General features: G+C 65.0%; 223 protein-coding genes, 3 tRNA genes and 3 pseudogenes (1 of these 229 running past the window's edge). 107 read left to right on the forward strand and 122 right to left on the reverse strand.

Features of this window, described 5'->3' with window-relative positions; all coding sequences use genetic code 11:
• Positions 1-184 precede the first annotated feature (184 nt).
• Positions 185-439 carry a hypothetical protein gene (locus RMR04_RS01570; RefSeq protein WP_311912620.1) on the forward strand — a complete coding sequence of 85 codons (255 nt, stop codon included), beginning with the start codon at positions 185-187 and terminating at the stop codon, positions 437-439.
• A gap of 130 nt (positions 440-569) precedes the next feature.
• On the opposite strand, the gene RMR04_RS01575 is transcribed toward RMR04_RS01570, so the two are convergent.
• Complete coding sequence (locus RMR04_RS01575) at positions 570-1,700, reverse strand: MlaD family protein (RefSeq protein WP_311912621.1); 1,131 nt, start codon at positions 1,698-1,700, stop codon at positions 570-572.
• Positions 1,701-1,810: 110 nt separating this feature from the next.
• Between RMR04_RS01575 and RMR04_RS01580 the strand changes: the two genes are divergently transcribed.
• Positions 1,811-2,344 carry an SOS response-associated peptidase gene (locus RMR04_RS01580; RefSeq protein ID WP_410492307.1) on the forward strand — a complete coding sequence of 178 codons (534 nt, stop codon included), beginning with the start codon at positions 1,811-1,813 and terminating at the stop codon, positions 2,342-2,344.
• A gap of 127 nt (positions 2,345-2,471) precedes the next feature.
• On the opposite strand, the gene RMR04_RS01585 is transcribed toward RMR04_RS01580, so the two are convergent.
• Positions 2,472-2,561 (reverse strand) — tRNA-Ser (locus RMR04_RS01585).
• Between the two features lie 305 nt (positions 2,562-2,866).
• Between RMR04_RS01585 and RMR04_RS01590 the strand changes: the two genes are divergently transcribed.
• The 3 genes from RMR04_RS01590 to RMR04_RS01600 all read left to right on the forward strand — a co-directional run bounded on the left by RMR04_RS01590 (position 2,867) and on the right by RMR04_RS01600 (position 4,727).
• Positions 2,867-3,556 (forward strand): 50S ribosomal protein L21, encoded by a 690-nt coding sequence (locus tag RMR04_RS01590; RefSeq protein WP_311912622.1) that lies wholly within the window; start codon positions 2,867-2,869, stop codon positions 3,554-3,556.
• 100 nt (positions 3,557-3,656) lie between these two features.
• Positions 3,657-3,923 carry a 50S ribosomal protein L27 gene (gene rpmA, locus RMR04_RS01595; RefSeq protein ID WP_092171825.1) on the forward strand — a complete coding sequence of 89 codons (267 nt, stop codon included), beginning with the start codon at positions 3,657-3,659 and terminating at the stop codon, positions 3,921-3,923.
• A gap of 153 nt (positions 3,924-4,076) precedes the next feature.
• Positions 4,077-4,727: a GNAT family N-acetyltransferase gene (locus tag RMR04_RS01600; RefSeq protein WP_311912623.1), complete on the forward strand. Its 651-nt coding sequence runs from the start codon at positions 4,077-4,079 to the stop codon at positions 4,725-4,727.
• Positions 4,728-4,826: 99 nt separating this feature from the next.
• Here the strand turns inward: RMR04_RS01600 and denD (RMR04_RS01605) are convergent, their stop codons facing one another.
• The 11 genes from denD (RMR04_RS01605) to RMR04_RS01655 form a co-directional block, all read right to left on the reverse strand.
• Entirely contained in the window at positions 4,827-5,810 is a 984-nt protein-coding gene (gene denD / locus RMR04_RS01605) for a D-erythronate dehydrogenase (RefSeq protein ID WP_311912624.1), read from the reverse strand.
• A gap of 38 nt (positions 5,811-5,848) precedes the next feature.
• Positions 5,849-6,865: a D-erythronate dehydrogenase gene (gene denD, locus RMR04_RS01610; RefSeq protein ID WP_311912625.1), complete on the reverse strand. Its 1,017-nt coding sequence runs from the start codon at positions 6,863-6,865 to the stop codon at positions 5,849-5,851.
• Positions 6,866-7,068: 203 nt separating this feature from the next.
• Complete coding sequence (locus tag RMR04_RS01615; protein WP_092171812.1) at positions 7,069-7,815, reverse strand: SDR family oxidoreductase; 747 nt, start codon at positions 7,813-7,815, stop codon at positions 7,069-7,071.
• 16 nt (positions 7,816-7,831) lie between these two features.
• Positions 7,832-8,968 carry a GNAT family N-acetyltransferase gene (locus RMR04_RS01620; RefSeq protein ID WP_311912626.1) on the reverse strand — a complete coding sequence of 379 codons (1,137 nt, stop codon included), beginning with the start codon at positions 8,966-8,968 and terminating at the stop codon, positions 7,832-7,834.
• Positions 8,965-9,291 (reverse strand): hypothetical protein, encoded by a 327-nt coding sequence (locus tag RMR04_RS01625; RefSeq protein WP_311912627.1) that lies wholly within the window; start codon positions 9,289-9,291, stop codon positions 8,965-8,967. The genes RMR04_RS01620 and RMR04_RS01625 overlap by 4 nt, the downstream gene beginning before the upstream one ends.
• On the reverse strand, positions 9,288-10,142 hold the full coding sequence (locus tag RMR04_RS01630; RefSeq protein WP_311912628.1) for an isocitrate lyase/PEP mutase family protein: 855 nt from the start codon (positions 10,140-10,142) through the stop codon (positions 9,288-9,290). The genes RMR04_RS01625 and RMR04_RS01630 overlap by 4 nt, the downstream gene beginning before the upstream one ends.
• A gap of 119 nt (positions 10,143-10,261) precedes the next feature.
• On the reverse strand, positions 10,262-10,927 hold the full coding sequence (locus RMR04_RS01635) for a hypothetical protein (RefSeq protein ID WP_311912629.1): 666 nt from the start codon (positions 10,925-10,927) through the stop codon (positions 10,262-10,264).
• Positions 10,924-11,958, reverse strand: coding sequence for a zinc-dependent alcohol dehydrogenase (locus RMR04_RS01640; RefSeq protein WP_311912630.1), 1,035 nt, complete (start codon positions 11,956-11,958; stop codon positions 10,924-10,926). Before RMR04_RS01640 ends, RMR04_RS01635 begins: the two co-directional genes overlap by 4 nt.
• 26 nt (positions 11,959-11,984) lie before the next feature.
• Entirely contained in the window at positions 11,985-12,992 is a 1,008-nt protein-coding gene (locus tag RMR04_RS01645) for a Bug family tripartite tricarboxylate transporter substrate binding protein (RefSeq protein WP_311912631.1), read from the reverse strand.
• Positions 12,993-13,094: 102 nt separating this feature from the next.
• Positions 13,095-13,997 carry a LysR family transcriptional regulator gene (locus RMR04_RS01650; RefSeq protein ID WP_311912632.1) on the reverse strand — a complete coding sequence of 301 codons (903 nt, stop codon included), beginning with the start codon at positions 13,995-13,997 and terminating at the stop codon, positions 13,095-13,097.
• A 219-nt stretch (positions 13,998-14,216) separates the two neighbouring features.
• Positions 14,217-16,040, reverse strand: a complete 1,824-nt coding sequence (locus RMR04_RS01655; protein WP_311912633.1) for an IlvD/Edd family dehydratase — start codon at positions 16,038-16,040, stop codon at positions 14,217-14,219.
• A gap of 410 nt (positions 16,041-16,450) precedes the next feature.
• Between RMR04_RS01655 and RMR04_RS01660 the strand changes: the two genes are divergently transcribed.
• The 3 genes from RMR04_RS01660 to RMR04_RS01670 all read left to right on the forward strand — a co-directional run bounded on the left by RMR04_RS01660 (position 16,451) and on the right by RMR04_RS01670 (position 18,415).
• Positions 16,451-17,635 (forward strand): pyridoxal phosphate-dependent aminotransferase, encoded by a 1,185-nt coding sequence (locus tag RMR04_RS01660; RefSeq protein WP_311912634.1) that lies wholly within the window; start codon positions 16,451-16,453, stop codon positions 17,633-17,635.
• 2 nt (positions 17,636-17,637) lie between these two features.
• The gene (locus RMR04_RS01665; RefSeq protein WP_311912635.1) at positions 17,638-17,970 is read left to right on the forward strand and encodes an NIPSNAP family protein; all 333 of its coding nucleotides are present in this window, start codon (positions 17,638-17,640) and stop codon (positions 17,968-17,970) included.
• Positions 17,971-18,085: 115 nt separating this feature from the next.
• Positions 18,086-18,415 carry an SMR family transporter gene (locus RMR04_RS01670; protein ID WP_311912636.1) on the forward strand — a complete coding sequence of 110 codons (330 nt, stop codon included), beginning with the start codon at positions 18,086-18,088 and terminating at the stop codon, positions 18,413-18,415.
• A 210-nt stretch (positions 18,416-18,625) separates the two neighbouring features.
• On the opposite strand, the gene RMR04_RS01675 is transcribed toward RMR04_RS01670, so the two are convergent.
• From RMR04_RS01675 to RMR04_RS01685, 3 genes are all read right to left on the reverse strand, one after another.
• Positions 18,626-19,951 carry an MFS transporter gene (locus tag RMR04_RS01675; protein ID WP_311912637.1) on the reverse strand — a complete coding sequence of 442 codons (1,326 nt, stop codon included), beginning with the start codon at positions 19,949-19,951 and terminating at the stop codon, positions 18,626-18,628.
• A gap of 195 nt (positions 19,952-20,146) precedes the next feature.
• Positions 20,147-21,043: a tellurite resistance TerB family protein gene (locus tag RMR04_RS01680; RefSeq protein WP_311912638.1), complete on the reverse strand. Its 897-nt coding sequence runs from the start codon at positions 21,041-21,043 to the stop codon at positions 20,147-20,149.
• Between the two features lie 199 nt (positions 21,044-21,242).
• Positions 21,243-21,722, reverse strand: a complete 480-nt coding sequence (locus tag RMR04_RS01685; RefSeq protein ID WP_410492308.1) for an Lrp/AsnC family transcriptional regulator — start codon at positions 21,720-21,722, stop codon at positions 21,243-21,245.
• A 117-nt stretch (positions 21,723-21,839) separates the two neighbouring features.
• On the opposite strand from RMR04_RS01685, the gene hppD reads away from it, so the two are divergent.
• Positions 21,840-22,976 (forward strand): 4-hydroxyphenylpyruvate dioxygenase, encoded by a 1,137-nt coding sequence (gene hppD / locus RMR04_RS01690; protein WP_311912640.1) that lies wholly within the window; start codon positions 21,840-21,842, stop codon positions 22,974-22,976.
• 45 nt (positions 22,977-23,021) lie between these two features.
• On the opposite strand, the gene RMR04_RS01695 is transcribed toward hppD, so the two are convergent.
• Positions 23,022-23,363: a winged helix-turn-helix transcriptional regulator gene (locus RMR04_RS01695; protein ID WP_311916022.1), complete on the reverse strand. Its 342-nt coding sequence runs from the start codon at positions 23,361-23,363 to the stop codon at positions 23,022-23,024.
• 227 nt (positions 23,364-23,590) lie between these two features.
• Between RMR04_RS01695 and RMR04_RS01700 the strand changes: the two genes are divergently transcribed.
• Both RMR04_RS01700 and RMR04_RS01705 read left to right on the forward strand, forming a co-directional pair.
• Positions 23,591-23,998 carry a DoxX family protein gene (locus RMR04_RS01700; protein ID WP_311912641.1) on the forward strand — a complete coding sequence of 136 codons (408 nt, stop codon included), beginning with the start codon at positions 23,591-23,593 and terminating at the stop codon, positions 23,996-23,998.
• A gap of 307 nt (positions 23,999-24,305) precedes the next feature.
• Entirely contained in the window at positions 24,306-25,634 is a 1,329-nt protein-coding gene (locus tag RMR04_RS01705) for a dicarboxylate/amino acid:cation symporter (protein WP_311912642.1), read from the forward strand.
• Positions 25,635-25,833: 199 nt separating this feature from the next.
• On the opposite strand, the gene RMR04_RS01710 is transcribed toward RMR04_RS01705, so the two are convergent.
• The 3 genes from RMR04_RS01710 to RMR04_RS01720 all read right to left on the reverse strand — a co-directional run bounded on the left by RMR04_RS01710 (position 25,834) and on the right by RMR04_RS01720 (position 28,545).
• Positions 25,834-26,661, reverse strand: coding sequence for an AprI/Inh family metalloprotease inhibitor (locus tag RMR04_RS01710; protein ID WP_311912643.1), 828 nt, complete (start codon positions 26,659-26,661; stop codon positions 25,834-25,836).
• Positions 26,646-27,617 carry a 2-hydroxyacid dehydrogenase gene (locus RMR04_RS01715; protein ID WP_311912644.1) on the reverse strand — a complete coding sequence of 324 codons (972 nt, stop codon included), beginning with the start codon at positions 27,615-27,617 and terminating at the stop codon, positions 26,646-26,648. Before RMR04_RS01715 ends, RMR04_RS01710 begins: the two co-directional genes overlap by 16 nt.
• Positions 27,618-27,783: 166 nt before the next feature.
• Entirely contained in the window at positions 27,784-28,545 is a 762-nt protein-coding gene (locus tag RMR04_RS01720; RefSeq protein WP_311912645.1) for a FadR/GntR family transcriptional regulator, read from the reverse strand.
• 259 nt (positions 28,546-28,804) lie between these two features.
• On the opposite strand from RMR04_RS01720, the gene RMR04_RS01725 reads away from it, so the two are divergent.
• The 6 genes from RMR04_RS01725 (at position 28,805) to RMR04_RS01750 (ending at position 34,764) form a co-directional block, all read left to right on the forward strand.
• On the forward strand, positions 28,805-29,860 hold the full coding sequence (locus RMR04_RS01725) for an ABC transporter ATP-binding protein (protein WP_310159570.1): 1,056 nt from the start codon (positions 28,805-28,807) through the stop codon (positions 29,858-29,860).
• Between the two features lie 174 nt (positions 29,861-30,034).
• Positions 30,035-31,336: an ABC transporter substrate-binding protein gene (locus RMR04_RS01730; protein WP_311912646.1), complete on the forward strand. Its 1,302-nt coding sequence runs from the start codon at positions 30,035-30,037 to the stop codon at positions 31,334-31,336.
• 122 nt (positions 31,337-31,458) lie between these two features.
• Entirely contained in the window at positions 31,459-32,421 is a 963-nt protein-coding gene (locus tag RMR04_RS01735; RefSeq protein ID WP_311912647.1) for a carbohydrate ABC transporter permease, read from the forward strand.
• Positions 32,414-33,313, forward strand: a complete 900-nt coding sequence (locus RMR04_RS01740) for a carbohydrate ABC transporter permease (RefSeq protein WP_311912648.1) — start codon at positions 32,414-32,416, stop codon at positions 33,311-33,313. The genes RMR04_RS01735 and RMR04_RS01740 overlap by 8 nt, the downstream gene beginning before the upstream one ends.
• Before the next feature lie 55 nt (positions 33,314-33,368).
• A complete protein-coding gene (locus tag RMR04_RS01745) occupies positions 33,369-33,881 on the forward strand; it encodes a hypothetical protein (protein WP_311912649.1) in 513 nt (170 codons plus the stop codon).
• Positions 33,882-33,906: 25 nt separating this feature from the next.
• A complete protein-coding gene (locus RMR04_RS01750; protein ID WP_311916023.1) occupies positions 33,907-34,764 on the forward strand; it encodes an NAD(P)-dependent oxidoreductase in 858 nt (285 codons plus the stop codon).
• Between the two features lie 8 nt (positions 34,765-34,772).
• Here the strand turns inward: RMR04_RS01750 and RMR04_RS01755 are convergent, their stop codons facing one another.
• Positions 34,773-35,861, reverse strand: a complete 1,089-nt coding sequence (locus RMR04_RS01755; protein ID WP_311912650.1) for a LacI family DNA-binding transcriptional regulator — start codon at positions 35,859-35,861, stop codon at positions 34,773-34,775.
• Positions 35,862-35,964: 103 nt separating this feature from the next.
• Here RMR04_RS01755 and RMR04_RS01760 point away from each other — a divergent pair, with 103 nt between their 5' ends.
• Positions 35,965-36,876: an NAD(P)-dependent oxidoreductase gene (locus RMR04_RS01760; protein ID WP_311912651.1), complete on the forward strand. Its 912-nt coding sequence runs from the start codon at positions 35,965-35,967 to the stop codon at positions 36,874-36,876.
• Between the two features lie 171 nt (positions 36,877-37,047).
• Here the strand turns inward: RMR04_RS01760 and RMR04_RS01765 are convergent, their stop codons facing one another.
• The 6 genes and pseudogenes from RMR04_RS01765 to RMR04_RS01790 form a co-directional block, all read right to left on the reverse strand.
• Complete coding sequence (locus RMR04_RS01765) at positions 37,048-37,791, reverse strand: aspartate/glutamate racemase family protein (protein WP_311912652.1); 744 nt, start codon at positions 37,789-37,791, stop codon at positions 37,048-37,050.
• Positions 37,792-37,858: 67 nt separating this feature from the next.
• On the reverse strand, positions 37,859-38,851 hold the full coding sequence (locus RMR04_RS01770; RefSeq protein ID WP_311912653.1) for a hypothetical protein: 993 nt from the start codon (positions 38,849-38,851) through the stop codon (positions 37,859-37,861).
• Between the two features lie 18 nt (positions 38,852-38,869).
• A pseudogene (locus RMR04_RS01775) lies at positions 38,870-39,177 on the reverse strand (addiction module antidote protein).
• Between the two features lie 89 nt (positions 39,178-39,266).
• A complete protein-coding gene (locus RMR04_RS01780; RefSeq protein ID WP_311912654.1) occupies positions 39,267-39,644 on the reverse strand; it encodes an HVO_A0114 family putative DNA-binding protein in 378 nt (125 codons plus the stop codon).
• Positions 39,641-40,048 carry a toxin-antitoxin system TumE family protein gene (locus RMR04_RS01785; protein WP_311912655.1) on the reverse strand — a complete coding sequence of 136 codons (408 nt, stop codon included), beginning with the start codon at positions 40,046-40,048 and terminating at the stop codon, positions 39,641-39,643. Before RMR04_RS01785 ends, RMR04_RS01780 begins: the two co-directional genes overlap by 4 nt.
• A 241-nt stretch (positions 40,049-40,289) precedes the next feature.
• Positions 40,290-40,374 (reverse strand) — tRNA-Leu (locus tag RMR04_RS01790).
• 129 nt (positions 40,375-40,503) lie between these two features.
• Between RMR04_RS01790 and RMR04_RS01795 the strand changes: the two genes are divergently transcribed.
• Both RMR04_RS01795 and RMR04_RS01800 read left to right on the forward strand, forming a co-directional pair.
• Positions 40,504-41,115: a YqaA family protein gene (locus RMR04_RS01795; protein WP_311912656.1), complete on the forward strand. Its 612-nt coding sequence runs from the start codon at positions 40,504-40,506 to the stop codon at positions 41,113-41,115.
• 10 nt (positions 41,116-41,125) lie between these two features.
• Positions 41,126-41,650, forward strand: coding sequence for a disulfide bond formation protein B (locus RMR04_RS01800; RefSeq protein ID WP_311912657.1), 525 nt, complete (start codon positions 41,126-41,128; stop codon positions 41,648-41,650).
• A 24-nt stretch (positions 41,651-41,674) separates the two neighbouring features.
• On the opposite strand, the gene RMR04_RS01805 is transcribed toward RMR04_RS01800, so the two are convergent.
• From RMR04_RS01805 to RMR04_RS01915, 23 genes are all read right to left on the reverse strand, one after another.
• Positions 41,675-42,907: an amidohydrolase gene (locus tag RMR04_RS01805; RefSeq protein WP_311912658.1), complete on the reverse strand. Its 1,233-nt coding sequence runs from the start codon at positions 42,905-42,907 to the stop codon at positions 41,675-41,677.
• 85 nt (positions 42,908-42,992) lie between these two features.
• Entirely contained in the window at positions 42,993-43,550 is a 558-nt protein-coding gene (locus tag RMR04_RS01810; RefSeq protein WP_069693314.1) for an HNH endonuclease, read from the reverse strand.
• A gap of 208 nt (positions 43,551-43,758) precedes the next feature.
• Positions 43,759-44,643 (reverse strand): 3-hydroxybutyryl-CoA dehydrogenase, encoded by an 885-nt coding sequence (locus RMR04_RS01815; protein ID WP_311912659.1) that lies wholly within the window; start codon positions 44,641-44,643, stop codon positions 43,759-43,761.
• Positions 44,644-44,779: 136 nt separating this feature from the next.
• On the reverse strand, positions 44,780-45,724 hold the full coding sequence (locus RMR04_RS01820) for an electron transfer flavoprotein subunit alpha/FixB family protein (protein WP_311912660.1): 945 nt from the start codon (positions 45,722-45,724) through the stop codon (positions 44,780-44,782).
• Positions 45,724-46,473, reverse strand: coding sequence for an electron transfer flavoprotein subunit beta/FixA family protein (locus RMR04_RS01825; protein WP_092172448.1), 750 nt, complete (start codon positions 46,471-46,473; stop codon positions 45,724-45,726). The genes RMR04_RS01820 and RMR04_RS01825 overlap by 1 nt, the downstream gene beginning before the upstream one ends.
• Positions 46,474-46,652: 179 nt before the next feature.
• The gene (locus RMR04_RS01830) at positions 46,653-47,348 is read right to left on the reverse strand and encodes a rhomboid family intramembrane serine protease (RefSeq protein ID WP_311912661.1); all 696 of its coding nucleotides are present in this window, start codon (positions 47,346-47,348) and stop codon (positions 46,653-46,655) included.
• A 71-nt stretch (positions 47,349-47,419) separates the two neighbouring features.
• On the reverse strand, positions 47,420-48,001 hold the full coding sequence (locus tag RMR04_RS01835) for a cob(I)yrinic acid a,c-diamide adenosyltransferase (RefSeq protein WP_311912662.1): 582 nt from the start codon (positions 47,999-48,001) through the stop codon (positions 47,420-47,422).
• Between the two features lie 85 nt (positions 48,002-48,086).
• Complete coding sequence (locus tag RMR04_RS01840; RefSeq protein WP_311912663.1) at positions 48,087-48,677, reverse strand: acyloxyacyl hydrolase; 591 nt, start codon at positions 48,675-48,677, stop codon at positions 48,087-48,089.
• Positions 48,678-48,859: 182 nt separating this feature from the next.
• On the reverse strand, positions 48,860-49,048 hold the full coding sequence (locus tag RMR04_RS01845; RefSeq protein ID WP_069688739.1) for a twin transmembrane helix small protein: 189 nt from the start codon (positions 49,046-49,048) through the stop codon (positions 48,860-48,862).
• 130 nt (positions 49,049-49,178) lie between these two features.
• Positions 49,179-50,051 carry an ABC transporter permease gene (locus tag RMR04_RS01850; RefSeq protein WP_092171725.1) on the reverse strand — a complete coding sequence of 291 codons (873 nt, stop codon included), beginning with the start codon at positions 50,049-50,051 and terminating at the stop codon, positions 49,179-49,181.
• The gene (locus RMR04_RS01855; RefSeq protein WP_311912664.1) at positions 50,048-51,097 is read right to left on the reverse strand and encodes an ABC transporter substrate-binding protein; all 1,050 of its coding nucleotides are present in this window, start codon (positions 51,095-51,097) and stop codon (positions 50,048-50,050) included. The genes RMR04_RS01850 and RMR04_RS01855 overlap by 4 nt, the downstream gene beginning before the upstream one ends.
• 30 nt (positions 51,098-51,127) lie before the next feature.
• Positions 51,128-52,186 carry an ABC transporter ATP-binding protein gene (locus tag RMR04_RS01860; RefSeq protein WP_311912665.1) on the reverse strand — a complete coding sequence of 353 codons (1,059 nt, stop codon included), beginning with the start codon at positions 52,184-52,186 and terminating at the stop codon, positions 51,128-51,130.
• Between the two features lie 5 nt (positions 52,187-52,191).
• On the reverse strand, positions 52,192-53,010 hold the full coding sequence (locus RMR04_RS01865; protein ID WP_311912666.1) for an ABC transporter permease: 819 nt from the start codon (positions 53,008-53,010) through the stop codon (positions 52,192-52,194).
• Between the two features lie 333 nt (positions 53,011-53,343).
• Positions 53,344-54,576, reverse strand: a complete 1,233-nt coding sequence (locus RMR04_RS01870) for a metal-dependent hydrolase family protein (protein WP_311912667.1) — start codon at positions 54,574-54,576, stop codon at positions 53,344-53,346.
• 176 nt (positions 54,577-54,752) lie between these two features.
• Complete coding sequence (locus RMR04_RS01875; RefSeq protein WP_311912668.1) at positions 54,753-56,174, reverse strand: protoporphyrinogen/coproporphyrinogen oxidase; 1,422 nt, start codon at positions 56,172-56,174, stop codon at positions 54,753-54,755.
• Positions 56,175-56,584: 410 nt separating this feature from the next.
• Positions 56,585-57,868 carry a glycosyltransferase family protein gene (locus RMR04_RS01880; RefSeq protein ID WP_311912669.1) on the reverse strand — a complete coding sequence of 428 codons (1,284 nt, stop codon included), beginning with the start codon at positions 57,866-57,868 and terminating at the stop codon, positions 56,585-56,587.
• Positions 57,869-58,016: 148 nt separating this feature from the next.
• The gene (locus tag RMR04_RS01885) at positions 58,017-58,787 is read right to left on the reverse strand and encodes a polysaccharide deacetylase family protein (protein WP_311912670.1); all 771 of its coding nucleotides are present in this window, start codon (positions 58,785-58,787) and stop codon (positions 58,017-58,019) included.
• Entirely contained in the window at positions 58,784-59,899 is a 1,116-nt protein-coding gene (locus RMR04_RS01890; protein ID WP_311912671.1) for a glycosyltransferase family 4 protein, read from the reverse strand. Before RMR04_RS01890 ends, RMR04_RS01885 begins: the two co-directional genes overlap by 4 nt.
• A gap of 37 nt (positions 59,900-59,936) precedes the next feature.
• Positions 59,937-61,109 carry an ABC transporter permease gene (locus RMR04_RS01895; protein WP_311912672.1) on the reverse strand — a complete coding sequence of 391 codons (1,173 nt, stop codon included), beginning with the start codon at positions 61,107-61,109 and terminating at the stop codon, positions 59,937-59,939.
• A complete protein-coding gene (locus RMR04_RS01900) occupies positions 61,106-62,104 on the reverse strand; it encodes an ABC transporter permease (RefSeq protein ID WP_311916024.1) in 999 nt (332 codons plus the stop codon). Before RMR04_RS01900 ends, RMR04_RS01895 begins: the two co-directional genes overlap by 4 nt.
• Positions 62,105-62,109: 5 nt before the next feature.
• Positions 62,110-64,068: an ABC transporter substrate-binding protein gene (locus RMR04_RS01905; RefSeq protein ID WP_311912673.1), complete on the reverse strand. Its 1,959-nt coding sequence runs from the start codon at positions 64,066-64,068 to the stop codon at positions 62,110-62,112.
• On the reverse strand, positions 64,068-65,939 hold the full coding sequence (locus RMR04_RS01910; RefSeq protein ID WP_311912674.1) for an ABC transporter ATP-binding protein: 1,872 nt from the start codon (positions 65,937-65,939) through the stop codon (positions 64,068-64,070). Before RMR04_RS01910 ends, RMR04_RS01905 begins: the two co-directional genes overlap by 1 nt.
• A gap of 98 nt (positions 65,940-66,037) precedes the next feature.
• Positions 66,038-67,027, reverse strand: a complete 990-nt coding sequence (locus tag RMR04_RS01915; protein ID WP_311912675.1) for a polysaccharide lyase family 20 protein — start codon at positions 67,025-67,027, stop codon at positions 66,038-66,040.
• A 154-nt stretch (positions 67,028-67,181) separates the two neighbouring features.
• Here RMR04_RS01915 and RMR04_RS01920 point away from each other — a divergent pair, with 154 nt between their 5' ends.
• The 11 genes from RMR04_RS01920 to RMR04_RS01970 all read left to right on the forward strand — a co-directional run bounded on the left by RMR04_RS01920 (position 67,182) and on the right by RMR04_RS01970 (position 80,807).
• On the forward strand, positions 67,182-69,914 hold the full coding sequence (locus RMR04_RS01920; protein ID WP_311912676.1) for an ABC transporter transmembrane domain-containing protein: 2,733 nt from the start codon (positions 67,182-67,184) through the stop codon (positions 69,912-69,914).
• Positions 69,911-70,360, forward strand: coding sequence for a cyclic nucleotide-binding domain-containing protein (locus tag RMR04_RS01925; protein ID WP_311912677.1), 450 nt, complete (start codon positions 69,911-69,913; stop codon positions 70,358-70,360). The genes RMR04_RS01920 and RMR04_RS01925 overlap by 4 nt, the downstream gene beginning before the upstream one ends.
• Before the next feature lie 16 nt (positions 70,361-70,376).
• Positions 70,377-72,308 (forward strand): adenylate/guanylate cyclase domain-containing protein, encoded by a 1,932-nt coding sequence (locus RMR04_RS01930; protein ID WP_311912678.1) that lies wholly within the window; start codon positions 70,377-70,379, stop codon positions 72,306-72,308.
• Positions 72,309-72,387: 79 nt separating this feature from the next.
• Positions 72,388-73,047 carry a class I SAM-dependent methyltransferase gene (locus tag RMR04_RS01935; protein ID WP_311912679.1) on the forward strand — a complete coding sequence of 220 codons (660 nt, stop codon included), beginning with the start codon at positions 72,388-72,390 and terminating at the stop codon, positions 73,045-73,047.
• Entirely contained in the window at positions 73,044-74,291 is a 1,248-nt protein-coding gene (locus tag RMR04_RS01940; protein WP_311912680.1) for a glycosyltransferase, read from the forward strand. The genes RMR04_RS01935 and RMR04_RS01940 overlap by 4 nt, the downstream gene beginning before the upstream one ends.
• Positions 74,292-74,424: 133 nt before the next feature.
• The gene (locus RMR04_RS01945; protein ID WP_311912681.1) at positions 74,425-75,570 is read left to right on the forward strand and encodes a glycosyltransferase family protein; all 1,146 of its coding nucleotides are present in this window, start codon (positions 74,425-74,427) and stop codon (positions 75,568-75,570) included.
• A gap of 277 nt (positions 75,571-75,847) precedes the next feature.
• A complete protein-coding gene (cobS, locus tag RMR04_RS01950) occupies positions 75,848-76,831 on the forward strand; it encodes a cobaltochelatase subunit CobS (RefSeq protein ID WP_069688722.1) in 984 nt (327 codons plus the stop codon).
• A gap of 14 nt (positions 76,832-76,845) precedes the next feature.
• Positions 76,846-77,202: a GFA family protein gene (locus RMR04_RS01955; RefSeq protein ID WP_311912682.1), complete on the forward strand. Its 357-nt coding sequence runs from the start codon at positions 76,846-76,848 to the stop codon at positions 77,200-77,202.
• Positions 77,203-77,210: 8 nt separating this feature from the next.
• The gene (locus RMR04_RS01960; RefSeq protein WP_311912683.1) at positions 77,211-77,627 is read left to right on the forward strand and encodes a GNAT family N-acetyltransferase; all 417 of its coding nucleotides are present in this window, start codon (positions 77,211-77,213) and stop codon (positions 77,625-77,627) included.
• Positions 77,624-79,522, forward strand: coding sequence for a cobaltochelatase subunit CobT (cobT, locus tag RMR04_RS01965; RefSeq protein ID WP_311912684.1), 1,899 nt, complete (start codon positions 77,624-77,626; stop codon positions 79,520-79,522). The genes RMR04_RS01960 and cobT overlap by 4 nt, the downstream gene beginning before the upstream one ends.
• Before the next feature lie 280 nt (positions 79,523-79,802).
• A complete protein-coding gene (locus RMR04_RS01970; RefSeq protein WP_311912685.1) occupies positions 79,803-80,807 on the forward strand; it encodes an esterase-like activity of phytase family protein in 1,005 nt (334 codons plus the stop codon).
• 167 nt (positions 80,808-80,974) lie between these two features.
• Here the strand turns inward: RMR04_RS01970 and rpmB are convergent, their stop codons facing one another.
• Positions 80,975-81,262 carry a 50S ribosomal protein L28 gene (rpmB, locus tag RMR04_RS01975; RefSeq protein WP_311912686.1) on the reverse strand — a complete coding sequence of 96 codons (288 nt, stop codon included), beginning with the start codon at positions 81,260-81,262 and terminating at the stop codon, positions 80,975-80,977.
• Between the two features lie 276 nt (positions 81,263-81,538).
• On the opposite strand from rpmB, the gene RMR04_RS01980 reads away from it, so the two are divergent.
• From RMR04_RS01980 to RMR04_RS02005, 6 genes are all read left to right on the forward strand, one after another.
• Positions 81,539-82,363: a DUF3108 domain-containing protein gene (locus RMR04_RS01980; RefSeq protein ID WP_311912687.1), complete on the forward strand. Its 825-nt coding sequence runs from the start codon at positions 81,539-81,541 to the stop codon at positions 82,361-82,363.
• A 270-nt stretch (positions 82,364-82,633) separates the two neighbouring features.
• A complete protein-coding gene (locus tag RMR04_RS01985; protein WP_311912688.1) occupies positions 82,634-83,521 on the forward strand; it encodes an alpha/beta fold hydrolase in 888 nt (295 codons plus the stop codon).
• Between the two features lie 347 nt (positions 83,522-83,868).
• Positions 83,869-87,177 (forward strand): helicase-related protein, encoded by a 3,309-nt coding sequence (locus RMR04_RS01990; RefSeq protein WP_311916025.1) that lies wholly within the window; start codon positions 83,869-83,871, stop codon positions 87,175-87,177.
• Positions 87,178-87,223: 46 nt separating this feature from the next.
• On the forward strand, positions 87,224-87,535 hold the full coding sequence (locus RMR04_RS01995; RefSeq protein WP_092171661.1) for an RNA-binding S4 domain-containing protein: 312 nt from the start codon (positions 87,224-87,226) through the stop codon (positions 87,533-87,535).
• 176 nt (positions 87,536-87,711) lie between these two features.
• Complete coding sequence (fdxA, locus tag RMR04_RS02000) at positions 87,712-88,050, forward strand: ferredoxin FdxA (RefSeq protein ID WP_311912689.1); 339 nt, start codon at positions 87,712-87,714, stop codon at positions 88,048-88,050.
• 389 nt (positions 88,051-88,439) lie between these two features.
• Positions 88,440-89,039 carry a CarD family transcriptional regulator gene (locus RMR04_RS02005; protein ID WP_310159636.1) on the forward strand — a complete coding sequence of 200 codons (600 nt, stop codon included), beginning with the start codon at positions 88,440-88,442 and terminating at the stop codon, positions 89,037-89,039.
• 388 nt (positions 89,040-89,427) lie between these two features.
• Here RMR04_RS02005 and RMR04_RS02010 read toward each other — a convergent pair whose 3' ends face one another.
• Together RMR04_RS02010 and RMR04_RS02015 are read right to left on the reverse strand one after the other, a co-directional pair.
• On the reverse strand, positions 89,428-90,924 hold the full coding sequence (locus RMR04_RS02010) for a M48 family metalloprotease (RefSeq protein ID WP_311912690.1): 1,497 nt from the start codon (positions 90,922-90,924) through the stop codon (positions 89,428-89,430).
• 4 nt (positions 90,925-90,928) lie between these two features.
• Positions 90,929-91,711 (reverse strand): hypothetical protein, encoded by a 783-nt coding sequence (locus RMR04_RS02015; RefSeq protein ID WP_311912691.1) that lies wholly within the window; start codon positions 91,709-91,711, stop codon positions 90,929-90,931.
• A gap of 28 nt (positions 91,712-91,739) precedes the next feature.
• Between RMR04_RS02015 and RMR04_RS02020 the strand changes: the two genes are divergently transcribed.
• The 5 genes from RMR04_RS02020 (at position 91,740) to RMR04_RS02040 (ending at position 93,878) form a co-directional block, all read left to right on the forward strand.
• Positions 91,740-91,816, forward strand: a tRNA-Arg gene (locus RMR04_RS02020).
• A gap of 78 nt (positions 91,817-91,894) precedes the next feature.
• Entirely contained in the window at positions 91,895-92,200 is a 306-nt protein-coding gene (locus RMR04_RS02025) for a hypothetical protein (RefSeq protein WP_311912692.1), read from the forward strand.
• 554 nt (positions 92,201-92,754) lie between these two features.
• Entirely contained in the window at positions 92,755-92,976 is a 222-nt protein-coding gene (locus tag RMR04_RS02030; RefSeq protein WP_311912693.1) for a hypothetical protein, read from the forward strand.
• A 286-nt stretch (positions 92,977-93,262) separates the two neighbouring features.
• On the forward strand, positions 93,263-93,541 hold the full coding sequence (locus RMR04_RS02035) for a type II toxin-antitoxin system RelE/ParE family toxin (RefSeq protein ID WP_311912694.1): 279 nt from the start codon (positions 93,263-93,265) through the stop codon (positions 93,539-93,541).
• A gap of 25 nt (positions 93,542-93,566) precedes the next feature.
• Positions 93,567-93,878, forward strand: a complete 312-nt coding sequence (locus RMR04_RS02040; protein ID WP_311912695.1) for a HigA family addiction module antitoxin — start codon at positions 93,567-93,569, stop codon at positions 93,876-93,878.
• Between the two features lie 123 nt (positions 93,879-94,001).
• Here the strand turns inward: RMR04_RS02040 and RMR04_RS02045 are convergent, their stop codons facing one another.
• The 4 genes from RMR04_RS02045 to RMR04_RS02060 all read right to left on the reverse strand — a co-directional run bounded on the left by RMR04_RS02045 (position 94,002) and on the right by RMR04_RS02060 (position 97,683).
• Entirely contained in the window at positions 94,002-94,715 is a 714-nt protein-coding gene (locus RMR04_RS02045) for a hypothetical protein (protein WP_311912696.1), read from the reverse strand.
• A gap of 122 nt (positions 94,716-94,837) precedes the next feature.
• Positions 94,838-95,218, reverse strand: coding sequence for a hypothetical protein (locus RMR04_RS02050; RefSeq protein WP_311912697.1), 381 nt, complete (start codon positions 95,216-95,218; stop codon positions 94,838-94,840).
• Positions 95,219-95,523: 305 nt separating this feature from the next.
• Positions 95,524-96,798: a hypothetical protein gene (locus RMR04_RS02055; protein WP_311912698.1), complete on the reverse strand. Its 1,275-nt coding sequence runs from the start codon at positions 96,796-96,798 to the stop codon at positions 95,524-95,526.
• A gap of 216 nt (positions 96,799-97,014) precedes the next feature.
• A complete protein-coding gene (locus RMR04_RS02060) occupies positions 97,015-97,683 on the reverse strand; it encodes a hypothetical protein (RefSeq protein ID WP_311912699.1) in 669 nt (222 codons plus the stop codon).
• Between the two features lie 211 nt (positions 97,684-97,894).
• On the opposite strand from RMR04_RS02060, the gene RMR04_RS02065 reads away from it, so the two are divergent.
• Positions 97,895-98,278, forward strand: a complete 384-nt coding sequence (locus tag RMR04_RS02065; RefSeq protein ID WP_311912700.1) for a hypothetical protein — start codon at positions 97,895-97,897, stop codon at positions 98,276-98,278.
• 63 nt (positions 98,279-98,341) lie between these two features.
• On the opposite strand, the gene RMR04_RS02070 is transcribed toward RMR04_RS02065, so the two are convergent.
• From RMR04_RS02070 to RMR04_RS02125, 12 genes are all read right to left on the reverse strand, one after another.
• Positions 98,342-99,166 (reverse strand): MipA/OmpV family protein, encoded by an 825-nt coding sequence (locus tag RMR04_RS02070; RefSeq protein WP_311912701.1) that lies wholly within the window; start codon positions 99,164-99,166, stop codon positions 98,342-98,344.
• A gap of 110 nt (positions 99,167-99,276) precedes the next feature.
• Complete coding sequence (locus tag RMR04_RS02075; protein ID WP_311912702.1) at positions 99,277-100,656, reverse strand: sigma-54-dependent transcriptional regulator; 1,380 nt, start codon at positions 100,654-100,656, stop codon at positions 99,277-99,279.
• Positions 100,653-102,428, reverse strand: coding sequence for a sensor histidine kinase (locus tag RMR04_RS02080; protein ID WP_311912703.1), 1,776 nt, complete (start codon positions 102,426-102,428; stop codon positions 100,653-100,655). Before RMR04_RS02080 ends, RMR04_RS02075 begins: the two co-directional genes overlap by 4 nt.
• Positions 102,429-102,450: 22 nt before the next feature.
• Positions 102,451-102,624 (reverse strand): hypothetical protein, encoded by a 174-nt coding sequence (locus tag RMR04_RS02085; protein ID WP_311912704.1) that lies wholly within the window; start codon positions 102,622-102,624, stop codon positions 102,451-102,453.
• Positions 102,621-103,046, reverse strand: a complete 426-nt coding sequence (locus tag RMR04_RS02090; RefSeq protein WP_311912705.1) for a DUF2147 domain-containing protein — start codon at positions 103,044-103,046, stop codon at positions 102,621-102,623. The genes RMR04_RS02085 and RMR04_RS02090 overlap by 4 nt, the downstream gene beginning before the upstream one ends.
• Positions 103,039-103,449: an EamA family transporter gene (locus RMR04_RS02095; protein ID WP_311912706.1), complete on the reverse strand. Its 411-nt coding sequence runs from the start codon at positions 103,447-103,449 to the stop codon at positions 103,039-103,041. The genes RMR04_RS02090 and RMR04_RS02095 overlap by 8 nt, the downstream gene beginning before the upstream one ends.
• Positions 103,446-104,618: a GNAT family N-acetyltransferase gene (locus RMR04_RS02100; RefSeq protein WP_311912707.1), complete on the reverse strand. Its 1,173-nt coding sequence runs from the start codon at positions 104,616-104,618 to the stop codon at positions 103,446-103,448. Before RMR04_RS02100 ends, RMR04_RS02095 begins: the two co-directional genes overlap by 4 nt.
• The gene (locus RMR04_RS02105; protein WP_311912708.1) at positions 104,615-105,469 is read right to left on the reverse strand and encodes an alpha/beta hydrolase; all 855 of its coding nucleotides are present in this window, start codon (positions 105,467-105,469) and stop codon (positions 104,615-104,617) included. The genes RMR04_RS02100 and RMR04_RS02105 overlap by 4 nt, the downstream gene beginning before the upstream one ends.
• Positions 105,470-105,479: 10 nt before the next feature.
• Positions 105,480-105,839, reverse strand: a complete 360-nt coding sequence (locus RMR04_RS02110) for an EamA family transporter (protein WP_311912709.1) — start codon at positions 105,837-105,839, stop codon at positions 105,480-105,482.
• Positions 105,836-106,759 (reverse strand): arginase family protein, encoded by a 924-nt coding sequence (locus RMR04_RS02115; RefSeq protein ID WP_311912710.1) that lies wholly within the window; start codon positions 106,757-106,759, stop codon positions 105,836-105,838. The genes RMR04_RS02110 and RMR04_RS02115 overlap by 4 nt, the downstream gene beginning before the upstream one ends.
• 17 nt (positions 106,760-106,776) lie before the next feature.
• Positions 106,777-108,222, reverse strand: coding sequence for an aspartate aminotransferase family protein (locus tag RMR04_RS02120; protein ID WP_311912711.1), 1,446 nt, complete (start codon positions 108,220-108,222; stop codon positions 106,777-106,779).
• Complete coding sequence (locus tag RMR04_RS02125) at positions 108,215-108,910, reverse strand: MtnX-like HAD-IB family phosphatase (RefSeq protein ID WP_311912712.1); 696 nt, start codon at positions 108,908-108,910, stop codon at positions 108,215-108,217. The genes RMR04_RS02120 and RMR04_RS02125 overlap by 8 nt, the downstream gene beginning before the upstream one ends.
• Positions 108,911-108,966: 56 nt before the next feature.
• Here RMR04_RS02125 and RMR04_RS02130 point away from each other — a divergent pair, with 56 nt between their 5' ends.
• The 5 genes from RMR04_RS02130 (at position 108,967) to RMR04_RS02150 (ending at position 113,549) form a co-directional block, all read left to right on the forward strand.
• Positions 108,967-109,149 (forward strand): hypothetical protein, encoded by a 183-nt coding sequence (locus RMR04_RS02130; protein ID WP_311912713.1) that lies wholly within the window; start codon positions 108,967-108,969, stop codon positions 109,147-109,149.
• 174 nt (positions 109,150-109,323) lie between these two features.
• Positions 109,324-110,595 carry a class I SAM-dependent methyltransferase gene (locus tag RMR04_RS02135; protein ID WP_311912714.1) on the forward strand — a complete coding sequence of 424 codons (1,272 nt, stop codon included), beginning with the start codon at positions 109,324-109,326 and terminating at the stop codon, positions 110,593-110,595.
• 155 nt (positions 110,596-110,750) lie between these two features.
• Entirely contained in the window at positions 110,751-111,749 is a 999-nt protein-coding gene (locus tag RMR04_RS02140; RefSeq protein WP_311912715.1) for an ABC transporter substrate-binding protein, read from the forward strand.
• A 90-nt stretch (positions 111,750-111,839) separates the two neighbouring features.
• A complete protein-coding gene (locus RMR04_RS02145) occupies positions 111,840-112,664 on the forward strand; it encodes an ABC transporter ATP-binding protein (protein WP_311912716.1) in 825 nt (274 codons plus the stop codon).
• Positions 112,665-112,676: 12 nt separating this feature from the next.
• Positions 112,677-113,549, forward strand: a complete 873-nt coding sequence (locus RMR04_RS02150) for an ABC transporter permease (RefSeq protein ID WP_311912717.1) — start codon at positions 112,677-112,679, stop codon at positions 113,547-113,549.
• A gap of 63 nt (positions 113,550-113,612) precedes the next feature.
• Here RMR04_RS02150 and RMR04_RS02155 read toward each other — a convergent pair whose 3' ends face one another.
• The 5 genes from RMR04_RS02155 to RMR04_RS02175 all read right to left on the reverse strand — a co-directional run bounded on the left by RMR04_RS02155 (position 113,613) and on the right by RMR04_RS02175 (position 118,685).
• Entirely contained in the window at positions 113,613-114,983 is a 1,371-nt protein-coding gene (locus RMR04_RS02155) for a sensor histidine kinase N-terminal domain-containing protein (RefSeq protein WP_311912718.1), read from the reverse strand.
• The gene (locus RMR04_RS02160; protein WP_311912719.1) at positions 114,976-115,647 is read right to left on the reverse strand and encodes a response regulator; all 672 of its coding nucleotides are present in this window, start codon (positions 115,645-115,647) and stop codon (positions 114,976-114,978) included. The genes RMR04_RS02155 and RMR04_RS02160 overlap by 8 nt, the downstream gene beginning before the upstream one ends.
• A gap of 152 nt (positions 115,648-115,799) precedes the next feature.
• Positions 115,800-116,636, reverse strand: coding sequence for a heme ABC transporter ATP-binding protein (locus tag RMR04_RS02165; protein ID WP_311912720.1), 837 nt, complete (start codon positions 116,634-116,636; stop codon positions 115,800-115,802).
• Positions 116,623-117,732: a FecCD family ABC transporter permease gene (locus RMR04_RS02170; RefSeq protein ID WP_311912721.1), complete on the reverse strand. Its 1,110-nt coding sequence runs from the start codon at positions 117,730-117,732 to the stop codon at positions 116,623-116,625. The genes RMR04_RS02165 and RMR04_RS02170 overlap by 14 nt, the downstream gene beginning before the upstream one ends.
• Entirely contained in the window at positions 117,729-118,685 is a 957-nt protein-coding gene (locus RMR04_RS02175; protein WP_311912722.1) for a heme/hemin ABC transporter substrate-binding protein, read from the reverse strand. The genes RMR04_RS02170 and RMR04_RS02175 overlap by 4 nt, the downstream gene beginning before the upstream one ends.
• A 318-nt stretch (positions 118,686-119,003) precedes the next feature.
• On the opposite strand from RMR04_RS02175, the gene RMR04_RS02180 reads away from it, so the two are divergent.
• From RMR04_RS02180 to RMR04_RS02205, 6 genes are all read left to right on the forward strand, one after another.
• Entirely contained in the window at positions 119,004-119,537 is a 534-nt protein-coding gene (locus RMR04_RS02180; protein WP_311912723.1) for a bleomycin resistance protein, read from the forward strand.
• A 5-nt stretch (positions 119,538-119,542) separates the two neighbouring features.
• Positions 119,543-119,890, forward strand: a complete 348-nt coding sequence (locus RMR04_RS02185) for a heme-degrading protein HmuQ (RefSeq protein WP_311912724.1) — start codon at positions 119,543-119,545, stop codon at positions 119,888-119,890.
• Between the two features lie 11 nt (positions 119,891-119,901).
• A complete protein-coding gene (gene hutX / locus RMR04_RS02190) occupies positions 119,902-120,444 on the forward strand; it encodes a heme utilization cystosolic carrier protein HutX (protein WP_410492187.1) in 543 nt (180 codons plus the stop codon).
• A gap of 109 nt (positions 120,445-120,553) precedes the next feature.
• Positions 120,554-120,781: a hypothetical protein gene (locus RMR04_RS02195; protein WP_311912725.1), complete on the forward strand. Its 228-nt coding sequence runs from the start codon at positions 120,554-120,556 to the stop codon at positions 120,779-120,781.
• A 378-nt stretch (positions 120,782-121,159) separates the two neighbouring features.
• Positions 121,160-122,104 (forward strand): ABC transporter substrate-binding protein, encoded by a 945-nt coding sequence (locus RMR04_RS02200; protein WP_311912726.1) that lies wholly within the window; start codon positions 121,160-121,162, stop codon positions 122,102-122,104.
• The gene (locus RMR04_RS02205) at positions 122,101-124,845 is read left to right on the forward strand and encodes an ATP-binding protein (RefSeq protein WP_311912727.1); all 2,745 of its coding nucleotides are present in this window, start codon (positions 122,101-122,103) and stop codon (positions 124,843-124,845) included. Before RMR04_RS02200 ends, RMR04_RS02205 begins: the two co-directional genes overlap by 4 nt.
• Here RMR04_RS02205 and RMR04_RS02210 read toward each other — a convergent pair.
• Together RMR04_RS02210 and RMR04_RS02215 are read right to left on the reverse strand one after the other, a co-directional pair.
• Positions 124,809-125,546, reverse strand: a complete 738-nt coding sequence (locus RMR04_RS02210; protein ID WP_092171586.1) for a response regulator — start codon at positions 125,544-125,546, stop codon at positions 124,809-124,811. The two genes, RMR04_RS02205 and RMR04_RS02210, sit on opposite strands and share 37 nt — an antisense overlap.
• A 16-nt stretch (positions 125,547-125,562) precedes the next feature.
• Positions 125,563-126,012: a hypothetical protein gene (locus tag RMR04_RS02215; RefSeq protein WP_311912728.1), complete on the reverse strand. Its 450-nt coding sequence runs from the start codon at positions 126,010-126,012 to the stop codon at positions 125,563-125,565.
• Here RMR04_RS02215 and RMR04_RS02220 point away from each other — a divergent pair.
• From RMR04_RS02220 to RMR04_RS02230, 3 genes are all read left to right on the forward strand, one after another.
• Entirely contained in the window at positions 126,001-126,864 is an 864-nt protein-coding gene (locus RMR04_RS02220) for a UbiA family prenyltransferase (RefSeq protein ID WP_311912729.1), read from the forward strand. The genes RMR04_RS02215 and RMR04_RS02220 overlap by 12 nt on opposite strands.
• Positions 126,865-126,911: 47 nt before the next feature.
• Entirely contained in the window at positions 126,912-128,225 is a 1,314-nt protein-coding gene (locus tag RMR04_RS02225; RefSeq protein WP_311912730.1) for an FAD-binding oxidoreductase, read from the forward strand.
• A gap of 340 nt (positions 128,226-128,565) precedes the next feature.
• Positions 128,566-128,859 (forward strand): hypothetical protein, encoded by a 294-nt coding sequence (locus RMR04_RS02230; protein WP_311912731.1) that lies wholly within the window; start codon positions 128,566-128,568, stop codon positions 128,857-128,859.
• Positions 128,860-128,942: 83 nt separating this feature from the next.
• Here the strand turns inward: RMR04_RS02230 and RMR04_RS02235 are convergent, their stop codons facing one another.
• From RMR04_RS02235 to RMR04_RS02250, 4 genes and pseudogenes are all read right to left on the reverse strand, one after another.
• Positions 128,943-129,329, reverse strand: coding sequence for a VOC family protein (locus RMR04_RS02235; protein ID WP_311912732.1), 387 nt, complete (start codon positions 129,327-129,329; stop codon positions 128,943-128,945).
• A gap of 136 nt (positions 129,330-129,465) precedes the next feature.
• Positions 129,466-130,905: an aspartate aminotransferase family protein gene (locus tag RMR04_RS02240; RefSeq protein ID WP_311912733.1), complete on the reverse strand. Its 1,440-nt coding sequence runs from the start codon at positions 130,903-130,905 to the stop codon at positions 129,466-129,468.
• Positions 130,902-131,906 (reverse strand): NAD-dependent epimerase/dehydratase family protein, encoded by a 1,005-nt coding sequence (locus tag RMR04_RS02245; protein WP_311912734.1) that lies wholly within the window; start codon positions 131,904-131,906, stop codon positions 130,902-130,904. The genes RMR04_RS02240 and RMR04_RS02245 overlap by 4 nt, the downstream gene beginning before the upstream one ends.
• 146 nt (positions 131,907-132,052) lie before the next feature.
• Positions 132,053-132,418: pseudogene (locus RMR04_RS02250) on the reverse strand (transporter); the annotation flags it as partial.
• Positions 132,419-132,726: 308 nt separating this feature from the next.
• Between RMR04_RS02250 and cynS the strand changes: the two are divergent.
• The 9 genes from cynS to RMR04_RS02295 all read left to right on the forward strand — a co-directional run bounded on the left by cynS (position 132,727) and on the right by RMR04_RS02295 (position 141,106).
• On the forward strand, positions 132,727-133,215 hold the full coding sequence (cynS, locus tag RMR04_RS02255; RefSeq protein WP_103721540.1) for a cyanase: 489 nt from the start codon (positions 132,727-132,729) through the stop codon (positions 133,213-133,215).
• A gap of 273 nt (positions 133,216-133,488) precedes the next feature.
• Entirely contained in the window at positions 133,489-135,234 is a 1,746-nt protein-coding gene (locus RMR04_RS02260; protein ID WP_311912735.1) for an alkaline phosphatase, read from the forward strand.
• A gap of 28 nt (positions 135,235-135,262) precedes the next feature.
• Positions 135,263-135,724 (forward strand): hypothetical protein, encoded by a 462-nt coding sequence (locus RMR04_RS02265; protein WP_311912736.1) that lies wholly within the window; start codon positions 135,263-135,265, stop codon positions 135,722-135,724.
• Entirely contained in the window at positions 135,702-136,433 is a 732-nt protein-coding gene (locus tag RMR04_RS02270) for an ABC transporter ATP-binding protein (RefSeq protein WP_311912737.1), read from the forward strand. Before RMR04_RS02265 ends, RMR04_RS02270 begins: the two co-directional genes overlap by 23 nt.
• Positions 136,430-137,665, forward strand: a complete 1,236-nt coding sequence (locus tag RMR04_RS02275; protein ID WP_311912739.1) for an FtsX-like permease family protein — start codon at positions 136,430-136,432, stop codon at positions 137,663-137,665. Before RMR04_RS02270 ends, RMR04_RS02275 begins: the two co-directional genes overlap by 4 nt.
• An 80-nt stretch (positions 137,666-137,745) precedes the next feature.
• Positions 137,746-138,369, forward strand: coding sequence for a hypothetical protein (locus RMR04_RS02280; protein ID WP_311912741.1), 624 nt, complete (start codon positions 137,746-137,748; stop codon positions 138,367-138,369).
• 187 nt (positions 138,370-138,556) lie between these two features.
• Positions 138,557-139,054, forward strand: a complete 498-nt coding sequence (locus RMR04_RS02285) for a hypothetical protein (protein ID WP_311912742.1) — start codon at positions 138,557-138,559, stop codon at positions 139,052-139,054.
• Between the two features lie 349 nt (positions 139,055-139,403).
• Positions 139,404-140,330 (forward strand): ABC transporter ATP-binding protein, encoded by a 927-nt coding sequence (locus RMR04_RS02290; RefSeq protein WP_311912744.1) that lies wholly within the window; start codon positions 139,404-139,406, stop codon positions 140,328-140,330.
• A complete protein-coding gene (locus tag RMR04_RS02295; protein WP_311912745.1) occupies positions 140,327-141,106 on the forward strand; it encodes an ABC transporter permease in 780 nt (259 codons plus the stop codon). The genes RMR04_RS02290 and RMR04_RS02295 overlap by 4 nt, the downstream gene beginning before the upstream one ends.
• A gap of 124 nt (positions 141,107-141,230) precedes the next feature.
• Here the strand turns inward: RMR04_RS02295 and RMR04_RS02300 are convergent, their stop codons facing one another.
• Positions 141,231-142,904, reverse strand: a complete 1,674-nt coding sequence (locus RMR04_RS02300) for a methyl-accepting chemotaxis protein (protein WP_311912746.1) — start codon at positions 142,902-142,904, stop codon at positions 141,231-141,233.
• 162 nt (positions 142,905-143,066) lie between these two features.
• On the opposite strand from RMR04_RS02300, the gene RMR04_RS02305 reads away from it, so the two are divergent.
• Positions 143,067-144,686 carry a peptide chain release factor 3 gene (locus tag RMR04_RS02305; protein WP_311912747.1) on the forward strand — a complete coding sequence of 540 codons (1,620 nt, stop codon included), beginning with the start codon at positions 143,067-143,069 and terminating at the stop codon, positions 144,684-144,686.
• Between the two features lie 207 nt (positions 144,687-144,893).
• Here the strand turns inward: RMR04_RS02305 and RMR04_RS02310 are convergent, their stop codons facing one another.
• On the reverse strand, positions 144,894-146,198 hold the full coding sequence (locus RMR04_RS02310) for an aminotransferase class V-fold PLP-dependent enzyme (protein ID WP_311912748.1): 1,305 nt from the start codon (positions 146,196-146,198) through the stop codon (positions 144,894-144,896).
• A 249-nt stretch (positions 146,199-146,447) separates the two neighbouring features.
• Here RMR04_RS02310 and RMR04_RS02315 point away from each other — a divergent pair, with 249 nt between their 5' ends.
• Positions 146,448-146,909, forward strand: a complete 462-nt coding sequence (locus RMR04_RS02315; protein WP_311912749.1) for an ATP-binding protein — start codon at positions 146,448-146,450, stop codon at positions 146,907-146,909.
• A 112-nt stretch (positions 146,910-147,021) separates the two neighbouring features.
• Here the strand turns inward: RMR04_RS02315 and RMR04_RS02320 are convergent, their stop codons facing one another.
• On the reverse strand, positions 147,022-148,176 hold the full coding sequence (locus tag RMR04_RS02320; protein ID WP_311912750.1) for a trans-sulfuration enzyme family protein: 1,155 nt from the start codon (positions 148,174-148,176) through the stop codon (positions 147,022-147,024).
• A gap of 171 nt (positions 148,177-148,347) precedes the next feature.
• Between RMR04_RS02320 and RMR04_RS02325 the strand changes: the two genes are divergently transcribed.
• Positions 148,348-148,911: a TspO/MBR family protein gene (locus RMR04_RS02325; RefSeq protein ID WP_311912751.1), complete on the forward strand. Its 564-nt coding sequence runs from the start codon at positions 148,348-148,350 to the stop codon at positions 148,909-148,911.
• A 3-nt stretch (positions 148,912-148,914) separates the two neighbouring features.
• Here the strand turns inward: RMR04_RS02325 and RMR04_RS02330 are convergent, their stop codons facing one another.
• The 4 genes and pseudogenes from RMR04_RS02330 to RMR04_RS32055 all read right to left on the reverse strand — a co-directional run.
• The gene (locus RMR04_RS02330) at positions 148,915-149,289 is read right to left on the reverse strand and encodes a response regulator (protein WP_311912752.1); all 375 of its coding nucleotides are present in this window, start codon (positions 149,287-149,289) and stop codon (positions 148,915-148,917) included.
• Between the two features lie 3 nt (positions 149,290-149,292).
• Positions 149,293-149,853, reverse strand: a complete 561-nt coding sequence (gene hpt, locus RMR04_RS02335; protein ID WP_311912753.1) for a hypoxanthine phosphoribosyltransferase — start codon at positions 149,851-149,853, stop codon at positions 149,293-149,295.
• A 232-nt stretch (positions 149,854-150,085) separates the two neighbouring features.
• Positions 150,086-150,454: an FxLYD domain-containing protein gene (locus tag RMR04_RS02340; RefSeq protein ID WP_311912754.1), complete on the reverse strand. Its 369-nt coding sequence runs from the start codon at positions 150,452-150,454 to the stop codon at positions 150,086-150,088.
• A 350-nt stretch (positions 150,455-150,804) separates the two neighbouring features.
• Positions 150,805-150,861, reverse strand: a pseudogene (locus RMR04_RS32055) (hypothetical protein); the annotation flags it as partial.
• Between the two features lie 313 nt (positions 150,862-151,174).
• Here RMR04_RS32055 and RMR04_RS02345 point away from each other — a divergent pair.
• From RMR04_RS02345 to RMR04_RS02365, 5 genes are all read left to right on the forward strand, one after another.
• On the forward strand, positions 151,175-151,798 hold the full coding sequence (locus RMR04_RS02345) for a cell division ATP-binding protein FtsE (RefSeq protein ID WP_410492309.1): 624 nt from the start codon (positions 151,175-151,177) through the stop codon (positions 151,796-151,798).
• A complete protein-coding gene (locus RMR04_RS02350; protein WP_410492310.1) occupies positions 151,791-152,747 on the forward strand; it encodes a cell division protein FtsX in 957 nt (318 codons plus the stop codon). The genes RMR04_RS02345 and RMR04_RS02350 overlap by 8 nt, the downstream gene beginning before the upstream one ends.
• A 136-nt stretch (positions 152,748-152,883) precedes the next feature.
• Entirely contained in the window at positions 152,884-153,639 is a 756-nt protein-coding gene (locus tag RMR04_RS02355) for a YdcF family protein (RefSeq protein ID WP_311912758.1), read from the forward strand.
• A gap of 50 nt (positions 153,640-153,689) precedes the next feature.
• The gene (locus RMR04_RS02360) at positions 153,690-154,454 is read left to right on the forward strand and encodes a lysophospholipid acyltransferase family protein (RefSeq protein ID WP_311912759.1); all 765 of its coding nucleotides are present in this window, start codon (positions 153,690-153,692) and stop codon (positions 154,452-154,454) included.
• Between the two features lie 107 nt (positions 154,455-154,561).
• A complete protein-coding gene (locus RMR04_RS02365; protein WP_311912760.1) occupies positions 154,562-154,951 on the forward strand; it encodes a hypothetical protein in 390 nt (129 codons plus the stop codon).
• 144 nt (positions 154,952-155,095) lie between these two features.
• Here the strand turns inward: RMR04_RS02365 and RMR04_RS02370 are convergent, their stop codons facing one another.
• Positions 155,096-155,665 (reverse strand): gamma-glutamylcyclotransferase, encoded by a 570-nt coding sequence (locus tag RMR04_RS02370; RefSeq protein ID WP_311912761.1) that lies wholly within the window; start codon positions 155,663-155,665, stop codon positions 155,096-155,098.
• A 101-nt stretch (positions 155,666-155,766) separates the two neighbouring features.
• Between RMR04_RS02370 and RMR04_RS02375 the strand changes: the two genes are divergently transcribed.
• Positions 155,767-156,819: a DUF2125 domain-containing protein gene (locus tag RMR04_RS02375; protein ID WP_311912762.1), complete on the forward strand. Its 1,053-nt coding sequence runs from the start codon at positions 155,767-155,769 to the stop codon at positions 156,817-156,819.
• A gap of 58 nt (positions 156,820-156,877) precedes the next feature.
• On the opposite strand, the gene rpoH is transcribed toward RMR04_RS02375, so the two are convergent.
• From rpoH to RMR04_RS02395, 4 genes are all read right to left on the reverse strand, one after another.
• Positions 156,878-157,774, reverse strand: coding sequence for an RNA polymerase sigma factor RpoH (gene rpoH / locus RMR04_RS02380; protein WP_311912763.1), 897 nt, complete (start codon positions 157,772-157,774; stop codon positions 156,878-156,880).
• Positions 157,775-157,988: 214 nt separating this feature from the next.
• The gene (locus RMR04_RS02385) at positions 157,989-158,975 is read right to left on the reverse strand and encodes an RluA family pseudouridine synthase (protein WP_311912765.1); all 987 of its coding nucleotides are present in this window, start codon (positions 158,973-158,975) and stop codon (positions 157,989-157,991) included.
• A 154-nt stretch (positions 158,976-159,129) separates the two neighbouring features.
• Positions 159,130-160,809 (reverse strand): heme biosynthesis protein HemY, encoded by a 1,680-nt coding sequence (locus RMR04_RS02390; protein WP_311912766.1) that lies wholly within the window; start codon positions 160,807-160,809, stop codon positions 159,130-159,132.
• 15 nt (positions 160,810-160,824) lie between these two features.
• On the reverse strand, positions 160,825-162,834 hold the full coding sequence (locus tag RMR04_RS02395; protein ID WP_311912768.1) for a uroporphyrinogen-III synthase: 2,010 nt from the start codon (positions 162,832-162,834) through the stop codon (positions 160,825-160,827).
• A gap of 418 nt (positions 162,835-163,252) precedes the next feature.
• On the opposite strand from RMR04_RS02395, the gene tsaD reads away from it, so the two are divergent.
• From tsaD to acs, 5 genes are all read left to right on the forward strand, one after another.
• Positions 163,253-164,362 (forward strand): tRNA (adenosine(37)-N6)-threonylcarbamoyltransferase complex transferase subunit TsaD, encoded by a 1,110-nt coding sequence (gene tsaD / locus RMR04_RS02400; RefSeq protein WP_311912769.1) that lies wholly within the window; start codon positions 163,253-163,255, stop codon positions 164,360-164,362.
• Positions 164,359-165,357, forward strand: a complete 999-nt coding sequence (locus tag RMR04_RS02405) for an NAD(P)H-dependent glycerol-3-phosphate dehydrogenase (RefSeq protein WP_311912770.1) — start codon at positions 164,359-164,361, stop codon at positions 165,355-165,357. The genes tsaD and RMR04_RS02405 overlap by 4 nt, the downstream gene beginning before the upstream one ends.
• 11 nt (positions 165,358-165,368) lie before the next feature.
• Positions 165,369-165,698 carry a hypothetical protein gene (locus RMR04_RS02410; protein WP_311912772.1) on the forward strand — a complete coding sequence of 110 codons (330 nt, stop codon included), beginning with the start codon at positions 165,369-165,371 and terminating at the stop codon, positions 165,696-165,698.
• Entirely contained in the window at positions 165,698-166,105 is a 408-nt protein-coding gene (locus tag RMR04_RS02415; RefSeq protein WP_311912773.1) for an EVE domain-containing protein, read from the forward strand. The genes RMR04_RS02410 and RMR04_RS02415 overlap by 1 nt, the downstream gene beginning before the upstream one ends.
• Positions 166,106-166,278: 173 nt before the next feature.
• Positions 166,279-168,231 carry an acetate--CoA ligase gene (acs, locus tag RMR04_RS02420; RefSeq protein WP_311912774.1) on the forward strand — a complete coding sequence of 651 codons (1,953 nt, stop codon included), beginning with the start codon at positions 166,279-166,281 and terminating at the stop codon, positions 168,229-168,231.
• Between the two features lie 119 nt (positions 168,232-168,350).
• On the opposite strand, the gene RMR04_RS02425 is transcribed toward acs, so the two are convergent.
• On the reverse strand, positions 168,351-168,809 hold the full coding sequence (locus tag RMR04_RS02425; RefSeq protein ID WP_311916027.1) for a Fur family transcriptional regulator: 459 nt from the start codon (positions 168,807-168,809) through the stop codon (positions 168,351-168,353).
• A gap of 129 nt (positions 168,810-168,938) precedes the next feature.
• Between RMR04_RS02425 and RMR04_RS02430 the strand changes: the two genes are divergently transcribed.
• From RMR04_RS02430 to RMR04_RS02445, 4 genes are read left to right on the forward strand one after another with little or no spacing between them, the layout of a single operon-like run.
• Positions 168,939-169,859, forward strand: coding sequence for a metal ABC transporter substrate-binding protein (locus tag RMR04_RS02430; protein ID WP_410492188.1), 921 nt, complete (start codon positions 168,939-168,941; stop codon positions 169,857-169,859).
• Positions 169,860-169,882: 23 nt separating this feature from the next.
• Positions 169,883-170,809 (forward strand): manganese/iron ABC transporter ATP-binding protein, encoded by a 927-nt coding sequence (locus RMR04_RS02435; protein ID WP_311916030.1) that lies wholly within the window; start codon positions 169,883-169,885, stop codon positions 170,807-170,809.
• The gene (locus tag RMR04_RS02440; RefSeq protein WP_311912775.1) at positions 170,806-171,666 is read left to right on the forward strand and encodes a metal ABC transporter permease; all 861 of its coding nucleotides are present in this window, start codon (positions 170,806-170,808) and stop codon (positions 171,664-171,666) included. Before RMR04_RS02435 ends, RMR04_RS02440 begins: the two co-directional genes overlap by 4 nt.
• A 2-nt stretch (positions 171,667-171,668) precedes the next feature.
• Positions 171,669-172,517 (forward strand): metal ABC transporter permease, encoded by an 849-nt coding sequence (locus RMR04_RS02445; protein WP_311916031.1) that lies wholly within the window; start codon positions 171,669-171,671, stop codon positions 172,515-172,517.
• 3 nt (positions 172,518-172,520) lie between these two features.
• Here RMR04_RS02445 and RMR04_RS02450 read toward each other — a convergent pair whose 3' ends face one another.
• The 4 genes from RMR04_RS02450 to RMR04_RS02465 all read right to left on the reverse strand — a co-directional run bounded on the left by RMR04_RS02450 (position 172,521) and on the right by RMR04_RS02465 (position 175,691).
• Positions 172,521-173,327, reverse strand: coding sequence for a transglutaminase-like domain-containing protein (locus RMR04_RS02450; RefSeq protein ID WP_311912776.1), 807 nt, complete (start codon positions 173,325-173,327; stop codon positions 172,521-172,523).
• 73 nt (positions 173,328-173,400) lie between these two features.
• A complete protein-coding gene (locus tag RMR04_RS02455; protein ID WP_311912777.1) occupies positions 173,401-174,408 on the reverse strand; it encodes an LLM class flavin-dependent oxidoreductase in 1,008 nt (335 codons plus the stop codon).
• Between the two features lie 195 nt (positions 174,409-174,603).
• Positions 174,604-175,374 (reverse strand): SGNH/GDSL hydrolase family protein, encoded by a 771-nt coding sequence (locus tag RMR04_RS02460; RefSeq protein WP_311912778.1) that lies wholly within the window; start codon positions 175,372-175,374, stop codon positions 174,604-174,606.
• Positions 175,371-175,691, reverse strand: a complete 321-nt coding sequence (locus tag RMR04_RS02465; RefSeq protein ID WP_311912780.1) for a hypothetical protein — start codon at positions 175,689-175,691, stop codon at positions 175,371-175,373. Before RMR04_RS02465 ends, RMR04_RS02460 begins: the two co-directional genes overlap by 4 nt.
• 149 nt (positions 175,692-175,840) lie before the next feature.
• Between RMR04_RS02465 and RMR04_RS02470 the strand changes: the two genes are divergently transcribed.
• The 3 genes from RMR04_RS02470 (at position 175,841) to RMR04_RS02480 (ending at position 178,171) form a co-directional block, all read left to right on the forward strand.
• The gene (locus RMR04_RS02470; RefSeq protein WP_311912781.1) at positions 175,841-176,557 is read left to right on the forward strand and encodes a response regulator; all 717 of its coding nucleotides are present in this window, start codon (positions 175,841-175,843) and stop codon (positions 176,555-176,557) included.
• Positions 176,554-177,903, forward strand: coding sequence for a sensor histidine kinase (locus RMR04_RS02475; protein WP_311912782.1), 1,350 nt, complete (start codon positions 176,554-176,556; stop codon positions 177,901-177,903). Before RMR04_RS02470 ends, RMR04_RS02475 begins: the two co-directional genes overlap by 4 nt.
• 85 nt (positions 177,904-177,988) lie before the next feature.
• Positions 177,989-178,171, forward strand: coding sequence for a hypothetical protein (locus RMR04_RS02480; protein ID WP_311912783.1), 183 nt, complete (start codon positions 177,989-177,991; stop codon positions 178,169-178,171).
• 7 nt (positions 178,172-178,178) lie between these two features.
• On the opposite strand, the gene RMR04_RS02485 is transcribed toward RMR04_RS02480, so the two are convergent.
• Entirely contained in the window at positions 178,179-178,799 is a 621-nt protein-coding gene (locus RMR04_RS02485) for a HutD/Ves family protein (RefSeq protein ID WP_311912784.1), read from the reverse strand.
• 226 nt (positions 178,800-179,025) lie between these two features.
• Here RMR04_RS02485 and RMR04_RS02490 point away from each other — a divergent pair, with 226 nt between their 5' ends.
• The 7 genes from RMR04_RS02490 (at position 179,026) to RMR04_RS02520 (ending at position 185,495) form a co-directional block, all read left to right on the forward strand.
• Positions 179,026-179,850 (forward strand): ABC transporter permease, encoded by an 825-nt coding sequence (locus tag RMR04_RS02490; RefSeq protein WP_311912785.1) that lies wholly within the window; start codon positions 179,026-179,028, stop codon positions 179,848-179,850.
• Positions 179,851-179,865: 15 nt separating this feature from the next.
• Positions 179,866-180,948 carry an ABC transporter ATP-binding protein gene (locus tag RMR04_RS02495; protein WP_311912787.1) on the forward strand — a complete coding sequence of 361 codons (1,083 nt, stop codon included), beginning with the start codon at positions 179,866-179,868 and terminating at the stop codon, positions 180,946-180,948.
• Positions 180,945-181,976, forward strand: coding sequence for an extracellular solute-binding protein (locus RMR04_RS02500; RefSeq protein ID WP_311912788.1), 1,032 nt, complete (start codon positions 180,945-180,947; stop codon positions 181,974-181,976). Before RMR04_RS02495 ends, RMR04_RS02500 begins: the two co-directional genes overlap by 4 nt.
• Before the next feature lie 3 nt (positions 181,977-181,979).
• Entirely contained in the window at positions 181,980-182,807 is an 828-nt protein-coding gene (locus tag RMR04_RS02505; RefSeq protein WP_311912789.1) for an ABC transporter permease, read from the forward strand.
• 60 nt (positions 182,808-182,867) lie between these two features.
• The gene (locus tag RMR04_RS02510) at positions 182,868-184,058 is read left to right on the forward strand and encodes a M24 family metallopeptidase (RefSeq protein ID WP_311912790.1); all 1,191 of its coding nucleotides are present in this window, start codon (positions 182,868-182,870) and stop codon (positions 184,056-184,058) included.
• Positions 184,059-184,087: 29 nt separating this feature from the next.
• On the forward strand, positions 184,088-184,741 hold the full coding sequence (locus RMR04_RS02515; RefSeq protein ID WP_311912791.1) for a peptidylprolyl isomerase: 654 nt from the start codon (positions 184,088-184,090) through the stop codon (positions 184,739-184,741).
• A 148-nt stretch (positions 184,742-184,889) separates the two neighbouring features.
• The gene (locus RMR04_RS02520) at positions 184,890-185,495 is read left to right on the forward strand and encodes a TetR/AcrR family transcriptional regulator (protein ID WP_311912792.1); all 606 of its coding nucleotides are present in this window, start codon (positions 184,890-184,892) and stop codon (positions 185,493-185,495) included.
• Positions 185,496-185,891: 396 nt separating this feature from the next.
• On the opposite strand, the gene RMR04_RS02525 is transcribed toward RMR04_RS02520, so the two are convergent.
• Positions 185,892-186,821: a site-specific tyrosine recombinase XerD gene (locus RMR04_RS02525; RefSeq protein WP_311912793.1), complete on the reverse strand. Its 930-nt coding sequence runs from the start codon at positions 186,819-186,821 to the stop codon at positions 185,892-185,894.
• Positions 186,818-187,084 carry a hypothetical protein gene (locus tag RMR04_RS32060; protein WP_410492189.1) on the reverse strand — a complete coding sequence of 89 codons (267 nt, stop codon included), beginning with the start codon at positions 187,082-187,084 and terminating at the stop codon, positions 186,818-186,820. The genes RMR04_RS02525 and RMR04_RS32060 overlap by 4 nt, the downstream gene beginning before the upstream one ends.
• A gap of 153 nt (positions 187,085-187,237) precedes the next feature.
• Between RMR04_RS32060 and RMR04_RS02535 the strand changes: the two genes are divergently transcribed.
• Together RMR04_RS02535 and aroB are read left to right on the forward strand one after the other, a co-directional pair.
• Entirely contained in the window at positions 187,238-187,774 is a 537-nt protein-coding gene (locus tag RMR04_RS02535; protein WP_311916033.1) for a shikimate kinase, read from the forward strand.
• Positions 187,771-188,925, forward strand: a complete 1,155-nt coding sequence (gene aroB, locus RMR04_RS02540) for a 3-dehydroquinate synthase (protein ID WP_311912794.1) — start codon at positions 187,771-187,773, stop codon at positions 188,923-188,925. The genes RMR04_RS02535 and aroB overlap by 4 nt, the downstream gene beginning before the upstream one ends.
• Before the next feature lie 9 nt (positions 188,926-188,934).
• Here aroB and RMR04_RS02545 read toward each other — a convergent pair whose 3' ends face one another.
• The 3 genes from RMR04_RS02545 to RMR04_RS02555 all read right to left on the reverse strand — a co-directional run bounded on the left by RMR04_RS02545 (position 188,935) and on the right by RMR04_RS02555 (position 192,463).
• Positions 188,935-189,264, reverse strand: coding sequence for a DUF1330 domain-containing protein (locus tag RMR04_RS02545; protein ID WP_311912795.1), 330 nt, complete (start codon positions 189,262-189,264; stop codon positions 188,935-188,937).
• 100 nt (positions 189,265-189,364) lie between these two features.
• Positions 189,365-190,492, reverse strand: coding sequence for a calcium:cation antiporter (locus RMR04_RS02550; RefSeq protein ID WP_311916035.1), 1,128 nt, complete (start codon positions 190,490-190,492; stop codon positions 189,365-189,367).
• Between the two features lie 156 nt (positions 190,493-190,648).
• Positions 190,649-192,463 carry a glucan ABC transporter ATP-binding protein/ permease gene (locus tag RMR04_RS02555; protein WP_311912796.1) on the reverse strand — a complete coding sequence of 605 codons (1,815 nt, stop codon included), beginning with the start codon at positions 192,461-192,463 and terminating at the stop codon, positions 190,649-190,651.
• A 141-nt stretch (positions 192,464-192,604) separates the two neighbouring features.
• Between RMR04_RS02555 and RMR04_RS02560 the strand changes: the two genes are divergently transcribed.
• Genes RMR04_RS02560 through RMR04_RS02570 form a run of 3 tightly spaced genes read left to right on the forward strand, consistent with a single transcriptional unit; the run spans position 192,605 to position 195,005 of the window.
• Positions 192,605-193,375, forward strand: coding sequence for a motility protein A (locus RMR04_RS02560; protein ID WP_311912797.1), 771 nt, complete (start codon positions 192,605-192,607; stop codon positions 193,373-193,375).
• Between the two features lie 14 nt (positions 193,376-193,389).
• Positions 193,390-194,214, forward strand: a complete 825-nt coding sequence (locus tag RMR04_RS02565; RefSeq protein ID WP_311912798.1) for an OmpA/MotB family protein — start codon at positions 193,390-193,392, stop codon at positions 194,212-194,214.
• Between the two features lie 41 nt (positions 194,215-194,255).
• Positions 194,256-195,005 carry a M15 family metallopeptidase gene (locus RMR04_RS02570; protein WP_311912799.1) on the forward strand — a complete coding sequence of 250 codons (750 nt, stop codon included), beginning with the start codon at positions 194,256-194,258 and terminating at the stop codon, positions 195,003-195,005.
• 37 nt (positions 195,006-195,042) lie between these two features.
• Here the strand turns inward: RMR04_RS02570 and RMR04_RS02575 are convergent, their stop codons facing one another.
• From RMR04_RS02575 to RMR04_RS02595, 5 genes are all read right to left on the reverse strand, one after another.
• Positions 195,043-195,567 carry a CAP domain-containing protein gene (locus RMR04_RS02575; protein ID WP_410492190.1) on the reverse strand — a complete coding sequence of 175 codons (525 nt, stop codon included), beginning with the start codon at positions 195,565-195,567 and terminating at the stop codon, positions 195,043-195,045.
• A gap of 4 nt (positions 195,568-195,571) precedes the next feature.
• Positions 195,572-198,196, reverse strand: coding sequence for a DUF3772 domain-containing protein (locus tag RMR04_RS02580; RefSeq protein WP_311912801.1), 2,625 nt, complete (start codon positions 198,194-198,196; stop codon positions 195,572-195,574).
• Positions 198,197-198,375: 179 nt separating this feature from the next.
• The gene (locus tag RMR04_RS02585; RefSeq protein ID WP_311916075.1) at positions 198,376-198,624 is read right to left on the reverse strand and encodes a hypothetical protein; all 249 of its coding nucleotides are present in this window, start codon (positions 198,622-198,624) and stop codon (positions 198,376-198,378) included.
• A 251-nt stretch (positions 198,625-198,875) separates the two neighbouring features.
• Complete coding sequence (locus tag RMR04_RS02590) at positions 198,876-199,136, reverse strand: DUF6719 family protein (RefSeq protein WP_311912802.1); 261 nt, start codon at positions 199,134-199,136, stop codon at positions 198,876-198,878.
• Positions 199,137-199,234: 98 nt separating this feature from the next.
• Positions 199,235-200,314 (reverse strand): ROK family protein, encoded by a 1,080-nt coding sequence (locus tag RMR04_RS02595; RefSeq protein WP_311912803.1) that lies wholly within the window; start codon positions 200,312-200,314, stop codon positions 199,235-199,237.
• A 216-nt stretch (positions 200,315-200,530) separates the two neighbouring features.
• Here RMR04_RS02595 and RMR04_RS02600 point away from each other — a divergent pair, with 216 nt between their 5' ends.
• Entirely contained in the window at positions 200,531-201,007 is a 477-nt protein-coding gene (locus RMR04_RS02600) for a DUF2938 domain-containing protein (protein WP_311912804.1), read from the forward strand.
• Positions 201,008-201,077: 70 nt separating this feature from the next.
• Here RMR04_RS02600 and RMR04_RS02605 read toward each other — a convergent pair whose 3' ends face one another.
• From RMR04_RS02605 to gloB, 3 genes are read right to left on the reverse strand one after another with little or no spacing between them, the layout of a single operon-like run.
• Positions 201,078-201,839, reverse strand: coding sequence for a GNAT family N-acetyltransferase (locus tag RMR04_RS02605; RefSeq protein ID WP_311912805.1), 762 nt, complete (start codon positions 201,837-201,839; stop codon positions 201,078-201,080).
• On the reverse strand, positions 201,839-202,318 hold the full coding sequence (locus RMR04_RS02610; RefSeq protein ID WP_311912806.1) for a cupin domain-containing protein: 480 nt from the start codon (positions 202,316-202,318) through the stop codon (positions 201,839-201,841). The genes RMR04_RS02605 and RMR04_RS02610 overlap by 1 nt, the downstream gene beginning before the upstream one ends.
• An 11-nt stretch (positions 202,319-202,329) precedes the next feature.
• A complete protein-coding gene (gene gloB, locus RMR04_RS02615) occupies positions 202,330-203,094 on the reverse strand; it encodes a hydroxyacylglutathione hydrolase (RefSeq protein WP_311912808.1) in 765 nt (254 codons plus the stop codon).
• 236 nt (positions 203,095-203,330) lie between these two features.
• Here gloB and RMR04_RS02620 point away from each other — a divergent pair, with 236 nt between their 5' ends.
• From RMR04_RS02620 to RMR04_RS02635, 4 genes are all read left to right on the forward strand, one after another.
• Positions 203,331-204,098 (forward strand): class I SAM-dependent methyltransferase, encoded by a 768-nt coding sequence (locus RMR04_RS02620; protein WP_311912809.1) that lies wholly within the window; start codon positions 203,331-203,333, stop codon positions 204,096-204,098.
• Positions 204,099-204,201: 103 nt separating this feature from the next.
• Positions 204,202-205,155 carry an acetyl-CoA carboxylase carboxyltransferase subunit alpha gene (locus tag RMR04_RS02625; RefSeq protein WP_311912810.1) on the forward strand — a complete coding sequence of 318 codons (954 nt, stop codon included), beginning with the start codon at positions 204,202-204,204 and terminating at the stop codon, positions 205,153-205,155.
• 196 nt (positions 205,156-205,351) lie between these two features.
• Entirely contained in the window at positions 205,352-206,809 is a 1,458-nt protein-coding gene (locus RMR04_RS02630; RefSeq protein WP_311912811.1) for a L,D-transpeptidase family protein, read from the forward strand.
• Between the two features lie 234 nt (positions 206,810-207,043).
• Positions 207,044-207,967 (forward strand): TorF family putative porin, encoded by a 924-nt coding sequence (locus tag RMR04_RS02635; RefSeq protein WP_311912812.1) that lies wholly within the window; start codon positions 207,044-207,046, stop codon positions 207,965-207,967.
• Positions 207,968-208,059: 92 nt separating this feature from the next.
• Here RMR04_RS02635 and RMR04_RS02640 read toward each other — a convergent pair whose 3' ends face one another.
• Complete coding sequence (locus RMR04_RS02640; protein WP_311912813.1) at positions 208,060-208,557, reverse strand: MarR family winged helix-turn-helix transcriptional regulator; 498 nt, start codon at positions 208,555-208,557, stop codon at positions 208,060-208,062.
• A 45-nt stretch (positions 208,558-208,602) separates the two neighbouring features.
• Between RMR04_RS02640 and RMR04_RS02645 the strand changes: the two genes are divergently transcribed.
• Positions 208,603-209,496 (forward strand): alpha/beta fold hydrolase, encoded by an 894-nt coding sequence (locus tag RMR04_RS02645; protein WP_311912815.1) that lies wholly within the window; start codon positions 208,603-208,605, stop codon positions 209,494-209,496.
• Between the two features lie 72 nt (positions 209,497-209,568).
• Here the strand turns inward: RMR04_RS02645 and hemH are convergent, their stop codons facing one another.
• Positions 209,569-210,633 (reverse strand): ferrochelatase, encoded by a 1,065-nt coding sequence (gene hemH, locus RMR04_RS02650; protein WP_311912817.1) that lies wholly within the window; start codon positions 210,631-210,633, stop codon positions 209,569-209,571.
• 166 nt (positions 210,634-210,799) lie between these two features.
• Between hemH and RMR04_RS02655 the strand changes: the two genes are divergently transcribed.
• Positions 210,800-212,314, forward strand: a complete 1,515-nt coding sequence (locus RMR04_RS02655) for a bifunctional metallophosphatase/5'-nucleotidase (protein WP_311912818.1) — start codon at positions 210,800-210,802, stop codon at positions 212,312-212,314.
• A 41-nt stretch (positions 212,315-212,355) separates the two neighbouring features.
• Complete coding sequence (ung, locus tag RMR04_RS02660) at positions 212,356-213,009, forward strand: uracil-DNA glycosylase (protein WP_410492311.1); 654 nt, start codon at positions 212,356-212,358, stop codon at positions 213,007-213,009.
• Positions 213,010-213,266: 257 nt separating this feature from the next.
• On the opposite strand, the gene RMR04_RS02665 is transcribed toward ung, so the two are convergent.
• From RMR04_RS02665 to RMR04_RS02705, 9 genes are all read right to left on the reverse strand, one after another.
• Positions 213,267-214,190 carry an IS5 family transposase gene (locus tag RMR04_RS02665; RefSeq protein ID WP_311909523.1) on the reverse strand — a complete coding sequence of 308 codons (924 nt, stop codon included), beginning with the start codon at positions 214,188-214,190 and terminating at the stop codon, positions 213,267-213,269.
• 340 nt (positions 214,191-214,530) lie between these two features.
• Entirely contained in the window at positions 214,531-215,763 is a 1,233-nt protein-coding gene (locus RMR04_RS02670) for a phenylacetate--CoA ligase family protein (protein ID WP_311912820.1), read from the reverse strand.
• Between the two features lie 34 nt (positions 215,764-215,797).
• Positions 215,798-216,478 (reverse strand): zinc metallopeptidase, encoded by a 681-nt coding sequence (locus tag RMR04_RS02675; protein ID WP_311912821.1) that lies wholly within the window; start codon positions 216,476-216,478, stop codon positions 215,798-215,800.
• 26 nt (positions 216,479-216,504) lie between these two features.
• Positions 216,505-217,350, reverse strand: a complete 846-nt coding sequence (locus tag RMR04_RS02680; RefSeq protein WP_311912823.1) for an ABC transporter ATP-binding protein — start codon at positions 217,348-217,350, stop codon at positions 216,505-216,507.
• A gap of 94 nt (positions 217,351-217,444) precedes the next feature.
• Positions 217,445-218,776 carry an ABC transporter substrate-binding protein gene (locus tag RMR04_RS02685; protein WP_092174963.1) on the reverse strand — a complete coding sequence of 444 codons (1,332 nt, stop codon included), beginning with the start codon at positions 218,774-218,776 and terminating at the stop codon, positions 217,445-217,447.
• Positions 218,777-218,906: 130 nt separating this feature from the next.
• Entirely contained in the window at positions 218,907-219,986 is a 1,080-nt protein-coding gene (locus tag RMR04_RS02690) for a branched-chain amino acid ABC transporter permease (RefSeq protein ID WP_311912824.1), read from the reverse strand.
• 12 nt (positions 219,987-219,998) lie between these two features.
• A complete protein-coding gene (locus RMR04_RS02695; protein ID WP_311916037.1) occupies positions 219,999-220,913 on the reverse strand; it encodes a branched-chain amino acid ABC transporter permease in 915 nt (304 codons plus the stop codon).
• Positions 220,914-221,100: 187 nt separating this feature from the next.
• Positions 221,101-221,919, reverse strand: coding sequence for an ABC transporter ATP-binding protein (locus RMR04_RS02700; RefSeq protein ID WP_311912825.1), 819 nt, complete (start codon positions 221,917-221,919; stop codon positions 221,101-221,103).
• Positions 221,916-223,387, reverse strand: partial view of an AMP-dependent synthetase/ligase gene (locus tag RMR04_RS02705; protein WP_410492191.1) — the 3' portion only. It continues 505 nt past the right edge of the window; only the last 1,472 of its 1,977 coding nucleotides appear in the window; its start codon lies off the right edge, out of view; it ends in the stop codon at positions 221,916-221,918. Before RMR04_RS02705 ends, RMR04_RS02700 begins: the two co-directional genes overlap by 4 nt.

Here is a 223,387-nt window from a genome sequence, read left to right on the forward strand (position 1 = left end):
GTCGCAACCGGATGCTCATGTCGCTTTCCAACTGGCGGACGGGCGCGGGGCCAGGTTGTCCGGTGAGGTCTGGAACGCGACCTGAGGTCCGCATTGAAGTCGAGCGGCGGTCGTCAAACCGCAACCCGTGCCGAGGTCCCCAAATCAACGGTTCGTGAGATAGCGCACGGCTTGCGGAAGCGGAATGGCGGACTATCTCTTCTTCAAAGGGGTCACTTGGCGGAGGGATATAATGCTCCACGAGAGACTAAGGGAATTCCGGTGCAAATCGGTCGAGAAAGCGCGGGAAGCAGGCATCCCGGCCTATTTCCTCGATGAGTCCGATGGCGTTCTGCGTGTCCTGCCGGATGGCAGGAAAGAGCGCATTCTGGTCAGCGAAGGGCTGCTTGTCGTTCTGCCGGCAGGCAAGATGCGGTTTCCGCAGGTCGGCCCAAGCTGACGCCCGATTCAGCGGCAACGAAGAATATCTGAGAAGCGACGTCCGGTTTGGACGTCGCTTCTACCTGGAATGCCTTCAGGTTGGTCATCGGCAATTAGCTCGGCTGGCAACTGGCGGTAGCATGCCGTGGCTAGCGGGATCCATTGTATTGAGGAAGCTGGGGCTTGCCGCCGAAAATTAAACTCTGCGGATCCCGTTCCACTCCCTGCAAGGCGTGACCAAAGCCCGTAAGCATTCGCCGGCCGTCGCTTGTCAAGGTTTCGATGCTGCGCAGACCGGCACCAGTGAAGCGGCTGATCTCAGCGGTAATCTCTGCGGTGCGCTTATCAAGATTGTCGGCGAGCACGCGGAGAGACTTCGCAACCTCGCTGACATCGTCGAAGGCGCTGCGACCGTCCTGGCCGGCGGCTTTATTCAGGAACGACTGCGCTCCAATCAGCACGCCCTCCACCTGATCGGCCGCCCTGTTGAGCTTTTCGGCAGTCGACGTCACGTCCTTCACTGCCTTGCTGAAATTGCCACTTCCGAGCGCCCCGGTAAACCTGTCAACGTCGTCGATGACCAAGGCGACATTCTTTTGATCGAGCGAGCGGATGGTCTCGGTGAGTTCCTCGCTGAACGCACCGAGCTTCTCCGTAAACGGGGCGATAAACTCGGCAACCGATCCGATGCTCTGCATCACCTTTTCGACACCGCGTGAATTGTCGCCGAGTGCCGCTGAGAATTTCTCCGCGTTTTTGATTGTGTCGCCGATCGAGCCAGAATTTGCCTTGACCGTCTCCTCGATCCCGCCCAGGGCCTCGTCGACGCGCTTGGCGACGGTGCGCACGGTCTCCAGGATGCTTTCTGAAGGTTCGGCGATAATGGTCGGAAGAGGTTGACCCGGCAGCTTGGTCAAGATCGGTGAATTCGAATCGCCACCAAGAAGCTGAACGGCGACGACACCGGCAAGTCCCTGCGCCTCAATGCGCGCGCGGGTATCGACGCGGAGCGGCGTCGAGCGGTCAACCTTGATCACAGCGTAGATTTGGCGCGGATCGTCAGGATGAAGGTCGATTTGCGTCACCTCGCCGACGCGCAGGCCGTTGAAAAGCACGCTGGAGCCGCGGCCAAGGCCCGATACCTTGTCGTTGAAGACGAGCCGGACGGCCTCCTTTTTGTCGCTGCTGCCGTTATTAAACCAGTAAACGAACCCGAATAGCGCGGCCAGAGCCGCGAGCGTGAACAGCCCGACAAGCGTATGACTAGCTCGTGATTCCATAGCCGAGACTGTTTCCAATTATTCGGGTCAGGTGGTTTGGTTCCGCTTCCTTCCGATAGCGGTATCACAAAGCGTGCGGCCGGGTCGCTCATCCACCGGCCCGATACGCAATTACTGCCGGTGGCCGCGAGCTAATCAGCGCGAGATGGTGGCTCGTGCCGGGCTGGTGGAAGAGGTCGCTGAAGGAAGTCCCCTCGACCTTCAATGCTCGCGTGGAGACGGTCGATACCTCGGCGATGTTCCGGGACTCCTTCAAGCGCCGTCGCTGCATCGTGCCGGCATCAGGCTTTTACGAATGGACGGGACCGAAGGAAGATAGGACCCCGCACTATTTCAGCGCTGCCGATGGCGGCCTGCTCGGGATTGCGGGCCTATGGGATCGTTGGCGCAATCCTGAAGGGGCGGACATCATCAGCTGCACGATGGTCGTTCGGGACGCGGATGAGTGGACGTCCAAATATCACGACCGGATGCCGTCATTCCTTCAGCCCGATCAATTCAACGCATGGATGAGTGGCGAAGCGGGCAAGGAGATTTTGCGCTCGACGCCGCCCCAGCTTCAGGAGTGGATCGTATCAAAGCAAGTCAACAAGACCGGCCAGGGTGATGATGATCCGAGGTCGATCGAACTGTCGCTGATTTGACAGCATTTCTGAAACGGGAGCGCAGACGCAATTCCGGATGCTCGACGGGCATCGCTGCGCGGCGTTGGGCTCGGGGGGCGGGTTTGCGACCGTGCGTGAGCGATTTCAACCGCATAGCGGATGGAAGTGGCGGACAGGGAGGGATTTGAACCCCCGATACCCTTGCGGGTATGCCGCATTTCGAGTGCGGTGCATTCGACCACTCTGCCACCTGTCCGCGGTCGCACTTCGTCGAAGCGGGCTGGTTACTACACGCCACATCAGGCGGAGACAAGCCTTGGCAACGTCATAAATCGGCAAGCCTGACGTGCTTTTGCTTGACCTCGCCTAACCCAAGGACTATCGAGCCTCGTCCGGCGTGGGGAAACCCGCGCCCGATCTCTTTTGGCGTTCTGGTTTCGCGTTTCGCGTGCCGCACCCGACAGAGCAAACCAAACCACGCAACCGACTGCCAAAAAGCTGTCCCGCGTGCGCCTCCTCAAGGGGGCCATGACAGGGCAGGGCTGAACATGGAGAACAATGATGTTCGCAGTCATCAAAACCGGCGGCAAGCAGTTTCGCGTCGCCGCGAACGATGAAATCACCATCGCCAAGCTCGTTGGAGAGCCTGGCGACACCGTCGCCTTCGGCGAGGTGCTGATGCTGACCGATGGCGAGAAGTCGACCGTCGGCGCGCCCTTCCTCGGCGACATCACCGTCGCCGGCGAGATCGTCAAGCAGGCGCGCGGCGAGAAGGTCATCGCCTTCAAGAAGCGCCGTCGCCAGAACTCGAAGCGCAAGCGCGGCTTCCGCGCCGAGCTGACGATCGTGCGCATCACCGACATCCTCACCGGCGGCAAGAAGCCGGAGATGAAGAAGGGCGATGCTTCCGCCGTGGCTTTGAAGGCTGCTTCGCCCGCGACCAAGGGCAAGGCCGAGCCGAAGGCCGCCAAGAGCGCTGCCAAGACTGAGGGCCTCGACGCTTCGAACCTCTCGCTGATCTCGGGCGTCGGCCCGACCATCGAGAAGAAGCTGCGCGCCGCCGGCATCGCCTCCTGGAACGACATCGCCGCCTGGAGCGAGGCCGATGTCGCCAAATGGGACGAGGAGCTGAAGCTCCGCGGCCGCGCCACCCGCGAGGAATGGGTCGAGCAGGCCAAGGAACTCCTGGCCGGCAAGCCCCCGCGGGCCAAGGCGGACCAGGCCGAACTGGCGTCCGGCGAGGACTACTGACAGCTCCTGTCAGGCATCCCCGCAGTTTCATCTCCGAACCCGGTGGCTTTTGCCGCCGATTCGGGTTAAGCAGGCTACAGAGTTTTTGAGGTAGGGCGTTATGGCTCACAAAAAGGCAGGCGGTTCGTCCCGCAACGGTCGCGACTCCGAAAGCAAACGCCTCGGCGTGAAGCGCTTCGGCGACCAGGCGGTCGTTCCCGGCAACATCATCATCCGCCAGCGCGGAACCAAATGGCACGCGGGCGTGAATGTCGGCATGGGCAAGGATCATACCTTGTTCGCGCTCACGTCCGGCCGCGTCCGATTCATTACGAAGCTCGGCCGAGCTTTCGTGAACGTAGTCCCGGCCCAACAGGCCGCAGAGTAAACGGCGGATAGGGAATTTCCTCGATCCGCCGGTTCCACCGAACCGGATCGGATCAAGGGTCTAAACCCTAAGCGGGTTTCCCGAAGGTCAAGGAAAAGGGGAGGTGGGACAAAATCCCAGCTCCTTTTTTCGTTTGCGCCGACGGAGAGACCGATGTTCCCCGAATTGACCCGCGACGATGTCTTCCGGCTCGAGACCCGCCGTCTCTGGCTGCGCTGGACCCGCATGGCCGATGCTTCCGCCATCCTGCGTCTCGCGGGGGAGAAAGCCGTGGCCGAGATGACGGCCGCGATTCCGCATCCCTACCCGGTCGATGCGGTCGAGCCTTTCATCTTCGCGATGCGCAAGGGCAATGCGCTGGGCGAGCACCTCGTGCTGGCGATCACGCCGCGCGCCAAGCCCAACGAGCTGATCGGCATGATCGGCGCGCATAAGCAGGCGACGGGCATTCCCTTCATCGGCTACTGGCTCGGCACCCCGCATTGGGGCAAGGGCTTTGCGACGGAGGCCGTGCAGGCGCTGATCGACACGCTGTTCACGCTTGTCGACGTGCCGGCGATCGATGCCGATACGCGCGTCATCAACCCGGCCTCGCGCCGCGTGCTGGAGAAGTCCGGCTTCCGGCAGGAGGGCTCATTCCTCAAGTCGCTGCCGGCGCGCGGCGGGCTCTTCCCCTGCGAGCAGTTCCGGCTCGATCGCTCGACCTGGTCGGCGCTGAAGAGCTGGGGCTCGAGCGGCTGGGCACATGCGCCCGACTTCGCTCCCGAGGTCGAGGCGGCATCCGGCGAGCCCTGTCCGGCATGACGGTGTGAAGCCTGCTCCGGCATGAAAACAGGAAAGGCCCCGGAGTGATCCGGGGCCTTTCTCTTATGGCAGGCCTGACTCTCGCGGAGACAGACGCCCTTACCTCACGAAGTTCCCGCCTAGTTCGTCCTCGATATGGATGCGGATGATCTCCTCGAAGCTCGATTCGGCGGTGAAGCCGAGCGCGGTCGCCCGCTGCGGATCGAAATTGCGCGGCCAGCCCGCGACGATGCCGTCGATCACCGGATCGGGCACGCGCTTGATGCGCGCCACGACATTGTCGCCGGCGACCTTGCGCAGCGCCTCGATCTGCTCGGCGACGGTGCAGGAATAGCCGGGCATGGTCAGGTTGCGGCGCGGGCCGATCGCGGCTGTATCCATCGTCGCGGCGTGGGTGAGGAAGCCGACGGCCGAGCGCGGCGAGGCGTGCCAATGGCGCACCTGGTCGGAGACCGGCAACACGGCGTCGATGCCATTGAGCGGCTCGCGGAGGATGTTGGAGAAGAAGCCCGAAGCCGCCTTGTTGGGCGTGCCCGGCCTGACGCAGATCGTCGGGAAGCGGATGCCGACGCCGTCGAAGAAGCCGCGACGGCTATAGTCGGAGAGCAGCAATTCGCAGATCGCCTTCTGCGTGCCGTAGCTCGTCAGCGGCGTGGTGAAGAACTCGTCTTCGATCTTGTCGTGGAACGGCGCGCCGAACACGGCGACTGAGGAGGTGAAGACCAGGCGCGGCTTGTAGCCGTCGCCGGCCTTGCGGATCGCCTCGAAGAGATGGCGCGTGCCGTCGAGATTGATGCGGTAGCCCTTGTCGAAATCGGCCTCGGCTTCGCCGGAGACGACGGCGGCGAGATGCACGATCAATTCCGGGCGCGAGGCGATCAACCCTTCGGCCTCGCCTTCATTGGCGAGGTCGGAGACCACGGCGTCGAAGGTGAAGGGGCAGGCCGCAGGCGCAGTCGCGGCGACAACGTCCTGCGCCGTGACCTTGTCGATCGGCTTACCGCCGAGTTCGCCGCTATGGGCCAGCCGTTCGATGAATTTGCGGCCGACCATGCCGGCGCCGCCGAGAACGAGAATATGCATTGGGGTTCCTCTGGTGATTCTTCTGATGATGAATGGGTTCAGTTGGGCAGGCGGCCGCCGAGGTCATCCTCGATATGAACGCGGATGATCTCGTCGAAATCGCGTTCGGCCTGGAAACCAAGCGCCGTCGCGCGGGCGGTATCGAAACGGGTCGGCCAGCCGGCGACGATGTCGGTCACCGTCTTGTCGGGCGCGCGGCGGATCAGCTTCACCGCCCTGTCGCCCGCGACGCGGCGCAGTGCTTCGATCTGCTCGCCGACGGTGACGCAGACGCCGGGCATGGACAGGTTGATCCGCGGTCCCAGTTCCTCGCGTGCGAGCCCGGCCGCATGGATCAGGAAGCCGACCGCCGAGCGCGGGCTGGCATGGGTGAAGAGAGTGTCGTCGGCGACCGGAAGCAGAGCCTCCATGCCCTGCAATGGCTCGCGAATGATGCCGGAGAAGAAGCCGCCCGCCGAAGCGTTGGGCTTGCCCGGTCGCACGACGATGGAGGGGAAGCGGATACCGACGCCGTCGAGGAAGCCTCGACGCGCGTAATCGGCCAGCAGTAATTCGCCGATGGCCTTCTGCGTACCGTAGCTCGTCAGCGGCGCGACGTGGAATTCGTCAGGAATCGCAGCCGGATAGGGTGCGCCGAAGACGCCGCTCGATGTGGTGAAGACGAGTTTCGGCACATAGGCCCTGTCGCCTTTTCGGGCACTGCCGCCTCCATGGCGGATGGCTTCGAGGAGTGCGCGGGTGCCGTCGAGATTGACGCGGTAGCCCTTGTCGAAATCGCGCTCCGCTTCGCCCGAGATGATCGCCGCGTGATGGAAGATCAGATCCGGTCGCGGCGCGATCAATGCCGCGGCGATGGCGGGATCGGCGAAATCCTCAGTGCGCGCCTCGACGCGGCCGGCGAGTTCGGGAGGCAGGGCGGGAGACAGGGAAGGCGGGACGACATCGGTCAGCGTCAGCCGACTGATGCTGCGCCCGGCGATTCGTCCCTCGCGCGCGAGGCGTTCGGTGAGCTTGCGGCCGACCATGCCGGCCGCACCGGTAACGAGGACATGCATGGCTTCCCCTCGAGATTTCCTCTGCGGATGGCGTGCGTTGATCGCAGTTGCTCGATTTTGGGGGCGCAGGCCTGTCAGCCTGCGCCCGGATTTAGAGCAATTGAACGATCCAATCGGATCGCTCAATTGCTCCGGCCTTTTGTTTTAACGCGTTTTCTTCACGCGAACCGGTACCCACTTCGCTCGAAAAACGCTCTAGAGCTTCAGAGCGCGAAGCCGCCATCGGCGAGATGGATCTGGCCCGTGGTGTAGCTTGCCTCGTCGGAGGCGAGATAGACCGCAAGCCAGGCGATTTCCTCGGCCGTGCCGAGCCGGCCCATGGGCTGGCGATCGATGAAGGCTTGGCGGGCCGCGGCCTCGCTGGTCTTGGTCAGCGCAGCCAGATCCTTGATGCGGTGATCGAGCGAGGGCGACTGGATCGTGCCCGGGCAGATCGCGTTCGAGCGAATGCCCTTCTTGATGTAGTCGGCCGCGACAGCCTTGGTCAGGCCGATCACGGCTGCCTTGGTCGCACCATAGACATAGCGGTTCGGGATGCCGCGCACTGAGCCGGCGCCCGAGGCGATGTTGACGATCGAGCCCTTGCCGGCGGCGAGCATGCCGGGAACGAAGGCCTTGATCGTGCGGTGCATCGACTTGACGTTGAGGTCGAAGGAGAACTCCCAGGCCTTGTCGTCGCATTCCAGGATGGTGCCGTGATGCACGAAGCCGGCGGCGTTCACCAGAATGTCGATGGTGCCGATCTTCTCGGCGAAGGCCTCGACCGCCTTGGTCGAGAGCACGTCGAGCTTGCGCTTCTTCGCCTTCGGAATGCCCTCCAGCAAGGCGACATCCTTGTCGGTCGCATAAACCGTCGCGCCCTCGGCGACGAAGGCTTCGGCGATTGCGCGGCCGATGCCCTGTCCGGCCGCGGTGACGACCGCGACCTTGCCCTTCAAACGTCCTGCCATGGTATTTCGTCCCTGTTCAGCCGGCTTTTTGCAGTTGCTTGCGCATGTGAGTGAGCCGCCGGTCGGCCAACTCCTGGTGATGGGTGATCGTGTAGCCGAGCCGCTCATACCAGCCGATGCGCTGGGTCAGCTTGGCGTGGGTGTAGAGATGGACCGCGTCGAATTGCAGCGCCTGGGCGCGCTCATCGGCAAAGTCCATCAAGGCACGGCCGAGTTTGCGCCCGGCCGCTTCGGGCGCAACAGCGATGCTCCAGAGCGTGAACTTGCCGTCCTCGATCTCAAGCACGAGCGCAGCCTCAAGCCCGCTTGCGCCATCAGTCAGCCAGACTTCGTGCTCGGCGACGACCTGGGCGTAATCGGCGATGCGCGGCAGCGAAGGTACGCCGATGATGCTTTCATTGGGCGTGTAGGCTGCGTTCTTCAGCGCCAGGATTGCCGGAATGTCGTTCGTGGTGGCGCGGCGCAGCGGGACCGTGCCGGCGTGCGCCATCGGCTGGTTGAAGGCGGCAAGGGAGAGCTTCTGCGCGCCGTCGGCGTCGAAATTCTCCGGCGCGAGCCAGCGCCGGAAGCCCTGCGCGCGGACCGGCCATTCGCTGTCGAGGATCGAGAACCAGGCGGTGTCGCGGTTCTTGTCCTTGACCACCATGTGTTGGCGGAACAGCCCCTCATATTGGAAGCCGAAGCGCAAGGCGGCGCGCTTGGAAGGCTCGTTCAGATTGTTGCACTTCCATTCGAAGCGGCGATAGCCGAGCGAGAAGCCGTATTCGCCGCAGAGATAGATCGCCTCGGTGGCGACGCGCGTCTTCTGCAACACCGGCGAATAGGTGATGTAGCCGACTTCGAAGACGCCCTGCTCGGGACGGATCTCCATCAACCAGAGATGGCCCTTGGCCTTGCCGTCCGCCTTGTCGATGACCGCGAAGGGCACGATGCCGGCCTTGCTCGCCATCATCCCGAGCAATTCGCGATAGCTCTCGCGCGATTGCGGCGGATGGGCCGGCATCCAGTCCCAGATGTGGTCGTGGCCCTGGTTCACCGCCCAGATCTCGTCGAGATGGCGGGCGGGATCGATCGGCTCAAGTCGGCAATACTGGCCTTCGAGCACCTTGGCGGGTGGGAATGGCGGCGCCTTCCAGTTGAGCAGTGCCGTCATGGTTGGGTCGTCTCCCGCCAGCCGTTCAAATCCGTCGTCACCGTCCAGCTCGCGCCGAGTTCCGCGCGGATCGCCTCGGTGAGGGCTACGCCCTCTGCCTCCCAGGCCAATTGTTCGACGGCGTCGGGAAAGCGCGAGCGGGCTTCGTTGTCCTCTTCATAGATGGCGTCGAAGGCATCCATCCAGGCCTCCAGCCTGTCCGCAAGCTCCTCGGAAAGGCCGATATCCTCGGCATCGACCGGTTTGCGCTTGCCCTTGGCGTCGAGCGTCCAGAGGCCGCTCAGCCCGAGCCAGGCCGGTGCGATCAGCAGCGTGCCGCTCACGAATGCGCCTTCAGGTCGCGCGCCTTCAGATCGGCGGTGAAGAACGGGTTCAGCGGCGCGGACGGGCCATTGCCGGCAAATCCCTTGAAGCTGCCCTCGTCGCGGATCAGGCGCGTCGCCTCGATGAAGGCGGCCCAGGCTGCGCGCGCCAGAGCTCCGCCGATCGAGATGCGGCGGATGCCGAGCGCGGCGATCTCCGGCACGGTGAGGCCGAAATCGCCATAGATCAATTGGTTGACCGGCTTGCCCCCGGCAGCCGTGACGATCGTCGCGATCTGTTCCTTTGTCTTCGGGCCGGGCGCATAGAGCACGTCGGCGCCGGCTTCGGCATAGGCCGCGATGCGCCGCGCCGCTTCGTTCAGCGCATCGGGGTGGCCGGTGAGGAAGCATTCGGCCCGCGCCGTCAGCACGACGCCGGAGCCGGTCTCGTCGACAGCGCGCCGCGCCGCCTTGATGCGCTCGACCGCCAGTTCGAACGGGTAGAGCGGTTCATCCGGCCGGCCGGTCGCATCCTCGATCGAGAGGCCGGCGATACCGGTCGCGATGCAAAGCTTGGTGTTGGCCGCGACGCCGTCGGGCGTATCGGCATAGCCGTTCTCGAAATCGGCATTGACCGGCAAATCCGGCACCGCCTTCACCATCTCGGCGATATGGGCGAGCATCATGTCGCGCGGCACGTCCTGGTCGGCGCGGCCTTGCGTGAAGGCGAAGCCCGCGCTCGTCGTCGCCAAGGCCTTGAAGTCCTGGCCGCGCAGCCAGCGTGCGGAACCCAGATCCCAAGGGTTGGGCATCACGAAGCAACCGGCCTCGTGCAGCTTGCGAAAGGCGTCGACCTGAGGGGAGTAGCCCATTTTAAATCGTTTCAAATCGGCTTGTTCTTCGGGCCGCCATACTGTCCGGCAAGAGCGCTCTTGTCAGCCCTTCCTTTCATGCGCAAGCGCTCGCCCCGAATGCGCCTCAGGCATGAGCCTCAATAGGCGAGGATCAGATTATAGACGCTGCGTTCGAGCACCGGGCCGCTCAGGCGGTTCGCGATGGATTTGAGAGCTGCCGTCAGGCTGGCGCCATCGGTTCCGCTCACCATCGCGGCGGCGTGCCTGACCGACAGGGCCGGATCGGGCGCGAAGGCGGGATGAGGCGCGGTCTCCTGCGAGCCTCCGATGCGCAGCGCGGCGATGCCGCTATGCCCGATCATCGCCGCGAGAGCCGCGATATCGTCCTGTAGGCCGTCCTCTTGCATGCCGTCCTCTTGCGCCACCCAGCGCAGAAAGCCGAGATGGCTGCCGCAGCCGGCGCCGAAACGGGCGCGCTCGCGATAGACGAAGCGTCGGAAGTCGCCCATCAGCGGGCGCATGAGGCGCGAGGCCGGCGTCGGATTGCCCAGCAAGTGGCGATATTCGGGCGTGTCCAGCGCGTCGGGGCTGTCGAGATCATAGAGCGTCAGGAAGCGGCGTTCCTGTCCGCGTCCGCGCACGAAACGCCGGCCGCCAAGAAAGCCGGGCATGGTCAAACGCTCCGGCACATGCTCGAAGCTGTGCCAGGCCTCGTAATCTGCGAGCGCAGCTGGCTCGACCGAGTTGGCGATGACGAGGAAGCCGGCTCCGCGCCAGTCCATGCCGGGTTCGTTCGCGGTCACGGCCGCAGCATGATCTTGGAGGCGGAGCGGCTCTTGGCGCGCGCGAAGGCAGCCGGCGCCTCCGCCAGCGCGACCTCCTCCGTGATCATGTGCGAGACGCGCGCGCCATGGGCGGCGAGGTAGCCAAGCACGCGCGGCCATGTCGCCAAGGGCGCGCGATAGGAGCCGCGGATCTGCTGGTGGCGCCTGACCAAACTCGTCAGATCGACAGCGGCTGGGCTGGCATGGATACCGCAGATCGTCAGCACCCCGCGCAAGGCGAGCAGATCGAGCGCCTCGCCGACAAGCGTCGGCACGCCGGCGGCCTCGATGATCCGATCATAGGACAACGGCAAGCCGGCCCGTTCCAGGCCTTTGCGCAGCGAGGTGCCGACCGTGTCGAGCGTATCGACGAAGCCCATTTCGCGCAGGGTCGCCAGGCGCGCGGCGTCGTTATGTCCGGCGATGACGATGCGGCTGGCGCCGGCCGCCTCAGTGAAGAGCGCGATGCCTTGGCCGATCGTGCCGGGGCCGATGATGAGCACGCTGTCGCCTTGCGTGACTCCGGCGGTATCGACAGCCTCGGCCGAGACGGTCATCGGCTCGGTCAATGCGGCGAGCGCATCGGACAGTGCCTCGGGCACCGGCACGCAGTTCTCGGCAGGTACGCAGGCAAGAGCGGCGAAACCGCCGTCGCGCATGATGCCGATGCCACGCCGCGTGACGCAATCCTCCGCTTGCCCGCCGCGGCAGCGTTCGCATTGGCCGCAGACGACGGAGGGCCGGATGACGACCCGGTCGCCGATGCGCAGATCCGAGACTGCCTCGCCCAGACGGGCCACCCGGCCGGCGAATTCATGGCCCATCGTCACCGGCATCGCCTGCGCCATCGCGGCATAGCCGGCAGTCCAGTCGGCAATGTGGAGGTCGGTGCCGCAGATGCCGGCGGCTGCGACCGCGACGACGACCTCGCCGGCTCCGGGCGGGGCCGGTTCGGGAACGTCGCACAGAGCGATCCCCGGCTCGGGCGCGCGTTTTCGCAGTGCAAGCATGCCTTGCTCCTTGTCAAAGGTGCGGCTTATTCGGCCTTGATGCCGGCCGCCTTGATCACTCCGGCCCAGGTCTGCGCATCCTTGGCCATGAAGCTTGCGAGCGCTTCGGTGGTGTCGGGCGCAGGTTCCGCACCGATCTCGATCAGCCGGGCGGCGATCTCCGGCTTGGCAAGGGCGCCGTTCACCGCCGCGTTGAGGGTCGCGACCACGGCGGGCGGCGTGTTCTTCGGCGCGACCAGCGCGACCCAGGCGGAGAGGTCGTAGCCGGCATAGCCCTGCTCGGCGACGGTCGGGACATCGGGCAGCAGGCTCGTGCGCTTGGCCGTGGTGACGCCGAGCGCCCGCAAGGTGCCTGCCTTCACATGAGCGGAGGCGCCAGCCAGCGTCGAGAACATCACGTCGATATTGCCGCTCATCGCATCGGTCAGGGCCGGGGCCTCGCCGCGATAGGCGACATGCAGGACCGGAGCGCCGGAGACGAGCCCGAAGACCTCGCCGGCGAGATGCGCCACGGTGTTGGCGCCGCCCGAGCCGAAGGTGATCGGCGTGCCGCGCGTCTTGCCCAGCGCCTCGAGCTCCTTCATCGTCTTGACCGGCAGCTTCAGGCCCGAGGTCACCACGAAGGGCAGCTTTGCGATCATCGCCACAGGGACGAGATCGGTCTTCCAGTCGAAGGGCAGGTTGCTGCGCAGTGCCGGATTGATCACCATGGTGGTGGGGGCCGCGAGCAGCGTGTAGCCGTCGGGCTCGGCCTTGGCGACGGCCTGCGAGCCGAGCACCGTGCCGGCGCCGCCGCGGTTCTCGATGAGGAGGCGCTGCTTGAGGATGTCGCCGGCGGCTTCCGCCACGACGCGCACCACGACATCGACGCCACCGCCCGCCGCAAAGGGCACGATCAACTGCATCACGCGTGTGGGGTAGGCCTGTGCCAAAGCGGGCCGCGCTGTCGCGCTCGCCAGGATCGCCAGGGCGCCGGTCAGGGCCGCGCGGCGTGAGATCGTGTCGGCCCCATGGGCGCCGTTGCATTCGGTCATGATCATCCTCCCCCGGATCGGTTCTATTTTTTCTGGCGGCGAGAAAGCCAGCGATGGCGAGTTGCCACAAGGGCGAAATCTGGAGTGCGCCATAGCCTCAGGCTATGGTTTGGCGCTGAGTTTTTCTGCCTGTTGTCGCAAGGCCATCTCGAAATGCTGCATCAGCTGGCTGCGCGCACGCTCGATTAGCCGATGCAGATAGATGTCGTAGGGCGGGGGATGATCGAGCCGTCTGACCGCGACCCTGCTCCGGTCGGCTGCGAGTGCGCTGAACGCATCGACGATTGCGACGCCGATTCCGGCTTCCGCCAGGCCGATCGCGGTTTCGGCGAAGCGCGCGACATGGGTGCGCGTTGGGGTGATGCCGCCCGCCCGCAATACGGCGTCGACCGCGAGGCCGTGCACGGAATGCGGCTCGAACACGATGATCGGTCGGTCAATCAGGCAGGACGGTGCCAGCGGGCCGTCGCCGGCCGGCAGCCAGCCCGTTGGGGCGACCGCCATGACCGGAGCCTTGGCGACAGGCACGCTGCGGATACCGGCATGCAGGATCGGGAACAGGGTGACGGCGCATTCGCCCTGGCCTGAGAGCAGATAGTCCATCACCTGGCTGACGAAGAGGATATCGACATGCAGGCTGAGACCCGGATGCTCCTTCAGCAGATCGGCCGTGGCGAGCGGGACCAGGAGCCGCCCGACGCTGGGCGAGGCTCCCAGGCGCAGAGAGCCGCCATCGGCGCGGGTGATGCGCAATGCGCGGGCGAGCGCACCCTCCATCTGCTCGAAGGCGAGATCGACCTCGCCGAGCAGCCGGTGCGCCTCCGCCGTCGGCACGAGCCGGCCGCCATGCCGGTCGAAGAGGGCGAGCGCGCAAACGTCCTCGATACGCCGGATCGTCTTGGTCACGGTCGGCTGGGCGATGCGCAGCTCCCTGGCGGCGCCGACCACGGTGCGGCAGCGCATCAGCGCCCGGAACACCTCGATCTGGCGCAGCGTGAGCTGCATGGCGCAGGCCTCCGGCGACGTTGAAGCGTTCCTGCACGGAAACACCGGGTTATCCCGGACAAGCCGCCCTCGGGTCCGGCCTTCGACCGGCCCAAGGACAGGCTCCTCGGCGCCGATCCGGGATCCATCATAGGGCTCTGTCGTGTCCTACGATGGATCCCGGGTCTGCGCTTCGCTTGCCCGGGATGACGGTTTGGTTCCCCGTGATGCCGTCGACGTTCAGTGATTATCGCGCGGCACGCCGAACTTCTTGTGGATCTTCTGGTACTTGACCGCCGGCTTCAGCACCATGCCCTCGGAGAGTTCGCCGACGATCTTGCGCTGGATCTCCTGCCAGGGCGTCTGGCTCTTGGGGTATTTGTAGCCGCCGGCGGCCTTCAGCGCGACGCGGCGCTCCTCGAGTTCCTTGTCGGAGATCAGGATGTCGGCCGAGCGCTTGTTGAGGTCGATGCGGACCTTGTCGCCGGTCCTGAGCAGGGCGAGCCCGCCGCCCGTCGCCGCTTCCGGCGAGGCGTTCAGGATCGAGGGCGAGCCGGAGGTGCCCGATTGCCGGCCGTCGCCGACGCAGGCCAAGGCGGTTACGCCCTTCTTGATCAGGTAGTCCGGCGGCCGCATGTTCACGACCTCGGCCGCGCCGGGATAGCCGATCGGCCCGACGCCGCGGATGAACAGGATCGAGTGCTCGTCGATGGCGAGCGCCGGGTCGTCGATGCGGTGGTGGTAGTCCTCCGGCCCGTCGAAGACGATCGCCTTGCCCTCGAAGGCGTTGGGGTCCTTCGGGTTCTCGAGATAGCGCTTGCGGAATTCCGGCGTGATCACGCTGGTCTTCATGATGGCGGAATCGAACAGATTGCCGCGCAGATTGAGGAAGCCGGAATGGGCCTTCATCGGCTCGTCATAGGCCTTGATGACGCGACGATCCTCGGCGAAGAAGCCCTCGCAATTCTCGGCCAGCGTCTTGCCGTTGGCGGTGATGGCGGGCTTGATCTTGCCCTTGGCGACGAGTTCGGCGACCACGGCGGGAACGCCGCCGGCGCGGTAATAATCCTCGCCGAGATATTCGCCGGCCGGCTGCAGGTTCACCAGCAGCGGGATGTCATAGCCGATCGCGGTCCAGTCCTCGTTGTCGAGGGGAACGCCGATATGCTTGGCGATGGCGTTGACGCTGATCGGGGCGTTGGTCGAGCCGCCGATGGCGGAATTCACGACGATCGCATTCTCGAACGCCTCGCGCGTCATGATCTTGGACGGGATCAAATTCTCCCAGACCATGTCGACGATGCGCAGGCCGGTGAGATAGGCCATTTCATAGCGGTCGCGGTAAGGCGCGGGGATCGCGGCCGCGCCGGGCAGCGTCATGCCGAGCGCCTCGGCGATCGAGTTCATCGTCGTCGCCGTGCCCATGGTGTTGCAATGGCCGGCAGAGGGAGCCGAGGACGCAACCAGGTCGACGAAGCCCTTATAGTCGATCTCGCCGGCCGCCATCATCTGGCGCGCCTTCCAGACGATGGTGCCCGAACCCGTGCGCTCGCCACGGAAATTGCCGTTCAGCATCGGGCCGCCGGGCAGGGCGATCGCCGGGATATCGACGGTCGCCGCCGCCATCAGCTGGGCCGGCGTGGTCTTGTCGCAGCCGGTCGTCAGCACGACGCCGTCGAGCGGGTAGCCGTAGAGGATCTCGACGAGGCTGAGATATTGCAGGTTGCGGTCGAGGCTGGCGGTCGGGCGCTTGCAGGTTTCCTGGATCGGGTGGATCGGAAACTCGAAGGGCACGCCGCCGCGCTCGCGGATGCCGTCACGAACGCGATGGGCGAGCTCGATATGGTGGCGGTTGCAGGGCGCAATGTCGGAGCCGGTCTGGGCGATGCCGATAATCGGGCGGCCGGACTGCAATTCGTCGCGCGACAGGCCGAAATTCATCGTGCGCTCGATGTAGAGCGCCGTCATGTCGGCATTGGCGGGATTGTCGAACCAGGCCTTCGAGCGCAGCTGTTCGGGCTTGATCTTGCGAACCGGCTTCTTGCCGGCAGGTGTTTTGGCCATCCTCGTCTTTTCCTCTCGCGCGGCGCGGCGCTGATGGCCGCTTGCCGGTCTCTTTAAAACGATTTGAGACACGCAACTTTGCCGATGATCCGCGGCGCGGCAAGAGGCCTGGACGCAGATAATCATACTATTGAGCGTTGCTGCATACAGCATGCAGGAGCGCCCGCCAATGTCGAACGCTCGATCTCGTGAACGCGCAGGAAAGGCCCGGCGACCCGGGGTGACAAGTGTCAGGCGTGCAGGGGCGGACCAGCAGCTGGCGCAATCGCGCGGCTCGCATGCGCCACTTGCATTGCGTGACTTGTGCATCGCGCGACTTGCATCGCACGCGGCTTTCCGGCCAAGACAAGCCTAAGGCCCCGATGAGAGCGGGCCGCATCGACCTCGACCCGTCCTAAGGAAACGCCGTCATGACGCTCCATGTCGTCCCATCCTTCGCCCGCATCGGCGAGGAGAACGCCTTCGCCGTGCTGGCACGCGCGACCGAATTGCAGCGCCAGGGCAAGGACATCATCAATCTCGGCATCGGCCAGCCCGATTTCCCGACGCCAGACCATATCGTCGAGGCGGCGGTGAAGGCTTTGCGCGACGGCCATCACGGCTATACCCCGGCCAATGGCATCCTGCCGCTGCGCGAGGCCGTGGCGGCCGATCTGCACAAGCGCTTCCAGGTCGAGGTCTCGCCGGAGGCGGTGATGATCGTGCCGGGCGGCAAGGTCACCATGTTCATGGCGATCCTGATGTTCGGCGAGCCCGGCGCCGAGATCCTCTATCCCGATCCCGGCTTCCCGATCTATCGCTCGATGATCGAATATACCGGGGCGACGCCGATCCCGGTGCCGGTCCGCGAGGAGAACGGCTTTGCCTTCTCGGCGGAGGAGACGCTCTCGCTGATCACGCCGAAGACGCGGCTCCTGATCATCAATTCGCCGGCGAACCCGACTGGCGGCGTCACGCCGAAAGCGGAAGTCGACAAGCTCGTCGCCGGGCTGGCTGATTTCCCCGATGTCGCGGTGATGTCGGACGAGATCTACGACCAGATGCTCTATGACGGCGAGAAGCATGTCTGCCTGCTGAGCTATCCGGAAATTCGCGACCGCCTGATCCTGCTGAATGGCTGGTCGAAGACCTATGCCATGACCGGCTGGCGCATGGGCTTCTCGGTCTGGCCCAAGCCGCTCTATGAGAACGCCCGCAAGCTTGCGGTGAACTCGCATTCCTGCGTCAACGCTCCCGCGCAATGGGCCGGGCTTGCGGCCCTGACCGGCCCGCAGGATGCAGTCCACATGATGCTGGCCGAGTTCGACCGGCGCCGGAAGGCCGTGGTCAAAGGGCTGAACGCCTTGCCCAACGTCTCCTGCGCGGTGCCGAAGGGCGCGTTCTACGCCTTCCCCAATGTCTCGCAGACCGGCTGGAAGGCGAAGAAGCTGGCTTCCGCCCTGCTGGAGGAGGCCGGCGTCGCCACCATCGGCGGCCCCGATTTCGGCGTGTATGGCGAGGGCTACATCCGGCTGTCCTATGCGAACTCGCTGGAGAATATCGAGCGGGCGCTGGTGCGGATGGACGAGTTCCTCAAGAGCGCGAAGGCGATCTGAGCATGATCACCTGCCATCTGCGCTATATCGTCGACCCCTACCAACTGCCGGCCTTCGAGGCCTATGGCAAAGCCTGGATCCGTCTCGTCGAGAAATTCGGCGGCAAGCATCACGGCTATTTCATGCCGTCGGAAGGCACATCGAACGTGGCTCTCGCCATGTTCAGCTTTCCGTCCTTCGCCGCATATGAGACCTATCGCGAGGCCTCGTTCAAGGATGAGGAGTGCCTGTCCGTGGTCGCGCAGAACGATCAGCACCGCTTCATCATCAGCTATGAGCGCTCCTTCTTTCGGCCCGTCTTCGAGGACGACCAGGGCGTGCGCCGCGCGCCCTGAGCCTGGTGGGCCGACATCGAAGCATCGCCCCGAACCCGGACGTCCCGGCGCCCATCGCTGCGCCTCTTCTGAAGACCACCGAACGCTCGCGGATGCGGGCCGGGAGCTTGGCCATATGAGCTATCTTTATCTCGCGATCGCCATCGTCAGCGAGGTCATCGGCACCTCGGCCCTGAAGGCGTCGAACGAGTTCACGCGGCTCGTGCCCGCGCTGATCACCGTGCTCGCCTTCGCGAGTGCGTTCTACTTCCTGTCGCTGACCTTGCGCACGATCCCGGTCGGCATCGCCTATGCGATCTGGTCCGGCGTCGGGATCGTGCTGATCAGCCTGATCGCGCTCGTGCTGTTCGGCCAGAAACTCGATGCCCCGGCGATGATCGGCATGGCCATGATCGTCGCCGGGGTGATCGTCATCAACCTGTTCTCGGAATCCGCAGCCCACTGAGCCGCCAGTCGTCATTGTGAGGCGCGCGAGAGCAGGATGCGAAAAAGTGGGAACCGGTTTTTCGCATCCTGCTCTCACTCTTAGATGAGAGACGGATTCAGGTGTCAGATGGGATCACTTTGTGATTCCAGCTGAAATCATCCGGCTCTAGCGGCACAGCAGTTCAGCGCGTCACGCACCCGGAGTGACGGTTTACCGAGCGGATGGCGCTCACTCCGCGGCCAAAGGCAGCCGCCTGACGAGCCCCGGCACCAGCCGCACCTTCCGCGGCGCCGCCAGCCAGACCGCTGCCGCCGAGATGAAGCAGCAGGCGATCGCCAGCAGGAAAGCCAGGCGATAGCTGCCGGTCGCATCGTGAATCATCCCGGCCAGCCAGGGCCCGACAGCGCCGCCACCGAGCAGTGCTACCGTGACCGTCCCGAAGATCGCCCCGAAATGTGGCCCTTCGAAAATTTCGGCGACGATCGCGCCCATCACCGAGGCGAGCGCGTAACCCAGAAAACCCTGCGCGATTACCATCACATAGAGCAGGATGGGCGACGGCCTGTGCTCCAGCGCGATCAGCGCGGCATAGCAGATGGCGAAGCCCAGGCAGCCCACCATCCAGATCCATTCGCGGCCGATGCGATCGGACAGGGCACCGAGGCCGATCTGACCGGGGATCGCGACGGCGCTGACCAGTCCGAGCGCCCAGGCGGCCGTGAGTGGGGTGAAGCCGACCTCGATCAGGTATTTGGTTTGATGGACCTGCACGGCATACCAGGCAACCAATGCGCAGAAATAGCCGAGCATGATCCACCAGAGGCGCGCGGTCCGCAGTGCCCGCGCCAGCGTCCATTCGACTGCGACCCAGGCCGGATCGACCACGGCCGCCGCATGCCGCGCCGCGCCGGTTCCAGCCGAGCCGGTCTCGCCATCGGGGAGGGCGCCGAGATCCTGGGGTCTGCGGCGGACCAGCAGATTGAGCGGACCGAGCAGAAAAAGCACAAGCAGGCCCATGATCCAACAGGCGGCGCGCCAGCCCTCCCGGCTGATGATCGATTGCAGCCAGGGCAGCAGCAGCACCGCACCGACGCCGACGCCGGAAAAGGCGATGCTGATCGCAAAGCCCCGGCGGCGCACAAACCAGTTCGGCAGGAACAGCGACTGTGCCGAAAAGCTCATCAGATTGGCGCCGCAGCCGACGAGCACGCCGAGCGTCAGGTAGAGCTGCCAGGCCGCGCTGATCGCGGGCGCGACCAGCATGCCCGCTGCCAGCATCGCCACGCCCGTCTCGATCACGACGCGCGGGCCATGCTTGTCCATGACGCGGCCGACGAATGGACTGGTCACTGCCGAAAGCAGGAAGCCAAACGAAAAGGCGCCCGATGCGAGCCCGCGATCCCAGCCGAACTCGTCGATCAGCGGCGGCAGCAGCAGCGAGAACGCCGTGCGCGCACTGACGGCGACCGCCATGGTGACGAAGGCGACGCCGATGACCACCCAGCCATAGTAGAATGGCAGGCGTGCCGACCAATGCGGGGAGGGGGGCTGCATATCGCATAGGTTGGCCCGGTCAGCCGGATGGTCAATCCGTGCTCGACGCACCTCGGATCTGCGTCGGCGGCTAGAGCCGGATGATGTCAGGTGAGATCACTTGGTGATCCCATCTGACATCTGAATCCGTCTCTCATCAAAAAGTTAGAGCAGGATTGGTGCGAAAAACCGGTTCCCGCTTTTTCGCATCCTGCTCTAGACCTTCGCGGCGCTCGCTGCCGCGTCGATATTCGCGACCAACTCGGCGTCGAGCCCGAGCGAGCCCGCCAGCCCGGCGAGGAAGTCCTTCTCCTTGGCCGTGTCGGGATTAATGGCGATGCGCGCCGCCATATAGATCTGCGCCGCCAATTCGGGGCTGGTTGCGCCTTCGACCAAGCTGTCGACCGAGGCCGGATGCGCCATCTCATTGGCCAGCCACTCATTGGCTTCGGGATCGAAGCCGGCTTCGCGCAGGCCGCCAAGGATGCTGTTGCGCTCGTCTTCGTCGATCGCCCCGTCGGCGGCGGCCGCCGCAATCATCGCGCGGATGAAGATCAGCGTCGTTGCCTCGTTCGCCGCCGCAGGCTCGAAGCCGGTGCCGGCAGGAGCCGGCTGGACCGGCTCCTGCGTGTCGAGCAGCGGCTTGCCGGCCTGATGGTTCTGATAGGCCTTGTAGGCCAGCCCGCCGATCAGCGCGAGACCGCCCAGCCTGGCGGCGGAGCCGACGACGGCCCGCCCAGCTGAGGAGCCGAAGACCAGCGCGCCGAGCCCGCCCAGCACTGCCGTCGCCACGGCTGGGTTGGCGTTGAACATGCCCTTGGCCTGTTCGAGCAGCTGGTCCGGCGTCTTGCCGCCGGAGATCTGGCTCAGGATGTCGTTGGCCTTCTGCTGTGCGCCGGTTTGCTGTGCGGCGTCCTGCACGCCTTGCGTCGCCTGCCCGAAGACACTGCCGACGAGCCCGCCCAGGCCCCCGGCACTGCCGGCTTGCTGCGCCAGATTGCCGAGCACGGCACCGAGGCCCGGGGTCTGTCCACCACCTTGCTGTCCCCCTTGCTGGCCGGCCTGGCTGCCGGCGCTGACGAGCGCATCGAGAAGTGATTTCGCGTTGAACATGGTCGGCTCCTTCGCAAGGCTTTGGTCGACATCATCATTCAGCCTGCACGCAAGCCAGGGCTCGCACAACGGCTGGAGCCGGATGATGTCAGACGGGCTCACCAAGTGATCGCATCTGACATCTGAATCCGTCTCTCATCTAAGAGTTGAGAGCAGGATCGATGCTCTTGGCACGCCATGCGAGGGAAGAATGACGACATCAAGGCCCGGGCAGCGGCAGCAGGCCAGGCTCCTTCAGGGTCTCCAGCGCGATTTCGGAGCGCACGCGCGCCACGCTCTCATGCGGCATCAGGATCTCGTTGATGAAGCGCGACAGCTCCTTGAGATCGCCGACCGCAACCTTGAGCAGGTAATCGGCTTCCCCGGTCAGGGCATGGGCCTCGAGGATCGCCGGCGTCAGCCGGACCAGATCGCGGAAGCGCCGCGCATTGTCGCGTGAATGCGTGTTGAGCGCGACATGGATGAAGACGGTGATGCCGAGCCCGATGGCGGAGGGCTCGATCAGGGCGCGGTAGCCGCGGATCGTGCCGTCCTGCTCCAGCCTTTGCCGCCGCCGCGAGATCTGGCTCGCGGAGAGGCCGACCTTCTCGGCCAGGGCGCCGTTGGTGAGCGATGCGTCCTGCTGGAGTGCGTCGAGCAGGCGCCAGTCGAAGCTGTCGAGATTGGGCGGTGTTTGCATCATATTCCTCTCATGCGCGTATTCTGTGCGCAATCCGCGGTTACGCAAGCGCCTTTGCACGCTCCGTGCCCCGCTCACGCGCGAAGATGATGGCAGGCAATCTGGAGGAGAATGTCCATGGGTCCGTTTCCGTTCGACGCCGTCCCGCCCGCCATCTCCGAGGCCAATCCGATGGGGACGGATGGCTTCGAATTCGTCGAATACGCCCATCCCGAGCCGGAGAAGCTGGGTGAGTTGTTCGAGCGGATGGGGTTCACGCGGGTCGCTCAGCACCGCTCCAAGAAGGTGACGCTCTACCGTCAGGGCGACGTCAATTTCGTCGTCAATGCCGAGCCGAACTCATTCGCGCAGGGCTTTGCGGTCGAGCACGGCCCTTGCGCCTGCGCCATGGCCTTCCGCGTCGTCGACGCCAAGCACGCCTTCGAGCGCGCGGTCTCGCTCGGCGCCGAGCCCTATGAGAGCAGGGTCGGCCCTGGCGAATTGGCGATCCCGGCGGTGAAGGGCATCGGCGGCTCGATCCTCTATTTCGTCGAGCGCTATGGCGAGAAGGGTTCGATCTGGGATGTCGATTTCGAGTGGACGGCTGAGCGCGATCCCCATCCCGAGCAGGCCGGGCTGTATTACCTCGACCACCTGACCCACAACGTCCATCGCGGTCGCATGGACCATTGGGCCGGCTGGTACGGCAAGCTGTTCAATTTCCGCGAGATCCGCTTCTTCAACATCGAAGGCAAATTGACCGGGCTGATCTCACGCGCTTTGACCTCGCCTTGCGGCAAGATCCGCATCCCGATCAACGAGTCGCTCGACGACAAGAGCCAGATCGAGGAGTACCTGCGCCAGTACAAGGGCGAAGGCATCCAGCATGTCGCGATGGGCGCGCGCGATATCTACGCCACCGTCGAACAGCTGCGCCGCAACGCGCTGCCCTTCATGCCGGCTCCGCCCGAGACCTATTACGAGAAGGTCGATGCGCGCGTGCCCGGCCATGGCGAGCCGGTCGCGCGGTTGAAAGCCACCGGCATCCTGATCGATGGCGAGGGCGCAGTCGCGCTCGGCGAGAAGGAAGGCCGCATGAGCAAGGTCCTGCTGCAGATCTTCTCCGGCACGGTGCTCGGGCCGATCTTCTTCGAGTTCATCCAGCGCAAGGGCGATGACGGCTTCGGCGAAGGCAATTTCCGCGCTTTGTTCGAATCGATCGAGGAGGATCAGATCCGGCGCGGGGTGCTCAGCGCTCCACAGGCGGCGGAGTGAAGGGCGGCATGGCTGCGTCCTCTCCTCAGGGGGCAGCCTTTCCGTTCACGGCTTCAGGCGGCGCGGGCGCGTCAGTCCGTCATGCGGCTCGGCCTCGTCTGCTGCGTGATGCAGTATGATCGCATGCGCCTCCGACCAGCGCTGGATCTCCTCGAAAACCGGCCGCAGATCGAAGGCGGCCCGGGTGAGTTCGTATTCCACGCGCGGCGGCACCTCGGCATAGAGCGTGCGCTTGACGAGGCCGTGCCTCTCCAGATCGCGTAGCTGGGCGGTCAGCATATGCTGGGTGATGCCCGGGATCGCCCGGCGCAATTCGCCGAAGCGCAAAGTGCCCTGGGTGAGCTCCCAGAGGATCTCGCCCTTCCATTTGCCGGTCAGGATGCGCATCGCCGCCTGAAATTGCCGGACTGGCGGCGCGCCGGCGCAGGCCTTTGAATCCGTGTCGGATTCGGCGGTGCCGATCAGGTCCGAGGCTTCAATAGTCTTGTTTTTCATACTACGTTACAAAAAGCATCCTTCTTGTGTTTTCAATCCTACATCCGAATTGTGAGTGAAGGAAGCGGTCGATGAACGGCCGCTTTCCCCCGTTTTCACCCCTAATTCGGCAGGGATTCATGTCACTCACTCACATTGAGACGGTGCCGCGCTGGCGCCGGATCGGTCTATGGAGCCTGAAGGTTCTGCTCGCGGCAGTTTTCCTCGCGGCTGGCGGCGCCAAGCTCGCGGGCGTGCCGATGATGGTCGAGAATTTCGAGCATCTCGGCTTGGGGCAGTGGTTCCGCTATGTCACCGGGACGCTGGAGGTGATCGGCGCTGTCGCGATCCTGCTTCCCGCCTTCGCGGCTTTCGGCGGCGCGCTTCTCGCGACCATCATGGTCGGCGCCACCCTGGCCCATCTCTTCGCCATCCCGGGCCCGTCGCTTCCGGCGATCGTGCTGTTCGCCCTCAGCGCGATCGTCGTGTTCGCGCATCGTGATCAGGTCGAAAGTTTCGCTGACCGGGTCTTCGGCGATCACGATTGAGACATCGCGGCCAGAGCCTGCGGCGGCCTTCATCCCCATAGTTCCCTACAATCTCCAGAGATCAGCATGATACGATTCACGATCGCGGCGTTGGCGCTGCTTGCGCTCTCCGCTTGCCACACAACCGAACTCGGCCGTCAGGTCGGCTGGCCCGAGCCCCAGCGCATATCGCAATGACAGCGAGCGGCGGCGTATGCCGCCGCTCGAGCGGCCAGGCCGTATCGCTGGGGTATCTTGTCGTCCCGCAGAAATCAGCGTAGCGGCTGTCGTGATGCATCGGAACAGATGCGCGCTCGGAGGGACGGCCATGACGACGGCGACTGCTGAAACTCTGCGCGGCCATCAAGGCCCCTGGTGGACCCATCTTTACGTGCAGGTCCTGACGGCGATCACGATCGGCGTCCTGCTCGGGCATTTCTACCCGCAGACCGGCGAGGCGATGAAGCCGCTCGGCGACGCCTTCATCAAGGCGATCAAGATGATCATCGCGCCGATCATCTTCCTTACGGTCGTCCATGGCGTTGCCTCGATGGACGACATGAAGAAAGTCGGCAGGGTCGGCCTCAAGGCGCTGCTCTATTTCGAGCTGGTCACGACGCTGGCGCTGGTCGTCGGCCTCGTCGTGATCAATCTCTGGAAGCCGGGCGTCGGCATGAATGTCGACGTCAACACGATCAATACCTCGGGCATCGCCGCTTTCACGGCCAAGGCGCACGACCAGAGCACCGTCGCCTTTCTGATGGCGATTGTCCCCGAGACGGTGGTCGGGGCCTTCGCCAATGGTGAAATCCTGCAGGTTCTGTTCTTCGCCCTGCTCTTCGCCTTCGGCCTGCAGATGATCGGCGAGCGCGGCAAGCCGGTGCTGAAATTCGTCGACGACATCTCGCTGGTCTTCTTCAAGATCGTCGGCATCATCATGAAGGCAGCGCCGATCGGCGCCTTCGGCGCGATGGCTTTCACCATCGGCAAGTTCGGTGTCGGCACGCTGCTCTCGCTCGGCAGCTTCATGGCGGCCTTCTACACCACCTGCCTGCTCTTCATCTTCGTCGTGCTGGGCACGATCGCGCGGCTGACTGGTTTCTCGATCATCAAGTTCATCGCCTATATCAAGGAAGAGCTCTTGATCGTGCTTGGCACCTCTTCGTCCGAGAGCGTGCTGCCGCGCATGATCGCCAAGATGAGCCATCTCGGCTGCAAGGAGAGCGTCGTCGGGCTCGTCATCCCGACCGGCTATTCCTTCAATCTCGACGGCACCTGCATCTACCTGACCATGGCCGCGATCTTCCTGGCGCAGGCGACCAATATCGACCTGACGCTTTCGCAGGAGATCGGCATCATCGCCGTGCTGCTGCTGACCTCGAAGGGCGCGGCCGGCGTCACCGGCTCGGGCTTCATCGTGCTGGCGGCGACGCTGGCCTCGGTCGGCCATATCCCTGTGGCCTCGATCGCGCTGATCCTCGGCATCGACCGTTTCATGTCGGAGGCGCGCGCGCTGACCAATCTGATCGGCAACGGCGTCGCCACCATCGTGGTCTCGAAATGGGAGAACTCCCTCGACGAGAAGCGCATGCACGCGATCCTCGACAAGGAGACCGGGTTCGACGTCGAGGGCGAGCCGGAGCGGGTCGCGGCCTGATCCGGGAGGCGGAGCGCCTGCTCTCATCTCTTTGGTGAGAGACGGATTCAGATTTCAGATGGGATCACTTTGTGAGCCCATCTGACGTCATCCGGTTCTAGAGCAATTTCCGATCAAACTGGATCGTTCAACTACTCTAGGCCATTGTTTTAACGCGTTTTCTTCATGCGAACCGGTATCCACTTCGCTCGAAAACGCTCTAGGGAGCGAGCTTGCGCATCATCAAGGGTGCGCCGACGGCTGGATCCTTGCGCCAGAGCCCGCTCTCGAAGACGAGATCGAGGCTGTGGCCCTTGCGCGCGACCAAAGTGAGCCGGCCTGCGCCATAGCGCCAGCCAGCGGGATCGAAGATCGTCAACCCGGTATCCTGGCACGGCCCTTCCAAAGCGGCAGGCGCACGGTCCAGCGGGCCGGGCGTCAGGACGAGCTTGCAGGCCTCGCGGTTGTGCTGGCGCATCACTGAATAGCGGCCGGGCAAGGTGTCGGCGGCAGGCGCGCGCGCCGGATCGACGGCTGTCGGCCGCTGGGCCGCGACTGCGGCTGACTCAGCCGGGTTCGACGGCGCGCGGCGCGCCGCGCGCGGGTAACCCTTGGGGTCGAGCCAATATTGCTGCCCGTCCGCCGTCTTGCCCTGCAGCCCGGTCTCTGTGCCTGTCCGGCCGAAGGCGAGCACGGCCTTGCCGGAGCTGTCGTCGAGGCGCGGGGAGCCGTCGGGCATGACGGTCCAGGCGGCGACCTGGTCGAGCAGCGGGAGCGCCCGCCGGCAGGTCGCGGGAAAGCGGACCTGCCGGCCATTGCCGGCAGGCTCGATGCCGAGCGTGATGGTGCATTTGCGCGATGCTCCGACCCGTTCGAGATCCCAGGCGCCGAGCAGCGGGCGAAGGCTGTCGGGCGCCTTGTCGGCGCCGCGCGGCAGCGGTGGGGTCTGGGCGTGGGCGGCGCCTGCGAGCGCGATCAGGCCTGCCGCAAGAAACGACAGGCCTCGCATTCCGTGAGGTTTGCGCTGCAATCTCAGGCTTTCGTCCATGGCGTCTCGGGAACCGGCGTGAGGGGGCCCTTGCCATCGAACCATGACAGCAGGTTGTCGACCACAAGCTGGCCCATCTGCTCGCGGGTGTGGACCGAGGCCGAGCCGACATGGGGCAAGAGCACGGCATGCTCGATCGCGATGAGCTCGGCCGGCACGCGCGGCTCGTCCTCGAAGACGTCGAGACCGGCCGACAGGATCGTCTTGTTCTGCAGCGCCTCGATCAACGCCTTCTCGTCGATGACGGTGCCGCGGCCGACATTGACGACGATGCCGTTGGGGCCGAGCGCCTTCAGCACCTCGGCGTTGATGATGTGATGGGTCGAGGCGCCGCCGGGCGCGACCGAGACCAGCGTGTCGACATCCGCTGCCATCTCGACCAGCGAGGGATAGTAGCGATAGGGCACATCGGCCTGGCGTGAGCGGCCATGATAGGCGATCGGCACGCCGAAGGCCTCGAGCCGATGTGCGACCGCCTTGCCGATGCGGCCGAGGCCGACGATGCCGATCGAGCGCTTGCGCAGCGAGGTCGTTAGCGGATAGGCGCCCTTCAGCCACTTGCCTTCGCGCAGATAGCGGTCGACCTGCGGCAATTGCCGGATCGTCGAGAGCAGCAGGCCGATGGTCAGGTCGGCGACCTCATCGGAGAGCACGTCGGGGGTGTTCGAGACGACGAGGCCGCGCTTACCGGCCTCCGCCGCATCGACATTGTCGTAGCCGACGCCGAAATTCGCGATCATCTCCAGCTTGGGCAGAGCGTCGAACAGCGCGCCATCGATCCTGATATGGCCGCCGCCGGCGATGCCGCGCACGCGCTCGCCAACCTCACGCAGGAAAGCGGCCTTGTCCTCGGCCTTCCAGAGCTCGTGCACGGTGAAGCGCGCCTTGAGCTGGTCGGCGGCATAGGCCATCAGCGGGCCCGTCATGATGATCTCGGTTGCGTTGGGCCGTGTCATGGCGTGCGTTTCCATCGTCTGGGGAAGAATGGGAGAAAACTTGATTCGGTGAATCTGAATCGATTAGATTGCGGCGTCGAGCGCTTCCGCGCGCAACTGCCGCCCATCTCTACACGCCTCGCGATGCGGGAAAAGCGCCGATGGGCGCATATGTAGTATGATTTATTCACGCGATTTTGTGGGTTAGCGCGCTGCTGTTCGGCCCCAGAAAGGCCAGCGTCGAGTTCAGGGCGTCGATCACCAGCGCCGTCATCCGCGAGGCCGCAAGGTCGCCGTCGCGCTGGATGATCGCCTCCAAGACGCGCTCATGATCGACGAGCGATTCGACGAAGTAATTGCGGTCATCGGCCGATTTGAGCAGCAGCGTCCACTGAATCGCCGCGGTGACGACGCTCGTCAGGCATTGCAGGGCGGAGTTCTGCGTCGCGGCAAAAATGGCCTCATGAAAGGCGAGATCGGCCCGGATCGTCGCCTCGGCATAGGGCGGGTTGTCGGTCATGCCGCGATAGGACGCCTCGATGCGCGCAAGGTCGGCGGGAGAGCGGCGGATCGCGGCAAGGCGCGCGGCGCTCGGCTCGACGAAACGGCGCAACTCGAAGAGATCGCGGATGAATTTCTCGTTCGGGTCGGCCTTGAAATGCCAGGACAGGACATCGGGGTCGAGCAGGTTCCAGCTTTCGCGAGGCGCGACGCGGGTGCCGCTTTTCGGCCGGGACTCGACCAGCCCCTTGGCGGTGAGCACCTTGACGGCCTCGCGATAGGCCGTGCGCGAGACCGAAATCTCGGAGCGCAACGCGTCCTCATTGGGCAAGAGCTCGCCGGCCTTGAAGGTTCCGGAGATGATGGCGACAGCGAGTTTCTGCGCGACCTGCCCGAACAGACGGTCGGCATTCAAGGTCGTCGGCCGCGAAAAATCGCGCACCCGCATCGTCTTGGCCTTCCTTCCGCATCGCAGCAAAACGCGCTGGGAAACCCGGCGCTTTCGCTGCACTCCCGGCGCTTGACACGCCTGTCCGTATCGTATGACTTTATCGCAGATGAAATTGGACGCAACAGGCGTGGCCTGGACTGCGGCCATTGGCATCGATCGGTCACAAGAAGCCGATAGAGCAAGCGGCGCGGAACGCTCGGGTCTTGGCCCGGACGGCACCGTGTCCTCGGGGAAGCAAGTCCAAAGGAAGGCTCACATGGCCTCAGTCCAGATTGCCGACGTGCGCAAGGCCTATGGCACGACGCAAGTCATCCATGGTGTCGACATCGACATCAGCGACGGCGAATTCGTCATCCTGGTCGGCCCGTCCGGCTGCGGAAAATCCACCCTGCTGCGCATGATCGCGGGGCTGGAGAACATCTCCGGTGGTGAAATCCGCATCGGCCCGCGCGTCGTCAACGACGTGCCGCCGAAAGAGCGCGATATCGCCATGGTGTTCCAGAATTATGCGCTCTATCCGCATATGACGGTGGCCGACAACATGGCCTTCTCGATGAAGCTCCGCAAAGCCCCGAAGGCCGAGATCGACGAGCGCGTCGGCAAGGCGGCGGGGATTCTCGGGCTCGACAAATTGCTCGACCGTTATCCGCGCCAGCTCTCGGGCGGCCAGCGCCAGCGCGTCGCCATGGGCCGCGCCATCGTGCGTGATCCGCAGGTCTTCCTGTTCGACGAGCCGCTCTCCAATCTCGACGCCAAGCTGCGCGTGCAGATGCGCACCGAGATCAAGGAGCTGCATCAGCGACTGAAGACCACCACGGTCTATGTCACTCACGACCAGATCGAGGCCATGACCATGGCCGACAAGATCGTCGTGATGCATGACGGCATCGTCGAGCAGATGGGCGCCCCGCTCGATCTCTACGACAAGCCCAACAACCTCTTCGTCGCGGCCTTCATCGGCTCGCCCTCGATGAATTTGCTGAAGGGCACGATCAAGCCCGAGGGCTTTGTGACCGAAGGCGGCGTCACCTGGCCAATCGGCAAGCACCCGGCGGATTCGAACGGGAAGGCTGCGGTCTACGGTATCCGGCCCGAGCATTTCCGGCTCGATCCCAACGGCCTGAAGGCCGAGGTCGTGGTCATCGAGCCGACCGGCTCGGAGACGCAGGTGGTGGTGCGCTGCGGCGGCCAGGAAATGACCTGTGTCTTCCGCGAGCGGATCGATGCGAAGCCCGGTGAGAACATCGGCATCACGCCCGACACCAATGTGACGCATCTCTTCGATGCGGCGACAGGCAAGCGGATCGACTGAGCCCGGCTTCGCGAAGCCGGCAGCAAGCAGTCCACGCGATCAGGAGAGACCACAACGCGACATCAAGCCCGGCCCGTTCCCTAGCGAACGGGCGGGCCGACAGAAAAACCGGATGGTCCGGTTCAAGGCGGCCGAAAAAGAGCTGCCGGACCCATATCCCCAGGGAGGATGAAGATGAATTTCGATCGCAGATCGCTGATCAAGGGCGGTGCGGCGCTGGGCCTCGGCGCCGGCACGAACCTGCTCGACTATGCCAAGGCCTGGGCGCAGGCCTCGCCGTTCAAGGTGGAGCCGAACGCCAAGATCAACCTGATGCGCTGGAAGCGCTTCGTCGAGGCCGAAGACGTCGAGTTCATGAAGCTCGTCGCGGCTTTCGAGGCGGCGACCGGCGCCAAGATCACCGTCACCAACGAATCCTATGACGATCTGCAGCCCAAGGCTTCGGTCGTGGCCAATACCGGGCAGGGGCTCGACCTTGTCTGGGGTCTCTATTCGCTGCCGCATCTGTTCCCGCAGAAGTGCCTCGATCTCTCGGATGTCTCGAAATATCTCGGCGAGAAGCATGGCGGCTGGTTCCCCTCGGCGGAGGCTTACGGCAAGCTCGGCAACAAATGGATCGGCATTCCGATTGCCGCCAGCGGCGGCCTGGTCAATTACCGCATCTCCTCGATTAACAAGGCCGGGTTCAAGGAATTCCCCAAGGACACCGCCGGTTTCCTTGAGCTCTGCAAGGCGCTGAAGGCGAACAACACTCCGGCGGGCATGGCCTTCGGCCACGCCTCGGGCGATGCCAACACCTGGCTGCACTGGCTGCTCTGGAGCCATGGCGGCAACCTCGTCGACAAGAACGACAAGGTCGTCATCAACACGCCCGAGACCGCCAAGGCGCTCGAATACGGCAAGGCGCTCTACGACACCTTCATTCCCGGCACGGCCTCGTGGAACGATTCCTCGAACAACAAGGCTTTCCTCGCCGGCGAATTGCATACCACCGTCAACGGTATCTCGGTCTATGTCGCGGCCAAGAAGGAAAAGCCCGAAATGGCGGCCGATATGGACCACGCCTATATGCCGATCGGGCCGGTGGGTAAGCCGACCGAGCTGCACCTGCCCTTCACGATGCTGGCCTTCCAGTTCACCAAGGTGCCGAACGCCTGCAAGGCCTTCATCGCCTTCATGCTGGATGCGCCGCAGTTCAACCCGTGGATCGGCGCGGCGCAGGGCTACCTGTCGCACTTCCTGGCCGAATACGACAAGAACCCGGTCTGGACCGCCGATCCGAAGACCACGCCCTTCCGCGACGTCGCCAAGCGCACGCTGACGCCGGCGGGCCTAGGTACGCTGGGCGAGAAGGCGGCCTCGGCGATCGCCGATTTCATCGTGGTCGATATGTTCGCGAATTACGCCACCGGCCGCGAAGACATCAAGGGCGCCATGGCCGGTGCCGAGCGACAGGCCAAGCGCATCTATCGCTGAGCCTGGACAATTGCTTGCCACTGCCCGCTCCTGCGGGCTGTGGCAGGCGTCCCGGCACATCGTAAAATCGCAATCCGGCTCGCCTGGCCGGACCCGTTTTTCATCCTGACACCGGAACCGCGATGGCCAATTCAGCAATCGAGATGCCGGCCGTACTGACCAGGAGCAGGAGCGAGCGCTCCGCCTGGCAGAAGCTGTGTAGCAGCCGCAACTGGCTCGGATTCTGGTACATGCTGCCCGCTGCCGGCATCCTGATCCTGTTCCTGGGCTACCCGCTTTTCCTCGGCGTCTGGCTCTCCTTCACCGACACCAAGATCGGCCGCGCCGGCGAGTTCATCGGCCTGGAGAACTATGAGTGGCTCGGTGGTGACAGCGTCTTCTGGATGTCGGTGTTCAACACGCTGCTCTATACGGTGGTCGCCAGCGTTGCGAAGTTCGCGATCGGGCTTTATCTCGCCTTGCTGCTCAACAAGCACCTGCCGTTCAAGGCCCTGATCCGCGCGCTGGTACTGATCCCCTTCATCGTGCCGACGGTGCTCTCGGCCATCGCCTTCTGGTGGATCTACGATGCGCAGTTCTCGATCATCTCATGGTCGCTGCGCCAGCTCGGCTGGATCGACCACAACATCAACTTCCTCGGCGACCCCTGGAATGCGCGCTGGTCGACGATCTTCGCCAATGTCTGGCGCGGCGTGCCCTTCATCGCGATCACGCTGCTGGCCGGCTTGCAGACCGTCTCGCCCTCGCTCTATGAAGCAGCGACGCTCGACGGCGCCACGAACTGGCAGCGCTTCCGGCACATCACCTATCCGCTGCTGACACCGATCATCGCGGTGGTGATGACCTTCTCGGTCCTGTTCACCTTCACCGATTTCCAGTTGATCTGGGCGTTGACGCGCGGCGGCCCGGTCAACGCGACCCATCTGATGGCGACCTTGTCCTATCAGCGTGCGATCATCGCTGGGCAGCTCGGCGAGGGCGCGGCGATCTCCACGGCGATGATCCCCTTCCTGCTCGCTGCCATCGGCATCGCCTGGTACGGGCTCCAGACACGCAAATGGCAGCAGGGCGGCAGCAATGACTAGCATCGACGCCGGCCACCGCGCCGCCACCCAGGACCATAGCGAGGGAATGGCCTATCTCGAGACGGTGCCGAGCCGCATCGTCACGACCTATATCCCGCTGTTCCTGATCCTCGTCGTGCTGCTCTTCCCGTTCTACTGGATGGCGCTGACGGCGGTGAAGCCCGACAGTCAGCTCATCGAGATGGACAAGGTTAGCCCATTCTGGACCTGGACGCCGACCTTCAAGCACATCCACAAGCTGCTGTTCGAGAGCGATTATCCGCGCTGGCTCTGGAACACGATGTTCATCGCCACCTGCGCCACCTTCATCTCGCTGGTGGCCAGCGTGCTCGCGGCCTATGCGATCGTGCGCCTGCGCTTCAAGGGGGCCCAGACCGTCGGCGCGCTGATCTTCCTGGCCTATCTCGTGCCGCCCTCGATCCTGTTCATCCCGCTGGCGACGGTCATCTACAAGGTTGGCCTGTTCGACACGCCGCTGGCGCTGATCCTGGTCTATCCGACGATCCTGATCCCGTTCTCGACCTGGCTCCTGATGGGCTATTTCAAGACCATCCCCTTCGAGCTCGAGGAATGCGCCCTGATCGACGGCGCCAATCGCTGGCAGATCCTGACCAAGATCATCCTGCCGCTGGCGATCCCGGGGCTGATCTCGGCCTTCATCTTCTCGTTCACGCTGTGCTGGAACGAGTTTATCTACGCGCTGACCTTCCTGTCATCGACGCAGAACAAGACGGTGCCGGTGGCGATCGTCAACGAGTTCGTCGATGGCGACATTTATCGCTGGGGCTCGCTGATGGCCGGCGCGCTGGCAGGCTCCTTGCCTCTCGTCATCCTCTACGCCTTCTTCGTCGAGCACTATGTGTCGGCGATGACCGGGGCGGTGAAGGAGTGACCATTTGGCGTCGGATCGGCTAGGTTACATGAGGAGAGAATAATCGAGGACTGATATGGCAACTGATATTCCAAACTGGCTGGCGCTCCCTTTGGGTGTGCTTCTGAGCACGATAGTGTCAGTTCTTATCGTGGTGAAGCAGAAGAATATAATTGACTTCTATGGGACAAAGAATTCTACGTTTAAGGAAAGAACTAAAGCTAAAGACATTCAGATGTTTAGTGAGGCCAAGCATTATTGCGATAACAAAATTGAGTTTATAATATATCAGAATTTTATAATTAATAATAGATTTATAGACATTCTATTTATTATTGGCGCATCCACGTCGATGATCGTATTATTCAGCATAAGATCGATGATTTCCGATGCTGATGTCGATATGTATTTCGTAAAAATGAAACTTTCGAAGATTATTATGTTGGCTTATCTTTCGTCTTTCTTCGTGCAATTCATTTGGTGTTTCAATCGATTCATGCGCGCAAAACGTTTTATGTGGCGCGTGGGGCAGTTCCATTTGTTCCAGGCGGAACTCAAAAAGAAGTGGGGGACATCGGAATTTGACTAGCATCGCCTTCATCGGGCTCGGCGCCATGGGTGCGCCAATGGCCGAGAACCTCGTCAAACGGCAGTTCCGCGTCACCGGATTCGACATGCGCGAAAGCGCACGCGACGCGCTGGCCGCGGCCGGTGGGCATGCTGCCGACAGCGCCAAGGCCGCCGCGTCGGGCGCCGAGGCGCTGGTGCTGATGGTGGTGAACGCCGCTCAAGCGCGCGCGGTCCTGTTCGAGGCCGGCGCGCTTGCAGCGCTCAGCGACGGCGCGGTCGTCATGCTGATGGCGACCTGCCCGCCCGGCGAAGTCGAGGCGATCGCGGCCGAGGTCGTCAAATCCGGTCGGCATTTCGTCGATTCGCCTGTCTCGGGCGGTGTGGTCGGGGCAAGGGCCGCGACGCTCTCGATCATGGTCGGCGCGCCGCAGGAGAGCTTCGACAAGGCCAGGCCCGTGCTCGACGCGATGGGCGACAAGGTCTTCCATGTCGGTGAGAGGCCGGGGCAAGGCGCGACGGTGAAGACCGTCAACCAGCTGCTTTGCGGCGTGCATATCGCGGTTGCAGCCGAGGCGCTGTCGCTGGCGGAGAAGGCTGGAATCGACGGGCGCGTGCTGTTCGAGATCATGGGCGGCTCTGCGGCATCCTCGTGGATGCTCAGGGATCGCGGCCCGCGCATGCACGAGCCCGATCCGGCTGTCGCCAGCGCCGTCGACATCTTCGTCAAGGATCTCGGCATCGTGCTCGATGCCGGGCGCGCCGCCAAGACGGCGCTGCCGCTGGCGGCTGCCGCCCACCAGATGTTCCTGGCGACCTCGGGCCTGGGCCATGGCGCACGCGACGATTCGCAGGTGGTGCGGGCCTATCGTGCGCTCAACGCCAAGCCTGCGAATGATCCGTGAGGCCAGGCTCAGCGCCTGGGTGGAGCGGTCGTGGCGCGCAGTACGAGCTCCGGCGTCAGCAGCAGGCGCCGCGTCGGGGCGGCGGGCTCGGCGATGCGCTTGATCAGGAACTCCGCGGATTTGTGGCCCATCTCGTCCTGAAAATTCCTGATCGTCGTCAGGGCCGGATACCACTGCGCCGCCTCCTGAACGTCGTCGCAGCCGATCAGCGAGAAATCGACGCCCGCCTCCAGCCCGCGATGGCGCAAGCCCATCATGGCGCCAAACGCGGTCAGGTCGTTGAAGCAGACTGCGGCCGTCGGCGGGTCGTCGACGTCGAGGACCGCCTGGATGCCCTTGAGGCCGTTCTCGCGCGTGCCATAGGCGGAATAGACGATGGCCGGGTCGAGCGGCATGTCGTGCCGCGTCAGCGTCCCGCAATAGCCGGCATAACGGTTGCGGCCGGTCGAGATGCTTTGGCTCTCGCCGAGAAAGGCGATGCGACGGTGGCCGAGCGCGATCAGATGCTCCACGGCGAGAACCGTGCCCTGGCGATCGTCGGAGCCGACGAAATCGAGGTCGAGCCCGATGACCTCGCGCGAGAGCTGGACGAGCGGCACGCCGGCCGCGATCAGGTGGTCGAAGGCCTCGGGCGTGCTGCCGCCGGCCGCGCAGATGATCATGCCGTCGGGGCGGTATTCCTTCAGCGTGGAGAGCACACGGTCCTGGCGCTCCAGGTTCTCGGCATAGGTGCCGAGCAGGATCGAGCGGCCATGGGCGGTGGCCGTCTCCTCGATCGCGGCCAGCAATTCGGCGAAATACGGGTTGGTGATGTCGTGGAAGCCGACGCCCAGGATGTTGGTGCGGTCGGTGCGCAAGGAGGCGGCGCTGCGGTTGTAGCTATAGCCCATCTCGCGGGCGATTTGCTGGACGCGCGTGCGCGTCGCCTCGGCGACCAGCGGCGAGCCGCGCAGCGCCAGCGAGACCGTCGCGGTCGAGACCGAGAGATGGTCGGCGATGATCTGCAGGGTGACGCGCCCACGACCGTTGAGGATGGCCGGCGGGTTCGCGGTCCTGCCCGGGGGCGTCGTCTCGGGCGGGGGGCCTTTGCCGGTCATGCGCGCTTCTCCGGAAGCGGAATCAAGACCTCACAGCCTGTCCTGGGCCCGGCCATTCCGTCACTCGATCATGTCAGTCTCATAGAAACAGGAGAAATTGAAGATGAGCGCAAGCAAAGAGTCCATCGGTTTCATTGGCGTCGGCCTGATGGGCCAGGGCATGGCCCGCAATCTAGTGGATAAGGGCTTCCCGCTGACCGTGATGGGCCACCGCAACCGCAAGCCGGTGGAGGCGCTGGTCGCGGCCGGCGCAAAGGAGGCCAAGACGCCGAAGGAGCTGGCCGAGAACGCGACGATCATCTTCCTGTGCGTCACGGGCTCGGCCCAGGTCGAGGCGGTGGTGAACGGCCCCGACGGCATCGCGGCCGGGGCCAGGCCCGGGACCGTGATCGTCGATTGCTCGACCTCCGATCCGGGCGTCACGGTTCGGCTCGCGGCCGAGTTGGAAGCGAAGGGCCTGCATCTCGCGGATGCGCCGCTCGGCGGCACGCCGGCCCAAGCGGCGCTCGGGCAGCTCTCGGCGATGGTCGGCGCCGCGCCCGAGGTGTTCGCACGGATCAAGCCGGCCTGCGAGGCCTGGGCGCAAAAGGTCGTGCATCTCGGCCCGGTCGGCGACGGCCACAAGATGAAGCTGCTCAACAACTTCCTCTCGATGGGCTATGCGGCGATCTATTCGGAGGCGCTGACGCTGGCGCAGAAGATCGGCATCACGCCGCAGACCTTCGACAGCGTTTTGCGTGGCAGCCGGATGGATTGCGGCTTCTACCAGACCTTCATGCAATATGTGCTGGAGCGCGACCGCGACGCCCACAAGTTCACGCTGGTCAATGCGCTGAAGGATGTCCGCTATCTCGAGAGCGTCGCGAATGCGGCGGGCGTGCCCAACCCGGTCGGCAACGCCGTGAAGAACGCGTTCGCCTCGGCCGTTGCGGCAGGGAAGGGCGAGGATTACGTGCCGATGCTGTCGGACTGGATCGCCTCGCAGAACGGCATCTCGCTGGCTGGGAAGGGCTGAGCGTCTAGTTCGAAAGCATGCGCCTCAGGAAGCATCATCCGCGCCGTCATCCCGGACGCAGCGAAGCGGAGATCCGGGATCCATCGTAGGGAACTGCGCTCTACGATGGATCCCGGGTCAGCGCGGCTTTGCCGCTTGCCCGGGATGACGCTGTGTTTCCGGGAAAACTTGTCAGGACTTTGCCAGCAGAGCCGCTAGCCGCTCCGACAGCCCCTTGCTGCCAACCGGCGGCGGGAACGCCAGATCACCGCTCTCAGGCTTGGCCAGAGGCGCCCGCATTGCTGCGAGCACGGCGGCGATGCCGGTCTCGACCGAGCAGAGCACGGGGATGTCGACGAGGGGCTGGACGCGCGCGGCCAACCCCGCGAGCCCGGCTCCGCCGAGGATGATCGCGCCGGCGCCGTCGCGCTGCGCAGTCTTGCGGCAAGCCGCTGCGAGGAGCGCGATCGAGCCTTCCGGATCGCGGGCGATGTCGGCCCCTGTCGGGGCAACTGTCTCGACAGCGGCGAGGCGCTCACCGAGCCCCAGCATCGCGACGAATTCGTGCAGGATCGGACCCCAACGCTCGCCGCCGGTGACGATCGAGAAGCGACCGGCCTTCTGTGCGGCGGCCTTGCAGCTCGCCTCGGCCATGCCGATGACGGGTATGGGGGCCAGCTCCTTCAGCGCGAACAGGCCGGGATCGCCGAAGCAGGCGAGATAGACCGCATCGCAGCCCTCGCCATGTTCGGCATAAGCCTCGAGCGCGGCATGGGCGGCGATCGCGCCGGCGCTGCGGCTGGCGATGTACTGCGCTCCAAACCGCCCGGTGGCGGCTTTCAGGGAGACGCCTGCCGGCAGATGCGGCGTGACGACGCGCACGACCAGATCGGTCATCTCCGGCATCGTGTTGGGATTGATCAGGAGGATGCGCAAGAGAGCCTCGGAACGGTTAGATAACGTCGGGGCGACGCGGCGGCCCGAACTTCCCATCATTGTAATATTATCGATTATTTTTGAGGTATAGCTTTGTTCCAATATCCATCAATCGACTGAATTCCTCGGGCCATCCCTCAGGTAGCTCGACGACCAGATCAAGCTTAAAGACACCCTGAGGATTTGGCTGCGCTATGATCGACCGCATGAAAGCGGAAATTTCCGGAAGCCGTTCGGTTGGGTAGAGCGCACCCCTGGCAAAATGTCGTCCAATCGATTCAAATTCTTCCGGGGGGCGCACGAACATTGCTTCTTCGGCTATATCGACGAAGCGCTGTGCGCACTGCCCGTAAAGGCGACAGGCGTGAACAATATCGAGCGGGTTTCCCGACTCACCCGGCTCTCCCCATGCTGTCATGAGCTCCGATAGCAATTGCTTCAAGCAATCTGCTTCGTCCGCAAGTTCTGATATTTTGATTTGAAACCAATTATTAAATTCATTTATATCAATGCTTCGTTTCGGGCGCGTGTACAATCCCTTTTTAAGTTGAATTGCTCTTCTGATGGGTTCTTGAAGATGGAAATCAAGCAACTCAGCGGTTGCTATATACTCCCAGAAATCTGCCTTCTCTTCGATGACCTGTTTAATAAAAAGCGGAATTTCACCCAGCTGATCCGTCTCACGCCGGGCGATCTGAAAGCGCAAAAGCTCGCCCGGTTTGCCCAACTCGCGAAGAACGGCCTCTTCTTGATACGATTTCCAGCTCAAAATGAGTTCGGCAGGATAGCGAGCCCCGTCTCGATCGATCAACCCGTGGCAATCCCGACAGAGCCAGATCGCATTCGCAATCATCGAGCGCTCGACATCACTCATGACACCCCGGTACCGCGCCGATCCGGGTTGTGCTCCATAAATATGAGCGGCCTCGCCAATGCTTGTTGCTTTGGATGGCTCCGTGTTCGGCCCGACCGTAAGCTTGCTGCAGTCAGGATTGGAGCAACGGTGCGCCACACGTTTCGAAAGCGCATCGATCGTCTTTAAACTGAATTCCGGTGGCAATGGGCGCTCCTAACCAGCCTATGCAGGTGCAGGTTGATGACGTTGTGCTCTTGCCGTCAACTCGATGCCGAGCGCCTTCATGACCGCGATGGTGGTGGTTTTCAGGGTCGGGTTGCCGTTCCCGCTGAACGAACGATAGAGCTGTTCGCGCGAAAGCCCCGTTCGTTCGCGATCTGGGTCATGCCTTTGGCGCGAGCAACGATACCGAGCGCATGCGCGATGTAGTTCGCATCTTCCGACGCGAACGCTTCCGCCATGAAGGCCGCAATGGCCTCATAGGATGTCAGCCCCTCGGCGGGGTCGAAGATGGCCCGTTTCCCGGCCATGTCATTCACCCCGTTCTTTCGCCTGATGTTCGCCGCCGTAACGGAGCGCCGGGCGCGGGGCTGGTCAGGGTTGCGAAGCCAACCGCGCGTCACGCAACCTCGAACCGGTCGTTCTGCGAGAACAGGTCGATTTCCACGGATAGCTTGTTCACGCGCGACACCGGAATCCGACGACGTCCTTCGGTAAGCAATTCGATCAATCCGAAGGCTTCCAGCTTCCCAAGGGTGCGTAGCAGGTTCGGTTCGGCTCTCTTGCTCAGTCGGGCAAGATCGGCAACCGATTGCGGATGCTCGTCGCGGATCAGTCGCAGAAGCGTCCGGTTTTCCGGCGTCAGCAAGCGCAAGAGCACGTCGGCGGTCTCGAAACTTGTCCGCGCTGCATCAACTGGCGCGGGCTTTTCACCGCGTGCGACAGCCTTCATTTCGTTCCGCAGATCCTTATGATTCTGAATCTTGTACTCGGTCATGATGTCTTGCTTTCCTCTGTTGCTATGACGGTCAGTTCAATCCTCCGCTCGGTCAGCACGCGTTCCACTTCGTCAAAAAAATCGTCCACCAACTGTTCGGCGCTCACAAACTGATAGGGCCTCCCCAAATCGTCCGTGCTTCTGTGCCAGTGGTCGGCTTCGACGGGCTTCTTGGCATAGCGGCCTCCCACAGGCGCAACCGTATGGGCGTTGTCGAAGCCGATAAGTCGTGCCCCATCCGGCCCGTGGAGCGTAAATGAATATCGAAGCCCGTGTGGTCGCTCGGGCGTCGGTTCGATCCGCTTGATATCGAACTTCACGAAGTACCCATCGGGGTAGTGATGTTTGCGGCCATCGAAGGCGAGCAGAAATTCCAGCGTGTGTTCCGGCACAGCTTTATTCATATCATATCATCATATGATATGCTGCTGAAATCAAGAAATCTGACGATAAGCGGTGGAGGGGCGTGGATTCGCTATCTTGGCGTCGATCCCGCTGGCCCGAGCTCCGCCTGCCGCATGAGGCTGTCCATATTGTTAGGCAGTTCGGAGCGACTGACCCATGCTCGTGGAAAAGGCGATTGAACCGCCTAAATCTCCACACCCTTCAAGGCGTTGGGAGGCCTGAAAGCGGTTGAAAATGCTGTGGTGCCCCTGGCCGGAATCGAACCAGCACTCCTTGCGGAACTCGATTTTGAGTCGAGCGCGTCTACCAATTCCGCCACAGGGGCCCTTGCAGGCGGGCGGGACTATAGCGATCGAACGCGCGCGGTCAATGCATCTGCCACACTGCGTGAAATTGCATATCAGCCTGCGCAAACGCATGGACGAGCGAGGAGCTCCCCACTACTAAACCCGCCATGATCAAGCGCCTCTACGAATGGACCATGTCCCTCGCCGCCCGGCCGCGCGCCGAGCTCTGGCTCGCCGTGGTCGCCTTCGTCGAGAGTTCGTTCTTTCTGATCCCCGCCGATGTGCTGTTCGTGCCGATGGCGCTGGCGCGGCCAGCCCGGGCCTATCGGCTGGCCTTGATCGCGACGGTGTTCTCCGTGCTCGGCGGTATCGCCGGTTATGCTCTGGGCTATTACGCCTTTGAAGCGCTGGCGCGGCCGGTGCTCGCCTTCTACGGCAAGCTCGGCGCTTTCGAGGCCCTGCGCGCCTGCGCTGGGCCCGACACCACGCTGATTCTGCTGACGACCTCGGGGCTGGCGCATCTGCCGCCGATCAAGGTGGTGACGATCCTGGCCGGAGCAGTGCATATCGGCCTTGGCTTCTTCATCCTGTCCTGCGTGCTGGCGCGCGGCGCGCGCTTCTTCGCGCTCGCCTTCCTGCTCCGCCGTTTCGGCGAGACGATCCGCCATTTCATCGAACGTCGCTTGAAAGTGATCGCCGTCGTCGCGGCTGCAGTGCTGATTGCGCTTTATTTCGGCCTCAAGCTGGTTGCAGGTTCCGGGCAGCTTCTCTCCTGCTGAGCGCCTTGCCATGACAAGTTCGACCCTCGACCGACCCAGCGCCGGCAGCTCGGTCTCTCCAGCCCGCGTGATTCTGCTGATCGGGCTCGGATGCCTCGCGCTGATAGCGGGCGCCTGGTTCTTCGAGCTGGTCCTGGGCCTGCAGCCCTGCAAGCTCTGCCTCGAGCAGCGCCTGCCGCATTACGCCGCGATCGGCCTTGCTGCCGCCGGGCTGGTGCTGGCGCGTTCGCTTCGGCTGCAATGGCTGGTGCTGCTCGGGCTCGCCGGGTTGATGGCGTGGAGCACCTGGCTCGGCTTCCACCACGCCGGCGTCGAATGGGGCTGGTTTCCCGGTCCCACCGATTGCGCCGGCGCGGCGCCGACCGTTGCCGGCGTGCAGGACTTCATGAAGCAGCTGCAGACGGTGAAAGTCGTCTCCTGCACGGAAGCCGCATGGCGCTTCCTTGGCCTGTCGCTGGCAGGCTGGAACGCGCTGGCTTCGCTCGTGCTGCTGGTCGCGGCCCTGTTCGGGCTGGCACGGGCACGGAGCGCCTGAGGCGCTCCGTGAAGGGGGCTTCTCTCAGGCGGCTGCGGCCTGCCAACCCTGGCCGAGTTCTTCGCTGACGACATTCACCCAGTAGCGAACGCCGTCGGGGATGATCGCGTCGTTGAAATCGTAGCGCGGCGTATGCAATCCGGCGAAGGAGCCGTCCGCCGCGACGCCATTGCCGATCCGCATGAAGGCGCCGGGCTTGACCTCCATCATCTCGGCGAAGTCCTCGCCGCCGGTGCCGGGCCTGATCGCGCCATTCACATTGGCCGCTCCGACCGAACTGGTCGCCGCCGCGACCGCAACCGCGACCTGATCGGGCTGGTTGAGCAGGGCGCGCGGCCCGCGATGATAGGACGCCTCGGCGGTGCAGCCCCAGGCCTGCGCGGTGGCCTCGGCGATCTCGGCGATGCGCCGCTCGATCAAGGCGCGGATATCAGGCGAATAGCTGCGGGCCGTGCCGCCGATCGACAATTCCGAGGGCACGACATTGGACGCCTCCGTCGAGCCGGAATGGATATAGCCGACGCTGATCACGGCGGTGTCGAGCGGCGGGACGTTGCGGCCGACGATGCCCTGCAGCCCGAGCACGAAATGGGCCTGGGCGTAAGTGATGTCGGTGGAGAGATGCGGCTGCGAGCCGCCATGACCGCCGACGCCGCGGAAGGTCACGGCCCAGCTATCGGCGGCGGCCAGCATCGGGCCGTTGCAGGTGCCGAAATGCGCGACAGGCATGCCTGGCGTGTTGTGCAGGCCGTAGATCGCGTCGCAGGGAAAGCGCTCGAACAGCCCGTCCTTCAGCATCGCGACCGCCCCGCCACGGCCTTCCTCGGCCGGCTGGAAGATCAGGTGCAGCGTGCCGCCGAAATCGGGATTCGCGGCGAGATAGCCTGCCGCGCCCAGCAGCATCGTGGTGTGGCCGTCATGGCCGCAAGCATGCATCTTGCCGGGATATTGCGAAGCGTAGGGCAGGCCGGTCTCCTCGTTCAGCGCGAGGCAGTCCATGTCGGCGCGCAGGCCGACGGCGCGCTGACCGGCTCTGTGGCCCCGGATGACGCCGACGACACCGGTGCCGCCGATGCCCTCGGTGACCTCCACGCCCCATTCGCGCAGCTTGGCTGCGACCAGGGCGGAGGTGCGATGCTCCTCCAAGCCAAGCTCCGGATGGGCATGGATATCGCGCCTGATCGCGGTCAGTTCCGCATGGTGCTGATCGAGCCACTGGTCCAGAGTAGTCTTGTGGTCCAGGACAGTCTTGGTCATCGTCATCCTCGGCTTGATCAGCGGCGTCCGCACGCCTGATTGTGCCGTAGATACAAGACGTTGCCTGGCCAGCCGTCAAGCCGGCTCACGGCTCCAGTTCGGAATCCCAGTAGAGATAATCGAGCCAGCTCTCATGCAGGTAATTCGGCGGGAAGAGCTTGCCGTTGCGGTGCAAATCATTGACCGTCGGCGCGTAGGGCTTCTGCGTCGGGAACATCTCGATCGCCGCCGGCATCTTGTCACCCTTGCGCAGATTGCAGGGCGAGCAGGCCGCGACGACGTTCTCCCAGGTGGTGAGGCCGCCTCTGGAGCGCGGTACGACATGGTCGAAGGTCAGATCTTCGCGCGAGGTGCAGTACTGGCAGGAGAAGCGGTCGCGCAGGAATACGTTGAAACGCGTGAAGGCCGGCGTCCGCGACGGCTTGATATAGGTCTTCAGCGAGACGACCGAGGGCAGCTTCATGTTGAAGCTGGGGCTGCGCACCACCGTATCGTATTCGGAGACGATGTTGACGCGGTCCATGAAGACCGCCTTGATCGCGTCCTGCCAGCTCCACAGCGATAGGGGATAATAGCTCAGAGGCCGGAAATCGGCATTGAGCACGAGTGCCGGACAACCGTCCGGCGACGCCATCGGATGCATCACATGCGCCGTCAAACCCGCCGCACCTCCGCTAATCGGAACGGGACGAATCCCGTCACATGATCAATGTAAGCGCGAGACGACAGGAATGTGAAGAGGATGCGGCGTTAAGGCAGCATCAGCCGTCATGGTCGGCCTTGAGCCGACCATCTCTTGAAGGAGAATTTCGAAGAGGCGCCCGGGGCAAGCCCGAGCACGATCGCAGGGTTCAGCGCGTCGGAACCGGCTTCTCGCCGCGATAATCGTAGAAGCCGCGCTTGGTCTTGCGGCCGAGCCAGCCGGCCTCGACATATTTCACCAGCAGCGGGCAGGGGCGGTATTTCGAGTCGGCGAGCCCGTCATGCAGCACCTGCATCACCGACAAGCAGGTGTCGAGGCCGATGAAGTCGGCAAGCTGGAGCGGGCCCATCGGGTGATTCGCGCCGAGCTTCATCGCGGTGTCGATCGCATCGACCGAACCGACGCCCTCATAGAGCGTGTAGACCGCCTCGTTGATCATCGGCAGCAGGATGCGGTTGACGATGAAGGCCGGGAAATCCTCCGAGACCGAGACGGTCTTGTGCAGCTTGCCGACGAATTCCTTGGCGAGTTCGAAGGTCTGGTCGTCGGTGGCGATGCCGCGAATCAGCTCGACGAGCTGCATCAGCGGCACGGGATTCATGAAGTGGATGCCGATGAAGCGCTCGGGCCGGTCCGTAGCCGCCGCCAGCCGCGTGATCGAGATCGAAGAGGTGTTGGAGGCCAGCATCGTCTCCGGCTTGATATGCTGGCAGACGGCGGTGAAGATCTTGCGCTTGGTTTCCTCGCTCTCGGTCGCGGCCTCGATGATGAGGTCGCAATCGCCGAGCCCCGACAGTTGCGGCGCGGCGAGGATCTTGGCCATGGCGTCGCGGCGAATCTCGTCACCGATCGCACCCTTGGCGACCTGGCGCGCCATGTTGCCGTCGATGGTGGCGAGCGCCGCCTTGATCCGGTCCTCGGCGAGATCGTGCAGCCGGACCTCGAACCCGGCCACGGCCGCGACATGGGCGATGCCGTTGCCCATCTGGCCCGCGCCGATGATGCCGATCGTCTTGATCGCCCTGTCCGACATGGTCTGATCCATCTTTGGTGGCACCGCTTCCACTTCGGAGGCCGGTGCGGGCCGCCTTGACGGCAGCCCGGTTGTCATATGTTGGCCGGCGCCAGCCTGGTCGCCGGCTTCCTTGTCGATCGACTTGCCGCGCTTGCTACTTGCCGAGCTTGGCGAGCTCGGCTTCAAGCTCGGGCATGATCGTGAAGAGATCGCCAACGAGGCCGTAATCGGCGATCTGGAAGATCGGCGCCTCCTCGTCCTTGTTGATGGCGACGATGACCTTGGAGTCCTTCATGCCGGCGAGATGCTGGATCGCGCCGGAGATGCCGACCGCGACATAGAGGTCGGGAGCGACGACCTTGCCGGTCTGGCCGACCTGCCAGTCATTGGGGGCGTAGCCGGCATCGACCGCGGCGCGCGAGGCGCCCATGGCCGCGCCCAGCCTATCGGCGACGGGCTCGATCACCTTGGTGAAGTTCTCCGCCGAGGCGAGCGCGCGTCCGCCGGAGACGATGATCTTGGCCGAGGCGAGCTCGGGCCGATCGGATTTGGCGACCTCCTCGCCCTTGAACGTGGAGACGCCGGGATCGCTCACGGCGGAGATGGCCTCGACGCTGGCCGAGCCGCCTTCGCCTGTCGCCTGGAAGGAGGCGGTGCGGATCGTCATCAGCTTCTTGGCCTCGGAGGACTGCACGGTCTGGATGGCGTTGCCGGCATAGACCGGGCGCTCGAACGTGTCGGGCGAGACGATCTTCATCACATCCGAGATCTGCATCACGTCGAGCAAGGCGGCGACGCGGGGCAGCACGTTCTTGCCGCCGGTCGTCGAGGCCGCGACGACGGCGTCATAGCCCTCGGCGAGCTTGGCGACGAGCGCGGCGAGCGGCTCGGCAAGGCCGTGGCCGTAGATCGTGGCATCGACCAGGAGCACCTTCTCGACGCCGTCGAGCTTGGCTGCCGCATCGGCCGCGCCCTTGGCGCCTTCACCGGCGACGAGGATATGGACGGGGGCGCCCAGCGCCTTGGCAGCGGTCAGCGCCTTGGCGGTGGCGTCCTTGATGGTGGCGTTGTCGTGTTCTGCAATCAGCAGCGTGGCCATCACAGCACTCCCGCTTCGTTCTTGAGCTTGGATACGAGTTCGGCGACGGAGCCGACCTTGACGCCGGCGGAACGGCCGGCCGGTTCACGCGTGTTCAGCACCTTGAGACGGGGTGCGACATCGACGCCGAGCGCCTCGGCCGAGGTTTCGTCGAGCGGCTTCTTCTTGGCCTTCATGATGTTGGGCAGCGAGGCGTAGCGCGGCTCGTTCAGGCGAAGGTCGGTGGTGACGATCGCCGGCAGCTTGAGCGAAACCGTTTGCAGGCCGCCATCGACCTCGCGGGTGACGTCCACCGTCTCCGCTTCGAGCGCGACCTTCGAGGCGAAGGTGCCCTGCGGCCAGCCCAGCAGGGCCGCCAGCATCTGGCCGGTCTGGTTGCAATCATCGTCGATCGCCTGCTTGCCGAGGATGACGAGCTGCGGGCTCTCCTGCTCGACCAGCTTCTTCAGCAATTTGGCCACCGCCAGCGGCTCGACCACGCCGTCGACCTTGACCAGGATGCCGCGATCGGCGCCCATCGCCAGACCGGTGCGGATCGTCTCGGCGGCTTGCGCCGGGCCGATCGAGACCACGACGACCTCGGTCGCCTTGCCGGCTTCGCGCAGCCGCAACGCCTCTTCGACCGCGATCTCGTCGAAGGGATTCATCGACATTTTCACATTGGCAAGCTCGACGCCCGAGCCGTCCGCCTTCACGCGGATCTTCACGTTGTAGTCAACCACCCGCTTGACGGGCACAAGGATCTTCATCGTCAAATCACCGTTCGGGAGAGGTCAGTTGCGGGGCCGCGCCGCGTCAATCGGCGGGAAGGCGGCATCGCGGCTCTCAGCTGGAATGCGGAGGGACCGTAACGACGCCCGTTTGCGCTTGTCAACGTTGCCAAAGTCTTGTCCGCCATGGCAGCAGGCGAGGTATGCGGGAGCTGCCTTCACTTGGCTACCGGGCGGCCGAACAGCGTCATGCCGCGATGGATGAAGATCGGCGTCAACGCCGCACCCGCGCCGAGCCCGCCGAGATGGGCCCACCAGCCGACATGGCCTTGCGGATCGAGAATGGCCGAGACGATCTGAAACAGGATCCAGCCACTGAGCGCATAGAACGCCGTGATGTGCAGCGGGATCCAGTTGAAGGCCAGGCCCCAGATCCGGACGCGCGGATAAAGCATCAGATAGGAGGCGATCACGCCCGAGATCGCACCGGATGCGCCGATCAGCGGCTGGTCCGAGGCGGGGTTCATCAGGGCGTGAGTCAGCGAGCCGGCGAGCCCGCAGATGAAGAAGAACAGCAGGAAGCGCAGATGTCCCATTGCATCCTCGACATTGTCGCCGAAGACCCAGAGGAACAGCATGTTGCCGCCGAGATGGGCGAAGCTCGCATGCAGCAGGATGTTGCTGAACAAAGTAAACCAGATCGGCGCCTGCAGCAGATCAGCGGGCAGTTGCGCCGTGCCGAACAACACGGAGGGGATCAGCCCGAAGCCGGCTGCGACTGCGATCTGGCCGGGCTCGCTTTCATGCAGCCACATTAGCAGGAAGAGGCCGATGCAGGTCGAGACCAGGCCATAGGTGACATAGGGCGCGCGCATGAAGCGCAGCGGGACGCCATCATGCAACGGCACGAACATGGATGTGTCCTGTCAAATGCTGCCGCGGGAACCTTGCGAAGAACCGGCTGCCAATTTTTCGCATCGTGCCTCTAACGATTCTGGCCCGGCACCCAGAGCACGTCGCCCCGCGCCTTGGCATTGAGGAAACGGGAGGCGACGAAGAGGAAATCGGAGAGGCGGTTGATGTATTTCAGGGCGGGTCCGGCTACGGCTTCGCCTTCGGTCTGGGCGAGTTCGACCATCAACCGCTCGGCGCGGCGGCTCACCGTGCGCGCGAGGTGGAGATGAGTGGCGGCTGGCGTGCCGCCAGGCAGGACGAAGGAGCGCAATGGCTCCAGGGTGGCATTGAGTTGGTCGATCTCGGCCTCGACCCGATCGACCTGGATCTGTGCAATGCGCAGCGGCTCGAAGGCCAGTTTGGCGCCGGTGTCGGGCGTCGACAGGTCGGCTCCGAGATCGAACAGGTCGTTGCTGATGCGGCCGAGCATGGCGTCGAGATCGGTGTCCTCGGTTGCCGCATGCAGCCGGGCGATGCCGATGCAGGCATTGGTCTCGTCCACCGTGCCATAGGCTGCGACCCGCAAGTCGAATTTCAGCCGGCGCGGCCCGGTGGTGAGCCCCGTCGTGCCGTCGTCGCCGGTGCGGGTGTAGATGCGGTTGAGCTTGACCATCGACGCGTTATAGCGCGGCGCCGACCGAGCGAAAGGGCTCGCATGCGGCACTCGCGCCGGTCGCTTCAAAAAGCTGAGAGCATTCTCAGAAGCTATAGCCGAGCTTGGCGCCGAAATTGGCCGGGCCGCGCGGCTTGTCGCGGTCGGAGCAGCCGGCCGTGCTGAAATGCTCCAGCGTCGCGACCAAGCTCCAGCGGTCGTTGAGCCGCAGGCCGAGCGCGGCGGCCTCGCGCGAGCCGCTGTTGCAGCCGACATTCAGGCGGTTCTCGGGAACGACCGCACCGGTCTTGCCGTCATTGAGGGCGGCGCCCAGGCTGGCCTCGACGAAGACCGCCTTGGTCAGGTCGACGGTCCAGGTCGCACCGGCATAGGCATAGCGCGTGCCGTTGAAATTGACGCTCGAGCCGAGATGGAAGCGCGGTACGAAGGCTGCGGAGAAGCGGTCGTTCAAGGTCGCGACGCGCGGCGTGACCACCTCGCCGCTGAAGTTGAGCAGGCCGCTTTCGCGTCCGCCCGGATTGGCGGCGGCGGCGCCGATGCGCGCCTCCCATGAGAGCGAGGGTGTCTCGGTCGCCGGAGCGTAGCTGGAAGTGCCGGCCGGGAGAGGCTGCGACTGCGCCCAGGCGGGCGCGGCGGCCATCATTCCGGCGAGGACCAGCAATGCAACGCGAACCATGGGGGACTTTTCTTGTTGTCGGCGGAATGGCGTTAGTGAAGCGCAGAGACTCGTGTCGGGAATATGGCGGGATTGCGGCAATAGCCGTGTTGGAACGATGCAGGCTGAAGTAAAGTTATTCAAAATCAAGTACTTAGAAAAATGCAAACGAAGCGGGGATAGCTTCGATCGGGACGGCTGTATCAGCCGCTGCGCCACCACATGATGCCGAGGATGACGAGGATCGCGATGAACTGCAGGACCACCCTGAGCCGCATCAGGTTCTGCGACGTGCTGGGGCTGCCGCCGCGCAGCATGTTGGCCAGCCCGAGCAACAGGACGATCGCAACAGCGCCGACCGCGACGGGAACGAGAGAGGCGGATAGGTTCATGGCCCATGATCTAGTGTGCGGCAGGCCGCTTGGCCAGCCGCCTCAGAGCCGGAATCTGAATCCGGCTCTCATCTATGAGTTAGAGCAGGATCGATGCGAAAAACCGGTTCCCACTTTCTCGCATCCTGCTCTAGCGATAGCGCCGCTGCACGATGAGATGGGCTGCGACCGTCAGCACGATCGTGGCGGTCATCAGGATGAAGGAGATCGCGCCGCCGAAGGGCCAGTTGTTCTGCTGCGCGAACTGGCCATAGACCAGCGGGCCCATCATCTGGAATTTCGGCCCGCCGAGCAGCACCGGCGTGGCATAGGCGTTCATCGCCAGGATGAAGGTCAGGATCGTGCCGGCCAGGATGCCGGGCAGGGCGAGCGGCCAGAGCACGCGGCGAAACATCGCTGCGGGGCCGGCGCCGAGGCTGAAGGCGGCTTCCTCGACATTGCGGGGAATGCCCTCGATCACGCTCTGCAGCGTCAGCACCATGAAGGGCAGGTTGACCGCGACGATACCGATCAGCACGGCGTTTTCGGTGTACATGATTTCAAGGGGATGGTTGATCAGACCCAGCCCCATCAGCGAGGCGTTGAGTGCGCCCTTGCTGCCGAAGGCGGTCATCCAGCCGGCCGCGCGCACTGCATTGCCGACGAAGAGCGGTAGCACGACGAGCATGATCAGCAGGTTCTTGAAGCGGCTTTCCATGCGCGCCAGCACATAGGCCAGCGGGAAGCCCATGATCAGGCAGGCGACCGTGCAGATCACCGCGACGCGCACCGTGCGCAGCAGCACGTTGAGGTAATAGCTGTCGGTGAAGAACTTGATGTAGTTCTCGATCGTCAGCCCATCGACCATGAACTGGCCGGGGATGAACTGGTTCAGCGAATAGCGGAACAGGATTGCGATCGGGCCCAGAAGCCCGATCGCAACGAAGATGGTCGCCGGCACGACAAGCGCGCCGGCAAGGCCGGTGCGGGCGCCAGCGACAGCCTCTGGAGCAGCAGTGCTCACGCCTTGAAGACCTTGTCCCACCACTCCTTCATGGCGGAGTCGTTCTTGGCGAGGAAGGCGTAGTCGAGATCCTTGAGGCGCTTCTCTTCGTCCGGGGTGAAGCCGATGCGCTTTTGCAGATCGGGCGCGACATTGAGGCCGGTGACGGTGCCGTTATAGCCCATGTCGACGGCGAAGGCCTCCTGGGGCGCCTTCTCCAGCATCGCGTTCATATAGGCGTAGGCGTTGTCCTTGTTGGGCGCGTTCTTGGCGATGACGAAGCCCGAGACATAGGCCGGGATGCCCTCGACGGGCGAGACCGCCTCGCAGGGGATGCCGGCGTTCTGCCACTGCACGACGCGCGCCTTCCAGATCGCGCTGATGCCGATCTCTTCGTTCTTCATCGCGGCGGCGAAGGCCTCGTTGGTCGGGTAGACGCGTCCGCCCGCCTTCTTCACCGCCATCAGGACCTCCTTGGCCTTGTCGAGGTCGTTCATGTCCTTGCCGCCGGTCGCGGCCATCGAGGCTGCGATGAAGATCGACTGGTACTGGATGTCGATGAAGCCGATCTTGTCGCCCCATTTCGGATCGAGCCAATCCTTGAAGCCGGTCGGCGCGGGCGTGATCAGCTTGGGATTGTAGATGACGACGTTGCCCGAATAGATGTGCCCGATGCCATAGGGGTACTTCATCGTCGGCAGCAGGTTCTTGGCGTTGGGAATCTTGGAGTAGTCGAGCTGCTCCACGACGCCCGCCTCGTTCATCTCGAACATATTGGCGGCCGAGAGACCCTGCACATCGACGGTGCCGCGCGGCAGGCGCTTCTCGGCGGTCATCTTGGCGCGGCGCGGAGCGTCGCCCGCCTGGTCCTGCACGATCTCGATGCCCTTGGGCTTCAGGATCGGCTCGTCGATGTTCTTGGTCAGGAGGCGGGCATAGTCGCCGCCCCAGGTGCCGATCACGACCTTGCCGCCGGCTTGCGCAAAGGCATGGTGGCTCATGGCCGGGGCCAGCACTGCGGCGCCGGCCAGGCCTTTGATAACGGTGCGCCTATCGATCTTGGTCATGGTTGAAATCCCCTGTTTTCGCCTGTTCGATCAGGCTTCGCGCGGATAGACCAGCCCGGCGTCCTGCGCCCAGCCGATCGTGATGGTCTCGCCCGGCTTCGGCTCGGCTACGCCGGCCCGGTTCGGGATCTGCAGCAGCATGCGGTCATGCTGGGACAGGCTGACATGGATGTCGAGCAGCGCGCCGAGATAGGAGGCGTGCTCGACCTTGGCCTCGTAATGATTGGGGCAACCCTGGGCTTCGCCGCCGACGGCGATCCGCTCGGGCCGCAAGGCGAGCGTGGCGGATCCCATGCCGGTCGCGGCGGCGCAGGCGATGTCGAGCCCGCCCTTGGTGCGGAAGCGGCCATTACCGGCGATCTCGCCGTCGAGGAAGGCGCTGCGACCAATGAAACCCGCAACGAAGCGATCCGCGGGCTTCTCGTAGAGCTCGCGCTGGGTGCCGATCTGGCGGACCTGGCCCTTTTCCATGACGACCAGCCGGTCGGCCATGGTCAGCGCCTCTTCCTGGTCATGCGTGACCATGATGGTGGTGAGGCCGAGCTTGCGCTGCAGATCGCGGATTTCGACGCGGACCTCCTGCCGGAGCTTGGCATCGAGATTGGAGAGCGGCTCGTCGAGCAGGAGTACGTCGGGCTCCATGGCGAGGGCGCGCGCCAGGGCGACGCGCTGCTGCTGACCGCCCGAAAGCTGGCGCGGATAGCGCCCATCGAAGCCGGTGAGCTGGACGAGCCGCAGCGCCTCTGCGACGCGCGTGCCGCGCTCGGCCTGCGCGACCTTGCGCATCTCCAGCCCGAAGGCGACGTTCTCCGCCACCGTCATATGGGGAAAGAGAGCGTAGCTCTGGAAAACCAGGCCGCAATTGCGCTTCCAGGGCGGCAGCGACGTGACCTCGCGCTCGCCGATGGTGAGCTTGCCGGAGCTCGGCGGCACGAAGCCCGCGACCATGCGCAAGGTCGTGGTCTTGCCGCAGCCGGAGGGGCCGAGCAGGACGAGGAATTCGCCGTCGGCGATGTCGATGGTGACATCGTCGACGACGGTCAGGTCGCCATAGGATTTGCGGAGATGCTCGATCGAAAGCCGTGCCATATGTTTCAAACCACCCGGCTCAGCTTGACGTAACGATCCGTGACGACCATCGCCACGGCGATCAGGACGATCTGGATCAGCGAGGCCGCGGCCACGGTCGGATCGATCTTCCATTCCAAATATTGCAGGATCGCGATCGGCAGCGTGGTGCGCCCCGGTCCGACGAGAAACAGGCTCATTTCAAGATTGCCGAAAGACGTGACGAAGCCGAACAGCCCGGCCGCGACGATGCCGGGCCTGATGCTGGGCAAGGTGACCCGCCAGAAGGTGGTGAGCGGGCCGGCGCCGAGATTCTGCGCGGCCTCCTCGATGGTGCGGTCGAAGCCGGCGAGGCTCGCCGTGACGAGCCGGACGACCCAGGGAATGACCACGAGCGTATGGGCGGCGATCAGGCCGCCGAGCGAGCCCAGCACCGGCAGGCCGGTGGCGATCTCGGTCTCGATCTGGAAGACATAAAGCGCAGTGCCGAGCACGATGCCGGGCATCACCAGCGGCAGCAGCAGGAGCGTGTTGACGGCGGGGCCAAGCGTGATGCGGTGGCGCACCAGCGCCAGGCTCGCGGGCACGCCCAGCGCCAGCCCGATCAATGTCGCCAGCACCCCGACCTGGAGGCTGAGGATGAAGCCGTCGATGAAAGGCTTGTTACTGGCCGCGGCGGAGAACCATTTCAGCGAATAGCCCTCGGGCGGGAAGGAGGGGATCTCCTGCCGGAAGAAGGCGAGCCAGGTGACGAAGATCAGCGGCAGCAGGATGAAGCCGAGCGAGAGGCAGGCGGCTCCGTTGAGCGCGACACGGCCAAAGCTCGGGCGAGCGGCGGCGCTCAAGCCGGCGCTCCGAGGCGCGGCCGAGCCGCGACGAGGGCGTGCTGCACGCAGCCTGTCGCAAGCTGTCTCTCTTGCATGCGTGCCTGGCCTGCCACCACCACCTTATCCCGCCTCCCGATCCAACCCGGCCGCAAGCTGCGGTTCCACTTACAAACAGTCAAGATTGTCTTTCTCTATCCGTCGCATCGCTTGTCCCTATTCGTCGTGGGTGCGACACCGCGCCTCCTGGAGCCGTTTCCAATCCATCTGGATCGTTCAACAGCTCCAGCTCCTTGTTTTAACGCGTTTTCTTCACGCGAACCGGTGTCCACTTCGTTCGAAAACGCTCCAGCCTCAATGCAGCGTGTTCTTGTGGAAGGCGCCGCCCTTCATGATCATCGCCAGGTGCTTGCCCTGTTCCTGGAAGAGTCCAAGGTTCTTCAGCGGGTCGCCATCGACGAGGATCATGTCGGCGTAGGCTCCAGCACGGAGCGTGCCAAGCTTGCCCTCCATGCGCAGAAGCTGCGCGCCGATCGTCGTTGCCGAGCGAATGATCTCGATGGGGGAGAGCACCTCGCTGCGCAGCAGGAACTCTCTGGACTGCTCGACCTGGAGCTGGCCGAGCAGGTCGCTGCCATAGGCAACAGGCACGCCGGCGCGCTTGCAGATCTCGAGCGAGCGCAGGCCGCCATCGATGACGAGATCGTTCTTGGCGAGCATGTCGCTGCTCATGCCGAATTCGGCGGCGCGTTCCTTCATCGCGTAATAGGCGACGAGGTTTGCGGTCAGGAACATGCCATTCTCGGCCATCAGCTTGGCCGAGGCGTCGTCGATCAGATTGCCGTGCTCGATGGCGCGGACGCCGCATTGGGCTGCCCGCGTGATCGCCTCGGGCGTATAGGCATGGGCGCAGACATAGCGGCCGAAGGCCTTGGCTTCCTCGACCGCCGTCTTCACCTCATCGACGCTGAACTGCATGGAATCGAGCGGATCATAGGGGGAGGCGACGCCGCCCGACATCATGATCTTGATGTGGTCGGCGCCGAGCCGCATCTGCTCGCGCACCGACTTCTTCACCGAGGAGACGCCGTCCGAGACGTTCATGGTGTAGGCCATGGCGTTGCAGCAATGGCAGCGCGCGCCGAAATCGGTGCGCCGGCGCGGGTCGCTATGGCCGCCGGTCGGGCCGATCGCCGCGCCGGCGATGAACAGGCGCGGAGCCGCGACATCGCCCTTGTCGACAGCTTCCTTGATGCCCCAATCGGCGCCGCCGGTGTCGCGCACCGTGGTGAAGCCGCGGTCGATCATGCCTTTCATCAGTCGGACGGCGCGTGCCGTCATCAGCGTCAGCGGCATGCTCTCCATGGCGCGGATATAGACTTCAGAGAGGAAGACATGGACATGGCTGTCGATCAGCCCCGGCATCAGTGTGCGGCCGCCGCAATCGATCACATCGGCATTCGCGGCCTTGATCGGCTTGTCCGAGAGCTCGCGGATCGTCTCGCCATCGACCAGGAGTTCGTAGCCCCGGCGCAGTTCGCCATGATCGGGTTCGAGCAGGGCGAAATTCTTGAAGTGCAGCGCCATCGCAAAATCCTTCCATAGGAGCGCGCACGCAGAGCGCTAGCCTCCTCCGATGGCTGATATATTGAGAAGTTTATTCCGGCCTGTCTACGAACTTGCGATGAGTCGTGACGGCGGTTTTTGCAGCACGAGTCGGCTGCCCGCCATAGCTGTCGGCAGGCAGGCGCTCCCGAGCGTTCTCAACCCGCTTTTGCGATTGGGGCGGGCTCGGTTGCTGGCTTGGAGCTGATCGGTTTCACGCGCTTGCGCAGAGCCGAATGGGCTTTGCGCAATTCGTCGACCAGAGTGGGCAACTGACTGACATAGGCGGCGACCTGTTCGGTGCGCTTCAGCGTGCGCCAGTAGACATCCTCCATCAGGATATGCGCGAACTCGCCGTTGCGGCCGATGCTGTAGAGACCATCGACACCCGTGGTTTCGGCAAAACGGAGTCGTTCCGGCTCATAAGCCAGGAGATGGACCGGATAGGAAATCGGGGTTTTGACGATGCCGCCGGGGCCGAGATAGGCCTGCCTGAGATGGGGATAGATCCGGCAGATGCCGTCGAGGCAGAGTTCGGCCAGCTTGTCGTCGGGCATCGTCCAGTGCTGGTCGCCGACGCTGCAGCCGATATCGAAGGTGATCAGGGTTTTTCCTTGAGGGGCGAGCCACGGCATCGAGATCGGCGCTTCGGTCAGCCGAAAGAAGGGCTGCGTGCGATCTGGTACCCACAGCATCGTGTCGGGCAGCAAGTTGCGGCCTGTGAAGCGCAAGTTAACGAAGACCATAGGGCGATAGCGGAAGGCCGCGAGATGATCGAGCGCGGAGGTGCCTTCCAGCAATTTCGGCAGCACATGCACAGGCGCGGTGCTGATCACGGCCGAGACTGGGATGGTCTCGCCTTTGACGCGAACGCCAGTGACCCGGTTTCCCTCCACCAGAACGCGCTCGATCGGCGATTCCAGCCGGATCGAATCCGCGACCTCTCGCGCCGTCGGCTCCAGGAGCTTGGCGATCCCACCTTTGGGATAGACATGATAGACGCTCGGGCTTTCCGGCATGTCGTGCGAATAGCCGTTGCAGACCGCGCGGTTGGTCACATGGGCGGCGGCCTTCAGATAAAGCGACTTCAGGATTCCGGCCCGCATCTTGTCGCCGACGGCCGGGGAGAGGTCTTCGGCGGAGGCGCCCGACCAGGCTTCCGCCAGCGGGATGGCGATATCCTGCGCCAAAGCAGCGCCATAAGTCTGCCTGAACCAGTCGCCGGCGGAGGCGATCTCCGTTCGGTGCAATTTCGCGGCGATGGCGCTCCCGACCAGGCGCGGCGAGCGCATCAAGCCGAACGGGTAGTTATAGCTGCGGCCGTTGAGCAGGACGGCCTCGCCGTAATGCTTCACCGTTTCGCAGATATCGCTGGCACCGAGAGCCTCCGCGAGCCGGTTGCTCACGAAATGGGCGCCCATGTCATAGGAAAAGCCTTCGGCGTCCTTGAAGGATGACGCCATGCCTCCGATGGATTTTCCGGCCTCGAAGACGATGACCGGCAATCCTCGCCGGCGCAGTTCGCGGGCTGCGGTGAGACCGGCGATGCCGGCTCCCAGTATTGCTATCGGGTTCGACATGCCGTCACGCGCTATCGGTCAAGGTTTCAAGGGAAATGTTCTATCGTACGTCATTTTTCGGCAGCATCTTGCTGATCGATCTAGCGATTGGTCATTACCCAGCAAGAATCTTAATCAATTCAGCTTGGTCCGTCAGAATTGCTGACAAGTGTATGGATCTCATAATGCTGCATCGGTAAATGAAGGCAAGCTGTTCAAAAAATATAACAATGATTTGAGATCAAATCTCTCGGACATGGTAAAGAAACCATGTGAATCCCAAGCGGATTCTCGTGGCGCTGCTTCACCGGATGTCGCGGAGATGTCTGTCGGGAGGCTGTGTGGAAACACAGCTCTTATCGTGTGAAGCCCCGAAAGCAGCGCCTTGAAGGGCGGGGGCCTCATCAAAAAGTGAGAGCAGGCTGAGCCTGTCAGCTCACCACGGCGGCGTTTTGCGCCAGGATTCTGCCGCGGACCGGCATCGAGAGGTCGTCGGCGAGGGCGCGGGCGACGGCCGGCAGGCCGTCGAGCAGGCTCGGGACGAAGGCCTGGGAGGGCGGTACGCGTTTGGGCAATGCGTGCAGGGCGGCCGCCATCACCAGCGGGTCGCGCGAGCCCTCGCCGTTCTGCGCCGGATCATGCAGGACATCGATCAGCTTCAGATGGTCGGCGCGCTCGGCGCGGATCGCTTGTTCCAGCCGCGGCTTGACGCGGGGCACGATCAGCGCCGGTTTGTCGAAGGAGAGGATCTCGCAGAAGGTGTTGTAGCCACCCATCGCGACGACGCAGTGGGCGCGGTTCATCAGCAATTCGAGGCGCGGCTCGAAACCGAGGCTTTCCAGCTTCGGAATGCGGGCGATGCGCTCGGCGAACTCCTTGCGGCGCTCGCGCGACATGAAGGGACCGAACACGATCAGCGCCGGCAAGGCGATGGTCGGGTCGGCCTCATAGGCGGAGATCACCCAGTCGATCACGCCGGCCCCGTCGCCGCCGCCGCCGGGCGTCACCAGGATGAACGGCCCCTTGGTGATGCGCGGATAGCGGTTGGGTGGCATCGGGCTCGGCACGGCGCGCTTGAGATAGCCGGTATAGCGGATCTTGTCGGCGAAGAGGTGCTGGTTCGGCAGGCCGGCAAGCGGCTGGTAGATGCTCTCCAGCCCATAGATGAAGATGTCGTCATAGACCTGCTCCAGCGCCTCGATCGCTCCGGTATGGCGCCATTCCTCATAGAGCTTCGTCGGCTCGTCGAGCACGTCGCGCAGGCCGAGCACGATGCGCGCGCCGCGCCGGCGCAGGACTTCGAGCGCCGGGATCAATTCGCCGCGCAGGCCGACCGGCTCCTTGTCGACGATGACCACGTCGGGATCGAAGGAGAGCACGACCTGCTTGATGATGTCGGTGCGCAGACGGATCGTGTCGGTGAGGTCGAGATTGAGGTGATGGGGCCCATAGCGGCCATCACTCTGCTTCTCCACGCCGGGGATGCGGACATAGTCGACGCCGTCGCCGAACTGGAAGCTCGAGATCACCGAGGAGCCCGAGACGATGATCACTGATATATGAGGGTAGTTGGCCACGAGCGAATTGGCGATCGCCCGGCAGCGCCGGATATGGCCGAGGCCGAAGGTGTCGTGGCTGTAGATCAGGACGCGCGGCGCATGGGAGTCGCGCGGCGTGCGCTCGACGCCGGGGAGGTCGACGACGTTGAAAGGCATGGCTGCGTCGTCCTCCGCAGAAAGGCCAGACGACCCCGTGGAGAGGACGAACGCACCCGGGAATGCAGGACGGGATCATAGCGTGGTGTAGGCTTCGATCCAAGTCCGCTCTTCAGGGCAACGAACGCCCCAAGCGTGAGTGCTGCATTTATGCAGCGCCCTGGTTCGAAAACAACCGCTCGGGATCGGTGGTCACGATAACGGGATGCGCCGTGAGCGTTGCAAGCAGGGTTTGCAAGGCGGCCCAGGCGGTCTCGTCATGGTCGCGATGGTGCAGCAGCAGGCCGAGCGTGTCTGTGGCCTCCGGTTGCTGGCGCCGCGCCGCGAGCTGGTCGCGGATCTCCAGGGCCAGTGCTTGCAAGGAGCGGCCGATCCGCCCGCCATGCCAGTCCATCACGTCGATGTCGCTGTTGACCAGGACCGGGCCGTCGCCATCGAACCCGAAGCCACGAAAACATGACAGGCCGGCGAAGCCGAATTCCGGCAGGGCCAGCGCCAGACCGGGGTCGATGCGGTTCCAGGGCGGCACGAAGATGGGCAGCGTGGACGCTCCCAGCAGATCACCAAGCCGCTGCCGTCCGGCCGCGATGTCGGCCGCAGCCTCGGCGCGCGGGCGGCCGGCGCCGAATTCGGATTTCTTCATACCCGTGGCCGCGTGGTTCTGGTGTCTGCTGCCGTGCTGGCAAGGCAAGAGCGAGGGAGCCGCGCGCAGCGCGGTGGCCAGCGCCGGTTCGGCTAGCATCGGGATGACGGCCAGGAGCACGGGCAAGGCGAAGCGTTCGCTCAAGCCAGCGAGTCGGTCCAGCGCCGGGCTTGGTGCGACGGCGTCGTCGTCACGCAGCCAGAGCCGGAGGCGCCTGCCGGTCTCGCCCCAGCGATCGAGTTCGGCCAGGAGTTCGCCCAGGGACGCGTTGCTCACGGCGTCGCCTCCCGGCGGGCCGCGGCAATGCGCGCAAAGCCTTGCGCTAGGATGGCGCTGGCCGTCTCCAAAGTGCGCTCGCTTTTGACGAAGGTGGCGGCGGCCCGGCCCATCCTGGCGCGCAGGGCTGGGTCGGCCAGCAGCCGGGAGAGCGCCGCGGCCAGCGCCGATTCGTCATTCTCGGGTGCGAGGAACGCGGTTTCATCCGGTTTGACGGTATCGGGCACGCCGCCGCTGGCGAAGGCAATGACGGGGAGGCCGGCGGCTTGCGCCTCCAGATAGACCAGCCCATAGGCCTCACCGAGACCGGGCCAGATGAAGACGTCATGGCTTGCGAGTTCAGCTACGACCTGGTCATGGGCGAGCGCGCCCAGCCAGGTGATGCGACCTGGCGGCAAAGCGGCGAAGGCCTGCTCGACCTCGCCGCGCAGCGGCCCGTCTCCGATCACCGTCAATGTCCAGGGCTTATCGACGAGCTGCAGCAATGTGCGCGCCAAGGCGAGATAGCTCTCATGTTTCACGCCACCGCGCATCATCGCAACCGTGACGAGACGTGGTGGGCCGGCAGACAGTCTCGGCTGCGGCGCGCTGGCGTCGGGCGCGATGAAGGGCGGGAAGGCGAGGAATTGCGTGCGCGCTCCACACCAGAACTCGACGCCCATCCGGTCGCGTTCGGTGAAGCAGAGATGCAGATCGGCACTCCCGAAGCTGGCGCGCGCCAGCGCGACATGCCGCGCCCATTCCCCATCGGCGCGGCGCTCCGAACCGCTCGCCTCTGCGACGACATAGGGGATCGAGAGGCGCTCCGAGATGGCGGGCCCGAGCAGATCGGGCGCCTTGTAGTAGCTGTGATAGGTGAACCAGAGATCGGGCGGCGCTGCCCCCGCGCGCCAGCTGGCGGCAAGGGCCTCGATCTTCGCCGCCGCCTGGGTGCGGTGGCGTTGCAGCAAGCCGGGATCCGACGTCTTCATGTAGGAGCGGGCGTCGCCCACGGGCTCGACGACATGGCCGAGCCGTTCCAGGGCGGTCGCGATCTGCCGCGCCATACGCCTGTCGCCGGAGATGCGGCCGTCCTCGAAGGCGTTGAGCGGCGTATGGAAGGCGATGCGCACCGCGTGGTGCTCCGCGTGCTGCTCTGCGGGCTTGCGCTCAGCGATAGGGATCGGCCGCGTCGCGCAGGCCATCGCCGAGGAAGTTGAAGGCCAGGATGATCAAGATTACCGGGACGACCGGATAGAGCAACCAGGGATACAGCGCCACCACATTGATGTTCTGCGCCTCGTTCAGCATCACGCCCCAGCTGGTGATGGGTGGGCGCAGGCCCAGACCCAGGAAGCTCAGCGCCGTCTCGCCCAGGATCGTCCTGGGAATGGTGATCGTTGCCGAGGCGATGAGATGACTCATGAAGCCGGGCACCAGATGCAGGCCGATGATGCGGGCGGGCTTGGCGCCCATCAACTGGGCGGCTACGACATAATCCTCCTCGCGCAGCGAAAGCAGCTTCGAGCGCACGGCGCGGGCCAGGCCCGTCCAATCCATCAGGCCGAGGATGACGGTGATGCCGAAATAGACCAGCAGCGGGCTCCAGGAGGGCGGCATGATCGAGGCCAGAGCCAGCCAGAGCGGGATATGCGGCAGCGACTGCACGATCTCGATGATGCGCTGGACGATGAGATCGACCTTGCCGCCGTAATAGCCGGCGATGCCGCCGATGATCACCCCGAGCACGAAGGAAACGAAGACGCCGAGCAGGCCGATCGAGAGCGAGATGCGCCCGCCATAGAGAATGCGCGAGAGCATGTCGCGACCGAGCCGGTCCGAGCCGAGCAGGAAGAGCGTGCCGCCTTCGGGAGGGCAGACCAGATGCAGGCTGCCCGGGATCAGCCCCCAGAAATCATAGGCGTCGCCCCGGCAGAAGAAGCGCAGTTTCTCGGGGCGGGTGGTGTCGACATCATATTCGCGCTTCAGGTTCTCCATGTTGAGGCGCTGTGTGTAGGGGTAGACGAATGGGCCGATGAGGCTGCCCTGATGGAACAGGCGCACCTCCTGGCGCGGCGCGCGGATGAAGTCGGTGTTGCGCGTGGTGTAGTCGTAAGGCGCGAGGAACTCGCAGATCGCGACCATGGCGTAGATCGTCAGGATGACGACGCCGGAGATCACCGCGAGCTTGTGCTTGCGGAACTTCCACCACATCAATTGCCATTGCGAAGCGAGATAGACCCGCTCCTGCTCGGGCGTCATCTTCTCGACCGCATGGGGCTCGAAGGGGGCGGTCGAGGCGGTATGCGGCAGGGACGCGCCGTCTGCGGGAAGAGCGCTCACTTGGTCGCCGTGCCTTGCAGCCTGATCCGTGGATCGAGGATCGCGAGCGAGATGTCGGAGATCAGCACGCCGATCACGGTCAGGAAGGACAGGAACATCAGGAAGGAGCCGGCGAGATACATGTCCTGGCTCTGCAAGGCCCGGATCAACAGCGGTCCCGTGGTCTGGAGCGAGAGCACGATCGCGACGATCTCGGCGCCCGAGACGATCGAGGGCAGGATGTCGCCGATATCGGAGACGAAGAAGTTGAGCGACATGCGCAGCGGGTATTTGCGCAGCGCCTTGCCCGGCGGCAGCCCCTTGGCGCGGGCGGTGACGTAATACTGCTTCTGCAATTCATCGAGCAGGTTGGCCCTGACGGCGCGGATCATGCCGGCGGTGCCGCCTGCCCCGATGATGATCACCGGAATCCAGAGATGTTCGAGGATCGACCAGAGCTTGGCCCAGCTCATCGGCTGATTGAGGTATTGCGGGTCGACGAGCCCGCCGATCGAGGTCCCGAACCAGACATTCGCCCCGTACATGAACACCAGCGCCAGCAGGAAATGCGGGATCGCCAGGCCGATCAGCCCCAGGAATGTCAGCCCGTAATCGCCCCAGCTATATTGATGCGTCGCCGAATAGATCCCGATCGGGAAGGCGATCAGCCAGGTGACGATGATGGTGACGAAGGAGACCACCATCGTCAGCATCAGGCGGTCGCCGACGATCTCGCGGACGGGGCGCTGATACTCGAAGGAGTAGCCCATATCGCCCTGGAGAAGGCCCGCAACCCACCAGAAATAGCGTTCGACCGGCGGCTTGTCGAAGCCGTATTCCGTCTTCAGGAACTCGATGCGGCTGAGATCGGCCTTTTCGCCCTGCGCTTGCATCTCGGCGGCGAGCGTCTCGAAATAATCGCCTTCGGGCAGGTTGATGACGGTGAAGATCAGCGCGCTGGTGACGAGCAGCGTCGGGATCATCACCAGGATGCGCTTGAGAATGTATTGCAGCAGCATGCTCAGACCTGCGCCTTGCTCGGGTCGAACCAGAAGGTGTCGGGCATGTAGCGGCCGAAGAAGGCGCCGGGCTCGAAGCTGTAGAGCCCCTTGTCGGGCACGTTGCGCAAGGTGCGCGAGACCACGATCGGCTGCAGCGTGCCGTTGATGACGCCGATGGTGAAGAGCTGCTCGGCGTTGATCCTGAGCATGTCGCGCCAGATCTGCCGGCGCTGCTCATGCGTCGCGCTGCGGCGCCAGGCGTGATAGAGCCTGACGAGTTCCTTGACCTCGGGCATGTCGGGTTCCTCGCCCTCGCGGCCGTTGCTCTCCAGGAACTGGCCCCAGCGCGGCCAGTTGAACTGCGAGGCGGATGTGGGCGCCAGCGCATCGGGCTCCATTTCGGGAGCGACCAGGGCATTATCCATGCCGACCCAGGCGGACATGATCGTCTGGCCGGCCAGGATGCGGCGGCGGAAGACGTCGCGTTGCGTCGAGCGGGGATAGATCTTGACCCCGACTGCGACCAGATCCTGCTTGATCAGGTCGAGGATGTCGGTTTCCTCGGTGCTTTCGCCGGAGGTCTCGATGGTGAATTCGAGGCGGCGCCCGTCCGGCAGCAGGCGGATGCCTTCGAGATCGCGCTTCACCAGCCCGATCTCGTCGAGCAGGCGGTTGGCCAGTGCCTTGTCCTGCTCCATCCACAGCCCCGCCTGCTTGGCGTCGTAGAGCGGGCTTTCGGGCAAAGCGGTGTTGCCGCTCTCCTTGGCAAGGCCGAAGAAGATGACCTTGTTGACGTCCTTGCGGTTGATCGCCACCGAGAGCGCGCGACGATAGCGGACATCGCGGTTGAGGTCGCGCCAGACCGGGTCGATCGCGTTGAGGTTTGGCATCAATGCGAACCAGGCGCCTTCCGCCCGCTTCCACAGTTTGATGTCGATGTTCATCCGCTTCGAGGCGTCCTTGAGGAAGGTGTAGTTGTCGAAGCGGATATAGCGGGCCTGCAGATCGCTTTCGCCGGCGGCGGCCTTGGCGGGGATCAGCGAGTTGGTACCGATCGTCAGCGTGACCTGGTCGACATAGGGCAGCTGCAAACCGTTCTGGTCGATGCGGTGGAAATAGGCGTTGCGCTGGAAGGCGAACTGCTCGGCCGGCAGCGGCGTGGTGTTGCGCCAGGGATCGAGCGTCGGCAACTCGGGGTTCTCGGGTCGATACATCCGCGACATGCGCTCATGCAGCGAGCCCCAGTCCTTTATGCGTGCGGCCTTGATGCGCGAGGAGAGCGTGGCCTTGTCGGCGTAGCGCTCGTGGAACTGCTTCAGATAGCCCGAGGGCATATAGATATAGGCCGGCTGCGCCCCGGCGAGCGAAGGCAGGAAGACCGGGTTCGGCGCGTCCCAGCTATAGCGGATCTCGGTCGGCGACAGCACCTCGACCGTCGGCGTCTTGCCGGCCGCAATCAGCGCCTGGGGTGGCCCGCCGGGCGAAAGCCGCTTGTTGTTGGCGACATCCTCCCACCAGTAGCGGAAATCCTCGGTGGTGAAGGGCGAGCCGTCCGACCAGCGATGGCCTGGGCGCAGTTTCAGCGTGAAGATGCGCCCGTCCGCGACATCGAAACCCTCGAGGATATCGCTGGCGAGCTCGAGATTGTCATCATAGACGATGAGGCGGGCATAGCCGTAGATCGTCATCATGCGGATGTCGCGCTGGTCGCCCATCAGCATGCGCATCGTACCACCATGGCGGCCTGCTTCGCGCCCGTCTCCAGACACCGCGATGATGCGGGGAGAGGCTGGCACGCGCTGGGCGATGGGCGGCAGCGTGCCGTTGGCGACCTGCTTGGCGAAGAAGGGGCTGTCGACCAGCATCGGTGGCGTCTGTGGCTGACTGAGCGCCAGACGCGGCAGGCCCACTGCTGCGATGGCGGAGGAGCCGAGCGCGAGGGCCGCCCGGCGCGTGGGCTTGCGCGGAAAGCCGTTCATCAGGCCACCTCCCTGACGGATGCGCCGGCCTGCGCGAGAACGAAATGCCCGTCGCCGAGCGGCAGATGTGCCAGCGCCGGGCCGTTCTCTTCCTGCCTGAAGGCAGGTGCCCAATGCGTGGAGTCGGAGGCGCCGCCTGGCGCGACCAGCTTGAAGTTGAGCTTGCGATCGAGATCGGCGAAAGGCACCGATTTGAGCAGGGCCTTGGTGTAGGGATGCACCGGTTTGGTGAACAGCGCGTGGCGTGGCGCAATCTCGACGATACGGCCATTGGCCATCACGGCGATGCGGTCGGCCATGTAGTTCACCACGGCGAGGTTGTGCGAGATGAACAGGAAGGTCAGGCCGCGCTCGGCCTGCAGATCCTTGAGCAGGTTGAGGATCTGGGCCTGGACCGAGACATCGAGAGCCGAAACCGGCTCGTCGCAGATGATCAGATCCGGATCGAGCGCGAGCGCGCGTGCAATGCCGATGCGCTGGCGCTGGCCACCGGAAAAGGAATGCGGATAGCGGTTGAGGAAGCGTGGATCGAGCCCGACATCTTCCATCAGCGCCTTGACGCGGGCGGTCTGCTCGGCCCCTTCGCCGCGTTCGTGGACGATCAGCGGCTCGCGCAGGATGTTCATCACGGTCATGCGCGGTGACAGTGAAGAGACCGGGTCCTGGAAGATCATCTGGACCCTCGGCCTGAAGGCGCGCAGCGCCTCGCCCTGCAGCCCCAGCACATCGGTGCGGGCCTGGCCGTCATCGAAGGCGATCCTGCCCTCGTTGGGCGTCACCGCGCGCATGATGATCTTGCTGACGGTGGTCTTGCCGCAGCCGCTCTCGCCGACGAGGCCAAGGCATTCGCCGCGCCTGATGTCGAAGCTCACATCGTCGACCGCGACGACGGTCGCGAGCGTGCCCTTGCCGAAGAACTTCCGCGAGCCGGTCGTGTAGGTCTTGCGCAGGTTGCTCACGCTGAGCAACGGGGCCGCGTTCATCGGCGCGACGGGTCTCGGTGCGACGAGGGGGCGGGTCCTTGCTTCGCGCAAGGCGACGAGGCGCTCGCCTTCCTGCATGTCGAAATGCGGCGAGGCCTTGAGCAGGGCCTTGAGATAGGGGTGGCGTGGCCGGCGGAAGATGTCCTCGACCGGGCCGCTCTCCATGATCTCGCCATGGTAGATCACCACGACCTCGTCGGCCATGTTTGCGACGACGCCGAGATCATGGGTGATCAGCAGGATCGCCATGCCCATTTCGGCCTGGAGATCGCGCATCAGGTCGAGCACCTGGGCCTGGATGGTGACATCGAGGGCCGTCGTCGGTTCGTCGGCGATCAGCAGGGCCGGCTGGCAGATCAGCGCCATGGCGAGCATGGCGCGCTGGCGCAGGCCGCCCGAAAGTTCGAACGGGTAGAAGCCGAAGGCGCGGCGGGGATCCTTGAAGCCGACCCGCTTCAGCATGACCTCGATCAGCTCGCGTGCCTGCGCCTTGGGCGTCGGCCGGTGCAGCTGCAGTGCTTCCTCGATCTGGTTGCCGATGGTGTGCACCGGCGAGAGCGAGGACATCGGCTCCTGGAAGATCATGCCGATGCGCCCGCCGCGCAGCGCCCGGATCTCGCGCCCTTCCGAGGGCAGTCCGGCGATGTCGATCGAGGCCCCCGGCGTCAGCGGATCGCGGAACAGGATCTCGCCGCCCGTGATCGCACCGGCGCGTGGCAGCAGCCCCATGATCGCCTGCGAGATCACCGATTTACCGGAACCGGACTCACCGACGAGCGCGACGGTCTTGCCGGGCGGCACGCGCAGGCTGACGCCCTTCACGACATCGCGAGCAAGCCCGTGAATCGTGAAGCCGATGCGTAGATCGCTGACTCGCAGAATATCCATACGTCACTAACGCCGATTGGCTTCCGATGTTGCCTTACGTCCAAGTGCGATCACTAGACGTTGAAAGAGCCGTGTTGCCAATGGCTTTCGACACACGTTCATTCGGCGGGACACTGCCCGGAACGGATGACATCCGCGCAACGCGGCCCGCGCCGAAAGTCGTCGAAGGTCAGGCTCCAGTTCTGCGGGTTGGGCGCGCGGTAAGGCCCGAACTTGAAGTACTGGTTCTTGTCGAGGCCGGGTCCGCTATGGCCGATATGGCCCTTGACGGTGGCGACATGCACGCCATCGGCGATGATTTCGACATGCCCGTCGCCCGTTGGCCCTGGGCTCGAGCGGAACACAAAGTCGATCCAGCCCTTCTGGGCGGACGGCAGATCGGCACGGCGTATCACCTTGATGCCCGGCGCGCAGGAATCGAAATAAGCCGGGTAGTTCGCGGGCGTCATACCGCTTTCGATCGCGACGAGGGCTCGCGTCTGGCGCGCCGCCGGGCGGTTCACGGCCAGCGCCTCCCCGGGAAGGCAGCCCTTCGGCCGGGCCGGCCCGCCGATCGGAAAGGTCTCGATCATGTCGGTTTCGATGGTGACGCCGAGATGCCCCTCATAGAGCCTGAGCGCCATGAAGGGCGAATAGTCGCCATCCGCGCCGGGAATGATCTCGCGTTTCCACTGCGCCATGACGTAACGGCCGTCATCCTGTGGCAGCGGATCGTCCATGAACATGGCAAAGCCGTACCAGACCGTCTGGTTATAGCCGGCAAGGACCTCCGGAGTTTCCCAGACCTCCGCCCGCTCGCTGCAATCATTGGCGGTCGCCGGACAGGAGGGCGCGACGGACAAGGTGAGTGCGCCGCGGCCATTGCGGACATTCCTGTCCTGGAAGATGACGCGCCCGCTGCGCTGCTCGGCATTGTCCTTGTAGAACAGCCCGCCTTCGGGCGCGAACCGACCAGCCTCGAAATCGTCCTTCAGGACGAGCCGGGCTGGATCGCTTCCATTATTGGCCAGCGCCGCCCGGCTCCCGCCGCCGAGCACGAGCGCGAGGCATAGCAGCCGGCACGCCCGGTTGATCGAACCCAGCCTCATCGAACTCCTCCACGGATCGTGATCGAAACATGGCCGCTTTGCCGGGGCAAGCGCCTCCCGCGCGGCGCGCCCACATTGCACTGCGGCCGAGGCTGACCACATATGGGGGGCATAAGACGAGAAGACGGGCGCGGCCCGCCGGACAGGATCGCCGTTGGAGACCAACCTCTTCCGTTACGTCTGGCAGAAGAGCCGCGGCGATCAGATCGTCGTCCTGCTCATCATCCTCGTCTCGATCGCCTTCTACTGGGCGTCGTTCGATGTGCCCAAGCGCATCGTCAACGATGCAATCCAGGGCGGCGCTTTCAAGAACGGCAAGACCACCGCAACGCTGCTGGACTTCACGCTGCACATGCCGGGTTGGCTCGGCGGCGCCAGCTACAAGCTGTTCGAGGGCTTCCAGGTCGGCCAGCTCGGACTGCTGTTCGGGCTAAGCGGATATTTCCTGGCGCTGGTACTGATCAACGGCGCGTTCAAATACGTCATCAACCTGCGCAAGGGCATTCTCGGCGAGCGCATGCTCAGGCGCATGCGCTACGACCTGTTCAGCCAGCTCATGCGCTTCCCGCCCGAGGAGATCCGCGCGGTCAAGCCCGCTGAGGTCGCCAGCATGATCAAGGACGAGGTCGAGCCGATCGGCGGCTTCGTCGGCGAAGCCTTCATCCAGCCTGTCTTCCTGCTGAGCCAGGCGCTGACGGCGCTGGTCTTCATCATGGCGCAGAGCATGTGGCTCGGCTCGATTGCGCTGGTGATCGTGCTGCTGCAGGCGATCATCATCCCGATCCTGCGCAAGGAGCAGCTCAGGCTCGGCCGCCAGCGCCAGATCGAGTCACGCCAGCTCGCGGGACGCATCGGCGAGATCGTCGACGCCGGGCCGACGATCCAGGGCCATGGCGCGACGAATTATGTGCAATCGGACATCGCCGGTCGGCTGGGGACGCTCTTCGACATCCGCTACGCGCTCTACAAGCGCAAATTCGCGGTCAAGTTCCTGAACAACCTCCTGGCCCAGATCACACCGTTCTTCTTCTACGCGGTGGGCGGCTTCTTCGCGCTGCAGGGCAGGCTCGACATCGGCCAGCTCGTGGCTGTCATCGCCGCCTATCGCGACCTGCCGCCCCCGATCAAGGAGCTGATCGACTGGGACCAGCAGCGCAACGACGTCACGATCAAGTACGAACAGGTCATCGCCCAGTTCAACACTGACGAGGCGGTCGTGCTGGACGAGGCAGACGGGGTGAAGCCCCTGCCGGAGACGGGGCAGATCCGGCTCGAGGCCGTGCAGATGCTCGATAATCGCGGCCAGCCCTTGCTCTCGCCCTTGACGCTGCGCCTGCAGCGGCCGGGCACGGTCGCGGTCATCGGCCCCCATGGCGGGGCGCGCGAGGTCCTGGGCCGCATTCTCGGGCGTCAGGCCATGGCCTATTCCGGACGCGTCATGATCGATGCGAACAATCTCGGCCGGATGTCGGTCGAGCGCGCGAGCCACATGATCGGCTATGCCGGCAACGAGGCCGAGATCATCGCCGGCACGCTGCGCGACAACATCCTGCTGCCGCTGAAGCGACGTCGGCCAAGCCTGAAGCCGACCGGCAAGGTCAGCCAGGAGGATCACCGCGTCTTCATGGAGTCGATCCGCTCCGGCAACACGCCGTTCTCCTTCACTGCCGATTGGACCGACTATGAGGGTGCGGGGGTGAGCGACGCCGCCTCACTGGAGGAGCACGTCAAGGACGTGCTCAAGGTGCTGGGCTGCGCCGAGGACGTCTATGAGCTCGGCCTCGATGGCAAGGTGCTGGCCTCTCTGAACGAGAACGCCAAGGAGCAGATCGTCCTGGCGCGGGGCGCCGTGGCGGAAGAGCTCGACCGCAGCAAGCTCGCCGGGCTGATCGAGACCTTCGACCCGCAACGCTACAATGCCAATGCAACCGTGGTGGAGAACCTGATCTTCGGTGCGCGGCGGACGTCCCGCTTCGCCAGCGAGACGCTGCTGTTCGAGCCCTATGCCCATGCCATCCTGGCGGCGGAGGCGCTGGTCGCGCCGCTGATCGAGGTCGGCTCGCGCATCGTGGCGACGGTGGTCGAGATCTTCGAAGGCCTGCCGCAGGGCCACGCCCTGTTCGAGCGCTATTCCTTCGGCGCGGGTTTCGGCATGGAGCGATTGACCGAACTCGCCGCGACCTTGAGCAAGCAGGATATGCGCGCGCCGCTCGATTCCGAGACGGAGCGTGATCTGCTTGCGCTGGCGCTCGGCTATATCGAGCCGAAGCACCGGCTGAATCTGCTCGACGACCGGCTGCGGCGGCGCATCCTGCGGGCAAGGGCGAGCTTCACGGCCCATCTGCCGGCAGATGCCGTCCATGACGTCGACTTCTACGATCCCGGCAAGGTGATGCTGGGCGCAAGCCTGCGCGACAATCTGATGTTCGGCCGCATCGGCTACGGCATTGCCGATGCGCGCAAGAAGGTCGCGGGAATCGTGCGGGCGGCTTTGGCGCGCGCCGGCCTCGACGGCGAACTCTACCGGATCGGCCTCAACACCGATTGCGGCATTCGCGGGCGTTTCCTGCCGGGACGTCTCAAGCTGGCGGTGCCTCTGGCGCAGGCCCTGATCAAGGCGCCGCAGATCGCAGTGCTCGACGTTGCGGCGCTGCTTGCGAGCAGCCCGGAGCCCGAGGGGCTGATCGCCCGGCTGCGCGAGCATTGCGCCGGCATGACACTGTTCCTTCTTCTCGGGGATGCTAGTCTTGCAGTGGGGATCTCGCCGCGGGTCGTGTTCAACGGACCATCCGGCGTGATTGAGGACGATGACCGGGACGGCGAGGACGAAGTCGCGGCAGAGCTGCCGCTGCGTCGCGATGCCGAACGGCTGGAGGCGCGACCATGACGCTCGAAACCGACATCTCGTGCCTGCGGAGGCTGCCGCTGTTTCGCTCGCTCCCCGGGCCCCGGTTGAAGCTCGTCGCGCTGATGGGCGAGCGCCTGCATTTCGACGCGGGCGCGCGGATCATTGCCGAAGGGGAGATGCCGGAAGGCGTCTATGTTGTCCTGGAAGGCGAGGTCGAGATCTCGCATGAGCGAAGCGACGGGCGCAGCAAGCGCTTCCTGCTGGCGTCGGGCAGCATTATCGGCGACGTGCCCATCCTCTGCGGCCAGTCCTATGTCGGCGAGGTCACCGCCAAGAGCGATGTCAGCACGCTGCGGCTGCCGAAGGATCTGTTCTTCGAACTGCTGGAAACGATCCCCGATTTCAGCTTGGCGCTATCGCGCGATCTTGCCTCGCGGTTGTATCGCCTGGCCGATTTCGTGCTGCATAACGAGCACGTTCATTGATGAGGCGAGTAGCGGCATGAGTTTGCCTTCGACGGCGGGAGCCAGCAGGCAAGGCGCGGGGTTGGGGGCGGGCATGGACCAGGTCTCATCCTGGAGCCGCGACATCCGCTTCGCGTCCGGCATGGTGCTGCTGGCTTTCGCGACGACGCATTTCCTCAACCACGCTTCCGGCATCGCGGGGCTTGAGGTGATGGAGGCCGTGCAGAACTGGCGCTACGGGTTCTGGCATTCCTGGCCGGGTACGGTCGCGCTCTATGCCGCGCTGATCGTGCATCCGCTGTTTGCGCTGCTGCGGGTGGCGCAGCGCCGCACCTTCAAGATGCCGGCGCGCGAAATGCTGCAGATCGGCCTCGGCCTCATGATCCCGCTCTTCCTCGTCGATCATATCGTCGGGACGCGGGTGATGGGCACGTTCTTCAATCTCGACGAGAGCTATCACGCGGTGCTGCGGCGCTTGTGGCCGAACCTGGCGTTTTCGCAAAGCATCCTGCTGCTGCTGGTCTGGACGCATGGCATCATCGGCCTGCATTTCTCGCTGCGCTCGCGCGAGAGCTATCAGCGCTGGCGCGACCCGTTCATGCTGGCCGCGATCCTGCTGCCGATCCTGGCGCTGATCGGCTTTGCCGTTGCTGCGCGCGAGGCCGGGCACATGGAATTGCCGCCCGAGACCTATTCGGACGCGGCGGTCGCGATGTTCAACCAGAATGTGACCTGGGCCAAGACGGCGTTCTACGGCCTGGTCGGTTGTTTCGTCGGCTTCGTCGCGATCCGCGAGATCAAGGTTCGCACCACCCGCCACATCACCGTGCGCTTCGTCGGCCATGGCGTGCGCAAGCTCACGCCAGGCTTGACCGTGCTGGAGATGTTCCGGCGCTTCGGCATTCCGCATGCGGCGCTCTGCGGCGGCAGGGCCCGCTGCGCGACCTGCCGCGTGCTGGTGCTCGACGGCGGCGACAAGCTGCCGCCGCCCGGACCGAACGAGGCCAGGCTGCTGCGCCGAATTGCTGCGCCGGATCGTGTGCGCCTGGCTTGCCAGATCAGGCCGAAGGATGATCTGCAGGTCCAGATCCTGCTGGCGTCGCGGCTGGGCGCCGCCACGCGCGGGACGGAGCCCGAGGCGACTGCCGGCAAGCGCGGACTGACCGTGATGGTTGCTGATCTGCGCGCCTTCTCGGCCTTGTCGGAGCGGCAATTGCCGCAGGAGCTGATCGGCTTGCTCAACCGCTTCTTCGACGAGATGGCGCAGGCCATCGCCGCTCATGGCGGGCGGATCGACGCATTCTATGGCGACGGCTTCATGGCGGTGTTCGGGTTGGAGGGCACGCCGGCGCGCGCCGCCCAGGCCGCGATCAGCGCGGCCGGGGACATCGTGCGCGCTGTCGAGGCGCTGAATCGCGAATTCGGTGCGGCGCTGCCCTTGCCGCTGCGGATCGGCATCGGCATCCACACCGGCCAGGCGATCGTCGGTTCCGTCGAGAGCGAGAGCCTCGGCCGGCGCGAGATCACGGTTGGCGAGACGGTGATGATCGCAAGCCAGCTCGAATCGGCGACGCGGCGCGTGTTGTCCGATCTCGTCGTGTCGGAAGAGACGATACGCGTGACCGGCCGGGGCTATCGCGGCACCACGCCGTTGAAGATCTCGATCAAGGGGCGCGAGAAACCCCTGACCGCCTATGGCTTCGCCAGCGCTCCGGAACTGGCCGAGCGCCACGGTGATGACCAGGAGCCCGCGCCCGCCATCGAGACAGGTTCGACAGGGTTGCAGGAGCCGGCCGCTGCTCCCGATGTGCGGGTGGCGGAGGTCACCATCGAACGCGCGCCGTTGTCTGCGTCGGTTTCGCAACCGGACGAAGCCGCGCCCGCGCCGCAGCCTCCCGCGAAGCGCGGCCGCAGGTCCAGGGCGGGCAAGCCGGCCGCATCGGAAGACACGAAGAAGTCACCGGTCTGAGCCCGCAGTGGTGACTGGCCTTTGCGTCCGGGCTTGCCTATGGTCCCGCCGATTTTATCCCGCTTTGGCATGAGTTGGCATGACCCAGGAGCCTTCCGAGGCCTTTCACGACATCCTGCGCGGTGTCGCGGCGCTGACGCGCAATCCCGTGGCCGCCGACATCGCGCGGCTCTATGGCAAAGGCGCGCCGGCTGATCTGTCGATCGCCGTCAACCACAAGCAGATCGCCTCGAAACAATGGCTGGTCGAGACGCTGACCAAGACCTTGCCGCGTCCCGACGGTCCCGTCTGGGTGCTTGGCGCCTGGTATGGCGTGCTCGGCGCGCTGCTGCTGGAAGAGCCGCAGTTGGCGATCAGCGAGGTCGTGAGCCTCGATATCGATCCGGGCTGCGCCGCTGTCGCCGAAACCCTGAACCACCGCCATGTCGCAGCCAGGCGTTTTCGCGCGGTGATCGCCGACATGACGGGCCTCGATTTCGCGGCGCTGGAGAGGCGGCCCGGCCTCGTCATCAATACCAGCTGCGAGCATCTCGACGATGTGCCGGCCTGGCTTGCGACCTTGCCGGCAGGCCTGCCGCTGCTGCTGCAATCGAACGATTACTTTCGCGAGCCCGATCACCGCAGCTGCGTCGCCTCGCTCGAGGCATTTCGGGAGCAGGCGAACCTGTCCGAGGTCTGGTTCACTGGCGCGCTGCCGACGAAGAACTATACGCGCTTCATGCTGATCGGCGCGCGATGAGCACCGCGCCCGAGCCGCTCGTCGCGATCGCGATGAAGGGCTATCCGCGCCTGTCGGAGACCTTCATCGCCCAGGAGCTGCTCGGGCTGCAGCAGCGTGGCCTGCCCTTCGCGATCTGGTCGCTGCGTCATCCCACCGACGCCGATCGCCATCTGATGCATAAGCAGATCACCGCACCGGTGACTTATCTGCCGGAATATCTGCATGACGATCCCGGCCGCGTTCTGCGCGGTGCTTTAAGCGCATTGCGGCGGCTGGGGGCGCTCAGGCTCGCCGCGGTCTTCCTGCGCGACCTCGTTCGCGACCCGACGCGCAACCGCCTGCGCCGGCTCGGCCAGGCCTGTGTAATGGCGCATGAATTGCCGGCGGGCATTGCGCATCTGCATGTCCATTATCTGCACACGCCGGCCTCGGTGATCCGTTATGTGGCGTTGCTGCGCGGGCTGAGCTGGTCGTTCTCGGCCCATGCCAAGGATATCTGGACGACGCCGGACTGGGAGAAGCGCGAAAAGATCGCGGCTGCGGCCTGGGGCGTGACCTGCACCCGCGACGGCCATGCCGAGCTCGCGCGCCTCAGTGACCGGGCCGACAAGGTCGCGCTGGTCTATCACGGGCTCGATCTCGCCCGCTTTCCGCCTCCGCCGTCGCGCATGGGGCGCGATGGCAGCGACCCGGCCGATCCGGTGCGCTTCATCACCATTGGCCGTGCGGTCGAGAAGAAGGGCTTCGACGATCTCCTGTCGGCGCTGGCGCGGTTGCCGGCCACGCTGCATTGGCGTTTGACCCATATCGGCGGCGGCGAGAAGCTGAAGGGGCTGAAGATACTGGCCGAGGTGCTCGGGCTGTCGGAGCGCGTCACCTGGGCCGGGCCGCAGGCGCAAGCTGCGGTCGTCACCGCCTTGCGCGAGGCCGATCTCTTCGTGCTGCCTTCAAAACAGGCCGATAATGGCGACCGCGACGGTCTGCCCAATGTCGTGATGGAGGCGGCGAGCCAGGCGCTGCCGATCGTCGCGACGGATTTCGCCGGCATCCCCGAATTCGTCAGCGATGGCGTCGAGGGTCTGCTGGTTGCGCCGGGCGATGTCGCTGCGCTGGCACAGGCCATGGCTGAGCTCGCGACGGCACCGGAACGGCGTGCGGCGCTGGGCGCTGCGGCGCATGCAAGGCTGACGCAGGATTTTTCGGCTGCAGCCGGGCTCGACCGCATTCATCAGAAGCTGCTGGACGCGGCTAGAGCCGGATGATTTCAGACGGGGTCACTGAGTGATCCCGTCTGAAATCTGAATCCGTCTCTCATCAAAGAGTTAGAGCAGGATCAATGCGAAAAACCGGTTCCCACTTTTTCGCATCCTGCTCTAGGCCGGGCGGGCGCGATTGATGCCACGCATCCTGATTGCTGTGACGCATCTGTTGGGCAGCGGTCACCTCGTGCGGGCGCGGCATCTGGCGCGGGCGCTGGCCGGGGCTGGACATGAGGTGACACTGGCGAGCGGCGGCATGCCTCTGGCTGGACGACCGGACGAGCCCTTCGCTTTCGTGCAGCTTCCTCCGGTCAAGGTCGAGGGCGTCGATTTCCGCAATCTGCTCGACGAAGCCGGGCAGCCGATCGATTCGGAACGTCGCACGCAGCGGCAGGCGATGCTGAGCGGTCTCGCGATGTCCTTGCAGCCCGATGTCGTCGTCACCGAGCATTTCCCGTTTGGGCGGCGCCAACTCGCCGGCGAGTTCATGGGGCTGATCGCGGCTGCGAAGACGGCAAATCCGCAGGTCCTGGTGCTGTCCTCGATCCGCGACGTGCTGGTCGCTCCGCGCGCCGACCGGATCGCCGAGGCGGAGCAGCGCATCGCCAGCCATTTCGATGCTGTGCTGGTGCATGGCGATGCCGCCGTCCTGCCGTTGGAGATGTCCTGGCCGGTGTCGCCGGAATTGGCCGGGCGGCTGCATTACACGGGTTATCTGGCGGATGCGGCGGTGACCGCCGCCCCGATCGATAGTGCTGAAATCATCGTCTCCGGCGGCGGCTCGGCGGCGGCGCTGCCGCTGTTTGAGCTCAGCGTGGCCGCCGCCGGCTTGCTTGGCTCGGTGCCAGGCTGGCGCATCCTCATTGGGCGCGGCGTATCCGAGGCAGCGTTCGCCGGCTTGCAGGCTTCAGCGCCCGCCCATGTGATCGTCGAATGGGCGCGGCCGGATTTTCCGGCGCTGCTCGCGGGCTGCGCGTTGTCGATCAGCCAGGCTGGTTACAATACGGTGCTTGATCTCGTGGCGGCCGGCCGGCCGGCGATCGTCGTGCCGTTCGATGCCGGCAACGAGACCGAGCAGGCGATACGAGCGGAGGCGATGGAGCGGGCGGGGCTGGCGCGTTGCCTGCGCCTTGATGGCGAAACTCCACTCACGCCAATCCTGCTGACGCAGGCCGTCGAATCGATGCTGAACGACGCTCCCGAGCGGAGCGTGACGATCAACCGCAGCGGTGGCGATGCTGTTTGCGGCATCGTGGCGCGGCTTCTCGGCGGGCGGAGCTAGAGCAGGGCGCAAAAAAGGGGGGAACCGGTTTTTCGCATTGATCCGGCTCTCAACTCTTGGATGGGAGACGGATTCGGCGTTTTCTTCGCACAAGTGGACCCTGCTGGCACGTCTGTTGCGAAGCCGACATGTCTGCCGGGAATTCCCGCCCCGGCGGTTTGCGAATTGCCGCTGCCGGTCTTTCGCTTTAGTTAGACAGCGTACGCCTCCCTTTTCGGTCGGCTCTTGGGACAACCGGTCCTCTCCCGGACCTGTCCCATGCCCGGAGACAAGCCAGATGACGACGACGACCGCCCAAGGCCTTCCCGACATGAAATTGTCGGTGCGTCAGACCTTCGGGATTGATTCAGACCTCGAAGTACCAGCCTATTCCAAGGCGGAGGCGCATGTTCCCGATTTCGATCCGGATTACCGCTTCGACCGCGACACCACGATCGCGATCCTGGCAGGTTTCGCGCATAACCGCCGCGTGATGATCTCGGGCTATCACGGCACCGGAAAATCGACCCATATCGAGCAGGTCGCGGCCCGCCTGAACTGGCCCTGCGTGCGCGTCAACCTCGACAGCCACGTCTCCCGGCTCGATCTCGTCGGCAAGGACGCGATCGTGCTGAAGGAAGGCAAGCAGATCACCGAGTTCCAGGACGGCATCCTGCCCTGGGCGCTGCAGAACAACATCGCGCTGGTCTTCGACGAGTATGACGCCGGCCGCCCCGATGTGATGTTCGTGATCCAGCGCGTGCTCGAGCAGTCCGGCAAGCTGACGCTGCTCGATCAGAAGCGCGTCATCCGCCCGCATCCTTGCTTCCGCCTCTTCGCCACCGCCAATACGGTCGGCCTCGGCGATACGTCGGGCCTGTATCACGGCACGCAGCAGATCAATCAGGGCCAGATGGACCGCTGGTCGATCGTGACCACGCTGAACTACCTGCCCCATGACAACGAAGTCGCGATCGTGCTCGCCAAGTCGAAGCACTATCAGGCCTCGCCGGAGGGCAAGGACATCGTCAACAAGATGGTCCGCGTCGCCGATCTCACGCGCAACGCCTTCATGAACGGCGATCTCTCGACCGTGATGAGCCCGCGTACCGTGATCACCTGGGCCGAGAATGCCGCGATCTTCGGCGATGTCGGCTTTGCCTTCCGGGTGACGTTCCTGAACAAATGCGACGAGATGGAGCGCACGCTGGTGGCCGAGTTCTTCCAGCGCTCCTTCGGCAAGGAACTGCCGGAGAGCGCGGTGAACGTGGTCCTTAGCTAAAAGGGCGACACGATATGGCAAGCGCACGCTACGACGGCGGTTGCCATTCCGGCCGTGTCGCCTTCACGGTCGAGACCGATCTCGACCGGACGATCACCTGCAACTGCTCCTATTGTCAGAAGCGGGGCTCGGTGCTGGCTTTCTCGCCTGCGGGGGCCTTCAGCCTCGACAAGGGCGAGGACGGGCTGACCGAGTACCGCTTCAACACGGGCAAGATCCAGCATCTGTTCTGCGAGACCTGCGGTGTCGAATCCTTCGCGCGCGGCGCCTTGCCGGACGGAACACAGACGGTGGCGGTCAATGTGCGCTGCTTGAGCGGCATCGAGCCGGCCGAGCTGCAGCCGACACTCTATGACGGGCGTTCGCGCTAGGAGTGAAGATGGTCGCGATCGTCGTCGAACCGGACCAGGACGAGACGCGCATGGCGGTTCTGCGCGGCCTGTCCGCTCATAACGAGGCGAAGATCGGTCCGCGCAATACGAAACCGCTCGCGATCAGCGTGCGCGACGAGAGCGGTGCGATCGTCGGCGGCCTCGTCGGCGAGCTGAAATGGGAGTGGCTTCATGTCGACCTGCTCTGGGTCGACGGGGGCCATCGCGGCGCCGGCTTTGGCGAGGCGCTGGTGGCGCAAGCCGAACAGACCGCGCGGGATCATGGGGCGCGCGGTGTCTATCTGAGCACGATGAGCCTTCAGGCGCCGGATTTCTATCCTCGGCTGGGCTATCGCGAATGCGGCCGGATGGAGGACTATCCTGTAGCCGGTCATCGCATTCATCACTTCACGAAGGCGCTATGAGCATCTCCAATCGCAAGCCCGGCCAGACCAAGGAAGCGCCAGCGGAGCCGCTGAAGCGCGCGATTTCGGGCGCGATGAAGGCGATCGCGCGCAAGCCCGAGATGGAGATCGTCTTCGCGGCCGACAAACCCTCGCTCGTGGGCGAGCGCGCCCGCCTGCCCGAGCCGCCGCGCAAGCTCACCGCCCAGGATGTCGCGATCCTGCGCGGCCACGCCGATTCGATGGCGCTCAGGCTCGCCTGCCATGACGCGACCGTGCATCGCCGCGCCGCGCCCGAGGGCGATGCGGCGCGCGCCGTGTTCGATGCCGTCGAGCAGTCGCGCGTCGAATGCGTCGGTTCGCGCCGGATGAGCGGCATGGCCGGCAACATCACCGCCATGCTGGAGGATCGCTACCATCGCGGCGGGCGCTATGAGGAGATCACCGACCGCGCCGACGCGCCGCTGGAGGATGCGCTTGCCTTGATGGTGCGTGAGCGCCTGACCGGGCTGAAGCCGCCCAAGGCCGCCGAGAAGCTGGTCGATCTCTGGCGCGAGCAGATCGAGGCCAAGGCCGGGGCCGATCTCGACCGTCTGGCGAAATCCGTCGAGGATCAGCGTGGCTTCGCCCGTACCGTGCGCGACATGCTGGCCTCGCTCGACATGGCCGAGCAGACCAGCCAGGGCCAGGACGACGAGCAGGACGAGGACAACCAGGACCAATCCTCCGACGACCAGCAGCAGCAGGACGGCGAGGCCGAGCAAGAGAGCCAGGGCGAGCGGTCCGAGGTCGAGGTCAGCGACGACGCGACCGAGGAATTGCAGGAGGGCGCCTCCGAGGCGACCGACGCGCCGGCCGGCGACTGGGAGGACGAGGACGAGAATTCCGAGTCCGAGGAAGCCGGCGAAGCGCCGCGTCCGCGCGAGGGCAAGCAGAACGACCGCCCGGTGACGGACTACAAGGCCTATACGCAGAAATTCGACGAAGTCGTCACGGCCGAGGAGCTTTGCGACGCCGAGGAGCTGACGCGGCTGCGTGCTTATCTCGACAAGCAGCTTGCTCATCTCCAGGGCGTGGTGGCTCGCCTCGCGAACCGGCTCCAGCGCCGGCTGATGGCGCAGCAGAACCGCTCCTGGCAGTTCGACCTGGAGGAGGGCGCGCTCGACCCGGCCCGCCTGCCACGCATCATCATCGACCCCTACCAGCCGCTCTCTTTCCGGCAGGAATCGGACGTGAATTTCCGCGATACGGTGGTGACGCTGCTGATCGACAATTCCGGCTCGATGCGCGGCCGGCCGATCACGGTCGCGGCGACCTGCGCCGATATCCTGGCGCGCACGCTGGAGCGCTGCGGCGTCAAGGTCGAGCTTTTGGGCTTCACCACGCGGGCCTGGAAGGGCGGGCTTTCGCGCGAGGCCTGGCTGCAATCGGGCAAGCCGGCGGCACCCGGGCGTCTCAACGACCTGCGCCACATCATCTACAAGGCGGCGGATGCACCCTGGCGCCGGGCGCGCAAGAATCTCGGGCTGATGATGCGCGAGGGCCTGCTCAAGGAGAATATCGACGGCGAGGCACTGGATTGGGCGCATAAGCGCCTGCTGGCTCGGCCCGAGCAGCGCAAGATCCTGATGGTGATCTCGGACGGCGCGCCGGTCGACGACTCCACGCTTTCGGTCAATGCCGGCAATTATCTCGAGCGGCATCTGCGCCATGTCATCGCCGAGGTCGAGACGCGTTCGCCGGTCGAGCTGATCGCCATCGGCATCGGCCATGACGTCACGCGCTATTACCGCCGCGCCGTCACCATCGTCGATGCCGAGGAGCTCGGCGGCGTGATGACCGAGAAGCTGGCGGAGCTCTTCGAGGAAGATGCCGGGCTCTCGACCAAGTCACGCGGGTCGCGGCGGCTGCAGTGAAAACCTCGCCGGCTGCATGGGCAGGCGCGGGGAACCCTCTCCAATCCAAGTCGGATGCTTCCGACTTGGATCATTATCTCTGCCAATCTCGGACAAGCCCGAGATTGGTGGGAGAGAGCAGGGTGAGGGGGCGGCCGTTTGACGCCTTGGCCGCGACCCCACCGCTGCGGCACTGCGGCGTCGGCACTACACTGGTCCAGGGGCCTACACCTCACCCCTGCCCCTCTCCTTACAGGAGAGGGGTTCCCCGCGCCCTTTCAGGATATGGCGGCAACGGCCTATGCGTCTGACGCGCCGTCGCGCCTTGGCTGGACTCGCCGCACTCGGCCTGGCTCCGCCCGCGCTCGCCCAATCCTTCGAGCAGACCCGCAGTCCGATCACGATCTCGGCGCGCCCGATCAAGGCGTTCGAGCCGCGCAGCCTCGATAAGATGCGCTTCGGCCAATTGAATTTTCGCGGCGGGCTCGTCCTGACCGCAAATCATCCGCGTTTTGGCGGTTTTTCCGGGCTGTGGCGCTCTCCCGATGGGGCCGAGCTCGTTTCCATCACCGATAACGGCTTCTGGCTGACGGCGAAGCCGCGTTCGCAAGGTGGCCGTATCGTTGCGCTCGATGCGGCGGAGCTCGCGCCTATCCTGGGAGCTTCGGGCAAGCCGCTGCACCGCTCGCGCTCTTTCGATACGGAGAGCCTGACGATCGTGGATGGCGTTGCCTATATCGGCGTCGAGCGGACGCATGACGTCCTGCGCTTCGACTGGGCGAAAGACGGCGTCGCGGCGCGCGCCCGCATCGTGCCGGTGCCGCGCGAGGTCAAGCGCCTGCCGAGCAATCGTGGGCTGGAGGCGATCGGCGTCGCGCCAACCGGCCATCCGCTTGCGGGCGCGCTCGTCGCCATCGCCGAGCGCTCGGGCGGCGAGAATGAGCCGACGCTCGGTATCATCCTCGGCGGCCGGCAGCCGGGCCTGTTCCAGCTTGCGCGCCATGACGGCTTCGACATCACCGATCTCGCCTTCCTGCCCGGCGGGGACATGCTGGTGCTGGAGCGCTGGTATCGGCCGCTGCGCGGCGTCGGCATGCGCATCCGCCGGATCGCGGGGGCAGGCATCAAGCCAGGTGCGCTGCTCGACGGGCCTTATCTGATCGAGGCCGATCTTGGCCAGGAGATCGACAATATGGAGGGTTTGTCCGTCCATCTGGAGCAGGGTAAGACCATCCTGACCCTGATCTCGGACGATAATTTCTCGTTCCTGCAGCGAACGATCCTGCTGGAATTCGAGCTGGTTTGAGCAAGGGCCGTCATGGTCGGGCTTGCCCCGACTATCTCTGGAGGAGGAATCTCCGGGCAGAGCTTCTCGGATCTCCGCTTCGCTGCGCCCGAGAATGACGATGAGCTCAGCCCAAACGAAAAAAGCGGCCTCGCGGCCGCTTCATTCAATCGGAAAAGCAAGCCCGCTCAGGCGGTGGCGAGCTTCTTCTCGATGTCGCGCTTCAGGGTCAGGGCGCCAGCCGAAAGGTCGGAGGCCGGGGCCTTGACCAGGAAGGCGTCGAGGCCGCCGCGATGGTCGACCGTGCGCAGCGCATTGGCCGAGACGCGCAGACGAACCGAACGGCCCAGCGTATCCGACTGCAGCGTGACCTGCACGAGGTTGGGACGGAAAACCGTCTTGGTCTTGCGGTTCGAGTGGCTGACGAGGTGCCCGGTCAGGGTACCTTTCCCGGTCAGTTCGCAACGGCGGGCCATGTCATCGTTCCTTGCTGCAACCGGTTCGCTCAAACAAAAATGCCGACACGCGACGTGCCGGACATGAGCACCGGAAGTCAAATTGAAGTCGCGGTTCCATAGCCAAGGCAGGCGGCGGCGTCAAGGAGAACTCGCCGATATCGGCGCGTCGTGGCCGACAGCGACGCTAGCGAGAGGCCGGACTGGCGCGCGGCTCGCCAAATGCCGCGAAACAGGTCACGATTCAGACCGATTCGCAGTGCATTGCAAATCATACCCAAAGCTCGGAGGAAACGGATGAAACCCGCCATCGCGCCGTCCCTGGCCGGGTTGTCCTTGGTTGCCATGCTGGCGGCGACCAGCCTGCCGGCGCAGGCCGCTTCGCTCGACGCGAAATACCAGGTCTCGCTCTTGGGCCTGACGCTCGGTACGGCCAATCTCAGCGGCGGCGTCGATTCCAGCGGCTACAAGCTCGACATCGTGGCGAAGCTGACCGGATTGGTCGGCGGCTTTACCGGCGGGCGCGGCTCGGGCGCGGCAACCGGCAATATGAATGCCGGCAAGCCGATGCCGGCAACCTTCGCGATCAGCTCCGCCAGCTCCAGCGAGAGCCGGACTGTGCGCATGGCGCTCGGTGGCGGCAATGTCCAGGCGATCGAGATCGTCCCGCCGATCGACTTCAAGCCGGACCGCGTACCCCTGACGGACGGCCACAAGCGCAATATCCTGGATCCGCTCAGTGCCTTCCTGATGCCCGTCGATGGCAAGGGCGGCAGCGCGAGCGCCTGCAACCGTACGCTGCCGATCTTCGACGGTGCGGCCCGCTATGACATCAAGATGAGCTATGCCGGCTCCCGGGAGGTCAAGCTGGACGGTTATGGCGGCCCGGTCGCGGTCTGCCAGGTGCGCTATGTGCCGATCGCCGGCCACAGGGCGCTGCGGCCCAGCACCAAGTTCATGGCCGAGAACAAGGAGATCAGCGTCTGGCTCGCGCCGGTGGCGGGGACGAATGTGATGGTCCCGGTGCGCATTTCGGTGAAGACGATGATCGGCACCGCCGTGGTCGAAGCCTCGAGCTTCAGGGTCGATCCGGGCGTGACGGCGAGCACTGCCGGGAATTGAGGCTAGAGCAGGATGCGAAAAAGTGGGAACCGTTTTTTTCGCATTGATCCTGCTCTAACTCCTTGATGAGAGACGGATTCAGATTTCAGCTGGGGGCACTCTAGTGATGCCAGCTGAAATCATCCGGCTCTAGGCGCGCTGCGTTCGGGCGAGCGCGCTCCAGCCGCCTGTGGAGAACCGACGCTGCAGGGGCGTCATGCTCCGCGGCCGATTGCGGCGGCGACGGAGCCGGCATTACCCTGACGTCACTGCCTGCGCCAGAAAGACGCCATGACCAGCGACTTCACCGCTCCGCCGGGCCTGCGCCATCGCCAGCTCGCCGTTCGCGACACCACGCTGCATATCGCCGAGATCGGCGATGGACCGCCGGTTCTGCTGCTGCATGGCTGGCCGGAGTTCTGGGCGACCTGGTTGCCGCTGATCAATCGTCTGCATGGCGAATTTCGATTGATCGCGCCCGATCTGCGCGGTTTTGGCGACAGCGCCAAGGCGGCGGGGCCGCGCAGCGATGTCGGCGCCAATTGCCATGCCGACGACATGGCCGCGCTGCTGCATGCGCTGGATCTCGATTCTGTCGGCGTCGTCGGCCATGATGTCGGGGCCTATGCGGCGCAGGCGCTGGCGCGGCGGCATCCGCAAGCGGTCGAGCGCTTGCTGTTCTTCAACTGCCCGACAGCGAGCGTCGGGGGGCGTTGGGTCCATGACGGGCATGTCAACGAGGTCTGGTACCAGGCGTTCCAGCAGCTCGGCCTGGCCGAGGCGCTGGTGGGTTTGAGCCGCGAGGCCTGCTCGCTCTATCTCGGGCATTTCCTGACGCATTGGTGCCACCGCAAGGATGCCTTCGAGCCGGCCTTCGAGCTCTGGGTCGACAATTTCATGAAGCCCGGCAATCTGCGCGGCGGGTTCGACTGGTATCGCAGCCAGAACGCATTGCGGCTGGCGGCGATCGACGGCCACGCACCGCCATCCGTGCGGATTCACCAGCCGACGCGGGTGCATTGGGGCCGGCATGACCCGATCCTGAAATCGGAATGGGCGGCTTTCGTGCCGGAGCATTTCGACGAGGCCAAGGTCACGTTCTGCGAGAGCGCCGGGCATTTCGTGCATGTCGAGGCGCCCGACGAGGCGGCCGAGGTGTTCGTCGACGTCTTCGGATGACCGCGGCAGGCTGGATGCGATGGCGATCTTGACCATCGTGGCGGCGCCCCTCTCGTTTCGGCGCGGGAAAGACTTAAATAGGCGAAGGCGCGATGCAGCCCAGGGCCGCATCAGGCGCGCGAGAGGACGGACGATGCCGGTGCTTCGATTCCAGATAGGGTGGTCGCGCTTTTCCGCGCCGCGATATCTTGCCGGGAACGAAACCGGATTCAGGCCGAGTCAGCGATTCGGGCTTGCTTCGTTCAGGACTCGTTCTATCCCCTGATGCCACGCCGTTGCCTTGAGTCCGCCTGGCGCAGTCGCGTGCCGGGCGGCGAGGGCGGGCGGTCACGATCGGTCGCGTTTTGATTTCAGCTCGTCCCTTGCCTCGCTCCGTCCGTGCAAACGGCGTCACCGCGGTTCTCGGCCCCACCAACACCGGCAAGACGCATCTCGCGATCGAGCGGATGGTGGCGCATCCGACAGGCATGATCGGCTTGCCGCTCCGGCTGCTGGCGCGCGAGGTCTACAGCCGCGTGGTCGAGAAGGTCGGCGCTGACGCTGTCGCGCTCGTCACCGGCGAGGAGAAGATCAAGCCGGAGCGGCCGCGCTTCTGGGTCTGCACGGTTGAAGCGATGCCGCGCGATCTCGCGGTCGATTTCGTCGCGATCGACGAGATCCAGCTCGCCGCCGATCTTGATCGCGGCCATGTCTTCACCGACCGGCTCCTGAACCGGCGCGGCCGGGCCGAAACCATGCTGATCGGGGCCGGCACGATGAAGCCGCTGATCGAGCAGCTCATCCCCGGCGTCAACGTGGTCACGCGCCCGCGCCTGTCGCAATTGCTGTTCGCCGGCGATCGCAAGATCACCAGGCTGCCGCCGCGCTCGGCCATCGTCGCCTTCTCGGTCGAGGAAGTCTACGCCATCGCCGAGCTGATCCGCCGGCAGAAGGGCGGGGCGGCCGTGGTGCTGGGTGCGCTGTCGCCGCGGACACGCAATGCGCAGGTCGAGATCTACCAGTCGGGTGATGTCGACTATCTCGTCGCGACCGACGCGATCGGCATGGGCCTCAATCTCGATGTCGACCATATCGCCTTCGCGGCGGACAAGAAGTTCGATGGCCATCATTTCCGCAAGCTCAACCCGGCGGAATTCGGCCAGATCGCGGGGCGCGCGGGGCGGCATCTGCGCGACGGCAGCTTCGGCACCAGCGGACGTTGCCCGCCCTTCGAGGCTGATCTCGTCGATGCGATCGAGAACCATCGCTTCGAACCGGTTCGGCAGTTGCAATGGCGCAACACCGATCTCGACCAGCGTTCGATCGAGAGCTTGCTCGACAGCCTCAATATCCAGCCTTCGGAGCAGGGGCTGACGCGGGCCTTGATCGCCGAAGACATGACGACGCTGGAAATCCTGGCGAAGGACCCGGACGTCAAGGCGCTGGCTCAGGGGCGTCCCGCGGTCGAGCGGCTCTGGGAGGTCTGCGGACTGCCCGATTACCGCAAGATCGCGCCGATGCAGCATGCGGACCTTGCTACCACGCTTTATCTGCGCCTGATGCGCCATGGCCGGCTCGATATCGACTGGTATCACGCCCAGCTTTCGGCGCTCGATCGCACGGATGGCGAGATCGATACGCTGTCGGCCCGCATCGCGCAGGTGCGAACCTGGACCTTCGTCGCCAACCGTCCCGACTGGTTGCCTGATCCTGAGCATTGGCAGGGGGTGGCGCGTCTTGTAGAGGACAAGCTGTCGGACGCTTTGCACGAGAGGCTTGCCAGCCGTTTTGTGGATCGGCGCACGAGTGTGCTGATGCGTCGTTTGCGGGAGAATACCATGTTGGAGGCTGAGGTCACCACGGCGGGCGATGTGCTCGTCGAGGGCCAGCACGTCGGAATGCTGCAGGGGTTTCGCTTCACGGCGGACCCGAAGGCCGGCGGGCCGGAGGCGAAAGCCCTGAATATGGCTGCGATGAAGGCGCTCGCCAGCGAGATCGAAGCGCGCGCCGCGCGCGTCGTTCTGGCCGGCGACGATGCTTTCGTGCTGTCGCATGACGGTTTGCTGCGTTGGATCGGCGAGCCGGTGGCGCGCCTGGTCGCGGGCGAGAAGGCAATCGAGCCGCGCCTGCGCCTGTTGGTCGAGGAACATCTGACGGGGCCGGCGCGCGAGCAGGTCGAGACGCGCCTGACGCTCTGGCTGAAGAATCACGTCACTCGCCTGCTCGGCGCGCTGCTGTTGCTGGAGGATGCGACGACGCTGACCGGCATCGCGCGCGGCATCGCCTATCAGGTCGCCGAATCGCTCGGCGTGCTCGAGCGCACCAAGGTCGGCGAGGAGATGAAGGCGCTCGACCAGGAGGGCCGTGCCGCCCTGCGCCAGCTGGGCATCCGTTTCGGGGCTTTCCATCTCTATGCGCCGGCGCTGCTGAAGCCGGCACCCCGCGCGCTCGCGGCCCAGCTCTGGGCCCTGAAGCACGGTTCGCCGGAAATGAGCGGGCTCGACGACATCGCTCATCTGGCGGCCTCGGGCCGGACCTCGTTTGCGGTCGACAAGGCGGTTCCCAAGGGGCTCTATCGCGCCGCCGGCTATCGCGTCTGCGGCGAGCGCGCCGTGCGCGTCGATATCCTGGAGCGCCTGGCCGATCTGATCCGGCCGGCGATCGCCTATCGTCCGGGCCTCACCCAAGGCACGCCGCCGACTGGCGCGGCCGATCAGGACGGTTTCGTTGCCACCGGCGCGATGACCTCGCTCGTAGGCTGCGCGGGCGAGGATTTCGCCTCGATCCTGCGTTCGCTCGGCTATGTCTCGGTCAAGCGTCCGGGCCCGGCCATCACCGTGCCCTTGGCTGTGCCCCCAGTGCCGAAGCTGGAGCCGGTCAAGGTTGATGAGGCTGTCGTTGCCACTGAGGCTGCCGAGCAACCGGCGGAGGGCGTGGTCTCCGACGAGCCCGCTTCTGTCGCGGAGGATGTGGCGTCCGTATCCGAGGTGACGGAGGCCGTTGCGGCGCTCCCGGCGGAAACCGAGATGGCGCCGGCTCCCGAGCCGGAGCCCGTGGCCGTTCCTGCTGATCTGATGTCGGCCTTGCCGGCTGTCGCCGAGGAGCCTGTTGAGCAAGCGCCGGCGGAAGCTGCCGCCGAGGCCACCGAGGTGGCTGCGGCCGCAACGCTCGCGCCGGCAGCCGAGCCGGAATTGATCGAGGTCTGGCGGCCGCATCGCCACCAGGGCGGGCGCAGGCCCGAACAGGCAAGCCGTGGCGCTCCGCGCGACGGCGCCCCCGGCGAACGTCAGCCGGGTGGCCGTCGCGGCGACAGGCCCAACCGCGGCGGGCGGCCCGATGACAGGCGGCGCGAGGGTGGGCAGGATCGCCCGGCCGTGGCAGCGGCTGCCGGTGCGGAGGCTGCACCTGCGGCGCCGCGCCCGGAGCGGGGACCACGGCGCGACGATGCGCCGCGCCAGGGGCAGCCGCCACGCGGCGGGCGTCCCGAGCAGGGTCGCGGCCCGCGGCCGGAGTTCAAGCGCGATCAGCGGCCGAGCGGGCCGCGCCGCGAGGATCGCGGCGGCGAGCGTTTCCAGCAGCCGCAACGCCCGAGGCCGGCCGAGCGCGAGCCGGATCCGGATTCGCCTTTCGCCAAGCTTGCAGCGCTCAAGGCCCAGCTCGAGGGGCGCAAGACGTGAGCGGGCAAATACTCTGAGCTCTCGACGCTGAACGGAAAGGCGGCCCTTGCGGCAGGATCGGCAGCGCCTCGACAAATGGCTCTGGTTCGCGCGTTTCGCTAGGACGCGCCCCGTCGCGGTGCGCCTGGTCGAGGATGGGCATGTCAGGGTCGAGGGGCGCAGGATCGAGAACGCCGCGCATGGGCTCAAGCTTGGCGACGTGCTGACCCTGGCGCTGCCGCATGCCACGCTCGTCGTGCGGGTGCTGGAGCTGGGCACGCGGCGCGGTCCTTACGAGGAGGCGCGGCTGCTCTACGAACCGTTGAACGGCGCGGCGCGCGACGATCCGTCGCTTGCCGAGGGGAAGTCGGGCGGCTAAGCTTAATATTCATTTGTGTACATATGAATTCCGCTGGATCGGTTTAGGAATTTCCATCTCCGCGCGGCGCTCAGAGAAGAAGTTCCTGCTGTCGAATGGGCTGAAAACGGCCTTGAAACCCGCGCCCTTCGGCGCTTTATGAGGCGGCCGCGCGCGGACGGAGAAGGACGGACGACATGACCTATGTGGTCACCGAGAATTGCATCAAGTGCAAGTACATGGATTGCGTCGAGGTCTGTCCGGTCGACTGCTTCTATGAGGGCGAGAACATGCTCGTCATTCATCCCGACGAATGCATCGATTGCGGCGTCTGCGAGCCGGAATGCCCGGCCGAGGCGATCAAACCCGACACCGAGCCGGGCCTCGAAAGCTGGCTGCAGCTCAACTCGAAATATGCCTCGTCCTGGCCCAATATCACCCAGAAGAAGGACGCGCCGCCGGATGCGAAAGCCTTCGACGGCGTCGCCGGCAAGCTCGATGAGCATTTCTCGCCGAATCCTGGTGAGGGCGACTAAGCTGCCGTTAGGTGAGCGCGGAGTGAGCGCCAGCTCAATCGGCCGCGCCGGGCGCTGAGCCGAGGCGAAAACGCGTTTACCTTTGATTCGGCGTGTTTTTTATGCTATGCATATCAGCATAGTCGAATTCGTTCCGCATGCCCCTGCGAGGTTTCACGAACGGGGCGCTCCCTTCGATACGAACGATCCCAGCTCCCGGTGCGTTGCCGGAGCGAAGTCGTCCGTTGTCTTTGGGTGCGTATGAAACGGTCGGCTGAGGGACGCGTGAAGCATTTGGTCCGATCCGATGATCGGTCCATTCGCATCAGGCAGAGCGCCTCCGGTCATCCCGTCCGGAGGCGGATAACGTCAAGCCCGCGTCAAGCGGTTCGGTCAGGAGTCGTAACGGCATGTCCATGGTGAAGAAAGCTGTTGTGCGCCTAGGTTTCAAGACGGGCGAGTTCGTCGTCTACCCGTCTCATGGCGTCGGCCAGATCACGGCGATCGAGGAGCAGGAAGTCGCGGGTTTCAAGCTCGAGCTCTTCGTCGTCAGCTTCGCCAAGGACAAGATGACCCTGCGCGTTCCCACCGCCAAGGCCGCCAGCGTCGGTCTGCGCAAGCTCGCCGATGCGGAGAGCGTCACCAAGGCCCTGACCACGCTGACCGGCCGCGCGCGCATCAAGCGCACCATGTGGTCGCGCCGGGCGCAGGAATACGAGGCCAAGATCAATTCGGGCGATCTCGTCGCGATCGCCGAGGTCGTGCGCGATCTTTATCGCTCCGAGGCGCAGCCCGAGCAGTCCTACTCCGAGCGTCAGCTCTATGAGGCGGCTGTCGATCGCATGACCCGCGAGATTGCCGTCGTCGACGACATCACCGAGACCGAGGCCCTGAAGAAGATCGAGGCCCAGCTCGCCAAATCGCCGCGCCGCGCCGCCAAGGGCGAGGCGGCCGAGGCCGAAGCCGAGATCGAAGGCGACAATGACGACATCCAGGAAGAGGCCGCCTGAGGCTGCTTCCCTTGTGAGTTACGAGAAACCCGGCGGGCGACCGCCGGGTTTTTTCGTCTCAGTGACTTATGGCTGAGGTCGTCCCGTCATTCCGGGGCGATCCGAAGGATCGAGCCTGGAACCCAGAACCGATGCCGCTGCTGGAGAAGGCACGGGTTTCCGGCTGGCTTCACGAGGACACATAGTGGTTCTAGGTTCCGGGCTCAGGTCTTCGGCCTGCCCCGGAATGACGGCAGAGAATAACGCCATCGCTCATCGCTAAGACCTCGTTTGGAAACTCCGCGAGCCATCATCCTTCGAGACGCCGCTTCGCGGCTCCTCAGGATGAGGGCTGGAGGTTCCAAACGGGCTCTAAAGGCCGTCAGTATAAGAGCGTCGCGGCCGGCCGCTATTCCGCGACGATCTTGTAGCGCTGCCCGGGCGTCAGCGGGCCGCTGCGATCCAGCCCGTTCAGGACCAGGAAGAGCTCCTGCGCGCGGTCCAGGCTGGGCATGCGCTCCGCCATGCTGGCCGCGGTGTCGCCGGCCGAGGCGGTGACGATGCGGATCTGCATCGGCTTGGCGGCCTGCGCTTCCGAGGCTGTGAGGGCGCGGAAGCTGTCGATCACGGCGCGCATCGGCCGCTCCGGGTCGTTTGCGCCCTTCGCCGCCAGGATGAAGCGATAGACCCGCCCGCCGGCCTGGATCGCGGCGAGCCTGAAGGTCCAGTCGGTGCCCTTGCCGGTGGTGATGACGGCGGGCTGGCCGGCGACATCGAGATGCTCGACCGCGCCGGTCTCGACGCCGTCGATCCAGCCGGAGGTGACGTAGGCCTCCAGCGTCTGGCCCGATTTCAGCGTGACGGAATCGAAGCGCAGCGCCTGGTTGCCGTTGGCGCTGACGCCGATCACCATGTCGCGTGCCGACTCCAGGCTGAAGCCGTCCGGGGCGGTGAAGGCGATGCGCAATGCGCTGTTGAGATAGCGCTTGCCGCGCACCACGCCGTCGCGCGGGTCGTCGCCATAGGCGATGCCGTCGATCGCGGCGAGCCAGCGGGCGGCGTCGCGCTCGCCGATGCCCGGCGCGCCGATCTGGCGGGCGCCGGCGGTGACGGCGGCCACGCGCTCAGGCGTAGAGGGATGGCTGGAGAGAATGTCGAGCCGCTTGTCCTCGGCGCTCTGGCCCTGGCCGGCATTGCGGAAGGCGGTGTTGCGGCCGAGCGCTTGGAGGAAGCGGCCGGCGCCATAGGGGTCGTAGCCGGCGCGCGAGATGTTGCGCACGCTGATCTGGTCGGCGGTCAGCTCCTGCTGGCGCGAGAAGCGCGCGAGCGAGAGCTTCGACCCTGCCTGTACCGCCGCACCCGCGGCGGGATCCTTCAGCACCTGCGAGACGACCTGGCTGACCAGGGCGGATTCAAGCTCCTTCTCGGCGCGCTCGACCGCGTGCTGCGCCGTGACATGGGCGATCTCATGGGCGAGCACCGAGGCGATCTCTGCGGTGTCGTTGGCGAGCGCGAGCAAGCCGCGCGTCACATAGAGCCGGCCATTGGGCAGGGCGAAGGCGTTGACCACCGGCGAATTCAGGATGGTGATCTCATAGGCGCCGATCTGGCCCTCGCTCGCCTTGGCCAGCCGCTGGACCACCTCGTCGAGCGCGGCGCGGGCGTTGGGCGAGCGGTACTCGCCGCCGAAGGCCGTCAGCAGCCGCTGGTGCTCGCTGTCCGAGGCGCGCTGGATCGCGTTGACGCGCGGCGCCAGCTCGCCGCCGGTCGTCTGCTGCGGCAGCAGGGCGCTCTGGTCGTTGGTGCAAGCCACGAGAAAGGCCGCCACGAGCAGCGCTGCCGGCAAGGCCAGCGCGATGAGCCGCTTGAGAAGAGCGCGGTATGCGTGTCGCCAGAACGCCAGCATGCTGTCAGTCGATCAGCTCCAGGGCGGCGGCCGAAGACGCCTCGAGCAGGGTGCCATCCTGTCCAGATAGCACACCGCGTGCCCGCACGCGTTTACCGGTCAGACCGCTCGCGGTCCAGCCGGAAGCCTGGAGTTCGCGCCATTGCGTGCGCGACAGCATGATCGCACCGGCTTCGGTGCGTCGCCTTGAAAAATTCAGATAGGTGCGTTGCGCCCGCTCGCCCACGGAAGCCACCCGTCCCTCTACCGCCACGAAGCGCCCCGCTTGCGCCTTCAAGGCGGCAATATCGTGACCATCGATGACATCTCCGGTGGGATCGGGCTTCGCCGGTGCAGGGCCACGCGCGGCCGAGGGGCGCGCAGCCGGTGTTGCGCTGCAATCGGGAAAGGCCGCCTCCGGCAAGCGTTGCCCGGCGCCCTTGCGCAACAGGGCGGCGGCAAGGTTCGTCGGTTCCGAATCCGGGGCCTCGGCGGGCGCAAACAGCCGCGCCGGCAAGCGGCCCCAGCGGTCGCTCCCGGCCAGGATGACGAGCTTCAGCTCGCGCTCGCGCCACTGTCCGATTTCGCTGGCGAAGCGCGCCGCTTCCGCCGCGTTCTGGCGCGGCGCGATGCCGACGAGCCGCAAGCTGCGGCCATCCGCCAGCACCGGGTCGCCGGCCGCATCGACGCCGGCCAGCCGCACGCTCAGTGCGTCCGCCGGCAGCTCCGTGCAGGGCCCGGCCCCCCTGGCCGCGCTGAAAGGCGCTGCCACAACGACAAAAACGACGAGAAGAGGCTTCACCGGCATGGCGATTATGCTACACGGTTTCGCGTGCGTCCCGGTAGCTCAGCAGGATAGAGCAACGGTTTCCTAAACCGTAGGTCAGGGGTTCGAATCCCTTCCGGGACGCCATTTTCCGAATTTTCTACCGATCTTTGGCAAGTTGCCCTTCCAGACATTTCCCAGGTTATCGCTGAGGATAATATGATCTTGGACGACGAGGGCGCTATCTCTGAGATCAAGAGGCGCGCGGATCGGCTGCAAAAGTTGGCCGCCGAGGCGTTCGATTGGCCGTCCAAGGAGGCGGCGAATCGCATGTTGGGAGAATGCCGGGCGTTCGAACGGGGGCTGCCGCAAAAGTTCGGCAACGTCACGAGCCAGATCACCTATCTAATGGAAGCCTTCCGCATGATGACGAAGGCGAGCTTCTCGATCAGCGACGCGAGAAACGCCGCACGCACGGCGTTCGCCAGGATCGACAATGCGCTGGGTATCCACGAGCGAGCAAAATCGTGAACTGAAGGGTGCTGCCAACTGGCCAAGAGGGACAATAGATGAGGTTATGGGAGCACACTCTGGCAGAGGTAACCGGCGGAGCGCAGCCGCAAGGCGCCGATCCTGGAAGCAGTGGTCATGTGTATCCATTTCATCTCGTTACCGTCGTTCCCGTTAGCCACTGCCCTCGCTATGCGACAGCAATGATCGACATGACGGGTGCCTCGTTCGCGCACCAAGCGCTTTTGAGGCTGGAGGGATCTAAGTGGGTCTCCGTCGGCGGATATCTGGATGACACTATTGAACTAGATCCAAGCGCGCGCGGCACCGGAATGGCCGAAGAGCTTTTGGTTCGGTGCGCAGAGCATCGATCTGCACCGCTATCCAAGTCCTTTTCAGAGCGCGGATTTAAGCTGGTGGAGAGGGCTCATCGCCTGTCCGTGGAGAGTGCTCTTGCTGCCAAACTTCCAGTTCCCGACGCTGTCCTAGCCGATTATCCCGATCTGAAACGAATTTAGTTCAGGTTGCGCACGCCACTCGCCCCAGTCTTCGTTACGCGTCAGGCGGCGGCCGAGATGCTGATGATCAGCGTCGACACGTTCGATACATGGCTGCGTGCCGGATTCATCCCGCCGCCCGCCATCGAGCGAGGGCAGATCATCCGTTGGCATTGGCCTTCGCTTGAAGAGCACTTACTCGAACGGGAGCGATCTGCTCCGACGATTGATCCATCCGTGGAGGGTGCGCGGCGTGCGGTTGAGGCATGGCAAGCTCGCAAGCGTAGCGCCGGGAAATAGCAAGGCACTCCTCACGTGGACGCCCGCGGCGCTCGGGCGCAACGCAGATCCGCGCCTTTGCAACGGAAATCCGGCGCTCCGCCCGATTGAGGATTTCCGTTCCACAATCTTGGATCGCCGTTTCTGTTTTACCGAGTAGCGGGGGTGTTTGACCACTAAGGCTGAAGCGCTTGTTTGAGAGCGTTGCCGAAACGGACCGCTGCGCGGTCTTGATTCTTCCAATCAACTCAGCTTGGGATGTAAGCTAGGAGTTGACGAATGTAAGCAAATTGCTTACATTTCCCCCATGATCAAAACCTTCATCAACAAGGCGTTGGCGGATCTCTGGGAAACCGGGACAACCGCCAAGATCGACGCCAAACAGCACAAGCGCATTCTGCGCCGTCTAGATACCTTGGAAGCAGCTGCCAAGCCCGAGGATATGAATCTGTCCGGTTATGACTTCCACTCCCTCAAGGGCTTTGATCCAACGCGCTACACCGTCCACATAAATGGGCCATGGTGCATCACATTCGAATTCAAAGATGGAGACGCCTACCGAGTCGACTTCGAACAATACCACTGACCAAGTCTCTGCCAGGAGTATCATTATGAATAACGACATCGTCGCCAAGCGTGACACCAACCGCTGCCCTTCCCATCCGGGGGCTGTTCTGGACGACATCATCCAGGACGTCGGGAAGAGCAAGACCGAGATTGCGAAGGCTCTCGGCATCTCTCGCCAGCACCTCTACGACCTCCTGGAAGAGAAGAAGCCTCTCTCGCCTCCGATGGCTGCGCGGGTTGCAAAGGCTTTTGGGGGGAGCATTGGCCTCTGGCTCCGCATTCAGGCTGCCTATGATGCCTGGCATGCGGAGCGTGAGGTTGACGTATCATCTATCTCGCGTCTTCAGGTCGCTTAGACTGTTGGCCCGCTGACCGTACACGTCCCTATCCCGTCCGGTGGACCCTAATTGCACCGTAGCCGCTATCTTTTCCCCAGGAGGGGATATGAACTGGTGGCGCAACTTATTTTGGAAGACCAATTAGGGCTTGGAATCGCCTGCCGAGGCAACCTCCCGCGCATAAGGGAAGGTCACGCCTTGCGCCGTGTAAAAATGGCGCCAGCGATATTGCGATTTCGTCAGCGCTTGCTTGTCGTCGGGATCGAGGCCAAGCGTGTCGATTGCCTCGTTATGGGCGACGGCATCGACTGCGCGATAAGTCACAGGCTCCTCGGCCGTGATGCTGTAGATGCGCGACTGCCACTTGGCCATTTGCCGCGCTCCAGCCTCGGGCCGCTCCTCAAGCCGGGCAAGCAGTATGAAGTAGCGCCGCTTGAGCGAATCGTGCAGCTGAGCCTTGCCGCGCAGATCGAAGACCAAATCGAGCGTTGCAAGCAAAGCTGTGATGCCAGCGAACCATCGGTCCCCGGCATAGGCAGTGAATATATTGGCGACGCCAGCCGTGCCCGTGAGCACGATACCAAACATCAGCGCCCGGTGCTGTGCCTCGTAAAAGCGCAGCCGTGCCGAGTGGTAATAGGCATTGCGCATCGCGCTGAAGCGGAAATTCTCACGAGCCAGCGCCAGAGCGTCGTCCGGTGTCAGGGCTTCGGCTTCGGGGTCGGGGGCGGCCGGTTCCCCGCCGAGTTCTGCCCGTCGCTCGATGGTGCCGATGGTGGCGGCCTGTTTCCCGCCGTCTTCTGCGCGGGGCTCGGTGCCGGCCTGTTCCCCGCCGAGTGCAGGCTTTTGTCCCATTCGTCGTTTCCCATTCGTGTGTTCCCTTTGCTTACATCGAAGCGGCTGCTCTAGGGACAGTCCCGCGACCTGACCTCACTCCCCACGTCACGTCGAGCGGGGAATTCCTGCACCGGCTATCGTCACTGGCTCAGCAACCGCGTCGGTTTGATGGGCGGTGGCGGAGGGCGATTGCCCATGGCGTCAGCCGAACCGTCCCACCCGCCGGGGGCATAGTAGCCACGGCGATCGTAGGGTCTCACGGCTGCGCCGGCGATTACTCCGCCGATGACCCCGGCGGCAACACCGGCCGCGACTGCGCTGGCCGCCTCGTTCGAAGCGCGGCGGTTCTCGACATAGTTCGCCGAGTGGCACTGCTGATAGGCGCGGGTGCCGAGGCGAAAGCCCTGAGATTCGCAGGTCACTTCGGCGTCGGCCAACGACTCTTGCGTGGTTTGACACCCGGTCAGCGCGCCAGCGCAAAGCGCGAGCACTAGCCATTTGAATATTGTCGGAACGTACACGACCAGCTCCTTCTGTGCCGAGCAACATATCTCTGCGGCTCCGCATGCGTCTTCGCAAGCAAGAGCGGGGGCGCTTCGCCAGAACCCCGCCTAGGGTTCCTTGCGCATGATCCTGCCCCGCTCGCGGTGCCATCCCCGCGCCTGCCCCCAGAACTGGCCTCGCCTTCGGCCATCATCGCCTCACACCTCCGGGTGGACTGAGCGTCGGTGGCCGGTTGCTGACCGAGACAATGATTTCGATCGTATCTTGAGCCGATCTGGCATTGCGGCGTCCTATCTTCAGATAATCTTTCGGAAGAGAATATCTATTCCGCTTTTCCAGCCCGCTTTAAAGCTTTCCGATCGAATTCAATTTGATGCCCCGCGAGATTAATTTTTGCGTGAGACGCTTGACCGAGCAAGGCCGAAGCGAGTTGATCGACGGGGTTCAGCCCGGCGGCCGGAGTTTCTTCGCGCCCGGCGAATAGATTGCGACCAATCGCTTCAAGCATCTTGTCGGGCATCGCGTCCTCACCGGCTTTCTTCCATTCGAATGCCGTTTCTACAACCCAGCTTGCGCGATCTATATCCAGTTCTAACTCCTTCAGGCGGAACTCGACATCAGCGTGCCGCTCAAACCAGCGGTTCATCCAGTTGATGTACCAAGTCGCTATGACGACGCCGACGAACGTTAGGCCAAGCGGCTTAGCCAAGAAGAGAGCATAGGGCCAGCCGTCATTAGGGGGTGTCTGGGAAGCGAAGAGGACGACACCGGCAATCACCACGACCAACACGACTGCAACCGCCCAATGGATAGGCGTCCTGAGGCCCTTGGTTCCGGCTGTGAGGCCAAAGGCGGTCTTGTATTCGGCCAGCTGAACCTTCAGTTCTCTGCGGATATCGCGTCGAACGTGGGTGTTCTGACGGTCATCGAGTTCCTTCGCCCGCTCATCCAATTCCTGCCGCTGCACTGCGACCGATTGCCTTTCGCCGTCGAGGTCCGCGACGGTCGTTGCCCGTAGCGCGTCGGTTTCTTCAATCAACTTCTGACGGCGCTGGTCAAACTCTTCCTGAAGCTTTGCTTGCTGGGCGCCATGCCTTTCAGCCATATCCGTGAGCGTCTGTTCGAGGCGCTCGACCATAGCAACGTGCGACGCAACTGCTGCTTCAGCGGGGCCGAGATCATCAGTCCCACCCATCGGCATCGGCAGACGCTTGTTGATCAACTCGATAATCGTCGCGACCGCGATCGGGTCGTTTGCCTCCTGTGAGGCAGGGCTCACCTCGATGGTGTCCCAGCTTGGAGAGTGAATATGTTGAAGGCCATGGCCGTGCGGATTGGGGACGAAAATTCCGCGAGTGTAGGTTACGGCAACTATTGGACCGTGGCTCGACACGATCCTTAACGTATGCAACTTCTTTTTGGTGAGCTGCTCGAAAAGTGACTGATTGTCCGTCCGTGTGTAGCCACGGGGTGCGCCGCGCAGATGGATCGAACACGGATTGAAGCCGTGCTCCTGCATGAGTTCATCGAACAAGCTGATGATTGTGCGGTCATTCGCTGACGGCACACGAAACGCATTTTGGACGTTAGATACCATGGTGGCCCCCTCGCCTCAAAAGTTTCTCTGTGCACATCAAGCCAATCTTCATATGTAGGGGAAAGCTCAGTGCACCGCGCTACGCAAAGATTGCTGTGGATGCCCACCGCTTGGCGCAGTCCGGTAATGACGAGGCGTCGGCGCAACGAAGCTGGGGTCAAATCTCACTTGCGTGACAACTCAAAATGCTGCTCCTGGATGCGGGTTTATGAACCGTCAGCAAGATCCGGGGCCGGCACCGCCTGAGGTGGTCGCGCTCATCGGATACGCAGCGAGACCTACGGCAACGGAACGTAAGATCGCCCATGTCTCAGCAGAAATCGTTTCACGTATTTTTGAGAGGTTCTGTCCAGCGAAGAACGGCAGATGTTGAAACGGAATGCCCCGGTGGTGGCATTCGGCTTCAAACGCGCGAGCTGATCGCTCCAAGCTTGCGGTAAAGCCGGATAGAAGGACGGCCTTCACCCGATTGATGAACACCTCGTGGCTGAAAACGCGCCTTATGTGAGCTTCAAGGTACGCCGTTGGTATAGCGAGGCGTTGTGAAACCTTATTGCGCACCGCGTTATCGATGCCGTGTGGCAGAGCGTCTGCGAAGATGAGGGGAGATACTCCTCGCGCAGCGACAAGAGCCTTAAAGCCCTTGGTATCGATCGAAGGGGCTGTGGCGGTTCCCATCACGCCATACGCGCCATCCCAGAACGGCGATCCCGCTCGTCGGTTGCCCACGACCCTCTTGTAGAAGTCATAGGGACCCCAAGCGTCACTCACTGGGCTTGTACCGTTTGGCTCTCGCCCGACAACAAGGACCAGAGGAAGATCGCTGAGGTGAGTGATGCCATAGCTTATTAGGCATGGATGCGTGCCTTCGGCAGGATTTTGCATGCTTCCCCACTCCCGAAGGAACCTATCGCATAAGAGGCAATTGACGGTCAAAAACCGCTCATTTTACTGACTTTCGAGGGCGTTACACCGCTCCCTTCCGGGACGCCATTTTCCCCAGCTTCGGCCATGTCCAGTCTGTCCTGGCGAGTATGACCCTTGACGACTCAGGCCTTGCTGCGGCATCCCCCGCCGCTCGGATGCGGAGGCGGTTATGCGGGTGTGGATCGTTGCGGGCATGATGGCTTTGGCCGGGGCGGCAAGCGCTCAGGACGGGGCACGCGTCGTCACCCTCGCGACGATCAAGGGCCACAGGGCCGAATGGGCCGGAGCGTTCATCCGGGTCGAGAACGTCACGATCGTGCGGTTCTCGACGTCCAAGGGTGGCGTGGCGAGCGACGCCTCGGGCAGCGTTCGCTTCGATGACATCGGCATGCCGCCGCGGACGATCAGCCATCTCGAACGGTATTGCAGCGGTGCCCATACGGGCCAGGATCGTGGCGAATGCCGCGGCGCGCTGGAGTTCACGATCAACCCGCGCGACGGCGATCACGGCAGTTTCACCATCAGCGACGCCGATTTCATCCCGCAGGGTTGAACGGTCACATCGCGGCCTTGTGCGTTAGAGCCGTTTCCGATCCGGTAGGATCGTTCAATAGCTCTAGCCGCCGATCTTGAACGAATAGGTCGCGCCCAGGCCGAAGGTCACCTGGTCGCGCTGCCCCAGCACGCGCACGATCGGAGAGGTGTCGGCGGAATCGAGAAGCCGCTCATATTTGACGAAGGTGGTCGTCGTCCAGGCCTGGGACCATTCGTAGTCGAGCGCCGCGCCGACGCCGGCTGATTTGAGGCCACCTTGGGGGCGGTAGGCCGTCAGCCAGCCATTCACTGCCGCTTCTCCTGCGCTGACGCCGAAATTCTTGCGCATGAAGGCCTTGTCGCCGAGCGAAAGCCGCGGCCCGCCCGAAAGCGTAAAGGCGCCGAACTTCTCGACCCAATCGGCCGAGAGATCGGCGACGATGCCGTGATGGCCGTGGAAGCCCTGGCGGATTTCGATGCGCGTGCGCAGGCGGTCCTGGATCGGCCAGAACTCGGCGAAGGCGCCGGCCTCGACCGTCCAGGGCAGGTCCCTCAGGCCGGTGAGCTTGACGTCGGTGCCGCTGTAGCGGCCGGAGCGAAAGCTGGCGACAGGGCCGAAGCTGAAGGTCTTGGTCTCGTAAAGCGCGTAGTCGAGCCCATCCTCGGGACTGCTGAAGCCGGCGTCCTCGCCGACGCGGCGCCAGCTGATCGAGGGCATGCCGGACAAGCCGGCCTTGCTCGCCCCATCATATTTCGGGCCGAGCTGGGCGGTGCCGCCAAGCGAGATGATCCAGCCGGAGGCGGGCTCGGGATTGAGGACCGGGGCCACGGGATCGGCTGCTTGCGCGCCATTCATCGCGGCGCAGAGGCCAGCCAGCAGGGCCATCGGCAATGTTGAACGAGCCAAGCGGAAAACTCCCGTAACACTTCGCCAAGGACATGACACATCGGCGCCCTCAGGCCAACGCCTTCTCCTGCATGGGCCTCATTCCTTTGGGCCTCATTTTCCTTGGGGCCTCATTCGGCGACGCGGCGATTGACCTTGATGTCGAGCTTCTTGATGCGATGCCACAAGCTGCGCTCGGCAATCCCCAGCAGTTGCGCCGCCAGGACCTGCTTGCCGTCGGTGCGGCGCAAGGCCTCGATGATGAAGCGCCGTTCGATGTGCTCGAGCTCGGCGTCGAGATCATGGGGCGGATCGTCGGGCTCACGCTGGCGCGCCGGCGCGTCGAACAGGTCGCGCGGCAGATCGGGTGCATCGATCGTCGGCGATTTCGCGACGATGACGGCGCGCTCGACACAGTTCTGCAGCTCGCGGATGTTGCCGGGCCAGGAGTAGGCGCTCATCGCCGAGAGCGCGCCGGGCGTGAAGCCGATGACGCGCTTGCCGACGCTCTCGGCCAGCAGGCGCAGGAAATGGCCGGCCAGGATCGCGATGTCCTCACGCCGCTCGCGCAGGGCCGGCAGCTGGATCGGGAAGACGTTGAGGCGATAATAGAGATCCTCGCGAAACTGGTTTGTCGCCACCGCCTGGCGCAGATCCTTATGGGTCGCGGCGATGATGCGGACATCGACGGTCTGGCTATGATTGCCGCCGACGGGCTCGAAGCTGCGCTCCTGGATGACGCGCAGCAGCTTGGCCTGGATCGCGATCGGCATATCGCCGATTTCGTCGAGAAACAGCGTGCCGCCATCGGCGGCGGCGAAACGCCCGACCCGGTTGGCGAGCGCGCCGGTGAAGGCGCCCTTGACGTGGCCGAACAGCTCGCTTTCCAGCAAAGCCTCGGGGATCGCCGCGCAATTGACCGCGACGAAAGGGCGCTTGCGCCTGGGGCTGTTGAAGTGGATGGCACGCGCCACGACCTCCTTGCCGGTCCCGCTCTCGCCATTGAGCATCACCGTGGCGCGCGTCTCGCACACCTCGGTGACCTGCTCGATCACCCTGCGAAAGGGCGGGCTGTTGCCGATCAGGTTCTCGAAGCTGTAGCGGCCCTCGAGCTCGGTGCGCAGGCGCTCATTGTCGCGCACGACCTCGCTCAGGCGCAGCGCCCGGCCGATCGTTGCCGCGACGTCGTCGATTTCGAAGGGCTTTGCGATGTAGTCGAAAGCGCCTTCCTTGACGAGTTCGACAGCGTCGCGGACGGCGGCGAACGCCGTGATCATCACCACCGGGATGTCGGGCCAGCGCCGACGCACCTCGCGCATCAGGGTCCGGCCGTCCATGCCCGGCAGGCGCAGATCGGTGAGAACGAGATCGATCCGCTCCCGGTCGAGGATCGCGAGTGCGTCCGTGGCGCTTTCGGCCGCGATGGCGCGGTAGCCGAAATCCTCCAGCGCGGCGGTCAGCACGTCGGCGAGGCGGGTCTCGTCATCGACGACCAGGATCGTATGCGTCATGAGGGCACCCTCGCATCGGCCTTCCTCGCATCGGCCTTGGGCGGGCCGCCGGGCAGGGCATCGGGCGGGGCGACGGGCAAGGCGATGGTGAAGGAGGCTCCTTGCCCTTCCTTGCTCGTACAATGCGCCGTGCCGCCATGGGCGGCGGCGACGGACTGCACCTTGGCGAGGCCCAGGCCCGTGCCCTTGGCCTTGGTGGTGAAGAACGGGTTGAAGATCTGGCCGATGATGGCGGGGGGAATGCCTGGCCCGCTGTCGGAAATCGTCAGCGAGGCTTGCGTGTCCTCGACGGTGAGGCTTGCGGTGATCGTACCGCCCGAGGACATCGCATCCATGGCGTTGAGCATGAGGTTGAGACAGGCCTGGTGGAGCTGATCGGGATCGCCCGAGATCAGCACGCCGTGGCTCTCATCCTGGATAGCGAGGGCGATATGGCGCTTCGCCAGCTCCGGCGCGGCGAAGGATGCGACCCGGTCGATCACGGAGCGCAGCAGGAACACCGATTTGCTCGGTTCCTTAGGCTGGGCGAAATCGAGGAAATCGCGCACCAGCGTCTCGATGCGGCGGACCTCGTCGATGATGTAGCCGAGCATGCGATCCTCGGAGGGGCCGAGCTTGGCGCGGTTGCGCACCACCTCGGTCGAGGTCTTGATGATGCCGAGCGGATTTCGCACCTCATGCGCGATCACCATCGCCGCCTGTCCCAGCGCCGAGAAGCGGTCGCGCCGGCGCAGTTCGGCCTCCAGGGCCTGAACCTTGCCGAGCTGTTCGGCCATGATGTTGAACCCGGTCGCCAGTTCGGCGATCTCGCGGCCACCCTGGGCTGGCACGCGTTGCTTGTAGTCGCCGGCGGTGATCGATCTGACGCCGCGCGTCAGCGCTCGCAGCGGCTTGACCAGGATGCCCGACATCGCGACTCCGACGATGATGGAGAGCGCGGAGCCGAACAGGAAGATGCCGACGAAAAGCCGCCAGCGGCCGATCTGCTCGAAGAAGCCGGCCCGGCTGGTCAGCCCGATGAAGGCGACGGCGACGAGCTTGCCGTCGATGCCGCGAAAGCCGGTATAGATCGCGCGATAGGCGCCTTCATCGGCCTCCTTGTCGAAGATCGTCCTGGCGCCGGCTTCAAGCTTGTCACGGATCGCCTGGGGAATCGGCCGGGCTGCGGCGGCGGCAGGATGGGTCAGCAGGATCGGCTCGAAGCCATTGCCGGTGTCGGCGAAGAGCCTGACATCGAGCGATGTCACGACCTTGATGCCGCCGAGATACTGGTCGTCGAGCCAGGTGCCGACAATCACATGCGCCGTCTTGCCGAGCAGCTTCACGGTCTGGACGGCACCGGCCATGATGTAGTGCTTGCCGTCGGCTTCGATCTTGAAGATGCCCTGCACGGTCCGCCTCGGCAACGTGTCCGCGGCCACGATGTTGCGCGAGGTGTAGAGCATCTCGTGCTCGTCGGTGTAGATCGCGATCAGATCGTAGCCAACCGAGCCCAGGACGGCGAGGTCGTTTTCGATGATCGTGGGATGCCGCAACTCGTCTTCGGTCACGGTTTCGAGGCGTTGCGCGATCACGCTCGCGACACGCTGTGCTTCAAGCGTCGCCTCGCGCACCTCCAGCTTGAAGTAGCGGGAGGTTTCACCCAGCCATTGCTCGACATTGCTTTCGAACGCGTTCGAAATCAGCCGCGCGGCGACATAGGCCGAAGCCAGCATCGCCGGCACGCTGACCAGCAGAAAGCCGATCACGAGCCGCAGTCTCAATGTCGTCATGCGGGCGGGTATCATGAGACGATCATCCCGCGCGCGATCGCGCCGCATTCGAGCGTTTCCGTCCGAATGCGAAAAACGTGATCGATTCTGAAAGCTTAGAGCATTGCTCGTGCGAAAAAGCGGCACCCATTTCGCTCGAAAACGCTCTGGCTGCGCTGGCTGCGCGCTGGAAAAGCGGCAGGGTGCGCAGCGTCATGGACGCCTCGTCCAGATGTCGTCATCGCAAATGAGCCCGCCCATCACGCATCCCTTGATCGAGAGCGTCGTCTTCGACTTCAGCTCCAGCGTGGTCTTGTAGCTGCGACCGTCCTCGGGATTATAGCCGTCGCCGCTGAATGTGGCAGCAGCGGGGTCGGGCTTGAAGCCGCTGAGCACGCGCAGGCCGAGAAGCGAGCGCTCCCGGTTTGCGGGGTTTGGGTTGGCGGAGTCGATGCGCGGCTGCTTGAGCCAGACGATCGTCCCGCACAGGGCCGCGCCGCAGCGGGCGATCTCGATCTCGGATTCACCATCGGAATCGCGCCAGCGGCCGATGATGTCGGTCAGCGCGTCCGCCATGGCGATCGGCGCGAAGAGCAGGGTGGCGACGATGCTCAAGGCGAGGGAGGGGGCTCTACGCATGGTCCTCATCTGTTTCTCCCGATCCCAGTAGAAGGACTCCCGCGATGATCGTGGCGATTCCGCCTGCCTGCACGAGGTTGATGCGCTCGCCGAGCACCGCCCAGGCGAGCAGCGGCACAGTGACATAGGCAAGGCCGGTCATCGGGAAGGCCCGGCTCAGCGGCGTGGTTCGCAGGATGATCATCCAGACGACGAAGGTGCCGCCATAGCCGAGCGTCGCCAGCCAGACGCCCGGCAGGGTCAAGGCCCGGGAGATCATCGCCAGCCCGAAATCGAGATCGGCGAGCCCATCGGCCCCCCATTTGAAGGCGATCTGCGTGCCCGTGTCGAGCGCAATGAACAGGGTCCAGATCACGATCGTGCGCCAGGGCAGACCGGTCGACGGCATTTCGGTCGTGCTCATGATGACACCTGCGCGTGCTGCGAGAGGCGATGGGCTTTCAGATCAGGGTCGAGCCTGTCGAAGGCGATATAGGGGCTGATCGATCGCAGGGCCCAGTTGAGCACGCCTTGCCGGTGCCGGAAGAAGATCACCGACGGCACGAGCCGGCTACCGAAGCGCAGTTTCGAGGCATAGGCGGTCTGCCCGCTCTGCAGCCGGCCGATGCCATGAGCGAGGCAGTATCGGACATTCGTCATCCAGCTCAGGGCGTAGAGGTTGTGCTCGCGCGCCAGCGGGTAGCGCATGCCGAGAAACTTATCGATGACGCGCTCGCGCTCGATCAGCAGCAGGTTGAAGGCAGCAAGCGTCGTCCCGACCCAATAGAGGACGAACAGCGCCCGTTCGCCCAGCGCTGCCGCGATCCCGGAAAAGTAGCCCGGCGGCAGCTTTTCGAGATCGCCATAGTCGAGGCCGCTTTGCGCCCGTGTCGATTCGTAGAGCGCGACGATTTCGGCTTCGATGTCGGCGATCGAGTGGCGCATCTCGATCCTGACATCACCGGCCTTGGCGAGCTTGCGGCGGATATCCTTGCGCGTCGCGGCCGAGAGCGTGGCGAGATAATCGGCCTCGCTTTGGAAAGGCAGATCGAGCACCGCGACCGGCAAGCTGCCGAGGCGGATGAAGCCCTCACCCTTCAGGATGCTCTGGAAGGCCTCGGCATCGTCCGGCGCGAGATCCTTCCAGGCGATGATGTGGACGCCCTCATCGCGGCCATGGGCGTCGATCACCTCCCGCAAGGTAAGCCGGGCCTGCTGCCGGGCCTGTGCGTCGAGCTCGGGCGACAGACCGATATGGCAGCGCTCCGCATAGGGCGATCCGATGCACAGGACGCGCAGCGAAACGAGTTTCCGTGCGTGCCGGAACAGATAATCGCCGAGCGCGCGCAGCGGCCCCTGCAGTGGCGTGTCCAGCCGGTAGTCGATCAGGAAGAACGGCGCGACGGCGATCGTCTCGCCATCGCGCTCGATAGAGGCCGCGGAGGTGACGAGTTCCGCGCCGCTCGCCAGCGCGGCGGTTTCGCAGGCGGTGTAATAGGCATGGTTTTCCGCCTCGCCTGGGAAGCAGGCATCCCAGGCGTCCGCACTGATCTCGGCGACGCGGCTGGCGATATGCGTGCGCAGCGTCGTCATTCGGCCGCGACGGCGCAGGCGCCTGCGCTTTCCCTGGCAGCGAAGGCAGCGGTGAGACGCTGCGCGAGGCCCAGGCTCCGCTCGATGACGACGTCGTTCTGTCGGTCGATCGTGACGAGGTGGTAGCAGTCGTCGAGCACCACCGTGTCGACGATCCCGCCGAGACGGCGCTGGATATGGACTGCGTTGGACAGGCTTGCGACGTCATCCTCGCGCGCATGCACGATGAGAGCCGGCTGCTTGATCGTGCCCATGCTGCGGCGGGTTTCCTTGATCAGCCCCCACATCTGCTTGACCGCACCCGAGGGCGTGCCGAGCAGGCCGGCGACGGCGCTGTCACCGCGCCCCATCGCATGCACGATCATCGCACGAATGCGCGGATCCTTGATGCCGTAGGGCTCGCGCTCGACGAAGCGGAAGCGACGGCCCATCGGCGTGTCGATCAGCAGCTTGAGCAGGAAGCTGTACCAGGGAATCGACCAGCCATCATACCAGAGCGTCGGCGCATAGAGCGCCAGGCCGTCGATATCATCCGGGCGCTTGGCGGCGAGGTACATCGCCATCACCGCACCCATCGACAGGCCGCCGATGATGATCGTGTCGCATTGCGTCTTCATGCGGTCGAGCGCGGTCTCGACGCTGGCGATCCAGTCCTGCCAGTTCGTCGCGAGCAGATCGGCCTCGCTGCCGCAATGGCCGGCGAGCTGCGGGCAATGCACGGTATGGCCGCCGCTCCGGTGCAGGGCCCGGGCGACGAGGCGCAGTTCCACGGGCGTTCCGCCCAGGCCGTGGATGAGCAGGAAACCGGTGCGGTTGCCGGTGAAGCGGAGGCTGTGATCGGCGAGGGGCACGGTCGTTCCGTCAGGCTGTGCGGGCGACGACGACGACGCCCAGAGTGATCAGGATAGCGCCGAGCCATTGCAGACGGCTGACGGATTCCTTGAGGAAAACATGGCTGGCGAGCGTCACGCCGAGGAAATTCAGGCTGGCGATCGGGAAGGCGATAGAGAGCGGGACCTCCGCGAGGATGCGCAGCCAGACGAAGATCTCGATGATGTAAATCAGGACGCCGCCCGCGACCCAGGCCGAGCAGAGCAGCGCCATCGCCATTTCGCGGCCCTGGACGTCGGGCAGGGTGTCGGCGCCGCGCTTGAGGCAAAGCTGCCCGGCGACGTCGCAGATCACGGAGAAGGCGAACCAGAGGATCAGCGACAGCGTCATGACAGCACCCGCTCGAAACAATCCAGCAGGGTGGCGTTGACCTGCGCATTGATCGCCAGATCATCCACTGACGGCGAGAAGCGCGGCGGATGGTCGAAATAAGCCAGCGCCGCCCGCAGCGGATCGGAAAAGACCGCGGCCGAGTAGTCGCCGCAGACATCGATCCCGAGCACCTCGCACTGCGCGGCCAGCCGCTCTACCGCTAGGAGCAGCCGGGCGAGCGGCATGTCGCCCTGGTCCCAGTTGGTCACGGCGTCGCTGCGGCCCAGCACATCCTTGTCGATGGTGATCCAGATGGCCTTCGTCGGCAGCCCGTCGATCATCTCGTCGAGAAAGCCGTCCCAACGCTCATCGGCGAGATTGCGCCAATGCAGGTGGCCGCGATCCTGGCGATGGGACGGCCCGTCGCGGTAGCGGCCCCAGATGCGGGAAGGCGCGTGGCGCCAAGGATAGAGCGCGATACGTCCCTGCGATAGCGCCGGCAGATTGGCGAACTGCAATTCGGGCCGGACGAGGTCGCCGCTGCAAGGGCCGAGCGTCACCACGCGTTTGACATGGGGCAGTTCCAGCGCCCGGTTGACCCAGGCGCCGCAATTGAAGGTCGGCGGAAAGCGCACCCAGTCGGGGTGGTTGTCGAAATGGATCACGCTGAGATCGCGCCGGACATCGGCCAGCAGGCCTGCCGTCAGATGGTGGAAATCGCCGGAGCCGTAAAAGGTCACGGACGGGTCGTCACCGGGCGCTGCGCTTTCGCGCAGACGCCCGGTGAATTTGTCCATCGCGGCGCGGGTCGCGAGAATCCGCAGCGAGGAGGCAAGATCGGCGGCATCGATGCGGGTGGCGGCTCCCGCATCGATGCGCCGGCGCAGCGGCTCCTGAGCCGCCACGCTGCCGTCGAGATCGATCACGCGCAATTGCAAGGCCGCCTCCAGGAATGTCAGGCGTTTGCGACGCGGGTGAACAGCTGGTCGAGCAGCTTGATCGCCAGATCGATCTCGGCGAGGCTCATGGTGAGGGCGGGAGCCAGCGTAATGACGTTCTTGTGGTAGCCGCCGATGTCGAGAACGAGGCCGTAGCGTTTCCCATCGATCTCCAGATCCGCCTTCATGCCCTCGTCGCACATCAGGTCGACCAGACGCTTTGACGGCGTGTAGCTGTCATGCGGCTCGCAGATCTCGATGCGCAGCGCCATGCCGAGGCCATCGACGTCGCCGACGATCTTGTGGCGGCGCTTGAGGTCTTCGAGGCCCTGGAGAAAATACTTTCCCTTGGCCATGACCATGGTCTCGTAATCGTCCTCGGCCATCATCTTCATGGCCTCGAGCGCGACGGCGGTGCCCAGCGGATTGGCGTTGAAGGTCGAATGCGTCGAGCCCGGCGGGAAGATCGTCGGGTTGATCAGCTTTTCCTTGGCCCAGACGCCCGAGAGCGGGTTCAGTCCGTTGGTGACGGCCTTGCCGAAGACGATCACGTCCGGCGTCACGCCGAAATGCTCGATCGACCACAATTTTCCGGTCCGGTAGAAGCCCATCTGGATCTCATCGACGACCATCAGGATGCCGTGGTCGTCGAGCACCTTCTTCAGCCCGATGAAGAAATTCTTCGGCGGGATGACGTAGCCGCCAGTGCCCTGCAGCGGCTCGACATAGAAGGCCGCGTATTCCGCCTGACCGGTCTTGGGATCCCAGACGCCGTTGTATTCGCTCTCGAAGAGACGGGCGAACTGCTGCACGCAGTGCTCGCCATACTCCTCCTTGCTCATGCCCTTGGGGCCGCGGAAATGGTAGGGGAATGGGATGAAATGCGCGCGCTCGCCGAAATGGCCGAAGCGGCGGCGATAGCGGTAGGATGAGGTGATCGCCGAGGCGCCGAGCGTGCGGCCGTGATAGCCGCCCTCGAAGGCGAACATCAGGCTCTTGCCGTTGCAGGCATTGCGCACGAGTTTGAGCGAATCCTCGACGGCCTGGGCACCGCCGACATTGAAGTGGACGCGGCCCTTCTCGCCGAATTTGGCTTCCGCATCCTGCGCGATCAGCGCGGCGAGCTCGATCTTCTCGCGATGCAGATACTGGCTGGCGACCTGCGGCAGCGTGTCGATCTGGCGCTTCAGCGCATTGTTCAGGCGGGGATTGGCGTAGCCGAAATTGACGGCCGAATACCACATCTGCAGATCGAGGAAGCGGTTGCCCTCATCGTCGAACATGAAGGAGCCTTCGCAGCCCGAGAAGATCTTGGGGAACTGCGTGTAGTGGACTGTGTCGCCATGGGAGCAATACTGCGCCTCGAGCGCGAGCAGGCGAGCCTGCTCTTCCTTGTGCGAGAGGGGCGCCGGGGTTGCCGCTTGAGAGGCAGGCGTATCGAGCAAAGCGTAGCCGTCAGCCATGGATCGTATCCTTCGTCAATTCGCGCGCCTGGCCGCTTGCCGCGGTGGTGCACAGCAGGTCCTCCAGCAGGCCGACGGCCTGGGAGAAGTCGGTGAATGGGTGGTGGGGAAACCCCTGGTCGCGGCAATGGGTGATCAAGCCCTTCTTCGCGAAAACGAGATCGGCCTGGCCTGCGACGCAGTGGTCGGACTTGCCGTCGCCGACGAGCAGGGTCAGCGGCCGGTGCAGGCTATCAGTGACGGCGCATTTGCAGGTGCCGCTGTCACAGCCGCCGGTCGTGGAGGCATAGGGCGAGGTCAACTGCCAGCGGCCTTCGCCGGCATAGTCGAGATGGTTGGCGACGATCGGCAGGAAGCCCAGCCCGACGCGGTTCAGTACCGCCCGGATCGTCCGGTCAAGCCCGTCGGAGACGACGGTAACCGGAATGTCATGGCGCATGCAGAGCCGCACGAAGGCGGGAAAGTCCCAATCAATCGCGATATCGGCGATGAAGCTGTCGAGCATCCCCGGCGAGACCCGCAGCATATCGACCTGCCGCCTCATGCATTCCCGGGAGCCGATCTTGCCGTCGATCCAGTCCTGCTCGATCTCCTGCCAGGCCGGCGCGGCGAAGCGCTCGAGGATCTGATCCGTTGTATCCTGACACGTGATCGTGCCGTCGAAATCGACGATGGCCTGCCATTCCATTGCTGACGCCCGATCCAAATTGTTGACGGCGGCCTATGCGCAAAGGGTGTGCCAATATGCAATTGATTGATTTTATTTATTATTTCTTCTTTTTGCAGATGCGAACGGCTCTCAATCTTGAAGGCTCCATCAAAAAATGGAGCTTACTTCCCGCCGATCGAGCGTTCCGGATGGCCGGGATGAGTGGATGCGATACACGGCGCCGTTTCGCCGATCCAGGTTGTGAAATGCTACCATAGGGTGAAAACACGCGAAATATAGCGTCAATTGTAGCGATAAACGCGTATAGACGGTGCGGCGGCCTGGTCAGCAGGCTCGCCGGGGTTCGTCTGGCACGTTTCGTGCGCCAGGCCGGGTTCACGTGCCAAATTTCGCCTGTGCGAGCATTGCGCCATGGGCCCAAGGGATCGCCGATGCTCCGAATTCTCCAAGCGGTCCTGTCGCAACTTGTCGTCCACGGCACATTGCATGTCGTCCTGCCTGATGGACGCCGGTTCAGCTGCGGCGACGGCTCCGGCGCGCCGGTGCAGATCCGCTTTGCCGACAGGATGGCGTTATGGGCCTTCCTGCTCGATCCCGAGATGAAGCTCGGCGAGCTGTTCATGGATCGGCGGCTCCTGGTCGAGCAGGGCTCGATCCATGGTTTCCTCGCTTTGATCCTGTCAGGTGCGCGCGGACAGCCCGCCAGCCTGCTGGAGCGGGCGCTCGACCATGGCCGCTTCCTGCTGCGGCACCTCACCACGCGCAATACGCGGGATCGCTCGCGCGACAATGTCGCGCATCACTATGATCTCGACGACCGGCTTTACGCGCTCTTCCTCGACGCGGATTGGCAATATTCCTGCGCCTATTTCGAGAACCCGGAGCAGAGCCTCGACGACGCCCAACTGGCGAAGAAGCGGCATATCGCGGCCAAGCTCCTGGTCGAGCCGGAGCATCGCGTCCTCGACATCGGCTGCGGCTGGGGCGGCATGTGCCTGTATCTGACGGAAACCGCGGGCGCCCGCGAGGCTTTGGGCGTGACGCTGTCGCGCGAGCAGCTCGCGGTCGCCCAGGAGCGGGCGCAGCGTTCGGGAGCCGGCGAGCGGGCGCGCTTTGCGCTGCAGGATTACCGCGATGTCGTCGGCGTCTTCGAGCGCATCGTCTCGGTCGGCATGTTCGAGCATATCGGTCCGCGCTTCTACCCGGCCTTCTTCGAGACCTGTCGGCGCCTGCTGAGCGAGGATGGCGTGATGCTGCTCCACACGATCGGCTGCTCGGACGGGCCCAATCATACCAATCCCTGGCTGAACCGCTACATCTTCCCCGGCGGCTATCTGCCGGCTTTGTCCGAAATCCTGCCCGCCGCCGAGAAGGCGGGGCTTATCGTCACCGATGTTGAGGTGCTGCGGCTGCATTATGCGAAGACGCTGCAGGCCTGGCGCGAGCGCTTCATGGCGCGCCGCGAGGAGGCGCTCGCGCTCTATGACGAACGCTTCTGCCTGATGTGGGAGTTCTATCTGGCGATGAGCCAGGCCGCCTTCGAACATCAGGACGTCGTCGTCTTTCAGCTCCAGATCGTGCGCCACCAGGAGGCGGTTCCCTTGACGCGCGACTATATCGACGAGCGCAAGGCGACCCTGCGGGCAGCCGAGGCCGCAGCTGATACGGCGCGAAAGCCGTCGAACCTGGCTCCCGCAGCCTGACTTCACCGCAGGCCCGAAACCGATCTGCCCCTGAAAACTGAAAGTCTGGTGAAAGCTTGGCAGGTTAACGGTCGGTCAGTCGCGCCTCAGGCAATCCTCTCGACGACAAAGAGGAGTTGAGGCGCGCGAGGAAAACGAACCAAGGAGCCTGGCCCATGCGCGCCCGTATTCTCACGACATCTCTCGCTTTTGCAGCCCTGTTGGCCGGGGCCAGCGCCGTGCTCGCGGCCGACAAGGTCACCATCATGGTGGGCGGCTATGAGAAGCAGATCTATCTGCCCGCCAAGCTCGCCGAGAGCCTCGGCTACTTCAAGGATGAAGGGCTCGAGGTCGAATTGCTGAACGAGGCCGCCGGCGTCGATGCGGAAAACGAGATGCTCGCCGGTGCCGTCCAGGGCGTTGTCGGCTTCTACGACCATTGCGTCGACCTGCAGGCCAAGGGCAAGTTCGTGATGTCGGTCGTCCAGTTCAGCCAGGCCCCGGGCGAGGTCGAGCTGATTTCGAGCAAATATCCCGACGTGAAGTCGATGGCCGATCTCAAGGGCAAGAATCTCGGCGTCACCGGGCTCGGCTCCTCCACCAACTTCCTGAGCCAGTATCTGATGCTGAAATCCGGGGTGAAGCCCGGCGACTACACCACGCTTCCCGTCGGCGCCGGCACCACCTTCATCGCCGCCATGCAGCAGGACAAGATCCAGGCCGGCATGACGACCGAGCCGACGATCTCGCGCCTGCTGGCGACGGGGGAAGCTCGCGTGCTGGTCGATATGCGCACCGTCGAGAAGACCACGGAAGCGCTTGGCGGCACCTATCCGGCGGCCTCGCTCTACATGCAGACGGCCTGGATCGAGAAGAACAAGCCCCTCGTCCAGAAGCTGGCGAATGCCTTCGTCAAGACGCTGAAATACATCGACACGCACAGCGCCGCCGACATCGCCGACAAGATGCCGAAGGATTATTACGCCGGCAACAAAGAATCCTATGTCAAGGCGCTCGCCGACGGGAAGGCGATGTTCACCAGGGATGGCGTGATGCCCCAAGGCGGACCCGAGACGGTGCTCGCCGTGCTCGCGGGCTTCTCGAAGAACATCAAGGGCAAGCAGATCGACCTGTCCAAGACCTACACGACCGAGTTCGTGAAGAACGTCAAATAGCGCCTCTCCCACTCCTGGAGCGGCTCTGCGCCGCCCCAACTCTCCTGTCTCGAAACCGAAGAACGCCGCGAAGCCGGCGAAGGAGGATGCATGTCCGCGACGGACCCGAATGAGAGCCCGGCGATCGAGTTGATCAATGTCAGCCGGCGCTTCATCACCCCCGACGGCAAGTCGATGACGGCGATCCGCGATTTCAACATGAGCGTGGCGCGCGGCGAGTTCGTCGCGGTCGTCGGCCCCACCGGCTGCGGCAAGTCGACGACGCTCAACCTCGTCACCGGCCTGGCCAGCCCGTCGAGCGGCGAGGTCCGCCTGTTCGGCGGGCCGGTCAACGGCATCGACCCGCGCATCGGCTTCGCCTTCCAGACCGATGCGCTCTTTCCCTGGCGCAGCGTCATCGACAATGTCGTCGCCGGCCCGCTGTTTCGCGGCAAGCCGCGCGAGGAGGCCTATGCCAAGGCACGCGAATGGCTGGCCCGCGTTCACCTCACCGGCCACGAGACCAAATATCCGCACCAGCTCTCTGGCGGCATGCGCAAGCGCGTCTCGCTGGCGCAGACCTTCATCAACGAGCCGCAGGTCCTGCTGATGGACGAGCCCTTCTCCGCGCTCGACGTGCAGACGCGCGTGGTGATGCACGACGTGCTGCTCGATCTCTGGTCGGAGGCCAAGGCCTCGGTCGTCTTCGTCACGCATGATCTCGAGGAGGCGATCGCGCTCGCCGACAAGGTCTATGTGCTGACCTCGGGGCCGGCCACGGTGAAATCGGTCTATCCCGTCCACCTGCCGCGCCCGCGCATCGTCAGCGAGATCCGCTACCAGGAGGATTTCATCGCCCTGTCCAAGACGATCTGGGACGACCTCCGCGACGAGGTCACGCGTGGCGCCGCCCGCGACGAAGCCCGTGCAGCCTGAGGAGATAAGGACATGACCGACACAGCCATCGCCTCGGGCGCCATCTTCCGCGCCGGCACCTCGGATGCCGAGATCGAAGCCGCCGCCGCCAAGGCCTCCCGCCACCGCAAGCACATGGTGCTGTTCTGGCGCTGGGCCATTCTTGCCGCCATCCTCGGCGGTTGGGAGATCGCTTCCCGCACCGCGATCATCGACGAGTTCTTCTTCTCAAGCCCGAGCGCGATCCATGAGCGCCTGGTCGAATGGATCACGGAGGGCACCTCGGAGGGCCCGCTCTGGTTCCATCTCTGGGTGACGATGGAGGAATCGCTGATCGGCTTTGCGACCGGCTCGATCGCCGGCATCGTGGTCGGCATCGCGCTCGGCCGCAACCGCATGCTCGCCGACATCTTCTCGATCTACATCAAGGTGATCAATTCGATCCCGCGCGTGGTGCTGGCGCCGATCTTCATCATGATCTTCGGCCTCGGCCTCGCCTCCAAGGTCGCGCTCTCCTTCGTGATGGTGTTCTTCGTCGTTTTCGCCAACGCCTTCCAGGGCGTGCGCGAGGCCGACCGGAACCTGATGGCCAATGCGCAGATCCTGGGTGCCAAGGGTTGGCAATTGACGCGCTCGGTGGTGATCCCCTCGGCGATGAGCTGGATCTTCGCCTCGCTCCATGTCAGCTTCGGCTTCGCCATCGTTGGCGCCATCGTCGGCGAGTTCGTCGGGGCGCGCTACGGCATCGGCCTGCTGATCAACATCGCCAAGGGCTCCTTCGACGCGGCCGGCATGTATGCGGCGATCGTCATCATCATGGTCGTGGCGCTCGCCGCCGAATACCTGATGACCTGGGTCGAGAACAGCCTCGCGGCCTGGCGTCCGGCACCGCTGCAGGACCACTAATAGGACAAGACAACCAGTAAAACCGGACAACCAGTCAAATGCGTATTGCCGGCGAGCCTTTCCTCAGTTCGCCGGCAATATGATTTCGGCATGCAGGCCGGGCGGCGGCGAGCGTTGCGACAAGGTGATGCGGCCGCCATGGGCGGTGACGATCTCGCGTACGATCGCAAGCCCCAGCCCGGTTCCGTCCGAGCCCGAGGCCAGGCGATAGAAGCGCTCGAACACCCGTTCGCGTTCGACTTCGGGGATGCCCGGGCCATTATCCTCGATGCTGAGACGGATCTCGCCTGGCTCGCGCGCCAGCCGCACGCTGACGGCTCCGCCCTCGGGCGTGTAGCGCAAGGCGTTCTCGACCAGATTGGCGACCATCTCCCGCAGCAGCGTGACATGACCCTGCAGCTCCAGGCCAGCCTCGTCTCCCTCGAATGAGAGGTCTATGCGCCGGTCGAAGGCGAGCATGGCGCGGCTTTCGAGCGCGGCCCGGGTGATCCCAGCGAAATCGACCGTTTCCTTGCGCATCGCCGCACCGCCGGGCTCCGCCCGCGCCAGCACCAGAAGCTGGTTGACGACGCGTGCCATGGCGTCGAGCCCACCATCGATCGCGGCCAAGGCCTCGGTCTTGGCCGCCGTCTCGGTGTCGCGCAGTCCGACGGTGGCTTGTGTCTTCAGCACGGCGAGCGGGGTGCGCAACTGATGCGAGGCGTCGGCGACGAAGCGCCGTTGCAGCGAGATATAGGTCTGAATCCGCGCGAAAGCATGGTTCAGCGCGTCGATCAGCGGCTTCAATTCGGTCTGAAGGTTCTCGCCGGCCAGAGGCTGAAGTGAGCTGGGGTCGCGGGCGAGGAGTTCACTACGCAAGCGCAGCAGTGGCGCCAGACCCCTGTGCAGGCCAAATAGCGCCAGAAGCGCCGCGATTCCGACGAGAAGCGTCTGGTCGCGCAGCGATCTCAGCCAGAGTTCTGTGACGAGCCGGTCGCGGCCGCGCAGGCTGGTGCCGACCACGACGAGCGCATTCCCACCCGCCGACTTCGAGACGACGGGCTGGGAGATCGCCACCGCCCGAATGTCCTCGATGCGGAACCGCGCCTCGAAATGGACCGGCTGGAGATCGGTCGGCGGGCGCGGCGGTACTGCCACGTCAGGGAAGCCGGCGATCAATTCTCCCGATGGCGCCATCACACGATAGATCACATGGTCCCGGTCGGGCGAGGCGAACATCTCCAGCGCGGAAGGCGGGATCAGCGCCTCGACGCTGCCCTCATTGTCCTTCACCTGCTCGGCGATGACGCGGGCCGAGGCCAGCAAGGTGCGGTCGGTGATCAGATTGGCGGTCGCAACCGCGCTGCGATGGGTCGTCCAGACATTGAACGCGACCACGCCCGCCAGGGGGATGAGAAGCCATCCCAGCAACTCGCCGCGTAAAGTCCTAGGCATCCTGCTTCCTCAGCGCATAGCCGAGGCCGCGCAAGGTGCCGATCGCGACGCCCTGGCCCTCCAGTTTCTTGCGGACGCGGTGGACATAGATCTCGATCGCGTTCGAGCTGGCATCGTCGTCGAGGCCGAACACGGTTTCGCTCAGGGCTGCTTTCGATACGACGCGGCCGGAGGCCAGGATGAGCGTTTCCAGCACCGCATGCTCGCGCTGCGTCAGGGACAGGGCTTCGCCGGCCAGCAGGAACTGGCGCGTATTCGTCTCCAGTTCGAGCGCGCCGAAGATGACGCGCAAGGTCTTGTCGTTTTGCCGGCGACGCAATTGCGCGCGAATGCGCGCCTCCAGCTCGTCGGGGTCGAACGGCTTGACGAGATAGTCGTCAGCGCCGGCGTCGAGCCCGGCGATGCGGCTGGTGACGGCGTCGTTGGCGGTCAGGATGATGACGGGCGTCAGGCCGCGGCGGCTCCTGAAACGCTTGAGCACTTCGAGCCCGGTCATTTGCGGCAGGCCCATATCGAGGATGATCACGTCATAATGTTGCGTCGACAGTGCCGCATCGGCGTCCGCGCCGTCATGGACGCAATCGACGACATAGCGGCTCTTGCGCAGCAACCGGCCGAGCCAGTCCGATAGCTCGCGATTATCCTCGACCAGTAAAATGCGCATCTGCCATCGCTGCCCGGGCCGCAGGGCTCCTTATGTTCCAAAAGCCGGGCGAGGGCAAAGCGGGGCCCGGAACGAGCTTACCGCGCGAGCGTGACTGTGGGCGGTCGCAAATTTTCGACTGGGGAGAGATTGATGCGACTGCGTTCTCGGTATCAGGCAGCGCTCTGCGCCCGGTGCTGCTGCGGCAGCAGGAAGGGCAGGCCCGGCGCCGGCGCGCGGCTGAGCGAGAGATCGACCTTGAAGACCTGGCGCAGCAGCGCGTCGTCCAGCGTCGCTGCAGGGGCGCCGCGGGCGACGATGCGGCCCTGGTCCATGATGACGAGCTCGTCGGCATAGGTCACGGCGAGGTTGAGGTCGTGCAGTACGATCAGCACGGCGACGCCGCGGCTGGCGAGGCTGCGGGCCATGTCCAGAAGCGCGAGCTGGTGGCAGAGGTCGAGGCTCGCGATCGGCTCGTCAAGGAAGAGCGCCTGGGATGGCCCGGCGCCGCGCCCGGCCTCGAGCTGGCAGAGCGCGCGGGCGAACTGCACCCGCTGTTGTTCGCCGCCCGAGAGGGTCTGGTAGCTACGCGCGGCGAGGTCGAGCACGCCGGCTGCACTCAGGGCCTGACCGATCAGAGCCTCGCGCTGGCCACGCGGCAGGCGGCGGCCGACGCCGTCGACGCCCAGCCGCGCGACCTCGTAGACGGTGAAGGGAAAGGCGAGCCTGGTCTGCTGCGCCATCACGGCGCGCCGCGAGGCGAGCCGCCAGCCCGGCACCGCACTGAGCGCCTCGCCATCGAAGAATACTTTGCCCGCGCTCGGATGCAATTCGCCGGTCAGGAGCTTCAGCAATGTCGATTTTCCCGCGCCATTGGGGCCGACCAGAATGGTGGTGCGGCCCGGGCGGAGCTCAAGCGAGGCCTGATCGACGAGCTTGCGCCGACCGATCGCGAAGCTCACGCCCTCGCAGGCGACGAGCGCGGGGCCGTGCTCATCAGAGATCGACATGGTTTGCCCGGCGCAGGAGAAGCCAGAGGAAGAACGGTGCACCGACCGCGGCGGTGACGATGCCGATGGGCAGTTCCGCCGGCGCCACGATCAGGCGCGCGGCGATGTCGGCCCCGACCAGCAGGGTCGCGCCGCCAAGCGCCGAAAGCGGCAGCAGCAGGCGGTGGTCCGGCCCGATGGCGAGCCGGATCAGATGCGGCACGACGATGCCGACGAAACCGATGACGCCGGCTGTGGCGACGCTTGCGCCGACGGCGAGCGCAACGAGCAGGATGGCGAGCCCCTTGATGCGCTGCACCGGCAGGCCGAGATGATAGGCCTCCGCCTCGCCCAGCATCAGGGCGTTGAGCCCGCGCGCGAGCAACGGCACGGCGAAGAGCAGGGGCAGCACGATCGGCGCGACGATGACGAGCTTGGCCCAGCTTGCGCCGCCGAGACTGCCGAGCGACCAGAAGGTCAGGTCGCGCAATTGCCGGTCGTCCGAGATGAAGGCGAGCAGGCCGGTGAGTGAGCCCGCGAGCGCGCCGAGCGCGACGCCGGCGAGCAGCATGGTCGCGACCGAGGTGCGGCCCTGGCGTGTCGCGATCAGATAGAGCGCCAATGTCGAGACCAGGCCACCGCAGAAGGCGCCGACGGGCAGGGCGGCGAAGGGCAGTTTGAAGCCGGTGCCGGCAAGCAGGCGGTCGCCCAGGACGATGGTCGTCGCGGCGGCGAGCCCCGCTCCGGCGGAGACGCCGACGAGGCCGGGATCGGCGAGTGGATTGCGGAACAGGCCCTGCATCAGCGCGCCTGAGATGGCGAGCGCCGCGCCGATCAGCATGGCGAGCAGCACGCGGGGCAGGCGGATGTTGAGCACGACCAGCGCGTCGCGCCCGGTGAGCAATTCGTCCTGGCCGGAGAGCTTTGCCATCAGGATCTCGGCAACGCGGGCCGGCGCGATCTGGACCGCGCCCTGGCCGGTCGCGACGATGGCGAGCACGAGGCAGAGCAAGGTCACGCCGACGACCGCAAGCACCGCCTGTCGCCTCCGGCCGGCCGCGAAGGCTGCAAGCGACGACAAGGCGGCGAGCTCGCCGGGGCGGGCGGCAAGCGTCATGGTGCAGCCGCCGTCTTCAGCGGCGGGATCGCGACGTTGGGATAGAGCGCGGCCATGAGGTCGCGGGCGGCCGCCGGTGTGCGCGGGCCGAAGCCGAGCAGATAGAGGCCGTCCATGACGATATGGGCGCGCTGCGCCGCCGCCGGCGTCTGCGAGAAGGCGGGCAAGGCGAACAGTGCCTCGGTTGCCGTGTCGTGGTTGCCGCTATTGCGCATCATCAGGATGGCGTCGGGCGCGGCGGCGATGATCGCCTCGTCGGTCATCGGCTTGTAGCCCTCGACCGCCGCCGCTGCATTGATGCCGCCGGCGAGATCGATGATCGCGTCCGCCGAACTGTTGCGCCCGCCGACCATCGTGCGGCCATTCTGCAATGAGAGCACGAAGAGCACGCGGCGCTTGGCGGGCAAAGCCGTGCGCAGCGTCGCCAGTTCGTCGAAGCGCGCCTTGGTCTGCGCCGCGAGCCGGCGCGCGGGCTCGACCGCGCCGGCGACGGCGCCGATCGCCTCGATCTTGGTGACGACACCGTCGGCGCTCATGTCGTCGGGAATTCGCGCAAGGCGCACGCCGGCCTCATTCAGCAGCGAGATCGCATCCGGCGGGCCGGCGCTGGTGATCGCCATGACGAGCGAGGGCTTGAGCGAGAGCACGCCTTCCGCCGAGAGGGCCCGGACATAGCCGATATTGGGCTTGTCCTTCAGCGCCTCGGCCGGGAACTGGCTGGTCGAGTCGACGCCCACAAGCCTGTCCTGGAGACCCAGCGCATAGAGCACCTCGGTGATCACGCCGCCGGCGGCGACGATGCGCTCGGGCGTCTGCGCGAAGCTGCGCGTGACGAAGGAGGCGGGGCTGGTCAGATCGATGGCGGCGATCAGCGTCAAGGCGAGAGCTGCACCGAGTTCGCGCCGATTGACGCGGCGAGCCGCCGGGGCGAGCAGGGCGTTGCGGCCGACCATGAGATCTTCTCCGTCCTGTGTTGATTGCCTCGCACTAGCATTCGAGACAAGTATTCGTTCTTTTTAATTCGTCTAATTTGGATTATGTTTCGGCATTGTTGACGGAGATATTCGGTTTTACTACAGAGGGTCAAGAGTGGCGCGCCGGGCACGGTGACCGCTGAACGCTTGTCGGCGAGGCGCATCCGGCGTCAGCCAGCCAGTCGTCGTTGTTCTGGATTCGAGACTGGTGCTGTGTCTTTCATGCTGTACTCATGCGCATCGCGGCTTTCCTTCCCGGGCTTCGCGTCGACCATGGTTCGGACGGCTTGATCGGGCATGAGCGAAATCGACTCCTCCGTTCCACGGCCAGGTGAATGCGTCGCGCCGGTCCTGCCGATGCGGGACATCGACGTGACGGCTGCGTTCTACGAGGCGCTCGGCTTCACGCGGCAGCGCCGCTATGATCGCAACTATCTCGTGATCGCCTCGGGTTGGATGGAGCTGCATTTCTTCCAGCATCCCGAATGCGATCCGCTGACGTCCATTGCCGGCGCGTTCATCCGCGTCGACGATGTCGATGCCGTCACAGCAGGCTTTGCCGCGCTTGTCCCTGCCGATCCGCGCGGTACGCCGCGCTTCCTGCCCGCCGTGGTGAAACCCTGGGGCATGAAGCAGGCAATTCTTGTCGATCCGGACGGCAATCTCGTTCAGTTCGGCACGCTGGAGCTGTTTCCGATCCAATCGGATCGTTCAACAGCTCCAGCTCTTTGTGTCAGCGCGTTGTCTTCACGCGAACCGGTCTCCACTTCGCTCGAAAACGCTCCATCAGAACCACCCAAACCAGCTCACCCGCCAGCCAAGTCAGGATAAATCCGATGTTCATCGCCATGAACCGCTTCAAGGTCGTCAAGGGAGAGGAGGCCGCCTTCGAGACGATCTGGTCGTCGCGCAAGACACGCCTCGACGAGATGACGGGCTTCCTCGGCTTCCATCTGCTGAAGGGCCCGGAGAAGGAGGATCACACCCTCTATTCCTCGCATACCAGCTGGGCCTCGAAGGAGGATTTCACGGCCTGGACCAAATCCGAGCAGTTCCGTGAATCCCATCGCAATGCCGGCCTGCCGCGCGAGACGCCGATATATCTCGGTCATCCCGAGTTCGAGGGCTTCGAGACGGTGCTGAGCGAAAGCAATCCGCATCGGCCTCGCCAGGCGGCCGAGTGAGGGGAGGCGGCATGTCGATCTCGCAGGTGATCCCGCTGGCTGGCCAGGAACCGCCGGCAAACGACCCGATGGCGCGTGTCAGGCAGATGCTGGCGGCCAAGCCCGACGGCGTCATCGAGGCGATCGCCCGCGAGGTCGGCGTGCCGACGCTTGCCGTGCTGGAGGAGACGCCACTGGGGCAGCGGACGGCGATCGCGCCCGAGCGCTTCGAGGCGCTCTGGCAGGAGCTCTCGAACTGGGGGAGCGTGCTCTTCATCGTCCACACGCCCGATATCGTGCTGGAATGCGAGGGTGCGCTGCCGGTCGGCTCCTTCGGCCATGGCTATTACAACATCCATGGCGACAGCCCGATCGGCGGCCACATCAAGGCCGAGAATTGCCGCGCGATCTATCTGGTCGACCGGCTTTTCCACGGGCGCCGGTCCTGCTCGGTGCAGTTCTTCAACGGCGCGGGCGAGGCGATGTTCAAGGTCTTTGTCCGGCGCGATGCGAGCCGGGCTCTGATCGCCGAGCAGGTCACATTGTTCGAGGCGCTGAAGACCAGCTTCGGCTGACAGCCGGCGAAGCGGCTGTTTAGCGTTTGGTAGGACATCCATGCCTTCCTCATGAGCTTGGTGTCGCAGCGGCCCCGATCGACCGGGGCCGCCAATGAGGCGTCGCTGCTTGAGCAGATCGATCTTCGCCCTCGCGCTTGCGCTGTTCGCCTGGCCCATGCCGGCTAGCGCCTTTTGGCAGCGCTCGCATATCGGAGCCTGTAACGGGGCGCGTGACGCAGCCGAATGGAATCGGCTGCAATGCTGGATCTTCGCGCCGGTCTATGAGTGGCCCATCCCCGAGGCGCGGGTCGATGCGCGTTACTGGGGATACAGCGCGCCGCGCTGGCGCAAATAGGCCGCCGACTTCCCTCGATCACGTTTCTCGCATTCGGACGATGCCGTCCGAATGCGAGAAACGTGATCGATTCTAAAAGTTTAGAGCATTGCTCACGCGAAAAACCGGTCCCCACTTTTTCGCGCAATGCTCTCGGGCAATTTCCGATCCGGTTGGATCGTTCAATTGCTCCAGGCTATTATTTTAACGCGTTTTCTTCACGCGAACCGGTGTCCACTTCGCTCGAAAACGCTCTAACGTCCTGACGCTCGACCTGCGCGGCGAGGCATGGCACCGTGTTGGTATCCATTGCCGCGACCAGCGCGGCGCATGACGATCCTGGCGGTACGGATGCAGCGTCGGTCCTTTCTCGGTGCTTTAGCGTCTCTCACTGCGGGCTTGGCGCCCCCGGGGGTCGAGGCGGCCGAGCGCGTGCGGCTTGCCGCCTTCATGATCGGCTTGCCGCTCGATCATCCGATCGTGCTGGCGCGCCTGGGCATCCTGAAGCGCCTGATGGTGCAGCGTGGCTGGATCGAAGGGCAGAATATTCGCTACCTCGTCCGCTCCTCAAACTCCGATCCGCAGACCCTGGCGACGACGGCGAGGGACCTGGTCGGCGAAACGCCCGACGTCATCGTCGCCGGCTCCAGCACCGAGACGGCCGCCATCCTGGCCGCGACGCGCACGGTCCCGGTGTTGTTCTCGACGGCATCCGATCCGGTCGGGAGCGGTTTCGTACGTTCCCTGGAGCGCCCGGAAGGCAACGCGACCGGCTTCAGCAACAATGAGCCGTCAATGGCGGCGAAATGGGTCGACCTGCTGCGCGAGATCGCGCCCGGGACCGTGCGGATCGGCGCCATCTACAATCCGGTGTCCGCGGCTGCCGGAGGCGTGACCTATGTCGAGCATCTGCGCAGGAGCGCAAAAGAACTCGGGATGTCGCTGGTCAGCGCTCCGGTCTCGGCCCTGAGCGAGATCGAGCCCGCTCTCGCCGAACTCGCTGCACAACCGGGCACGGGGCTGTTTTTCCCGCCCGACAGCTTCACGTTCCGGAATGCCCGGGCGATCGCGTCGCTGGTGGCGAAATACCGGATGCCGACGATGTATCCTTACGAGACCTTCGTCGAAGCCGGCGGGCTGATGTCCTATACCGGAGGTCGCGATGAATCCGATCTGGTCATGGCGAGCTATATCGACCTGATCTTTCGTGGCGCGAACGTTGCCGAGCTCCCGGTCCAGTTCTCGCGCAGCTTCGAGCTGGTGATCAATGAGAAGGCGGCGATGGCGCTGGGCTTGACGATCCCGCTTTCGCTGCGCGTGCGCGCCTCGCGGATCGTGTCATGAGCGGGAGCGTCAGCGCGGCCAGGCGCGGGCCGCGCGGCGCGCTCGCCCGCAAATATGCGCTGTTCGTCGGCTTCGCGATCAGCCTCGCGCTCGGCATCAACGGCATCGTCGGCACGATCTTCGCCTTTTCCGATCAGCGGGCGCTGGTGGCGCGTGTCCAGCAGGAGCAGGCGCAGGCGGCGGCGCAGCGCATTGGCGGATTTGTCGGCGATATCGTGCGGCAGCTCGATTGGGTTTCGCTGAACAGCTCGGGTGCCCTTGCCCTCGAAGAGCTTCGTCTCGACGGGCTGCGCCTGCTGCGGCAGGCCCCGGCGATCCTCGATCTCAGGCGGACCGATGCCGAAGGGCGCGAATTGCTGGCCCTGTCGCGCACTGACCGCGACCGCATCGGCGCGGGGACAGATCTGTCCAGTGATCCGATCGTCCAAGCGGTCTTGGCCCAGGACAACTTCCGGAGCGGGGTCGAATTCCGGCGCGGCTCCGAGCCCTATCTGCTGCTGGGAAAACGCGTGACCGAAGTGAACGCTGGCGTGGTCCTGGCAACGGTCAATCTGACCTTCATCAAAGAGCTCGTCTCGCAGATGAAGGTCGGCGTGGAAGGCCGGGCCTATGTCGTCGACCGTTCCGGCCGGCTGATCGCGCATCCCGATCTCCGCTTCGTCCTGAGAGGCACGAATCTGCTGCCGCTCCTGCAGGCCTATCCGCGGCCGGACGTTCAAGGCGCGATGCTGCCCGGCAACAGCCTGTCGACCCGCGATATCGAGGGGCGGGCTGTCCTGTCGGTCGTCGCGCCCGTGCCGAATCTCGACTGGAGCGTCATCGTCGATCTGCCGCAAAGCGAGGCTTATGCGCCGATCTACGCTTCGATCCTGCGCTCGTTGATCATCCTCGCCGGGGCGCTGCTCGTCACCGTGGTGACCAGCATCCTGCTCAGCGGGCGCCTGGTCGCACCGGTCCGGGCGCTGACCGAAGGCGCTGCCCGGATCGGCGAGGGCCAGCTCGACGAGCGCATCGACATTCGCACCGGCGACGAGCTCCAGGAACTCGGCGACCAGTTCAACCTGATGGCTGAGCGTTTGCAGGAGAACCGGAGCATCCTGGAGGACAAGGTGTCCCAGCGCACGGCCGCCCTCGCCAAGGCGCTCGACCAGGCATCGGCCGGGCAGCGCGCCGCCGAACAGGCGCGCGAATTGGCCGAGGAGGCGACCAAAGCCAAATCACGCTTCCTGGCGGTGGTGGGTCACGACATCCGCACGCCCTTGTCGGGCGTGCTCGGCGTGCTCGAAATCCTCGACCGCAAGCGCATGAGCCAGCGCGACCGGCGGCTGGTCGAAATGGCGGCGACCTCCGGCGAGACGCTGATCGACCTCGCCAATGCGACGCTCGACCTCTCGCGACTGGAGGCAGGCACGGAGAGCCTGGAGAAGCGTGACTACGAGCCGGGGCCCCTGCTCGCTGCGGCCATTGCACTGATGCGGCCGGCAGCCGAGCGCAAGGGTCTCGCGCTCCGTCTCGACATCGAGCCCGTCGCCATGGCGAGGCTCAACGGCGATCCCGGCAAGATCAACCGGATCGTCCAGAATCTCCTGCGCAATGCGATCAGCTTCACCGATGCCGGCGAGATCGAGATCGGCGCCGCCCTGGAGCCGGCCGACGACGCGTCCGGGCCGATGCTGGTGATCGCGGTGCACGATACCGGCATCGGCATCGATCCCGCCATGCAGCGCCGCATCTTCCAGGATTTCGTGCAGGTCGATCCCGACACCGGGCGGCGTTCCGGCGGGGTCGGTCTGGGCCTGGCGATCTGCACCAAGCTTGCAAACCTGATGGGTGGCTCGATTTCGGTCCTCAGCGAAGTCGGGGTCGGCAGCACCTTCTGGGTCAGGTTGCCGGCGGCAGCCGCGACGAGCGCTGCGCATGCGCCGCATGCGGAGACGGCCGAGACGCCGCTCGTCGTGCTCGTCGTTGATGACGAGCCCGTCACGCGGGAGGTGGCGCGGATCATGATCGCCAAGGCCGGGCACCGGGTGCTGACCGCCAGCTCCGGTGAGGCTGCGCTGGCGCTGCTGGCGTCGAAGCGCGTCGATCTCGTGCTGCTCGACATGCACATGACCGGCATGGACGGCATTGAGACCGCGGCCGCGATCCGGGCCATCCCGGAGATCGCCTGCCCGGCGATCGTGGCGCTGACCGCCGATGTCTCGCCGGAGACGATGCGCCGGCTTCTCGCAGCGGGCATGACTACGATCGTGCCCAAGCCCGCGACCTCCGCGGCCTTGCGGCAGGTGCTGACACGCAACGCGCGCAGGCCGGGCCGCCTGGCGAATGCGAGCCTGTCGCCGGACCACCCCGTCGACGACGCCTTCCTCGACGAGCAGGCGCTGCTGGTCGGAGCCGAACGCATGGGGCGGCTCGTCGCGCTGTTCCAGACGGTCTCGGGAGATATTCTGGAGCAGCTTGGCCGAGCGATCGAGCAGGGCGACCGCAAGGCGCTGGAGCGAGCGGCGCATCAGTTCGCGAGTTCGGCCAGTGCGCTGGGCCTAGGCCAGGCTGTGACCATCGCATCGGCGATCGAGGCTGAGGCGCGCATCGCATCCTTGCAGGTCATGGCGCAGGCGGTGGCCGATCTGGCGCGGGCGCGCGGCGAGGCGCTGGCGGCGCTCGCATTGCGAGGCGCGACGGCTGCCAAGGGCGTGTCGGAGGATCAGGCGTTACGGTCGGCGAAGATACCGAGCTTGTAGCCGATGCCGCTGACGGTTGCGATCACCCCCGGATCGCCGGCTCCCGTCAGCTTGCGTCGCAGCCGCGCCACCAGCGCGTCGACGGTGCGGGCATCGACCTCGCCATGGCGGTTGCTGACGACCTCGATCAGGTAGTCGCGGCTGAGCGGCCGGCCATTGCTGTCGACGAGCGCGGCGAGCAGGTCGAACTCGCCCCGCGTCAGGCGGATCGGGTCGCCGTTGACCGTCGCCAGCTCGCGCCGCAGCAGGTCGATCATGAAGGGGCCGAAGGTGATCGTGGTGCTGCGCCGCGCCGTATCGCGCTCGATCTTGCGACGGCGCAGCAGCGAGCGCGTCCGCGCCAGCAGATCGCGCAGATTGACCGGCTTGGTGACGTAGTGGTCGCCTGCGAGCTCGAGCCCGACGATTCGGTCGATGTCGGTGTCGCGGCGCGTGACGAAGATGATGCCCGCGTCGGAAAAGCCCTGCAGCTCCTTGGCGAGATCGAAACCGTCGCCATCGGGCAAAACGACATCGAGGAAGATCAGTTCGGGCTTGACCCGCCGCACCACCCTGCGCGCCTCGGCCACGCTCTCGGCCTCTTCGACCCTGAAGCCCTGGTCGGCGAAATAGCCCGAGATCATGGCGCGCGTTACCGGGTCGTCCTCGACGATGACGAGGCGTTCGCGGTTTGCCGCCGCAGTTTCGCTCGTCGCATTCATGCCCGAAGCGCACCTGTCAGATCAGATCCGGCCTGAAGCGCCGGTTGCATGCGCCGAGCCCCCGGCGCGCCCATACGATCCAACTGTCCGATGGGCTTTGCAAGGCGATGCGCGCGGGCAGCGTGAATGCCGGTTCACGAAAGCGGGACATCTTGCACGAAAGGAAGACATCTTGCGGGGAGGAGACAGGTTTTTGGGGAGCGCGACTGGTGCGGATATTCGTGGGCGCCGGCAGGCAGATATTAATCATGGCAAGCAATAGCGCTGTGTTGCGCTTTGTTTCTGCACCGGGATTTAGGATTTCTCGCAGAAGAAAGCGCTCGCCCGAATAGTGGAAACTCGGCTGGGCCTCGTGGCTGCGCGCCTTTCGTTCGCCGTCGAGCAGATTCTTGGTGGAAGACGATTCTTGACGGAAGAGAAGGGTGACATGGCTCTCAAGGCGATGATCAGGGCGATGAGGCCGCATCATTGGCTGAAGAACGGACTCGTCTTCATCCCGATCCTGCTGAATCATGAGGTCTTCGATCTGGAGTCGCTCGGGCATGGGCTCGTCGCCTTCATCTCCTTCAGCCTGATGGCCTCGTCGATCTATCTTCTCAACGACATCGTCGATGTCGAAGCCGACCGCCGGCATCCGACGAAATGCAAGCGCCCGCTGGCTGCCGGCGAGATCACCGCGCGTCAGGCCTATATGGCGGTTCCCGTCTTGCTGGCCGCCGCTTTCGCCCTGTCCCTGCTGCTGCCGCAGCCCAAGCTCTTCGTGCTGGCGTTGACGGCCTATCTCGGTCTCGCCTTGGCCTATCTCTTCGTCCTCAAGCGCAAGCTTCTGGTCGATGTGCTGGGGCTGGCCGCGCTGCATACCTTGCGCATCCTCGCCGGCAATGCCGCCGCCGCGATCCCGCTCTCGTCATGGCTGCTCGCCTTCTCGATGTTCCTGTTCCTGAGCCTGGCGCTGGTAAAGCGCTATGCCGAGCTCAGGATCACGCAAGACCAGTCGGGGTTGAAAAAGGCCGGGCGCGGTTATCATGCCGAGGATATCGAGGCGCTCTCGCAGCTCGGCATGGCATCGGGCTGCACCTGCGCCCTGATCCTGGCGCTCTATGTCGACAGCGCCGCGGTGAAGCAGCTTTACCGTCACCCGGAGCTGATCTGGCTGGTCTGCCCGATCGTCCTTTACCAGATGTCGCGGGTCTGGTTCCTGGCCAGACGCGGCATGATGCCTGACGATCCGCTCGTCTTCATGATCCGCGACTGGCGTAGTCAGGTGACGGGCTTGATGGTTCTGCTGATCATGGTCTTGGCGACGATCCTGCCGTGAGCGAGATCCTGCTATGAGCGAGATCCTGCTATGAGCGAGATCCTGCTATGAGTGAGATCTTGCCGGAATGCCGCTCCTGGGGCGGGCTTGTCGCCCGAAATACCGAGATCGTTGCGGCCGAACCCTGGATCGCCGCGCCGTCGCAGCAGCGGACGCCGGCCCTGGCTTATGGCAATGGCCGCTCCTATGGCGATTCCTGCCTGAACGATGGCGGCGTGCTCATCCTGGGCCGCAGCCTCGATCGAATCCTCGCCTTCGACCGCGCGAGCGGCCTCCTGACTTGCGAGGCGGGCGTGCTGCTCGACGATGTGCTGAAGCTTACCGTTCCGGCCGGCTGGTTTCCGCCGGTGACGCCCGGCACCGCATTCGTCACGATTGCCGGTGCGCTGGCCAATGACGTCCATGGCAAGAACCACCATCGCGCCGGCACCTTCGGCAGGCATGTGCGCGCCTTCGAACTGATCCGCTCGGATGGCAGCCGCCTGACTTGCGCGCCCGACCTGAACAGCGAGCTTTTCGCGGCGACCATTGGAGGCTTCGGCCTCACCGGTCTGATCACGCAGGTGACGCTGCAATTGATGCCGGTCACCTCCGCCGAAATGCAGCAGGAGGTGCTGCATTTCGACGGGCTCGACCGCTTCTTCGCGATCTCGGCTGAATCCGATGCGAGCCATGACTATACCGTCGCCTGGATCGACTCGCTGGCGAGCGGAGCGCAATTCGGTCGCGGCGTCTTCTTCCGGGCCAATCATGCAACGGGGGGTGATGCGCCGCTCGCGCGCTCGAAGCGGCCGCTGCCGTTTCCGATCAGGCCGCCGATCCCGCTGATCAACGGGCTGACCTTGCGCGTCTTCAATGCGCTCTACCGGGCGGCGCAACCCTCGTCGCCTGAGCCGCGGCGCATTCCCTATCGGCCATTCTTTTATCCGCTCGATCGTGTCGCCAACTGGAACCGCGCCTATGGACCCAAGGGCCTGCGCCAGTTCCAATGCGCGGTGCCGACGGCCCATGCCCGCAAGGCGGTGGAGGCGATGCTGAGGCGCACGCTGGCGGCGGGTGAAGCTTCGTTCCTGACCGTGCTCAAGCTCTTCGGCGATATGCCGTCGCCCGGCATGATGTCGTTCCCGATCGCGGGGGCGACCCTGACGCTCGACTTTCCCAATCGCGGGGCGCGCACGGAGGCGCTTCTGGCGGAGCTCGACCTGATCACGATCGAAGCCGGCGGACGCGTGAACCCCTATAAGGATGCGCGCATGTCGCCGGCGACATTCGAGGCCTCCTTCCCGGATTGGCGGGAGTTTGCGCGCCATATCGATCCGGGCTGCTCGTCGAGCTTCTGGCGACGGGTGACGGCGGGTTGAGCGTCACGGCGGTGAAGTCCTAGTTTTCGTGGCTCCTCCGGCGTTTCCGGCAAATCCGCATCGTCATCCTGGGCGACCGCAGGTCGACCCGGGATCCATCGGAGGGCCAATCCTTTAAAGGGCCGGGCCTCCGATGGATCCCGACGCTCCGCGGAGTTTATCCTTGGGCCGATCGAAGATCGGACCCGAGGGCTTCGGCCAGGATGACGCGCAGATATGATGCTCGTCTCGGAGACTGAAAAAAACTTCGCCCTCCTTTGAACCTCTCAGCTCCCCGCCGCGACCAATGCTCATGGAGGGCGAATGGTTCGCCCCCGATCGAACCTCGGGAGATGCCGTCATGACCAGCTTCAAGAAGACCGCGACCGCCGCTCTGGCCGCCCTCACCCTCTCCACCGCCATTCTCGCCGGCGCGGGCAGCGCGGAAGCCTATCCGCGCCATCGTGGCTGGGGCGTCGGCGCCGGCATCGTCGGAGCGCTTGCCGTCGGCGGCCTGCTCGCGGCCTCCGCCAACCGCGCCTATGCCGAGCCCGTCTATGACGAGGATGCTCCGGTGCGCCGCTGCGAGATGGTCGAGCGCGTCAACCGCTTCGGCGAGGTCGTCGGCTACCGCAAGGTCTGCTCGCTCTACTGAGCCGCAACCATGGCCCGCATCGATCCGGTCCCTCGGTTCCCCCGAGGGGCCGGATGGCGTTTTGGGGCCTGAAGAGCGTAGATTTATGATTCCGGCGCCTCAGCCTGGCAAACCGCCTCGAGCGCCCAGCCCTCGGGAGCGATGACGAAGGCGGCGTAGTAGCTCGGCCCGTAATGCAGGCGCAGGCCGGGCGCGCCATTGTCGCGTCCGCCGGCCAAAAGCGCCGCAGCGTGGAAGGCATCGACCGCAGTGCGTGTTGGCGCGTTGAAGGCGAGATGAAAACCCGGCCCGGGCGGGGAGGCCTGCGGCCGCAGTTTCAGCGCCAAGAGATCGCCGCCGCCGGGCGGCCCGTAGCCGGCGGCATCCGGAGCGGTCCAGACGCGAACCAAGCCGAGCGGGCCAAGCGCCGCATCATAGAAGGCGATGGCGGTGGTGAGATCGCGGACGCCGAAGGAGAGATGGCCGAGCATGAAGCACCCTCTGTTTCGGTAATCCTTGGTTTCGGCAAGCCTGCCCCGGGCTTCCGCCAGCGCATGTCAGCGGCTCCTGTGCGAAAAGAAAAGGGCCGGCGAACCGGCCCTTTCAGAGATTGTGTGACAACTGGCCTCAGCCCTTCGCCACCGCGACCTTGCGCAGATAGTCGGTGACGATCTTGGTGATGCCGCGCGAGAGCAAATCGTCGAGCGCCGCGATGAATTCGTCGCATTGCTCGCGGGTGACGATCAGCGGCGGCTCCAGGCGGATGACGTTGCGGTTGTATTCGGTGAAGGCGACGAGCATGTCGTAATCCTTCAGCAAGAGCGCGCCGATGAAGCCGCAGAGCGAGCCTTTCAGCTTGTCGTCGAGCAATGCGACCATGTGCTTGAGGCCAAACGGCATGGTCTCGCTGATGTCGTTGAACTCGATGCCGATCATCAGGCCGCGCCCGCGGATCTCCTTGAGCAGGCTCGGATGCTTCACGCGCAGGCCGTTGAGCTTCTCGATGAGATAGTCGCCCTGGCGCTGGGCGTTGCCCATGAGGTCTTCCTCATAGAGCACGTTCAGCGCCTCGATCGCCGAGATGCAGGCCTCGCCCATGCCGCCGAAGGTGGCCTGAGCATGGATCAGCGCGGTCTTGGGCTTGCCATAGGCCTTCATGTAGATCTCGCGGCGGGCGATCATCGCACCCATCGCCGCCTTGGAACCGCCGAGCGCCTTGGCGAGCGCGGTCACGTCCGGCACCACGCCGTCGCGCTCGAAGGCGAAGAACTGTCCGGTGCGGCCGAGACCGCACTGGACCTCGTCGGCGACCCAGAGCACGCCATGCTTGTCGCAAAGCGCACGCAATTCACGCCAGAAGCCGAGCGGCGCCTCGACGATGCCGCCGCCGCCCTGGATCGTCTCCATCACGACGATGCCGATCGCGGGATCGCTTTCGAGTGCCTGGCGCACCGCTTCGATATCGCCGAAGGGCACCTTGACCCGGTTCTCGACCAGCTTGAATTGCGACTGGTAAAGGTTGGAATCCGTGACCGAGAGCACGCCCTTGGTCTTGCCGTGGAAGGAATTCGCCGCGTGCAGGATTTTCGAGCGCGCCGGTCCCTGCGCCTGCTCGGCGACCTTCAGCGCCGCCTCCATCACCTCCGATCCGGTCGAGCCGAAGAAGACCATGTCGAGATCGCCAGGCGCGATCGCGGCGAGGTTGGCGGCGAGCGCCGAGGCGTATTGCGACATGAAGGCCATGCAGATCTCATGGCGGTTCTCGTCCTGGAACTTCTGCCGCGCCGCGACGATGCGCGGATGGTTGTGGCCGAAGGCGACCGAGCAGAAGCCGCCGAAGAAATCGAGGATCTTGCGGCCATCGCGGGTGATGTAATGCATGCCCTGGGCGCGATCGACGATGATCTTGTCGAAGCCGAGCAGTTTCAGGAAATGCACCTGGCCGGGATTGACATGGGCGGTGAAGAGCTCGCGCACGGTCGCGGCGTCGAGCTGCTTGGCCTCCTCGACGCTGTAGAGCTTCGGGCGAGCCGGTGCATCATCGGTCTTGAAAGCGGGCATGCTCATGCTGCGAGGCTCCTCTGCGCCTGATTTCGGATGTCTTTGCTCTTGCGGTATTCGGTGTAGGCGGCGAGCAGCATGTCCTCGTCGCGGTGCTTGGGCGTCCAGCCGAGCTCGCGCTTGGCCTTGGAGGTGTCGAGGATGCAGATCTCGTCGGCGATCATGTACTGCTCCGGGTCCATGATCGGCAGGTTGATCCAGTCGAGCGTGTTCAGCGTCAGCTTGACCAGCGGCGCCGGCGTCGGCAGCAGGATCGATTTCGAGCCCGCATGCGCGATCAGGTCGCCGAGCAGCTTCTTCACCGGCGGCGGATCGTCCGAGCCGAGATTATAGGCGCTGTTGGGGAAGCCGGCCTTCCAGGCCGCTATGCAGGCGCTGGCGCAGTCGAACACCGAGATGAACTGATAGGGGTTTTTGCCCGAGCCGATCATCGGCACCGGCAGGTTCATGTCGATCAGCGTGAACAGCTTGACCAGGATGCCGAGCCGGCCCGGCCCGATGATCAGGCGTGGCCGGAAGATCGGAATCTGGAAACCCTTGTCGCGATAGCCCTGCGCCAGCGTCTCGGTGGCGAGCTTGCTCTCGCCATATTCGCCGAGCGGCTTGGCGGGATGGGTCTCGTCCTGCGGCACGGTGACGGAATGGCCGTAGATCATGTCCGTGGTGAAGTGGACGAGCTTGTTGGCGCCGTTCTTCTCCATCCAGGCCAGGATATTGGCGGTGCCATGATAGTTTACCGGCCAGAAGAAATCGTGGCGCTCCTTGCGGATCACGATGGGCGAAAGCATCTTGGCCGAGAGATTGTAGACGAGGTCGTCCTTGGTGAGCGGGATGGCGTTCACGCTCTCGGCGCTGGTCACGTCGATGTGCTGGAACGGCACCTTGGCGTAATGCGCATGGCCGCTCTTGACGATGTCGGCGACCAGCACCTCCTCGCCCATGGCCGCCAGATCCGCCGCCAGATGCGAGCCGACGAAACCGTCTCCGCCGATGATGATATGTTTCATGGGTTCAGGTCTTCCGGACTGGGTCAGCGCGGCAGGCGCGGCGGGGTGCGGACCGGCACCGGGACCGGCCGGAGCACGGGTTTCGGCTCCAGCAGCATGCCGAGACGAAGGAAGAGGCGTGCGATCAGATCCATGTCGGTCCCTCAGCTCTGTGCGATGAAGATGGTGCCCAGCATGATCAATCCGATGCCGGCAATGCGGGCAGGGCTCAGATCCTCCTGGAAGAAGAAATAGGCGTAAACCGCGACCAGGACGTAGGCGAGGCTCAGGAACGGATAAGCGTAGCTGATCTGAACCTTCGACAGCACGACGAGATGCGAGGCCATGCTGACCACGAAGGTGCACAGGCCGAAGAAAACGAAAGGGTTGAAGACGACGCGCAGGATCGTGGCGATCAGCCCGTCCTGGCCGGGGTCGAGCTGGCCGACGCCGGTCATGCCGCGCTTGAGCATGAGCTGAGCCGCAGCGTTGGTCAGCACCGTGAACAGGATCAGGGGAATATAGGAGTTCATCGGGCGATCAATTTTCCGTGCGGCCAGTGGGCCTTTGAATGACGCGGAAATTACTTCAAATACCTTACGTTGCGGTCCTTACTTCCGCGTAACGTTAAGATGATCCTGCCGGGATCTCATAAAGGCGGAATGACTTCACTTCGCGCCGCAGTTGGTATGCGAGCGAGCGCAGGCTCTTGGCCCGCGGCTTGCTACCCACGCCTCGGTTCGCCGACCCGTTCGACGTTGCTCGCCGCATGACCGAAGGATGCCTGAGGCGGGCACGGCCGACATTCCGGTGCTGACATTTCCAAGGAGGAGCCGAGACCATGAAGCGCGAAGAACTCACCGAGAAGATCCTCGACATCAAGCGCGAGAAGGGCTGGAGCTGGAAATACATCACCGGGGAAATCGGCGGCATGTCCGAGGTGCTGATCGTCGGCGCGCTCCTGGGCCAGATGAAACTGGTCAAGCCGTTGGCGGAGAAAGCTGCGACCTTGTTCGGCCTTACCGAGAACGAGAAGCGGATGCTCAACGAGGTGCCCTATCGCGGCACGGGCACGCCGATGCCGCCGACCGACCCGTTGATCTACCGTTTCTACGAGATGGTGATGGTCAACGGCCCGGCCTGGAAGGCGCTGATCGAGGAGGAGTTCGGCGACGGCATCATGTCGGCGATCGATTTCAACATCGAGTTCGAGCGTGAGCCGAACCCGAAGGGCGACCGCGTCAAGATCGCCATGTCGGGCAAGTTCCTGCCGTATAAATATTACGGCAACGAGCAGGGCATTCCCGATTACGGCTTCAAGGAAGCGTAGAGCATGTCCGCGTTTCTCCGAATCGCGGACATGCTCTACGTCCTTGTTTTATCGCATTTTCTTCATGCGAACTGGTGCCCGCTTCGCTCGAAAATGCTCTAGCCTGTCGGTTCATGGCGTCGTGCAAGAGATCGCGCGTGTGTTCGGGAGCGTGTAAATATTGTTATAGTATAACATTTCCGACGTCAGGAAAGCGCATGTAGTAATCGTACTGTCACATACGCTTCCTAACGGTCGCCGACGGATATCGAACGGGTTCGAGCGGAGACGGGCATGCGCGCGCAAAAATGGCTGATGACGATCCTGGCGACAGGGCTTGCCGGGGCCACTCCCGCGCTGTCGCAGACGATCTATCCGATCAACCGGGCTGAAATCCTCGCGGGCTCGCGCTTCGATTTCAAGGTCGAGTTCCCCAACGCGCCGACCTCGGCTGATGTGACGGTCACGATCAACGGCAAGCCCGCAGCCGACATCTTCGGCAAGCCGACCGCCTTCACCCAGAACGAGGAAGGCCAGAAGCATTCGGCGCTGTGGCTGCGTGGCGCGACGCTGCCGGCCGGCAACTACGTCGTCGAGGCGACGCAAGGGGCGAACAAGGCGACGGTGAAATGGCAGGTCTTCGCGACGGCCCAGCCGCGCCGGGCCAAGAACGTCATCCTGTTCATCGGCGACGGCATGTCGGTGGCGCATCGCACTGCGGCGCGGATCATGTCCAAGGGCTGGGAAGAGGGCCGCTTCAATGGCGAACTCGCCATCGACGACATGCCCAACATGGCGCTGATCTCGACCTCGGGCAGCGATTCCATCGTCACCGACAGCGCCAACAGCGCCCATGCCTACACCACGGGCCACAAATCCTGCGTCAACGCGCTTGGCGTCTACTGCGCCAAGAACGCGCTGACGCTGGACCACCCCAAGGTCGAGACCATCTCGGAGCTGATCAAGCGCCGCAACAAGATGACGATCGGCGTCGTCACCAATGCCGAGATCGAGGATGCGACGCCGGCCGCCATGGTCGCCCATACCCGCCGACGCTCGGATTACAACGACATCGTCAAGATGTTCTACGATGTGAAGCCGGACGTGATCATGGGCGGCGGCTCGCCGAACTTCCTGCCCAAGACGACGCCGGGCTCCAAGCGCACCGATGATCTCGACTTCATCGCCCAGTTCAAGGCGGCCGGCTACAGCATCGCCACGACCAAGACCGAGATGAATGCGGCCGCCGCTTCCGGCGCCAAGAAGCTGCTCGGCCTCTACAACACCAGCAATGTCGACGGCGCCTTCGATCTGCGCCTCGCCAAGAAGGGCAGCATCGCCAAGTTCCCCGACCAGCCCGACGTCGCCGAGCAGACCAAGGCTGCGATCGACATGCTGAAGAGCAATGAGGACGGCTTCTTCCTGATGGTCGAGTCCGGCCGCATCGACAAATACAGCCACTCGCTGGATTGGGAGCGGGCCGTGTTCGACACGATCATGCTCGACAACGCCGTCAAGATCGCCAAGGATTTCGCCGGTGAGCGCAACGACACGCTGATCATCGTCGTGCCCGATCATACCCATGCGGTCTCGCTCGTCGGCACCTATGATGACGAGCGCCCGGGTCAGCTCCTGCGCGACAAGCTCGGCACCTATGCCGACTCCAAGGCGCCGAATTACGGTCCGCTCGACGCCGATGGCTATCCGACCAACGTCAACACCTCGCGCCGCCTCGCCGTGGTCTTCGGCACCTATCCCGACACCTGCGACACGGGCCGCCCCTTCATGGATGGCGAGCGCGTTCCGGCGGTGAAGAGCGCCGACGGCAAGACCAATGTCGCCAACGAAGCCGACTGCACCGGGCCGCTGGCGACGCGCAAGGTCGGCAACCTGCCTTTCGACGCGAATTCGGGCGTGCATTCCGGCGATGACGGCATCTTGACCGCGATGGGCCCGGGAGCCGAGAAATTCCGCGGCCACAAGCCCAACACCTATGTCTTCCGTGTGATGGCGGAAGCGCTGGCGCTGGGCGGCGAGTGAGCCGGTCCTGATCCGAGGCGAATGGTCCGTGCAGCAACCGATCCTCCTCGCAAGACTGTCCCGTCGCGGGCTCCTTCAGGGGCTCGCGACGCTCGCGTTCTGCGAGGCCGCCTCCGCGGACGAGGCGACGATCAGTTTCGACGGGCTCTACAAATCCTTCGGCGTGCTCGGCTTCCAGTTCTCGGATCGCGCCACGAGCCTGCGCGGGCAGGAGGTGCGCATGCTCGGCTACATGGCGCCGCCGCTGAAGCCCGAGAGCCATTTCTTCGTGCTGACGCGCGAACCCCTGGCGATCTGCCCATTCTGCCAGTCCGATGCCGACTGGCCGGTCGATATCGTCGTGGTCTTCATGAAGGCGGTGACGCCGATGGTCAGTGCCGGGCAGAAGGTCGCGGTCTCCGGACGTCTCGAAATCGGCTCCGCGATCGATGCCGAGACCGGCTTCGTCAGCCAGATCAGACTCGTCGATGCCAGTTTTCACGTCGCTTGAACGGCAGCCGGCGGCTGCGGCGCGGGCGCTGCAGTTGACCGGGGTCAGGCTCGACCATCGAGGCGGCGATGGCCGGCCGTTCCGGGTGCTCGATCTCGCCGGCCTGGCGATTCCAGCTGGCGCACGGGTGGGTCTGCGCGGCGCCTCGGGCTCGGGCAAGACCTCGCTGCTGCATCTCGTCGCCGGGCTGATCCGGCCCGATGCCGGTTCGGTCAGCTGGGGCGACATAATGGTCTCGGATCTGCCTGTCGGCGCCCGCGACCGCTGGCGCCAGGCGACGCTGGGCTTCGTCTTCCAGGATTTTCACCTGATCCCCGAGCTCGACGTCGCGGCGAACATCACCTTGCCCCTGACCTTCTCGCAGTGGCGGATCGGGCCGGCTGAGCATGAGCGGGCGGCGATGCTCGCGGCCCGGATGGGGCTGACCGATCTTCGGCGCAAGGCGGGCGTGCTGTCGCGCGGCGAGCAGCAGCGCGTGGCGATTGCGCGCGCGGTTTTGCTGCGGCCTGCGCTGATCCTTGCCGATGAGCCCACAGCCAGCCTCGACGCTGCCCATGCCGCCGAGGTCGGAGCGCTCCTGGTCGAGGTCGCAACCGAAACCGGTGCGACCCTGATCTGCGCCTCGCATGATACGGCGCTGCTGGCGCGGATGGACCGGCGCATCGAGCTTGCGGTAGCCCCCGCCGCGCCGATCGAGAGCGCGGCATGAACCCGCTCCCGATGGTCTGGGCCGATATCCGGGCCCTGCGCTGGACGGCGCTGGCGATCATCGTGCTGGTGGCGCTTGCGGTCGCTGTCGGGGTGGCGATCGGGGCGCAGGAGCGGGCCTTGCGGCGCAGCTCGGCGGCTGCGGCCGAGGATTTCGACCTGCTGATCGGTGCGCCGGGCAGCCAGACACAGTTGCTGATGTCGGCGGTCTATCTCCAGCCGGATGCGGTGCCGCTGATGGACGGGCGATTGCTCAACACGCTGGCGCGGGATGAGCGTGTCGCCGGCGTCGCGCCGATCGCCTTCGGCGACGTCAGCAAGAGCTATGTGATCGTCGGCACCACGGCGGCCTTTGCCGGCCGCTGGGGGCGGCTCGCGCCATCGCAGGGTCGGCTCTTCGCGAGGGAGGGCGAGGCGGTGCTGGGGGCCGATGTCAGCTATGGCCTCGGCGACAGCATCGCGCCATCGCATGGCGTCCTCGGCGCAACCGCGCGTCCGGGCGTGGCGCATGAGGACGAGGCCGGGCATCGCCATGCCGGTCACGACTATGTCGCGGTCGGGCGGTTGCCGCGCCTCGGTTCGCCCTGGGACCGGGCGATCCTGGTGCCGGTCGAGAGCGTCTGGGAGATCCATGGCCTCGCCAATGGCCACGCCGTGGATGACGGCCGGATCGGGCCGCCTTTCGACGGGCCGCGGATCCCCGGCGTGCCGGCCCTGGTCGTCAAGCCGCGCAGCGTCGCCGGCGCCTATGCCTTGCGGGCGCAATATCGCCAGGGCGGTACGATGGCGTTCTTTCCCGCCGAGGTTCTGGTCACGCTCTACCGCGCGCTTGGTGATGTCCGCAGTGTCCTGGTCGCAGCCTCCTTCCTCAATGCGCTGCTGATCCTGGCGGCGGTCCTGCTGTTGCTGATCGCGGTCGCGGGCCTGCGGCGGCGGCGCTATGCGATCCTGCGGGCGCTGGGCGCGCCACGCGGCTATGTGCTGCTGGTCGTCTGGCTGGGCATGGCCGGGCTGATCGGCGCAGGCTGCGTCGCGGGCCTGCTGGCTGGCGCGGTGCTGACGACAGCGCTGTCAGGCGTCATCGCCGGGCAGACCGGGCTGCGGCTCGTCTTCGCGATCGAGAGCCAGGAGATCGCCTTCGTGGCGGCGCTGCTTCTCATCGGCAGTGCGATCACGCTGGTGCCGGCGCTGATGTCCTATCGCGCCCCGGCGGTCGCCGGCCTGCGCGACTGAGTTCGTTTACCCATACGCTGCTGTCGCGATTTGACATCGAGCAGCCTAAACTTGCACCGAACCCGAGCGTGGTGCGCAGCATGCCTCTCCCCAATCGCGTCAGCCCCGATGGCAGCCTCTTCGCCGATCCGGCGCGCGGCCTGTTCTATGGCAATCGCGGTGGGCGTTTCCACGATCCGCGGTCGCACGCCGTGCCGACGCGGCTTTATGCCAACCGGCAATGGCTCTGCTGTGTGCTCTCCTTCAAGGGCCGCAGCCGGACGGTCTGGGGGCAGGGCTATACCGAGCTGTTCTTCTGCGATGAGGTGACCGCGCTCGCCGCCGGGCACCGGCCCTGCATGGAATGCCGTCGCGCGGATGCGCTGCACTATCGTGCGGCATTGGTGAGCGGGCTCGGCTTGAGCGAGATGCCGCTCTTTCCGGCGATCGACCAAAGGCTCGATGCGGAGCGGCGCATCGGCCGCGCGAAGCGCCTGCACCAGCTGGAGGCGGGCGCATTGCCCGATGGCGCGATGCTCGCGACTGAAGCGGGATTTCTGGCTCTCAGGGGGGATGCCGGACTGCTCTGGTCGCCATCGGGCTATATCGCGCGCCGGCCTCGTCCAACTGGCGCGGTCGCCGTCTTGACGCCGCCGGCGACGCTGAGCGCGCTGATGAACGGCTATCAACCGAGCTGGCATCCCAGCGTCACAGCGTTCGCCTGAAACTGAGCGAACCCGATTGCCAGCCTCCTGCCCCAAGGGCAACGTGCCGCGGCCGAGTCTGAAGGGCTTGCCGATTTCGGCCTGCGAAGATCGGCCGGCTCTAGAGCATTGCGCGAAAAAGTGGGTACCGGTTTTTCGCATGAGCAATGCTCCAGACTTTTAGGATCTGGGCGCTGGGGAGATAGCGATGTTGTCGAACATGATCCGGGCTTTCGCCGTTGCCGCTGTGATGGTCACCATGCCGGCCCTGGCGGGCCCGCTCACCCTCACCGCGGCCGACCCCGTCGCGACCGTGACGATCCCCGAGGAATGGTCGGGCAAGACAATCGCGCGCGGGCTCGAGATCAAGACGCCCGACGAGGAGGTCTATCTCTGGTTCGAGCTGATTGCGCCCGGCGAGATGGCCAGCGTTCAAAAGGAGCATGACCGCTATTTCGAGAAGGAGGGCGTCACAGTCACCGGCGCGTCCGAGACCAAGAAGTCCGAGGTCAATGGCCGGGCCTGGTCCTTCACCGAACTCGCCGCAACCAATAAGGACGGCCCCTCGATCATCCGCTATGTCGCGATCAATCCGAATGTGGCGAGCGGCAAGATCATCCTGATGACCTATTGGGCTTCGCCGGATGGCGACAAGACCCATGACGCCGCCATGTCCAAGCTGATCGATGGCATCAGCTTCAAATAGCGCGCCCTTCCGGGGGCTTTCCTGGGATTGAGGAACCTTTCGCGCCATGGGGGCGTTGCCCCAGCATGGTCCGTTCGAAAGAGGTTTTTCAATGCGCTCGATTGCTTTGTGGCTCCTTGGTGTGCCGATTCCGCTGATCATCCTGCTCTGGTTCTTCATGCGCTGAAGCGGAGGGCCGCTTCGCTTCACATTTGCAGTGGCCGGGCCTCGCTCCGGCCATTGCCATGTCTGGTTGCTGGCCATGTCGGGCTGCTGACAGAGTCCGTCAGGCGTAGATGCTTTCCCGGTTGCGCGCGGCGCGCATGCCCGCAGCATCGCAACATGCCGTGATCTCACCTATATGCCGCCCATGCAGCCAATCATTTCCGTCGCCAACCTGTCGAAGACCTACAAATCGGGCTTCAGCGCGCTCAAGGGCGTCGACCTGTCGATCCGGCGCGGCGAGATCTTCGCGCTGCTCGGGCCCAATGGCGCCGGCAAGACCACGCTGATCAGCATCATATGCGGGCTGGTCAACCCCAGCAGCGGGCAGGTTCTGGCCGACGGGCACGACATCGTCACCGATTATCGCGCCGCGCGCGCCAAGATCGGCCTCGTGCCGCAGGAGCTGACGACGGACGCTTTCGAGACCGTCTGGAGCACGGTCAATTTCAGCCGGGGCCTGTTCGGCAAGCGCCGGGATCCGGCTCTGGTCGAGCAGGTGCTGAAGGACCTCACGCTCTGGGACAAGCGCGACACGCAGATCCGGATGCTGTCAGGCGGGATGAAGCGGCGCGTGCTGATCGCCAAGGCGCTCGCGCATGAGCCGGAGATCCTGTTCTTGGACGAACCGACGGCGGGCGTCGATGTCGAGCTGCGCCAGGATATGTGGAAGCTCGTGCGCCGGCTCCAGGAGCGCGGGGTCACCATCATCCTGACGACGCATTACATCGAAGAGGCCGAGGAGATGGCCGACCGGATCGGCGTCATCAGCAAGGGCGAGATCATCCTCGTCGAGGAAAAAGCCGAGCTGATGCGCAAGCTCGGGCGCAAGCAATTGACCCTGTCGCTGCAGGAGCCGCTGGCTTCCGTGCCGCCTGCGCTGGCGAGCTACAATTTGGCGCTCGAGGCCGAGGGCAACGAGCTCGTCTACACCTACGATACCAAGGCCGAGCGCACGGGGATCACAGCGCTGCTGCAGGATCTCAGCCAGGCGAATATCCGCTTCAAGGACCTGCGCACCAGCCAGAGTTCGCTCGAAGACATCTTCGTCAGCCTGGTGAGGGACCGTCGATGACCGCGGCAATCGTCAACTGGCACGCCATCCGCGCGATCTATCTGTTCGAGATGGCGCGGACCTGGCGCACGCCGCTGCAGAGCATCGTCTCGCCGGTGATCTCGACCTCGCTCTATTTCATCGTCTTCGGCGGAGCGATCGGCTCGCATATGCCGGTGATCGGCGGCGTGCCTTACGGCGCCTTCATCGTGCCCGGGCTGATCATGCTGTCGCTGCTGACGCAGAGCATCGCCAACGCCTCCTTCGCGATCTATTTCCCGAAATTCACCGGCACGATCTACGAACTGCTCTCGGCCCCGGTCGCCTGGTGGGAGGCCGTGATCGCCTATGTCGGAGCCGCCGCGACGAAATCGATCCTGCTCGGGCTGATCATCCTGCTGACGGCCTCCTTCTTCGTGCCCGAGATCAGGATCGAGCATCCGTTCTTCATGCTGCTCTTCCTGGCGCTGACGGCGACCACCTTCAGCCTGTTCGGCTTCATCATCGGCATCTGGGCTGACGGTTTCGAACGTTTGCAGGTGGTGCCGCTGCTGATCGTGACGCCGCTGACCTTCCTCGGCGGCTCGTTTTATTCGATCGATATGCTGCCGGGCTTCTGGCGCACGGTCGCGCTGTTCAATCCGGTCGTCTACCTGATCAGCGGTTTTCGCTGGAGCTTCTATGGCGTCGCCGATGTCGGCCTCGGCGTCAGCCTGGGGATGACGCTGGTCTTCCTCGCGGCCTGCATCGCCGTCGTCGGCTGCATCTTCCGCACCGGCTATCGCCTGAAGAACTGAAGCCCTACAGCATCAGGCCGAATATCCTGTTCGGCCTGATGCTGTAGGGCTTCGATTCTGCATCGGCTTGTTCCGAAAACCGGTTCCCACTTTTCGGGTCGATACTCTCGGAGCTGTCGGCCAATCAGGCCGCCCGCACATCCCTGAAGAAGGTCTCGACCGCGCCACGCAGATCCTGCGCCTCGCGCGCCAGCTTCTCGGCCGTGACCAGAACCTGGCTCGCCGAAGCCGTCGCCGATTCGGACGCCGCCGTGACGTGCTCCATCTGGTTGGCGACGTTCGCCGTGCTGCTGGCCGTGGCCTGGGCGCTGCTGGCGATCTCGGAGGTCGCGATCCGCTGCTGGGTAGTGGCGCCGGCGATGGCGACGGTATGCTGCGCGACCTCGCTCATGACGGCCGCGATCATCTCGATGCTGACGACGGCGTCCTGCGTCTCGCGCTCGAAGGCACCGATCTGAGCAGCGATCTCATCCGTCGCCTGCGCGGTCCGGCTCGCCAGCAACTTGACCTCTCCGGCCACGACGCTGAAGCCGCGTCCCGCTTCGCCGGCGCGGGCGGCCTCGATGGTGGCGTTGAGTGCGAGCAGATTGGTCTGGGCGGCGATGTCGCGGATCAGCCCGACCACCTTGGCGATGTTGCTCGCTGCCTGCGCCAGATTGGCGACACTGGTGCTCGCCGCTTCAGCGTCCTGCGCCGCATTGGTGACGACGCTGTTGGCCTTGCCGACACGCTCGGCGATTTCCGCGATCGAGGCGGAGAGCTCTTCGGAGGCGGCGGCGACAGCGCGGACGCTGTCGGACGCATCGAGCGAGGCGCTGCGCGCGCCGCCGGCCTGCGAGGTGGCGTCGGTCGCGATGGTGGAAAGGCTCCGCGCCGTCGCTTCCATCTCGCGGGAGCTGGCGCGCACCGTGTCGAGCACGGCTTCGATCCTGACGTCGAAATCGGCAATCAATTGCTCGCGCCTGGCTTGCCGGCCCGCCCTGGCGGCCTCGGAAGCGCGTGCATCGGCCTCGAGCGAACCTCGCGCCCGGGCGTTGTCGCGAAACACCACGACGGCGCGCGCCATGCTGCCGATCTCGTCTGGCCGCGACGTTGACGGAATGGCGTCAACCGGCTCGGAAAAGGCCAGGCGCTGCATCGTCTTGGCGAGGAGGCGCAGCGGCTTCGCTACCCGCCAGCGCACGACGATGAGGGTGAGGGCGAGGCCAAGCGAGATGACCAGCGTTCCGATCAGGATTTGCGTGCGAATGCTGTCCTTCTGGAGTTCGCTGAGCTTGCCGTCGATTGCGGCGCTGTCGGCGCCGCTGAGCGCCGCGAGGCGCTTGAGGGCAGCGTTCAGGGCCAGCCGATTGGCCCGGTTGCTTTCGTTGTTGGTGAGTTCGTTGACGGCGGTCGGGCCGGATTCGCGGCCCCGGCGCACGGCTTCCTCGCGGAAGAGGACAAAAGCTTCGACCTGGATCGCAACCTCGCGGAATGCAGCCTCGTCATCGGGTTTGACAAGCTGACGCCATTCCCCGAGCAGTCTGCGAATGTCGGCGAGCTCGGCCATGAGAGGTTTGGCGAATTGCTCGGAGTCCTGCGCGTCGCGACTCATGATCATGCCGCGCGTTTCCATGACGACCGCATTGACGAGACCATTCATGCGTTCGGCCATCAGCACCCTGCGCGAGGCTGCCTGCATGTCGTCCGTCATCGCGGCATAGCGGCTGAGCGTCTGGACGCCGATGAAGATCGTGAGCGCAGCCGCCAGCGCCAGCAAGGTCACGCTTGCGAAAATCTGGTTGGCAATCTTGCGCAAGGCGACCATCCATAGGCGCTGTCTCCCGTTCATCGGGCCGGTGCGCAAAGCCTGACCCGGGAGCCCCGCATAGTGGCGAGTAATCATTAAGCCGAGGTAATTGCCGGCCGCCTTGGGCTCGGCTGATTGACTTCCCCGGCCTCATCCTGTTCTCACACGGCCATGACCGACATCCAGACCATCGAGGCGGCCGCGACGACCGCCCCTCATGCGCGCCGGCGCACCTTCGCCATCATCTCGCATCCGGACGCGGGCAAGACCACGCTGACCGAAAAGCTGCTCTATTTCGGCGGCGCGATCCAGCTTGCCGGCGAGGTGCGCGCCAAGGCCGGCCGCCGCCAGACCTCCTCTGACTGGATGAAGATCGAGCGCCAGCGCGGCATTTCGGTCGTGACCTCGGTGATGACGTTCGAATATGGCGGGCATGTCTTCAACCTGTTGGACACGCCGGGCCACGAGGACTTCTCCGAGGACACCTACCGCACCCTGACCGCGGTCGATTCCGCGGTGATGGTGATCGACGCGGCAAAGGGCATCGAGGCGCGCACCAAGAAGCTGTTCGAGGTCTGCCGGCTGCGCGACATCCCGATCGTCACCTTCATCAATAAGGTCGACCGCGAGACCCGCGACCTGTTCGATCTGATCGCCGAGATCGAAACCACTTTGGCGCTCGATGTCGCGCCGATGACCTGGCCCGTCGGGCGCGGGCGCGAATTCGTCGGCACCTATGATCTCAAGGCCAATACCTTCCGCCGCAACCAGAAGGGCGACGAGACCACGCAGGACCTGGCGGTCTCGGGTCCCGATGATCCGCTTTTCGACACGTTGCTGCCTAACGGTGCGGCCGAGACCTGGCGCGAAGAGGTCTTCCTCGCGGCGGAGGGGCTCAAGCCGTTCGATCTGGAGTCGTTCCGCGAGGGCCATCTGACGCCGGTCTATTTCGGCGCGGCACTGCGCGACTACGGCGTGCGCGACCTGATCGATGCGCTGGGGGCCTATGCGCCGAGCCCGCGCGCGCAGATCGCCGACAAACGCACGATCGAGGCGGACGAGCCGAAGATGACCGGCTTCGTCTTCAAGATCCAGGCGAACATGGATCCCAACCACCGCGACCGTATCGCTTTCATGCGCGTCTGCTCAGGCAAGCTCTCACGCGGCATGAAGGCGAAGCTGGTGCGCACCGGCAAGCCGATGCCGCTCAACGCGCCGCAATTCTTCTTCGCCCGCGACCGCTCGATCGCGGAGGAAGCCTATGCCGGCGACATCGTCGGCCTGCCCAATCACGGCACCTTGCGCATTGGCGACACGCTGACCGAGGGCGAGGACATCGTCTTCAAGGGCGTGCCGAGCTTCGCCCCGGAAATCCTGCGCCGCGTCAAGCTGAAGGACGCGATGAAGGCCAAGAAGCTGCGCGAGGCGCTGCAGCAGATGGCCGAGGAAGGCGTCGTCCAGCTCTTCCTGCCGCATGATGGCGCGCCGGCGATCGTCGGCGTGGTCGGCGCGTTGCAGCTCGACGTGCTCAAGGAGCGCATGGATGTCGAATATTCGCTGCCGGTCGATTTCGAGCCCTGCCAATTCTCGATCGCGCGCTGGGTCTCGTCCGACGACAAGGCGGCGCTGCAGAAATTCGTCTCCCTGAAGCCGTCCTCGATGGCCGACGATCTCGACGGCGACCCGGTCTTCATGGCGTCCAGCCAGTTCACCCTGAAATACGACGCCGAGCGCGCGCCGGAGGTGAGCTTTTCCGATGTGAAGGACTATCAGAAGGTGGCGAAGAGCTAGAGATCGCTCGTGAATTCTACTGGCGAGGCCGCCTGACGCGACCGTCTGCGCTTCCGGTGCTCACGTACAGGACTATCAGAAGGTGGCGAAGGGATAGGCTTCGGCGTCATGGTCGGCCTTGAGCCGACCATCTCCTGAAGAACCGTCTCTTCCTACATGAGATTCTCGGGTCCAGGCTTTGCCTGGCCCGAGAATGACGCGTCTGGCTCACCCAGCACGGTTGCCCGAGACCACCGCCAGCGCCGCGACGAAGCGGTCGAGATCGGCTTCCATGATGTAGGGCGCCGGCGAGATCCGGATCGTGTTGCCCTTGGCGACGCCGCCGCGGCGCACCGTCATCACCTTGTGCTGGTCGCGCAGCGCCGCGACGATCGCGTTCGTCTCGGCTGGCGAGCGCTTGCCGGTCAGCGCGAAGGAGGTGATGCCGGCGACCATGGTGGCATCGTCGGGCGTCTGGATCTCGACACCCTTCAGCTCGCGCGCCTTGCTGACCCAGTAATTGCGCAGGTGGCGATAGCGCGCCTCCTTGGCCTGCGGGCCGATTTCGCGATGCAGCGCCAGCGCGGTCGGGACGGTGAGCTGGGCGGCGAAGTTCGGCGTGCCGGTGTGGACGCGGGAACGGACATCGTCGGCCTTGAAATCCTCATCGGCCATATAGGGATCGATATCGGCCAGCCGTTCGCGGGCGATGTAGAGCATGCCGACGCCGAGCGGCGCGCCGATCCATTTATGCAGATTGAAGCCGATGAAATCGATGCCGAGATCCTTGGCCTGGAAGTCGATCTGGCCCCAGCTATGGGCGGCATCGAGGATGACGTCGACGCCACGCGCCTTGGCCATGGCGGCGAGTTCCTTGACCGGCATCATCAACCCGGTGCGGTGGCTGATATGGGTCAGCAGGAGCAGCCTGGTCTTCGGATTGGCTTTCAGCGCGGCGTCATAGGCATCGAGTACGGCCTGACGGGTGGCGGGCTCGGGGATGTCGAATTTGGCGACCGTGACCCCGCGCCGATCCTTCAGCCAGTTCATGGCGTATTGCATCGAATCATAGTCGAGATCGGCGTAGAGCACGGTGTCGCCGGGCTTCAGCTTGTTGTAGCCCGAGATCAACGCTTGCAGCGCTTCGGTCGCGCCACGCGTCAGCGCGATCTCTTCCCGCGCGACGCCCAGAAAGGCGGCCAGCGGCGCGCGGACATCGTCGAGATCCTGCCCGATCCTGGTGCGGGCATAGACCGTGTTCTCGAAATTCACGAAGTCGGTCAGGCGCTTGTACTCGGCCTTCACCGGCTCGGCCATGATGCCCCAATAGCCGTTCTCGAGATTCACCATGTCGGGGGTGACACTGTAGAGGTCGCGCACTGCGCTCCAGTAGCTGGCGTCGCTGCCGAGATTGCTTGTGGGAAGCGCCGGCAGGTTGCGGGCTGAGGCCGGCAGGGCCTGCACTGCCAGTGTTGCGGCGCCGAGCCCGAGCAGGAGCGTCCGGCGGTTGGTCACGAGCGTCTGGCCTTGCATGATCATCATCTCCTCACTGGCGTTGCGGTGAGCTAGCGCTGCCCTGTTTCAAGGCTGTGACGGTCTCAGTAGAGGGGGCGGATTGAGGCGCACCGGAGCAAGGGCCTGACCGAGCGGTGGGCGTCGAGCCACCTTTCCGGGGGCTTGTCCGGCGCGGGACAGCGCGATGGCCTGGAAGGTGTTCCTAGGCTACACTCGCATATCCGGAGACCAACAAGGTCAGGCCGCATGTTCAAGCCATCGCGTCCCATGACGGCGTCGCTTGCGGCCACTCCGCATTTCGCCATGCTGGCGCAGCGGGCTGGCGTCGCTGCTCATCAGCCGAGGCTCTATCTCTTCTCCAATGTGAGCGGGCATATGGCGCGAGCCGGCGTGGACCGGATGGCGAGCGAGTTGGGGGCCAAGGTCTACCGCGTCGATCTGTCGATGATCGTCAGCAAATTCGTTGCTGAGACCGAGCGAAACCTCGATCGCGCCTTCCTCGCAGCCCAATCGGCGGGATCGATTCTGTTCCTCGACGAGGCCGACGCGCTGTTCGGCAAGCGGACATCGGTGAAGGATGCGCATGACCGCTACGCCGACCAGGAGATCGATTATCTCCTGCAGCGCCTGGAGCGCTACAACGGCGTCGCGGTCCTGGCGACACGGTCGCCGCCGCCGCAATTGAGCCTCAGCCGCATGCGCGTCATCACCGTGCGCTGGCCGCCGTGATTGCGATTGGCTAGAGCAATTTCCGATCCAGTTGGATCGTTCAATTGCTCTAGCTTTTTGTTTTAACGCGTTTTCTTCACGCGAACCGGTGTCCACTTCGCTCGAAAACGCTCTAACGATGCCCGGCCTTCAGGGCCTGGTCGAGATCGGCGTAGAGATCCTCGACATCCTCGATGCCGGTCGAGAGTCTGAGCAGGTCGGTGGGGCAGGGCGAGCCCGCACCCTCGATCGAGGCGCGATGTTCGATCAGGCTCTCGACGCCGCCGAGCGAGGTGGCGCGCTTGTAGAGCTCGACATGAGCCGCAGCCTTGATCGCCGCAGCCTCGCCGCCCGTCACCTGCACCGAGAGCATGAAGCCGAAGCCGCCTTCCATCTGGCGGGCGGCGATGTCGTGGCCGGGGTGCTGCGGCAGGCCGGGATAGAGCACCCGCGCCACCTGCGGATGGGCCGAGAGCCTTTGCGCCAGCGCCATGGCCGACGCGCTCTGGCGCTCCTGCCTGAGATGGAGCGTGCGCAGGCCGCGCATCAGCAGATAGGCCTCGAAGGGGCCCAGAATCCCGCCTTGCCCCTTGCGCACGGTCTTGATGCGATTCCAGAATTCGTCGTCCTGACGGGCGCAGAGCGCGCCCGCCACGACGTCGGAATGGCCGTTCAGCACCTTGGTTGCGGCATGCATGACGATGTCGGCGCCCAGCGTCAGCGGGCGCGTATGCACCGGCGAGGCGCAGGTCGAATCGACCGCGAGCCTGGCGCCGGCCTTGCGCGCGATCTCGGCCACGCCGGCGATGTCGGTGATGGTCCAGAGCGGGTTCGACGGCGTCTCGGCCCAGATCAGCTTTGTGACGCCAGGCTTCACGGCCGCCTTCACGGCGGTGAGATCGTCCGTCTCGACGAAATCGACGATCAGCCCCCAGCGCGTCGCTTCGGTCAGGAGCCAGGCGCGCAGAGCCCAGTACATCACCTTGGAGGCGACGACATGGTCGCCCGGCGAGAGCGCCTGGAAGACGGCGGTCGCCGCCGCCATGCCGGAGCCGAACAGCAGCGCGCCGGCCTTCGCCTCCTCAAGCATGGCGAGCACGCTTTCGGCCTCCCGGATCGTCTCGTTGTCGGGGCGGCCATAGACGAAGCCTGAGGAATAGGCGTTGTCCTCGTCGCGGATATAGGTCGTGGCGATATGAATCGGGGTGACCACGCCCTTGGTTTGCGGGTCGATCTTGCCCATGGCCTGCGCGGCGAGCGAGCGGGGATGGAGCGAGCGCTTGGACATGAGGCGATCCCGAATGGTTCCATGAGTGACTAGATCACATCGCATTCGGACGGCATCGTCCGAATGCGATGTGATCTAGTCCAAAAGTTGAGAGCATTGCTCTTGCGAAAAACCGGTATCCACTTTTTCGTGCAAGGCTCTGGGAATGGCCATGTGGAGCAGGGCAGGCAGGTGACGCAAGTGCGCGGCCTTGCCGGGGCCGCGCGCCTGCCCCATCTCGTACGCATGAGCACCCCATCCGCACTCCGCGCCCACAGCTCGGGCCCGTTCTGGCGCAATGCGCTGATCGTCATCGTCCCTGTCGTCGTCGCCTCGATTGTCGGCAGCGCAGTGACCGTGCCGCAGATCCCCGGTTGGTATGCGGGCCTCGCAAAGCCGGTCTTCAATCCGCCGAACTGGGTGTTCGGGCCGGTCTGGACCCTGCTCTTTGCGATGATGGCCTATGCCGTCTATCGCATTCTGCGCCTGCCGGCGGCGACGCCGGGCAGGGTGCAGGCGCTCGCCGTCTATCACGTCCAGCTCGCGCTGAACCTGCTATGGTCCTGCGTTTTCTTTGGGCTCAATAGCCCGGTCGGCGGGATGCTGGTGATCCTGCCGCTGCTGGCGCTGATTCTGACGGCGATCGCGCAATTCCGGCCGCTCGACCGGCTTTCGGCCGGTCTGCTCTGGCCCTATGCGGCCTGGGTTTCGTTCGCGACGCTGCTCAACGCCTCGATCTGGTGGCTAAACAAATAGGTTTTAGCCGATCGAGCGCTCGATGACCTTCATCACGGTGGCGCGCAGATCGGCGATGGTGAACGGCTTTACCATCACCTCGGAGACGATCGCCTCCAGGCTCTTCGCCCGCTCGCGCTGCTCGGCATAACCCGTCATCAGCATGATGGTCAGCTCGGGGAACTCCTGCTTCGCAGCGAGCGCGAGCGCGATCCCGTCCATCAACGGCATGCGGATGTCGGTGAGCAGCAGGTCGAAGCGGCCCTTCTCGGCGATCAGGATATCGAGCGCCTCGGCGCCGTCGGCCGCCATCAGGCAGGTATGCCCATCCATGGTGAGGCCGCGCGCCACGAGCGTGCGCAGGGGCTCCTCGTCATCGACGACCAGAATTCGCGACATTGTTCAGATCCCGGGCAAGCCAGCCTGATCGGCCGTCTCGATGACGCCGACATAAGGCAATTGCCGATAGGCGTGAGCAACGTCCATGCCATAGCCGACGACGAAATAGTCCGGGCATTCGAAGCCGATATAATCCGCCTTAATGTTGACGGCGCGCTTGCCGGGCTTTTCCAGCAACACGGCGCTCGAGACCTTGGCGGCTCCGCGTGCCGACAGCAGATCCTTGGCGAAGGCGAGCGTGCGCCCGGATTCGAGAATATCGTCGACCAGCAGCACCTCGCGGCCGCGCACGTCGCTTTGGACGTCGCGCAGGATCTCGACCTGGCCGGACGAGATCGTGGCGTTGCGATAGCTGGAGAGATGCACGAATTCGACCTGCGGAGTCATGCCGGCGCGATGCATGGCACGGATCAGGTCGGCGACGAACATGAAGCTGCCCTTCAGCACCGCCACCACGAGCAGATTCGGCGGCGCGTTCGCCGCGATCATCCGCGCCATTTCCTCATTGCGTTGCGCGATCGCGCCTTCGTCGTAAAGCACCCTGATGCGCCGGGCTTCAGCCATCGTCTCGTCGTCCTTTCGCGGCCGGCCGGGAACCGGCCAGCCTTTCGGCGCAGAATGTCGCGCGGTTCGTCTTTCAGGCAGGTTTATAGCATCCTCGCGGATCGGCCAGAGGCTCTATCCGGCTAGAGCACTGCGCGAAAAAGTGGGCACCGGTTTTTCGCAAGAGCAATGCTCTCAACTCCTGGAATCGATCACGTCGCATTCGGACAATTCCGTCCGAATGCGACGTGATCTAATGCGCGCTGGCGAGGCCTGTCGGCTTGGCCGAGGTGAAGCGCACCAGCACGGATTTTCCGGCCTCGGGCGGGGAGGCGAGCCTGGCACGGAAGCGGACGAGCTCGGCTGGCTCCAGGTTCGGTCGCGGCGGCTCTGTCGTCCATGTGTAGAGCGTCTGGCCGGCGGCATCCTTGACCGCAACCTCGATCGGCGGCATCGGCGCCCTGCCTTTGCTGATATTGGTCACGTCGCCCTCGACGACGAGGAAGCGATTCTGCCCGTCTTCGACCAGTCCGCTTTCGACGGCGCTCCAGCTGAGGCCGCGGATATTGATGGGGAGGCCGAGCTTCTCGAAGACGATGGCGAGCTGCGGCGCGCCGCGCACGGCGAGATTGCGCTGCCAGACGAGGAGGCCGAGCAGCGCTGCGCCGCCAAGGCCGAGCGCGACGAAGGCCGCAGCGTGGCGCGGGCCGAGTTGGCCGATCTTGGCGCCTTTCGTCGGGGGGCGCTTGCCTTTGCCGCGCTTGCGCGGTTGCGGTGGGGGGCCTCGACCGTGTCCGCGTGTTCGGAGGCGACGGCGCTGATCTGCGCGTCAATCTCGCTGGCGCGCTCGAGTTCCTCGTTCAGGAGGGCCTGCGTCTCCACCGCGCTGGGGGGCTCCGGAAAATCCTGCGCCGGGTCGACATGCCACAAGGTCTGGCAGGAGGCGCAGCGGACCTTGCGCCCGGCCGGGCCGAGCTTGGCCGCGTCGAGCTCATATCGGCTGGAGCAGGATGGACAGACGATCAGCATGGGCTTGCCAGACTCGGCTCCTTGCCTCGGTTGAATAGTCTTGGCGCCGAACAGTTTTGGCCGGCCTCGCCGGGAAGCCTTCACCGCGCACCATCGCGGTTCAAGCTTCGTTACCTACGGTTGCGGGCGCCGCTCTCCATTGAGCCGATTTATGGTTAACGCCTCGTGAAGAACCTGTGCGCCAAGGTGCCTGTCGCTCACGTCGCATTCCGGGGCGGCGTGCTTGAGGTGTAGGATCGCGAACGAGATTCGCAATGCGGCTCGAAGGGATGGCGGTTTGGTTCGGTTCGAGAATGTCGGCCTGCGATATGGCATGGGCCCGGAGGTGCTGAAGGACATCAACTTCAGCATCGAGCCGCGTTCGTTCCAGTATCTCACCGGTCCTTCGGGCGCCGGCAAGACCACGCTGATCCGTCTCGTCCTGATGGCGCTGAAGCCGACGCGGGGGCTGGTCAACCTGTTCGGGCAGGACGTCTCGCGCCTGGACGCGACGACGCTGACCGGTTTTCGCCGCCGCATGGGTGTGGTGTTCCAGGATTTCCGCCTGCTCGATCATCTCACGCTCTATGAGAATGTGGCGTTGCCCCTGCGCGTGCTTGGCAAGGAAGAGACGAGCTACCGCGCCGAGGTCGTCGAACTGCTCCGCTGGGTTGGGCTGGGCGAACGCATGCATGCGGTGCCGCCGGTCCTGTCGGGTGGCGAGAAGCAGCGCGCTGCGATCGCGCGCGCGCTGATCAGCCGGCCTGAATTGCTGCTGGCCGACGAGCCTACGGGCAATGTTGATCCCGGCCTGGGCCGGCGCCTGCTCCGGCTGTTCATGGAATTGCAATCGCTGGGTACGGCGGTGGTGATCGCGACGCATGATCTTGCGTTGATGGAGCTCTACGACGCGCCGCGTCTTGTCCTCGTCGACGGGCATCTGCATGTCGATGCATGACGCCGACAACGATGAAGCCGGGCATGAGGAACTGGCCTTGCCGCCGAACCTGCGGCGAGACCAGCCTCTGGTGCCGCTCGATTCGGTGGCGGGGCGGGCGCTGATGGCGGTCATTGCTATCCTCACCTTCCTGGCGGCGTTGAGCGCCGGCGCGGCCGTGCTGGCGGCGCGCGCCTCGGAGCAATGGCGCGGTGCGGTCGCCAATGAGATGACGATCCAGATCAGGCCGGATTCGCGCCGCGACATGGAGGCCGATCTTTCGCGTGCGGTGGCGATGGCGGCGGGCGTCGCCAGCATCGAGACGGTTCGCGTGGTGCCGAAGGCGGAATCGGACAAGCTGCTCGAGCCCTGGCTCGGCACGGGGCTCGATCTCGTCGAATTGCCCGTGCCCCGATTGATCGTGATCAAGCTGAGATCGAATGTCGGGCCGGATCTTTCCGCTTTCAGCGCCGCGCTGCGCCACGAGATTCCGAGCGCGATCCTCGACGATCACCGCCTCTGGGTGCGCCGGCTTTCGACCATGGCGAGCACCATCATCCTGTCGGGTGCCGCCGTCGTGCTGCTGGTGCTGACGGCGGCCGCGCTCGCTGTCGCCTTTGCCACGCGCGGCGCCATGGCCGGCAGCCGCGACAGCGTCGAGGTGTTGCATCTCGTGGGAGCCGATGATGCCTTCATCGCGCGTGAATTCCAGAGCCGCTTCGTCAGGCTGGGCCTGCGGGGCGGCGCGATCGGTGGAGCGGGCGCGATTGTCGTGATCGCCCTGCTCGGTTTCGTCGCATCGCGCCTGGGCGCGGCGCCCGAGGCAGAACAATTGCAGGCTTTATTCGGGGCTTTCGAGATCGGCTGGTCAGGCTATGTCGCGGTGATCATGGTGGCCGGGGTCGTGGCGGCGATCGCCGGGCTCGTCTCACGCTTCACGGTGCGACATTATTTGCGCGCGTTGGCTTAAAAAGCCTTAACCCTTGTGGCGGCAGGAATGTCGAGCTCGCCGCCGTTATGCCCGATTGGCGGTTTAACCTAACCAAGACATGGTGATGATCGGAAGCAGTCACGAGCATCTGCTGGCAGGACGAAACGAGCGATCCATGACGCCCGGGCAGTCCCGCACGCATGCGCCCGGCTGGAGCTGGCCAAGGCGTCTGGGTTGGCTCCTGGGCTGCATGCTGGTTGCCGCCTCCGTGGCGCTCGGGCTGGGCTATGCCGAATTCGCCTCCGGAATTGAGCCGCGGGAGCCTGTCGCCGTGCCGCGTACGGACGCGATCGTCGTCGTCACCGGCGGTTCGCAGCGCATCGGCGACGCCATCGGCCTGCTCGGCGCCGAGCGCGGTTCGCGCCTGCTGATCAGCGGCGTCAATGAGAAGACGAGTCGCGAGGAGCTCGCCAAGCTCAACCCCTCGGCGCGCGAGCTCCTCGCCTGCTGCGTCGATCTCGACTACCGCGCCCGCAACACCATCGGCAACGCCATCGAGACCCGCCGCTGGGTACGCCAGCATGAATTCCACTCGCTTTTGGTGGTGACTTCAAACTACCACATGCCGCGCGTGCTGGCCGAATTCGCCCATGCGATGCCGGGCGTGCGCCTCGTGCCGCATCCGGTCGTGACCGACCAGATCGACACCACCGGCTGGTGGCGGAGTTGGAACACAGTCCGGCTGCTCGGGCCCGAATACGGCAAATACCTTGTGGCGCGCCTGCGCAGCGCCTTCGAGGAAGATCCCGAGACGTCGCGGCTCTCGGTCATCATCGGCGGCCGCAAACCGGTTTCGCCCAAGCCCGCAGGGTTGCTCGGGCCAGACTATGAGAAGCGTACGCGCCTGCATGGCCATCAAAACAGCGCCTGATCCGCGTTCGCGCGCTTGACGGCGGCGAGCTGACGGGGTCTTTGCCCGCCATGCTGATCCTGCGCTCCCTGCTCGCCAATGTCGTGTTCTACGTCAACCTGTCGCTCTGGCTGGTGTTCGCGGCATTTCCCGCTCTGCTGCTGCCGCGACGCTATCTGATGAAGGTCGCTCACGGCTGGTCCCGGAGCGCGCTCTTCCTGATGCGGGTGACGTCGGGCACGGGCATTGAGATCAAGGGGCTCGAGAATATCCCGAGCGGTGGGCTGATCGTGGCGTCGAAACACCAGTCGTCCTGGGAGACCTTCGTCCTGATCGGGCTGTTTCCCGATCCGGTCTTCATCCTGAAGCGCGAACTGACCTGGATTCCGTTCTTCGGCTGGTGCCTGCTCAAGCTCAGGATGATCCCGGTCGATCGCGGCGGGCGGGCGCGGGCGCTGGCCCAGGTCACACGGCGCTCGCGGATCGAGATGCGCGAGAACGGGCGCCAGCTCCTGATCTTCCCGGAAGGCACGCGCCGGCCGGCCGGGGCTCCGCCCGACTATAAATACGGCGTCGCGCATCTCTATGCCGATCTCAACGTGCCTTGCGTGCCCGTCGCGCTGAATTCCGGCCTGTACTGGCCGCGCCGCAAGTTCCTGCGCCCGCCAGGCACGATCCGCCTGACATTCCTGCCGGCGATTCAGCCGGGACTGAGCAAGATGGAGTTCCAGGCGCTGCTGCAGGACAGGATCGAGACGGAAAGCGACCGGCTGCTGGCGCTGGGACGTAGCGAACTGGCCAAGCTCGGTCTCGATCCGCTGGCGAAAGGCTCCTGACAGCAGCTGTCAGCAAAGCCGACTGACGAGGCCGATCGACCGGGCCGGCAGCCCTTGACAGATAGCTTGTTCGTTCTCATTTTGTTCTGGAACAAAAGGAGGAACGGATGGCCGCTCTCGCCTATTCCCACGCCGATCTTTTCGCCGATGAGCCCGTGGTCTCGGCGCGCGAAATGCCGCTGCGCAGCACAGCGGGCCTGTCCGAGCGTCGCTTCACCGCCTGGCGCGGACGTTCGGGCCGGCGCTACGTCGCCTCGGTCTTCACGGTCTTCGACGATCATGCGCTCGGCTTCACCGATGCGGTGCTGCTGGCGGTCTCGCCGGATCGCCAGATTCTCGCCGCGCGCGACAGTGGGCCGTTCGGGGTCGAGGCGGCGCTGACGCGCTGGCGGCAGGCGGTGACGCAAGCCGGCGCGCGCGAAATCCATGTCCATCTCCTTGCGGAGGACGGCATGAGCCGCCGCGCGGCGCTGCTCGACCTGATGCCGGAAGTCTGAGCCGGTATCAGAGCATTTTGTTTTGACGCGTTTTCTCCGCGCAAACGCTTCGCGTTTGTCGCGAGGGAACCGGTATCCACTTCGCTCAAAAACGCTTAGCCGGATCAATGCGAAAAACCGGTTCCCACTTTTTCGCATCCTGCTCTAGAGCGGCGGGCGCGGCTCGCCGAGGCCGGGTGCGAGTTTTTGCGCGAGATCGGCGAGGACAGGGTCGAAGACGCCCATCTTGCGCAGATGCTCATGGGTCTGCAGCACATAGTCCGGGTTCTCGCCCGAGCCGCCGCGCCCGTTGCGCACCAGCTCTAGAATCTGGTCCGGCGGCAGCCGCCCGGCATATTGCAGGTGCTTGCGGTCGGCGACATAGACCAGCGCCTTGACGTTGCGCCCGTCATCAAGCCGCACCGGCATGTGGCGCTCGAGATAGACCGAGGTCGCCTGTTCGCGGGCGCGTAGATAGGTCACGGTCTCGGCCGCCTCATTGGCTGCGACCCGGAAGGCGAGGCCGCGGCAGATGCCGCCGCGATCGAGGCCCAGTACGAGGCCGGGACGTTCGGGCGTACCGCGATGCACATGCGAGAAGATGCAAAGCGAGCGGTGGTAGCCGTGCAGCCGCGCGACGACGCTTTCCTCAAAGGGAAAGCCAGGCCGCCAGATCAGCGAGCCATAGCCGAAGACCCAGAGATCGCTCGCACCGAGATCAGCTGTCATCGTCATCCCATAATTTAGCCGTGGCCGCCTGCTTGATGGGCGCACTGGCGTCCTTGCCCGGCGGCAGCTAACAATCCGCTCGCTTTTTCGCAATGGACTGCCGCCTTATGACCGATCTGACTCCCACGCGTCGCCGCAGCCGGTTCTGGCTCTATGGCCCCTTCGTGCTGCTCGCATTGTTGGCCGTGGCCTGGAGCGGCTTCTGGTTCGTGGTGCGCGGGCGCGTCGCCGATGCGGTCGATACGGCGCTGGCGCGTGAGGCCGGGCTCGGTCGCAGCTGGAGCTGCCTGGACCGTTCAATCAGCGGTTTTCCGTTTCGTGTCGAACTGCGTTGCGCATCGCTGGAACTGACCTCGGCGCGCTGGGGCGATGCGGTGAAGCTGCAGACGGGGCCGAGCCTGGCGCTCGGGCAGATCTATTCGCCCGGGCTCGTCATCGTGCAGATCACCGGCCCGCTGCAGGCCAGCCTGCCCGAGGGCCGCAAGCTCGATCTGGCCTGGGCTCGGCTCGAGGCCAGCCTGACGCATAACGGCGCGGCGCCCCAGCAGGTCTCCCTCGTCATGACCGAGCCGAATGCGACCCTCGCCACGCCGGGCCAGGCCAATGAAGGTTGGCGCGCGGCCAGCCTGGAGGTCCATCTGCGCCGCAATCCGACACGCCCGGCAAGCGATCAGGCCACCGATCTCGCCATCAGCGCCAAGGGCTCTGTCCTGCCTGCGCTCGATGCGCTGCTCGGCACGAGCGAGGCCGGCGATGTCGACATCCAGGCGACCCTGACGCAGGCCGAGGCCTTCAAGCTCGGTTTCAATCCCGATGCGCTGGAACGCTGGCGCGGCACTGGGGGGCAGGTCGAGCTGACGAAGCTGGTCTCAGTCAAGGGCCCGGCCCGCATCGAGGCGAGCGGCCTGCTGCTGCTCGACCAGACGCATCGCGTGTCCGGGCAGATCCAGGCTTCGCTCGCCGGCATCAAGCAGATCGCCGGCGTTCCGGTCGGGGGAGTGCTCGGTGGCCTAGGAGGGTTGCTCGGCGGCCGGGCCAGCGCACAAGTGCCGGGTGCGGCGCCTGGCCTGACGGCGTTGCCGCCGGTGGTGCTGCGCGAGGGCCGCGTCTATCTCGGGCCGATCCGGCTGCCGGTCCAGCCGCTCCTGCCCCTATACTGAGGCCACATGAAAAAGGGGCGCATCGCGCCCCTTTTCCTTTGTTCGTGATTGGCAGCGGTTACGCCGCGGGCAGCGCCGCGCGCGGCGCCTCGATGCGGGTCAGGGCCTTCTTGACCGCATCCTGCACCTTCTCGAAGGCGCGCACCTCGATCTGGCGGACGCGTTCGCGCGAGACGTTGAACTCCTCGGAGAGCTCTTCCAGCGTGATCGTGTCCTCGGCCAGCCGGCGTGCCTCGAAGATGCGCCGCTCGCGCGGGTTCAGGACATCGAGCGCCTCGCGCAGGGCCGAGTGGCGGTTGTCGCTTTCCTGCGAATCCGCATAGCGGCGCTCCTGGCTCTCGCTGTCGTCGACCAGCCAGTCCTGCCATTCGCCGTCGCCATCCTCGCGCAGCGGCGTGTTCAGCGACGCGTCGCCACCGAGGCGGCGGTTCATGTCGATGACGTCCTGCTCGTTGACGCCGAGCTTGGTGGCGATCGTCTTGACCTGCTCGGGACGCAGATCGCCCTCGCCAAGCGCCGAGATCTTGCTCTTGGCTTTGCGTAGGTTGAAGAACAGCTTCTTCTGGTTGGCGGTGGTGCCCATCTTCACCAGCGACCAGGAACGCAGGATGTATTCCTGGATCGAGGCCTTGATCCACCACATTGCATAGGTCGCGAGCCGGAAGCCCTTGTCGGGCTCAAAGCGCTTGACCGCCTGCATCAGGCCGACATTGCCCTCGGACACGACCTCGCCGATCGGCAGGCCATAGCCGCGATAACCCATGGCGATCTTGGCCACGAGCCGCAGATGGGACGTGACGAGCCGATGCGCCGCATCGCGGTCGCCGTGCTCGCGCCAGCGTTTCGCCAGCATGAATTCCTCGTTCGGTTCCAGCATCGGGAACTTACGAATTTCGTCGAGGTAACGTGACAGTCCGCCTTCCGCGGACATGACGGGCAGCGACGCAATCGCCATGCTCGTTCTCCTTCTTGGTTCCCGCTTCGCGGCAAACCAACCGCGCGATCAACCTTCGCGCAGGTTTCGGATGTCGTGAAAGATACAACGCCGGAACCGGCTAACGGTTCGGCGCTGTTTCAAGCCACGTGCGGCGCCCCTTAGCCATCCGCATCCAACACCTACTCTATGCCAAGACAGCTTGGCGGAAAATGGGCAGGATAGCGAGATTGCCTCACAGCCTCGCGAGTTCGTCTTGCAATTTTGCAAACTCAGGCGGCGGATCGGATTCGAAAAGCATCTCCTCGCCCGTGGCGGGATGGGCGAAACCCAGCAGCGCCGCATGCAGCGCCTGCCGCCCCAATTGCGTCAGCGCCAGACGGGCGGGCTCGGGCAGGCGGCTCGCCTTGGTCGCGAAACCGGAGCCGTAGAGCTGGTCGCCGAGCAGGGGATGGCCGAGATGGCTCATATGGACGCGGATCTGATGCGTGCGGCCGGTCTCGAGCCGGCACTCGACCAGGCTGGCGAGCGCCTCGGTCTCCTCCCTGCCCTTGAGCAAGGCCGGGTAGCGTTCCATGACCGTGAAATGGGTGATGGCCTCGCGCCCGCGCTCCTCGCCCACGACCATCATCTTTTCGCGGTTCTTGTTCGAGCGCTCGATATTGGCCTCGACGGTGCCATGCGCCCGGCGTGGAAAGCCCCAGACAATGGCGAGATAGGCGCGCTGGAGGGGGCCGGTGCGGCCATGGTCGGCGAACTGCTTCGCCAGGCCCTGATGGGCCTTGTCGTTCTTGGCGACGACGAGGAGCCCGCTGGTGTCCTTGTCGAGCCGGTGCACGATGCCCGGTCGCCTGACGCCGCCGATGCCTGAAAGGCTTTCGCCGCAATGGGCGATCAGGGCGTTGACCAGCGTACCGTCCTCATGGCCGCCGGCAGGATGCACGACGAGGCCGGCAGGCTTGTCGATGACGATCAGGTGCTCGTCCTCGAACACCACGGTGAGCGGGATGTCCTGCCCCGCCGGGGCCGGGGGCTTGGCCTCGGGCATGATCAGCGTCAGCGCGTCGCCCTCGACGACCTTGCGGCTGCCATCGGTCGTGACCGTGCCGTTCAGACTGACGCCGCCATCCTTGACGATCTGCTGCAGGCGGGCCCGCGAAATCTCGCCGGCCAGCAAGGCCAGTGCCTTGTCGAGGCGCGCGCCTGCCTGTTCGGCGGTCACATGCAAGGTCACGCCCGCAGGCGGAGCGGTCTCAAATTGGCTTGGCTGTGATGTCATGACCGACGCTATAAGCGCCCGGGCCGAAAGCCGCACTTCTTTTCGCACGCGCCGTAAGTCGCGTGCGACCGAGTTTGCCTCAGCCGAAGAACTTATCTCAGCCGAAGATGCGGAACTTCGCCTTCTTTTCCTCGACGATCTGGGCCTCTTCCGGTCCCGGATCGTCAGGTGCATGCGAGACGGGGAAGATCACGGGCGTGGCGCGCGCGTCGCCCTTTGCCGGTGCTGCGTCGGGTTTGGCCGCAGCCGGCTTTGGTTCCACGGCAGGTTTGGGCTCCGCGACAGGCTTTGACTCCACGGCAGATTTGGCCTCCTCGAGCGGCTTGGGCGCGGGCTCGACGATGGCTGCCGGCGGCGGCTCGCTCGGCTTCGGCGGCGGCATGGCCGGAATGCTGGCAGGCTCGGTCGTCACGGTTTCGGCGCGGGCCTCGATCAGGGGCGCGGAATCGTCGAGATCGGCCAGGACGTCGTCGAGGGCCGGGGCATGGCTGCCGAGGGTGGCGGGGGGCACTGTCCAGACGAAGGCATCGAGCCGGCCCGAAATCGGCGAAACCGGCAGCCATTGATCGGAGACCAGCCCGTCGGCGACCCAGGCGGCGTCACGCGGCGCGCGTGTCGCCCGTGCGAGCCACTCGCGCACCCGGCCGGCCGCACCGTGCTCGGCCTCCTCGAGCTCCGCCATCAGCAGGCAGGCGCGCACCGAGGCGCCGCCGGCGAGCAGCGGCTTCAGGGTCGTGCGGGCCTTGGCGAAATCGCGGGCGTGGATCGCGGCGCCGGCGAGCGCCAGCACGCCCTCGGGATCGGCCGGGCGCAATTTCGTCAGCGTGATCGCGCGGTTGAGCCGGTCCTGGGCGCTGTCGCCGGAGCGGACATCGAGATAGGCGGCGGCGATGTCGGGATGGGAGACCTCCTTCCAGGCGGCCTCCAGGATCTTCGAGGCTTTGCGGATGTCGCCACGCTCGGCCAGCATGCGGCCCGCCAGCACCGCGGCCGGCGTCAGGCCGGGCGCGAGCTTGGTCGCCTCCAGCGCGGCGGCGAGCGCCTTTTCAGGCTCCCCATCGCGCGCCTGCAAAGCCTCGGCTGCGAGCAGCACGGCGCGCTGGCGCTTGGCCTCGGCCTTCTCGGCCAGCCGCAGGGCGGCGCGGCGCTCGACGGCGGTGCGCGCCGCCTGCCAGTCGCCGGCACTGGTGTGGAAGTCGAGCAAGGCGTCATTGGCCCAGGCGAGCGAGGGCGAGCGACGCACGGCGTCGTCGGCGAAGGCGCGCGCGGCGGTCATGTCGCCGCGACGCCTGGCCTCGACGAAGAGGCCGCGCAGGCCGAGCACGCGGGTCTCGGGCTTGTCGAGCATGGTCTTGAAGGCGGCTTCGGCCCGGCCGCGATCGCCGGAGAGCTGGGCGGCCTGCGCCTCCAGCAGCAGGGTCAGGGGCTCATTGCCGGAGAAGCGGCGCGCATCAACCGCGTGGCGGCTGGCGGCGATGGGGTCGCCCGCGCCGATCGCGACCATGCCGCGCGAGACGGCTTCAAAGCCACGGGCGCGGCGGCGTGCCCGCGAAGCAAAGCTGAAGGCCGAAGGCATGCCGAGCACGAAGCGGATCAGCGCCCAGGCTAGCATCGCCAGCATGGCGAGCACGACGACGCCGATGGCGGCGATCGCGACGCTGGTCTCGATGCGGTAGCCCTGCCACAGAATCGAAACCTCACCGGGACGATCGGCAAGCCAGACGGCACCGACCGCGAGGCAGGCGAAGACGAGGAGATAGAGCAGAACCCGAACCATGAACTCTATCCTCCGTCAGCCCGCCGCGCCGAGCGCGGCGACAGCATCCTGTGCGATTTTTGCAATCGCGGCATCTGCCTGGGCCCGTTTTTGCAAAGCCGCGCCGAAATCGACGCTGGCGCGCCGCGCCGGCTCGGGCAACTGGTTCCAGAGGCCGGCCGCCACCACGATATTCCCGCTCGCCAGCGCGTTCTCCAGTCGGATCAGCAATGTCGCGGGATCATTGGAGCCGGTGTCGCCGACGGGGCGAATCGTGACGATGCGGCTGGCGAGCCCGAGCAGGCGGTCCTGCCAGTTGGCGGTCGCCGGCGTCATTTCCCTGGCGAACATGGCCCGCTGCTCACGGAACTGCGCGAGCAGCGTGTCGCGGGTCGGGGCGCCGGTGGTCGCGACCGCGTTCAGCGCCGCGAGCTGCTCGGGCGCGCCGCCGCCCTTGGCGAGCGCCGCGACGTCGCCGGCGAAGGGCTGGCCCGAGGCGATGGCGCTCTGGATGCGCTCGGCCAGGACGATGCGTGCGGCGGCAAGGGCCTGCGGGCTGGGTGCGGAGGCTGTCTTGGCGAGGGTCTCGACCGCGCCGAGCCGCTGGCCGAGCGCATTGGCTGCGGCTTCGGCGCGCTGGGCCTGGGCACTCAAACTTGCGATGGCACCGGCATCGGCGCTCTGGGTACCTTGCGCCTTCGCCTGCTCAACCAGCCGGGTCGCGGCGGCCTGCGCCTCTGTCCCGGCCTTGACGGCGGCATCCGCCTTGCGGTCGAGCGCGGTGGTGGCGCCTTGCAGGCTGTCGAGCCGGGCGCGGAGTTCGGCGATCTGGGCGAGGTCGACGGCAGGCGTCGCGCGGCTCCAGGCGAGCATGGTGAGCCCGGCGCCGACCACACCGCCGACGATGCCGACGAGCGCCAGGGCCGGCCAGGGCAGGCGCGATCTCGTCTCCGGGAGAAACGGTGTTTCGGCAGCGCCCGCGCGGTGCGATCCTTCGTCGTCGGAGCCAGCATGCGCGCCCGAGGGTTTGGCCTCCGGCGCGGCGAATTCCTGGGGCAGCGCCTCGGTCGGCAGCGCGGCCTCGGATGCGGCTGCGCTCGCCGAGCTCGTGTCCGTGGCGGATGGCGCGGCGTCCTGTGCCTTTGGCAAGTCCTGTGCCTTTGGCAAGTCTTGCGCCTTTGACGTGTCCTGTGCCGTCAGATCGATGGTCGGCGGTGTGCGGCGGGCGCGGCCACGCTTCATCGCTTCAGCATCGGGCTCGTTCATCGGGCCTGTCTCCGTCTCGACGCCTGTCGTCGCAGCCGGTTCGTCTCTAACATCGTCGCGCAGGCGATTGCGAGCGGACACTTGATCGAGGGCGGCGAGCAGGCCCGCTTCTTCCGGATGTTCGGCGACCAGCACCGTGCTGGCTCCCGCCGTGATCAGCGGTGCCGCGACGTCTGCCGAGAGCGCGACATGGGTCAGCGCCAGGGCAGGTTCTGCGAGGCCAGCCTCCCGCGCCAGCGCCAGGAAGGTTCGGGCGCCGCGCGGGGAATAATGCAGGGCGGCATCGACCTTGCCACCGCGCAGGGCCTCGGCTGCATTGGCCGGGAGCGCGGTCACGGCCTCGGCTGCATAGGCCGTCCAGATCGTCACGTCGTAGCCGGCCTCTCGCAAGCGCTGCGGCACATCCTCATGGCTGTCCCGGCCGGCGATCAGAAGCAGCCGCGACGGCGGCGGCAGATTGCGGCTGATCAGATCGATCAGGTCATGGCGATTGCCGTCGGCGCTGCGGGCATCGGCATAGCCGGCCTCGCGGGCCTTGCCGGCAGTGCGCGCGCCGACGCTGAAGACAGGCAGGTCGCGCCAGCCCAGGGGCGCCTCAGCGAGTGCGCCGACTGCATTGCCGCTGGTCAGGACGAGCGCCGAGAAATCTCCGGCCGGCGCCGGATCGGGCAGGCGCACGACCGTGAACAGCGGCGCGATCAACGGCTCGCAGCCGCGCGCGGCAACCGCGCGGGCGCTGCGCTCGGCATCGGCCTGCGGCCTCAGGACGAGTATGCGCATGCGGTCTCCTCTCGCGCTGGGCGCCATCAGGCAAGGCTTCCATCTGAAGCATGAACGCCTGGACTGCGCTCGTGTTCGCCGTCGAATTGGTTAGCGATCGCGGTGTGCCCGATGACGACGCAGTCCGAGGGGATGTCGTGGAGCGGGGTTGCGATTTCGGCCATGCCTTAGGTCCCCTCCCTCAAATGGCCGCTCTGCCGGCGGCTTCGGATGTGTCGTCCCAGACCGGCATGCCAGGCTCGGTATTCCAGGCTCGGTATTCCAGACCTGGCATTAGGGCAGCATAACGGCCTCTTGGCCTTATGCTCGCTCGCGCACTATACGGGGGAATTCCCGGCGCGAAACTGCCGGTTCGTCACGACTGAATTCCTGCGCCCGCCTATTCCGTCACAGCTGCTGCGAGACCAATCGGCCGATCATGCGAGTTTTGGGCATAGAGACGACTTGTGACGAGACCGCGGCTGCGATCGTCGAGGTCACGCGCTCCGGCGAGGCAAAAATCCTGTCGAACGAGGTGCTGAGCCAGATCGCCGCGCATGCGGCTTTTGGCGGCGTCGTGCCGGAGATCGCGGCGCGTGCGCATGTCGAGGCGATCGACCGTATCGTCGGCAGCGCCTTCGAGCGCGCGGGGCTCAAGCCTGCCGATATCGATGCGGTTGCTGCCGCGGCCGGTCCAGGGCTGGTCGGGGGCGTCATGGTTGGGCTGACCACGGGAAAAGCCATTGCGCTGGTGACGGGCAAGCCCTTCATCGCGATCAACCATCTCGAGGCCCATGCGCTGACGGCGCGACTGACCGACGATCTTGCCTTTCCCTATCTGCTGCTGCTCGTTTCGGGCGGACACACGCAATTGCTCGCCGTGCGCGGCGTCGGCGACTATCTCAAGCTCGGCGGCACGATCGACGATGCCGTCGGCGAGGCTTTCGACAAGATCGCCAAGATGCTGGGCCTGGCCTATCCGGGCGGCCCTTCGGTGGAGCGCGAGGCGGAGAAGGGCGATCCCGAGCGCTTCGACTTTCCTCGCCCGATGAGCGGCCGGCCAAATCCGGATTTCTCGTTGTCTGGCCTCAAGACGGCGGTACGTCTCGTCGCCGAGCGGATCGCGCCCTTGTCGGATCGCGATGTCGCCGATCTCTGCGCCTCCTTCCAGGCGGCGGTCGTCGATGTGTTGGTCGACCGGACACGGGCTGGCCTGCGCGCCTGCCGCGCCGCCGGCATCACGCCGTCGGCGTTGGTCGTGGCGGGCGGTGTCGCCGCCAATCAGCCGATCCGGCGCGGGCTGACGCGGCTCGCGACCGAGGCCGGCCTGCCCATGGTGGCGCCGCCGGTCGCGCTCTGCGGGGACAATGGCGCGATGATCGCCTGGGCCGGGTTGGAGCGGCTGCGCCTGGGACTGATCGACGATATGAGCGCGGTGGCGCGCCCGCGCTGGCCGCTGGATGAGCTCAGGCCGCAAGATCTTACGCCGCAAGACTTCAAGACACCGCAAGATTTCAAGACACGGCAAGACGCCAAGGCCGGGGAATGAGCGGGCTCACGGCCTCTTCCGTCATCGGCATTGTCGGCGGCGGCGCCTATGGCACGGCCCTGGCGCTGGCTGCGGCGCGCGCCGGGCGCGAGGTCCTGTTCTGGGCTCGCGACGCAGCGACGGTCGCAGCGATCCGGGAGACACGCCAGACGCCGCATCTGCCGGGCGTGATCCTGCCGGAGGCGATCGCCGCGACATCGTCGCTCGCGGCGTTGAGCGCTGCCGGCGCTTTCGTGGTCGCGGTGCCGACACAGAGCCTGAGGCAGGTCTGCGAGGGGCTGGCGCAGGCGCTGCCGGCCGGCCGGCCGGTGGTCTCGGCCGCCAAGGGTATCGAGCAGGCGACCGGCCTGTTCACCACGCAAGTGATCGCGCAGGCCTGGCCGGGCTCGCCGGCTGCGATCCTGTCGGGCCCGAGCTTTGCCGCCGATATCGGGCGCGGCCTGCCCACGGCCGTGACGCTTGCCGCGCAGGACGCCAATCTGGCGCGGGCCCTGGCCGAGGCACTGAGCTCCTCGGCTTTCCGCATCTATCACAGCGCCGATCCGCGCGGCGTCGAGATCGGCGGAGCGGCCAAGAACGTGCTCGCCATTGCGGCCGGAATCACGATTGGTCTCGGCTATGGCGAGAGCGCCCGCGCCGCGCTGGTGGCGCGCGGCTTTTCCGAGCTGCGCCGCTTCGGGGAGGTTTTTGGCGCGCAAGGCGAGACGCTGATGGGGTTGTCGGGGCTGGGCGATGTCGTGCTGAGCTGCGCCTCGCCGCAATCGCGCAACTTCGCCTTCGGCCTGGCGCTGGGGCAGGGGCGACCGATCGCGGACGCCTCGGGCGGCAAGCTGGCGGAGGGGGCGTTCACCGCCTCGATATTGGCCGATATGGCCCGTGCGCGGACGGTCGAGATGCCGATCGCCGAGGCTGTTGCAGCGATCATCGCCGGTCGCGTCGCGGTCGGCGAGGCGGTGGCCGGCTTGTTGTCGCGACCTATCCGGTCTGAGATGTGAAGGAGGCGGCAATGGCCAATGACTGGTCCGACCTGACGAAGCGCGTGGCGCGCGGCATCGCTGAAGTGCGCAAGACGACCGGCTCGGAGCTCGTCGCCGAGAGCCTGCCGGTGGCGCTGGCGGGCCGTGTGCCGGCAGGCCCGGTGATCCAGCATCGCCGCCGCCGCGCCGAGGATACGCATCGCTTCGTGCTGATCCTGCCTTTCGGCGAGGGCGAGGTCCGGGTCGAGCTCGATCCGCAGGATTATGCCGCCCTGACACGCGAGATGGTGCGGTTCTGGAATGAGCAGGGGCAAGCGGCCTCGAAACCGCCGAGCCCGATGAAAGAGGACGAGGCCTGATGGCACATTGGCTGATCAAATCCGAACCGGTGAAGTGGTCCTGGGACCAGCAGGTCGCGGCCGGCGCCAAGGGCACGCATTGGGACGGCGTCAAGAACCACACCGCCAAGCTCAACCTGATGGCGATGAAGCAGGGCGAACAGGTCTTCTTCTACCACTCCAATGAGGGTCTGGAGGTCGTCGGTATCGTCGAGGTGATCAAGGAGGCCTATATCTGGATTCCGGGCGAGCCCTGGGTGCTGGTCGATTTCAAGGCGGTGAAGCCATTACCGACGCCGGTGACGCTGGCGCAGGTCAAGGCGGAACCGAAGCTCGCCAAGATGTCGCTCGTTACCTCCTTCCGCCTCTCAGTGCAGCCGGTGGCCGACGAGGAATGGGCGCTGGTCTGCAAGATGGGCGGGCTCTGAGCTCCGGCGCGGCAGCCGAAAGTCTTTGAAACGAAAGTGCGAGGTCGCCCAGCTTGCCGCTTCGGCTGCCGGGACTATGATGCACCGCATTCAAACCAAGCGGACGAGGCGAATCCCGCGATACGCCCCCGAAGCCGCAATTCAGACGGCCCAGGTCTGGGGAGACGCCTATAATGTCCGAGACTATTTATGATGTGCCGGCGGCATGGGCCAAAAAGGCGCATCTGAACGACGCCAAATACAAGAAGATGTATGCGGCTTCGATCAAGGATCCCGACACATTCTGGGGCGAGCAGGGCAAGCGGATCGACTGGTTCAAGCCCTACAGCAAAGTCCGCAACGCCAGCTACAAGCCCGGCAAGGTCTCGATCAAATGGTACGAGGACGGCACCACCAACGTCGCCTATAACTGCGTCGATCGGCATCTGGAGACGCGGGCCAAGCAGACCGCGATCATCTGGGAGGGCGACGACCCTTCGGAATCCAAGAAGATCAGCTACGGCCAGCTCTATACCGAGGTCTGCAAGTTCGCGAACGTGCTCAAGGCCAACGGCGTCAAGAAGGGCGATCGCGTCACCATCTACCTGCCGATGATCCCGGAAGCGGCCTATGCGATGCTCGCCTGCGCACGTATCGGCGCGATCCATTCCGTGGTGTTCGGCGGCTTCTCGCCTGATTCGCTGGCGAGCCGGATCGAGGACAGCGATTCCAAGATCGTGATCACTGCCGATGAAGGGTTGCGCGGGGGCCGCCCCGTGCCGCTCAAGAAGAACGTCGATGCTGCCGACCCCAAGGTCAAGGGCGGCATCGGCAAGGTCATCGTGGTCAAGCGCACGGGCGGCAATGCTCATATGGTCGATGGCCGCGACGTCTGGTACCATGACGAGGCCGCCAAGGTTTCGGGCCATTGTCCGCCTGTTGAAATGAAGGCGGAGGATCCACTCTTCCTGCTCTATACCTCCGGATCGACCGGAAAGCCCAAAGGTGTCCTGCACACAACGGCAGGCTACCTCGTCTACACCTCGATGACGCATCAATACGTCTTCGACTACCATGATGGGGACATCTACTGGTGCACGGCCGATGTCGGCTGGGTCACCGGACACAGCTACATCCTCTATGGCCCGCTCGCCAACGGCGCCACGACGCTGATGTTCGAGGGCATTCCGACCTATCCGACGATCTCCCGCTTCTGGGAGGTGATCGACAAGCACAAGGTCAACACCTTCTACACCGCGCCGACCGCAATCCGCTCGCTGATGGGGGCGGGCGAGGAACCGGTGAAGAAGACCAAGCGCAAATCGCTGCGCCTGCTCGGCTCGGTCGGCGAGCCGATCAATCCGGAAGCCTGGGAGTGGTATCACCGCGTCGTCGGCGACCGCCGTTGCCCAATCGTCGATACCTGGTGGCAGACCGAGACCGGCGGCATCCTGATCACGCCGCTGCCGGGCGCGACCAAGCTCAAGCCCGGCTCGGCGACGCGGCCCTTCTTCGGCGTCAAGCCTGAGATCGTTGATCCCGAGGGCAAGGTCCTGGAAGGCGCCTGCGAGGGCAACCTCGTCATCGCCGAGAGCTGGCCCGGCCAGATGCGCACGGTCTATGGCGACCATAAGCGCTTCGAGGAAACCTATTTCGCCACCTATCCGAACAAGTATTTCACCGGCGATGGCTGCCGGCGCGATGCCGACGGCTATTACTGGATCACCGGGCGCGTCGATGACGTGATCAACGTCTCCGGGCACCGCATGGGCACGGCCGAAGTCGAATCGGCGCTGGTGGCGCATCCCAAGGTCTCGGAGGCCGCTGTCGTCGGCTATCCCCACGACATCAAGGGGCAGGGCATCTACGCCTATGTCACGCTGATGGCCGGCGAGACGCCGAGCGAGGAGTTGCGCAAGGACCTGGTGTCCTATGTGCGCAAGGAGATCGGGCCGATCGCTTCGCCTGACCTGATCCAGTTCTCACCCGGCCTGCCCAAGACCCGCTCGGGCAAGATCATGCGCCGCATCCTGCGCAAGATCGCCGAGGACGAGTTCGGCGCGCTCGGCGATACCTCGACCCTGGCCGATCCGGCGGTGGTCGACGACTTGATCGCCAACCGGCAGAACAAGCGCAAGCCGGGGTAAGGCGGGAAGGCCGCTTCGACGTCATGCTCGGGCTTGTCCCGAGCATCCACGTCTTGAACTCGACCCTCGACCAACGAAGACGTGGATGCTCGGGACAAGCCCGAGCATGGCGGCGCGCGTCAAACGTCCTTTTTGACGCGCTTCCGCCCGGCCTTGGACAGCTTGCGCCCATAGAGCTCGAGCCGGTGGCGGACGATTTCGTAGCCCAGCTCGGCGGCAATCTTCGCCTGCAGCGCCTCGATCTCCGGCGATGAGAACTCCACCACCTGGCCGGTCTCGACATCGATCAGATGGTCGTGATGCTGCTGGTCGGCATGCTCGTAGCGCGAGACGCCGTCCTCGAAGGCGTGGCGCTCGATCGCGCCCTGCGATTCCAGCAGCTTCATGGTCCGGTAGACCGTCGAGAGCGACAAGGTCGGGTCGTGCTCGAAGGCGCGGGTGAAGATGCCCTTGGCGTCGGGGTGGTCATGCGCCTCGGCGAGAATGCGCAGGATCAGCCGGCGCTGCTGCGTCATCCGCAAGCCCGCTTGCTTTAACTGGCCCTCGAAAATGGCCACGCGCTGCTCGATTCCGATCATTGTTCGCAGATAGCAAGGCTGCGACGCATTTGCAAAACGGCCGTAATGCAAATCATTCGCAATTGCATTGACAGATGCAATTCGTTTGCAATAGCTACTGGAGGGATTTGATAGCCAGCAGGAGAGAGCATGCGTTCGCGTCGTCATTTCATGGGTCTTTGTGTGGCCATGGCCTTTACTGGGGGCCTTTGCGCCGCGGCAATTCCGGCGCTGGCGCAGCCGGCGCCGGGCAAGCCGCTGCGGGTGGTCACGACCTTCACCATCATTCAGGACATGGCGCAGAACGTCGCCGGCAATGTCGCAATCGTCGAGTCGATCACCAAGCCCGGCGCCGAGATCCATGACTACCAGCCGACGCCGCTCGACGTGGTGAAGGCGCAATCGGCCGATCTCGTGCTGTGGAACGGGCTCAATCTCGAGCGCTGGTTCGAAAAATTCTTCGAGAACGTCAAGAATGTGCCGAGCGCGGTGTTGACCGACGGCATCGAGCCGATGGGCATCAAGGAAGGCCCCTATCAGGACAAGCCGAACCCGCATGCCTGGATGTCGACCAAGAACGCGCTGATCTATATCGAGAACATCAGGAAGGCGCTGGCCAAGGCCGATCCCGCCAATGCCGCGACCTATGCCAAGAATGCCGCCGCTTACGCCGACGAGATCAAGGCGATGGACGCGCCCTTGCGCGCCCGGCTCGACAAGGTGCCAGCCGACAGGCGCTGGCTCGTCTCCAGCGAGGGCGCCTTCAGCTATCTCACCCGCGATTATGGCTGGCGCGAAGCCTATCTCTGGCCGATCAACGCCGACGAGCAGGGCACGCCGCAGCAGGTCCGCAAGCTGATCGACCTCGTGCGCAAGAGCAAGATTCCGGCCGTCTTCAGCGAAAGCACGATCTCGGACAAGCCGGCCAGGCAGGTCGCGCGCGAGACCGGCGCGAAATATGGCGGGGTGCTCTATGTCGACTCCCTCTCGGCGGCAAACGGGCCTGTACCGACCTTCGCCAAGCTGCTGGAGGTGACCGTGGAGACGATCGCCAAGGGGTTTGGCCAGTGAAGACGCCTGCGACCAGCTCGCGCATGGCCGCCGGCCCGACCCCGTCGATCGTTGTCGCCGGGGTCACGGTTCGCTACGGCAACGGCGTCACCGCGGTGCACGACGCCTCGTTCGCGCTCGGGCCGGGCACGATCTGCGCGCTCGTCGGCATCAACGGTTCCGGCAAATCGACGCTCTTCAAGACCCTGATGGGGTTTCTGAAGCCGGCAAAAGGCATGGTCTCGATCGCCGGAATGGAGGTTCGCCAGGCGCTGAAGCGGGGTCTCGTCGCCTATGTGCCGCAAGCGGAGGAGGTCGATTGGAGCTTCCCCGTTCTGGTCGACGATGTCGTGATGATGGGGCGCTACGGGCATATGGGTTTCCTGCGCATCGCCGGTAAAGCTGATCGTGATGCCGTCGACGACGCCCTGGCGCGGGTCAACATGCTGGAGTTCCGCCGCAGGCAGATCGGCGAGCTCAGCGGTGGCCAGCGCAAGCGCGTCTTCCTGGCTCGCGCCCTGGCGCAGGGCGGGCGCGTCATCCTGCTTGACGAGCCCTTCACCGGCGTCGACGTCAAGACCGAGGACCAGATCGTCGATCTGATGCGGGAGTTGCGCGCTGAGGGCCGGCTGATGCTGGTCTCGACGCATAATCTCGGCTCGATCCCCGATTTCTGCGATCAGGTCGTGCTGGTCAACAAGACGGTTCTGGCCGCCGGGCCGACCGATACGACCTTCACCCATGCCAATCTACAGCGCGCCTTCGGTGGTGCGCTCAGGCATTTCCGGTTGGAAGGGCAGGCCTTGCATGAGGATGCGGATGCGCGCCGCGTCACCGTCATCAGCGACGATGAGCGGCCGCTCGTACTCTATGGCAAGCGCGGCCATGAGACGCTGGCCGATGGCGGCCAGACCACGCGCGGCAAAGCGAATGGCGAGAGGGCGATCGGCGGGGAGGGACGCTCGTCGTGATCGAATTGCTTCTGGAGCCTTTCGGCTATCAATACATGGTCAAGGCCATTTGGGTTTCGGCGCTGGTGGGCGGCGTCTGCGCCTTCCTGTCCTGCTATCTGATGCTGAAGGGCTGGTCGCTGATGGGGGATGCGCTGTCGCACGCGATCGTGCCCGGCGTAGCGCTCGCCTATCTGCTGAAGGTTCCCTATGCGGCGGGTGCCTTCTTCTCGGGGCTGCTCGCGGCGCTCGCCATGGCGCTGGTCAGGGTGCGCACGCAATTGCGCGAGGACGCGGTCATCGGCATCGTCTTCACCACCTTCTTCGCGGTGGGCCTGCTGATCGTCTCGATCAACCCGACCTCGGTCAATGTCCAGTCGATCGTGCTCGGCAACATCCTGGGCATTTCGGATGAGGACGTTCTCCAGGTCGCGATCATCGCCGCGATCTCGCTCGCCATCCTGATCGCGCGCTGGAAGGATCTGATGCTGGTCTTCTTCGACGAGAACCAGGCGCGCGCCGTCGGTCTCTCACCGACGCGGTTGAAGATCCTGTTCTTCGTCCTGCTTAGCGCCTGCACGGTCGCGGCGCTGCAGACGGTCGGCGCGATCCTCGTCATCGCCATGGTGGTGACACCGGGCGCGACTGGCTACCTATTGACCGACAGGTTCGGCGTTATGATCTGGATCGCGATCGCGATGGGCGTCGTCACCAGCGCGGCGGGGGCCTATGCCAGCTATTTCCTCGATGGTTCGACGGGGGGGCTGATCGTGGTGTTCCAGACCGTGCTCTTCCTGCTCGCCTTCGTGTTCGCGCCCAAGCACGGCCGGCTGGCTGCTGTGCGGGCGGCGCGTATGGCTGGGGAGGCGGGGCTGTGACGATGCTGCATGCTTGGCTTCTCAGCCCTTTCGCGCATGAGTTCATGTTGCGTGGGCTCGTCGTCGCTGTCTTGGTCGGCATCGTCTGCGCGATGCTGTCCTGCTTCCTGGTGCTCAAGGGCTGGGCCTTGATGGGCGACGCGGTGTCGCACGCTGTCCTCCCCGGGATCGTGCTGGCCTATAGCGCAGGATTGCCGCTGATCGTTGGCGCCTTCGCCTCCGGTTTGGCCTGCGCTTTCGGCATCGGCTACATCAAGGAGAACAGCCGGGTCAAAGAGGACACGGTGATGGGCATCGTCTTTTCCGGCATGTTCGCGTTCGGACTGGTGCTCTTCGTCAAGGTCGAGAGCGACCAGCACCTCAACCATATCCTGTTCGGCAACCTGCTCGGGCTACGCTGGGACGACATCGCCGAGACGGCGCTGATCGCCGTGCCGACGATCGCGATTCTGCTTCTCAAGCGTCGCGATCTTCTGCTGCATGCCTTCGATCCGGCCCATGCCCGCGCCATTGGGCTAAACGTCCGCTTGCTGCATTTCGGTTTGCTGACGATCCTGGCGCTGACCATCGTCGCGGCGTTGAAGGCGGTCGGCATCATCCTGGTGGTGGCGATGCTGGTCGCGCCCGGCGCCATCGGCTATCTGACGACACGGCAGTTCGACCGGATGCTGCTGGTCGCTGTTGGCGCCGCGACGCTGTCGAGCGTCTTCGGCACCATCCTGAGCTTCCATCTCGATGCGGCCACCGGCCCCTGCATCGTGGTGGTGCAGGCCGGGTTCTTCCTGGTGGCGCTCGCCGGCAATCTGATGCGTGCATCGCGGCGGGCGAGCGTGGTTCAGCTGCCGGGCTGATTGTCATGCGGCCTGCTGGTCGGCCTCGTCCTGCAGGCGCACCACCGTGATGCTCTGGTTCAGGCATTGGCAATTGTACTCGCTGGTCAGGAAAGCGATGTCGGCGGCGTCGCGCCCGCTTGCGATCCTGACCAGCCCTTCAACGGGAGCGAGCCGGGTCGGGTCGACAAGCCACCAGCGCCCGTCGAGAAACACCTCGTAGACGGCGTGGAAATCCGGGGGATCGAGGTCGAGCGCATAGGCGCTGACCGCACGCGCCGGGATGTTCAGGGCCCGCGTCAAAGCGATGCCGAGATGGGTGAAGTCGCGGCAGACGCCGGCCCGGTCGATGAAGGTCTGCTCGGCGGTGGTCAGTGCGTGGCTGACGCCATGGACATAGTCGAGATGGGTATGGAGCCAGTCGAGGACGCTGAGAACGCGCGCACCGCCGCCCTGGACCATGCGGAACTCGCGCTGGGCGAAGCGCATGAATTCGTCGGAGGGGCAGAAACGGCTGGGCAGCAGGTAAGGCAACACGTCCCGGGGCAGTTCCGACCAGTCGTGCTGGCGGGCGCTGGATGAGAGCGGCGCCCGCATGCCGTTATCGACGATGGCGTTGTACCGGATCTCGACCTGGCCGGAGAGCGCCGCGCGGAAGCGCCTCTCGCCTGTCGTGGGGTCCTCATCGTGGATCAACGCGGCTCCCGGCGTGACGCTGAGCTCTTCCGAAAGGATGACCTGGTCGGGCGATCTCGCGGCTTCGAGCGCGGCGATGATTTGTGTCGCGCCGCCAAAACCATAGGTCAGCGTCGCCGCGATCGAGAGCTTCATGAGATTCCCCGGGGCATGCGTGTGAGAACGAGACGGTCAAACGCCGTCCCGGGATTGAAGTTCCGGCGCGGCGTCAGGCTGCCGAGCGTGCCAGACCGATCTCCGGCGCGATCTGCGCCAGGATCTCGTAGGACCGCTTGCGCGCCGCTTGGTCGTGAATCGGCGCGGTGACCATGATCTCATCGGCGGATGTCGCTGCGATGAAGGCACCGAGCTCTCGCTTGATCGTCTCGGGCGAGCCGATGAAGGCATAGCGCAGCATCTGCGAGACATGCGCCTTCTCGGCCGGTGACCAGTATTGCTCGATATCGGCGATCGGCGGCTGGAGCTTGCCGCGCGCGCCGCGGACCATGCCGACGAAGCGCTGCTGCAGGGAGGTCGCGAGATAGCGCGCCTCGGCGTCGGTCTCGGCGGCGACGACGTTGATGCCGGGCATGGCGTAGGGCTTTGCCGCCTGTTCCGACGGCTTGAAGCGTTCACGATAGATCGCCAGGGCCTGGATCAGCGCATCCGGAGCGAAATGCGAGGCGAAGGCGTAGGGCAGGCCGAGCTCTGCTGCGAGCTGCGCGCCGAACAGGCTCGATCCGAGGATCCAGAGCGGCACGCGCAGGCCCGCGCCCGGCACGGCCTGGACCGCCTGGTTCGGCCCCGCTGGCTCGAAAAAGGCCTGCACCTCGAGCACGTCTTGCGGAAACTGGTCCGAGGCCATCGGGTCGCGCCGCAGCGCCCGCAATGTGCGCTGGTCGGTCCCCGGCGCGCGGCCGAGGCCGAGATCGATGCGGCCCGGAAAGAGCGCTTCCAGCGTGCCGAACTGTTCGGCGATGACCAGCGGGGCGTGGTTGGGCAGCATCACGCCTCCGGCGCCGACGCGGATCGTGCTGGTCGCTCCGGCGAGTGCGCCAATCACCACGGCGGTCGCGGCGCTGGCGATGCCGGTCATGTTGTGGTGTTCGGCGACCCAGTAGCGCCGATAGCCCAGGGCTTCGGCATGGCGGATGAGCTCGATCGAGTTCCGGAGCGCGTCACCCGCCTCCTGGCCTTCGACGACGGGAACGAGGTCGAGAACGGAAATGGCGACCATGGCGGCCTCTGCTCTGGCGCGTCGGCGGGAAACCGCGGTTGTGCCGCAGGCCGAGGCGCGAATCCTGAAAGGACCATGCAGATGGGTGTGGCGGCCAGGCAATCCAATGCGTGGCCGTGCGTATCATGACGCGTCTGCGTCAGCTTCATGGCGCGGTGGCCGAGCGCCCCGTCTTTATGATCCCGCCGCGTGGGCTCATCGCGAGCTGGCTGTCACGGCGTGCTCCCGTTCGAGCGCGGCGCAGAGCGCAGGGCCGATCCGGCGATAGACGGCGGCGTAGTCCCTGTAGTGAACGCCGTCGACCATGGGCAGGCCGGGTGTGAAGGGGTTGGCGACCAGGCAGCCGTTCGTTGCCTTGCAGGTGCTTTCCGCCAACGCCCCGATACGCTCGGCCGCCTCCGCCGAGAAGCCCTCGGCCCTGGCCGTGTCGATGGGCGGGACGCCGGTGACGAGCACGATGCGGGATGTGCGTTGCAAGGTCCCGAGCAGCGGCTCGAAGCTCGCCTCGAAACGCATTGCTGCCTCGTATTCGTTGCTGAAACGCTTGGCGTTGGCGTCATTGGTGCCGATGGTCAGAATCACGGCGCGCGGCGGATGCGGTAGCGGCAGTCCCGCAAGGAAATCGGCATAGGCGCTGGCGGTCGCCCCGGAAACCCCGGCATTGACGAGCGGCAGGCCGCACAGCCTGCGCGTGGGCCAGCGCTCGATATGGGAATCGCCGGCAGCCAGCAGGTAATCGCCCTCGATCCGGCCGAGATCGGCGGTGACGGCTTGAAGCCGGGTGGCGCGATAGGGCGGCGCTGAGCCGGCACGGCCGAACCCGTAGCCCGCGAGCGAGCCTAGCAGCAAGGCGAGGGGCAGGATGATGAGCGCCAAGGTAAGGGGATGGCGCAGCACGATCTTGCCGAGACGTTCGAGCACGGGTGGCAAACGCAAGGCGCCGTCCAGCAGGCGGCGAGGGATCATCGGGCGCGTCCCCGCGGCGGCAGCGCGCAGCCATCGGCGGGCCCTGCTGGTACGGAGGAGAGCTGCACCGGTCGGCCGGTCACTGGATCGCGAAAGCCGCGCCGACCGCAACCGTTCTCGCTCGAGGACAAGCCGTCATAAACCATGAGGGCCGGCAGCAGCATCAGCCAGAGCGAGACGCCGGCGAGCAGCAGCAACTGGATGGCGGTGCGCCGAAGCCATTCGCGCCGAAGCCATGGCTGCAGCTTGCCGGGCAGAATCTTGCCGGAGAGGATGTCAGCGCGGACATGATTAGATATGATTTGGGTCGAGGTCATCATTCGCGCCAGAGTGTCGGCGCCGTGTTTTGCGAAATGACGTCCAGGATTCGGGTATCTGGTATCGGTGCTTTTCCAGAAGCCCGTCTAGAAACAATTGGAAACAATTCCATCGCGACCGTGCCGCGTGCTGGGTTTAAGGCCGCCTGATGAACCGAACCGCACATATCCTGATCGTCGAGGACGACCGCGAGATCGCGACGCTCGTCTCGCGCTTCCTCCGCAACAATGACTATCGCGTCAAGACCGTGGCGAACGGGCGCGAGATGGATGTCGCCCTGCGCGACGGCCGTTTCGACCTGATCGTGCTCGACCTGATGCTCCCGGGCGAGGACGGGTTGAGCCTGTGCCGGCGGCTGCGGGCGGACGGCGCAATGCCGATCATCATGCTCACGGCCAAGGCCGAGGAGATCGACCGCATCCTCGGCCTCGAAATGGGGGCCGACGACTATCTCGTGAAGCCGTTCAATCCGCGCGAATTGCTCGCCCGCATCCGCGCCGTGCTCAGGCGGGCCTCCGCCCAGAGCCAGCCTGAGATCGGCGAGAGCGTCTTCCTCAGCTTTGCCGGCTGGAAGCTCGACAAGGCGGTCCGGCGGCTGTTCAACCCTGCCGGGGAGCGCGTGGCGCTGACCGGGGCAGAGCTCGATCTGCTGCTTGCCTTCTGCGAGCGGCCGCGCCGGGTGCTTTCGCGCGACCAGTTGCTTGACCTCACGCAAGGCCGTGCGGCTGCGCCGTTCGAGCGCTCGATCGACGTGCTTGTCAGCCGCCTCAGGCAGAAGATGGAGAGCAATCCGCGCGAACCGGAGATGATTCAGACCATCCGATCGGGCGGCTATATGTTCTCGCCGGAGATCGAGGCGGGATGAAGCGTTTCCTGCTGCGCCTGCTACCGGCCCGGGCCGCCGCGCAAATCGCGGTCATCGTCGCCGGTTCGCTGATCCTCGCCAACATCGTCACGGCGGCCGTGCTGCTGACGTTGCTGCCGGCGGAGCTGCGTCGGGTTCCGCGCTTCTCCTATGTAACCGAACTGGTGTCGCTGGCCCAATTGCATGATGCGGCGACGACGCCGGAATTGAAGGCCGCCATCATCGAGGCAGCCACCAGGGCAAATCCGCGGTTGTCGCGGTTGGAGCCGGGGCAAGGAACGCCCCTGCGCAACCCGAACAGGCATGACGAGGCCCTGCTGGAATTGCTTGAGCAGGACCTTTCCGGCCTCGGACAGGCGCTGCTGCTTGAGAACGATGCTCAGCCCAGGCGGGAGCTGCCGCCGGCTGTGGCCTTGCGCTTCGCTGATGGAACCGGGTTGGTGATCGAGCCGCCCGCCATGACGCCGCCGCCGCGCGGCACGGCCTTCATTTTCTACATGATCACGATGGTGGCCTCGCTTGCCATGTTGATCGGGCTTTTGTCGCTCTGGGCGACGCGGGCGGTGGTCTCGCCGCTGTCGCAATTGGCTGCTGCCGCCGACCGCTTTGATCCTGATCGCGATGAGGCGGTCGCGCTCGATCATGGCCCTGTCGAGGTCAAGCGGCTCGCCGCCGCCTTCGGGGCGATGGCGGCGCGCATCCGCCGGCTCGTCGATGAGCGAACGCGGATGCTGGCGGCCGTCAGCCATGATCTGCGCACGCCGATCACGCGGCTGCGCTTGCGCACCGAGGAGATCGGCGATGACGACAAGCGCCGCGCCATCCTGGCCGATCTGGCGTTGATGGAGCGTATGGTCAGCGGGGCCTTGTCCTATCTGCGCGAGGGGCGCGCCTCGGGCAGCATGGTCGCGACCGATGTTCCGGCCTTGCTTCAGACGGTTTGCGATGATTTCGCCGATCTCGGGCATATCGTCGTCTATGAGGGGCCGATCCGCGCCTCGGCCTTGTGCGATGCTGATCAGATGACGCGCGCCGTCACCAACCTCGTCGACAATGCGATCAAGTTCGGCGGCAAGGCGGTGGTGCGGCTCGACGATGGTGAGGCCGAGAATGTCGCCATCGTGGTCGAGGATGATGGCCCGGGCATTGCCCCGGAGCATCGCGAGAAGGTGTTCGAGCCGTTCTATCGCGCCGATCGCGCCCGGACCCTGCGCGAGAGCAGCGGTTTCGGTCTGGGGCTCGCCATTGTCCGCGCCATTGCCGAGGCGCATCGCGGTGGTCTGACGCTGTCCGAGCGGCCGGGCGGCGGGCTCGTGGCGCGGATCGCCTGGCCACGGCGCTGGTGAGCCTGGCTGCCGCGGAACGTGCATTGGTTTTGCGCGTTCACTCCTCAACGAAGGCGTCTGGCACGTCTGAAAGAGGAGATTTCACATGGCGACCGTCAATCGGGCCAAGGAAAGCCTGCGCAAGGAACAGCAGGAGCAGAAGCAGGCCAGTCGCGGCAAGGGCCGGGATGCCGATCTGCATGAGGCGCTGAAGGGTACATTCCCGGCGAGCGATCCCGTCGCGTCGCAGACCGCGACCAAGCCTGGCGCGAAGAAGCGCACGCATTGAGGCGGTGTCAGGCCGCGGGAGACGGTAGGGCGATGGTCGCAATGACGGCGAGCCCTGTCACGGCCTTGAGCGATACGGCAATCCTGGCTTCGATCAGGAGTGCGTGCCCTGGCTCGATCCGGACAGGCTTCGCGTCGCAGCTGCCCGTGACGGCATTCTCCGGCGCGTAGATGACATGGCTTCCCGCGCCTAAAATGCCGTCCTGCCCCGTCGTTGCAACGATGAGGTCAATCTCGCAGAGCGCCCTGTCGGCGATCAGGTTCACCACTTCGACCGGGCCATTCTCGAGGCGGCTGATGATCGGCGTGCCGCCATCATAGCGGACGGGTTTGAAGGGGCTGCGCAGGTCGATCTCGCTTGCCGGCGTTTCGAGGCTTGCCTGCGTTTCGAGAACGAGGCCGCTCCCGGCGATGACGAGTTGCAGGCGCTCATAGCCGGCGAGATCGGAAAATGGCCCGGGCGCGACGATGCTGGTGCGGCCGAAGCGCCAGATCATGCCCTCCCAGCTGCCCGGCGCGGCACCCTCACGATAGGCGTCGGCGATGTCGATGGTGACACCGCCGCCATTCTTCCAAGGCGTACGCCGGAAACTCTCGGGCGGAAGCGGGGTGAAGCTCGCAGCGCTCATCGTGCAACCCTAGCTTTTGTTTTTACGCGCGTTCTTCACGCGAACGGGTGTCCGCTTCGCCCGAGAATGCTCTAGTTCTGTTAGATCTCACAGCCCCTTGTCGCTCTTGACTTTGATATAAAAAACGGTTCAGTCTGTTTTTAATATGTGAAAGCGGCCTCCACGATTGTGCAGGAGCGCCGCCGTCCCTCCATCTGAAGCAGCCCTCATCAGAAGGTGATATCGCATGAGTGCCGTGGCGGACTGGCCCCGCAGATTCGGGCGTATCGCATTCCGAGCTGCGGTGGTTGCCGCCTATGCACTGATTTTCGCTCCGGTCCTGCTCGTCGTCGTCACCAGCCTGTTCCCGGAAGAGATCGTCAGCTTCCCGCCCCATGGCCTCTCGCTGCGCTGGTATGTGAACGCCTGGGACAAGCGTGAATTCGCCCGCGGCTTCGTGACCAGCATCAAGGTCGCCTTGATCGCGACCGCCATCGGGGTGCCGCTCGGCACGGCAGCAGCCCTGGCGCTGGTGCGCTCCAACCTGCGGGGCAAGACCGCCATCAACAGCCTGTTGCTCGGCCCTCTCGCCATGCCGGGCGTGGTCGCCGGCGCCGCCCTCTATATGTTCTATCTGCGGATAGAGAACTGGGCCGACCAGGACGTCATCGCGACGCTGGGAGGATTGGTCGCCGCCCATGTGCTGCTCACAATTCCGTGGACCGTCCGCCTCGTAACCGCAAGCCTCCAGGGCGTCGATCGCGCGCCGGAAGAGGCCGCAGCCAATCTCGGCGCCAGGCCCTGGACGGTATTCTACCGTGTGACGTTGCCAAGCCTGCGCGCTGGCATCGTCGCGGCGGCCGTCTTCTCGTTCATCGCCAGCTTCGAGAACCTGGAGATCACGCTGCTGCTCGTCGGGCCCGGGCTCACCACGTTGCCGGTCGCGATGCTCAACTATCTCGAATTCCGCATGGACCCGACGCTTGCCGCCGTCGCGACCGTCCAGATGCTGCTGATTGGCGCGCTCATGCTGATCACCGATCGCTTCGTCAAATTGTCCCGTGTGCTGTGAGGGCCTGATCCACCGATGAGCAAGCTGACACTTCAGGCCCTCTGCAAGCGCTACAACGAAGCCACCGCCGTCGAGCGCGTCGATCTCACCGTCGCCCAAGGCGAGCTGGTCGCGCTGCTTGGACCCTCGGGCTGCGGCAAGACTACGACGCTGCGCATGGTAGCTGGCTTCGTGCAGCCGACCTCCGGCAAGGTCATCATTGGCCAGGAGAACGTCACTCACGCTCCGCCCTATGCGCGCGATACAGGCATGGTGTTCCAGTCCTACGCCCTGTTCCCGCATATGAGCGTGGCGCAGAACGTTTCCTTCGGCCTGGAAATGCGCAAGGTCGGCCGTGCCGAACGCGACGAGCGCGTCGCCGAGGCGCTGCGCATGGTGCGGCTCGACAAGCTGGCCGAGCGTCTGCCGCGCGAACTCTCCGGCGGCCAGCAGCAGCGTGTCGCGCTCGCCCGCGCCTTGGCGGTGAAGCCAGCTGTCTTCCTGCTCGACGAACCGCTCTCCAATCTCGACGCCAAGCTGCGCGCCGAAGTGCGCATCGAAATCCGCACGCTGCAGCAGCGGCTCGGCCTCACCACGCTGATCGTGACGCACGATCAGGAGGAGGCGCTGACCATGGCCGACCGCCTCGTCGTCATGGAGCGCGGCAGCGTGCGCCAGATCGGTACGGCCGAAGATCTTTACGAGCGCCCAGCCGATGCGTTCGTCGCGAGCTTCGTCGGTCGCTGCAACATCGTCGACGGCGAGGTCGCAGGCCCGGATCAGTTCCGCACCGACGCAGGCATTCTGCTGCCCTGCCGGGCAACCGATACGGCGCGAGGTACTTCCGTCTTCGCGCTCCGCCCGGAGCGGGTCGCCATCACACCTGGCGGATCTGATGGCATCCAGGCCCGCGTCTCGGCCGTCACCTATCTCGGAGCCCACACCGAATATCACTTCGATCTCGGCGGCTTATCGCTGCTCGCCGTCAAGGCAACCCCGAGCGATGCCGACCCGCTTCGCCGGCTTCGCCACGGCGATCAGGTCGCGCTCTCCTGGGATCGCGACGCCGCACGCACCCTGCCTTCCCAAGCCGAAACCTCAACCGGAGCCGAACCATGACGATCTCTCGCCGGTCAGCCTTGTCAGGCGGCATCGCCGCGCTTGCCTCGTTCGGTGTGGAACCGCTTCGCGCGCAATCCTCGCAAGCCATCATCGGCACCTGGGGCGGCGATTACGCCGAGCTTCTGCGCATGATGATCGACGATCCGATCCTCAAGCCGCAGGGCATCGATGTGTTGCAGGATGTCGCCAACGCTGATCCGCGCAAGACCAAGCTGATCGCTGAACGCCAGAATCGGCGCGGTGCCATGGACGTGGCCTGCCTGTCGGACACCGACATGTACACCATCGCCCAGCAAGGCGTTTTCGAGGAATTGCCGGCCGACAAGTTCAAGAACCTGCCGTCAATCCTGCCGAGCCTGCGCAAACCCTATTCGATCCCGCACATCTATTCTTTCCGGGTGATCCTCTACAATCCGAACCGGGTGTCCACACCGCCGCAATCTTATGCGGATCTCTGGGATCCGAAATGGCGCGGGCGGGTCGGCCTCTCCGACATTCTCTACATGGCCAATACGGAATCGGCGGCGCTCGCCGGCGGTGGAGGTGTCAGCGACTATGAGCCGGCGAAGAAGAAGCTCTTGGAATGGCGCTCGCTCGACGTGAAGGTCTATCCGTCCAACGAGGCGCTGGCCTCAGCGCTGAAATCGGAGGAAGTCTGGCTCACCGTCATGTGGATGGCGCGTGGCGTCATGTGGCAGAAGGCCGGCATTCCTCTGAAGCATGTTGTTCCATCGGAGGGCACGACCCCGACTGTGTTCGAGGCGGCCGTGCCGAAGAATGCGCGCAACAAGGAGAATGCCTGGCGCTATCTCGACACCATGCTGGACCCGCAGGCGCAGATCGGTTTCGCCGAGCGCATGGGTTTTGCACCAACCGTGACGACCGCCAAACTGCCGCCGGAGCTAGAGGCGCGCGTGAGCCTGCCGGAGGCCGATCGCGCCAAGCTGCTGAAGCCGGATTACGGCTATCTCATGCGCAGCCAGCCTCAGGTGCTCGATTTCTGGAACAAGCAGTTCAAGGTCTGAGCCATGGCGTTCCTGGTCCTGCCCGCGGGGTTGCTTGTCCTGGCGCTGCTTGCGGCGCCCATGGCGATCCTGTTTCGGATCTCACTCAATCGCTTCAGCCCTACGGAGCTGATGGTCCAGGCGTTGACGACCGACAATTACCTGCAGGCGTTTCAGGACCCCTATTACCAGAACGTCCTGATGACGACGCTCGGCATGGCCCTTCTCTGCACCGTGCTCGCGCTAATTCTAGGCTTTCCAGCGGCCTACTCGCTGGCGCGCATGGAAAGCCGCTGGAAAAGCGTCGTTACCATCCTGACCCTGTTTCCACTCGTCGTCGGCAATGTCGTGCGCTCGGCTGGCTGGTTCGCGCTCATCGGCAATGATGGCGCGATCAACGCGGCGCTTCGTGGCCTCGGCCTGATCTCGGAGCCGTTTCAGATGATGTACACGCCCGGCGCCGTCATCGCCGGCATCGTGGCTGTGGTCTTGCCCTACATGATCCTGACGCTATCGGCCGTGATCGAAGGCATCCCGCGCCAGACCGAGGAAGCAGCGGCCAATCTCGGCGCCCGCCCGCTCGTTACCTTCCGCCGCGTGGTCCTGCCGCTTGCCATGCCGGGCGTCGCGGCGGGCTCCGTGCTCGTCTTCATCTTGTGCATGAATGCCTATGCGACACCGGTTCTGCTTGGCGGCCCACAATTCAAGATGATGGCGCCCGCCGTCTACGACCAGTTCGTGCGCGGCAACAATTGGCCGTTCGGCGCGGCGCTCGCCTTTCTGCTGCTCGCGGTCACCATGATCCTGACCACCATAGGCAGCGTGCTGCTCGGCCGCCGTTACGCCCGGTGATCTCGCGCAGATCACCCGCCTCGCAACCGTGCTCGTTCGAATAACCTGGAGGAATAGAACATGGCCCATCTCGGCTCCGCCGTTCGCGACTACCGCTTCACCCTGATGCGCGACCTGATGGATCGCGAAGGCTATGACGCGCTTGCCTTCACGCAAGGGGATTTCTTCGAGTTCGCGACCAATTTCCATACCGACGTACAGCCTTGGGAGCGACCTATCCTCTGCGTGCTGCCACGCAACGGCGAGCCCTTCGCCCTCCTGAACGAGCTCTCCACCAATCATTGGCGCTTCAGCACCGAGGCGCAGCACCTGTGGGTGTCGGACGTGAGCTTCTACGCCGAACACCCACGCCTGTCGCAGCGCGTCCCGCTCGCCACCCAATGGGTCGAGGTCGTTGCGGACAAATTGAAAAGCGCAGGCCTGCACCGTTCGCGCATTGGCGTTGATGCCGGCGGCGGGCCGCTCGCCCGTGTCCCGGGCTTGCTGCCGCATCTGCGCCTGGAAACCGCCACCGGCGAATTCCGCAAGCTGCGCTTCGTCAAGCATGAGGATGAGATCGCATTGATGCGCGAGATCGCCGCGCTCTCCGATTGGGTGCAGGAGCGCTATCGCGAGAACATCCGGCCAGGTCGTCTCGTGCAGGAACTCGACATGTCGATGGCCGCCCTCATGGCGGAGGAATCGGCGCGCCGCTTTCCCGGCGAGAACCTGGAAATCCTGCGCTGCTGGACCCTGTCGGGGCCTGCGAGCTGTGCGCCGCATGGCGACGGACGCTCCTCTGGTGCGCGTATCGAGGAGGGCCATGGCCTCGTCAATATCGTCATCCCGCGCGTCAACGGCATGGTGGTCGAGAATGAGCGCACCTGGTTCTGCGGCAAGCCCTCCGAACGCCAGGTCAAGCTGTTTGAAGCCGCGCGTGTCGCCAATGAAGCCGCTTGCGAGGCGGCGATCACCGGTTCTCAGGTCTGCGCCATCGACGCTGCGGCGCAGGCTGTATTCGAGCGGGCTGGCGTGGCCGATCTCATCCTGCATCGCACCGGGCACGGCATGGGCCTGCTCGGCCATGAATTCCCGGAGGACATGGCGTTCAACACCCGACCGCTCCTGGAGCGCGAGGTCTATTCTGCCGAGCCGGGTCTCTACCAATGGGGTCTTGGCGGTTTCCGCCACGACGACACGGTGGTGGTCGGCACCAAGCCCGAGGTCTTGACCAAGGCCCCGAAGGATCTTGCCAGCCAGACCGTCAACTGAGTGGCCCCCCGCAGCGAAGGAACGCGACTATGACCTATCATGATCGGGCACAGGGTATTTCGACCATGCGCCGCCGCCTGGTCGGCGCTATCTTGCCGGCGGCGCTTGCTGCTGGCGCGGTCTTGTTCGGGCGTTCGGCGTCTGCGCAGACCAAGCCCCCGAGGGTAAAGGTCGCAACGGAGCTCGGCGATTTCGTCGTCGAGGTTTATCCTGATCGCGCACCGATCTCCGCCAACAACTTCCTCGCCTATGTCGATAAGGGCCTGCTCGACGGCCAGTCGGCCTACCGCATTGTGACGATCGCCAACCAGCCGGCTGACACAGCATACAAGATCGAGGTAATCCAGTTCGGCTGGCGCGGCGCGGAGGGACAAGAGCCACCCTTGCCGCGCATTGCTCACGAGACGACCGATGTGATTGGTCTCAAGCACCTGGATGGCACGCTCTCGATGGCGCGGCTCGCCACCGGGACTGCCAGCGCCGGCTTTTTCATCTGCATCGGCGACCAGCCGTCACTCGATTTCGGCGGCGGCAGGCATCCTGACAGGCAGGGTTTCGCCGCCTTCGGCAGGGTGATCGAGGGCATGGACGTCGTCCGTCACATCCATGCGACGCGCGCCGAGCCCGTCGACCGCCTTGCCAAGCCGATCGCGATCACTCGGGCAACCAGAATGCCTTCGTAATCTGCAGGCACGCAGGAAACCATAGTCCTTCTATCGCCACACCGATGCCTCTGCGAGTAATGAAGCGCTTGAAACCGGACGCGATGTGATGACGACTAGGAATGGTCCGCTTGTGAAGAGACGGACCCAGGCAGAGAAATCGGCTGAGATGCGCTTGCGCCTCTGCGAAGCCGCACTCGAAATGCTGTGCAAGGTCGGCTACGAGCGCTTGTCGATGAATGTCATCGTGGCCCAAGCTCGGGCTTCGCGCGGCGCGCAAACGCATCATTTTCCGACTAAGGTGGATTTGCTCGTTGGCGCTTTTGAGCATCTCCTGATGCGTTGGGAGAACAGCCACCGAGCGTTCCTCGCGGCCCAGCCACGTCCCATCGCACTCGATACCTATCTGCGCCATCTCTGGCTGAACGTCTTCAGCAAGCCGACCTATGTCGGCGCGGTCGAGCTCATGCTCGCGGCGCGTTCTGACGAAGTACTCCGCGAGCGCCTGCATGGCGTGCTGGCCGAATGGATGAAGTTCAGGAGTTCCATCTGGCAGCAGATCATCGGCTTGCCGAGCGCGACTTTGTCCAACGACACATTCCAGAGCCTCAATCTCTGCATGCTGCGTGGCATGGCGATCCATGCGAGTTTCAACGCCGACGATTCCGTGAACAACAAACTCCTGGAAGCCTGGATCGTGGTCGCGATCAAGGTCATTACGCCGGATCAGGCTCTCGCGCGCGAACTGGAACAGGCTGCTGAGCCACCTCGCTGAGCGATCCGGGGTGATGTTTGTGGACGGTCGGCCTTGAACTGAACCGCTCTGGCGTCACCTGAGGCCGCTTTAGTTCGAGTCATGCTCCGTGGCTCTCAAACGTCCCGGATGTAGGGCTCGGCGGATGCTGGCGCTCCATACTCGACCAAGTGCCTGTCACGGCTGATCCCGGAGCTGCGCTTTTGAGTCTGGCCGCACTGTTATCATTGTCTTTTTGTTTTGCGTCTCCGCACGCCTGGAGCCTTCACTCTCATAAGCCTTGAGTCTGCGGTCGAGATTTCTCAAGGAATGTGAGTTTCGGCCACCATCGCGCGATATGAATTTAAACCTATATCAAGCGTATGATTTTCCTTGCTAATCACGACTATCCAGGCCCGAATTTTGCGAGATTTGACATTAGCTCTCGTCGGCGAGCGGGTGCAGGTCGCGGACCATGCTTTTCAGCCGCTCATCGAGGACATGGGTGTAAATCTGGGTGGTGGCGATATCGGCATGGCCGAGCAGTTCCTGCACGACGCGCAGATCGGCGCCGTTCTGCAGGAGGTGGCTGGCGAAGGCGTGGCGCAGTACATGCGGGCTCAAGGCGGCGGGTGAAAGCCCTGCCGCCGCGGCGAGCGATTTGAGATCGCGGGCGAAGGCCTGGCGGGTCAGGTGCCCGCTTTCGCCATCGGAGGGAAAGAGCCAGCGGCTGTCGGCCCCGCCTGCCTGGCGCAGCGCCTCGAGAAAGACGAGCCCGGCCTCGCGCGCGGCCTCGTTCAATGGCACCAGCCGGTCCTTGTCGCCCTTGCCGCGCACCACCAGAAAGCGTTCGCGCGTGGTCGCAGCCGAGAGCGGCAATGCGATCAGTTCCGAGACGCGCAGGCCCGTGGCGTAGAGCAATTCGATCAGGCAGCGCATGCGCAGCGCCTTCTGGCGGGCGGGCTTCGACAAGCCGTCGCGCTCGCTCGCCAGGCGCGCCGTTTCGATCAGCCGGTCGACATCGGCGACGGAGAGCACTTTCGGCAAGGGACGGCCCTGCCTTGGGCCCTCAATTGCGGCCGAAGGATCGTCGGGCAAGAGCCCCTCGGTGTAGAGAAAGCGATGGAACTGGCGCACGGCCGAGAGCTTGCGCGCGGCCGAGGACGCCTTGAGCCCGCGCGCGGCGATGTCGCCGAGCCAGCCGCGGATATCGTCCGCCGCAAGATCGCCCAGCGCCTTGCCGCCGAGCCATTCCAGGTAGTCGTCGATGTCGCGCTCATAGGCTTCAAGCGTGTTGCGGGCCGCGCCGCGCTCGGCTGCCAGCATGTCGAGGAAGGCCTTCAGCCTTGCGCGCGCCTCGCGGCTCATCGCGGTTGCAGCTTGGCTGGCGGCACGATCTCGATGATCTCGCGCGGTTCGGGCTGGACGAAGGTCACCAGGGCGACCATGCCGCCAAAGACCAGGCCGCCGAGAATGGCGAGAAAGGCGATAAATCTGAACAGCGTCGGCACGGTGTGGCGACCCTCGAAGTTCTGGCCCGGAATCGGGACTGATCGGTTATTCCCGAAGCGGCCCGGAAGGCGCAAGGGCAGGCGCGAGACTGCGGGGAAGGCAAGGTTTCGTGAGGGCATGACGGCGCGTGATCGCTCATGCTAAACGGGCGTTGAGGAAATGCCAGAATGATGATTGTCGAGACGCTCGACCAACGAGATAGCAAGGGTCTACGTGTGGATCGCGAAGATTTGCGTGCGGCATTGGGCCTGCGCGCGATCGTGCTCGTCGGCATGATGGGCTCGGGCAAGAGCGCGGTCGGCCGAAGGCTGGCGACCCGGCTCGGTCTGCCCTTCGTCGATGCCGATACCGAGATCGAAACGGCGGCGGGCATGAGCATCCCCGAGATCTTCGCCCAACGCGGCGAAACCGAGTTCCGCGACGGCGAGCGGCGGGTGATCGGCCGCATCCTGACCACGCGCGCGCCGCTCGTGCTGGCGACGGGCGGTGGCGCCTATATGAATGCCGAAACGCGCGAGCGCATCGCCAAGCTCGGTATCTCGGTCTGGCTCAAGGCCGAGCCGGATGTGCTGATGCGCCGCGTCCGCAAGCGCTCGAACCGGCCGCTGCTGCAGACAGCCGACCCCGACGCGACGCTGCGCCGGATGCTGACCGAGCGCGAGCCGCTCTATGCACTGGCCGACCTCACCTTGATCTCGCGCGACGATCCCCTTGACGTCGTGGTCGAGGATGTCGTCGCGGTGCTCGGCCAGTATCTGCGGCAGCCGCCATTCGGGTCGCAAGAATCTTGTGGGTCGCAAGAGTCATGACTATTCCAGCTCAAGAAAATCCGGGCGGGCGGATCATCGTCCCGGTCGCGCTCGAAGGCCGGTCCTACGATATCCATATCGGCCGCCATCAACTTTGCGAGGCAGCGGCCCTGATCGCGCGGCTCGCGCCGGGCGCGAAGGCGGCGCTGGTGACGGACACGCATGTCGCGGAATTGCATGCCCCGGCCTTCGAGGCCTGCCTGCACCAGGAGGGGATCGCGGCGACCCGCATCGTGATCCCGCCGGGCGAAGCCTCGAAATCCTATGCCAGGCTGATCGAGCTCTGCGACGCGCTGCTGGCGGCCAAGATCGAGCGCCAGGATCTCGTCATCGCGCTCGGCGGCGGCGTCGTCGGCGATCTCACCGGCTTCGCGGCCGCGGTGCTGCGGCGTGGCGTGCGCTTCATCCAGATTCCGACGAGCCTCTTGGCCCAGGTCGATTCCTCCGTCGGCGGCAAGACCGGGATCAACTCCACACACGGCAAAAATCTGATCGGCGCCTTCCACCAGCCTGCACTGGTCATTGCCGACACCGCATTGCTCGACACGCTGAGCGAGCGCGAGTTCAAGGCCGGCTATGCCGAGGTGGTGAAATACGGGCTGATCGACGACGCCGGCTTCTTTGACTGGTGCGAGATCAATTGGAGCCGGATCATCAGCGGCGGGCCCGAGCGCGACTACGCGGTGGCGGTTGCTTGCCGGGCCAAGGCCGCGATCGTCGCGCGTGACGAGCGCGAGGAGGGCGACCGGGCGCTGCTCAATCTCGGCCATACCTTCGCGCATGCGCTGGAGCGGCTGACGAACTACGATTCGACGCGTCTCGTCCATGGCGAGGCGGTCGCGATCGGGCTTGCGCTCGCCTTCCGCTTCTCGCAGCGCCTGGGGCTGTGCTCGGGCCAGGACGCAGTCCGCGTCGCCCGCCATCTCGACCAGGTCGGGCTTCCGAGCCGGCTCCAGCAGGTGCCGGGCGGAGCGGGCCACGCCGACGAGATCGTGGCGGCGATGGCGCAGGACAAGAAGGTCAAGCGCGGCGCCATGACCTTTATCCTGGCGCATGGCATCGGCAAGAGCTTCATCGCGCCGGGCGTCGCGGCCGGGGAGGTCAAGGCGTTCATCGAGACGGAACTCGCGGTGAACGGCAAGGCAGCCTGAGCTGCCGGTTTAGCCAAGCTTGGCCAGCACCTGCGTGGCTTTGTAGCCCTCGGGCACACCATCGACCAACATGGTGACGCTCGTCGAATTCCGCGTCCTCAACGGCAGGATCTCCTGGTAGGCGGGTGAAGCGTACCAGCCGCGCACTGCCTCCATGTCGGGGAAAGCGATCATGACGAGATCGCCCGGCCATGGCCCTTCCACGACCTCCGGCGTCGCTCCATGAACCAGGAAGCGGCCGCCGAACGGGATGAGGGTCGCGTCGATCGCGCTGATGTAGCTCAAAATCTCCGGTCCGAGATCGACGTCTTGCAGATGGGCAATGGCGTAGGCGGTCATGGCGGTCTCTCTCGCGGGTGTCTGTTGCCGTGCTTCGCGGAGACCTTGGAGACATTCGGGGCGGAGGTCGATTACCTCTGGGGTGATGTCAGCGGCGCCCTTACGGGCTGAACACCAGCACTAAAAACACGAAGAACACCGCGAGATGCACCGCGCCCTCCAGCATCGTCGTGCGCGTGCCGGTGAAGGTCAGCGTCGAGAGCAGCAGCGTCATCGCCAGGATGACCATATTGGTTCCCGACAGGCCGAGCACGACCTCCTGTCCCGTCAACAGGCCGATCGCGAGCACGGCTGGCACGGTCAGGCCGAGCGTCGAGGCCGCCGCGCCGAGGCACAGATTGATCGCGCGCTGGAGCTGGTTGGCGCTGATCGCCCGCAGCGCCGCGATGCATTCCGGCGTGAACACCACCATGGCGATCAGGATACCGCCGAGCGCGACGGGAGCACCGAGCTTGATGATGCCGAAATCCAGCACCGCCGCCAGGCTCTTCGCCAGGATGACGATCGGCAGGATGTTGGCGAGCAGCAGGACGACATGCGTCGCGGTCGCGCCGCCTGGATCGTCATGGCCGTGGTCGTTCTCGCTGGGCTCGTCATCGCCGGACATGGCGGTACGAGGCAGCGGCGCCTGCTCGCGCGTAGGCTCCTGGAAAAAGGAGCGGTGGCGTCCGGTCTGGAGCACGAGGAAGGCGCCGTAGAGCGCGATGGTGAACAGCGAGAAAGAGACCGATTGCAACGTCGTCAGCGTGCCGTTGCTGGTCGATGTCGTGAAATTCGGCAGCACAAGCGGGATTACGGTCAGGGGAATGATCACCGCGAGATAAGAAGACGCGCCTTTCAGATTGTAGCTCTGCGCGAAATGGCGTCGGCCGCCCACCAGCAGGCCGATGCCGACCACACCGTTGAGCACGATCATCAGCACCGCGAACATGGTGTCGCGCCCCAGCGTCGGCGCGCCCTTGGCCCCAAGCATCACAGCCGAGATCAGCGCCACCTCGATGATCACGATCGAGAGCGTCAGGATCAGCGTCCCGAAAGGCTCGCCGAGCCGACCGGCCAGGATCTCCGCCTCGTGAACCACACCGAATGCCGCCCAGATGATGATCCCCAGCAGCCACAGGAAGATCGCTGCAGACGCCAGCGGCGTGCCGAGCTGACCGAGCAGGCCGCCTCCGAAGAGCAGGAAAGCGGCAACGGTTGCCCAGGCGCAGGCGAGGCGGAGGATCATGGTGTTCAAGGGGCCGTCCCGAAATGATTGGCTTGAAAAGGGCGTACGGAAACAGGCCGCCAGGGCAACCTGCCTCAGCTTACCGCATTAGGATGGCGTTTTGCTCGCCTGTTTGCCGCACCGAGAACGATGCAAGATCGAGGCGAGGCGTTCGCCTCAATCGAATGTTATCTTGGCCGCCAGCGGGCTCGTAGCCTCCTCCGCCAGTGTCGCGGGCTTATCGGTGACGAGATATTGTGCCCGCGCCAGCGCGGCGAAACGCCCGCCCTTGGCGACCAGTTCCTCGAAGGAGCCCATCTCGATGACCTGGCCCTGCTCAAAGACCAGGATGCGGTCGGCATTGCGGATGGTCGCGAGGCGGTGGGCGATGACGAAGGTGGTGCGGTCCTTCATCACCTCTTCCAGCGCCTTCTGCAGCTTGACCTCGGTCGCGGCGTCGAGTGCCGAGGTCGCCTCGTCGAGGATCAGGATCGGCGGGTTCTTGAGCAGGGCGCGCGCGATCGAGAGGCGCTGGCGCTCGCCGCCCGAGAGGGTCCGCCCGCGCTCGCCGACGAGGGTGTCGAGCCCGTCGGTCTGGCGCGCCATCACCTCGGTCGCCTGTGCGCGGTCAAGCGCCTCCATCATCTCGGCGTCGGTCGCGTCGGGCTTGCCGACGGTGAGGTTCTCGCGGATCGAGCGTGCAAACAGCATCGGCTCCTGGAAGACGACCCCAATATTGCGGCGCAGCGACAGAAGCGAGATGTCGCGGATGTCGAGACCGTCAACGGTGATGCGACCCGATTGCGGGTCGAAGGCCCGGTGCAGCAGGCCAAGCGTGGTCGATTTGCCCGAGCCGGTCGAGCCGACGATCGCGATGGTCTCGCCCGGCTTCACCGCAAAGGAGACATCCTGCACGGCGGCGCGCTTGCCGTCATAGGAGAAGGACACGTCCTCGAAGGCAACCGCGCCCGACAAGCGCCCGGCATCCTTGGCGCTGGGCAGGTCACGCACGGCGGGCAGCGTGTCCAGCACCTCGAAGAATTCGCGCATCTTCGGCGCCTGCATGAAGATGAAGTTCACGAAGGCGACGATCTGCTCGAGTCGGCCGACCAGCATGGTGGCGAAGCCCATGAAGGTGACGATCTCGCCGACGGTCGTGAGACCCTGCATCAGGAGCCAGGCGCCGACGACGAAGATCGCGAGCACGGTCAGCGTCGCCGAGGCCCGCGTCGCCACTGTCGCGATAGCCCACCAGGACAGGACCGGGAGCTGGGCTTCCAGCAGGCTCGCGATGGTCGAGCGCAAGCCGCGCACCTCGGCCTCGATGCGGGTGAAGCTCTGGATCACCGGCACATTGCCGAGCGCGTCCGAGGCGCGTTCAGCGAGGTTTGAGTGATAGGCCTCGACATTGCTCTGCAATTTGTCGGTCTTGCGCAGCACATAAGCGGTCAGCGCGCCGAAGAGCACGACGAGCGATATCAGCAGCAGCCCGAGCTGCCAGTTCTTCCACAGCGTGAAGGGCAGCAGGATGAAGAGCGCGACGAGGCTGGCGCAATGCTCGCGGAAGAAGGACAGCCACAGCGCCCACATGCCGCTGGTGCCGTCGAGCATCACCTTGAGCACGCGGCCGGAATGGGTCTGGGTGTGGTAGGCGAGCGGCAGCGTCAGCGCGTGCTCGAAATAGTTCGCCATCACGGCGAGCCGGCGGCGATGGGCGAGCCGGTCGGAATGCAGCGAGACGAAGACGCTGGCTGCGATGGTGAACAGGCCGAAGCCGACCCAGGCCAGGATCAAGGCGTTGAGATCGCTCCAGGCGAGATGCTGGCCGGCGCCCTGCACGACTGACAGCTTGTCGATCAGCGCGCCAAACAGCATCGGCTCGGCGAAAGCCGCCGCCGCGAGCAGGATATTGGCGAGCGCCAAGATCAGGCCGAGCCGCTTTTCGGGACCGAGCTCGCCAAGCACGCGAGTATAGATTGCAAACAGAGACATGCTCAGAGCTTTAACTGACGTGGAGATGTGAGCAAGGCCTCAACCTTAACGCTTCGTTCAATGGGCGCCTTCTAAGGTTTTTGCGCTGCAGAAGCGGGGCCGCTTCGCGCGGCGCGCATCGGCCGGATCGAGGTGGTTTCCATGGATATCGCAACTGGCGTCGGCATCCTTGCCGGTATCGCCACGATCTGCTCGCTGATCATCATCGATGGCGGCAACTTCGCTGCCTATTACGACAAGCACGCCATGATCATCATTTTCGGCGGCGCTACCGCCGCCACCATGGTGCGGTTCCCGTTCTCGGTGATCGCGCATGGCCTGCCGATGGGCCTGCGCTTTGCCTTCACCCTGCGCTCGGTCAATCCGCGCGAGCTGATCGAGGAGATCACCCGCGTCGCCGAGATCGCCCGCAAGAGCGGGCCGGTGGCTCTGGAAAGCGTCGTGGTTTCCGACACGTTCCTCGCGCAGGGGCTGCGCTATATCGCCGACGGCTACGACAAGGATTTCATCCGCGACACGATGGAGCGCGACCGCGACAACTTCCTGCAGCGGCTCGACGAAGGCTCGAAGGTCTATCGCGCCATCGGCGACTGCGCCCCGGCCTGGGGCATGGTCGGCACCATTATCGGCATGGTCTCGATGTTCGCCAATATGAGCGACCCGTCCAAGCTCGGCCCGGCGATGGCGACGGCCCTGCTCGCCACGCTCTACGGCGCGCTGGTCGCCAACATGATCACCCTGCCGATCGCCGACAAGCTGCATATCAAGCTCGAAGAGGAGGAAATCTCGCGCACGCTGATCATCGACGGCGTGCTCCAGATGCGCGACGCCAAGAGCGCGACGCTGGTGCGTGAGATGCTGCTCGCCTATCTGCCCGACCATCATCGGGCGGAGATGGCGGAAGCGGCGTGAACGGGACCTGAGCAGTGGCGAAGAAGAAGCGCGGAGCTCATGGCGGTCACGGCTGGTTCGTGACCTTCGCCGATCTGATGGCGCTTCTGATGGCGTTCTTCGTCATGGTCGCGGCCTATTCGAGCCAGGACAAGAACAAGATGCAGATCGTCGCGGGCTCGATGCGCGAGGCCTTCGGCACGCAAAAGGACATGCGGCTGGCCGGTATCGTCGAGGTCGACGGCATCCCGACCAAGACCCATATCAAGAACGCCTATATCCGGCCGCTGGAGGACGCCTCCGACACGACCGCGCCCAACCACAACAACCAGAAGGAAGACGGGCTGATCGCGGCGACGCATGATCGTGGTTTCGCGCTTGCCGCTGCCTCGCTGCGCCAGGCCTTGCGCGAGATGCCGGAGATCGCGGAAGTCTCGCGCAACATCCTGGTCGAGGTCTCGGAAGCCGGCATCGACATTCAACTGGTCGATCAGGACGGCCGCGCCATGTTCGCGGAAGGCTCGAGCCAGCCCAATGAACGGATGCGCAAGGTGCTCGCGGCGGTGGCGCCCTCATTGAGGCGCATGCCCAACAAGATCACGCTGACCGGCCATACCGCGACGCCGCGCCCGGGCCAGTCGCCGGAGGGCGATCCCTGGACGTTGTCGGTCGGCCGAGCCGCGGCCGTGCGCGAGATCCTGGCCAATGCTGGCGTGCCCAATGAGCGCTTCGCCTCGGTCACCGGCAAGGGCGATACCGACCCGCTGATCAAGGACAACCCTTACCTCGCCTTCAACCGCCGCGTCGGCATCGTGCTGAAGGCGGATGCGCCGCCCTTGCCGTTCGGGGCTAAGCCCTAACCCTCGTCGCATTCGGACGGCGCGTGGGCCATGATGCGGCGATGAAGCTCAACTGGCGGCTCGGTTGGATCGGTTGCCTGCTCCTGGTCGCGCTTGCCCCCGCTCGGGGCGGCGAGGCGCTGCCGGACGGCTTCATCCGCCTGCGCGAGATCGCTCCCGGGATACGCCAGGACATCCGCTACGCATCCGCCTTTAATTTCACCGGTGCAGCTGTCGCCGGCTATGGCCGTGCCGATTGCGTGCTGACCCGGGCGGCAGGGCAGGCCTTGATCCGCGTGGAGGCGCGGCTGGGCACGTCCGGCTATGCGCTGAAACTGTTCGATTGCTACCGGCCGGCGCGGGCGGTCCGGGCCTTTCTGGCCTGGGCGCAGGATGGGAAGGCGAGCGATTTCGGGCGGATCTTCCATCCCGATATTTCCAAGGACATGCTGGTCGCGCGCGGCTTCATCGCCTCGGTGTCGAGCCATTCGCGCGGTTCGACCGTCGATGTCGGCCTCGTCAGCCGCGTTGAGCCTGTCTTGCCGACGCCCGTGGGTGGTGGGCGTTGCGATGGTGCCCTCCAGCAGCGCCCGCAGGAAACGAGCCTCGATCTTGGGACGAGCTTCGACTGCTTTTCCGTAAGAAGCGCCGGCCGCGATCCGTCAGTCGGCGCGGACGCGCTCAGGCACAGGACGATCCTGCGGGACGCGATGAAGGCCGAGGGGTTTCGCGGCTATGGCCGCGAATGGTGGCATTTCACCCTGGCGAACGAGCCCTTTCCGAAAACGATCTTCGATTTCGCGATCGAATGACGAGAGCAGCCGGCTCTAGGCGCGCGCAATATCTCGTTCAGGGCGCGAGGATCAGCGCCCAGTAGACCTGATATTTCGAGCCCGGCGCATAGGCGGTCGCAATACCCATGCGGGTCGCGCCCGGTGTCTTCATGACGCGGTCGTGCTGGGGCGAATCGCGCCAGCCGGAGAAGGCTTCCGCCAGCCGGCGATAGCCGGCCGAGAGATTGGCTTCCGCCCCCTCCTGTCCGGCACGGGCGAGGCGCGCCTTCACGGCTTCCGCCTGGGCCGGCTTGTCGGCGGCCGCCATCGCGCTCGCCTCTTCCTGGGCCGCGGCGTTGAGGGCCGGGTCGAGCGTCAGCGCGTTCAGCCCGGCATTCATCCGATAGGCCGAGATCATGGCGCGCGCCTCGCCTGCGTCGACGCGGGCAAAGGCCGAGCCGAGATCGCGATAGAAGGCCGGCTGGCTGGCGCGGGGGGCTTCCGTACAGCCGGCGAGGTTCAGGACCGCGAGCGCGCCGGCGAGCAAGGCAGGACAGGTCACGGCGAGAGCTTTTCGCTCGCCGCGTGGGAAACAAAACATCGCATCATTCCTTGCTGTCGTCTTTCGCGAGATCCCTGGCCGGTTCGGGCGAGGGCTGCGGCTCCGGAGGGGCCTCCTCCGTGGATTCGTCTTCGATCTTGTGGTGCCGCGCGCGACGGGCCGGCGCTGCGGGCTTGGCCGGCTTGCGCGCCTCGAGCTCGCGCCCGACCGCCTTGGCGATGCCGGCGAGCGATTGCTCGATGCCTTCCAGTCCCTTGACCGCGAGTTCGGGGATTGGCGGCGCGACCTCCATCTCGGCCAGGCGCTTGTGGATGACATAGTTGAGGTCGCTGGTCACACGGCCGACGATATCGACCTCGGCGACGACGCAGACCAGGTCGAAATCCATCGTCGTGGTGCCGAGCTTCTTGAACAGCACGTTCGGCGGCGGCTTCTGCAGCACGTCGCCATGCGCGGTGGCGGCCTCCGACAGCATGGTGCGGACCTCGGTGGGGTCATAGCTGCGCGGTACCGAAATCGAGATCAGCACGCGCCCGGTCCGGTCGTTGCGGACCCGGTTGCGGACGACGCCCGAGATCAGGTTCGAATTGGGCACGATCACCGATGAGCGGTCGAAGGTCGCGATCTCGGTCGAGCGCACATTGATCTTCTTGACGATGCCTTCCGCGTCGCCGACGACGACCTGATCGCCGACGCGGATCGGCCGCTCCCAGAGCAGGATCAGGCCGGAGACGAAATTCGACACCACCGATTGCAGGCCGAAACCGATACCGACCGAGAGCGCGCTGGCGACCAAGGTCAACCGTTCGAGACTGAGGCCCAGCGACGAGAAGGCGAGCGCGACCGCCGCGGCGTAGCCGAGATAGCCGGCGGCGGTGGTGATCGAATTGCGCAGCCCGGTGTCGAGCTTCGTCGTCGGCAGGAATTTGCCGTCGAGCCAGCCCTGCATCGAGCGCGTCGCCATCAGGCCGAGCGCGAAGAGGAAGGCGGCGATGATGATCGAGGACAGCGAGACAGTGACGCCACCGACCTGGAAGCCGAAGAAGGCGGCGCGCAGCGAGGAGAAGAAGTCGGCCGACTCCAGACCCCAGGGCGCCAGCGCCAGCATGATCGTGATGATGATCAGGATCAGCTTGAGAAGACCGGTGCCGACCACCGCGATCTTCTGCAGCGTCGCCTCGCGAATGCCGATGCCGGCCTTCAGCGTCAGGGCGAAGCGGCCCTTGCCGGTCAGCGCCCGGGCGATGCCGAGTTCGAGGAACTGATAGATCAACACGAACAGGCAGGCGAGGATGCCGATCCAGAGCACCTGCTCGGTCAGGAAGGTCGCGAAGACGACATAGCCGCTGAGTGCCGCCAGCACGATGACGAGACCGACGGCCCAGCCGAATATCCTGACCGGGCCGAGGCTGGCGCCATCGACAGGGACATAGGGGCCCAGGCAGGCCTCTTCCTCGACTTCGTCTTCGTCGCGTAGCTGGTACAGGCCCGCGATCAGGGTCAGCGCGAAGATGATGGCAAGAGCGCCCTTGATCAGGATCGAGACCGCAAGCCCGGCCGCGATCGCCTGCAGCCAGGCTTCCAAAACCTTGCCGATCGACAGCACAAGCGCGAGTGACCCGGCGAGCCAGACCACGATGCGCGCGGTTGAATCCATGACGCTGACGAGGCGTCGCTGCGGCTTGCCCGGCGCGAACAGCGCGTCCGACAGAGCCTGGACGAACGCGAAGATGGCCAATCCGATGACGGCAGCCCAGACCACGGGCTGGATGCGCGGCGGCAAGAGGCCGGCGGTGTTGAGCGCTGAATAGATCAGCCAGCTCGCTATGGCCGGCGGCGCGGCGCCCGCGACGATATGGGCGAAGGCAACATAGAGACAGTGCAGGTTGCTGTAGCCTTCCCTGCTGTCGATGCGCGCGGTGAAGCGTGGCATGTAGCGGGCGCGGATGACGTAAAGCAGGATCGCGCCGATAAAGGCGGCGACGATAAACAAGCCGCGCAGGCCAGACAGTGCATCGCCGAAGACCGAGAGCCAGCCGCCGAAGATGTAGCCGGAGGCGCGCATGTCCTCGGGGAAGGTCGAGAGCGCATTGGCCCAGACATCAGGGCTGAGGATCGACGGGCCTGGTGCGAAAAGCGCCTTGGCGAAGAGGTCGCGACGCTTGTCGCTGATATTGGTCTGGAGCTGCTCGGCCTGGAGCTGCGCCGCGCGGGCGATTTTCATCGTCTCGTCGGCGTCGGCGAAGGCCTTGGTGCGGGCGTCGCGCTCGCGCGTGACCTCGGCGCTTTCGGGCGGCGCGTTGGTGTCGGGCTTCGCGCCGAGCTGGTCGAGCCGCAACTTGGCCTGATCGACGCGAGGACCCTGTTCCTCCACGAGCTCGCGCAATTGCTCCAGAAGCGGCTGCAAGCGCAGCCTCTGGCGTTGCAGCTCGGCATCGCTTGAGCTTGGAGTCGTGAGCGTCGTCTCGATCTGGCTCAATTCGATGCGCGCGGCGTCGAGCCGCGCGCGGCCCGGATTCGGCTCGGCGGTCTGGGCGAAGCCCTGAAGCGAGCCGAGGATGAGGGCAAACAGCGCAGCCGCCAGCAAGGTCGTGAGCGTGCGCCCGGCAGATGCGGCGCGGCCATGGTCTTGGGTGGGAGAGGGGGCTTGCCCCGCCTGCGCAGGCATTCCGGTCGCGCCTCGCTGAGACTGATTCGCTTGGAGGCCAACCCTCGCCTTGCGAGCGTCTTCAAGGCAAGGAGCCGAGGAAAAATGCGTGATGGCCGGCAATGGGAGAACCTTGTTGCGCGAATGGGGCTGTTGGCGAAGAAAACATCACATTGCCGTGATGCCTGCAGCCAGCGAGTTTATGGCTCGCGGCCGTCATTGACGACAAACAGGACATGAAGATGGCGCCGAAGCGGGAAATCCGGCGCGTTTCGGCATTTGGTTGAGCCAAAACGCATTTCGCCGGGCATCTGCAGCGCTGCCATTGCCGCGAAGATGGGTTCTGGCGTACTGCGCCTGGACGAGATGCCGGCGGTCGAGACGGTGATCATGCCGTCCGGCGGCTTCTGGGGCGGCGTTGGCGAGCCGACGATCGCGGCCGCGGCCATCCTAAATGCCATCTTTGCGGCGACCGGCAAGCGCATCCGCGACCTGCCATTGAAGAACGCCGATCTGCGCAAGGCGCGAGTCATGATCCGCACCGGCGTGCTGCACCGACGCCTGCGGGGGCCGCTCGCTTGGCGTGCGCGCGACGAAGTTTCGACTCCAGCTCGCCGGAATACCTTGTGCTGGAGCTTTTCCTTGCCGGGCGGGCCAGGGGCCTGCCCGTGGAGACGCCCGGGATCAGGCGATTCTGTCCTCAGCGCGGTCGCTGGACGCAGCGACGCGAGCGCGATGAGCCGGACGTCGCCGAAGCCAGCGAGTCGCGGGTTTTCTGCTGTCTTGCCCCGGTCACCTCGCGGACCTGTCCCTGCGGGCAGCGTCCGTCATCGACCAGAACCACCTCGCCGGCCTTGAGCTGGCCGGCTGGCGGTTCCGTGCGCAGCACCTGCTGGGACATCGCCGGCACGGAGAGAACGACGCTGCCCAGCATTGCGGCCATTACCAGCGACCATCGCATCGCAAACCTCATCGCGCCCGCTGCGCCTGGAGAGGCGCGATACCGCGTCACGACACGACCTTAGCCCGGCCCCGCGCTCCACGCACCTCCCGGATATGTCAGGTCTTGTCCTTCCGTTTCGGCTTGGCGCGATTCCGGTAGCTCGCATTGCCGAGCCCGGTGCCGATCGTCAGCACGGCCCAGTGCTCGACATCCTGCATCCCCGGCATTTCGCTCAGGCCCTGGATGACGGCGTCGTTGTGCATCACGATCTGTGTTTCATGCTCGCCGATCTCGGGCACCATCTCGCGGATGCGGTCGACGAGGTTGAAGCGGCTGCTCTCCCAATTGCCAGGCAGGTTCTGCGCGCCGCGGTCGATCGATCCGTCGGGCTCGATCAGGCCGGGGCAGCCGAGGCCGATGAAGGGTGCTACGCGCAGGCCCGCTTTCAGGGCCTGCCGGATCTGGCCGTTCAGCATCTTGCCGAGGCGCTTGATCGCGGCGTCGCGGCTGGGTTCCTCGTCGATATGGCGCCAGAGCTCCGATTCCCAGACACGGGCCTTGCTCAGGTCGGGCGCCTTGTCCTGGCGCAGCTCGACGATGCCGGCGCGGATGTTCGAGCCGCCGATATCGACCGCGACGAGGCTGTCATAGGCCCCGAAGATCCATGACGGCGCGAGATGGGCGCTGCCGACGAGCCCTGCCTCGTCGGGATGATGGCGGATCGGCCTCAGGTCGATCTCGCGGCCCTCGGTGCGGAGGAGGATGCCGGCGCGGCCGATGGCGAGTTCGCCGATCCGGCTTTCGCGAAAGCCGCCGCCGATGGCGATGCGTTCGACGGGCGCCCAGGATTTGAGCTTGATGAAGCGGCGGATGACGAAGGCGAGCGACTGGGCGAAACTTTCGATCGCACTCAGCACAAGCGCGGCCTCATGCGGTTCGCCCTTGAGCAACAACTCGTCCAGCTCCTTCTTGCTGATCGCGGCTGTGTCGCCGGCGAGCGGATCGTCGCCGGTCTTGCGCAAATGCCGGCGCAGCGCATCGAGGTGGTCGACGAAGGCGCCGCGGCTCGCCTTGTCGCCGATGAAGCCGTCCTGATCGCGGATTTCGAGATTGTAGCTGGTCAGATGGACGGAAGGCAGTTCCGCCGAGCCATGGGTCCCGTGAGTGTTCGTCGTGTCGGCCGTGGCGGCGCCCATGCGAAGGTTCCTCGTCTTGTGGTTCAGTTTGGCAACCCAGGACGGCTCGCTGGGTTCCCCGGGCGGGCTCGATCGGAGACGTCCTTGCATGTCCCGCATGAGCGCAGGGCGCTTGACCGGCCGCGCCGATATCCGCTCCATGGCGGCAAGGTGACTGAGAGACGATGCGGGAACGATCCTCGCAGCGCGGATCATCCTGGCTTGGGGGCGACGACGATGGAATTCCTGATCCGCGCGATCGTGATCGGCGCCGGCGCCACCTTGCTGCTCGATATCTGGGCGCAATTGCTGCAACGCGTCGCCGGCTGGCCCGCGCCGAACTGGGCGATGCCGGGACGCTGGTTCGCGCATCTGCTGCGCGGACAGTTCGCGCATGAGGATATCGGGCGGGCGCAGCCTGTCGCAAACGAACTCGCGATCGGCTGGGCGTTCCACTACGCCGTCGGCATCCTCTTTGCCGCCGTTCTCCTGGCGCTGTGGGGGCTCGGCTGGTCGCGCAGCCCGACTTTCGGTCCCGCCCTGATCGTTGGTCTCGTCACGGTCGGCTGCGGCTGGTTCATCCTGCAGCCGGGCATGGGGGCGGGCATCGCCGCCTCCAGGAAGCCCAATGCCTGGACGATCCGGGCGCTGAACATCGTCGGCCACATCGTCTTCGCGATCGGGCTTTACGGTACGGCGCTGCTGACCCGCTGAGCGACGGCCTCCTGGCAGGTCAATCCAGGCGGCAGATCAATCCAACGGGCAGATCAATCCGGCTGGCAGGTCAATCCAGGATGCGCGTTTCGTAGCTGTAGAGCCGGCGGAAACCGAGGCGGTCATAGAGGCCGATCGCGACCTCATTGGTCTGGTCCACCTGGAGATAGGCGCTGCTGCAGTCCATGAGGCGCGCCCAGGACATCAGCCCGGAGACGATGCGCCGGCCCAGACCATGGCCGCGATGGTTGGCGTCGACCACGATCGTGCCGATCTCGGCCATGCCGCGCTCGGCGACGCTCATGCCGTAGGCGACGGGCTCGCCGGCGATCAGCAGGGTCGCGAAGGCGGCCGGCATCCTGATCTTCTCGACGATGGCGGCGAGGTTGCCGGCATGGGTCTTCACGCCGCTCTGGCGTGCGGCGACGCCGGCGATCCAGTCCGCGCCCGGGCGCGCCTCGATCTGGAGCTCGGGGTCGATCTCGGGCGCGACGCCGTCGAGTTTTGCGATCATGCCGAAGGATGCATCCTTGAGGCGATAGCCGCGCGCGATCACCTCGGCGCGCGTCGCCTTGCCGGTCAGTGGCGTCAGGCGCACCGAGGGCGGCAATCCGTCGGCCCGGTAGAGCGCCTCGATCATGGCGAGCGTCGCCTCGTCGAGCTCTGCGCCGGGCTTCAGCGACGTGGCGGCGTTGGCCCGGCCGGAATAGCCATTGGCGAAGCGCACGACCCAGTCGTCGATCAGCAGGGTCGCGGGCGCGGGCCAGGCATTGACGATGCGCCGCTCGCATTCGAGCGCCAGCGCGAGGTCGTCGGCATCGTCGGATATCATCAGGCTCCCCAGGGCTTGCGCGGCGTTGGACGCCAGTCCGGCGGCGCCATCTCGAAACCGGAAAAGGCGAAGCCGGGCGCGACGGTGCAGCCGACCAGCGTCCAGGCGCCGAGCGAGGTGGCGCTCTGCCAGGTGCCCGCCGGCACCACGAATTGCGGCCGCTGTCCGGCTCCCAGATCGGGACCGAGATGATGCGCCGAAGCGTCATGGCCATTGGGCGAGATGCTGATCACCAGCGGCGCGCCGGCATAATGATGCCAGATCTCGGCGGCATCGACCCGGTGCCATTCCGAGGTCTCGCCGGTGTCGAGCAGGTAGTAGATCGCGGTGGAAAAGCCGCGCCCTTCCGGACCGGCCTCGTCGCGGAAGGTCTCGCGGTAATGGCCGCCTTCCGGATGGGGCTTGAGGTCGAGCAGGCGGATGACCTCGGCCGCGCCGAGGCCGTCGAGCGAGGAATTGCCGTCGAGCGAGGAATTCATGCCGGCTGTCCTCAGAATGCGTTCTTGGCTTCGCGCAGCGCTGCAAAAACCTCGCCGGGAGCAGCGCCGGTCTTGCCGACTGCCGCTGCAAGCGCAGACTCTCCGGCGCGGAAGAAGGGGTTGGTCGCCTTCTCCTCGCCGATCGTGGTCAGCGCCCAGAAGCGGCCTTCCGCCTTGACGGCTTCGGCCTGCGCATGGCGGGCCTTGAGCACTGCGTTGGCTGGGTCCATCGCGATGGCGAAACGGGCATTGGACAGCGTGTAGTCATGGCCGGTGATCAGGCGGACATCGTCGGGCAGCGTCATGATACGGTTGAGCGAGGTCCACATCGCCCCCATCTGGCCGGGCTGGACCCGCCCGCAGCCCATGACGAAGACGACATCGCCGACGAGCGCCAGCTTGGCAGTGATGCTGGCGAAGGTCAGGTGGCCGTCGGAATGGCCCGGCGTGTGCCAGATCTCGAAGCTGTCATTGCCGAGCTCGACGCGGTCGCCCTCGCCGAGGATGCGGTCGAGCGGGGCGGAATCGGCGGCGTCGGCCGGCCCGCAGACGAAAGCTCCGGTCGCCTCCTTCAACTCGGCCACGCCTTGCGTGTGGTCGTAATGGGCATGGGTGACGAAGATGTCGCTGATCGTCCAGCCCTTGGCCTTGGCGGCGGCGAGGACGGGCGTGGCGTCGGGCACGTCGACAGCCGCGCAGGCCTTCGTCGCCGGGTCGAAGATCAACGCGCCGGCATTATCGCTGAGGGTGCGGAAGATATGGAGATCGAGGGACATGCGAGGCTCCGGCGCGGGCGGGCAGGACTAAGGTGCCGCCCTGAATGCGCCATGGCCCGGCTTCGATCAAGTCGAGCGGCTTGCAAGCCGCAACCGCTTGCAAGCCACTCGACTTGAGGCGCCAGGTTCAAGCCTCCCCAAGCATGCGGGGGAAGGGGGCCGTTCAGCCGAGCCTTCACTTGCAGCCTTAACCTGCAGCCCTTGCTTTGGCTGCGCTGCCGTTCCATCTCAGGCTCATGCCACTCGACGTCGTCGATCTTCGCGCCTTCTATGCCAGCCCGCTCGGCCATGTCGCGCGGCGGTTCATCGGCAGGGCAATGCTGCGCTTCTGGCCCGATTGCTCGCGCCAGCGCGTGCTGGGGCTCGGTTTCTCCACGCCTTATCTCTCTGTGCTCGGTCTCGGTGCCGAACGGGTGCTTGCCTTCATGCCGGCTGCGCAAGGCGTGGTGAACTGGCCCTCCGAGGGTATGTCGGCCTCCGCGCTGGTCGAGCCGACCTTGCTGCCCTTGCCCACGGCCTCGGTCGACAGGGTGGTGCTGGTGCATGCGCTGGAGGAGACCGAGAGCCCCGACGATCTGCTGGAAGAGGTCGGACGCGTGCTCTCGCCGGGCGGGCGGATGATCGTCGTCGCGCCCAATCGCCGCGGACTCTGGGCGCGAATGGACGGCACGCCCTTCGGCCATGGCCGCCCGTTCAGCCGCTCGCAGCTCCAGGCGCTGATGCGCGCCGCCGAATTTTCACCCGAGAACTGGGCCGAGGCGCTCTACGTTCCACCGCTGAAGCGGCATCTGCTGATGCGTTCGGCACCCGCCTGGGAGCGGGCCGGTGCAGGGTTGTCCCTGCCCTTCGCCGGCGTCCATGTCATCGATGCAACCAAGCAGTTCTATCGCCGTGCGCCCTTGCGCGCGACGCGGCGCAGCTTCGCTTTCCGGCCGATCCTGCTGCCGCGACCGACCCCAACCCAGCGCGCGGCAAACCCGCCTGGAGACGGCGCGGCGGGTTGACAACGGCCGCGACGCGCGGCCAAGGTCCGCCGCTTTTCGCGAACCCGGTTCCGCCCATGCGCCACGCGCGGACCTGCCGGCGCGGAACCTGAACTGGATCACGATGCGAAGCTATTTGGATTTCGAGAAACCGGTCGCCGAACTCGAGGCGAAGGCGGATGAATTGCGCGCCCTCGAGGCGAAAGGTGAAGGCTATGCGCTCTCCGAGGAGATCGGCAAGCTCGACGCCAAGGCCAGCCAGGCGCTGAAGGAGATCTATGCCGCGCTGACGCCTTGGCAGAAGACGCTGGTCGCGCGCCATCCGCAGCGCCCGCACTTCAAGGATTACTGCGCGGCGTTGTTCAGCGAGTTCACACCGCTCGCGGGCGACCGGGTTTTCGGCGAGGATGAGGCGATCGTGGGCGGTTTCGGCCGCTTTCGCGGCGAGGCCGTCTGCATCGTCGGGCAGGAGAAGGGCGATTCGACCGAGACCCGCATCCGGCACAATTTCGGCATGCCCAAGCCCGAGGGCTATCGCAAGGCGGTGCGCCTGATGGAGATGGCCGGCCGCTTCGGGCTGCCGGTCTTGAGCTTCATCGATACGGCCGGCGCCTATCCCGGTATCGAGGCGGAGGAGCGCGGCCAGGCCGAGGCGATCGCGCGTTCGACCGAAGCCTGCCTGGGATTGCGCACGCCGAGCGTGGCGCTGGTGATCGGCGAGGGCGGTTCGGGCGGCGCGATCGCGATCGCCGCAGCCAGCCGCGTGCTGATGCTGGAGCATGCGATCTATTCGGTGATCTCGCCGGAAGGCGCGGCCTCGATTCTCTGGCGCGACACCAAGCGCGCGCAGGACGCCGCGACCGGAATGAAGATCACCGCGCAGGACCTGCTGAAATTCGGCGTCATCGATCGCATCATCAGCGAGCCGGCGGGCGGTGCGCATCGCGATCCCCAGATGGCGATGGTGCGGGCGGGCGATGCCATCGCCTCGGCGCTGTCGGATTTCACAGGCGTGGGCGCCGACGATATCGTCAGCCGCAGGGCGGAAAAATTCCTCGCCATCGGGCGGGCGATCTGACGTTAGGTGAGGTCTTTTTGCGGTGTGTCGGCGGCCGCCGCCGTTAGCAAGGCGTTGACCATATGGCTATGACGGAGCAGCCTGTGGTAAGGAACCCTCAAGGCTAACGCTTCTACAACTGGGCAACCGGCACAATTTGGCCGTGTTGCATAGTCAGTGGTCGTGCTTCCGCAGGCCGTTCGATGGGATTGACGACGTGGCATTCAAGCACTTCGCGCTCGTGGCCTTCATTGCCTTGTCGCTGGGCGCCTGCGAGGAAGACCGCTATCGCGGCGCCGCCAGGCACAATATCCCGATTCCGTCGGCGACTTATGCGCTCATGTCCGAGAAGGGCATGAGCAAGGATCAGCCGATCCTGATCCGCTCCTACAAGAAGGAGTCGGAGCTCGAGATCTGGAAGCGCAAGGCCGACGGGCAGTATGCGCTGCTCAAGACCTTCCCGATGTGCCGCTGGTCCGGCCAGCTCGGCCCGAAGGTCCGTGAAGGCGACCGCATGGCGCCGGAGGGCTTCTACGCCATCACGCCGGCGCAGATGAACCCGAACTCGGCCTATTACGTCTCCTTCAACATGGGCTACCCCAACGCCTATGACCGCTCCTATGGCCGCACCGGCGCGCATCTGATGGTGCATGGTGCCTGCTCCTCGGCCGGCTGCTATTCGATGACCGACGATCAGATCGGCGAGATTTACGCGCTCGTCCGCGAGGCCCAGAATGCCGGCCAGAAGGCGGTGCAGATGCAGGCGCTGCCCTTCCGCATGACGCCGGAGAATCTGGCCAAGCACCGGCTCGATTCCAACATCGCCTTCTGGAAGAACCTGAAGGAAGGCACCGACTATTTCGAGGTGACCAAGGACGAGCCGCCGGTCTCGGTGGCGGGCGGCCGGTATGTCTTCAGCAATGGATCTGATTCCTCCGTCGTCCAGGCCGTGCAGCAGAAGCGCCAGCAGGACGAGGTTCAGGTCGCTGCGCTCGTCGCCAAGGGCACGCCTGCGATCAAGCTGATCTATGATGATGGCGATTCGCACGCCTCCTTCAAGCGCACGCTCGTCGCCGGCGGATCCGATTCGCTGAACCGCACGGCGACCTGGGCCTCGCGCGATGTCGGGGTCAGCCGGCCCGACGCCATCACCAGCGGTCCACGCGTGCTCGTGCTCGACAATCTGGGCAAGCCGAAAGCCGAGTTCCGGGCGGCGTCGGCCGATAACGACGCCGTGCTCGCCGCGGTCGCTGCCGCCCCCGAAGTGAATCAGACCGAGACCGCCAGCATTGCCAAGCCGAGCCCGACCAAGCTCGAGGTGCAGCCAAGGGCCGTGACTGGCAGGCCGGCCTCGGCTGCCGCGACGCAGGTCGCCAAGGCCACTGCAGGCGCGGCTGCCGCGCCAGTGGCGATCGATGCGCCGCCTGCCCCTGCCGCTACCCCTGCCGCGCCTGCCGCCGTGCCCTTCTATCAGCGGGCGCTCAGCTTCGTTCCGCTGATCGGCGGCTCGCAGCAGCCGGAACAGGCGCAGGAAGCGACACCGGTGGCTTCTGTCGTGCCGGATTCGCCGACCAATATCCGGGCTCCCCTGCCGCCTCGGCGTGCCACTGGCCTGCGCACCTCGCGGCTGGATCAGTCGGACGCGGCCTATTCCAGTCAGCCCGTAACACGCTGATGGGTTGCATTCGGGCACTTGCGCCCGGTATGCGTGACGGAAATATCACAGCATTCTGCTTTGTCGGCGAAGCGCGTTTGGAATGCATCAAAACGCGACTCTGACCGAGGTATTGCCCGCTTCATGGGCAATCTGCTGAAAAGCTCGGCTTGCTGAATCAGGCGATCCATTGGCTTCATAATGGCGAAAGCGCGGCACGTTGCGCTTGCATTTCGACATTTGACGGAGCTGATGATGGCTTTCGATTTCTTCCGGTCTTCTGTGACGGGTGCGGCGTTCTCCCTGGCGCTGCTGTCGGGCGCCGCGCATGCGTCGGATCTTCCGAGCAAGAAGGGCGCTCCGGTCGCGCCGGTGCCTCCGGCGATCACCTGGTTCGACATCGCCGTCACCATCAAGGCGACGACCGATTATAATTTCCGCGGTATCTCCCAGTCGGATCGCAAGCCCGCCATCCAGGGCGGCGCCGAACTGCAGATCTACGACAACCTGTTCTATGCTGGTGTCTGGGCCTCGAGCGTCGATCTCGTCACCAACCCGCCGGCGGAGATCGACTTCACTGCCGGTATCCGCCCGAAATTCGGTCCGGTGACCTTCGATCTGGGTGTGATCCAGTATTATTATCCCGACGAGAGCCGTTACGTCGACAATCTCCGCGTCATCTGGACGCCGAAGAACACCGACTTCCTCGAGCTGGCCGGCAAGGTCTCTTATAACTGGGAAGACAAGGTCACGATCGGCGCCAACGTCTTCTACTCCTGGAACTGGCTTGGCACCGGCGCGACCGGCACCTACGCCTCCGGCACCGCCAAGTACAACCTGCCCTTCCTCGAAGGCCTCTCGGTCTCGGGTGAGTTTGGTCGCTACTGGCTCGGCACGACCAACACCAATATCGCCTTCCCGGTTGCGATCCGCCTGCCCGACTACAATTACTGGAATGTCGGCGTGTCCTACACCTGGAAGAACCTGACGGCGGATGTCCGCTATCACGACACCAACCTGTCGAAGAGCAAGTGCTTCACGCTGACCTCCGATCCGAGCGGCATCACGAGCGGCAATGCCGGCGGGGCCTACGGCTCGAAATGGTGCAACCCGACGGTGGTCGGCTCGCTCTCCTTCGACATCACGGCGAGCAGCCTCGGCGTCTTCGCGCCGAAGTAACAGCTCCCATCGGGGATGAATCACAGAAGGCCGCTCGCGAGAGCGGCCTTTTTCATGCCGGTACTTCGCCCGGGGCGCTTCGTGGCGCGCGCCTATATCTCGAGCGCTTTGGCGACGCGGCGCATCATCTCGCCGACAGCGTCGCATTCGGCATCGCTGAGCACCGTCATCATCGCTTCGATGCGCGCGACATGGATCGCCATGGCCTTGCGCGTCAGGGCTTCGCCCGTCGGCGTCAGCCAGAGCCTACGGACGCGGCGGTCGGTGTCGTCGCCGCGCCGCTCGACCAGTTCGCGCCGCTCCAGCTCGGGCAGCAGCATGCTCATGGCGCTGCGGCCGACGAGGAGCTTTTCGGCAAGCGCCTGCTGCGTCAGTCCCGGCGTGTGGAAGATGTTCGCAAGCACGTCATAATGGGCGACCTGAATGCCGAGCGGGGCAAGCGCTTCGCCGAAGGCCTTCTTCCAGAGTTGGTGGACGCGCGCCACCGCGATCCAGTTGCGAAAGCGCGGCAGATCCCAGGGCAGGGTCTGGGTCTCGACGAAGCCCATATCGCCAATCTCTTGGTCGTCGACCTCTTGCTTTTTGTTCATGGATGAACATAATAGTTCAGCGCTGAACTAATTCGGATATGAGCCATGGCTGACATTGCACTCCGTCTGTTGCGGCCGTTGATCCGGGTCTCGAGCTTCCTCGCTCCCAAGACCAGCGGCCGCCTCGCCTTCAAGGCCTTTTGTACGCCGCCGCGCCGCCCACAGGGAAACGCCAATCGCAAGGCGGCGGTCAAGTCCGCGACCACGCGATTGCAAGCGGGCGAGGCGGTCTCAATACCGTTCCCATGCGGCTCGGTGGCAGCTTATGTCTTCGATCCGCCCGGCGCCGATCCGGCGGAGCAGCGCCCGACCGTGATCCTGGTTCATGGCTGGACGGGCGCCGCCGTCTTCATGACCGCCTTCGTCGCGCCTCTGCTGGCGGCGGGTTTCCGCATCGTGGCCTATGATCTGCCGGCCCATGGCGCCTCGACCGGCAGCGAGCTCAACATTCCGATCGGGGTTGCGAGCCTGGCCGCGGTCGCGCGCGCCTTTGCCCCGGTGCATGCCATCGTGACGCATTCCTTCGGCGGCGCGATCGCGCTGGCGGCGCTCGCCGGCACAGTCCCCGGCCAGCCGGTGGTCAAGGCGAAGCGCCTGGCGATGATTGCCGCGCCCTCATCGATGACGCTGGTGACGCGGCGCTTTGGCGCCACGATCGGCCTTGGCGCGCGTGGACAGGCGGCGCTGGAGCGGCGCATTCATGTCGTCGCCGGCGCGCCGGTCACGGCTTTCGAAGGGGCAAGCCAACTGGCCTCGGTCGGCTTGCCGGCGCTGATCGTGCATTGCCGCGACGACAAGGAGCTCGGCTTCCATCATGCAGAGGCCCTGGCGACGGCAGGGCCCTTCACCAGGCTCGTGCCGATGAAGGGGCTCGGGCATCGCCGCATTCTGCAAGCGAAACCGGTGGTGGAGGCGGTGACGGGCTTCGTGACGGCGTGATCGGTTCTAAAAGTTTAGAGCATTGCTCTTGCGAAAAACCGGTACCCATTTTTTCGCGCAATGCTGTAGCGCTCAGACCCAACCCATCAATTCGCGCCGGACCAAGGCTTCGAGCACGTCGATGCTTTCAGCGGAGTCATTCAGGCAAGGCAGATAGGCGAAGCGCTTGCCGCCATTATGCATGAAGATCTCGCGGTTCTCGACATCGAGCTCCTCGAGCGTCTCCAGGCAATCGGCCGAGAAGCCCGGCGCGACGATGGCGAGCGATGTGGTGCCCGCTTGCGCCAGCGCCTTGACGGTCTCGTCGGTATAGGGCTGCAGCCATTCATCGGGTCCGAAGCGCGACTGGAAGGTCAGCCTGAAGCGTTCGGCCGGCAGCCCGAGCTCCTCGCGCAACAAGCGCCAAGTCTTGACGCATTGGCAGTAATAGGGATCGCCCTTGAGCAGGTACTCCTTGGGCATGCCATGGAAGGAGCAGAGGATGATCTCGGGATCGAAATCGAGCTTCGCCAGCGAGCCACGCATCGAGACGGCCAGCGCTTTGATATAGGTCGGGTCGTCATGATAGGGCGGGGCGACGCGTACCGCCGGCTGCCAGCGCATCTCCATCAGGGCGCGAAAGGCCTGGTCGCAGGCCGTGGCCGAGGTCGGTGCGGCATATTGTGGGTAGAGCGGCACCAGCAGGATACGGTCGCAGCCCTGATCCTGCAGCGCCTGGATCCGGCTCTTCACATCTGGAAAGCCGTAGCGCATCGCCCAATCGAAGATGACGCGCTCGCCGGTCACGGACTTCAGGCGCTTGGCGACCTGTTCGGTCTGCGAGCGCGTAATCGTCTTGAGCGGCCCTTCATTGCGTTCATTGTTCCAGATCGAGGCGTAGTCCTTGCCCTTGCGGCCGGGCCGCGTGGTCAGGATGATCAGGTTGAGGATCGGCCACCATTTCCAGCGCGGCTCCTCGATCACCCGCCGGTCGGAGAGGAACTCCTTGAGATAGGCCCGCATCGGCTTGTAGCTCGTGCCTTCCGGCGTGCCGAGATTCATCAGCAGGACGCCGATGCGGCCGGCCGCGACCTTGGGGTGGTCGGAGGGCAGGCTGACGATCGGCATCTCGGCGGCTGGACTGGTCTCGACTGTCATGGCGCAGACTTTCCTTTGCCCGTGATTTAGACGAGTTCCGGTTTTCGTCCAGTCGCGAAGCGCGCCAGGCAGGGGGTGCGACACTGGCGAACGGCGCAGGCTTGCACTGGTCAATGCGGTCCGGGCTTTGCTAGTTTGAAGCGGTTCTCAAGCAGAGGTTCCCGCCATGTCCGCACTGACACGCCGCAAGGCGCTCGGCGTCATCGCCGCACCGGCGGCGCTCGCCGCGACCGGAACCATGGCGCAGATGCCGGCTCCCGCCTTCACGCTGCTTCTGGTCAACGACATCTACAAGATGAGCGACGACAAGGGTAAAGGCGGTTTCGCGCGGGCTGCCGGCATCGCCCGGGCCGAGCGGGCCAAGGGCGTGCCGGTGCTGTTCTGCCATGCCGGCGACTGCTACTCGCCCTCGCTGATGTCGGGCTTCGACCAGGGCGCCCATATCGTGGCGATGCAGAACAAGATGGGGCTCGATGTCTTCGTGCCCGGCAATCACGAGTTCGATTTCGGCAAGGAAAACTACCTCAAGCTCGTCGCCGCCCAGAGCTATCCGACCTTCGCAGCCAATTTGCGTGATGCGAGCGGCAATGTCCTGCCCGGCCACAAGGATTCGCAGATTTTCGAGCTCGGCGGCGTCAAGGTCGGCGTCATCGGCACGACCTATGATCCGACGCCGCAGCTCTCCAACCCCGGCGACCTGAAATTCTCCTCGACCATGGAGGCGCTCCAGCGCGAGGCGCGGACCTTGAAGGCGCAGGGCGCCGACATTCTCGTCGCCGTCGTCCATGCCGAGCGCCGCACCGATCTCGAAATCGTGCGCTCGCGCGTCGTCGACATCGTGCTGACCGGCCACGACCACGACCTTGCCATCGCCTATGACGGCAAGGTCGTGATGGTGGAGTCGAATGAAGAGGGCAATTACGTCACCGCGATCGACATCGCAGTGAGCATCACGGGCGAGGGCGCGGCCCGCCAGGTCTCCTGGTCGCCGACCTTCCGGGTCAACGACAGCCGCGCCGCCACGCCCGACCCCGAGGTCGCCGCGATCGTGAAAGGTTACGAGACCGAGCTCTCGAAAGAACTCGACGTCGAGATCGCGACGCTCGCCGCCCCGCTCGATTCCCGCACCGGCGTCATCCGCACGCAGGAGACCGCGATCGGCAATCTGATCTCCGACGCCATCCGCGCCTCGACCGGCGCGCAGCTCGCCATCACCAATGCCGGCGGCATCCGCGCCAACAAGCAATATGCGGCCGGCTACAAGCTGACGCGGCGCGATGTGCTGAGCGAACTGCCCTTCGGCAATGCCACGATCATGGTCCAGATCACCGGCAAGGATGTGAAGGACGCGATCGAAAACGGCCTTGCTCCCGCCCCGCAGGGCTCGGGCCGCTTCCCGCAGGTCTCAGGGCTCACCTTCGAGGCTGACATCAAGCGCCCCGTCGGCCAGCGCGTCGTCTCGATCAGCGTCGAGGGCAAGCCGATCGACGAGGCGGCAAACTACACCGTCGCCTCCAACAACTTCATGCTCGCCGGCGGCGACGGCTATACCTCGCTGGCGCGCGGCAGGACGTTGATCGGCCTGACCGACGGCAAGCTGATGGCCAATGAGGTGATGGTCTATCTGCGCTGGCTCGGCACGGTCGACGCCAAGGTCGAGGGCAGGGCGGTCCTGAAGTGAGCGGCTATGAGGCGGCGCTCGCCGCGTTCCTGGCGACGCCGATGTCCGAGGGGTGGCGCGATCTCGCCGTGTTCCAGGACGGGGCGGCGGTACGGGCTTGCCTCCGGGCTGATGCGGAGGTCGCGGGCGGCCATGTCGTCGCGCCCGCGCCGGGACGGGTCTTCGCCGCTTTGGCGACGACGCCTTTCGCTGAGGTCCGCATCGTCATCCTGGGCCAGGATCCCTATCCGACGCCGGGCGATGCCAATGGGCTTGCCTTCTCCTATGTCGGTCCGCCGCCCTTGCCGCGCTCGCTGGTCAATATCCATCGCGAATTGCAGGACGATCTCGGCGCGGTGGGGCCTGCGAGCGGCGATCTGACGGCGTGGGCGCGGCAAGGCGTTCTGCTGCTCAACACTGCGCTCACCGTGCGCGAGGGGGCAAGCAAGGCGGGCTCGCATCTGGCGCTCGGCTGGGGCGCCGTCACCGACGCTGTCATCGCCGGCATTTCCGCGAGCCGGCCCCATGTCGTCTTCCTGCTCTGGGGTAATCCTGCCCAGGCCAAGCGCGGATTGATCGACGAGGCGCGCCATCTGGTGCTGGCGAGTGCGCATCCCTCGCCGCTCTCGGCGCGGCGCGGGTTTTTCGGGTCGAAGCCGTTTTCGCGCGCGAATGCGTGGCTGGAAGAGTGGGGGGAGGCCTCTGTCAGATGGTGAGGCGCGGGATCCCCTCTCCTGCCTCGAAGTCGGGTCTACCCGATTTCGACACTTTGAGTGCTGATCTCGGGCAGGCCCGAGATCAGTGAGAGAGGGGAAGAGGGTGGCGCGGCTGCCGTGAAAGGGCGCGGGGAACCCTTCTCCCGGATGGATTCCTCTGCGAAACGCGGCTGAGGACTGATATTTTGACGGCGGATTGTTCGCCTGTGACGGGCGGTCTTCAGCGGTTGGCTTGGAGAGCTCGCAGTCGACCTGGTTCAGCCGCCTGCGATGATGGTGGCGCGCCGGAGATTGTAGACGGTTGCGAAGGCAATCAGGTCTGCGGTGTTGGCGACGAACGAGTGGCATCGCGTCCGGGCTTTGCCATAGAGGCGCTTCATGGCGCTGAAGACAGCTTCGACGGGAGCGCGGCGGCGCGCGATCAGGGCGTTGCGGCGCTGCAGCCAGCGCGGCAGGACAGCGATGTGCTTGTGCCGGCGATGCATGATCCGGTCCTTGATGCCCAAGGCCTTCAGGGCGGCGCGCTGGGCCTTGCTCTCATAGCCGCGATCGGCATAGACGGCGGCCTCGTCGCCGCTGACGAGCCCTGGGGCCATCTCGACGTCCTGTATCCGCGCCGAGGTCACGAGCGCCGTGCGGATCAGGCCCGAGCCCTCGTCGACGCCGACATGCAGCTTGTAGCCGAAATGGGCCTTGCCGTTCTTCTTGCCCCAGTCGGCGCCGGGTTCACGGGGGTGGCCCTTGCCCAGCCCGGCTTCGCGTGACGGGGCAGCATGCGTCGCCTGAACGATTGTGGCGTCGAGCAATGTGCCCTTCTTCAGGATCAGACCCTTGGCCGAGAGCTGCGCGCCGATCTCGGCAAAGCAGGCCTCGAGCACGCCCGCCTGCGCTGCCGCCAGCCGAAAGCGGCACAAGGTCGTCTCGTCGGGCGTGCCGCCATCGAGCGCAAACCCGCAGAAACGTCGAAACGACAGCCGGTCCAGCAGCGCCTCCTCCAGGCCGGGATCCGACAAATCGTAAAGCGCCTGCAGATAGAGCGCCTTGAGCATCGCAAGCGGCGCGTAAGGCGGCCTGCCCGTCTCAGCCTGGCGCAGCTTGCCGGCCAAGGGCGCCAGCCGATCCCACGCGATCAGCCCATCGATCTTCGCAAGCTTCGCGTTCGCACCCAGGCGTGGGTCCAAAAACGCCTCAGCCAAAGACATCTGATCCGACATGCCGATCACCCCGCCGCACCCGAGCGAAGTGAATCAGCAATCAAACCTCAACGCCAGGGCCCTTTCGCAGAGAAATCCGGATGGGAGAAGGGCAGGGATGAGGGTGTGCCGCTGATTATTGGAGCGCGACTGCGCCGCAGCATCTTCTATTGAGAGGGCACACCCTCATCCGGCGCTCCGCGCCACCTTCTCTCGCCCATCTCGGGCTTGCCCGAAATGGGCCACCCAAAATGTCAAAGTCGGCAACAGCCGACTTTGATGCGGGAGAAGGGAAGAGAGCGTCGCACCCTTTCGGCAATGCAGCGCGCTACCCCACCGGCCGCTCATCCGCGATCACCTTGCCGTCATTCGGCAAGGCTCCGAGCGGCAGGATCTCGACGGCGCCTTTCAGCTTGGTGACCTGCTGCAGGGTCGAGGAGATCGCGTCGATAAACCCTGCGGGCTCGGCATAGATCTCGGCCTTCAGCGTCATCGTGTCGACCTCGTTGGCGCGGCCGACGACGAGGCGCAGCTTGGCGATCTCGGCGTGGCGCTTGGCGATCTCGGCGACCTGCTCGGGCCGCACGAACATGCCCTTGACCTTGGCGGTCTGGTCGGCGCGGCCCATCCAGCCCTTGATGCGGGTATTGCTGCGCCCGCATGGGCTCGCGCCCGGCATGACGGCGGTGAGATCACCGACCGCGAGCCTGATCTGCGGATGGTGTGGATCGAGATTGGTGATGACGATCTCGCCGACTTCGCCTTCCGCCACGGGATCGCCGGTGCCCGGCCGTACGATCTCGACGATCAGGTTCTCGTTCAGCACCATCCCCGCGCGCGCGCTCGTTTCATAGGCGATCACGCCGACATCGGCGGTGGCGTAGAGCTGGTAGGCGTCGATGCCGCGCTCCTTGACCCAGGCCTGGAGCGAGGGCGGGAAGGCCGCGCCCGAGACCACGGCGCGTTTCAGGCAGGAGATGTCGACGCCGCGCACTTCAGCCGCTTCGATCAGGATCTTGAGGAAATCGGGCGTGCCGGCATAGCAGGCGGGCCGGTAGGCCGAGATCACCTCCATTTGCTGCTCGGTGTTGCCGGGGCCAGCCGGGATCACGGCGCAGCCGAGCGCGCGCGCGGCCGAATCCATGATGAAGCCGCCCGGCGTCAGATGGTAGCCGAAGGTGTTGAGCACGACATCGCCGGCCCGGAAGCCCGCCGCGTAGAGCCCGCGTGCCGCGCCCCAGGGATCGCTGCCGGTGCCCTCGGGCTCGAAGATCGGGCCGGGCGAGGTGAAGAGTCGGCCGAAGGAGCCGAGCGGCGCCGAGACGAAGCCGCCGAAGGGCAGGGCGGTTTTCTGGAGCGCGGGCAGGTCCGCTTTACGCAGGATGGGCAGGGTGGAGAGCGCATTGCGATCGGTGATTGCGGCCGGGTCGATGCCGGCGAGCCGCTCGGCATAGGCCGGGGTCTTCAGGGCAGCCGCGAGCACAGCCGGCAGCCGCGCGAAGAGATCGGCCTCGCGGGCATCGGGCGAGCGGGTTTCGAGGGCATCGTGATGCTCGCTCATCGGTCAAATCCTCACGAAAACGGGCCGCCTCGTCTCAGCGGATGATCCGCAGCAGGCGGAGAAAATTCAGGAGGCCGATCAGGGCCCCGGCGACATAGGTGAAGGCGGCGGCGCGCAGCACGCCGCGTGCGGCGGGCAGGTCGCGCGAGTCGAGATAGCCGTCGGCGGTCAGGATCGGCAGCGCCTTGCCGAAACTGGCGTCGAGCTCCAGCGGCAGCGTCACAAGATGCACGACGAGCCCGACACCGAGCAGTGCGATGGCGAGGCCGAACTGCATCAGCCCGATCGCGGGCACGCGCGTGAGAATGGCGACGAGCGGGGCCGTGATCATGATCGCCATTGCGACCTTGTCGAAGATGCCGAGGAAGCGGGCGAGCGCGGTCCGCCAGGCGAAGAGCACGCTGCCTTGATGATGCTGGATCGCATGGGCGACCTCATGGGCTGCGACCGCGACGGCGGTGATCGAGCGCCCGTCGTGATTGCCGGGCGAGAGCCGCACAGTGCGGGCGCCCGGGTCGTAATGGTCGCCGCTGGGCGTCTGCTCGACCGTGACCGAACCGAGCTGGAAGCGGTCGAGCAGATGGCGCGCGAGCTCTCCGCCGGTGCCGGGCAGATCGGGACGATCCGAGGCGTGCCGGCTCATCTCGTGACGGACCCAGGCCTGTGGCCCGAAGACCAGCAGGATCACCAACACGGCGATGATGAGATAGAGCATGGGGTGCCGCCTTGCATTCCACCGGCTCAGGAGAGCCAGCGCTTGCGGCGTTTATAGCTTTTGACCTCGCGGAACGACTTCTTGTTGCCTTCGGCGACGCCGAGATAGAACTCCTTCACGTCCTCGTTCTCGCGCAGCATCTTCGCTTCGCCATCCATCACGACGCGGCCGGTCTCCATGATGTAGCCATAGGTCGCGTAGCGCAGGGCCATGTTGGTGTTCTGCTCGGCGACGAGGAAGGAGACGCCATCCTCGGTATTGAGCCGGCGCACGATCTCAAAAATCTCCTCGACGATCTGGGGGGCGAGCCCCATCGAGGGCTCGTCGAGCAGGATCATCTTGGGCTTCGACATCATGGCGCGGCCGACCGCGCACATCTGCTGCTCGCCGCCCGAGGTGTAGCCGGCCTGCGAGGTCCGGCGCTGCTTCAGGCGCGGGAAGAGCTCGTAGATCTTCTCCAGGTCGCGCTTGATCGCGGCGTTGCCGTCGCGGCGGGTGAAGGCGCCGGTCAGCAGGTTCTCCTCGATCGAGAGATGGCCGAAGCAGTGCCGCCCCTCCATCACCTGGATGCAGCCGCGCCGGACCAGCTCGTTGGGCGACATCTTGTCGACGCGCTCGCCCTCGAACACGATCGAGCCCTTGGTGACCTCACCGCGCTCGGCTTTGAGCAGGTTCGAGATCGCCTTCAGCGTCGTGGTCTTGCCGGCCCCGTTGGCGCCGAGGATCGCGACGATGCCCTTGCGCGGGACATGCAGCGAGACGCCCTTCAGCACCAGGATGACGTGATCGTAGATCACCTCGATATTGTTCAGCGACAGGATGTTGTCGGTGGCGGCGCTTGTGTTGGGCGTTTCGAGTGTCGCTATCGACATGGCGGTTCCCCGGCAGTGGCAATCGGCAGTCGGCAGTCGGGTTGGCAGCCGGAAAAACCGACTGCCGATTGCCCCACTGCCGACTGCCGTCAGATCAGGACGACTTCTCGCAAGGCTCGGTCCGCTTCGGCCAGCCGGTCGCCTTCTCCACATAGTCCTTGGCGTTGGCCTCGATCAGCGGGCGGACCTCGTCCTTGAGCGGCTCGAGCCAGTCGCCCGGCTTGGTCCATTTGGTGCCGTCCCATTCCGCGACATAGGCCTTGCTGTGGCCGGAATGGTCGGTGCAGGAGATGGTGGTCGGCGTGGCGAAGCCTTCCATGCCGATCTCCTTCAGCCGCGCCTCGGTGATGTTCAGGCTCTCCAGGCCGCGGCGCATGTCCTCGGCGTTGATGACCTTCTTGCCGGTGAGCTTCTGCGCGTTGCGCATCGCCTCGACGACGAGCATCGAGTTGTAGACGCCGCGATTATAGAGGTTCTCACCGACCTTCTCCTTGGCGGCGAGGCTCTTGCCCTTCTCCACGACGTATTTCTGGATGTCCTGGATCACCGGGAAGTTGGTGCCCGCGGCGTTGAGGTTGAGCGACTTGTAGCCCTTGGCCTCGGGGCCGCCGGCACGTGCGTCGTCATCGCCGCCGGCCCACCAGACGCCGACCAGCTTGTTGATCGGGAAGTTGTTCTTGATCGCCTCCTTCACCGCGGTCGGGTTCATCGCGCCCCAGCCCTGGTTGTAGAGGTAGTCCGGCCGGTCGCGCCGGATCGAGAGCCAGAGCGAGCCCTGGTTCTGCATGTCGGCGGCGGCCACCGGATAGATCTTGAGCTCGAAGCCGTATTTCTTGGCGAGGTTCTCGAGCACCGGGATCGGCTCCTTGCCGAAGGGCGCATCGAGATGGATCAGGCCGAGCTTCTTGCCCTTGAGCTTGTCCATGCCGCCGAGTTCGGCCGCCATGTGCTTCACCATCAGCGAAGCGCCGTCCCAATAGGTGAAGGGCGGGATGAAGACCCAGGGAAAGTTGGTGCCGTCGGCCGAGGCCGAGAGGCCATAGGCCATCGACAGGATCGGGATCTTGTCGATATGGGCGCGCGGAATGGCGGCGAGCGTCGCGCCGGTCGACCATGGCGAGTAGAGGATGGTGTTCTTCGACTTGGCCTGCTCGTAGCACTCGATCGACTTCTTGGTGTCGTAGCCGGTCTCGCATTCCTCATAGACGACCTTGACGCCGTTCACGCCGCCGTCGCGCTCGTTGATCATCGTGATGTAGTCGCGCATGCCGTCGCCGATCGGAATGCCGGAGCCCGAGAACGGGCCGGTGCGATAGGCGTTGTTGGCGAAGTAGACGCTGTCCTGGGCAAGGGCCGGAGCGACTTGCGCGCTCGCGGCGAGGAGCGCGCCCAACGCCGCTCCCTTCATCAGCTTGGTCGTCTTCATGATGGTTCCTCCGTCGTTTCCACCGATCCTGGCCTTGAACGCCGGATCGTCTCCGCTTCGCCTGCCGCATTGAGACCGCGCAGGTCGTTTTGTTGGGCTCCTCTCCGCCACGCCGGGGAAAGGGCCGACCTCAATAGGGAAAAGGCCAGGTTCGCAGTTTCTGCTTCCCGATCTGCCAGAGCCGCGCGAGGCCGTGCGGCTCGACGATCAGGAAGGTGATGATCAGCGCGCCCACGAGCATGAAGGTGACATGCTCGGCCGCCGCGCCCGAGAGCGGGACGCCGAGCGCCGGCAGGCCGAATTTCAGGATGGTCGGCAGGCTGGCGATGAAGGCGGCCCCGAAGAAGGAGCCGATCAGCGAGCCCAGCCCGCCGATGATGACCATGAACAGGATGTTGAAGGAGAGGCGGATGTTGAAGACGTCGGCCGCTTCGCCGCCGCCATACCAGAAGAAGATCATCATCGCGCCGGCGACGCCGGCATAGAAGGACGAGACCGCAAAGGCGGTGAGCTTGGCGTTGAGCAGCTTGATGCCCATCAGCTCGGCGGCGATATCCATGTCGCGCACCGCCATCCAGGAGCGGCCGAGCTTGCCATGCACCAGGTTCGAGGCGAACCAGGTCAGGCCTATGACCAGCACGAGGCAGACGAAATAGCGCGTCTCAGGGCTTGCCGAGGCGCCGGTGATGGGAAGGCCGAAGAGCGTGCGCTGCGGTACCTCGATCGCGCCCGAGGCGTTGTAGTTGAACAGCCACGGCACACGCACGAAAGCCCATTGCAGGAAGAACTGCGCGGCGAGCGTGGCGACAGCGAGATAGAAGCCCTTGATGCGCAGCGAGGGCAGGCCGAAGAGCACGCCGACCGCCGCCGAGAACAGGCCGGAGACCAGCACGAGCACGATGATGTTGATGCCGGGAAAAGCGGTCGTCAGCTTGTAGGCGGCATAGGCGCCGACACCCATGAAGGCGGCGGTGCCCAGCGAGATCAGCCCGGTATAGCCGGTCAGGATGTTGAGCCCGATCGCGGCAAGCGAGAACACCAGGAAGGGGATCATCACCGAGGAGATGAAGAAGTCGTTGCCGATCAGCGGCACGCCGATGAAGGCGAGCACCAGGATGACGGCGATACCGACCCGGTCCTGCCAGATCGGGAACACCGCCATGTCGGCGGAATAGGTTGATTTGAACTGGCCGGCTTCGCGGTAAAACACGGTTTCAGCCTCTCAGATGCGTTCGATGATCTTGTCGCCGAACAGCCCTTGCGGACGGAACAGCAGGAAGCCCAGCGCGATGAAATAGGCGAGCCAGCTCTCGATGCCGCCGCCGATCAGCGGGCCCCAGTAGAACTCGCCCATTTTCTCGCCGATGCCGATGATCAGGCCGCCGACGATGGCGCCGGGGATCGAGGTGAAGCCGCCCAGGATCAGCACGGGCAGGGCCTTCAGCGCCACGATCTCGAGCGCGAAGGAGACGTCCGAGCGCGCGCCCCACATGATGCCGGTGATCAGGGCGACGATGCCGGCGGTGAACCAGACGATGACCCAGATCTGGTTCAGCGAGATACCGACCGAAAGCGCCGCCTTGTGACTGTCGGCCACTGCCCGCAAGGCTCTTCCGATGCGCGTATATTGGAAGAAGGCGGCGAGAGCGGCGATCATGATCGAGGCGATGACGGCGGCTGCGATATCGATCTTCTGCAGCGAGACCAGGCCGCCGAACAGCTTCAGGTCGATCGCGCCCTTGGGCAGCCAGAGCTGGTCCGTGATCATCTGCTTGGGGCTGCCGCCAAACAGCGCCTCGCCGAAGCCGATCAGGAAATAGGTGATGCCGAAGGTCGCCATGAACAGGATGATGTCGGGCTGGTTGACCAGCGGGCGCAGCACGACGCGTTCGATCGTGACGGCGAGCGCAAACATCACGCCGAGCGTCAGTATTACGGCGAGAAAGGCCGGCACGCCCTTCTCGTAGAGCCCGACCAGGGTCAGCGCCGCGAACACCACCATGATGCCCTGGGCGAAGTTGAACACGCCCGAAGCCTTGAAGATCAGCACGAAGCCGAGCGCGATCAGCGCGTAGAGCACGCCGGAGACGAGCCCCTCCCAGATCGTCTGGGCGAGCAGGTCCGGGGCTTGGACCATCTGCTGGAACGGGTCGATGAAGACCTTATAGAGCGTGCCGGAATCGTCGAATTGCGCGCCGAGGATCGCGGCTGCGACGATGGCGATGAGGATCAGGCCGGTCTTGATCCAGCCTTTGGCGAGGAGATTGGGCGCGGGCCGTGCGGCGACGTCGCTCATGGCTTTATGTCCTTGAAGAAGCTGGCCATCAGTGCGCCACCCCCAAATAGGCGTCGATCACCTTCTGGTTCGCCTTGACCTGATCAGGCGTGCCGTCGGCGATCTTGCGGCCGTATTCGAGCACCACGACGCGGTCGGAGAGATCCATCACCACGCCCATATCGTGCTCGATCAGGGCGATGGTCGTGCCGAACTGGTTGTTTACGTCGAGGATGAAGCGGCACATGTCCTCCTTCTCCTCGAGGTTCATGCCGGCCATCGGCTCGTCGAGCAGAAGCAGTTCCGGCTCCATGGCGAGCGCACGGCCCAGCTCCACCCGCTTCTGCAGGCCATAGGGCAATTTCCCGACGGGTAATTTGCGGATGTGCTGGATCTGCAGGAAGTCGATGATGTCCTCGACCACCTTGCGATGCTCGATCTCCTCAGTCATCGCCGGGCCGTGACGCAGCGCCTGCCAGAAGAAGTTCCGGTGCATCTTCAGCGTGCGGCCGGTCATGATGTTGTCGAGCGTCGACATGCCCTTGAACAGCGCGACGTTCTGGAAGGTGCGGGCGATGCCGTCGGCCGCGGCCTGGTGCGGCTTCACCTTGGCGCGGCGCACGCCCTTATAGGTGATCTGGCCTTCCTGGGGATGGTAGAAGCCGTTGATGCAGTTGAGCATCGAGGTCTTGCCGGCGCCGTTGGGGCCGATGATGGCGCGCACCTCCCCCTTGCGGATGTCGAAGGAGACGTCCGAGATCGCCTTCACCCCGCCAAAGCGCAGCGAGATGTTGTCGACCGAGAGCAGGACCTCGCCCTTGTCGCGGTGCAGCGGTTCGCCGGTCACGTTCATGGTCTCGACGTTCATGCCGCCCTCGCCGGAGTTGGCGCGGTTGCCGGATAGGTCTTGGCGTCGCGGACCTTGACGCGGGCGGAGATCACGCCCTTGCGGCCGTCCTCGAAGGTCACTTCGGTGGAGATGTCGGCGGCTTCCGAGCCGTCATAGAGCGCGGCGACGAGCGGGGCGTAGCGCTCGGCGATGAAGCCGCGCCGGACCTTCTGGGTGCGGGTCAGTTCGCCGTCATCGGCGTCGAGTTCCTTGTGCAGGATCAGGAACCGCCTGATCTGCGCCCCGCCCATCAGGGGCTCGGCGGCGAGCGAACGGTTCACCTCGTCGACATGCTTGGCGATCATGTCGTAGACGAGATCGTGGCCGGCGAGCTCCTGGTAGGAGGCGTAGACGACATTGTGACGCTCGGCCCAGTTGCCGACCGCGGTCAGGTCGATGTTGAGCGCGACCGTGGCGTAGTCGCGGCCCTGGCCGAAGGCGACGACCTCCTTGATGTTGGGATAGAATTTCAGCTTGTTCTCGATGTATTTCGGCGGGAACAGATCCCCCGAGGAGAGCTTGCCGACATCCTTGGCGCGGTCGATGATCTTGAGATGGCCGGTCTCGTCGAAGAAGCCGGCATCGCCGGAGCGGACATAGCCGTCGGCGGTCATCGTCTCCGCGGTCTTCTCGGGATCCTTGAAATAACCGCCGAAGATCGAGGGCGAACGGTAGAGCACCTCGCCATTATCGTCGATCCGGATTTCGACCAGCGGCGCGGGGCGGCCGACCGTGTCGGCCTTGATCTCGCCATTGGGCTGCATGGTGATGTAGACGCCGGCTTCGGTCTGCCCGTAGAGCTGCTTCAGATTGACCCCGATCGAGCGATAGAACTTGAACAGTTCGGGGCCGATCGCCTCGCCGGCGGTATAGCCGACCTTGATGTTGCTCAGGCCGAAGCGATTGCGCAGGGGCGCGTAGATCAGGATGTCGCCGAGCTTGTAGAGCAGCCTTGCGCCAAGCGGCACGCTCTCGCCGTTGAGGATCTTCTCGCCGTGCTGCTTGGCCACACTGAGGAAGTAGTGGAACATCTTGCGCATCAGCGGGCCGGCATCTTCCATGCGCACCATGGTGATGGTCAGCATGGTCTCGAAGACGCGCGGCGGCGCGAAAGCGTAGGTCGTGCCGACTTCGCGCCGGTCGTCGACGACGGTTTCCGGCCCTTCCGGGCAGTTCACGCAGAAGCCCGCGACGATCGCCTGCGCATAGGAGAAGACATGGTCGCCGACCCAGGCGATCGGCAGATAGGCGATGACCTCGTCGCTCTCGTTCAGCCCGTCGAACTGGCAGCCGATCTCGGCGGCGGTGATGACGTTGAAATGGCTGAGCATGACGCCCTTGGGCCGGCCGGTCGTGCCCGAGGTGTAGAGGATGATGCCGAGATCGGAGCCTGAGCCGGCCTCCATCTCGCGCTCATGAGCGGCTGCGGCCTCGGGGCTCGCCTTCA

This window comes from Bosea sp. 685, assembly GCF_031884435.1.
Taxonomy (GTDB): domain Bacteria; phylum Pseudomonadota; class Alphaproteobacteria; order Rhizobiales; family Beijerinckiaceae; genus Allobosea.

Coding starts and splice junctions, on each gene's coding strand:
- RMR04_RS01570 (WP_311912620.1), top strand. CDS start 185: ATGGCGGACTATCTCTTCTTCAAAGGGGTCACTTGGCGGAGGGATATA.
- RMR04_RS01575 (WP_311912621.1), bottom strand. CDS start 1,700: ATGGAATCACGAGCTAGTCATACGCTTGTCGGGCTGTTCACGCTCGCG.
- RMR04_RS01590 (WP_311912622.1), top strand. CDS start 2,867: ATGTTCGCAGTCATCAAAACCGGCGGCAAGCAGTTTCGCGTCGCCGCG.
- rpmA (WP_092171825.1), top strand. CDS start 3,657: ATGGCTCACAAAAAGGCAGGCGGTTCGTCCCGCAACGGTCGCGACTCC.
- RMR04_RS01600 (WP_311912623.1), top strand. CDS start 4,077: ATGTTCCCCGAATTGACCCGCGACGATGTCTTCCGGCTCGAGACCCGC.
- denD (WP_311912624.1), bottom strand. CDS start 5,810: ATGCATATTCTCGTTCTCGGCGGCGCCGGCATGGTCGGCCGCAAATTC.
- denD (WP_311912625.1), bottom strand. CDS start 6,865: ATGCATGTCCTCGTTACCGGTGCGGCCGGCATGGTCGGCCGCAAGCTC.
- RMR04_RS01615 (WP_092171812.1), bottom strand. CDS start 7,815: ATGGCAGGACGTTTGAAGGGCAAGGTCGCGGTCGTCACCGCGGCCGGA.
- RMR04_RS01620 (WP_311912626.1), bottom strand. CDS start 8,968: ATGACGGCACTGCTCAACTGGAAGGCGCCGCCATTCCCACCCGCCAAG.
- RMR04_RS01630 (WP_311912628.1), bottom strand. CDS start 10,142: ATGGGCTACTCCCCTCAGGTCGACGCCTTTCGCAAGCTGCACGAGGCC.
- RMR04_RS01640 (WP_311912630.1), bottom strand. CDS start 11,958: ATGCTTGCACTGCGAAAACGCGCGCCCGAGCCGGGGATCGCTCTGTGC.
- RMR04_RS01645 (WP_311912631.1), bottom strand. CDS start 12,992: ATGACCGAATGCAACGGCGCCCATGGGGCCGACACGATCTCACGCCGC.
- RMR04_RS01650 (WP_311912632.1), bottom strand. CDS start 13,997: ATGCAGCTCACGCTGCGCCAGATCGAGGTGTTCCGGGCGCTGATGCGC.
- RMR04_RS01655 (WP_311912633.1), bottom strand. CDS start 16,040: ATGGCCAAAACACCTGCCGGCAAGAAGCCGGTTCGCAAGATCAAGCCC.
- RMR04_RS01660 (WP_311912634.1), top strand. CDS start 16,451: ATGACGCTCCATGTCGTCCCATCCTTCGCCCGCATCGGCGAGGAGAAC.
- RMR04_RS01665 (WP_311912635.1), top strand. CDS start 17,638: ATGATCACCTGCCATCTGCGCTATATCGTCGACCCCTACCAACTGCCG.
- RMR04_RS01670 (WP_311912636.1), top strand. CDS start 18,086: ATGAGCTATCTTTATCTCGCGATCGCCATCGTCAGCGAGGTCATCGGC.
- RMR04_RS01675 (WP_311912637.1), bottom strand. CDS start 19,951: ATGCAGCCCCCCTCCCCGCATTGGTCGGCACGCCTGCCATTCTACTAT.
- RMR04_RS01680 (WP_311912638.1), bottom strand. CDS start 21,043: ATGTTCAACGCGAAATCACTTCTCGATGCGCTCGTCAGCGCCGGCAGC.
- RMR04_RS01685 (WP_410492308.1), bottom strand. CDS start 21,722: ATGCAAACACCGCCCAATCTCGACAGCTTCGACTGGCGCCTGCTCGAC.
- hppD (WP_311912640.1), top strand. CDS start 21,840: ATGGGTCCGTTTCCGTTCGACGCCGTCCCGCCCGCCATCTCCGAGGCC.
- RMR04_RS01695 (WP_311916022.1), bottom strand. CDS start 23,363: ATGCGCATCCTGACCGGCAAATGGAAGGGCGAGATCCTCTGGGAGCTC.
- RMR04_RS01700 (WP_311912641.1), top strand. CDS start 23,591: ATGTCACTCACTCACATTGAGACGGTGCCGCGCTGGCGCCGGATCGGT.
- RMR04_RS01705 (WP_311912642.1), top strand. CDS start 24,306: ATGACGACGGCGACTGCTGAAACTCTGCGCGGCCATCAAGGCCCCTGG.
- RMR04_RS01710 (WP_311912643.1), bottom strand. CDS start 26,661: ATGGACGAAAGCCTGAGATTGCAGCGCAAACCTCACGGAATGCGAGGC.
- RMR04_RS01715 (WP_311912644.1), bottom strand. CDS start 27,617: ATGACACGGCCCAACGCAACCGAGATCATCATGACGGGCCCGCTGATG.
- RMR04_RS01720 (WP_311912645.1), bottom strand. CDS start 28,545: ATGCGGGTGCGCGATTTTTCGCGGCCGACGACCTTGAATGCCGACCGT.
- RMR04_RS01725 (WP_310159570.1), top strand. CDS start 28,805: ATGGCCTCAGTCCAGATTGCCGACGTGCGCAAGGCCTATGGCACGACG.
- RMR04_RS01730 (WP_311912646.1), top strand. CDS start 30,035: ATGAATTTCGATCGCAGATCGCTGATCAAGGGCGGTGCGGCGCTGGGC.
- RMR04_RS01735 (WP_311912647.1), top strand. CDS start 31,459: ATGGCCAATTCAGCAATCGAGATGCCGGCCGTACTGACCAGGAGCAGG.
- RMR04_RS01740 (WP_311912648.1), top strand. CDS start 32,414: ATGACTAGCATCGACGCCGGCCACCGCGCCGCCACCCAGGACCATAGC.
- RMR04_RS01745 (WP_311912649.1), top strand. CDS start 33,369: ATGGCAACTGATATTCCAAACTGGCTGGCGCTCCCTTTGGGTGTGCTT.
- RMR04_RS01750 (WP_311916023.1), top strand. CDS start 33,907: ATGGGTGCGCCAATGGCCGAGAACCTCGTCAAACGGCAGTTCCGCGTC.
- RMR04_RS01755 (WP_311912650.1), bottom strand. CDS start 35,861: ATGACCGGCAAAGGCCCCCCGCCCGAGACGACGCCCCCGGGCAGGACC.
- RMR04_RS01760 (WP_311912651.1), top strand. CDS start 35,965: ATGAGCGCAAGCAAAGAGTCCATCGGTTTCATTGGCGTCGGCCTGATG.
- RMR04_RS01780 (WP_311912654.1), bottom strand. CDS start 39,644: ATGACCGAGTACAAGATTCAGAATCATAAGGATCTGCGGAACGAAATG.
- RMR04_RS01785 (WP_311912655.1), bottom strand. CDS start 40,048: ATGAATAAAGCTGTGCCGGAACACACGCTGGAATTTCTGCTCGCCTTC.
- RMR04_RS01795 (WP_311912656.1), top strand. CDS start 40,504: ATGATCAAGCGCCTCTACGAATGGACCATGTCCCTCGCCGCCCGGCCG.
- RMR04_RS01800 (WP_311912657.1), top strand. CDS start 41,126: ATGACAAGTTCGACCCTCGACCGACCCAGCGCCGGCAGCTCGGTCTCT.
- RMR04_RS01805 (WP_311912658.1), bottom strand. CDS start 42,907: ATGACCAAGACTGTCCTGGACCACAAGACTACTCTGGACCAGTGGCTC.
- RMR04_RS01810 (WP_069693314.1), bottom strand. CDS start 43,550: ATGCATCCGATGGCGTCGCCGGACGGTTGTCCGGCACTCGTGCTCAAT.
- RMR04_RS01815 (WP_311912659.1), bottom strand. CDS start 44,643: ATGTCGGACAGGGCGATCAAGACGATCGGCATCATCGGCGCGGGCCAG.
- RMR04_RS01820 (WP_311912660.1), bottom strand. CDS start 45,724: ATGGCCACGCTGCTGATTGCAGAACACGACAACGCCACCATCAAGGAC.
- RMR04_RS01825 (WP_092172448.1), bottom strand. CDS start 46,473: ATGAAGATCCTTGTGCCCGTCAAGCGGGTGGTTGACTACAACGTGAAG.
- RMR04_RS01830 (WP_311912661.1), bottom strand. CDS start 47,348: ATGTTCGTGCCGTTGCATGATGGCGTCCCGCTGCGCTTCATGCGCGCG.
- RMR04_RS01835 (WP_311912662.1), bottom strand. CDS start 48,001: ATGGTCAAGCTCAACCGCATCTACACCCGCACCGGCGACGACGGCACG.
- RMR04_RS01840 (WP_311912663.1), bottom strand. CDS start 48,677: ATGGTTCGCGTTGCATTGCTGGTCCTCGCCGGAATGATGGCCGCCGCG.
- RMR04_RS01845 (WP_069688739.1), bottom strand. CDS start 49,048: ATGAACCTATCCGCCTCTCTCGTTCCCGTCGCGGTCGGCGCTGTTGCG.
- RMR04_RS01855 (WP_311912664.1), bottom strand. CDS start 51,097: ATGACCAAGATCGATAGGCGCACCGTTATCAAAGGCCTGGCCGGCGCC.
- RMR04_RS01860 (WP_311912665.1), bottom strand. CDS start 52,186: ATGGCACGGCTTTCGATCGAGCATCTCCGCAAATCCTATGGCGACCTG.
- RMR04_RS01870 (WP_311912667.1), bottom strand. CDS start 54,576: ATGGCGCTGCACTTCAAGAATTTCGCCCTGCTCGAACCCGATCATGGC.
- RMR04_RS01875 (WP_311912668.1), bottom strand. CDS start 56,174: ATGTCGAACCCGATAGCAATACTGGGAGCCGGCATCGCCGGTCTCACC.
- RMR04_RS01880 (WP_311912669.1), bottom strand. CDS start 57,868: ATGCCTTTCAACGTCGTCGACCTCCCCGGCGTCGAGCGCACGCCGCGC.
- RMR04_RS01905 (WP_311912673.1), bottom strand. CDS start 64,068: ATGAACGGCTTTCCGCGCAAGCCCACGCGCCGGGCGGCCCTCGCGCTC.
- RMR04_RS01910 (WP_311912674.1), bottom strand. CDS start 65,939: ATGGATATTCTGCGAGTCAGCGATCTACGCATCGGCTTCACGATTCAC.
- RMR04_RS01915 (WP_311912675.1), bottom strand. CDS start 67,027: ATGAGGCTGGGTTCGATCAACCGGGCGTGCCGGCTGCTATGCCTCGCG.
- RMR04_RS01925 (WP_311912677.1), top strand. CDS start 69,911: ATGACGCTCGAAACCGACATCTCGTGCCTGCGGAGGCTGCCGCTGTTT.
- RMR04_RS01930 (WP_311912678.1), top strand. CDS start 70,377: ATGAGTTTGCCTTCGACGGCGGGAGCCAGCAGGCAAGGCGCGGGGTTG.
- RMR04_RS01935 (WP_311912679.1), top strand. CDS start 72,388: ATGACCCAGGAGCCTTCCGAGGCCTTTCACGACATCCTGCGCGGTGTC.
- RMR04_RS01940 (WP_311912680.1), top strand. CDS start 73,044: ATGAGCACCGCGCCCGAGCCGCTCGTCGCGATCGCGATGAAGGGCTAT.
- RMR04_RS01945 (WP_311912681.1), top strand. CDS start 74,425: ATGCCACGCATCCTGATTGCTGTGACGCATCTGTTGGGCAGCGGTCAC.
- cobS (WP_069688722.1), top strand. CDS start 75,848: ATGACGACGACGACCGCCCAAGGCCTTCCCGACATGAAATTGTCGGTG.
- RMR04_RS01955 (WP_311912682.1), top strand. CDS start 76,846: ATGGCAAGCGCACGCTACGACGGCGGTTGCCATTCCGGCCGTGTCGCC.
- RMR04_RS01960 (WP_311912683.1), top strand. CDS start 77,211: ATGGTCGCGATCGTCGTCGAACCGGACCAGGACGAGACGCGCATGGCG.
- cobT (WP_311912684.1), top strand. CDS start 77,624: ATGAGCATCTCCAATCGCAAGCCCGGCCAGACCAAGGAAGCGCCAGCG.
- RMR04_RS01970 (WP_311912685.1), top strand. CDS start 79,803: ATGCGTCTGACGCGCCGTCGCGCCTTGGCTGGACTCGCCGCACTCGGC.
- rpmB (WP_311912686.1), bottom strand. CDS start 81,262: ATGGCCCGCCGTTGCGAACTGACCGGGAAAGGTACCCTGACCGGGCAC.
- RMR04_RS01980 (WP_311912687.1), top strand. CDS start 81,539: ATGAAACCCGCCATCGCGCCGTCCCTGGCCGGGTTGTCCTTGGTTGCC.
- RMR04_RS01985 (WP_311912688.1), top strand. CDS start 82,634: ATGACCAGCGACTTCACCGCTCCGCCGGGCCTGCGCCATCGCCAGCTC.
- fdxA (WP_311912689.1), top strand. CDS start 87,712: ATGACCTATGTGGTCACCGAGAATTGCATCAAGTGCAAGTACATGGAT.
- RMR04_RS02005 (WP_310159636.1), top strand. CDS start 88,440: ATGTCCATGGTGAAGAAAGCTGTTGTGCGCCTAGGTTTCAAGACGGGC.
- RMR04_RS02010 (WP_311912690.1), bottom strand. CDS start 90,924: ATGCTGGCGTTCTGGCGACACGCATACCGCGCTCTTCTCAAGCGGCTC.
- RMR04_RS02015 (WP_311912691.1), bottom strand. CDS start 91,711: ATGCCGGTGAAGCCTCTTCTCGTCGTTTTTGTCGTTGTGGCAGCGCCT.
- RMR04_RS02030 (WP_311912693.1), top strand. CDS start 92,755: ATGCTGATGATCAGCGTCGACACGTTCGATACATGGCTGCGTGCCGGA.
- RMR04_RS02035 (WP_311912694.1), top strand. CDS start 93,263: ATGATCAAAACCTTCATCAACAAGGCGTTGGCGGATCTCTGGGAAACC.
- RMR04_RS02040 (WP_311912695.1), top strand. CDS start 93,567: ATGAATAACGACATCGTCGCCAAGCGTGACACCAACCGCTGCCCTTCC.
- RMR04_RS02045 (WP_311912696.1), bottom strand. CDS start 94,715: ATGGGACAAAAGCCTGCACTCGGCGGGGAACAGGCCGGCACCGAGCCC.
- RMR04_RS02055 (WP_311912698.1), bottom strand. CDS start 96,798: ATGGTATCTAACGTCCAAAATGCGTTTCGTGTGCCGTCAGCGAATGAC.
- RMR04_RS02060 (WP_311912699.1), bottom strand. CDS start 97,683: ATGCAAAATCCTGCCGAAGGCACGCATCCATGCCTAATAAGCTATGGC.
- RMR04_RS02065 (WP_311912700.1), top strand. CDS start 97,895: ATGCGGGTGTGGATCGTTGCGGGCATGATGGCTTTGGCCGGGGCGGCA.
- RMR04_RS02075 (WP_311912702.1), bottom strand. CDS start 100,656: ATGACGCATACGATCCTGGTCGTCGATGACGAGACCCGCCTCGCCGAC.
- RMR04_RS02080 (WP_311912703.1), bottom strand. CDS start 102,428: ATGACGACATTGAGACTGCGGCTCGTGATCGGCTTTCTGCTGGTCAGC.
- RMR04_RS02085 (WP_311912704.1), bottom strand. CDS start 102,624: ATGACGCTGCGCACCCTGCCGCTTTTCCAGCGCGCAGCCAGCGCAGCC.
- RMR04_RS02090 (WP_311912705.1), bottom strand. CDS start 103,046: ATGCGTAGAGCCCCCTCCCTCGCCTTGAGCATCGTCGCCACCCTGCTC.
- RMR04_RS02095 (WP_311912706.1), bottom strand. CDS start 103,449: ATGAGCACGACCGAAATGCCGTCGACCGGTCTGCCCTGGCGCACGATC.
- RMR04_RS02100 (WP_311912707.1), bottom strand. CDS start 104,618: ATGACGACGCTGCGCACGCATATCGCCAGCCGCGTCGCCGAGATCAGT.
- RMR04_RS02110 (WP_311912709.1), bottom strand. CDS start 105,839: ATGACGCTGTCGCTGATCCTCTGGTTCGCCTTCTCCGTGATCTGCGAC.
- RMR04_RS02120 (WP_311912711.1), bottom strand. CDS start 108,222: ATGGCTGACGGCTACGCTTTGCTCGATACGCCTGCCTCTCAAGCGGCA.
- RMR04_RS02125 (WP_311912712.1), bottom strand. CDS start 108,910: ATGGAATGGCAGGCCATCGTCGATTTCGACGGCACGATCACGTGTCAG.
- RMR04_RS02130 (WP_311912713.1), top strand. CDS start 108,967: ATGCAATTGATTGATTTTATTTATTATTTCTTCTTTTTGCAGATGCGA.
- RMR04_RS02135 (WP_311912714.1), top strand. CDS start 109,324: ATGCTCCGAATTCTCCAAGCGGTCCTGTCGCAACTTGTCGTCCACGGC.
- RMR04_RS02140 (WP_311912715.1), top strand. CDS start 110,751: ATGCGCGCCCGTATTCTCACGACATCTCTCGCTTTTGCAGCCCTGTTG.
- RMR04_RS02145 (WP_311912716.1), top strand. CDS start 111,840: ATGTCCGCGACGGACCCGAATGAGAGCCCGGCGATCGAGTTGATCAAT.
- RMR04_RS02150 (WP_311912717.1), top strand. CDS start 112,677: ATGACCGACACAGCCATCGCCTCGGGCGCCATCTTCCGCGCCGGCACC.
- RMR04_RS02155 (WP_311912718.1), bottom strand. CDS start 114,983: ATGCCTAGGACTTTACGCGGCGAGTTGCTGGGATGGCTTCTCATCCCC.
- RMR04_RS02160 (WP_311912719.1), bottom strand. CDS start 115,647: ATGCGCATTTTACTGGTCGAGGATAATCGCGAGCTATCGGACTGGCTC.
- RMR04_RS02165 (WP_311912720.1), bottom strand. CDS start 116,636: ATGTCGATCTCTGATGAGCACGGCCCCGCGCTCGTCGCCTGCGAGGGC.
- RMR04_RS02170 (WP_311912721.1), bottom strand. CDS start 117,732: ATGACGCTTGCCGCCCGCCCCGGCGAGCTCGCCGCCTTGTCGTCGCTT.
- RMR04_RS02175 (WP_311912722.1), bottom strand. CDS start 118,685: ATGGTCGGCCGCAACGCCCTGCTCGCCCCGGCGGCTCGCCGCGTCAAT.
- RMR04_RS02180 (WP_311912723.1), top strand. CDS start 119,004: ATGAGCGAAATCGACTCCTCCGTTCCACGGCCAGGTGAATGCGTCGCG.
- RMR04_RS02185 (WP_311912724.1), top strand. CDS start 119,543: ATGTTCATCGCCATGAACCGCTTCAAGGTCGTCAAGGGAGAGGAGGCC.
- hutX (WP_410492187.1), top strand. CDS start 119,902: ATGTCGATCTCGCAGGTGATCCCGCTGGCTGGCCAGGAACCGCCGGCA.
- RMR04_RS02205 (WP_311912727.1), top strand. CDS start 122,101: ATGAGCGGGAGCGTCAGCGCGGCCAGGCGCGGGCCGCGCGGCGCGCTC.
- RMR04_RS02210 (WP_092171586.1), bottom strand. CDS start 125,546: ATGAATGCGACGAGCGAAACTGCGGCGGCAAACCGCGAACGCCTCGTC.
- RMR04_RS02220 (WP_311912729.1), top strand. CDS start 126,001: ATGAGGCCGCATCATTGGCTGAAGAACGGACTCGTCTTCATCCCGATC.
- RMR04_RS02215 (WP_311912728.1), bottom strand. CDS start 126,012: ATGCGGCCTCATCGCCCTGATCATCGCCTTGAGAGCCATGTCACCCTT.
- RMR04_RS02225 (WP_311912730.1), top strand. CDS start 126,912: ATGAGTGAGATCTTGCCGGAATGCCGCTCCTGGGGCGGGCTTGTCGCC.
- RMR04_RS02230 (WP_311912731.1), top strand. CDS start 128,566: ATGACCAGCTTCAAGAAGACCGCGACCGCCGCTCTGGCCGCCCTCACC.
- RMR04_RS02235 (WP_311912732.1), bottom strand. CDS start 129,329: ATGCTCGGCCATCTCTCCTTCGGCGTCCGCGATCTCACCACCGCCATC.
- RMR04_RS02240 (WP_311912733.1), bottom strand. CDS start 130,905: ATGAGCATGCCCGCTTTCAAGACCGATGATGCACCGGCTCGCCCGAAG.
- RMR04_RS02245 (WP_311912734.1), bottom strand. CDS start 131,906: ATGAAACATATCATCATCGGCGGAGACGGTTTCGTCGGCTCGCATCTG.
- cynS (WP_103721540.1), top strand. CDS start 132,727: ATGAAGCGCGAAGAACTCACCGAGAAGATCCTCGACATCAAGCGCGAG.
- RMR04_RS02260 (WP_311912735.1), top strand. CDS start 133,489: ATGCGCGCGCAAAAATGGCTGATGACGATCCTGGCGACAGGGCTTGCC.
- RMR04_RS02270 (WP_311912737.1), top strand. CDS start 135,702: ATGCCAGTTTTCACGTCGCTTGAACGGCAGCCGGCGGCTGCGGCGCGG.
- RMR04_RS02275 (WP_311912739.1), top strand. CDS start 136,430: ATGAACCCGCTCCCGATGGTCTGGGCCGATATCCGGGCCCTGCGCTGG.
- RMR04_RS02280 (WP_311912741.1), top strand. CDS start 137,746: ATGCCTCTCCCCAATCGCGTCAGCCCCGATGGCAGCCTCTTCGCCGAT.
- RMR04_RS02285 (WP_311912742.1), top strand. CDS start 138,557: ATGTTGTCGAACATGATCCGGGCTTTCGCCGTTGCCGCTGTGATGGTC.
- RMR04_RS02290 (WP_311912744.1), top strand. CDS start 139,404: ATGCAGCCAATCATTTCCGTCGCCAACCTGTCGAAGACCTACAAATCG.
- RMR04_RS02295 (WP_311912745.1), top strand. CDS start 140,327: ATGACCGCGGCAATCGTCAACTGGCACGCCATCCGCGCGATCTATCTG.
- RMR04_RS02305 (WP_311912747.1), top strand. CDS start 143,067: ATGACCGACATCCAGACCATCGAGGCGGCCGCGACGACCGCCCCTCAT.
- RMR04_RS02310 (WP_311912748.1), bottom strand. CDS start 146,198: ATGCAAGGCCAGACGCTCGTGACCAACCGCCGGACGCTCCTGCTCGGG.
- RMR04_RS02315 (WP_311912749.1), top strand. CDS start 146,448: ATGACGGCGTCGCTTGCGGCCACTCCGCATTTCGCCATGCTGGCGCAG.
- RMR04_RS02320 (WP_311912750.1), bottom strand. CDS start 148,176: ATGTCCAAGCGCTCGCTCCATCCCCGCTCGCTCGCCGCGCAGGCCATG.
- RMR04_RS02330 (WP_311912752.1), bottom strand. CDS start 149,289: ATGTCGCGAATTCTGGTCGTCGATGACGAGGAGCCCCTGCGCACGCTC.
- hpt (WP_311912753.1), bottom strand. CDS start 149,853: ATGGCTGAAGCCCGGCGCATCAGGGTGCTTTACGACGAAGGCGCGATC.
- RMR04_RS02345 (WP_410492309.1), top strand. CDS start 151,175: ATGGGCCCGGAGGTGCTGAAGGACATCAACTTCAGCATCGAGCCGCGT.
- RMR04_RS02350 (WP_410492310.1), top strand. CDS start 151,791: ATGCATGACGCCGACAACGATGAAGCCGGGCATGAGGAACTGGCCTTG.
- RMR04_RS02355 (WP_311912758.1), top strand. CDS start 152,884: ATGACGCCCGGGCAGTCCCGCACGCATGCGCCCGGCTGGAGCTGGCCA.
- RMR04_RS02360 (WP_311912759.1), top strand. CDS start 153,690: ATGCTGATCCTGCGCTCCCTGCTCGCCAATGTCGTGTTCTACGTCAAC.
- RMR04_RS02365 (WP_311912760.1), top strand. CDS start 154,562: ATGGCCGCTCTCGCCTATTCCCACGCCGATCTTTTCGCCGATGAGCCC.
- RMR04_RS02370 (WP_311912761.1), bottom strand. CDS start 155,665: ATGACGATGACAGCTGATCTCGGTGCGAGCGATCTCTGGGTCTTCGGC.
- RMR04_RS02375 (WP_311912762.1), top strand. CDS start 155,767: ATGACCGATCTGACTCCCACGCGTCGCCGCAGCCGGTTCTGGCTCTAT.
- rpoH (WP_311912763.1), bottom strand. CDS start 157,774: ATGGCGATTGCGTCGCTGCCCGTCATGTCCGCGGAAGGCGGACTGTCA.
- RMR04_RS02390 (WP_311912766.1), bottom strand. CDS start 160,809: ATGGTTCGGGTTCTGCTCTATCTCCTCGTCTTCGCCTGCCTCGCGGTC.
- RMR04_RS02395 (WP_311912768.1), bottom strand. CDS start 162,834: ATGCGCATACTCGTCCTGAGGCCGCAGGCCGATGCCGAGCGCAGCGCC.
- tsaD (WP_311912769.1), top strand. CDS start 163,253: ATGCGAGTTTTGGGCATAGAGACGACTTGTGACGAGACCGCGGCTGCG.
- RMR04_RS02405 (WP_311912770.1), top strand. CDS start 164,359: ATGAGCGGGCTCACGGCCTCTTCCGTCATCGGCATTGTCGGCGGCGGC.
- RMR04_RS02410 (WP_311912772.1), top strand. CDS start 165,369: ATGGCCAATGACTGGTCCGACCTGACGAAGCGCGTGGCGCGCGGCATC.
- RMR04_RS02415 (WP_311912773.1), top strand. CDS start 165,698: ATGGCACATTGGCTGATCAAATCCGAACCGGTGAAGTGGTCCTGGGAC.
- acs (WP_311912774.1), top strand. CDS start 166,279: ATGTCCGAGACTATTTATGATGTGCCGGCGGCATGGGCCAAAAAGGCG.
- RMR04_RS02425 (WP_311916027.1), bottom strand. CDS start 168,809: ATGATCGGAATCGAGCAGCGCGTGGCCATTTTCGAGGGCCAGTTAAAG.
- RMR04_RS02430 (WP_410492188.1), top strand. CDS start 168,939: ATGCGTTCGCGTCGTCATTTCATGGGTCTTTGTGTGGCCATGGCCTTT.
- RMR04_RS02435 (WP_311916030.1), top strand. CDS start 169,883: ATGGCCGCCGGCCCGACCCCGTCGATCGTTGTCGCCGGGGTCACGGTT.
- RMR04_RS02445 (WP_311916031.1), top strand. CDS start 171,669: ATGCTGCATGCTTGGCTTCTCAGCCCTTTCGCGCATGAGTTCATGTTG.
- RMR04_RS02450 (WP_311912776.1), bottom strand. CDS start 173,327: ATGAAGCTCTCGATCGCGGCGACGCTGACCTATGGTTTTGGCGGCGCG.
- RMR04_RS02455 (WP_311912777.1), bottom strand. CDS start 174,408: ATGGTCGCCATTTCCGTTCTCGACCTCGTTCCCGTCGTCGAAGGCCAG.
- RMR04_RS02460 (WP_311912778.1), bottom strand. CDS start 175,374: ATGATCCCTCGCCGCCTGCTGGACGGCGCCTTGCGTTTGCCACCCGTG.
- RMR04_RS02465 (WP_311912780.1), bottom strand. CDS start 175,691: ATGACCTCGACCCAAATCATATCTAATCATGTCCGCGCTGACATCCTC.
- RMR04_RS02470 (WP_311912781.1), top strand. CDS start 175,841: ATGAACCGAACCGCACATATCCTGATCGTCGAGGACGACCGCGAGATC.
- RMR04_RS02475 (WP_311912782.1), top strand. CDS start 176,554: ATGAAGCGTTTCCTGCTGCGCCTGCTACCGGCCCGGGCCGCCGCGCAA.
- RMR04_RS02480 (WP_311912783.1), top strand. CDS start 177,989: ATGGCGACCGTCAATCGGGCCAAGGAAAGCCTGCGCAAGGAACAGCAG.
- RMR04_RS02485 (WP_311912784.1), bottom strand. CDS start 178,799: ATGAGCGCTGCGAGCTTCACCCCGCTTCCGCCCGAGAGTTTCCGGCGT.
- RMR04_RS02490 (WP_311912785.1), top strand. CDS start 179,026: ATGAGTGCCGTGGCGGACTGGCCCCGCAGATTCGGGCGTATCGCATTC.
- RMR04_RS02495 (WP_311912787.1), top strand. CDS start 179,866: ATGAGCAAGCTGACACTTCAGGCCCTCTGCAAGCGCTACAACGAAGCC.
- RMR04_RS02500 (WP_311912788.1), top strand. CDS start 180,945: ATGACGATCTCTCGCCGGTCAGCCTTGTCAGGCGGCATCGCCGCGCTT.
- RMR04_RS02505 (WP_311912789.1), top strand. CDS start 181,980: ATGGCGTTCCTGGTCCTGCCCGCGGGGTTGCTTGTCCTGGCGCTGCTT.
- RMR04_RS02510 (WP_311912790.1), top strand. CDS start 182,868: ATGGCCCATCTCGGCTCCGCCGTTCGCGACTACCGCTTCACCCTGATG.
- RMR04_RS02515 (WP_311912791.1), top strand. CDS start 184,088: ATGACCTATCATGATCGGGCACAGGGTATTTCGACCATGCGCCGCCGC.
- RMR04_RS02520 (WP_311912792.1), top strand. CDS start 184,890: ATGCGCTTGCGCCTCTGCGAAGCCGCACTCGAAATGCTGTGCAAGGTC.
- RMR04_RS02525 (WP_311912793.1), bottom strand. CDS start 186,821: ATGAGCCGCGAGGCGCGCGCAAGGCTGAAGGCCTTCCTCGACATGCTG.
- RMR04_RS32060 (WP_410492189.1), bottom strand. CDS start 187,084: ATGCCCTCACGAAACCTTGCCTTCCCCGCAGTCTCGCGCCTGCCCTTG.
- RMR04_RS02535 (WP_311916033.1), top strand. CDS start 187,238: ATGATGGGCTCGGGCAAGAGCGCGGTCGGCCGAAGGCTGGCGACCCGG.
- aroB (WP_311912794.1), top strand. CDS start 187,771: ATGACTATTCCAGCTCAAGAAAATCCGGGCGGGCGGATCATCGTCCCG.
- RMR04_RS02545 (WP_311912795.1), bottom strand. CDS start 189,264: ATGACCGCCTACGCCATTGCCCATCTGCAAGACGTCGATCTCGGACCG.
- RMR04_RS02550 (WP_311916035.1), bottom strand. CDS start 190,492: ATGATCCTCCGCCTCGCCTGCGCCTGGGCAACCGTTGCCGCTTTCCTG.
- RMR04_RS02555 (WP_311912796.1), bottom strand. CDS start 192,463: ATGTCTCTGTTTGCAATCTATACTCGCGTGCTTGGCGAGCTCGGTCCC.
- RMR04_RS02560 (WP_311912797.1), top strand. CDS start 192,605: ATGGATATCGCAACTGGCGTCGGCATCCTTGCCGGTATCGCCACGATC.
- RMR04_RS02570 (WP_311912799.1), top strand. CDS start 194,256: ATGAAGCTCAACTGGCGGCTCGGTTGGATCGGTTGCCTGCTCCTGGTC.
- RMR04_RS02575 (WP_410492190.1), bottom strand. CDS start 195,567: ATGTTTTGTTTCCCACGCGGCGAGCGAAAAGCTCTCGCCGTGACCTGT.
- RMR04_RS02580 (WP_311912801.1), bottom strand. CDS start 198,196: ATGCCTGCGCAGGCGGGGCAAGCCCCCTCTCCCACCCAAGACCATGGC.
- RMR04_RS02585 (WP_311916075.1), bottom strand. CDS start 198,624: ATGGCCGCGGCCGCGATCGTCGGCTCGCCAACGCCGCCCCAGAAGCCG.
- RMR04_RS02590 (WP_311912802.1), bottom strand. CDS start 199,136: ATGCGATGGTCGCTGGTAATGGCCGCAATGCTGGGCAGCGTCGTTCTC.
- RMR04_RS02595 (WP_311912803.1), bottom strand. CDS start 200,314: ATGGGCGCCGCCACGGCCGACACGACGAACACTCACGGGACCCATGGC.
- RMR04_RS02600 (WP_311912804.1), top strand. CDS start 200,531: ATGGAATTCCTGATCCGCGCGATCGTGATCGGCGCCGGCGCCACCTTG.
- RMR04_RS02605 (WP_311912805.1), bottom strand. CDS start 201,839: ATGATATCCGACGATGCCGACGACCTCGCGCTGGCGCTCGAATGCGAG.
- RMR04_RS02610 (WP_311912806.1), bottom strand. CDS start 202,318: ATGAATTCCTCGCTCGACGGCAATTCCTCGCTCGACGGCCTCGGCGCG.
- gloB (WP_311912808.1), bottom strand. CDS start 203,094: ATGTCCCTCGATCTCCATATCTTCCGCACCCTCAGCGATAATGCCGGC.
- RMR04_RS02620 (WP_311912809.1), top strand. CDS start 203,331: ATGCCACTCGACGTCGTCGATCTTCGCGCCTTCTATGCCAGCCCGCTC.
- RMR04_RS02625 (WP_311912810.1), top strand. CDS start 204,202: ATGCGAAGCTATTTGGATTTCGAGAAACCGGTCGCCGAACTCGAGGCG.
- RMR04_RS02635 (WP_311912812.1), top strand. CDS start 207,044: ATGGCTTTCGATTTCTTCCGGTCTTCTGTGACGGGTGCGGCGTTCTCC.
- RMR04_RS02640 (WP_311912813.1), bottom strand. CDS start 208,557: ATGAACAAAAAGCAAGAGGTCGACGACCAAGAGATTGGCGATATGGGC.
- RMR04_RS02645 (WP_311912815.1), top strand. CDS start 208,603: ATGGCTGACATTGCACTCCGTCTGTTGCGGCCGTTGATCCGGGTCTCG.
- hemH (WP_311912817.1), bottom strand. CDS start 210,633: ATGACAGTCGAGACCAGTCCAGCCGCCGAGATGCCGATCGTCAGCCTG.
- RMR04_RS02655 (WP_311912818.1), top strand. CDS start 210,800: ATGTCCGCACTGACACGCCGCAAGGCGCTCGGCGTCATCGCCGCACCG.
- ung (WP_410492311.1), top strand. CDS start 212,356: ATGTCCGAGGGGTGGCGCGATCTCGCCGTGTTCCAGGACGGGGCGGCG.
- RMR04_RS02670 (WP_311912820.1), bottom strand. CDS start 215,763: ATGAGCGAGCATCACGATGCCCTCGAAACCCGCTCGCCCGATGCCCGC.
- RMR04_RS02675 (WP_311912821.1), bottom strand. CDS start 216,478: ATGCTCTATCTCATCATCGCCGTGTTGGTGATCCTGCTGGTCTTCGGG.
- RMR04_RS02680 (WP_311912823.1), bottom strand. CDS start 217,350: ATGTCGATAGCGACACTCGAAACGCCCAACACAAGCGCCGCCACCGAC.
- RMR04_RS02685 (WP_092174963.1), bottom strand. CDS start 218,776: ATGAAGACGACCAAGCTGATGAAGGGAGCGGCGTTGGGCGCGCTCCTC.
- RMR04_RS02695 (WP_311916037.1), bottom strand. CDS start 220,913: ATGGTCCAAGCCCCGGACCTGCTCGCCCAGACGATCTGGGAGGGGCTC.
- RMR04_RS02700 (WP_311912825.1), bottom strand. CDS start 221,919: ATGAACGTCGAGACCATGAACGTGACCGGCGAACCGCTGCACCGCGAC.